The organism is Microbacterium sp. SORGH_AS_0428 (genome assembly GCF_031453615.1).
Classification (GTDB): domain Bacteria; phylum Actinomycetota; class Actinomycetes; order Actinomycetales; family Microbacteriaceae; genus Microbacterium.
On the sequence record NZ_JAVIZT010000001.1, the window covers coordinates 167,496 to 394,614 of the forward strand.

At 68.9% G+C, this 227,119-nt stretch carries 217 protein-coding genes, 6 tRNA genes and 4 pseudogenes (2 of these 227 only partly in view); 100 read left to right on the forward strand and 127 right to left on the reverse strand.

Annotated elements, in window-relative coordinates; genetic code table 11:
- Positions 1–308, forward strand: partial view of a thioesterase family protein gene (locus tag QE374_RS00870; RefSeq protein WP_309731370.1) — the 3' portion only. It extends 181 nt beyond the left edge of the window; the window shows 308 of its 489 coding nt (coding positions 182–489); its start codon lies off the left edge, out of view; its stop codon occupies positions 306–308.
- Positions 309–453: 145 nt separating this feature from the next.
- Here QE374_RS00870 and QE374_RS00875 read toward each other — a convergent pair whose 3' ends face one another.
- Positions 454–1,365: an acyl-CoA thioesterase II gene (locus tag QE374_RS00875; RefSeq protein WP_309731372.1), complete on the reverse strand. Its 912-nt coding sequence runs from the start codon at positions 1,363–1,365 to the stop codon at positions 454–456.
- A gap of 47 nt (positions 1,366–1,412) precedes the next feature.
- On the opposite strand from QE374_RS00875, the gene QE374_RS00880 reads away from it, so the two are divergent.
- Positions 1,413–2,078: a hypothetical protein gene (locus QE374_RS00880; RefSeq protein ID WP_309731374.1), complete on the forward strand. Its 666-nt coding sequence runs from the start codon at positions 1,413–1,415 to the stop codon at positions 2,076–2,078.
- Between the two features lie 4 nt (positions 2,079–2,082).
- On the opposite strand, the gene QE374_RS00885 is transcribed toward QE374_RS00880, so the two are convergent.
- The 8 genes from QE374_RS00885 to pepN all read right to left on the reverse strand — a co-directional run bounded on the left by QE374_RS00885 (position 2,083) and on the right by pepN (position 11,756).
- Positions 2,083–3,744: an FAD-binding dehydrogenase gene (locus QE374_RS00885; RefSeq protein WP_309731376.1), complete on the reverse strand. Its 1,662-nt coding sequence runs from the start codon at positions 3,742–3,744 to the stop codon at positions 2,083–2,085.
- Positions 3,745–3,746: 2 nt separating this feature from the next.
- Positions 3,747–4,205: a globin gene (locus tag QE374_RS00890; RefSeq protein ID WP_309731378.1), complete on the reverse strand. Its 459-nt coding sequence runs from the start codon at positions 4,203–4,205 to the stop codon at positions 3,747–3,749.
- A complete protein-coding gene (locus tag QE374_RS00895; RefSeq protein ID WP_396653303.1) occupies positions 4,202–5,371 on the reverse strand; it encodes a mechanosensitive ion channel family protein in 1,170 nt (389 codons plus the stop codon). Before QE374_RS00895 ends, QE374_RS00890 begins: the two co-directional genes overlap by 4 nt.
- A gap of 10 nt (positions 5,372–5,381) precedes the next feature.
- The gene (locus tag QE374_RS00900) at positions 5,382–6,071 is read right to left on the reverse strand and encodes a response regulator transcription factor (RefSeq protein WP_309731379.1); all 690 of its coding nucleotides are present in this window, start codon (positions 6,069–6,071) and stop codon (positions 5,382–5,384) included.
- Positions 6,068–7,315, reverse strand: coding sequence for a histidine kinase (locus QE374_RS00905; protein WP_309731381.1), 1,248 nt, complete (start codon positions 7,313–7,315; stop codon positions 6,068–6,070). Before QE374_RS00905 ends, QE374_RS00900 begins: the two co-directional genes overlap by 4 nt.
- A 10-nt stretch (positions 7,316–7,325) precedes the next feature.
- Positions 7,326–8,168 carry an ABC transporter permease gene (locus QE374_RS00910; protein ID WP_309731383.1) on the reverse strand — a complete coding sequence of 281 codons (843 nt, stop codon included), beginning with the start codon at positions 8,166–8,168 and terminating at the stop codon, positions 7,326–7,328.
- Positions 8,165–9,076 (reverse strand): ABC transporter ATP-binding protein, encoded by a 912-nt coding sequence (locus QE374_RS00915; protein ID WP_309731385.1) that lies wholly within the window; start codon positions 9,074–9,076, stop codon positions 8,165–8,167. Before QE374_RS00915 ends, QE374_RS00910 begins: the two co-directional genes overlap by 4 nt.
- 139 nt (positions 9,077–9,215) lie before the next feature.
- Positions 9,216–11,756, reverse strand: a complete 2,541-nt coding sequence (gene pepN / locus QE374_RS00920; protein ID WP_309736554.1) for an aminopeptidase N — start codon at positions 11,754–11,756, stop codon at positions 9,216–9,218.
- 140 nt (positions 11,757–11,896) lie between these two features.
- Here pepN and QE374_RS00925 point away from each other — a divergent pair, with 140 nt between their 5' ends.
- The 11 genes and pseudogenes from QE374_RS00925 to QE374_RS00975 all read left to right on the forward strand — a co-directional run bounded on the left by QE374_RS00925 (position 11,897) and on the right by QE374_RS00975 (position 20,879).
- Entirely contained in the window at positions 11,897–13,090 is a 1,194-nt protein-coding gene (locus QE374_RS00925) for a ferrochelatase (protein ID WP_396653304.1), read from the forward strand.
- A gap of 37 nt (positions 13,091–13,127) precedes the next feature.
- Complete coding sequence (locus tag QE374_RS00930) at positions 13,128–13,673, forward strand: ribose-5-phosphate isomerase (RefSeq protein WP_309731386.1); 546 nt, start codon at positions 13,128–13,130, stop codon at positions 13,671–13,673.
- Positions 13,673–14,668 (forward strand): DNA-formamidopyrimidine glycosylase family protein, encoded by a 996-nt coding sequence (locus QE374_RS00935; RefSeq protein ID WP_309731388.1) that lies wholly within the window; start codon positions 13,673–13,675, stop codon positions 14,666–14,668. The genes QE374_RS00930 and QE374_RS00935 overlap by 1 nt, the downstream gene beginning before the upstream one ends.
- Positions 14,669–14,675: 7 nt before the next feature.
- A pseudogene (locus QE374_RS00940) lies at positions 14,676–15,312 on the forward strand (FMN-binding negative transcriptional regulator).
- Positions 15,309–16,802 (forward strand): amidohydrolase family protein, encoded by a 1,494-nt coding sequence (locus QE374_RS00945; protein ID WP_309731390.1) that lies wholly within the window; start codon positions 15,309–15,311, stop codon positions 16,800–16,802. Before QE374_RS00940 ends, QE374_RS00945 begins: the two are co-directional and overlap by 4 nt.
- Positions 16,803–16,821: 19 nt before the next feature.
- Positions 16,822–17,040, forward strand: coding sequence for an SCO4848 family membrane protein (locus QE374_RS00950; protein ID WP_309731393.1), 219 nt, complete (start codon positions 16,822–16,824; stop codon positions 17,038–17,040).
- Positions 17,041–17,057: 17 nt separating this feature from the next.
- Entirely contained in the window at positions 17,058–17,963 is a 906-nt protein-coding gene (locus QE374_RS00955; RefSeq protein WP_309731395.1) for a rhodanese-related sulfurtransferase, read from the forward strand.
- A gap of 25 nt (positions 17,964–17,988) precedes the next feature.
- On the forward strand, positions 17,989–18,546 hold the full coding sequence (locus tag QE374_RS00960; protein WP_309731397.1) for a ribonuclease H: 558 nt from the start codon (positions 17,989–17,991) through the stop codon (positions 18,544–18,546).
- Between the two features lie 42 nt (positions 18,547–18,588).
- On the forward strand, positions 18,589–19,194 hold the full coding sequence (locus tag QE374_RS00965) for a YdeI/OmpD-associated family protein (RefSeq protein ID WP_309731399.1): 606 nt from the start codon (positions 18,589–18,591) through the stop codon (positions 19,192–19,194).
- Between the two features lie 9 nt (positions 19,195–19,203).
- Positions 19,204–20,253, forward strand: a complete 1,050-nt coding sequence (locus QE374_RS00970) for a zinc-dependent alcohol dehydrogenase family protein (RefSeq protein ID WP_309731402.1) — start codon at positions 19,204–19,206, stop codon at positions 20,251–20,253.
- A 65-nt stretch (positions 20,254–20,318) separates the two neighbouring features.
- The gene (locus QE374_RS00975) at positions 20,319–20,879 is read left to right on the forward strand and encodes an NYN domain-containing protein (protein WP_309736558.1); all 561 of its coding nucleotides are present in this window, start codon (positions 20,319–20,321) and stop codon (positions 20,877–20,879) included.
- Positions 20,880–20,896: 17 nt separating this feature from the next.
- Here the strand turns inward: QE374_RS00975 and QE374_RS00980 are convergent, their stop codons facing one another.
- Complete coding sequence (locus QE374_RS00980; protein WP_309731404.1) at positions 20,897–21,337, reverse strand: GNAT family N-acetyltransferase; 441 nt, start codon at positions 21,335–21,337, stop codon at positions 20,897–20,899.
- A 252-nt stretch (positions 21,338–21,589) separates the two neighbouring features.
- Here QE374_RS00980 and QE374_RS00985 point away from each other — a divergent pair, with 252 nt between their 5' ends.
- Entirely contained in the window at positions 21,590–25,213 is a 3,624-nt protein-coding gene (locus tag QE374_RS00985; RefSeq protein WP_309736560.1) for a family 43 glycosylhydrolase, read from the forward strand.
- Positions 25,214–25,349: 136 nt separating this feature from the next.
- Here the strand turns inward: QE374_RS00985 and QE374_RS00990 are convergent, their stop codons facing one another.
- Positions 25,350–26,006, reverse strand: coding sequence for a dihydrofolate reductase family protein (locus tag QE374_RS00990; RefSeq protein WP_309731406.1), 657 nt, complete (start codon positions 26,004–26,006; stop codon positions 25,350–25,352).
- A gap of 144 nt (positions 26,007–26,150) precedes the next feature.
- Between QE374_RS00990 and QE374_RS00995 the strand changes: the two genes are divergently transcribed.
- The gene (locus QE374_RS00995) at positions 26,151–27,869 is read left to right on the forward strand and encodes a hypothetical protein (protein WP_309731408.1); all 1,719 of its coding nucleotides are present in this window, start codon (positions 26,151–26,153) and stop codon (positions 27,867–27,869) included.
- 27 nt (positions 27,870–27,896) lie between these two features.
- Here the strand turns inward: QE374_RS00995 and QE374_RS01000 are convergent, their stop codons facing one another.
- The gene (locus tag QE374_RS01000; protein ID WP_309731409.1) at positions 27,897–28,025 is read right to left on the reverse strand and encodes a hypothetical protein; all 129 of its coding nucleotides are present in this window, start codon (positions 28,023–28,025) and stop codon (positions 27,897–27,899) included.
- Between the two features lie 18 nt (positions 28,026–28,043).
- On the opposite strand from QE374_RS01000, the gene QE374_RS01005 reads away from it, so the two are divergent.
- On the forward strand, positions 28,044–28,427 hold the full coding sequence (locus tag QE374_RS01005) for a nuclear transport factor 2 family protein (protein ID WP_309731410.1): 384 nt from the start codon (positions 28,044–28,046) through the stop codon (positions 28,425–28,427).
- On the opposite strand, the gene QE374_RS01010 is transcribed toward QE374_RS01005, so the two are convergent.
- The gene (locus QE374_RS01010) at positions 28,428–29,480 is read right to left on the reverse strand and encodes an LLM class flavin-dependent oxidoreductase (protein WP_309731412.1); all 1,053 of its coding nucleotides are present in this window, start codon (positions 29,478–29,480) and stop codon (positions 28,428–28,430) included.
- A 120-nt stretch (positions 29,481–29,600) separates the two neighbouring features.
- Between QE374_RS01010 and QE374_RS01015 the strand changes: the two genes are divergently transcribed.
- Together QE374_RS01015 and QE374_RS01020 are read left to right on the forward strand one after the other, a co-directional pair.
- A complete protein-coding gene (locus QE374_RS01015; protein WP_309731414.1) occupies positions 29,601–30,107 on the forward strand; it encodes a bifunctional nuclease family protein in 507 nt (168 codons plus the stop codon).
- A gap of 22 nt (positions 30,108–30,129) precedes the next feature.
- Positions 30,130–30,642, forward strand: coding sequence for an ACT domain-containing protein (locus QE374_RS01020; RefSeq protein WP_309731416.1), 513 nt, complete (start codon positions 30,130–30,132; stop codon positions 30,640–30,642).
- Between the two features lie 6 nt (positions 30,643–30,648).
- On the opposite strand, the gene QE374_RS01025 is transcribed toward QE374_RS01020, so the two are convergent.
- The gene (locus tag QE374_RS01025; protein WP_309731419.1) at positions 30,649–31,146 is read right to left on the reverse strand and encodes a hypothetical protein; all 498 of its coding nucleotides are present in this window, start codon (positions 31,144–31,146) and stop codon (positions 30,649–30,651) included.
- Positions 31,147–31,350: 204 nt separating this feature from the next.
- Here QE374_RS01025 and QE374_RS01030 point away from each other — a divergent pair, with 204 nt between their 5' ends.
- A complete protein-coding gene (locus QE374_RS01030; RefSeq protein ID WP_309731421.1) occupies positions 31,351–32,238 on the forward strand; it encodes an aldo/keto reductase in 888 nt (295 codons plus the stop codon).
- Positions 32,239–32,337: 99 nt separating this feature from the next.
- Here QE374_RS01030 and msrA read toward each other — a convergent pair whose 3' ends face one another.
- Both msrA and QE374_RS01040 read right to left on the reverse strand, forming a co-directional pair.
- Positions 32,338–32,889 carry a peptide-methionine (S)-S-oxide reductase MsrA gene (msrA, locus tag QE374_RS01035; RefSeq protein WP_309731423.1) on the reverse strand — a complete coding sequence of 184 codons (552 nt, stop codon included), beginning with the start codon at positions 32,887–32,889 and terminating at the stop codon, positions 32,338–32,340.
- Between the two features lie 144 nt (positions 32,890–33,033).
- Positions 33,034–34,521 carry an MATE family efflux transporter gene (locus QE374_RS01040; protein ID WP_309731425.1) on the reverse strand — a complete coding sequence of 496 codons (1,488 nt, stop codon included), beginning with the start codon at positions 34,519–34,521 and terminating at the stop codon, positions 33,034–33,036.
- Between the two features lie 170 nt (positions 34,522–34,691).
- Here QE374_RS01040 and QE374_RS01045 point away from each other — a divergent pair, with 170 nt between their 5' ends.
- Genes QE374_RS01045 through QE374_RS01055 form a run of 3 tightly spaced genes read left to right on the forward strand, consistent with a single transcriptional unit; the run spans position 34,692 to position 36,723 of the window.
- Complete coding sequence (locus tag QE374_RS01045) at positions 34,692–35,483, forward strand: isocitrate lyase/phosphoenolpyruvate mutase family protein (protein ID WP_309731427.1); 792 nt, start codon at positions 34,692–34,694, stop codon at positions 35,481–35,483.
- 20 nt (positions 35,484–35,503) lie between these two features.
- Positions 35,504–36,202: a CoA pyrophosphatase gene (locus tag QE374_RS01050; protein ID WP_309731430.1), complete on the forward strand. Its 699-nt coding sequence runs from the start codon at positions 35,504–35,506 to the stop codon at positions 36,200–36,202.
- 17 nt (positions 36,203–36,219) lie between these two features.
- Positions 36,220–36,723 carry a GNAT family N-acetyltransferase gene (locus tag QE374_RS01055; protein ID WP_309731432.1) on the forward strand — a complete coding sequence of 168 codons (504 nt, stop codon included), beginning with the start codon at positions 36,220–36,222 and terminating at the stop codon, positions 36,721–36,723.
- 6 nt (positions 36,724–36,729) lie between these two features.
- On the opposite strand, the gene QE374_RS01060 is transcribed toward QE374_RS01055, so the two are convergent.
- The gene (locus QE374_RS01060) at positions 36,730–37,221 is read right to left on the reverse strand and encodes an FBP domain-containing protein (RefSeq protein WP_309731434.1); all 492 of its coding nucleotides are present in this window, start codon (positions 37,219–37,221) and stop codon (positions 36,730–36,732) included.
- Between the two features lie 210 nt (positions 37,222–37,431).
- Between QE374_RS01060 and QE374_RS01065 the strand changes: the two genes are divergently transcribed.
- The 10 genes from QE374_RS01065 to uvrB all read left to right on the forward strand — a co-directional run bounded on the left by QE374_RS01065 (position 37,432) and on the right by uvrB (position 50,583).
- Complete coding sequence (locus tag QE374_RS01065; RefSeq protein ID WP_309731436.1) at positions 37,432–37,842, forward strand: DUF3054 domain-containing protein; 411 nt, start codon at positions 37,432–37,434, stop codon at positions 37,840–37,842.
- Positions 37,839–38,501, forward strand: a complete 663-nt coding sequence (gene deoC / locus QE374_RS01070) for a deoxyribose-phosphate aldolase (RefSeq protein WP_309731438.1) — start codon at positions 37,839–37,841, stop codon at positions 38,499–38,501. The genes QE374_RS01065 and deoC overlap by 4 nt, the downstream gene beginning before the upstream one ends.
- A 215-nt stretch (positions 38,502–38,716) precedes the next feature.
- Positions 38,717–40,174, forward strand: a complete 1,458-nt coding sequence (gene rpsA, locus QE374_RS01075; protein ID WP_234075368.1) for a 30S ribosomal protein S1 — start codon at positions 38,717–38,719, stop codon at positions 40,172–40,174.
- 84 nt (positions 40,175–40,258) lie between these two features.
- Positions 40,259–41,878 (forward strand): MFS transporter, encoded by a 1,620-nt coding sequence (locus tag QE374_RS01080; protein ID WP_309731441.1) that lies wholly within the window; start codon positions 40,259–40,261, stop codon positions 41,876–41,878.
- Positions 41,879–41,962: 84 nt separating this feature from the next.
- The gene (locus QE374_RS01085; protein WP_309731443.1) at positions 41,963–43,741 is read left to right on the forward strand and encodes an ATP-binding protein; all 1,779 of its coding nucleotides are present in this window, start codon (positions 41,963–41,965) and stop codon (positions 43,739–43,741) included.
- Positions 43,738–44,949 carry a hypothetical protein gene (locus QE374_RS01090; protein ID WP_309731445.1) on the forward strand — a complete coding sequence of 404 codons (1,212 nt, stop codon included), beginning with the start codon at positions 43,738–43,740 and terminating at the stop codon, positions 44,947–44,949. The genes QE374_RS01085 and QE374_RS01090 overlap by 4 nt, the downstream gene beginning before the upstream one ends.
- Before the next feature lie 10 nt (positions 44,950–44,959).
- Positions 44,960–46,678: an ATP-binding protein gene (locus tag QE374_RS01095; protein WP_309731446.1), complete on the forward strand. Its 1,719-nt coding sequence runs from the start codon at positions 44,960–44,962 to the stop codon at positions 46,676–46,678.
- A complete protein-coding gene (locus QE374_RS01100) occupies positions 46,675–47,862 on the forward strand; it encodes a diguanylate cyclase domain-containing protein (protein WP_309731448.1) in 1,188 nt (395 codons plus the stop codon). The genes QE374_RS01095 and QE374_RS01100 overlap by 4 nt, the downstream gene beginning before the upstream one ends.
- A gap of 20 nt (positions 47,863–47,882) precedes the next feature.
- Complete coding sequence (gene coaE, locus QE374_RS01105) at positions 47,883–48,479, forward strand: dephospho-CoA kinase (RefSeq protein ID WP_309731450.1); 597 nt, start codon at positions 47,883–47,885, stop codon at positions 48,477–48,479.
- Between the two features lie 37 nt (positions 48,480–48,516).
- Positions 48,517–50,583, forward strand: coding sequence for an excinuclease ABC subunit UvrB (uvrB, locus tag QE374_RS01110; protein WP_309731452.1), 2,067 nt, complete (start codon positions 48,517–48,519; stop codon positions 50,581–50,583).
- Positions 50,584–50,648: 65 nt separating this feature from the next.
- Here uvrB and QE374_RS01115 read toward each other — a convergent pair whose 3' ends face one another.
- Positions 50,649–50,882, reverse strand: a complete 234-nt coding sequence (locus QE374_RS01115; protein ID WP_309731454.1) for a hypothetical protein — start codon at positions 50,880–50,882, stop codon at positions 50,649–50,651.
- Between the two features lie 37 nt (positions 50,883–50,919).
- Here QE374_RS01115 and QE374_RS01120 point away from each other — a divergent pair, with 37 nt between their 5' ends.
- The 11 genes from QE374_RS01120 to QE374_RS01170 all read left to right on the forward strand — a co-directional run bounded on the left by QE374_RS01120 (position 50,920) and on the right by QE374_RS01170 (position 62,798).
- Complete coding sequence (locus tag QE374_RS01120) at positions 50,920–51,354, forward strand: MarR family transcriptional regulator (protein ID WP_309731456.1); 435 nt, start codon at positions 50,920–50,922, stop codon at positions 51,352–51,354.
- A gap of 76 nt (positions 51,355–51,430) precedes the next feature.
- Positions 51,431–54,328, forward strand: a complete 2,898-nt coding sequence (gene uvrA, locus QE374_RS01125; RefSeq protein WP_396653305.1) for an excinuclease ABC subunit UvrA — start codon at positions 51,431–51,433, stop codon at positions 54,326–54,328.
- 2 nt (positions 54,329–54,330) lie between these two features.
- Complete coding sequence (uvrC, locus tag QE374_RS01130) at positions 54,331–56,241, forward strand: excinuclease ABC subunit UvrC (protein ID WP_309731459.1); 1,911 nt, start codon at positions 54,331–54,333, stop codon at positions 56,239–56,241.
- A 27-nt stretch (positions 56,242–56,268) separates the two neighbouring features.
- Positions 56,269–57,150 carry an RNase adapter RapZ gene (rapZ, locus tag QE374_RS01135; protein ID WP_309731461.1) on the forward strand — a complete coding sequence of 294 codons (882 nt, stop codon included), beginning with the start codon at positions 56,269–56,271 and terminating at the stop codon, positions 57,148–57,150.
- Between the two features lie 41 nt (positions 57,151–57,191).
- Positions 57,192–58,169, forward strand: coding sequence for a DNA-binding protein WhiA (whiA, locus tag QE374_RS01140; RefSeq protein ID WP_234075379.1), 978 nt, complete (start codon positions 57,192–57,194; stop codon positions 58,167–58,169).
- Positions 58,170–58,298: 129 nt separating this feature from the next.
- Entirely contained in the window at positions 58,299–58,925 is a 627-nt protein-coding gene (locus QE374_RS01145) for a superoxide dismutase (protein ID WP_137417062.1), read from the forward strand.
- A 147-nt stretch (positions 58,926–59,072) separates the two neighbouring features.
- Complete coding sequence (gap, locus tag QE374_RS01150; protein WP_137417061.1) at positions 59,073–60,077, forward strand: type I glyceraldehyde-3-phosphate dehydrogenase; 1,005 nt, start codon at positions 59,073–59,075, stop codon at positions 60,075–60,077.
- Positions 60,078–60,085: 8 nt separating this feature from the next.
- Positions 60,086–61,300 (forward strand): phosphoglycerate kinase, encoded by a 1,215-nt coding sequence (locus tag QE374_RS01155; protein ID WP_309731465.1) that lies wholly within the window; start codon positions 60,086–60,088, stop codon positions 61,298–61,300.
- A complete protein-coding gene (gene tpiA, locus QE374_RS01160) occupies positions 61,291–62,079 on the forward strand; it encodes a triose-phosphate isomerase (RefSeq protein WP_309731467.1) in 789 nt (262 codons plus the stop codon). The genes QE374_RS01155 and tpiA overlap by 10 nt, the downstream gene beginning before the upstream one ends.
- 108 nt (positions 62,080–62,187) lie before the next feature.
- Entirely contained in the window at positions 62,188–62,439 is a 252-nt protein-coding gene (gene secG / locus QE374_RS01165; protein ID WP_137419120.1) for a preprotein translocase subunit SecG, read from the forward strand.
- Between the two features lie 2 nt (positions 62,440–62,441).
- Positions 62,442–62,798, forward strand: a complete 357-nt coding sequence (locus QE374_RS01170; RefSeq protein WP_243227789.1) for an RNA polymerase-binding protein RbpA — start codon at positions 62,442–62,444, stop codon at positions 62,796–62,798.
- Between the two features lie 60 nt (positions 62,799–62,858).
- Here QE374_RS01170 and pgl read toward each other — a convergent pair whose 3' ends face one another.
- The 6 genes from pgl to tkt are packed head-to-tail and all read right to left on the reverse strand — an operon-like array spanning position 62,859 to position 70,987.
- Positions 62,859–63,641 carry a 6-phosphogluconolactonase gene (gene pgl / locus QE374_RS01175; protein ID WP_396653306.1) on the reverse strand — a complete coding sequence of 261 codons (783 nt, stop codon included), beginning with the start codon at positions 63,639–63,641 and terminating at the stop codon, positions 62,859–62,861.
- Positions 63,642–63,651: 10 nt separating this feature from the next.
- On the reverse strand, positions 63,652–64,578 hold the full coding sequence (locus QE374_RS01180) for a glucose-6-phosphate dehydrogenase assembly protein OpcA (protein WP_307325345.1): 927 nt from the start codon (positions 64,576–64,578) through the stop codon (positions 63,652–63,654).
- The gene (gene zwf, locus QE374_RS01185; protein WP_309731473.1) at positions 64,575–66,125 is read right to left on the reverse strand and encodes a glucose-6-phosphate dehydrogenase; all 1,551 of its coding nucleotides are present in this window, start codon (positions 66,123–66,125) and stop codon (positions 64,575–64,577) included. Before zwf ends, QE374_RS01180 begins: the two co-directional genes overlap by 4 nt.
- A 13-nt stretch (positions 66,126–66,138) precedes the next feature.
- On the reverse strand, positions 66,139–67,764 hold the full coding sequence (locus tag QE374_RS01190; RefSeq protein ID WP_309731475.1) for a glucose-6-phosphate isomerase: 1,626 nt from the start codon (positions 67,762–67,764) through the stop codon (positions 66,139–66,141).
- Positions 67,761–68,867 carry a transaldolase gene (gene tal, locus QE374_RS01195; RefSeq protein ID WP_309731477.1) on the reverse strand — a complete coding sequence of 369 codons (1,107 nt, stop codon included), beginning with the start codon at positions 68,865–68,867 and terminating at the stop codon, positions 67,761–67,763. The genes QE374_RS01190 and tal overlap by 4 nt, the downstream gene beginning before the upstream one ends.
- A 20-nt stretch (positions 68,868–68,887) precedes the next feature.
- The gene (gene tkt, locus QE374_RS01200; protein WP_309731479.1) at positions 68,888–70,987 is read right to left on the reverse strand and encodes a transketolase; all 2,100 of its coding nucleotides are present in this window, start codon (positions 70,985–70,987) and stop codon (positions 68,888–68,890) included.
- A gap of 146 nt (positions 70,988–71,133) precedes the next feature.
- On the opposite strand from tkt, the gene QE374_RS01205 reads away from it, so the two are divergent.
- Positions 71,134–72,054, forward strand: a complete 921-nt coding sequence (locus QE374_RS01205; RefSeq protein WP_309731481.1) for a heme o synthase — start codon at positions 71,134–71,136, stop codon at positions 72,052–72,054.
- A 78-nt stretch (positions 72,055–72,132) separates the two neighbouring features.
- Here QE374_RS01205 and QE374_RS01210 read toward each other — a convergent pair whose 3' ends face one another.
- A complete protein-coding gene (locus tag QE374_RS01210) occupies positions 72,133–72,564 on the reverse strand; it encodes a dinucleotide-utilizing enzyme (protein WP_309731483.1) in 432 nt (143 codons plus the stop codon).
- 84 nt (positions 72,565–72,648) lie between these two features.
- Positions 72,649–73,764, reverse strand: coding sequence for a COX15/CtaA family protein (locus QE374_RS01215; protein WP_309731484.1), 1,116 nt, complete (start codon positions 73,762–73,764; stop codon positions 72,649–72,651).
- Positions 73,765–73,993: 229 nt separating this feature from the next.
- Between QE374_RS01215 and sufB the strand changes: the two genes are divergently transcribed.
- Genes sufB through QE374_RS01250 form a run of 7 tightly spaced genes read left to right on the forward strand, consistent with a single transcriptional unit; the run spans position 73,994 to position 80,184 of the window.
- A complete protein-coding gene (sufB, locus tag QE374_RS01220) occupies positions 73,994–75,412 on the forward strand; it encodes a Fe-S cluster assembly protein SufB (protein WP_137417048.1) in 1,419 nt (472 codons plus the stop codon).
- Entirely contained in the window at positions 75,409–76,587 is a 1,179-nt protein-coding gene (gene sufD / locus QE374_RS01225; protein ID WP_309731486.1) for a Fe-S cluster assembly protein SufD, read from the forward strand. The genes sufB and sufD overlap by 4 nt, the downstream gene beginning before the upstream one ends.
- On the forward strand, positions 76,584–76,913 hold the full coding sequence (locus QE374_RS01230; RefSeq protein ID WP_137417046.1) for a non-heme iron oxygenase ferredoxin subunit: 330 nt from the start codon (positions 76,584–76,586) through the stop codon (positions 76,911–76,913). Before sufD ends, QE374_RS01230 begins: the two co-directional genes overlap by 4 nt.
- Positions 76,914–76,926: 13 nt before the next feature.
- On the forward strand, positions 76,927–77,697 hold the full coding sequence (gene sufC / locus QE374_RS01235; RefSeq protein WP_309731488.1) for a Fe-S cluster assembly ATPase SufC: 771 nt from the start codon (positions 76,927–76,929) through the stop codon (positions 77,695–77,697).
- 9 nt (positions 77,698–77,706) lie between these two features.
- Complete coding sequence (locus QE374_RS01240) at positions 77,707–78,036, forward strand: metal-sulfur cluster assembly factor (RefSeq protein WP_137417044.1); 330 nt, start codon at positions 77,707–77,709, stop codon at positions 78,034–78,036.
- 22 nt (positions 78,037–78,058) lie between these two features.
- The gene (locus tag QE374_RS01245) at positions 78,059–79,213 is read left to right on the forward strand and encodes an aminotransferase class I/II-fold pyridoxal phosphate-dependent enzyme (RefSeq protein WP_309731490.1); all 1,155 of its coding nucleotides are present in this window, start codon (positions 78,059–78,061) and stop codon (positions 79,211–79,213) included.
- 41 nt (positions 79,214–79,254) lie between these two features.
- A complete protein-coding gene (locus QE374_RS01250) occupies positions 79,255–80,184 on the forward strand; it encodes a siderophore-interacting protein (RefSeq protein WP_309731492.1) in 930 nt (309 codons plus the stop codon).
- Positions 80,185–80,195: 11 nt separating this feature from the next.
- Here the strand turns inward: QE374_RS01250 and QE374_RS01255 are convergent, their stop codons facing one another.
- The 4 genes and pseudogenes from QE374_RS01255 to QE374_RS01270 all read right to left on the reverse strand — a co-directional run bounded on the left by QE374_RS01255 (position 80,196) and on the right by QE374_RS01270 (position 84,180).
- The gene (locus QE374_RS01255) at positions 80,196–81,017 is read right to left on the reverse strand and encodes an ABC transporter ATP-binding protein (protein WP_309731494.1); all 822 of its coding nucleotides are present in this window, start codon (positions 81,015–81,017) and stop codon (positions 80,196–80,198) included.
- Positions 81,014–82,067 (reverse strand): annotated as a pseudogene (locus QE374_RS01260) (FecCD family ABC transporter permease). The gene QE374_RS01255 and the pseudogene QE374_RS01260 overlap by 4 nt, the downstream one beginning before the upstream one ends.
- Positions 82,064–83,114 (reverse strand): annotated as a pseudogene (locus QE374_RS01265) (FecCD family ABC transporter permease). The pseudogenes QE374_RS01260 and QE374_RS01265 overlap by 4 nt, the downstream one beginning before the upstream one ends.
- Before the next feature lie 31 nt (positions 83,115–83,145).
- The gene (locus QE374_RS01270) at positions 83,146–84,180 is read right to left on the reverse strand and encodes an iron-siderophore ABC transporter substrate-binding protein (protein ID WP_309731498.1); all 1,035 of its coding nucleotides are present in this window, start codon (positions 84,178–84,180) and stop codon (positions 83,146–83,148) included.
- Between the two features lie 174 nt (positions 84,181–84,354).
- Between QE374_RS01270 and QE374_RS01275 the strand changes: the two genes are divergently transcribed.
- Entirely contained in the window at positions 84,355–85,953 is a 1,599-nt protein-coding gene (locus QE374_RS01275) for an ABC-F family ATP-binding cassette domain-containing protein (protein WP_309731499.1), read from the forward strand.
- Between the two features lie 4 nt (positions 85,954–85,957).
- On the opposite strand, the gene QE374_RS01280 is transcribed toward QE374_RS01275, so the two are convergent.
- The 3 genes from QE374_RS01280 to QE374_RS01295 all read right to left on the reverse strand — a co-directional run bounded on the left by QE374_RS01280 (position 85,958) and on the right by QE374_RS01295 (position 88,004).
- Entirely contained in the window at positions 85,958–86,800 is an 843-nt protein-coding gene (locus QE374_RS01280; protein WP_309731501.1) for an SURF1 family protein, read from the reverse strand.
- Between the two features lie 199 nt (positions 86,801–86,999).
- Positions 87,000–87,353 (reverse strand): DUF3099 domain-containing protein, encoded by a 354-nt coding sequence (locus QE374_RS01290; protein ID WP_309731505.1) that lies wholly within the window; start codon positions 87,351–87,353, stop codon positions 87,000–87,002.
- 42 nt (positions 87,354–87,395) lie between these two features.
- Positions 87,396–88,004, reverse strand: coding sequence for a DUF4190 domain-containing protein (locus QE374_RS01295; protein ID WP_309731506.1), 609 nt, complete (start codon positions 88,002–88,004; stop codon positions 87,396–87,398).
- A 106-nt stretch (positions 88,005–88,110) separates the two neighbouring features.
- Between QE374_RS01295 and QE374_RS01300 the strand changes: the two genes are divergently transcribed.
- Positions 88,111–88,821: a beta-ketoacyl-ACP reductase gene (locus tag QE374_RS01300; RefSeq protein WP_309731508.1), complete on the forward strand. Its 711-nt coding sequence runs from the start codon at positions 88,111–88,113 to the stop codon at positions 88,819–88,821.
- A 3-nt stretch (positions 88,822–88,824) separates the two neighbouring features.
- Here the strand turns inward: QE374_RS01300 and QE374_RS01305 are convergent, their stop codons facing one another.
- From QE374_RS01305 to glgC, 3 genes are read right to left on the reverse strand one after another with little or no spacing between them, the layout of a single operon-like run.
- Positions 88,825–89,499: an alpha/beta fold hydrolase gene (locus QE374_RS01305; protein WP_309731511.1), complete on the reverse strand. Its 675-nt coding sequence runs from the start codon at positions 89,497–89,499 to the stop codon at positions 88,825–88,827.
- 31 nt (positions 89,500–89,530) lie between these two features.
- Entirely contained in the window at positions 89,531–90,175 is a 645-nt protein-coding gene (gene serB, locus QE374_RS01310) for a phosphoserine phosphatase SerB (RefSeq protein ID WP_309731512.1), read from the reverse strand.
- A 51-nt stretch (positions 90,176–90,226) separates the two neighbouring features.
- Positions 90,227–91,468 carry a glucose-1-phosphate adenylyltransferase gene (gene glgC, locus QE374_RS01315; protein ID WP_137417034.1) on the reverse strand — a complete coding sequence of 414 codons (1,242 nt, stop codon included), beginning with the start codon at positions 91,466–91,468 and terminating at the stop codon, positions 90,227–90,229.
- Between the two features lie 46 nt (positions 91,469–91,514).
- Here glgC and glgA point away from each other — a divergent pair, with 46 nt between their 5' ends.
- The 3 genes from glgA (at position 91,515) to QE374_RS01330 (ending at position 93,883) form a co-directional block, all read left to right on the forward strand.
- Entirely contained in the window at positions 91,515–92,705 is a 1,191-nt protein-coding gene (gene glgA / locus QE374_RS01320; RefSeq protein WP_309731514.1) for a glycogen synthase, read from the forward strand.
- 41 nt (positions 92,706–92,746) lie between these two features.
- Entirely contained in the window at positions 92,747–93,532 is a 786-nt protein-coding gene (locus QE374_RS01325; protein WP_309731515.1) for an ABC transporter ATP-binding protein, read from the forward strand.
- A 99-nt stretch (positions 93,533–93,631) separates the two neighbouring features.
- The gene (locus QE374_RS01330; protein ID WP_137417031.1) at positions 93,632–93,883 is read left to right on the forward strand and encodes a type B 50S ribosomal protein L31; all 252 of its coding nucleotides are present in this window, start codon (positions 93,632–93,634) and stop codon (positions 93,881–93,883) included.
- A gap of 52 nt (positions 93,884–93,935) precedes the next feature.
- Here QE374_RS01330 and QE374_RS01335 read toward each other — a convergent pair whose 3' ends face one another.
- Positions 93,936–94,700, reverse strand: a complete 765-nt coding sequence (locus tag QE374_RS01335) for an exonuclease domain-containing protein (RefSeq protein ID WP_309731518.1) — start codon at positions 94,698–94,700, stop codon at positions 93,936–93,938.
- 68 nt (positions 94,701–94,768) lie between these two features.
- Here QE374_RS01335 and QE374_RS01340 point away from each other — a divergent pair, with 68 nt between their 5' ends.
- On the forward strand, positions 94,769–95,668 hold the full coding sequence (locus QE374_RS01340; RefSeq protein WP_309731520.1) for an alpha/beta hydrolase: 900 nt from the start codon (positions 94,769–94,771) through the stop codon (positions 95,666–95,668).
- Here the strand turns inward: QE374_RS01340 and QE374_RS01345 are convergent.
- Complete coding sequence (locus QE374_RS01345) at positions 95,628–96,188, reverse strand: CGNR zinc finger domain-containing protein (RefSeq protein ID WP_309731522.1); 561 nt, start codon at positions 96,186–96,188, stop codon at positions 95,628–95,630. The genes QE374_RS01340 and QE374_RS01345 overlap by 41 nt on opposite strands.
- A 73-nt stretch (positions 96,189–96,261) precedes the next feature.
- Between QE374_RS01345 and QE374_RS01350 the strand changes: the two genes are divergently transcribed.
- Positions 96,262–97,257: a DMT family transporter gene (locus QE374_RS01350; RefSeq protein ID WP_309731524.1), complete on the forward strand. Its 996-nt coding sequence runs from the start codon at positions 96,262–96,264 to the stop codon at positions 97,255–97,257.
- Here QE374_RS01350 and QE374_RS01355 read toward each other — a convergent pair.
- Genes QE374_RS01355 through QE374_RS01370 form a run of 4 tightly spaced genes read right to left on the reverse strand, consistent with a single transcriptional unit; the run spans position 97,229 to position 101,016 of the window.
- Positions 97,229–97,702 (reverse strand): Lrp/AsnC family transcriptional regulator, encoded by a 474-nt coding sequence (locus QE374_RS01355; RefSeq protein WP_309731526.1) that lies wholly within the window; start codon positions 97,700–97,702, stop codon positions 97,229–97,231. The genes QE374_RS01350 and QE374_RS01355 overlap by 29 nt on opposite strands.
- Before the next feature lie 57 nt (positions 97,703–97,759).
- Entirely contained in the window at positions 97,760–99,508 is a 1,749-nt protein-coding gene (locus QE374_RS01360) for an alkaline phosphatase family protein (protein WP_309731528.1), read from the reverse strand.
- Between the two features lie 45 nt (positions 99,509–99,553).
- On the reverse strand, positions 99,554–100,147 hold the full coding sequence (locus tag QE374_RS01365) for a histidine phosphatase family protein (RefSeq protein ID WP_309731530.1): 594 nt from the start codon (positions 100,145–100,147) through the stop codon (positions 99,554–99,556).
- A gap of 26 nt (positions 100,148–100,173) precedes the next feature.
- The gene (locus QE374_RS01370) at positions 100,174–101,016 is read right to left on the reverse strand and encodes a Sir2 family NAD-dependent protein deacetylase (RefSeq protein WP_309731532.1); all 843 of its coding nucleotides are present in this window, start codon (positions 101,014–101,016) and stop codon (positions 100,174–100,176) included.
- Positions 101,017–101,116: 100 nt separating this feature from the next.
- Between QE374_RS01370 and QE374_RS01375 the strand changes: the two genes are divergently transcribed.
- Positions 101,117–101,935 (forward strand): RNA methyltransferase, encoded by an 819-nt coding sequence (locus QE374_RS01375; protein ID WP_309731534.1) that lies wholly within the window; start codon positions 101,117–101,119, stop codon positions 101,933–101,935.
- Here QE374_RS01375 and QE374_RS01380 read toward each other — a convergent pair.
- The gene (locus tag QE374_RS01380) at positions 101,911–102,762 is read right to left on the reverse strand and encodes an SGNH/GDSL hydrolase family protein (RefSeq protein ID WP_309731536.1); all 852 of its coding nucleotides are present in this window, start codon (positions 102,760–102,762) and stop codon (positions 101,911–101,913) included. The two genes, QE374_RS01375 and QE374_RS01380, sit on opposite strands and share 25 nt — an antisense overlap.
- 107 nt (positions 102,763–102,869) lie before the next feature.
- On the opposite strand from QE374_RS01380, the gene QE374_RS01385 reads away from it, so the two are divergent.
- Positions 102,870–104,735 (forward strand): DEAD/DEAH box helicase, encoded by a 1,866-nt coding sequence (locus QE374_RS01385; RefSeq protein ID WP_309731538.1) that lies wholly within the window; start codon positions 102,870–102,872, stop codon positions 104,733–104,735.
- Between the two features lie 80 nt (positions 104,736–104,815).
- Here the strand turns inward: QE374_RS01385 and QE374_RS01390 are convergent.
- Positions 104,816–104,900 (reverse strand) — tRNA-Leu (locus QE374_RS01390).
- Between the two features lie 126 nt (positions 104,901–105,026).
- Between QE374_RS01390 and QE374_RS01395 the strand changes: the two genes are divergently transcribed.
- Together QE374_RS01395 and QE374_RS01400 are read left to right on the forward strand one after the other, a co-directional pair.
- On the forward strand, positions 105,027–106,340 hold the full coding sequence (locus QE374_RS01395) for a M20/M25/M40 family metallo-hydrolase (protein WP_309731539.1): 1,314 nt from the start codon (positions 105,027–105,029) through the stop codon (positions 106,338–106,340).
- 30 nt (positions 106,341–106,370) lie between these two features.
- The gene (locus QE374_RS01400; protein ID WP_309731541.1) at positions 106,371–107,207 is read left to right on the forward strand and encodes an undecaprenyl-diphosphate phosphatase; all 837 of its coding nucleotides are present in this window, start codon (positions 106,371–106,373) and stop codon (positions 107,205–107,207) included.
- A 13-nt stretch (positions 107,208–107,220) separates the two neighbouring features.
- Here the strand turns inward: QE374_RS01400 and QE374_RS01405 are convergent, their stop codons facing one another.
- Positions 107,221–108,084, reverse strand: a complete 864-nt coding sequence (locus QE374_RS01405) for a PAC2 family protein (RefSeq protein WP_309736564.1) — start codon at positions 108,082–108,084, stop codon at positions 107,221–107,223.
- A gap of 110 nt (positions 108,085–108,194) precedes the next feature.
- On the opposite strand from QE374_RS01405, the gene QE374_RS01410 reads away from it, so the two are divergent.
- The 9 genes from QE374_RS01410 (at position 108,195) to lnt (ending at position 118,002) form a co-directional block, all read left to right on the forward strand.
- Positions 108,195–108,881, forward strand: coding sequence for an HAD family phosphatase (locus QE374_RS01410; RefSeq protein ID WP_309731543.1), 687 nt, complete (start codon positions 108,195–108,197; stop codon positions 108,879–108,881).
- A complete protein-coding gene (locus QE374_RS01415) occupies positions 108,878–109,900 on the forward strand; it encodes a tRNA (adenine-N1)-methyltransferase (RefSeq protein WP_309731545.1) in 1,023 nt (340 codons plus the stop codon). The genes QE374_RS01410 and QE374_RS01415 overlap by 4 nt, the downstream gene beginning before the upstream one ends.
- Positions 109,901–109,904: 4 nt before the next feature.
- Positions 109,905–110,816 carry a hypothetical protein gene (locus QE374_RS01420; RefSeq protein ID WP_309731547.1) on the forward strand — a complete coding sequence of 304 codons (912 nt, stop codon included), beginning with the start codon at positions 109,905–109,907 and terminating at the stop codon, positions 110,814–110,816.
- Positions 110,817–110,871: 55 nt separating this feature from the next.
- Positions 110,872–111,861, forward strand: a complete 990-nt coding sequence (locus tag QE374_RS01425) for a WYL domain-containing protein (RefSeq protein ID WP_309736566.1) — start codon at positions 110,872–110,874, stop codon at positions 111,859–111,861.
- Positions 111,858–112,829: a WYL domain-containing protein gene (locus tag QE374_RS01430; protein ID WP_309731549.1), complete on the forward strand. Its 972-nt coding sequence runs from the start codon at positions 111,858–111,860 to the stop codon at positions 112,827–112,829. The genes QE374_RS01425 and QE374_RS01430 overlap by 4 nt, the downstream gene beginning before the upstream one ends.
- Before the next feature lie 63 nt (positions 112,830–112,892).
- On the forward strand, positions 112,893–113,147 hold the full coding sequence (gene tatA / locus QE374_RS01435) for a twin-arginine translocase TatA/TatE family subunit (protein ID WP_137417013.1): 255 nt from the start codon (positions 112,893–112,895) through the stop codon (positions 113,145–113,147).
- Positions 113,148–113,210: 63 nt separating this feature from the next.
- Entirely contained in the window at positions 113,211–113,963 is a 753-nt protein-coding gene (tatC, locus tag QE374_RS01440; protein ID WP_309731551.1) for a twin-arginine translocase subunit TatC, read from the forward strand.
- Positions 113,960–116,431 carry a DEAD/DEAH box helicase gene (locus tag QE374_RS01445; RefSeq protein WP_309731553.1) on the forward strand — a complete coding sequence of 824 codons (2,472 nt, stop codon included), beginning with the start codon at positions 113,960–113,962 and terminating at the stop codon, positions 116,429–116,431. The genes tatC and QE374_RS01445 overlap by 4 nt, the downstream gene beginning before the upstream one ends.
- A 38-nt stretch (positions 116,432–116,469) precedes the next feature.
- Positions 116,470–118,002: an apolipoprotein N-acyltransferase gene (gene lnt / locus QE374_RS01450; protein ID WP_309731555.1), complete on the forward strand. Its 1,533-nt coding sequence runs from the start codon at positions 116,470–116,472 to the stop codon at positions 118,000–118,002.
- Positions 118,003–118,053: 51 nt separating this feature from the next.
- Here the strand turns inward: lnt and QE374_RS01455 are convergent, their stop codons facing one another.
- Together QE374_RS01455 and QE374_RS01460 are read right to left on the reverse strand one after the other, a co-directional pair.
- Positions 118,054–118,431 carry an RNA polymerase-binding protein RbpA gene (locus tag QE374_RS01455; protein WP_137417009.1) on the reverse strand — a complete coding sequence of 126 codons (378 nt, stop codon included), beginning with the start codon at positions 118,429–118,431 and terminating at the stop codon, positions 118,054–118,056.
- 100 nt (positions 118,432–118,531) lie between these two features.
- Positions 118,532–119,311 carry a glycerophosphodiester phosphodiesterase family protein gene (locus QE374_RS01460; RefSeq protein WP_309731558.1) on the reverse strand — a complete coding sequence of 260 codons (780 nt, stop codon included), beginning with the start codon at positions 119,309–119,311 and terminating at the stop codon, positions 118,532–118,534.
- 114 nt (positions 119,312–119,425) lie between these two features.
- Here QE374_RS01460 and QE374_RS01465 point away from each other — a divergent pair, with 114 nt between their 5' ends.
- Positions 119,426–120,199, forward strand: coding sequence for an SDR family oxidoreductase (locus QE374_RS01465; RefSeq protein WP_309731560.1), 774 nt, complete (start codon positions 119,426–119,428; stop codon positions 120,197–120,199).
- 49 nt (positions 120,200–120,248) lie between these two features.
- Here QE374_RS01465 and QE374_RS01470 read toward each other — a convergent pair whose 3' ends face one another.
- Together QE374_RS01470 and QE374_RS01475 are read right to left on the reverse strand one after the other, a co-directional pair.
- Positions 120,249–120,806, reverse strand: coding sequence for a DUF308 domain-containing protein (locus tag QE374_RS01470; RefSeq protein ID WP_309731563.1), 558 nt, complete (start codon positions 120,804–120,806; stop codon positions 120,249–120,251).
- 88 nt (positions 120,807–120,894) lie between these two features.
- Positions 120,895–121,809 (reverse strand): AEC family transporter, encoded by a 915-nt coding sequence (locus QE374_RS01475; protein WP_309731564.1) that lies wholly within the window; start codon positions 121,807–121,809, stop codon positions 120,895–120,897.
- 164 nt (positions 121,810–121,973) lie between these two features.
- Between QE374_RS01475 and QE374_RS01480 the strand changes: the two are divergent.
- Together QE374_RS01480 and QE374_RS01485 are read left to right on the forward strand one after the other, a co-directional pair.
- Positions 121,974–122,276: pseudogene (locus QE374_RS01480) on the forward strand (tyrosine-type recombinase/integrase); the annotation flags it as partial.
- A 61-nt stretch (positions 122,277–122,337) separates the two neighbouring features.
- Positions 122,338–122,505: a hypothetical protein gene (locus tag QE374_RS01485; RefSeq protein ID WP_309736568.1), complete on the forward strand. Its 168-nt coding sequence runs from the start codon at positions 122,338–122,340 to the stop codon at positions 122,503–122,505.
- A 682-nt stretch (positions 122,506–123,187) separates the two neighbouring features.
- On the opposite strand, the gene QE374_RS01490 is transcribed toward QE374_RS01485, so the two are convergent.
- The 6 genes from QE374_RS01490 to QE374_RS01515 all read right to left on the reverse strand — a co-directional run bounded on the left by QE374_RS01490 (position 123,188) and on the right by QE374_RS01515 (position 130,597).
- A complete protein-coding gene (locus QE374_RS01490; RefSeq protein ID WP_309731567.1) occupies positions 123,188–123,376 on the reverse strand; it encodes a hypothetical protein in 189 nt (62 codons plus the stop codon).
- A gap of 238 nt (positions 123,377–123,614) precedes the next feature.
- A complete protein-coding gene (locus QE374_RS01495) occupies positions 123,615–124,973 on the reverse strand; it encodes a divalent metal cation transporter (protein WP_309731568.1) in 1,359 nt (452 codons plus the stop codon).
- A 990-nt stretch (positions 124,974–125,963) separates the two neighbouring features.
- Positions 125,964–127,436 carry a glycosylase gene (locus QE374_RS01500; RefSeq protein ID WP_309731570.1) on the reverse strand — a complete coding sequence of 491 codons (1,473 nt, stop codon included), beginning with the start codon at positions 127,434–127,436 and terminating at the stop codon, positions 125,964–125,966.
- Positions 127,433–128,497, reverse strand: a complete 1,065-nt coding sequence (locus tag QE374_RS01505) for a glycosyltransferase (RefSeq protein ID WP_309731572.1) — start codon at positions 128,495–128,497, stop codon at positions 127,433–127,435. The genes QE374_RS01500 and QE374_RS01505 overlap by 4 nt, the downstream gene beginning before the upstream one ends.
- Positions 128,494–129,633 carry a glycosyltransferase gene (locus QE374_RS01510; protein WP_309731573.1) on the reverse strand — a complete coding sequence of 380 codons (1,140 nt, stop codon included), beginning with the start codon at positions 129,631–129,633 and terminating at the stop codon, positions 128,494–128,496. Before QE374_RS01510 ends, QE374_RS01505 begins: the two co-directional genes overlap by 4 nt.
- A 436-nt stretch (positions 129,634–130,069) precedes the next feature.
- Positions 130,070–130,597, reverse strand: a complete 528-nt coding sequence (locus QE374_RS01515) for a GNAT family N-acetyltransferase (RefSeq protein WP_309731575.1) — start codon at positions 130,595–130,597, stop codon at positions 130,070–130,072.
- 44 nt (positions 130,598–130,641) lie between these two features.
- On the opposite strand from QE374_RS01515, the gene QE374_RS01520 reads away from it, so the two are divergent.
- Positions 130,642–130,956, forward strand: coding sequence for a hypothetical protein (locus tag QE374_RS01520; protein WP_309731577.1), 315 nt, complete (start codon positions 130,642–130,644; stop codon positions 130,954–130,956).
- Between the two features lie 69 nt (positions 130,957–131,025).
- Complete coding sequence (locus tag QE374_RS01525; RefSeq protein ID WP_309731580.1) at positions 131,026–131,583, forward strand: dihydrofolate reductase family protein; 558 nt, start codon at positions 131,026–131,028, stop codon at positions 131,581–131,583.
- Here the strand turns inward: QE374_RS01525 and QE374_RS01530 are convergent.
- Genes QE374_RS01530 through polA form a run of 4 tightly spaced genes read right to left on the reverse strand, consistent with a single transcriptional unit; the run spans position 131,561 to position 137,814 of the window.
- Complete coding sequence (locus QE374_RS01530; protein WP_309731581.1) at positions 131,561–132,322, reverse strand: SGNH/GDSL hydrolase family protein; 762 nt, start codon at positions 132,320–132,322, stop codon at positions 131,561–131,563. The genes QE374_RS01525 and QE374_RS01530 overlap by 23 nt on opposite strands.
- A gap of 44 nt (positions 132,323–132,366) precedes the next feature.
- Positions 132,367–133,404 (reverse strand): LLM class flavin-dependent oxidoreductase, encoded by a 1,038-nt coding sequence (locus QE374_RS01535; protein WP_309731583.1) that lies wholly within the window; start codon positions 133,402–133,404, stop codon positions 132,367–132,369.
- Between the two features lie 55 nt (positions 133,405–133,459).
- Positions 133,460–135,136: a DUF885 domain-containing protein gene (locus QE374_RS01540; protein WP_309731585.1), complete on the reverse strand. Its 1,677-nt coding sequence runs from the start codon at positions 135,134–135,136 to the stop codon at positions 133,460–133,462.
- 32 nt (positions 135,137–135,168) lie between these two features.
- Positions 135,169–137,814, reverse strand: a complete 2,646-nt coding sequence (polA, locus tag QE374_RS01545) for a DNA polymerase I (protein ID WP_309731587.1) — start codon at positions 137,812–137,814, stop codon at positions 135,169–135,171.
- A 53-nt stretch (positions 137,815–137,867) separates the two neighbouring features.
- Here polA and QE374_RS01550 point away from each other — a divergent pair, with 53 nt between their 5' ends.
- Positions 137,868–138,299 carry a hotdog fold thioesterase gene (locus tag QE374_RS01550; protein WP_309731588.1) on the forward strand — a complete coding sequence of 144 codons (432 nt, stop codon included), beginning with the start codon at positions 137,868–137,870 and terminating at the stop codon, positions 138,297–138,299.
- Between the two features lie 23 nt (positions 138,300–138,322).
- Here QE374_RS01550 and QE374_RS01555 read toward each other — a convergent pair whose 3' ends face one another.
- Entirely contained in the window at positions 138,323–138,937 is a 615-nt protein-coding gene (locus tag QE374_RS01555; RefSeq protein WP_137416998.1) for an ANTAR domain-containing response regulator, read from the reverse strand.
- A gap of 190 nt (positions 138,938–139,127) precedes the next feature.
- Between QE374_RS01555 and QE374_RS01560 the strand changes: the two genes are divergently transcribed.
- Positions 139,128–139,213 (forward strand) — tRNA-Leu (locus tag QE374_RS01560).
- Between the two features lie 179 nt (positions 139,214–139,392).
- On the opposite strand, the gene pyk is transcribed toward QE374_RS01560, so the two are convergent.
- The 28 genes from pyk to pyrR all read right to left on the reverse strand — a co-directional run bounded on the left by pyk (position 139,393) and on the right by pyrR (position 170,651).
- Positions 139,393–140,838 (reverse strand): pyruvate kinase, encoded by a 1,446-nt coding sequence (gene pyk, locus QE374_RS01565; RefSeq protein ID WP_309731591.1) that lies wholly within the window; start codon positions 140,836–140,838, stop codon positions 139,393–139,395.
- Between the two features lie 50 nt (positions 140,839–140,888).
- Positions 140,889–142,355 (reverse strand): glutamate synthase subunit beta, encoded by a 1,467-nt coding sequence (locus tag QE374_RS01570; protein WP_309731593.1) that lies wholly within the window; start codon positions 142,353–142,355, stop codon positions 140,889–140,891.
- Positions 142,348–146,937, reverse strand: a complete 4,590-nt coding sequence (gltB, locus tag QE374_RS01575; RefSeq protein WP_309731595.1) for a glutamate synthase large subunit — start codon at positions 146,935–146,937, stop codon at positions 142,348–142,350. The genes QE374_RS01570 and gltB overlap by 8 nt, the downstream gene beginning before the upstream one ends.
- A 51-nt stretch (positions 146,938–146,988) precedes the next feature.
- Entirely contained in the window at positions 146,989–147,996 is a 1,008-nt protein-coding gene (gene lgt / locus QE374_RS01580) for a prolipoprotein diacylglyceryl transferase (RefSeq protein ID WP_309731597.1), read from the reverse strand.
- A gap of 41 nt (positions 147,997–148,037) precedes the next feature.
- Positions 148,038–148,505: a DUF805 domain-containing protein gene (locus QE374_RS01585; RefSeq protein WP_309731599.1), complete on the reverse strand. Its 468-nt coding sequence runs from the start codon at positions 148,503–148,505 to the stop codon at positions 148,038–148,040.
- A gap of 43 nt (positions 148,506–148,548) precedes the next feature.
- A complete protein-coding gene (trpA, locus tag QE374_RS01590) occupies positions 148,549–149,334 on the reverse strand; it encodes a tryptophan synthase subunit alpha (protein ID WP_309731601.1) in 786 nt (261 codons plus the stop codon).
- The gene (trpB, locus tag QE374_RS01595; RefSeq protein ID WP_137416991.1) at positions 149,331–150,599 is read right to left on the reverse strand and encodes a tryptophan synthase subunit beta; all 1,269 of its coding nucleotides are present in this window, start codon (positions 150,597–150,599) and stop codon (positions 149,331–149,333) included. The genes trpA and trpB overlap by 4 nt, the downstream gene beginning before the upstream one ends.
- Entirely contained in the window at positions 150,596–151,372 is a 777-nt protein-coding gene (trpC, locus tag QE374_RS01600; protein WP_309736570.1) for an indole-3-glycerol phosphate synthase TrpC, read from the reverse strand. The genes trpB and trpC overlap by 4 nt, the downstream gene beginning before the upstream one ends.
- A 2-nt stretch (positions 151,373–151,374) precedes the next feature.
- On the reverse strand, positions 151,375–151,605 hold the full coding sequence (locus QE374_RS01605; protein WP_309731604.1) for a DUF6704 family protein: 231 nt from the start codon (positions 151,603–151,605) through the stop codon (positions 151,375–151,377).
- A gap of 41 nt (positions 151,606–151,646) precedes the next feature.
- Complete coding sequence (locus tag QE374_RS01610) at positions 151,647–152,252, reverse strand: Trp biosynthesis-associated membrane protein (protein WP_309731606.1); 606 nt, start codon at positions 152,250–152,252, stop codon at positions 151,647–151,649.
- Positions 152,249–152,605, reverse strand: coding sequence for a phosphoribosyl-AMP cyclohydrolase (hisI, locus tag QE374_RS01615; RefSeq protein ID WP_309731608.1), 357 nt, complete (start codon positions 152,603–152,605; stop codon positions 152,249–152,251). The genes QE374_RS01610 and hisI overlap by 4 nt, the downstream gene beginning before the upstream one ends.
- A complete protein-coding gene (gene hisF / locus QE374_RS01620) occupies positions 152,602–153,366 on the reverse strand; it encodes an imidazole glycerol phosphate synthase subunit HisF (RefSeq protein ID WP_309731610.1) in 765 nt (254 codons plus the stop codon). Before hisF ends, hisI begins: the two co-directional genes overlap by 4 nt.
- On the reverse strand, positions 153,366–154,208 hold the full coding sequence (hisG, locus tag QE374_RS01625; RefSeq protein WP_137416986.1) for an ATP phosphoribosyltransferase: 843 nt from the start codon (positions 154,206–154,208) through the stop codon (positions 153,366–153,368). Before hisG ends, hisF begins: the two co-directional genes overlap by 1 nt.
- Positions 154,209–154,251: 43 nt before the next feature.
- On the reverse strand, positions 154,252–154,515 hold the full coding sequence (locus tag QE374_RS01630) for a phosphoribosyl-ATP diphosphatase (protein ID WP_309731613.1): 264 nt from the start codon (positions 154,513–154,515) through the stop codon (positions 154,252–154,254).
- 41 nt (positions 154,516–154,556) lie between these two features.
- A complete protein-coding gene (gene rpe, locus QE374_RS01635; protein WP_309731614.1) occupies positions 154,557–155,231 on the reverse strand; it encodes a ribulose-phosphate 3-epimerase in 675 nt (224 codons plus the stop codon).
- Between the two features lie 20 nt (positions 155,232–155,251).
- The gene (locus tag QE374_RS01640; RefSeq protein ID WP_309731616.1) at positions 155,252–156,616 is read right to left on the reverse strand and encodes a transcription antitermination factor NusB; all 1,365 of its coding nucleotides are present in this window, start codon (positions 156,614–156,616) and stop codon (positions 155,252–155,254) included.
- Positions 156,613–157,533, reverse strand: a complete 921-nt coding sequence (fmt, locus tag QE374_RS01645; protein ID WP_309731617.1) for a methionyl-tRNA formyltransferase — start codon at positions 157,531–157,533, stop codon at positions 156,613–156,615. Before fmt ends, QE374_RS01640 begins: the two co-directional genes overlap by 4 nt.
- Positions 157,534–157,541: 8 nt before the next feature.
- Positions 157,542–159,542 (reverse strand): primosomal protein N', encoded by a 2,001-nt coding sequence (locus tag QE374_RS01650; RefSeq protein WP_309731620.1) that lies wholly within the window; start codon positions 159,540–159,542, stop codon positions 157,542–157,544.
- Between the two features lies 1 nt (position 159,543).
- Positions 159,544–160,737 (reverse strand): methionine adenosyltransferase, encoded by a 1,194-nt coding sequence (gene metK / locus QE374_RS01655; RefSeq protein WP_309731621.1) that lies wholly within the window; start codon positions 160,735–160,737, stop codon positions 159,544–159,546.
- 91 nt (positions 160,738–160,828) lie between these two features.
- A complete protein-coding gene (rpoZ, locus tag QE374_RS01660; protein WP_137416980.1) occupies positions 160,829–161,083 on the reverse strand; it encodes a DNA-directed RNA polymerase subunit omega in 255 nt (84 codons plus the stop codon).
- A 54-nt stretch (positions 161,084–161,137) separates the two neighbouring features.
- Positions 161,138–162,052 carry a guanylate kinase gene (gene gmk / locus QE374_RS01665; protein WP_309731624.1) on the reverse strand — a complete coding sequence of 305 codons (915 nt, stop codon included), beginning with the start codon at positions 162,050–162,052 and terminating at the stop codon, positions 161,138–161,140.
- Positions 162,045–162,905, reverse strand: coding sequence for an orotidine-5'-phosphate decarboxylase (pyrF, locus tag QE374_RS01670; RefSeq protein ID WP_309731626.1), 861 nt, complete (start codon positions 162,903–162,905; stop codon positions 162,045–162,047). The genes gmk and pyrF overlap by 8 nt, the downstream gene beginning before the upstream one ends.
- Positions 162,902–166,189: a carbamoyl-phosphate synthase large subunit gene (gene carB, locus QE374_RS01675; protein WP_309731628.1), complete on the reverse strand. Its 3,288-nt coding sequence runs from the start codon at positions 166,187–166,189 to the stop codon at positions 162,902–162,904. Before carB ends, pyrF begins: the two co-directional genes overlap by 4 nt.
- The gene (gene carA, locus QE374_RS01680; RefSeq protein WP_309731630.1) at positions 166,189–167,343 is read right to left on the reverse strand and encodes a glutamine-hydrolyzing carbamoyl-phosphate synthase small subunit; all 1,155 of its coding nucleotides are present in this window, start codon (positions 167,341–167,343) and stop codon (positions 166,189–166,191) included. The genes carB and carA overlap by 1 nt, the downstream gene beginning before the upstream one ends.
- Positions 167,340–167,852, reverse strand: a complete 513-nt coding sequence (locus QE374_RS01685; RefSeq protein ID WP_309731632.1) for a hypothetical protein — start codon at positions 167,850–167,852, stop codon at positions 167,340–167,342. Before QE374_RS01685 ends, carA begins: the two co-directional genes overlap by 4 nt.
- A complete protein-coding gene (locus QE374_RS01690; protein WP_309731633.1) occupies positions 167,849–169,159 on the reverse strand; it encodes a dihydroorotase in 1,311 nt (436 codons plus the stop codon). The genes QE374_RS01685 and QE374_RS01690 overlap by 4 nt, the downstream gene beginning before the upstream one ends.
- Positions 169,156–170,124 (reverse strand): aspartate carbamoyltransferase catalytic subunit, encoded by a 969-nt coding sequence (locus tag QE374_RS01695; RefSeq protein WP_309731635.1) that lies wholly within the window; start codon positions 170,122–170,124, stop codon positions 169,156–169,158. Before QE374_RS01695 ends, QE374_RS01690 begins: the two co-directional genes overlap by 4 nt.
- The gene (pyrR, locus tag QE374_RS01700; RefSeq protein WP_309731637.1) at positions 170,121–170,651 is read right to left on the reverse strand and encodes a bifunctional pyr operon transcriptional regulator/uracil phosphoribosyltransferase PyrR; all 531 of its coding nucleotides are present in this window, start codon (positions 170,649–170,651) and stop codon (positions 170,121–170,123) included. The genes QE374_RS01695 and pyrR overlap by 4 nt, the downstream gene beginning before the upstream one ends.
- 124 nt (positions 170,652–170,775) lie before the next feature.
- Between pyrR and mvk the strand changes: the two genes are divergently transcribed.
- The 6 genes from mvk (at position 170,776) to QE374_RS01730 (ending at position 177,106) form a co-directional block, all read left to right on the forward strand.
- Complete coding sequence (mvk, locus tag QE374_RS01705; RefSeq protein WP_309731640.1) at positions 170,776–171,768, forward strand: mevalonate kinase; 993 nt, start codon at positions 170,776–170,778, stop codon at positions 171,766–171,768.
- Positions 171,765–172,733 carry a diphosphomevalonate decarboxylase gene (gene mvaD, locus QE374_RS01710; RefSeq protein ID WP_309731642.1) on the forward strand — a complete coding sequence of 323 codons (969 nt, stop codon included), beginning with the start codon at positions 171,765–171,767 and terminating at the stop codon, positions 172,731–172,733. Before mvk ends, mvaD begins: the two co-directional genes overlap by 4 nt.
- A gap of 210 nt (positions 172,734–172,943) precedes the next feature.
- Positions 172,944–173,822, forward strand: coding sequence for a phosphomevalonate kinase (locus tag QE374_RS01715; RefSeq protein WP_309731643.1), 879 nt, complete (start codon positions 172,944–172,946; stop codon positions 173,820–173,822).
- Positions 173,819–174,907 carry a type 2 isopentenyl-diphosphate Delta-isomerase gene (fni, locus tag QE374_RS01720; protein ID WP_309731645.1) on the forward strand — a complete coding sequence of 363 codons (1,089 nt, stop codon included), beginning with the start codon at positions 173,819–173,821 and terminating at the stop codon, positions 174,905–174,907. Before QE374_RS01715 ends, fni begins: the two co-directional genes overlap by 4 nt.
- Complete coding sequence (locus QE374_RS01725) at positions 174,897–175,943, forward strand: hydroxymethylglutaryl-CoA reductase (protein ID WP_309731647.1); 1,047 nt, start codon at positions 174,897–174,899, stop codon at positions 175,941–175,943. The genes fni and QE374_RS01725 overlap by 11 nt, the downstream gene beginning before the upstream one ends.
- A complete protein-coding gene (locus tag QE374_RS01730) occupies positions 175,940–177,106 on the forward strand; it encodes a hydroxymethylglutaryl-CoA synthase (protein WP_309731649.1) in 1,167 nt (388 codons plus the stop codon). Before QE374_RS01725 ends, QE374_RS01730 begins: the two co-directional genes overlap by 4 nt.
- A gap of 82 nt (positions 177,107–177,188) precedes the next feature.
- Here the strand turns inward: QE374_RS01730 and QE374_RS01735 are convergent, their stop codons facing one another.
- From QE374_RS01735 to QE374_RS01815, 17 genes are all read right to left on the reverse strand, one after another.
- Positions 177,189–178,748: a Rieske 2Fe-2S domain-containing protein gene (locus tag QE374_RS01735; RefSeq protein WP_309731651.1), complete on the reverse strand. Its 1,560-nt coding sequence runs from the start codon at positions 178,746–178,748 to the stop codon at positions 177,189–177,191.
- 99 nt (positions 178,749–178,847) lie between these two features.
- Positions 178,848–179,258 (reverse strand): transcription antitermination factor NusB, encoded by a 411-nt coding sequence (nusB, locus tag QE374_RS01740; RefSeq protein WP_309731653.1) that lies wholly within the window; start codon positions 179,256–179,258, stop codon positions 178,848–178,850.
- 3 nt (positions 179,259–179,261) lie between these two features.
- Positions 179,262–179,822, reverse strand: a complete 561-nt coding sequence (efp, locus tag QE374_RS01745) for an elongation factor P (protein ID WP_137416962.1) — start codon at positions 179,820–179,822, stop codon at positions 179,262–179,264.
- Positions 179,823–179,955: 133 nt separating this feature from the next.
- Positions 179,956–180,810: a 3-hydroxyacyl-CoA dehydrogenase gene (locus tag QE374_RS01750; RefSeq protein ID WP_309731656.1), complete on the reverse strand. Its 855-nt coding sequence runs from the start codon at positions 180,808–180,810 to the stop codon at positions 179,956–179,958.
- Positions 180,811–180,843: 33 nt separating this feature from the next.
- On the reverse strand, positions 180,844–181,467 hold the full coding sequence (locus QE374_RS01755) for a helix-turn-helix domain-containing protein (RefSeq protein ID WP_309731658.1): 624 nt from the start codon (positions 181,465–181,467) through the stop codon (positions 180,844–180,846).
- A 53-nt stretch (positions 181,468–181,520) separates the two neighbouring features.
- Positions 181,521–181,979, reverse strand: coding sequence for a type II 3-dehydroquinate dehydratase (gene aroQ / locus QE374_RS01760; protein WP_309731660.1), 459 nt, complete (start codon positions 181,977–181,979; stop codon positions 181,521–181,523).
- A 38-nt stretch (positions 181,980–182,017) separates the two neighbouring features.
- Complete coding sequence (aroB, locus tag QE374_RS01765; RefSeq protein ID WP_309731663.1) at positions 182,018–183,100, reverse strand: 3-dehydroquinate synthase; 1,083 nt, start codon at positions 183,098–183,100, stop codon at positions 182,018–182,020.
- Positions 183,097–183,633, reverse strand: coding sequence for a shikimate kinase (locus QE374_RS01770; protein ID WP_309731664.1), 537 nt, complete (start codon positions 183,631–183,633; stop codon positions 183,097–183,099). The genes aroB and QE374_RS01770 overlap by 4 nt, the downstream gene beginning before the upstream one ends.
- On the reverse strand, positions 183,630–184,844 hold the full coding sequence (gene aroC / locus QE374_RS01775; protein ID WP_309731666.1) for a chorismate synthase: 1,215 nt from the start codon (positions 184,842–184,844) through the stop codon (positions 183,630–183,632). The genes QE374_RS01770 and aroC overlap by 4 nt, the downstream gene beginning before the upstream one ends.
- 4 nt (positions 184,845–184,848) lie before the next feature.
- Positions 184,849–185,709, reverse strand: a complete 861-nt coding sequence (locus QE374_RS01780) for a shikimate dehydrogenase (RefSeq protein WP_309731668.1) — start codon at positions 185,707–185,709, stop codon at positions 184,849–184,851.
- Positions 185,676–186,989: an endolytic transglycosylase MltG gene (mltG, locus tag QE374_RS01785; RefSeq protein WP_309731669.1), complete on the reverse strand. Its 1,314-nt coding sequence runs from the start codon at positions 186,987–186,989 to the stop codon at positions 185,676–185,678. Before mltG ends, QE374_RS01780 begins: the two co-directional genes overlap by 34 nt.
- Entirely contained in the window at positions 186,989–187,462 is a 474-nt protein-coding gene (ruvX, locus tag QE374_RS01790) for a Holliday junction resolvase RuvX (RefSeq protein ID WP_309731671.1), read from the reverse strand. The genes mltG and ruvX overlap by 1 nt, the downstream gene beginning before the upstream one ends.
- Positions 187,459–190,125: an alanine--tRNA ligase gene (gene alaS / locus QE374_RS01795; RefSeq protein ID WP_309731673.1), complete on the reverse strand. Its 2,667-nt coding sequence runs from the start codon at positions 190,123–190,125 to the stop codon at positions 187,459–187,461. The genes ruvX and alaS overlap by 4 nt, the downstream gene beginning before the upstream one ends.
- A gap of 63 nt (positions 190,126–190,188) precedes the next feature.
- Entirely contained in the window at positions 190,189–190,401 is a 213-nt protein-coding gene (locus QE374_RS01800) for a hypothetical protein (RefSeq protein ID WP_309731675.1), read from the reverse strand.
- 129 nt (positions 190,402–190,530) lie between these two features.
- Positions 190,531–191,160, reverse strand: coding sequence for a 30S ribosomal protein S4 (rpsD, locus tag QE374_RS01805; RefSeq protein ID WP_243227891.1), 630 nt, complete (start codon positions 191,158–191,160; stop codon positions 190,531–190,533).
- A gap of 152 nt (positions 191,161–191,312) precedes the next feature.
- The gene (locus tag QE374_RS01810; RefSeq protein ID WP_309731679.1) at positions 191,313–191,477 is read right to left on the reverse strand and encodes a hypothetical protein; all 165 of its coding nucleotides are present in this window, start codon (positions 191,475–191,477) and stop codon (positions 191,313–191,315) included.
- 18 nt (positions 191,478–191,495) lie between these two features.
- Positions 191,496–192,812 (reverse strand): replication-associated recombination protein A, encoded by a 1,317-nt coding sequence (locus QE374_RS01815; protein WP_309731681.1) that lies wholly within the window; start codon positions 192,810–192,812, stop codon positions 191,496–191,498.
- A 93-nt stretch (positions 192,813–192,905) separates the two neighbouring features.
- Here QE374_RS01815 and QE374_RS01820 point away from each other — a divergent pair, with 93 nt between their 5' ends.
- From QE374_RS01820 to QE374_RS01830, 3 genes are all read left to right on the forward strand, one after another.
- Positions 192,906–193,187, forward strand: a complete 282-nt coding sequence (locus tag QE374_RS01820) for a dioxygenase (RefSeq protein ID WP_309731683.1) — start codon at positions 192,906–192,908, stop codon at positions 193,185–193,187.
- 78 nt (positions 193,188–193,265) lie between these two features.
- Positions 193,266–194,543 (forward strand): DUF349 domain-containing protein, encoded by a 1,278-nt coding sequence (locus QE374_RS01825; RefSeq protein ID WP_309731685.1) that lies wholly within the window; start codon positions 193,266–193,268, stop codon positions 194,541–194,543.
- Positions 194,544–194,635: 92 nt separating this feature from the next.
- The gene (locus QE374_RS01830; RefSeq protein WP_309731686.1) at positions 194,636–195,178 is read left to right on the forward strand and encodes a type IV toxin-antitoxin system AbiEi family antitoxin; all 543 of its coding nucleotides are present in this window, start codon (positions 194,636–194,638) and stop codon (positions 195,176–195,178) included.
- Here the strand turns inward: QE374_RS01830 and QE374_RS01835 are convergent.
- The 10 genes from QE374_RS01835 to pdxS form a co-directional block, all read right to left on the reverse strand.
- On the reverse strand, positions 195,165–197,420 hold the full coding sequence (locus QE374_RS01835; protein ID WP_309731689.1) for a bifunctional (p)ppGpp synthetase/guanosine-3',5'-bis(diphosphate) 3'-pyrophosphohydrolase: 2,256 nt from the start codon (positions 197,418–197,420) through the stop codon (positions 195,165–195,167). The genes QE374_RS01830 and QE374_RS01835 overlap by 14 nt on opposite strands.
- A 54-nt stretch (positions 197,421–197,474) precedes the next feature.
- Entirely contained in the window at positions 197,475–198,464 is a 990-nt protein-coding gene (gene secF / locus QE374_RS01840; RefSeq protein ID WP_309731692.1) for a protein translocase subunit SecF, read from the reverse strand.
- Positions 198,464–200,209 (reverse strand): protein translocase subunit SecD, encoded by a 1,746-nt coding sequence (gene secD, locus QE374_RS01845; RefSeq protein WP_309731695.1) that lies wholly within the window; start codon positions 200,207–200,209, stop codon positions 198,464–198,466. The genes secF and secD overlap by 1 nt, the downstream gene beginning before the upstream one ends.
- A 38-nt stretch (positions 200,210–200,247) precedes the next feature.
- Positions 200,248–200,703 carry a preprotein translocase subunit YajC gene (gene yajC / locus QE374_RS01850; RefSeq protein ID WP_309731697.1) on the reverse strand — a complete coding sequence of 152 codons (456 nt, stop codon included), beginning with the start codon at positions 200,701–200,703 and terminating at the stop codon, positions 200,248–200,250.
- An 80-nt stretch (positions 200,704–200,783) separates the two neighbouring features.
- Positions 200,784–201,812, reverse strand: coding sequence for a Holliday junction branch migration DNA helicase RuvB (gene ruvB, locus QE374_RS01855; protein ID WP_309731698.1), 1,029 nt, complete (start codon positions 201,810–201,812; stop codon positions 200,784–200,786).
- Entirely contained in the window at positions 201,805–202,419 is a 615-nt protein-coding gene (gene ruvA / locus QE374_RS01860; protein ID WP_309731700.1) for a Holliday junction branch migration protein RuvA, read from the reverse strand. Before ruvA ends, ruvB begins: the two co-directional genes overlap by 8 nt.
- A 46-nt stretch (positions 202,420–202,465) precedes the next feature.
- Positions 202,466–203,032, reverse strand: coding sequence for a crossover junction endodeoxyribonuclease RuvC (gene ruvC / locus QE374_RS01865; RefSeq protein ID WP_309731701.1), 567 nt, complete (start codon positions 203,030–203,032; stop codon positions 202,466–202,468).
- 61 nt (positions 203,033–203,093) lie between these two features.
- Positions 203,094–203,852 carry a YebC/PmpR family DNA-binding transcriptional regulator gene (locus QE374_RS01870; RefSeq protein ID WP_234072908.1) on the reverse strand — a complete coding sequence of 253 codons (759 nt, stop codon included), beginning with the start codon at positions 203,850–203,852 and terminating at the stop codon, positions 203,094–203,096.
- A 41-nt stretch (positions 203,853–203,893) separates the two neighbouring features.
- Entirely contained in the window at positions 203,894–204,496 is a 603-nt protein-coding gene (pdxT, locus tag QE374_RS01875) for a pyridoxal 5'-phosphate synthase glutaminase subunit PdxT (protein ID WP_309731704.1), read from the reverse strand.
- Positions 204,486–205,376 (reverse strand): pyridoxal 5'-phosphate synthase lyase subunit PdxS, encoded by an 891-nt coding sequence (gene pdxS / locus QE374_RS01880; protein ID WP_309731706.1) that lies wholly within the window; start codon positions 205,374–205,376, stop codon positions 204,486–204,488. The genes pdxT and pdxS overlap by 11 nt, the downstream gene beginning before the upstream one ends.
- A gap of 85 nt (positions 205,377–205,461) precedes the next feature.
- Here pdxS and QE374_RS01885 point away from each other — a divergent pair, with 85 nt between their 5' ends.
- Both QE374_RS01885 and pdxY read left to right on the forward strand, forming a co-directional pair.
- On the forward strand, positions 205,462–206,808 hold the full coding sequence (locus QE374_RS01885; protein WP_309731707.1) for an aminotransferase class I/II-fold pyridoxal phosphate-dependent enzyme: 1,347 nt from the start codon (positions 205,462–205,464) through the stop codon (positions 206,806–206,808).
- A 7-nt stretch (positions 206,809–206,815) separates the two neighbouring features.
- Positions 206,816–207,667 (forward strand): pyridoxal kinase PdxY, encoded by an 852-nt coding sequence (gene pdxY / locus QE374_RS01890; RefSeq protein ID WP_309731709.1) that lies wholly within the window; start codon positions 206,816–206,818, stop codon positions 207,665–207,667.
- Between the two features lie 6 nt (positions 207,668–207,673).
- On the opposite strand, the gene QE374_RS01895 is transcribed toward pdxY, so the two are convergent.
- From QE374_RS01895 to thrS, 3 genes are all read right to left on the reverse strand, one after another.
- Entirely contained in the window at positions 207,674–208,246 is a 573-nt protein-coding gene (locus QE374_RS01895; RefSeq protein WP_309731711.1) for a hypothetical protein, read from the reverse strand.
- Between the two features lie 81 nt (positions 208,247–208,327).
- The gene (locus QE374_RS01900) at positions 208,328–208,885 is read right to left on the reverse strand and encodes an HIT domain-containing protein (RefSeq protein ID WP_309731712.1); all 558 of its coding nucleotides are present in this window, start codon (positions 208,883–208,885) and stop codon (positions 208,328–208,330) included.
- Positions 208,882–210,888, reverse strand: coding sequence for a threonine--tRNA ligase (thrS, locus tag QE374_RS01905; RefSeq protein ID WP_309731714.1), 2,007 nt, complete (start codon positions 210,886–210,888; stop codon positions 208,882–208,884). The genes QE374_RS01900 and thrS overlap by 4 nt, the downstream gene beginning before the upstream one ends.
- A gap of 63 nt (positions 210,889–210,951) precedes the next feature.
- On the opposite strand from thrS, the gene QE374_RS01910 reads away from it, so the two are divergent.
- Positions 210,952–212,106, forward strand: a complete 1,155-nt coding sequence (locus QE374_RS01910) for an SLC13 family permease (protein WP_309731716.1) — start codon at positions 210,952–210,954, stop codon at positions 212,104–212,106.
- A gap of 2 nt (positions 212,107–212,108) precedes the next feature.
- On the opposite strand, the gene QE374_RS01915 is transcribed toward QE374_RS01910, so the two are convergent.
- On the reverse strand, positions 212,109–212,450 hold the full coding sequence (locus QE374_RS01915; protein ID WP_309731717.1) for a hypothetical protein: 342 nt from the start codon (positions 212,448–212,450) through the stop codon (positions 212,109–212,111).
- Between the two features lie 256 nt (positions 212,451–212,706).
- On the opposite strand from QE374_RS01915, the gene QE374_RS01920 reads away from it, so the two are divergent.
- From QE374_RS01920 to QE374_RS01935, 4 genes are all read left to right on the forward strand, one after another.
- Positions 212,707–214,338 carry an ABC transporter substrate-binding protein gene (locus tag QE374_RS01920; RefSeq protein WP_309731719.1) on the forward strand — a complete coding sequence of 544 codons (1,632 nt, stop codon included), beginning with the start codon at positions 212,707–212,709 and terminating at the stop codon, positions 214,336–214,338.
- 98 nt (positions 214,339–214,436) lie between these two features.
- A complete protein-coding gene (locus QE374_RS01925; RefSeq protein ID WP_309731721.1) occupies positions 214,437–215,510 on the forward strand; it encodes an ABC transporter permease in 1,074 nt (357 codons plus the stop codon).
- Positions 215,510–216,493 (forward strand): ABC transporter permease, encoded by a 984-nt coding sequence (locus QE374_RS01930; RefSeq protein ID WP_309731723.1) that lies wholly within the window; start codon positions 215,510–215,512, stop codon positions 216,491–216,493. The genes QE374_RS01925 and QE374_RS01930 overlap by 1 nt, the downstream gene beginning before the upstream one ends.
- The gene (locus tag QE374_RS01935) at positions 216,490–218,178 is read left to right on the forward strand and encodes an ABC transporter ATP-binding protein (protein ID WP_309731725.1); all 1,689 of its coding nucleotides are present in this window, start codon (positions 216,490–216,492) and stop codon (positions 218,176–218,178) included. Before QE374_RS01930 ends, QE374_RS01935 begins: the two co-directional genes overlap by 4 nt.
- 57 nt (positions 218,179–218,235) lie before the next feature.
- Here QE374_RS01935 and QE374_RS01940 read toward each other — a convergent pair whose 3' ends face one another.
- Positions 218,236–219,450, reverse strand: a complete 1,215-nt coding sequence (locus QE374_RS01940; protein ID WP_309731726.1) for a cupin domain-containing protein — start codon at positions 219,448–219,450, stop codon at positions 218,236–218,238.
- 247 nt (positions 219,451–219,697) lie between these two features.
- Here QE374_RS01940 and QE374_RS01945 point away from each other — a divergent pair, with 247 nt between their 5' ends.
- The gene (locus QE374_RS01945) at positions 219,698–220,411 is read left to right on the forward strand and encodes an alpha/beta hydrolase (protein WP_309731728.1); all 714 of its coding nucleotides are present in this window, start codon (positions 219,698–219,700) and stop codon (positions 220,409–220,411) included.
- 73 nt (positions 220,412–220,484) lie between these two features.
- Here QE374_RS01945 and QE374_RS01950 read toward each other — a convergent pair whose 3' ends face one another.
- Positions 220,485–220,790 (reverse strand): hypothetical protein, encoded by a 306-nt coding sequence (locus tag QE374_RS01950; RefSeq protein WP_309731730.1) that lies wholly within the window; start codon positions 220,788–220,790, stop codon positions 220,485–220,487.
- Positions 220,791–221,047: 257 nt separating this feature from the next.
- Between QE374_RS01950 and QE374_RS01955 the strand changes: the two genes are divergently transcribed.
- Together QE374_RS01955 and QE374_RS01960 are read left to right on the forward strand one after the other, a co-directional pair.
- Entirely contained in the window at positions 221,048–221,515 is a 468-nt protein-coding gene (locus tag QE374_RS01955; protein WP_309731731.1) for a hypothetical protein, read from the forward strand.
- Entirely contained in the window at positions 221,512–221,949 is a 438-nt protein-coding gene (locus QE374_RS01960) for a hypothetical protein (protein WP_309731732.1), read from the forward strand. The genes QE374_RS01955 and QE374_RS01960 overlap by 4 nt, the downstream gene beginning before the upstream one ends.
- 69 nt (positions 221,950–222,018) lie before the next feature.
- On the opposite strand, the gene QE374_RS01965 is transcribed toward QE374_RS01960, so the two are convergent.
- From QE374_RS01965 to QE374_RS01975, 3 genes are all read right to left on the reverse strand, one after another.
- Positions 222,019–222,090: transfer RNA gene (locus QE374_RS01965), tRNA-Val, on the reverse strand.
- 26 nt (positions 222,091–222,116) lie between these two features.
- Positions 222,117–222,187: transfer RNA gene (locus QE374_RS01970), tRNA-Cys, on the reverse strand.
- A 55-nt stretch (positions 222,188–222,242) separates the two neighbouring features.
- Positions 222,243–222,315, reverse strand: a tRNA-Gly gene (locus tag QE374_RS01975).
- 148 nt (positions 222,316–222,463) lie between these two features.
- Here QE374_RS01975 and QE374_RS01980 point away from each other — a divergent pair.
- Positions 222,464–222,539: transfer RNA gene (locus QE374_RS01980), tRNA-Val, on the forward strand.
- 397 nt (positions 222,540–222,936) lie between these two features.
- Positions 222,937–223,593, forward strand: coding sequence for a pentapeptide repeat-containing protein (locus tag QE374_RS01985; RefSeq protein ID WP_309731733.1), 657 nt, complete (start codon positions 222,937–222,939; stop codon positions 223,591–223,593).
- 3 nt (positions 223,594–223,596) lie between these two features.
- On the opposite strand, the gene QE374_RS01990 is transcribed toward QE374_RS01985, so the two are convergent.
- The 3 genes from QE374_RS01990 to zapE form a co-directional block, all read right to left on the reverse strand.
- Positions 223,597–224,058 (reverse strand): type II toxin-antitoxin system PemK/MazF family toxin, encoded by a 462-nt coding sequence (locus QE374_RS01990; RefSeq protein ID WP_309731735.1) that lies wholly within the window; start codon positions 224,056–224,058, stop codon positions 223,597–223,599.
- 95 nt (positions 224,059–224,153) lie between these two features.
- On the reverse strand, positions 224,154–225,380 hold the full coding sequence (locus tag QE374_RS01995) for an ammonium transporter (protein ID WP_309731736.1): 1,227 nt from the start codon (positions 225,378–225,380) through the stop codon (positions 224,154–224,156).
- Positions 225,381–225,574: 194 nt separating this feature from the next.
- Positions 225,575–226,609: a cell division protein ZapE gene (gene zapE, locus QE374_RS02000; protein WP_309731738.1), complete on the reverse strand. Its 1,035-nt coding sequence runs from the start codon at positions 226,607–226,609 to the stop codon at positions 225,575–225,577.
- A 122-nt stretch (positions 226,610–226,731) separates the two neighbouring features.
- On the opposite strand from zapE, the gene QE374_RS02005 reads away from it, so the two are divergent.
- On the forward strand, positions 226,732–227,119 hold the 5' portion of the coding sequence (locus QE374_RS02005) for a sulfurtransferase (RefSeq protein ID WP_309731740.1). Its footprint extends 515 nt past the window's final position; 388 of the gene's 903 nt are visible here — the first part of the coding sequence; its start codon is at positions 226,732–226,734; its stop codon lies off the right edge, out of view.

A 227,119-nucleotide genomic window follows, 5' to 3' on the forward strand; every position in this document is an offset into this window, starting at 1 on the left:
CCGCGGCCGGTGTGCTCACCCTCATCGCCCGCCAGGAGATCGAGTACCTGCATCCCGTGCCGTACCAGCGCGCGCCGCTCGATGTCCAATTGTGGTTCGGGAGCCTCGGTGGATCCAGCATGGAGGTCTGCTACGAGGTCTTCAGCCCGCTGACGGGCGAGCAGCCTCAGACGCTCTACGCCCGCTCATCCGCCGTCGTGGTCACGGTCGATGCCGCCACGGGGCGGCCCATGCGGCTCACCGAACGGATGCGCGAGGCCTGGGAACCGTACCTGGGCGCGCCGATCGCCTACGCCCGACGGCGCTGAGCGTCGCGCCCGCCGCCGCGGATCTCCTCCGCGGGCGGGCGCCCCTCCCTTCGCGAGACTGCATCTCTCGAACGAGATCACTGTCATTACCCGTGATCTCGTGGCGAGAATGCAGTCTCGCGGTGGAGACGGCGGTCGAACGGCGCTAGGAGTCCTCGGTCGGCGCGGGAACACGCACCATGATCTCCTGCGCGACGCTGGCCACGAGCTCACCGGCGCGCGTGTAGATGCGGCCGGTTGCGAGCCCGCGCCCGCCGCGCGCACTGGGGGAGTCCTGCGTGTACAGGAGCCAGTCGTCGACGGCGGCGGGGCGGTGCCACCACATCGCGTGATCGAGACTCGCCACATTGAGTCGCGGCGTGCGCCACGTGAGACCGTGCGCGCGCAGGATCGACTCCTGGATGGTCATGTCCGACAGATAGGCCAGCATCGCGCGATGCAGCAGGGGGTCGGCGGGCAGAGTCCGGCGCAGCCGCATCCAGACGCTCTGGTGCGGTTGCGGGGTCACCGCTTCGCCCTCGAACAACGTTCCGGGGACGTGGCGGACCTCGACCGGCAGCTCGCTGATGCTGCGCATCGACAGGGGATGCAGCTGGTCCGACTCCTGCGGCACGAGCGCCTCCGGCTCCGGCACATCCGGCATCGGTTCGGCGTGGTCGAGGCCGGCGTCGTCGGTCTGGAACGAGGCGATCATCGAGAAGATCGGCACGCCCTCCTGGTACGCCTGGGTGCGGCGGGCCGAGAAGGAGCGGCCGTCGCGCAGCCGGTCCACCGAGAACGTCAGCCCCCGGGAAGAGTCGCCGGCGCGCAGGAAGTACCCGTGCATGGAGTGGATCGGGCGGTCTTCGGCGACCGTGCGTGACGCGGCGACCACCGACTGGCCGAGCACCTGCCCGCCGTAGATGCGCCCGAGGGGCATGGCGTGCGAGTCGCCCGTGAAGATGTCCTCGGTCGTGCGGGCAGCGCTCGACGCGATCGAGAGGACTTCGATGAGGGAGCCGACCGGGTCGCTCGCGTGCTCCGTGCGTCCGCCGGTGGGTTCATCGCTGGTCGTCATTGGTTCTCCTCGGCTCGCCGCATGCCGGCGTTGCTAGTTTAGGTGGGGTGTCCGCTCGTCTTCTGTTCCCCGACCCTGAGGCCGCGGCGGATGCTCTGACGTTCGCCGGACGGGCCGGAGCGCTCGACCGCGATGCGGCCGTCCACTTCCGCGCCGCCGCGGGCGTGCTGACCATGACGACCGCGGTGCTGGCATCGCGCGGTCTGCTCGACGCGACGCCCACGGTGCTGGCCATGCGCGTGCTGCCCGTGGATCCGGAGCTGGAGTGCGACCTCTCCGTGCCCGCGTCGCAGCTCGCGGCCGCGTCGGAGACGGCGATCGCGCTGGGCGACACGTCGGTCCGCCCGCCTTGGGCCGGCGTCACCCCGCCGCGCAGCGGATGGGAGCCGTCGGGCCGGATCGCATCGGACCTCCTGGCGGCGCGCGCGCAGTGGGGGATGGCGGCCGTCGCCGATGCGCTGCCGAACGACCCCGGCGAGGAGATCGTGCGCTCGGCGAGGCTCCGGGTGTGGGCGGAGCCGGATGAGGCACTGGGCTCCCAGTTGCGCGCCGTCGCCTTCGGTGCCGTGGCGATGGGCTTCGTGCTCGGAGAGGAGCACGGCCGCGTGTTCTCCGCCCCGGGGTGGACGCGCCTGTCACTCGCGCGGGGTCACATCCTCGTGCGTGTACCGATGCGTTCGGGGATGACTGCGGTACGCGCGACGGGATCCTGAAGGCTCAGACGGCGCGCGCGGCGGCCCGTCCGGCGGCGCGGCCGGAGAAGAGACAGCCGCCGAGGAACGTCCCCTCCAGAGCGCGATAGCCATGCACGCCGCCGCCCCCGAAGCCCGCCGCCTCGCCCGCGGCGTAGAGTCCCGGGATCGCCTCACCCCGTGCATCGAGCGCCCTCGAATCGAGGTCGGTCAGGATGCCGCCGAGAGACTTGCGTGTCAGTACGTGGAGCTTGACCGCGATCAGGCCGCCGCCACTCCCGTCGAGGATCCGGTGTGGTCGGGCCGTGCGCACGAGCCGATCGCCACGGAAGGCGCGCGCGGAGCGCAGCATGGCCACCTGCGCATCCTTCGTGAACGGATTGTCCATCTCGCGGTCGCGGGCCTCGATCTCTCGCCGGGCCCGCTCGGGGTCGAGAGCGTCGCCGCCGGGCAGGTCGCGCATGCCCGCGAGCAGGTCCTCGAGTCGGTCGGCGCGCACGAAATCGGCTCCGTTCTCCAGGAACGCCCGCACCGGACCCGATGCGCCCCTCCCGAGCCGCGAGCGCACGAGCAGTGAGACGTCCTTGCCGGTCAGATCCGGGTTCTGCTCGCTTCCGGAGAGCGTGAACTCCTTCTCGACGATGCGCTCGGACAGGACGAACCACGAATGGTCATGGCCGGTGGCGCGCAGATGAGCCAGGGTTCCGAGGGTGTCGAAGCCGGGGAACAGCGGGACCGGCAGCCGCTTGCCGGTCGCATCCAGCCAGATGGAGGAGGGGCCCGGAAGGATGCGGATGCCGTGCTGCGGCCAGATCGGATCCCAGTTCTGCAGCCCCTCGACGTAGTGCCACATCCGGTCGCTTCCGATGAGCGTGGCGCCCGCCCGCTCCGCCACCGACAGCATCGCGCCGTCGACGTAGGCCGGAACACCGGCGACCATCGTCGCCGGTGGCGTACCCAGCCGCTCCGGCCAGCGCTCGCGGACCAGCGCATGGTTGCCGCCGATGCCACCGGTCGTGACGATGGTCGCGCCGGCCTCGATCGAGAAGTCACCGACGACATCGTGCGGAGTCGGTCTGCCACGTTCGGTGGCGGCGGGGATGAGGACCTCGCCGCGGGCGCCCGTGACGGCTCCATCGGTCGTCTCGAGCGCCGTGACGCGGTGGCGGCTGAGGATGCGCAGGCGTCCGGCTGCCTCGGCCTCCTCGACCTCCGCGGCGAAGGGAGCGACCAGGCCGGGACCGGTGCCCCAGGTGATGTGGAATCGGGGCACGGAGTTGCCGGGACCGGTCGCCGTGTAACCGCCGCGTTCCGCCCATCCCACCACGGGGAAGAACGACACCGCGCGCTGGCGGAGCCAGGAGCGCTTCTCCCCGTGCGCGAAGTCGAGGTACGCCCGGGCCCATCGCGCGGGCCATTCGTCCTCGTCGCGGTCGAAGGCGGCCGTGGCGAACCAGTCCTGCTCGGCGAGTTCCGGGGAGTCTCTGATGCCCATGCGCCGCTGCTCGGGGGAGTCGATCAGGAACAGGCCGCCGAACGACCACCACGCCTGACCGCCGAGGTCGACCCGCGGCTGCTGGTCGACGATCGTCACCGTCCGCCCGGAGCGCAGGGCTTCGCAGGCCGCGACGAGTCCCGCCAGACCCCATCCCACGACGAGAACATCGGTGCGGTGGGATGCGGTCACGGTCACTCCTTCGTGGTCGCCGCAGGATCGACCGGGAAGGGGGAGCGTGCCCCCGCCGCAGGTCCGATGCCTGCGGGCTCGAACGTGTTCACCATGGCATAGGCTGCGCGCTGTAGGTAGTCCCACAGGGTCGCCTCGAGGATCGGTGGCAGCTCGCACGCATCGACCGCGCGCCGCATGTGCGAGAGCCACCGGTCGCGAGCATCCGGATCGACATGGAACGCCGCGTGGCGCATGCGCAGTCGCGGATGACCCCGCTGCTCGCTGTAGGTGGTGGGCCCGCCCCAGTACTGCTCGAGGAAGGTCTGCATGCGGATCTTGGCGGGGCCGAGGTCTGCCTCCGGGTACATGGGCCGCAGAACCTCGTCGTCGGCGATGCCCTCGTAGAACGCATCCACGAGCTTGGTGAAGAAGGCGTGTCCGCCGACCTGATCGTAGAAGCTGACGGGCTGCTCGCTCATGCGGACTCCTCGGGCGGGGTGCGGGGCTTCCGGGGCTTTCGCGGCGCGGCGGACGGCGCGTTCTCGGTCGGGGGTGCTCCGTCTCCCGCGGGTGCGCCCGCCTCATCCGGCGGCGTCGGTTCCGCGGCGGCGCGCGCGGCGCGCCCCGTCCGCTTGGGTCGCCACACCGGACGTTCGTCGGCCGTGACGGGGATCGGCTTGGTGCGGGGAGGGTTAGCGCCGCGCACGCGACCCGCCGCCTCGAGTCCGCTCAGCATGATCGAGTTCAGCAGCGGCAGCTGGATGCCCATGGCGTCCATCGCACGCTTGAGGCGCACGCGGAGCTCCCTCGCGACGTCGTCCTTGGCGTTCGAGCGGGTCTTCATGACGAGCCGGATCACCAGCGCGTCCCCGGAGATCGACTCCAACCCCCAGATCTCGGGCTGTTCGATGATCCTGGTGCGCCACTTGGGATCCTTGGCGAGTTGCTTGGCCGCGTCGAGCATCGCCTTCTCGACCGCATCCAGGTCGGCGTCGACGGGGACGGAGAGGTCGATGATGACCCGCGACCACCCCTGCGACATGTTGCCGATGCGGGTGATCTCCCCGTTGCGCACGTACCAGAGCGTCCCGTTGACGTCGCGCACATGCGTGACGCGCACGCTCACGTACTCCACGACACCGGTGGCGAGTCCGAGGTCGACGACATCGCCGATCCCGACCTGGTCCTCGGCGACGATGAAGATGCCGTTGAGCACGTCCTTGACGATGTTCTGCGCGCCGAAGCCGAGCCCCGCGCCGATCGCCGCGGTCAGCAGTGCGAAGGAGCCGAGGATGTTCTGATCGATCGTGTTGACGATCAGGATGATGCCGATGATCACGATCGTCACGTTGACGATGTTCTGCAGGATCGAACCGAGGGTGCGGGTGCGCTGGACCAGCCGCACCGCGGCGAGCGGCGAGCGATCGAGCGCTTGGGTGTCGGTGACCTGGGCCTTGCTCTTCGCCCCCGACACGATGCGCTCCACCACCCGATGGATGACCCCGCGGAGGATCCAGGAGACGACGATGGCGCCGATGATGATGGCCAGGACGCCGAGCGCCTTGAAGCCGGCCGTGCTGAAGAACGACCCGATGCGCGGCCAGAAGTCCGGGTCGTTCGGATCGATGACGAGGGTGTGGGTCACCTTCTCGATGCTACCGATCGCCGCTCTCTCCGAGCTGGATGCCGTCGCCGTCGACGAGCCCCGCCCGATGGGCGATCACCACCGCCTGCACGCGGTCTCGCGCGCCGAGCTTGGCGAGGATGCGGCCGACGTGCGTCTTCACGGTGGACTCGCCCAGGAACAGGGCCGCAGCGATCTCGGCGTTCGTCGCACCCTGCGCCATGGCGAGGAACACCTCGCGCTCCCTCTCGGTCAGCGCCTCGGTCGGGTCGGGTGCGGCGGAGCGCACGGGCGGCGTGCCCAGCAGTTCGATCATCCGGCGCGTGACGCGCGGCGAGAGCGTCGCGTCGCCCCGGTGCACCGCATGGATCGCTGAGATGAGTTCGTGCCGTTGCGCATCCTTCAGGAGGAACCCGCTCGCGCCCGCGCGGAGGGCGGCGAACGCGTACTCGTCGAGATCGAAGGTGGTGAGCACGAGCACGCGAGCGTCGGGGTGAGCGGCGACGATGCGCTCCGTCGCGGTGATGCCGTCGACGCCCGGCATCCGCACGTCCATGAGCACGACGTGGGGCTGGAGCGCCCCGACGGCCGCGACGGCGGACTCCCCGTCGGCGGCTTCGCCGACGACCTGCAGGTCGTCCTCGGCGTCCAGCACCATCCGGAAGCCGAGGCGGATGAGCTCCTGGTCGTCGACGAGCAGGATGCGGACGGGGGCGTTCATCGGGTGGTCTCCTCTGTCGGCAGCCAGACGTCGAGGGTCCAGGTGCCGTTGCCGCGTCGGGTGCGAAGGGTGCCGCCGGCGTGTGCGACACGTTCGGTGAGTCCGCGGAGCCCAAAACCCGCGTTCTCGTCGTCACGCTCCGCGGTGACGCCGTTGTTCATGATCCTGATGCGCACCGCATCCGGATCTTCGCGGATCTCGACGACGGCCTCCGTGGCGCGCGGCGCGTGCCGCATGGCATTCGTCATCCCCTCCTGCACCACGCGCCCGATCGCGAGCTCCGTGGTCGGCGCATACGTGCTCGTGCGACCGGACGTGCGCAGCACGACCGGATAGCCGGCACCCTGTGCGGTGGCGACGACCTCTCGCGGCGAGGGGGCGGAGAGGGGCGCGAGCGGCGCACTGCCGGTGTCATCCGTGCGCAACACCCCCAGCATCGCCCGCATCTCGGTCAGGGCGCTGCGCGCCGTGTCCGCGGCGGTGCGGGCCGCCGAGCGGGCGCGCTCGGAATCGTTCGTGGCGGCGGCGCCCTCCGACAACGCCACGATGACCGTGAGCGAGTGCGACACGATGTCGTGCATCTCACGCGCGATGCGTGTGCGTTCGGCTGCTGTGGCGAGCTGTGCCTGCTGATCCCGCTCTATCGTCAGCTGGCGGGAGCGCTCGATGAGAGCTTCGACGTAGCGCTTGCGCCCGCCCACGTTCGCACCGATGAGTGCTCCGATCAGGAGCATGACCATGGTGGCGACCGTCGTGCCGATCGCGATCGACCAGCTCTCGCCGAGCACGACGCGCACCAGGCCGGAGACCACGAGGGCGCCACCGAGGATGCCGGCGCTGGCCCAGGCGGCGCGACTGGAGCGGTACACGGACAGCGAGTAGACGGCGATCGCGAGGGCGACCCCGCTGGGCAGCATCGGATACGGGGCGAACGGGTAGGGGAGTGCGGCGACCAGGAAGACGGTGATCGGAAAGCGCCGCCGCCAGAGCAGTGCGATCGCGGTGCTCGCCGGGACCGCGATCGAGACGATCATCCCGAAGGGGGCCCAGGCGGGATCCAGGGGAGCGGCGGCGACCAGGCCCGGGCCGGAGAGGACGAAGGCGAAGAAGGCGACGAGGGAGTCGGCGAAACGCGGATGCCGCGACCAGTACCGGCGAATGGCGCCGGGCGGGCGCGGCAGCAGCAGGCCGTCGTCGGGGGGAGTTGCCTCCGCCCCGGCGACGGCCCGACCGCGCTTGCTCATCCGTTCGACTCTACGCGTCGCGGCTCTTCAGGACGGCGCTCGCGCCGATGAGGCCGACGACGACCCAGGCGACCAGCGTGAGGCCCGCGGCCCACGGCTCGAGCTGGTTGCTGCCGCCCGTTCCCATGAGCGCCTGACCGGCGTTCGAGGGCAGGAAACGTGCGGCGTCCTGGATCCACTCCCAGCCGGGCAGTGCGGCGAAGAAGGCGGGAACGATGGGCAACACGAAGACGAGCCCCACACCGAGCGCGATCGCGCCGGGTCCGTTGCGGAGGATGTAGCCCGTCGCGACCCCGATGATCGCGATGACGGCCATGGTGAGGGCACCGGCGAGCAGCGGGAGCAGGGAGACCTCAGGGTTGGAGAAGTCGAGTCCGAGATCCTTGCGCGCCATGATCGGAGCGGTCGCCGCAGCGGCGATGGCGAAGATGATGACGCTGGACACGAACACGAATCCGGCGACCACGACCGTCTTCGCCAGCAGCGAACCGAGCCGTCCGGGCGCCGCCGTGAGAGTGGAGCGCATCATGCCGGTCGAATACTCCCCGGTCACCTGGATCGCGCCGAGGATCACCGCGAGCAGCATCGTGAAGGTCGTGGGGGCCAGGATCACCATGGTGGCCATGGACCCGCCGTCATCCTGGGGCCCGCCGTCGAAACTCGTGATCGCCCATGCCATGAGGAGGGAGAAACCGATCGAGAGCACGGCGACGATCGCGATTGACCACCACGGGGAGCGCAGCGTCAGGAGCTTGAGCGTCTCGCTGCGAACGAGACGCGGGAAGGAGAGTCGGTACGAACCGTCCGTCGCGGTGGCGCGACGCGCGGGGGCGGGGGTGGTGGTGGCGCTCATGCGATGTCCTTGCTCTTGTACTCGACGGATTCGCCGGTGAGGGCGAGGTAGGCGTCTTCGAGCGAGCCGCTCTGCGGGCTCAGCTCGTGAAGGGGGATGCCGGCGGCCGCTGCAGCGTCGCCGACGGTTTCGGGCAGCGCGCCGACGACGTCGGCGGTTCCGGGCTCGGTCTGGGTGATCTCGATGCCCGCGCCGGAGATGAGGGGGATGAGTTCCGCGAGACGCGGGCTGCGCAGGCGGATGCGGGTGCTCGTCCATTCCGATACCAGTTTCGACACGGGTGCGTCCGCGAGGACGCGACCCTTGCCCAGCACGATGATGTGGTCGGCGGTGATCGCCATCTCGCTCATGAGGTGGCTGGAGAGCAGAACGGTGCGTCCTTCGCTCGCGTAGTGGCGCACGAACTGTCGGACCCAGCGCACGCCCTCGGGGTCGAGGCCGTTGACCGGCTCGTCGAGGATCAGCGTCTGCGGGTCGCCCAGCAACGCCGCCGCGATGCCGAGGCGCTGGCCCATACCGAGTGAGAACCCGCCGGCGCGCTTCTTGGCGACCGACTCGAGGCCCGTCAGGGCGATGACCTCGTCCACGCGGGTGGTCGGGATTCCGTGCGTCGCCGCGAGCGCGCGCAGATGGTTGCGTGCCGAGCGGCCGGTGTGCACGGCCTTGGCGTCGAGGAGCACGCCGACGCGGGTGAGGGGCGAGCGCATCTTGCGGTAGTCCTCGCCGTCGACGGTCACGGTGCCGTGCGTCGGTCGGTCGAGTCCCACGATCATGCGCATGGTGGTGGACTTGCCGGCGCCGTTGGGACCGAGGAAGCCGGTGACCTTGCCGGGTTGGACGGTGAAGCTGACATCGGAGACGGCGTGCTTGTCCCCGAACTGCTTGGTGAGGTTCTCTGCGACGATCATGGCTCCACGCTACGAGGGGGCGTCTCGCCGCCGCGTCCCCCTGTGGTACCGATCTCGGCCGATGCGCCTCGTCCCATGGGCGGAGACGGCAGAACGCCCCGTCGGCGCGGGGCCGACGGGGCGTTCTGAGATCAGCCGATCAGGCGTCCGCTTCCTGGACGGACAGCGCGCGCTCGACGCCGGCGAGGTTCTCGGCGACCAGACGGCGCAGTGCTGCCGGTGCTTCGCGGTTCTCGACGAGCCAGGTGCGCGTCGCATCGCGCAGCGCGACATCGGCGAGAGGCGCCGGGTACAGGCCCACGATGAGGTAGTTCGCGATCTGGTAGCTGCGCGATTCCCAGACCGGCAGCAGCATGTCGAAGTAGGTGGACACGAACGGCGCCAGCAGTTCGCGACCGGCCGGGTGGGTGAAGCCCGCGGCGGCCGAGCGCACGACGGTGTTGGGAAGGTCGTCCGAACCGACCAGCGCGTCCCAGGCGGTCTGCTTGGCCTCTGCCGTGGGCAGCGCCGCCTTCGCCTGGGCGGCGAACTCTCCGCCCTTGGCCGTGTTGTCGGCCGCGAGGGCGGAGTCGATGTCGGCCGTGGTGACCAGTCCGCCCGCTGCGAGCGAGACGAGCAGCGCCCACGACAGGTCGGCGTCGATCTCGAGACCGTCGAGGACGAGCTCGCCGTCGCGGAGCCTCTGCACGCGTGCGAAGTGTTCGGGGGTCGCCGCGGCCGAGGCGAAGGCGGTCACGAACTGGAGCTGGCTGTCGCTTCCCGCGGCGGCGCCCTGCGCGAGGGCCCAGAGGCCGTCGGCGACGGCGTTACGCGTGGCATCGCGCTTGGCGGGGTCGACGTAGGAGTTCGCGGTCAGCTGCAGCTGCGCGAGCGTCGTGCGCACGGTCGTGGACTCGGTCTCGCTGGCGATGTTGCCGAGGACGAGCTGCACGTACTCGGAGGCGGACGCCTCCGCATCTCGAGTCTGATCCCAGGCCGCGCCCCACACGAGGGAGCGGGCGAGCGGGTCGCTGATCTTCGAGAGGTGGGCGACGGCGGTGGCCAAGGACCGGTCATCGAGTCGGATCTTGGCGTACGCCAGGTCGTCGTCGTTGAGCAGGATGAGGTCGGGGCGGCGGTGGCCGACGAGCTCCGCGACGTCGGTGCGGTCGCCGTCGACATCCAGCTCGATGTGGTGCACGCGCACGAGCGCGTCGCCCTGTAGGTCGTAGAAGCCGATGCCGAGACGGTGCGGACGGATCGTGGGGTAGTCCGCCGGAGCCGTCTGGATGATGGAGAACTTGCTGATCGTGCCGTCCGCGGACTCGTCCACGGCGGGAGTGAGCGTGTTGACCCCGGCCGTCTCCAGCCACTTCTTGGACCAACCGGACAGGTCCCGGCCGCTGGTGGCCTCGAGCTCCGTCAGCAGATCGGGCAGCTCGGTGTTGCTCCACGCGTGCTTCTGGAAGTAGGCGGACACGCCGGCGAAGAACGCCTCGACGCCGACCCACGCGGCGAGCTGCTTCAGGACGGAGCCGCCCTTGGCGTAGGTGATGCCGTCGAAGTTGACCTGGACGTCCTCCAGGTCGTTGATCTCCGCGACGACGGGGTGCGTCGAGGGCAGCTGGTCCTGGCGATAGGCCCAGGACTTCTCCATCGCGTTGAACGTCGTCCATGCCTCGGTCCACTCGGTGGCCTCCGCGGTGGCGATGGTCGATGCCCACTCGGCGAACGACTCGTTCAGCCAGAGGTCGTTCCACCACTTCATGGTGACGAGGTCGCCGAACCACATGTGGGCCAGCTCGTGGAGGATCGTGACGACACGACGCTCCTTGACGGCATCCGTCACCTTGCTGCGGAAGACGTAGGTCTCCGTGAAGGTGACCGCGCCCGCGTTCTCCATGGCGCCCGCGTTGAACTCGGGGACGAAGAGCTGGTCGTACTTCGCGAACGGATAGGCGACGCCGAACTTCTCCTCGAAGTACGCGAAGCCCTGCCGGGTCTTCTCGAACACGTAGTCGGCGTCGAGGTACTGCCAGAGGCTCTTGCGTGCGAAGACGCCCAGGGGGATGACGCGGCCGGACGAGCTGGTCAGCTCGGAGCGCGTGACCTCGTAGGGGCCCGCGATGAGCGCGGTGATGTACGACGAGATACGGGGCGTGGGCTCGAACGTCCACGTCGCGACGCCGTCACCCGCGGGCGCAGGCGCCGGGGTGGGGGAGTTGGAGACGACCTGCCACGAAGCGGGAGCGGTGATCGTGAACTGGAACGTCGCCTTCAGATCGGGCTGCTCGAACACGGCGAACACGCGCCGCGAGTCGGGCACCTCGAACTGCGAGTAGAGGTACACCTCGCCGTCGACCGGGTCGACGAAGCGATGCAGGCCCTCGCCGCTGTTGGTGTACCGCGCGTCTGCGTCGACGGTCAGCACGTTCTGTGCGGCCAGATTCTCGAGCTGGATGCGGGAGTCTGCGAAGGCAGCGGTGTCAATGTCGACGCCGTTGAGGGTGATCCGGTGCACGCGCTCGGCGATGAGGTCGACGAAGGTCGAAGCGCCCTCGGTGGCGGCGAATCGGATGGTGCTGGTCGAGCGGAACAGCTCCGCTCCCGTGGTCAGATCCAGCGCGATCTCGTACGACTCGGTGTCGACGACCGCGCGGCGCTCCTGCGCCTCGATCCGGGTGAGGTTCTCTCCAGGCACTGCGTTTGCTCCCATGGGGTGAGGGTGTGAAAGGCGCGGCATCGCTGCTGGCGACGCGGGCGAGACCTCCAGCCTACGGTTTTGCTGCGCATCGGCGGTATCGCTCCGGCCCGATCCGTCCGCGGTGCGAGGATGTTCGGGTGACTTCCCCTGAACAGACCCCGCTCCAGACCGAGACGCCCGGCACCCCGGTGCCCTTCGCATCGGCGCATGCCGCGAGCGGTCCGCCGTGGGTCGAGCAGCCCACCGCCTACGACGCGGTCCTGCTCGCCGGGTTCGGGGGGCCCGAGGGACAGGACGACGTCATCCCGTTCCTGCGCAACGTGACGCGTGGGCGCGGCATCCCCGACGAGCGTCTGGAAGAAGTGGCGCACCACTATCGCCACTTCGGCGGGGTCAGCCCCATCAACGCGCAGAACCGCGCGCTGAAGGCCGCGCTCGAGGCGGAGATCGCTCGCCGCGGGCTCGCGCTGCCGGTCTACTGGGGCAACCGTAACTGGGGCCCGTACCTGGAGGAGGCCGTGCAGGAGGCGGCGGATGCGGGTCACACCACCCTGCTGGCGGTCGCGACGAGCGCGTACAGCTCCTTCTCGAGCTGCCGCCAGTACCGCGAGGACTTCGCCCGCGTCCTGGATGCGACGAACCTGGGCGGGCGGGTGACGATCGACAAGGTGCGTCAGTTCTTCGACCACCCGGGATTCGTGTCGACGTTCGTCGAGGGCGTGCGCGAGGCCGTCTCGGGCTTCCTGGCCGAGGGCGTGCCCGCCGAGCAGATCCGCGTGCTGTTCTCGACGCACTCCATCCCCACCGCGGATGCGCAGCGCTCCGGCCCGCGGGACCGCGACTTCGGCCCCGGCGGCGCCTACGAGGCTCAGCACCTCGCGGTCGCGGAGGTCGTCATGGCGCAGTCGGCGCCGGAGATCGGGTGGAAGCTCGTCTACCAGTCGCGCTCGGGCCCCGCATCCCAGCCCTGGCTCGAGCCCGACATCAACGACGAGATCACCGAGCTCGCCGCCGCAGGGGTCACCGCCGTGGCCATCGTGCCCCTCGGCTTCGTGAGCGACCACATGGAGGTCCTCTGGGATCTCGACACGGAGGCCATGGAGACGGCGGAGGAGGTCGGCATCCGTGCCGTCCGGACGCCGACGCCGGGCATCGATCCCGCGTACGTGTCGGGGCTCGTCGACCTCATCCAGGAGCGGCTCGCCGGTACACCGGCCGATCAGCGTCCGCACCGCACCTCGCTGGGTCCGTGGTTCGACGTCTGCCGGCCGGGTTGCTGCGAGAACATCAGGGCGGGCTTCAAACCCGCAGCTGCCGGCATCGCCCCGTGAGTGCGGGGCGGGTGGGCGCATCCCTAGGATGAGCATCATGCGCATCCACATCGCCACGGATCACGCCGGCCTCGAGTTCTCGACGCGCCTGCAGCACCACCTCGCCGAAGCCGGTCACGACGTCGTCGACCACGGGCCCCTGGAATACGACCCGGTCGACGACTATCCGGCATTCTGCATCCGCGCCGCCCAGGCGGTCGTGCGTGATCAAGCGGCAGGCATCGACACGCTCGGCATCGTGTTCGGCGGCTCCGGCAACGGTGAGCAGATCGCGGCGAACAAGGTCGCGGGGATCCGAGCCGCACTGGTGTGGAACATCGCGACGGCCGAACTCGCCCGCGAGCACAACGACGCGAACGTGATCGCGATCGGCGCGCGCCAGCACACGTTCGAGGAGGCGACCACCTTCATCGACCGCTTCATCGCCACGCCGTTCTCGAACGAGGAGCGGCACGTGCGCCGCATCGCGCAGATCGCCGACTTCGAGCGCGACGGCTCGCTTCTTCCCGACCCGCGTGCGGGTATCGCGCGCCCCGATGTGCTCGAGGACGCGTCCAGCAGCTTCGACCCGGAAGCGGGCTGATGCCCGAAGGACACTCTGTCCACCGGATCGCCCGGCAGTTCGATCGCAACGTCGTCGGACACCGGGTCCAGGCGTCGAGCCCGCAGGGGCGATTCGCCGAGGGTGCGGCGCTGCTGGACGGCCGCGAGGCGCTGTCGGTGCGGGCTGTCGGCAAGCAGATGTTCCTCGAGTTCGAGGGTGATCTCTGGCTGCGCGTGCACCTCGGGATGTACGGCGCCTGGGATTTCGCGGGCGAGATCCTCGTCGATCCGACGATCGCCTCCGCCAACGGACGCATGGGGCAGACGAATCAGCGCGGGGCCGACACGGAGCGCATCGACGACTCCGCCGGCGAGAACTCGCTGAGCTCGATCGGTGCACCGCGCAAGGCGCGTGGACACGTACGGATGTCGGAGCAGACGTCGGGACTGGACGACACCGACGCGACCTGGCCGCCCCCGGTCGTGGGCCAGGTGCGATTGCGGCTGCTGACCGAGGCCACGTGCGCCGACCTGCGCGGCCCCACCGCGTGCGAGGTGCTCGCTCCCGATCAGGTGCAGGCGGTCATCGCGAAGCTCGGGCCGGATCCCCTGGTGGACGACGCGGCCGAGGGTGAAGAGCGCTTCACACGCGTCGTCCGGCGCAAGCCCACGCCGATCGGGCTTCTGCTCATGGACCAGAGCGTCGTGAGCGGGATCGGCAACGTGTACCGCGCCGAGCTCCTGTTCCGTGCCCGCCTCGATCCCCACACGCCGGGGCGCGACGTGCCCGAGGAGGTCGTGCGCGGACTGTGGCGCGACTGGGTGAGGCTGCTGCGCATCGGGGTCGAGACCGGCCAGATGATGACGATGGACGACCTCACCCCCGATGAGTGGCGCCGGGCGATGGCGCATCGAGACGACCGTCACTGGGTCTACCACCGCGCGGGTCTGCCCTGTCGCATCAGCGGCACGTCGATCGTGCTGGAGGAGATGGGCGCGCGAAAGCTGTACTGGTGCCCGGTGTGCCAGAAGTGAGGATGCGGTGAGACAGAATCCGAGCTTCGCGATGACCGACGTCGGGGAGATCCGGCGGCTCATCGAGCACAACCCCTGGGCGACGCTCGTCAGCGCGGGGCCCGACGGTCTCGTCGCGTCGCACTACGCGGTGCTCCTCGATGACTCCAGGGACGATCTGAGCATCGTGGCACACGTCGGCAAGCCCGACGACGCGATCCATGCGCTGGGGGAGCGTGAGCTGCTCGTCGTGGTGCAGGGCCCTCACGGCTACGTGTCGCCGGGCTGGTACGGCGACGTGCCGGCGGTGCCCACCTGGAACTTCGTGGCGGCGCACCTGAGCGGCATCCCCGAACTGCTCAGACACCGACGAGAACCTGCGGGTGCTCGACCGACTCGTCGAGCGGTTCGAGTCGCCGATGCCGGCGCCGCGTCGGATGTGGGAACGGCCGAACGACGCGGACTTCGTGCATCGTCTCGAGCGCGGCACGGTCGGATTCCGCCTCACCCCGAGCTCGGTCGTGGCCAAACGGAAGCTGAGTCAGAACCGGCCGGCGGAGGTGGTCGACCACATCGTCGATATGCTGCGCGCCGACGGGCCCCACTCGAACCTGGCGCTGGCGGACGAGATGGCCCGCGCCCGGCGCGCGCGGCGCGAGGCATGAGCCGGCCACGCATCGACGCCGTCGCGGACGTGCGGATCGCGGGACCGGGTGCCGAACTCCTGCCGGGCGCGGAGGTGTATGACATCGTCCTCCACGACGGGCGCATCGCCGACATCGCGCCCGCCGGAGCGCTCCGGTTGACCGGCGCCGTGCATCACGCCGACGGCGCCTTCGTCATCCCCGGCCTCTGGGACCATCACGTGCACGTGACGCAGTGGGCCTTGGCTGCGTTGCGTGAGCCTCTCGGGGACGCCGTCTCAGCGGTGGATGCGGCGGCCAGGATGGGGCGGGCCGCCCCCGGCGTGGACGGCCGGCGCGTCGGCACGGGCTTCCGTGACGCCCTGTGGCCCGACGCGCCCTCACTCGAGGTCCTCGACGCGGCGACGGGGGACGTCCCGAGCTATCTCATCAACGCCGACGTGCACAGTGTGTGGCTCAACTCCGCAGCACTCGCCCGCGAAGGCGTCTCGGCCGATGGGGGAGTCCTGCGGGAGGGTCCGGCTTTCGAGATGTCGCGGCGTCTCAACGAGCTCCCTGAAGCGATCTCCGATGCGGCGGTGGCGGCGATGGCCGACGCCGCGTCGGCCCGCGGCGTCGTCGGCGTCGTGGACCTCGACATGGTGTGGAACGAGTCCTCGTGGCAGCGACGACGTTCGGCAGGCTTCGATCGGCTGCGCGTGGAGTTCGGCGTCTACCCCGATCTGCTGGAGCGCGCCATCGTCGCCGGCCTGCGCAGCGGTGACACGCTGCGCGGCGACGACGACGGCCTCATCACCGTCGGCCCTCTCAAGGCGATCACCGACGGGTCGCTCGGCACGCGCACGGCCGCCTGCTCGGTCGCCTACGCCGACGGGCCGCATCCGCACGGACTGCTCACCATCGCACCGGACGAGCTGCGCGATGTCATGACGCGGGCGACGGCGGCCGGCTTCGACTGCGCGATCCACGCCATCGGCGACGACGCGCTGCGTCATGCCCTCGACGCGTACGCGGCGACCGGTGCACACGGAACGATCGAACACGCGCAGCTCGTGGCCGCCGCCGACATCCCGCGGATGGCGCGACTCGGCGTGGCGGCGAGCGTGCAGCCGGAGCACGCGCTCGACGACCGCGACCTGACCGACAGCATCTGGGCGACGCAGACAGCGCGCCCGTATCCGCTGCGCTCCTTGTGGGCCGCAGGCGTCGAGCTCCGCTTCGGATCGGACGCCCCGGTCTCCCCGCTCGATCCGTGGCGCGCGATCGCGGCCGCTGCGTCTCGCACGCGTGGCGGGCGCGAACCCTGGGCACCCGATGAGGCCGTCTCCGTGGACGTCGCCCTCGCCGCATCCACCCACCGCGGCTCCGCGGATCCCGACACGATCTCCGTCGGTCACCGCGCGGACCTCGCGCTGCTCGCTGCAGACCCGCGCACGGTGGAGCCGGCCGTCCTGCGCGAGATCGAGGTCGTGGGCACGATCGTGGACGGACGCGTCACGCACGCCCTCTGAGCGCGATTACGCTCGGGACATGATCGTCCTGCTCGCCGCCCTCCTGCTCGTCAACGCGATCTACAACGTCGTGGTCTGGCCGCGCTTCTACGGCCGCGTGGCGAAGGACGCGCGGGCGCGCGATGCCGCGGGTCGCCCCACGCGATTCCTCATCGTCCACGCCGTGCTGATCGGCACGGCGCTCGTCCTGGCCATCGTGTCGGCGGGTTCGGCGGTCTGGGCGCTCGTGGCGGGCTGAGCGCCTACGCTGTCTCGGTGGCCATCTCGAAGATCCTGCTGTACTACCGGTTCACCCCGATCGCCGACCCTGAGGCCGTGCGCCTGTGGCAGCGCGACCTGTGCGAACTGCTCGGGCTGCGCGGCCGCATCCTCATCTCGCGACACGGCATCAACGGTACGGTCGGCGGCGAGCTCGGCGCGGTCAAGGCCTACGCGCGCAAGACGCGACAGTACGAGCCCTTCCGCGGTCTCGATCTCAAGTGGTCGGAGGGTACGGGGCTCGACGGCGAGGGCCGGAGCCTGGACTTCCCGAAGCTGTCGGTGAAGGTGCGCGACGAGATCGTCACCTTCGGAGCTCCCGACGAACTGCGCGTCGACACGGACGGCGTGGTCGGCACCGGAACCCACCTGTCACCCGGCGCCGTGCACAAGCTCGTCGAGGAACGGGGCGAGGACGTGGTCTTCTTCGACGGCCGCAACGGCTTCGAGGCCGAGATCGGGCGTTTCCGCGGTGCTGTGGTTCCCGACGTCTCCGCAACCCGCGAGTTCATCGCGGAACTCGACTCCGGACGGTACGACCACCTGAAGGAGAAGCCGATCGTCACGTACTGCACAGGCGGCATCCGTTGCGAGGTGCTCTCGAGCCTGATGACAGCGCGCGGTTTCCAGGAGGTGTACCAGCTCGACGGCGGCATCGTCCGATACGGCGAGACCTTCGGCAACACCGGGCTCTGGGAAGGCTCCCTCTACGTCTTCGACGGAAGGCAGGCGATGACGTTCGGTGCCGACGCCGAGCACATCGGCCGTTGCACCGGCTGCGGCGCACCCACCTCTCGGATGATCGACTGCGCGGTGATCGGGTGTCCCGATCGCGTGGTGCGCTGCGAAGCATGCGAGGGCAGCACGGCGTGCAGCCATCATCCGGAGCTCGTGGCGGGCTGAACAGAACCCCTGAGAAGATGGAGGGATGTCCTCCACTGACGCCGCGCCCTCCCGTTACACCGTCGCGACCGACGGGGCCTGCAAGGGGAACCCGGGGCCCGCGGGCTGGGCGTGGGTGGGTGAAGACGGCCAGTGGGCCGCAGGCTCCCTCCCGAGCGGCACGAACAACATCGGCGAGCTGCTCGGCCTGCTCTACGCCATCCGCGATCACTTCCAGGTGCCCGAGCTCATCGTGCAGGCGGACTCGATGTACGCGATCGACACTTACACGAAGTGGATGGACGGTCATGCTCGTCGCGGCTGGGTGACCTCGGCCAAGAAGCCCACCGCCAACCGCGACATCCTCGAACAGCTCCTCGAGGTGCGCGACGCGCGGCGTGCGGCGGGACTTCCCGACGTCGTACTCGAACACGTCCGCGGACACCGCGGGCACCGGCTCAACAGCTGGGCGGACGAACGCGCGGTCCGCGCGTCTCAGCACGCGGCGAAAGGCGAGGAGCTCGTGTGGACGTCGCTTCGCGGCCTGGAGCCGCTGGATGTCAGCGTGGATCCGCCGCGCAGCGCGGGCGACCGCGCCCGCTGAGCTCCTCTCGCGCATCCGGCCCACGCGCGACAGGATGGGGGCGTGCACACCCCCGACAACCCGCTGATCGTCGCCGATGTCGCTGCGTGGCGCGCGTGGCTGGACGAGCACGAGCACGACGATGAGGGTGTGTGGCTCGTGCTTGCCAAGAAGGGCACCACCGAGCCCACCACCCTGACCTACGACGGAGCGCTCGACGAGGCGCTGTGCAGCGGCTGGATCGATGGCCAGAAGCGCGGACGTGATGCGGCGACGTTTCTGCAGCGCTACACGCCGAGACGTCGCGCGTCGCTGTGGTCGCAGCGCAATCTGATGCTGGTCGCCGGTCTCATCGACGCGGGGCGGATGCGGCCGCGCGGACAAGCGGAGATCGACCGCGCCAAAGAGGACGGGCGGTGGCAACGCGCCTACGCCGGGTCGGCCACGATCGAGGTGCCCGATGACCTCCTGGCCGCGCTCGCTGCCGAGCCTGCCGCTGCGGCGCTCTTCGAACGCCTCGACGCGACGAACCGGTACGCGGTCCTGCACCGGGTGGCCACGGCCACGCCGTCGGCGCGAGCGGGGCGCATCGCGCGGCTCGTCGCGATGCTGGCCGAAGGGAAGACTCCGCACCCTCTGGGAGAGCCGCGCGGCCCGCGGCTCACGTAGGCTCGGATCATGCTCGCAACCGTCATCCACGCCGCCCGAGACATCCGCGTCGAAGAGGTCCCGCGTCCGCAGTTGTCCACGGGGCGCGACGCGATCGTCCGCGTCGTCGCCGCGTGCGTGTGCGGCTCGGATCTGTGGCCCTACCGCGGGGTGACGTCGACGGAGCGTCCACACCGCATCGGCCACGAGTTCGTCGGTGTCGTGGAGGAGGTCGGCGATGCCGTCGAGGACGTCCGCGTCGGCGACTTCGTCATCGCGCCGTTCTACGTGTGCGACGGCACCTGCGTGAACTGCCGCAACGGCGTCAGCACCTCCTGCCTGAACGGCGGGTGGTGGGGCAGCGACGTGCGCGAGGACGGCTTCGCCGATGGCGGCCAGGGCGAGTTCGTCCGCGTCCCCCTCGCCGACGGCACCCTCGCCGTCGTTCCCGGCCCGGTCGAGGCCGAGGAGATCCCCGGTCTGTTGACGCTGAGCGACGTCATGGGCACGGGGCACCACGCCGCGGTCTCCGCGGGAGTGGGCCCCGGCGACAGCGTTGCGGTCGTCGGCGACGGCGCCGTCGGCCTGTGCGCGATCATCGCCGCGAAGCGACTGGGCGCGACGACGATCATCGCGATGTCTCGTCACCCCGAGCGGCAGGCGCTGGCGCGTGAGTTCGGTGCGACGCACATCGTCGCCGAGCGCGGCGAGGAAGGCATCGAGAAGGTCCGCGAGCTGACCGACGGCATCGGCGCCGACCGCGTCCTCGAGTGCGTCGGCACGAAGGAATCCATGGACCAGGCGCTGCGCTCGACGCGCCCGGGCGGGATGGTCGGCTACGTGGGAGTCCCGAACGGTGGTCCCGAGCTGCCCGTGCGCACCATGTTCGGCTCGAACGTCGGCGTCAACGGCGGTGTGGCACCGGTGCGCGGCTACATCGAGGAACTGCTCCCGGATGTACGATCCGGAGCGATCCGGCCCGGCCTCGTGTTCGATCTCGAGCTTCCGCTGCGCGAGGCCGCCCAGGCGTACGCGGCGATGGACGAGCGCCGCGCGACGAAGGTCCTGCTGCGTCCGTGAGCCGGCGCGTGGTACGCCCGGCGGGCGAGGGAGTGAGCGAGTCGGTGGCGACAGGAGACGACACGATGGCGCAGTCACAAGCGACGACCTGGCTTCTCGTCGACGGGGAGAACATCGACGCGACACTGGGCGGCTCGATCCTCGGCCGCCGCCCGCAGCCGGACGAGCGTCCGCGCTGGGATCGCCTGCTGGCATTCGTCGAGCGCACCTGGGGAGGGCACGCGCGCGGGCTCTTCTTCCTGAACGCCTCCACGAACCTTCCGATGACCTTCGTCCAAGCGTTGACGGCGCTCGGCTTCGAGCCGGTCCCGCTGTCGGGGCCGGCGGAGGCGAAGGTCGTCGACATCGCCATCCAGCGCACTCTGCGCGCGCTGCGCGAGCGCGACGACGACGTCGTGCTCGTCAGCCACGACGGCGACTTCGTGGAGGATCTCGCACCCCTCGCCGACGGCGACCGGCGGGTCGGCGTGCTTGCGTTCAACGAGTTCCGAAACACCGGTTATGCCGCACTCGGCGGGATCACCTTCTTCGACATCGAGTACGACGCGCAGGCGTTCGATGCGCCCCTGCCGCGCATCCGTGTGATCCCGATCGACGAGTTCGACCCCACGCAGTTCCTGCGCTGAGCGCTGCCGCCGCCGGCTCAGAGGGACAGCTGGTAGTGGATGAAGCCGCTGCGCGTCGCGACCTGGTCGTACAGTGCCCGCCCGCGGGTGTTCGTCTCCGCGGTCAGCCAGTACACCTTGGTGCAGCCCGCATCCTTCGCCCACTCCCGGACGTGGCCGATGAGTGATCGGCCCGCGCCGGTGCCGCGTGCGTCAGAGGAGACGAACAGGTCCTCGAGGTAGCAGTAATCGCCCCTGGACCACGTGGCCTGGTGTGTCAGCCAGTGCACGAGCCCGATTGCGCGCCCCTCCCGCCAGGCGATCGCGCCGTCAACCCCGGATGCGGGATCGACGATGCGGTCGAAGGTGTACTGCGTGACATCGTCGGTGAGTTCCGTCTCGTAGAACTCCAGGTATCCCTGCCAGAGCTCGAGCCAGGCGGCGTGGTCTTCGGCGCGGACGGTGCGGATCTCCAGCATCCGATCAGCCTAGAGCCGCCGCCTCGACGCGGTCGTCGGGCAGTGTCGTTTCCGCTGGGCGACAGGTGTCAGAGAAAGTGTTGCCCGTCAGTGATTGTTCTCGCTAACATGCAGGCGTCGCCCACCGGACGAAGATCGTTCGGCCCCGCGTCCTGCAGGGGCGAGGCCCGAGTGCGGCGGCTGTTCGTGGCGCCGGGAGGGCGGCACGATGCGGCGCGATGGTGCGCGGAAGGGGAGACATCAGTGACGATCATGAACCCGAGGAAGCGCGCAGGGCGCCTCCTGACCCGAGCGGCAGCTCTGACGGCCGCCGTCGCGACCACCGTCTCCGGTGCGGTTGTGAGCACGGCGGCTGCGCGAGCAGCGGATGACGACCCCTGGTCGGGCCAGGGGAAGAGCTTCACCTCTACCCAGACCGCCGCGGACACGTTCACGAACGCCATCATCGGATCGGACGTCCCCGACGTCGCGACGATCCGCGTGCCGGCGGGTACGGCCGGTGCGGACAGGGACACCTACTACATGATCTCCACGACCATGGAGCTCACCCCCGGCGCCCCGATCCTGCGTTCTTACGACCTTGTCAACTGGGAGATCGTCAACTACGTCTACGACGTCATGGAGGTCACCGACACCAACGCGTTGCGCAACGGCTACAGCGCGTACGGGCAGGGGCAGTGGGCCAGCACCCTGCGCTACCACGACGGCACGTTCTACGCGCTGATGAACAGCAACAACAACGGGCACGCGTATCTCTTCACGACCACCGACATCGAGAAGGGACAGTGGGAGAAGCACAGCTACAACCGCAGCTTCCACGACCCGAACATCTTCTTCGACGGCGACACCCCCTACATCGTCTACGGCAGCTCTTCGATGCAGATCGCTCAGATGAGCCCCGACTTGCACAGCGTGATCAGCGATCGCGTGGCGGCCACCACGACCAGCGCGATCAACAACACCGGCCTGAGCACATCGGACGTGATGGGCGGCGGCTGGGAGGGGAACCAGGTCGAGTACATCAACGGGTATTACTACGTCCTGGGCATTGCCTGGGGAAAGTACGGCCGCCAGGCCATCGTGCTGCGTTCCAAGAGCCTGCTCGGCGCCGCCGCATCCGACCCCTACGAAGTCCGCGTCGCGGTGGGGTCCAATCTCGTCGCGCAGGGCGGCTTCATCGGCACAGGCGACTCGTCGACACCGCAGTGGGCCTTGCTGTTCGGCGACGACTATCCGACGGGCCGTGTCCCCGTTCTCGTGCCCGTCGCGTGGGACGCCGCTGACAAGGACGCCTGGCCCGTGTTCGGAACCGGCGTCTACGGAAGCTCCCAGGTACCGCTGCCGGGCGCTCAGCCGATGCCGGTCGCGCTGAGCGCGCCCGACAGGCGCAAGGCCGAGTCGGCGAGCGTCGTGACCTCCGACCGGTTCGACAACGACGCCGAGCCCCGCGACTTCCACAACCCCAATGTGCCCGAGCCCGAGGTCGTGGTGCCCGAATCCCGAGGCGAGCACATCGCCAACGGCACGATCGAGGGCGGTACGACGGCGTGGCAGTCCCTGGGCGGAACGACGCTCGGGCTCGGCTACTCCACGCGCCACCAGGGGTCCATGTCGCTGAAGGTCAACGGTCGCACAACCGATGGTGCGGGCGCAGCGCAGACGGTGACCACTCTCCAGCGCGGGGCCACGTACGCGGTCTCCGCGTGGGTGCACTATCGCGACGCCGGTGTGGATCCGGCGAACTTCGCACTCACTCTCAGTGACACGAACGGCCACTCCTACGTGATGGCGCAGACCAGTGTGCCGAAGGGCTCAGCCTCGGCCGCGACGACCTTCGTGCAGGTCTCCGGTGAGTTCACCATTCCCGCGGAGCTGGACATCGCCAACGCGAAGGTCTCGATCGTGACCGTCGACTCCGCCATCGTGCCCGACATCTTCTTCGTCGACGACGTGTCGATGGTCGGAGCACGGGCGGTCCCGGACTACTACACGGCCGAGGAAGGCGCCGACAACGGCTCCCACCTGGCGCTGCCCTGGCAATGGGGGCACAACTCGGACAACAGGTACTGGTCGCTGACCGATCGAGACGGCTGGCTGCGTCTCACGAACGGCCGCGTCGTGACCGGCACGGCGAACAAGCAGTACCAACTGACGTACTTCGAGGAGGCGCGCAACACCCTCTCGCAGCGCACGTTCGCTCCGGCCTCGTCCGCACAGACCCGGCTGGATTTCGGTGCGCTCAACGACGGCGACGTCTCGGGTCTCGCCGTCTACAACCGGCAGGTGAGCTACATCGGCGTGGCCAAGGACGATGGACGGTTCACGCTCGGTGTCGTCAACCGTCCGGTTCGCGACTACACGGACCAGGAGTCGATCGCGACGGCGGAGGACTTCGTCGCCAGCGTGGCCGTGCCGGAGGGCACGACCACGGTGCTGTTGAAGGCAGACCTGAACATGCGGAAGTCCGGTGCGGACCGCAACACGGTCCGGTTCCTCTACAGCTGGGACGGCGTCACCTGGAACGCGCTCGGAGGAGCCCAGCCGAAGCGCGCCTCGTGGGAGTCGAAGCACTTCAAGGGTCAGCGGTTCGGTCTGTTCAGCTACGCGAAGCAGACGACCGGCGGGCACGCCGACTTCGACTACTTCTACCTCTCCGATGTGTTGAGCGCAGATGGGACCGCCGTGGACACGGGCGATCTCGACTGGCTTGTGCGGGAGGCATCCGGTCTGGACCGGCGCGACTACACGGGTGCGTCGTGGGCGAGGGTGGAGGCGGCGCTGGCCTGGGCGACGTCCGTCGCCGGCGCCACGACGCAGAACGAGGTCGACGCGCCGGCTCAGGCCCTGAATCGCGCGATCGCCGATCTCGAGGAGCTGCCGGCGGCGACCCCGGTCGTCTCGGCCACGGTGAGTTCCGATGCTGCTCAGGTCTCAGGGTGGTATCCCGCCGCGGTGTCGGTCGCGCTGGCACTGAACGAGCGGGCGAAGGCCGACATCCGGTATCGGATCGACGGCGGGGCCTGGTCGGAGTACGACGACGAGATCGTGGTCGCCGACTCCGGATCGCACACCGTCGACTATCTGGCGAGCGTGGCGGGTGAGCCCGTCGCGGAGTCGGGCGGCACCGCATCCTTCTCCATCGACGTCGACGCTCCTGTCACGACGGCGACAGTGGACGCCGTGGCGCGCACCGTGCACCTGACTGCGGTCGACGCGCATGCCGGGGTCGACCGGATCGAGTATCGGATCGGCGACACCGGGGCGTGGTCGCGTCTGGACGGTGTGGTCACCGTCGGCGACGATGCGAGCGTCATCGGCTACCGGGCGGTGGACGTCGTCGGGAACATCGAGGCCGTGCAGACGACCACTGTGCCGGCCGTTGCGGGGCCGTCACCCGGTCCGTCGCCGGCCGGGACGACACAACCCACCGCCCCGACGGGCGTCGTGGCGCCCTCCGCCGACGACCTGACGGCACAGCGACAGGGCGAGGTCACCGGGCCGGCGACGGTGCGGCGGGGCGGCTGGCTGACGTTGACGCTCGGGAACGTCCAGCCGGGGACCGAGGTTCATGTGTGGATGTTCTCGACGCCGACCTACCTCGGGAAGGCCACGGTCGGTGCGGCGAAGACCGTCACCGTCAGCGTGCCCGCAACGATGAGTCTGGGAGCGCATCGCGCGGCTGTCGCCGGCGCCGACGGCTCCGTCATCGGATGGACGCCCGTCACCGTGACGGCAGCGGACGGTTCTCTCGCAGTCACCGGACGAGATGCGGCCGGAGTCGCGGTGGTCGTGCTCGGCGCCGCAGTCCTGCTCGCGCTCGGCGCGGTCCTGGTGTGGCGCCGTCGACGGACCGGACGCTCGACCCCGTCGGCGTAGCGGCCGACCGACCCAGGGTCGAGAACGAGGCCTCCCGGCGCGAGGCAGGGGACGTCGTCCGGAAGGGCGGCGTCCCCAGCACGTCCCGTGTCGGGGTCGCTCTCAGGCCGCATCGGGCGAGGATCGTCCGCCGGGCTCAGTCGTGCGGATTGCGGCGGAAGGTCAGATGCGAGACACCGCCCGGCGCTGACTCGCTGGAAGCCTCGTAGTCCGCCTCCCAGCCGCGAAGGTCGTCCCAGAGCCGGATGCCGTCACCGAGGATGAGGGGCGAGATGCCGACGTGCAGGTCATCGACGAGTCCTGCGCCCAGGAACTCCCGTGCCGTGCGGGCACCCCCGCCGATCCGCACGTCCGCTCCGCCCGCGGCGTAGATCGCCCGAGCGAGGACGGCTGCCGGCGTGTCCTGGACGAAGTGGAAGACGGTACCGTTCGCCATCTCGATCGTCGGGCGCTCGCGATGCGTGAGGACGAAGACGGGGACCTCGAAAGGAGGTTCGTCCCCCCACCATCCGCGCCACTGCGGGTCGTCGCCGTGCAGGTGGAGGCCGAACATCCCCGCGCCCATGATCTCGGCGCCGATCCCTTCGAAGTAGCGTGCGGCGTACGCGTCGTCGACACCGGTGGTCCCCGCTCCGCTCTCGTCATGCAGCACCCGGCGACGGAACGTCCGCGTCGCGACGTAGGCGGCGGTGAGGCGTCCCCAGTCGTCGCCGAAGGGGTTCTCCGGGGTCTGGTCGGTCGTGGTGGCGAATCCGTCCAGGGAGATGTTGAGGTCGAGGCGCACGCGGGTCACACTCGAGGATCCGGCCGCGCGGGGCGCGTGTCAACATCCGCGCGGCGACGGGCTCACGCGCCGGAGACAGTGGCGTGCTTGCCGGGGGAGCGGATGCGGGGCACGATGATTCCGGCGGCGCGCGTACGCCAAAGGGGGTGCAGCATGGTGCGTCGGGTGCGCGAGGCGATCCGCCGCGCCTTCCTGACGTGCGCCGACGCGGTCTCCGGCGGGGCGTTCCTGACGCGGTGGAGCGCCCTTCTGTCCTTCATCGTCGCCAGCACGGTCAGTGTCCCGACCATCGCCGATGCGACACTGCAGGGGTACGCCGCCGCCGTGCTGGTCGGTGCTCTCGGCTGGATCGTGCTCTCGCTCATCGTGCTGCCCGCCGCTGTCGCCGAGCGTCGGCTGAAGGCGCCTCGGGCGCGGGCGGTCGTGGTCCTGGCCGCATTGCTCGTTGCGGCACTCGTGCGCGCGCCCGTCAACAACGCCGTCAGCGTGCTGCTGTGGGGCACCCCCACGACAGGGGCGTGGGGTCCACGGACGCTCACCAACGTCGTCACGACGCTGGTCGTCTTCGGTGTCGTGGGCGTCGCGACGACCCAGTTCGCGCGTCGCCGTCTCGTCGCACAGCGTCTGTCTGCTGCCCTGGTGCTGATGGGCGATCGCCTGGCACGCGCCCAGGAACAGGTGACGCGGGCGGATGCGGTCCTGGCCGAGGCGGTCAGCGAGCTGCGCTCGGGCCGGGACGCGGTGCTGGCGGGTGGCGTGGACTTCGACGCCGTGCGGACCTACGCGGAGCAGGTGCGCGAGACGAGCCACCGGTTGGCCGCACTGGCGGAGGACGAGGGAGCTCACCCGGACGCACCCGCCGAGCACAGGTACTCTGCACCGGCCGGTCCGGCACCGGTGGTGCTGATTCCGACTCCCTGGCTCGTCGTCGCGCTCGTCTACAACGTCGCCTCGCTGCCGTTCGCGCTCACCGCCGGACCGCCTGCCGCCGTCGGCATCGGGTACCTCGGGGTGTGCCTGCTCGACATCGCCGCGGGAGCGGTGACCCGTCTCCCGCGGCTGCGCGGATCGACCCCCGGCACCGTGCGGCCCGCCGTGTTCATCGGGACATGGCTGCTGGCCGGGATCGGCGTCGCGCTTCTGACCCTCGCGCTCTTTCCCGAGGTCAGGATGCTGAGCGTGGTCGGTGTGGTGGCCATCCCCGCCGCAGCGACGGTGCTGTCGCTGTGCGTGGATGCGATGCGGCGCGTGCGCTCCGCCGAGTACCGCTCGGCCCGTGTGCTGGCGCGGGTCGCACAGCGGGTCGCGGCGAGGCAGGCTCAGGCGAGCCCGCGACTCGCCCGAGCGTCGAGCCTGCTCCATGGCCGTGTGCAGGGCAGATGCGTGATCCTGGCGGCTCAGGCGGACGACGGGTCACCCTCGGCGGAGGACATCGCGGTGTTCCGCACGCAGACGGACAACGCCTTCGACGCCATCCTCGACCGCGTGTCGGACCCGAAGAGCGCGCCCGCGTCGGGCCTCGCCGGATCCGTCGAGAGTCTCCTGTCCGCCTGGAGCGGTGTCGTCACGACCACTCTCGAGCTCGACGCGATCGCAGCTCTCGCTCTGACCGATCCGGTGACGGCCGCCCGTGCGGTCGACGCGGTCAATGAAGCCCTCGTGAACGCCGTCAAGCATTCCGCCGCGCGTGTCGCCGCCGTCGCGATCTTCGGGATGGCCGACGGCGGCGTGCGTGTCCGCGTGTCGTCGCGCGGCACTCTCGCCGCATCCGCCGGACGTTCAGCCGGGCTGGGGACGAGAGCGATGGGGATCGCGATCAGCCAGCAAGGCGAGGACGTCGTCCTGGACTCGGTGCTTCCCGCCACAGGGTGACTGCGCCGCCCGCGGAGGCGGACGCTCTCAAGCCGAGATCGGCGCCTTCCAGCCGAGGGCGGGCGCGACGTACGTCGCGAACGACTCGACGACGCGGAGATTGAATTCGACGCCGAGCTGGTTGGGGGCATGCCTATAGGGGTGGGGCCTGGGCATCCTGGATACTATGAGGCCATGGAAGCCGGTGCAGCGCTACGAGGGCTCATGTCTGCGATCGATGAGCACCGTTGGGATGATCTTGAGCAGTACCTTCACCCAGAGTTTCTCTGCCATTTGGTACACACAGGCGAGACTTTCTCCCGCACCGAGTGGATTCAGTTCAATGCGGGCTACCCAGATTTTGACCGATTGAAGGTTGAGGAGCTTGTGGCGGCCCAGGCTGAGGCTGCCTGTCGTTCCCATGTCACCAGTCGAGGGGCCGCAGGAACCGAGCATTTCGCCTGCGCGAGCTTTGTGCGCATGGCCGACGGTCGGATCCTTCAGCTCACCGAGGTCTGGACTGATGTCGGACAACAAGCTCCTCCGGACACTCGTACATCCGTCGCTGATCCGGCGTAGTCAGATCGCGTATCCCTCGACGGGACCAACCGTGTTCGGCTTCCAGCCGAGGGAGGGCGCGACGTATTTCGCGAACGACTCGACGACGCGGAGATTGAATTCGACGCCGAGCTGGCTCGGGATCGTGAGCATCAACGTGTCGGCGGACCGGATGGCCGCATCCTGGAGCAGCTGCTCCACGAGAGCATCGGGCTCTGCCGCGTAGGTCTTGCCGAACGTCGAGCGCATGCCGTCGATGATGCCGATCTGATCGCCACCCTGCGAACCACCGAAGTACATGGCGTCCTCGGCGGTGGTGATCGGGAAGATGCTGCGGCTGACCGAGACCCGCGGTGTGCCCGCGTGACCGGCCTCGCGCCAGGCCGCGCGGAACGCGTCGATCTGCTGAGCCTGCAGGAGATCGAAGGGCGTGCCGTCGGCCTCGGTGAGCAGCGTCGATGACATCAGGTTCACGCCGACCCGTCCCGCCCATTCGGCCGTATCGCGGTTGCCGGCGCCCCACCACACGCGCGAACGGAGGCCGGGGGAGTGCGGTTCGATCGCCTGCATCCCGGTGCCGCCTCCGAAGGGGCTGTTCGCGTCGCGCTCGGCCAGCGGCTCGCCCTCGATCGCGCGGAGGAACAGCTCGAAGTGGCGACGCGCGATGTCGGCGCCCCGGGGGTCTTCGGATCCTGTGTAGCCGAAGGTCTCGTAACCGCGCACCACCGACTCGGGTGAACCGCGGCTGACGCCCAGTGCGAGTCGGCCGTCGCTCATCAGGTCCACCGCCGCGGCCTCCTCGGCAAGGTAGAGGGGGTTCTCGTAGCGCATGTCGATCACGCCGGTGCCCATCTCGATGCGCGAGGTGCGCGCGGCGATCGCCGCGAGAAGCGGCATAGGCGAGGCCTGCTGACGCGCGAAGTGGTGAACCCGGAAGTAGACGCCGTCGACGCCGAGCTCGTCCATGCCCACCGCGAGCTCGATCGCCTGCAGCATCGAGTCGCGCGCGGTGAGGATGCGGCCGCCGCCGAGAGGGCCGTAGTGCCCGAAGGACAGTGTTCCGAAGCGTTCCATACCCTTCACAACGATACGGAACGAGAAAGCATTCCGATGAATCGATCTCTTTCTGCTCGGCGGCCCTCATCCCGCGGCGTCGTGCGTAGCATGGCAGCACATCGACGACCGGGAGGTGCCATGGTTCGCGTCCGCATCCTGGGAGTGGCGCTGGACCCGGCGCAGGAGCACGTGATCCTGCTGAAGCCTGTCGTGGAGCCGTGGGACAGGATCCTCCCGGTGTGGATCGGCGCCCAGGAGGCGACGGCGATCCTCGTGGCCGTGCAGGGCGGGGCGTCACCGCGCCCGCTGGCCCACGAGCTGATGCTCTCGATCGTCGATGAGCTGTCGGCACGCGTCGAGCGGGTCGAGGTGACGCGCATCGACGACGGCACCTTGTACGCCGCTGTCACCCTCGACACCCCGCTGGGCGCTCGCGTCGTGGACGCGCGACCCTCGGATGCGATCGCGTTGGCCTCCCGTGCCGCCGCTCCGATCTTCGTCGCGGATGACGTGCTCGCGGTGGCGGGCATTCCCGACACCGTCTCGGAACAGCCGGATGCGGCTTCGGCCCAGGACGAGGAGGCGCGCATCGCGGAGTTCCGCAGCTTCCTCGACGAGGTCGAGCCGGAGGATTTCGAGGGCTGAGCGAGGTGGCTACGCTGGCGCCATGACCACCCTTGTTCTCACCGTCGTCGGCGTCGATCGCGCGGGCATCGTGTCGACGGTCGCCGAAGCCATCAGCGCGCACGGCGGCAACTGGGAGAACAGCGAACTCGCGGAACTGTCCGGCATCTTCGCCGGCGTCATCCAGGTCGAGGTCGCTCCATCCCGCGCCGACGAGCTGCGAGACGCGCTGAGCGTGCTCGAGCCGCTGGCGAGCATCGTGGTCGTCACTCCCGGACGACCCCTGGTGTCGAGGAGCGAACTCGCCATCCGCGTCATGGGCAATGACCGTGTCGGAATCGTGCGAGAGGTGACCAGTGCGCTCGGCAGGCGTGGCGCCAACGTCGTCCGGATGACGACGCAGACGCAGGACGCGGCGATGTCGGGCGGCCGGCTCTTCCAGGCGGATATCGTGGCCGCGGTCCCCGCGGAGACTCCGGTGGCACAGATCGTGGCGACTCTCGAATCGATCGCCGCGGACATCCAGGTCGAGGCGAGTGTGATCCAGACCGGATGACAGCGCTCAGTCGTTCTGAAGCGCTTCGGACGACTCGTCGGGAGCGCGCTCACCGGATGTCGGCTGCTCCGGCGCCTCGACGGGCGGATCGGGGGTCGGGGTCGTCGTCGGTTCGGGCGACGGCGTCGGCTCGGTCGTCGGCGACGGGGTGGGTTCCGGGGTCGGAGCGGGGCTGACCGGCGGTGCGGGAACGGGGGCAGGCGCCGGGGCGGGTTGCGGAACCCGTCCGACACTCGGTGGCGTGACGCGCTCACGGCGGGAGGGCGGCGGGAGGGTGTCGTCGCCTGCCGGAGGTTCCGCGATCGGGGTCGGCTCCGTACCGATCGCCGCCTCCAGGGATGCCGGAGCGCTCAACGCGATCGGGGGGAGCGCGCGATCCGTGCTCGCTGCGCGGGGCGAGGACTCGGCGTCAGCGCCGGTGAGAGCGAACGCGCTCAGACACGAGAGCACGAGCGCACCTGCCGACGCGACCATCGCGGTCACGAGCGGTCGGGGCGCGGGCATAGAGGACTTCCTTCGGTAGATCTACCGGCGTTCGGGGTCCCTCCATCATTCTCCGGACGCCCCGAGACGTCAACGCGTGCGGGACCGAGGGCGAGCGAAGCGATCGTCGGATGACCCGGTCATCCCTTGAAAACGCTGGTGCGGTATATCTCCCGATCATGCAAGCCCGGCCCGCATGTCGCCTCCGCTTCGTACGCTGGAGGCATGGCAGAACATCACGCAGATCACCGCGCCGACGCGAAGCGAGAGAACGCGGGGCGCATCCCCTCCATCTCCCTCAACTCGGGCTACGACATCCCGCAGCTCGGGTATGGGGTCTTCAAGGTCGACCCCGCGCAGACGCAGAGATTCGTCTCCGAAGCGCTCGAGCTCGGATACCGGCACATCGACACCGCAGCGATCTACGGCAACGAAGAGGGCGTGGGGCGCGCCATCGCGGCCAGCGGCATCCCTCGCGACGAGCTGTTCGTCACGACCAAGCTGTGGAACGACCGGCAGGCCGGCTCGCAGCCGAAGCAGGCTCTCGAGGAGAGCCTGACCAAGCTCGGCCTCGACCACGTCGATCTCTACCTCGTGCACTGGCCTGCTCCGGCGAACGACAACTACGTGCACGCCTGGGAGCAGCTGGTCTCGTTCAATGAAGCCGGGCTCGCCCGTTCCATCGGCGTCTCGAACCACCTCGTCGAGCACCTCGAACGGCTCGTCGCGGCGACCGGTAAGGTGCCCGCCGTCAATCAGATCGAGCTGCACCCCGCCTACCAGCAGCGCGAGGTCGTCGCTTGGGCGAAGGACCACGGCGTGCACATCGAGGCGTGGGGACCGCTGGGGCAGGGCAAGTACGACTTGTTCGGCACCCCTGCGATCCGCGATGCTGCGGCCGCTCATGGCAGGACGCCCGCTCAGGTCGTCCTTCGCTGGCACCTGCAGGTCGGCAACATCGTGTTCCCGAAGACGGTCAATCGCGATCGGATGGCGGAGAACCTCGACCTGTTCGGCTTCGAGCTCTCCGACGGCGAAGTCGCAGCCATCACGGCGCTCGACCCGGGCGAGGGATCCGGACGTGTCGGGACGCATCCGAACGACCTGAACTGACACGAGCGAGAGGGGGTGGGCATCATCGATGTCCACCCCCTCTCTGCGGCGAGGGCATGAGCGGATGCGGCGGGCGCGTGCTCGCCGCATCCGACGGCGTCAGGCCGGTGTCGCGGCGCTCTCGCGGCGCGGGAGCACCCAACCGCGGCGCGGGAAGTGGCAGGTGTAGCCGTTCGGGATGCGCTGGAGGTAGTCCTGGTGCTCGGGCTCCGCCTCCCAGAACGGGCCCGCCGACTCGATCGTCGTCACGGCCTTTCCCGGCCAGAGGCCGGAGGCGTCCACATCCGCGATGGTGTCGCGGGCCGTCTGCTCCTGCTGCTCGCTGAGCGGGAAGATGGCGGATCGGTAGCTCGTTCCGATGTCGTTGCCCTGGCGGTTCAGGGTCGACGGGTCGTGGATCTGGAAGAAGAACGCGAGGATGTCGCGATAGGTCGTCTTGGTGGGGTCGAAGACGATCTCGACGGCCTCCGCGTGGCCGGGATGGTTGCGGTAGGTCGCGTGGTCGTTCTGCCCGCCGGTGTAGCCCACGCGCGTGTCGAGGACGCCGGGCTGACGGCGGATGAGGTCCTCCATGCCCCAGAAGCACCCGCCCGCGAGCACGGCGGTCTCGGTGCCGGGGATCTGCGTGATGGTTCCGTTGTCGGTGGTCATGCTGACTGCTCCTTGTCGGACGGATCGTCGCCGCGTGGTGGCTTTCACGAGTGTAGATCCGCCGGTCTGCGATGCGGCCGGTCGGCGGCATCGTCGGATACAACAACGCTCGCCGCGGTTTTGGTCCCGCCCCCGGCGATCGCGTCAGCGGCGGCGTGGGCGCAGCAGCCGTCCCCGCGCGCGGGTGGGGGTGATGGGGATGGGGCGCGTGACGATCGCATCCACGACCATGGAGCCGCTGGTGGGACCGACCACCGGGATGGGCGTCGTCTCGGGGGAGACGTGGTCCACGCGGGAGATGGGATCGCGGGCGAGGCGGCGGTGGGCGCGTACGTACGCGGGGACGAGGACGGCCACGGCGCCGAGCCACGCGAGCGGGTTGCTGAAGGCGACGCCGGCGAACCCGAATGCGGCGCCGAGCGCGATCGCAGCGCCCACCCGCATCACGAGCTCGATCACGCCCGTGACGGTAGGGATCACGGTGTGACTCAAGCCCTGCAGCGCGCCGCGAAGGACGAAGAGGATCCCGAGGAAGCTGTAGCTCGCGCCGTTGATCACGAGGTTGAGCGCGGCGAGATCGACGACCTGCGGTGCGGTGTCCCCGACGAACAGGCGCACGATGGGTGCGCCGAACGCGATGAGCAGACCGCCCAGTGCGAGGGCTCCGGCGATGGCGAGCCAGGATGCCTGGCGCACGCCGGCGCGGATGCGGTCGGGACGCCCGCCGCCGAAGTTCTGCGCGACGAACATGGACACGGCCAGGCCGAGGGACTGAAGAAGTGCGACGGCGAGTCCGTCGACGCGCGCCGCGGCGGTGTACGCGGCGACCGCATCCGCGCCCAGCTCGTTCAGACGCACCTGTACCGCCAGCGTGCCGATGGCGATGATCGAGGCCTGGAATCCCATGGGCAGCCCGAGACGCAGGTGCAGGGTCAGGTCGGCGCGGGTGATCCGCCAATCGGCCCGAGTCAGATGCAGGATGGGGACGCGCCGACGTACGTACGCCAGGCAGAGCAGGACCGACACGGCCTGCGAGACGACGGTGGCGATCGCTGCCCCCGCGACGCCCCAGTCGAGAGGGCCCACCATGAGCACGACGAGCCCGGCGTTCAGGAGGCAGGCGACCGTGAGGAAGACGAGCGGGGTGCGTGCGTCGCCGATGGCGCGGATGGTGGCCGCGAGGTAGTTGAAGAACATCGTCGCCGCAGCCCCCAGGAAGCTGACCTGCGCGAAGACGGTCGCGTTGTCGAGGAGCTCCGGGGGAGTCTGCAGCATATGGAGCAGGGGGCGCGACACGAGAGGCGCGCCGACGGTGAGGACGGCGCTGGTCGCGGCCGTCAGCAGCGTGCCTGTGGCGACAGAACGCCGGACCGCGGCCGCATCGCCCGCTCCGAACGCCTGCGCCGTCGGGATCGCGAAGCCGGAGGTCAGTCCCCAGGCGAATCCGATGAGCAGGAACAGCAGGCTGCCCGTCGCGCCGACGGCGGCGAGTGCGTCCACGCCCAGCTCGCGTCCCACCACGATCGCGTCGACCACCTGGTACAGCTGCTGCACCACGTTGCCGATGAGCAGGGGAACGGAGAAGAGAAGGATGACGCGCCAGGGGCTGCCCGTGGTCAGTGAGGTGGACATGCGAAAGCTCTCGAGGTCGTGCGGGAGGGATGCGGCTCGACGAACCGCATCCCTCAGAGTATCGAATCGATTCGAGGATACGCCAGCGCACTGCGTCCCCCGGATGCGGGAGCACTGCGCGTCCAAGGGGGATCGGCCCCGTCGCACGGTGGGTGCTCTAGCGTGAGGGCATGACCACCGATACTTCGTCGACCATTGCCGAGCGTGCGACGCGGCTGCGCGAGCTGCACGCCGCACCGGAGATCCTGCGTGTCGTGAACGTGTGGGACGTCGTTTCGGCCAGGGCGGTGCTCGCCCTGCCCGAGACGCGCGCCATCGCGACGGCCGGCCATTCGATCGCGGCCAGTTTCGGCTATGACGACGGCGCGATCCCGCTGGAGACGACGCTCGACATGGTCGCGCGGATCGTTCGGGCGGCCGGAGACGTGCCCGTGACCGCAGATCTCGACGACGGTTACGAGGATCCCGCAGACAGCGTCCGTCGCGCCATCGGCGTGGGTGTGGTCGGGGCGAACGTCGAGGACAGGCTGCGACCGCTCGACGAGGCGGTCGCGCGTGTCGCTGCCATCACGGCGGCGGCGGATGCGGAAGGCGTGCCGTTCGCCCTCAACGCCCGCACCGATGCGTTCGTCCGGGCCGGCGGGCGCCCCGTCGAGGAGTCCATCGCCGACGCGGTCGAGCGGGGCCGCGCCTATCTCGACGCCGGCGCCGATGTGGTCTTCGTCCCCGGCATCCTGGACGCCGCCGTCGCCCGCCGCCTCGTCGAAGGCATCGGCGAGCGAAAGGTGAGCGTCATCGGGCTTCCGGGTGCGCTGACCGCGGCCGAGTACGAGGCGCTCGGCGTCGCACGTATCTCCTACGGACCCACCACCCAGCGCGTCGCGCTCACCGCGCTCCAGGACGTCGCCAAGGAGCTCTACGCCGACGGGAGCATCCCGGCCTCGACTCGCGCGCTGAACTGAGCGGCGCGCCGGCCAGCGTCATGAGCGGTGTGAACGAGGCGCGCGGCGCGCGGGCCGGTCTGGCCGCGCTCGCGCGCGAGGCGGACGGCTTCCGGGTGGCGGGGCTCCCCGCGCCGGCAGTGACCGACCGCGCGGCGGCCGTGCTCATGCTCTTCGGTGTGCTCGACGCGCTCCCGGCGAACCGCGCCGCAGCGGATGAGGCGGTCTCGGCGGAGCTCGACGTGCTGCTGCTGTCGCGCGCGGCGACGCTGCGCGCCCATCCCGGTCAGGTCGCGTTTCCGGGAGGCCGTCTCGAAGCGGGCGACGACGGCCCGATCGCGGCGGCATTGCGCGAGGCGCGGGAGGAGACCGGCCTGGATCCTTCCGGCGTGGAGGTTCTGGGGGTTCTTCCCGCCGTGCCGCTCGCGTTCTCACAGCACGTCGTCACTCCGGTGCTCGCCTGGTGGCAACGACCCTCGCCGGTGCGCGTGGTGGACGTCGCCGAGTCGGCGGCGGTCTTCCGCGCTCCCGTCGCGGATCTGCTCGATCCCGCTCGTCGCGGGGTCACGGTCGTCAGGCGCGACGGACGGGAGTGGCGCGGACCTGCGTTCGTCGTGGAGGACGCCGCGGGCGAGTTCCTCGTCTGGGGCTTCACCGCGCTGCTGCTGGACGCCGTCTTCGATCGACTCGGATGGACAGAGCCGTGGGATCGATCGCGCGAGTTCGCTCTGCCGGTGTGATCCACCAGACTCGATGCATGTCGCTGCCTCTGGATCTCCCCGACGGCGCGCAGCTGCGCGCCGCACGCCCCGGTGACGAACCCGGGATCCTCGCTCGCATCCACGATCTCGCGCAGTACGAGGACGAGCCGGATGCGGTGGCCAACACCGAGGAGGCGCTCACGGAAGCGCTCTTCGGAGCAGAGCCGCGCGTCTGCGCCCACGTCGTGGAGCGTGCCGGCGATATCGTCGGCATTGCGATCTGGTTCGTCACCTACTCCACCTGGACGGGACGTCACGGGATCTGGTTGGAAGACCTCTTCGTGGCCGACTCGGAGCGCGGGCGCGGCTTCGGCCGGGCGCTGATCGGATCGTTGGCGTCGCTGTGCGTGGAGCGCGGCTACACGCGCCTGGAGTGGACGGTGCTGGACTGGAACGAGCCGGCGATCGCGTTCTACCGCTCGCTGGATGCGACGCCGATGGACCAGTGGACGACGCAGCGCCTCACGGGAGAAGCGCTGCGTCGTCTGGGCGAGGGCTGATGCGCGTCAGGCGGTGCCACGCACGTCGCGCAGGAAAGCCGTGACGTTCTCGCGGAGGGCGTGGATGCGTCGCTCCCTCGCTGCTTCCCGGTCGAAACCGAGGTAGGCAGAGGGCGGCAGGCGACGGACGTTGCGCGAACACTCGAAGCCGGCGCAGACGAGGGTTCCCACCGTGTCGCCGCGGCGACCGGCGTCCCCCGCGCGGCGCGCGACGAAGAGCACGACCTCGTTCGGCAGCTCGACATCGTTGCACCACGCGCACTGGGCGCGTGTGCGAGGGCGACTGTCGGCCTCGCGCAGGATCACGCCCACCGGTGTGCCCTCGATCTCGGTGACGGCGTAGCCCGTCTTCGGCTGTTTGGGGTCGCGCCAGCCGAGATAGTCCATGTCGTCCCACGACACGGTCTCGAGAGTCGGCGGGAGCAGAACGGCTTTGCGCTCGCGCAGGGATGCGTTGACGAAACTGGCCCGGATGCGGGCGTCGTCCAAGGGGGTCATGAAGGTGCCTTCGTGTGCATGCCGCCGAGGCGGCGGGTGGACGTCGGTCGATCGCCGACGCAGATGCAGAGGAGCCCGGAGGGCTCGATCCTCATCTGTCGCCGGCGCGATGCGCGCCGGGGACCTCCTGACGCCCTGCGGGCTGCATGTCACGAATCACGCCGACCACTGTACGCCGTCCCCGTCGTGCCGGCACCGTAGGCTGGAGGCGTGGTCAGCCGTGCCCGTGGACGCATCCTCGTCGCCGTCGTGGCGGACGTTCTCCTGGTGATCGTCTTCTGCGGCATCGGTCGCGCGAGCCACGACGAGTCGCCGTTGCAGGGTCTGCTCCTCACGGCGTGGCCGTTCCTCACCGCACTCGCCGTCGGCTGGGGGATCTCGCTCGCCTGGCACCGGCCGTTCGCGGTGCTGCGCACGGGAGTGCCGGTCTGGGTCGTGACCGTGGCCGGGGGCATGCTGTTGCGGATGCTGGCGGGGCAGGGGACGGCACCCGCATTCATCATGGTGGCCGCGGTCACCCTCGGCCTGCTGCTGGTCGGCTGGCGTGCGGTGGCGAGCGTGGTGCTGCGCAGGTCGAGCCGATCCGCGAGGGCCGCCGCGGATGAGAACATGAAGGCATGACCGAGAACATCGCCCGATACGTCGACCACACGCTGCTCAAGCCCGAAGCCACCACGGCGGATGTCGCGGCGACGATCGAGGAGGCGGCTGCGCTCGGTGCGTACAGCGTGTGCCTCTCGCCCTCTGTGCTGCCGGTCATCATCCCCGACGGGCTGAAGCTGGCCGTGGTCGTCGGCTTCCCGAGCGGTAAGCACCATTCGCAGATCAAGGCCGCGGAGGCTGCGCTCGCGGCATCCGAGGGTGCGGACGAGATCGACATGGTCATCGATGTCGGCGCGGCGATCGAAGGTCGCTACGACGCGGTGGAGTCGGACATCCGCGCAGTTCGTGAGGCCGCCCCGGCGCCCGTCGTGCTCAAGGTCATCATCGAGTCGGCCGCTCTGAGCGACGAGGCCATCGTGGCCGTCTCGCAGGCCGCCGAGCGGGCCGGCGCCGACTTCGTCAAGACCTCCACGGGCTTCCACCCCTCGGGCGGTGCCACCGTGCACGCGGTCGAGCTGATGAAGCAGACCGTGGGGGACCGCCTGGAGGTCAAGGCCTCGGGCGGGATCCGCACGCGTGAGGACGCCGAGGCGATGATCGCCGCCGGCGCCACGCGCCTCGGCCTGTCGAGCACGCGTGCCGTCGTGGAGGGATCGGTCGCGTCGGGTTCGTACTGATGCGAGCGGCAGACGCCGCAGATCGATGACGCCGCGTGGCGGTGACGTTCGTGGCGCTGGATCGCGGTGCCCGGCTCTGATAGTCTTGAGCGTCACTCGTGTGGCGCCCCTGATGGTGCGCGCAGGGTGACGAGAAACCAGACAATCCGCTTCGTCCGCCGCATGTGCGTGCGCTCGGAGCCTGAGACCCCAATCCAACAAGGACTACCCACTACATGACTACCGCAACGACCGCCCCGGCCACCAAGCAGGTCGCGATCAACGACATCGGATCTGCCGAGGACTTCCTGGCCGCGGTCGAGAAGACCCTGAAGTTCTTCAACGACGGCGACCTCATCGAGGGCACCGTGGTGAAGATCGACCGCGACGAGGTCCTCCTCGACGTCGGGTACAAGACCGAGGGCGTCATCCCCTCGCGTGAGCTCTCCATCAAGCACGACGTCGACCCCAACGAGGTCGTCAACGTCGGTGACCACGTCGAGGCCCTGGTTCTCCAGAAGGAGGACAAGGAAGGTCGCCTCATCCTGTCCAAGAAGCGTGCGCAGTACGAGCGTGCGTGGGGCGACGTGGAGAAGATTAAGGAGAACGACGGCGTCGTCACCGGCCAGGTGATCGAGGTCGTCAAGGGTGGCCTCATCGTCGACATCGGCCTGCGTGGCTTCCTGCCCGCATCGCTCATCGAGCTGCGCCGCGTCCGCGACCTCACCCCGTACCTCGGCCAGGAGCTCGAGGCGAAGATCCTCGAGCTCGACAAGAACCGCAACAACGTGGTCCTCTCGCGCCGCGCTCTGCTCGAGCAGACGCAGTCGGAGTCGCGCTCCAACTTCCTGAACAACCTGCACAAGGGTCAGGTCCGCAAGGGCACGGTCTCCTCGATCGTCAACTTCGGTGCGTTCGTCGACCTGGGCGGCGTGGACGGCCTCGTGCACGTCTCCGAGCTGTCCTGGAAGCACATCGAGCACGCCTCCGAGGTCGTCGAGGTGGGCCAGGAGGTCACCGTCGAGATCCTCGAGGTCGACCTCGACCGCGAGCGTGTCTCGCTGTCGCTGAAGGCGACCCAGGAGGACCCGTGGCAGGTCTTCGCGCGTACCCACGCCATCGGTCAGGTCACGCCCGGTAAGGTCACCAAGCTCGTCCCGTTCGGTGCGTTCGTCCGCGTGGCAGACGGCATCGAGGGCCTCGTGCACATCTCCGAGCTGTCGGGCAAGCACGTCGAGCTGGCCGAGCAGGTCGTGTCGGTGGGCGAAGAGGTCTTCGTCAAGGTCATCGACATCGATCTCGAGCGTCGTCGTATCTCGCTCTCGCTCAAGCAGGCGAACGAGTCGGTCGACCCCTACGGCACCGAGTTCGACCCGGCCCTGTACGGCATGGTCACGGAGTACGACGAGAACGGCGAGTACAAGTACCCCGAGGGCTTCGACCCCGAGACCAACGCCTGGAAGGAAGGCTTCGACGCTCAGCGCGAGGCCTGGGAGCAGGAGTACGCCGCTGCTCAGGGTCGCTGGGAAGCTCACAAGGCTGCCGTCATCAAGGCGCAGGAGGCGGAGGCCAACAACGTCGGCACCGTCGAGGCCAGCGGCTCGTCCTCCTACTCGAGCGAGTCGGGCCCCGCGGGCACCCTCGCCGACGACGAGGCTCTCGCGGCTCTGCGCGAGAAGCTGTCGGGTCGTTGATCGACTGACATCCTCATGAGAGAGGGCCGGGATCTTCGGATCCCGGCCCTCTCCTCGTTCCGGTGACGCCGATAAGGTGAGCCCATGACGGCGGAGCGGACGATGGGCGTCGATGAGAGCAACGGCGTACCGTCGCGACCCGGTCTGGTGCTCGCCGCCCTCGTCCTGGCGGCGCTGGTGTGCAACCTCAATCTCGCCGCTGCCAACATCGCCCTGCCGGAGATCGGTGACGACTTCGCTGCCGGTCAGACCGGTCTGAACCTCGTCGCGCTCGGATGCTCCCTCGGCCTTGCGATGTCCGTGTTGTACCTGGGTGCTCTCGCCGACCGATACGGCCGCAAGCAGATGCTTCTGCTGGGGCTCGCACTGACCGTCATCGCCAGCTTCGCGGCGGCTGCGGCGCCCTCGCTCGAGTGGCTCATCGCGGCTCGTGTCTTCACCGGCGTCGCCGCGGGCATGGCGTACCCGACGACGCTGTCGTTGATCACGGCCCTGTGGTCGCGCGGGCCCGCGCGTACGGGGGCGATCGCTCTGTGGTCCAGCGTGAGCGCGATGTCGGGAGTGCTCGGCGCTGTCGCGGCTGGCCTCCTGCTCGAAGCCTTCCACTGGCAGGCGGCGTTCCTGCTGGCCGCCCCCATCGCCGCCGTCGGGTTCGTGCTGGTCCTCGCCGTCGTGCCCTCACACGTCCGCGAATCGGCGGAGCCGGTCGATCACATCGGCGGCATCCTGTCGGTGTTCGGGGTGGCGGCCCTCGTGGTCGGGGTGGGGATCGTCGCCGCACCGGACCAACGACTGGCAGGGGCGATCAGCCTGGTGTCGGCGGCCGCACTGCTCGCCTGCTTCGTCTGGCGCCAGCGCGCGGCCGCGTCGCCGCTGTACGACCTCGCCATCGCCCGACGTCGGATGTTCTGGGTACCCGCGGTCGCGGGCATGGTCGTCTTCGGCTCGCTGATGGGGGCGATGTTCGTGGGCCAGCAGTTCCTTCAGAACATCCTCGGCTACGACACCCTCGAGGCGGGCCTCGCGGTCGTGCCGGCCGCGGCGGGGCTGCTGATCGCTGCGCCGGTGTCTGCGCGAATGGTCACGACGCGCGGCTCGAGGACGACGATGCTGGTCGGTTACGCCTTCGTGTTCGCAGGCTTCCTGACGACACTGCTCTGGCGGGAGCACACGCCCTATTGGCTGATCGGCGTCGGCTTCTTCACGATCGGGGTCGGTGCCGGATTCGCCATGACTCCCGCATCCCGTGCGCTCACCGATGCGACGCCGGTGCGGCGCGTCGGAATGGCATCCGCGACCTCGGACCTTCAGCGCGACCTCGGCGGTTCGATCATGCAGGCCTTGCTCGGCGCCATCCTGGCTACCGGGTTCGCCGGCGCATTCGCGCGGGCCATCGACGCCTCGCCGTCCGCGTCGCAGGTGTCCGCCGACGTGCAGGCAGCGCTGCAGGCGTCTTTCGCCTCCGCTCTGCACGTCGCCGAGCAGTTCCCCCAGTACCGTTCGGAGATCGTGGCCGCGGCGACGCAGAGCCTGGTGGACGGAGCGCTGTGGGCGTATGCGGTCGGCGGGGTGGCCATCGTCTCCGGAGCGGTGCTCGTGCGTGTGCTCCTGCCGTCGCACCGCGGCGAGCGCGATCTGATCGCGGAGTACGTGGCGGCCGACGCGGTCGATGAGGCGCGGCCGCCCGAGTCCGCCGGCGCGTGACGCTCCCTCGCTCAGCTGGTCCATTGCACGCGGAGCCGGTGGGTGGGTCGGCGCGGGGCACCGGGGCGCGATAACGTCGGACTCATGAGCAACAGCGACGGCGGCGACGTGTACCCCGTCGCTGAGCGTGTCGTCGATTCGCGGCGCATCCTGCGCCGCCTCCGCGGGTTCGGCCGTCATTTCGCGTTGCCTCCCTTCCTCGACACCGGGCGGGCGCGGACGACGGCGACGCTGCAGCTCAGTCTGGCCGCGGTCGTGCTCGTCTACGTCGTCATCGCGGTGCCCTGGGGTTACGCGGGCGATCTCGGTCTCTTCTGGCTGGGGGCGATCGTTGTCCTCGGAGCGGGTGGCGTCGCGTTGCTGGTTCCGTGGGCCCGGGTGTCCGCCTGGTGGATCATGGCCGTCCCGATCATCGATCTGCTGGGGATTGCGCTGCTCCGCCAGTCGCTGCCCTCCGGTGGGTTCGGCGTGCTGTTCTTCATCCCCGCCATCTGGCTCGCGATCTACTTCGGCGTCGGCGGCTACCTGGTCGGCATCATCGTCGCGCCCACCGTCCTGGTCACCACCGCGATCGTGGACCCGCGCCAGGAGGTCGGCTATGTGACCTTCAGTCTCCCGCTGATGATCGTCGTCGTCGCGACCATCAGCCTCGCCCTCGGGCGGCAGATGACGGCGCAGCGGCTGCTCTTCACCCGTCAGACCCGCACCATGGCCCGCACTCTGCGCCGCGCGCAGAAGCAGGAGGAACTGCTGGCCGAGGTTCTGGACACGATCGACTTCGGCGTCATCCGGCTCGCCGCAGACGGGTCGACGACGCTGGCGAACGAGGCGCACGCGCGGCTGCAGCGCGCCGCGCGTTCGGCGGAAGCCGGCTCCGGCGGTGGTCACGCCGCCTTCGCCGCCGACGGGGTCACGCCTGTGGACCGGCAGGACACGCCGTTCGCGCGAGCGGCCCGCGGTGAGGTCTTCGACAACCAGATCGTGTGGTTCGGCGGCGACGGGCCGCGCCGCCGAGCCCTCAGCGTGACGGCGCGGCGCACGCGCGCCGTCGACGGCTCCGACAACGGTGCGGTGATCGTGTCGCGCGATGTCACGGCCGAGCTCACGGCGCTCCGCGCGCGGGACTCGCTGGTCTCGTCCGTCTCACACGAGCTTCGCACGCCGCTCACCTCGATCATCGGATACCTCGAGCTCGCCGTCGACGACCCGGAGGTGCCCGAACGGGCGCGGGGCTACCTCGACGTGGCCGAACGGAACGTCTCGCGCCTGTTGGAGATCGTGTCCGACATCCTGACGGCGTCGAGCACGTCGGAGATGTCGGCGGATCTGACGATCTCGCAACAGGACGTGGACATCGCCGACGTGGTGCGCGCGAGCGGCGAGTCCTGGGCACCCGCAGCCGCGGAGCGCGCGATCGCGATCGACATGGCGGCTGTACGCCCCGCACCGGCGTACGCCGATCCGTTGCGGATGCGGCAGGTCATCGACAACCTCGTCAGCAATGCGGTCAAGTACAACCGCGACGGCGGGCGCGTCACGCTCAGCACGAGCTCGGACGGGATCACGACCCTGATCACGGTCACCGATACCGGCGTCGGTGTGTCCGAGGGCGATCTGGGCAGGCTCTTCGAGCGCTTCTTCCGTGTCGCCGACACGTCGACCGGCACAGGGCTGGGTCTGTCCATCAGCCGCGAACTCGTGCGAGCGCACGGCGGAGACATCATCGCCACCAGCACCGCCGGCGTCGGGTCGACGTTCAGCGTGCAGCTCCCCGCAAGTGCTGAGTCATTGGACGATCCGGAGGCGATCGTCACCATCTCCGTAACGGGTTCGGCGCGGCGCGAGGGGGACCAGGTCACATGACGCTCGATCCCATCACCGCGGCCATCTTCACCGCGATCGTGGTGGTCACCATCGCGGTGACCTACATCGCCACCACGTTGTCGCGGCGTTACAGCGGCGGAGCGCAGCTGTGGGGCATCGGTTTCCTACTGCAGATCATCGCCGTCGTGTGCACCGTCGTGATCGGCCTCTTCGACGCCTCGGAGTGGACGAGCGTGTGGGCGCTCGCTCTGGGCAACGCCGCCGCGGTGGGTGCGGCCGGCTGCGTCCTGATGGGGTTTCGTGCCTACAACGGTGAGGAGGTCGCCGGACCTGCGCTCATGGTCGTGTCCCTCGCCTTCCTCGTCGCCGCCGTCACCGTGGTCGAGAAACCGGCCGTGGGTGGAGACACGAGTGTCCTCTGGTACAGCCTCGCCATCGCCGGACTCTGCGTCGGCGCGATCATCCACGCCGTCGGCCCGAGGACGAGATCTCGTGTCGCAACCTGGGTCTTCATGGGATCGACCACCCTCTTCGGCGCCTATCACGTGATGCGCGCGGTGGTCACCCTCACTGCGGGGGAGGACAGCTCGGTGTTCGCGGCCTGGTTCGGCCCGATCTCGCTCACTCTCGTCGTGCTGGTGCTGGGCACCGTGTCCTCGCTCACGCTCTTCATGCTCCGCGCGGTGCTCGTCACCGACCAGCAGGCGGCCGGGTTCGCCGCCGTGGACGAGGTGCTTGCGGCATCGGCGTTCCTCGCGATGCTGCGGCGGATCCTGCGCCGCGCCGCGCATCGCACCGAACTCGTCGTGGTCATCGCGGTGATCGTCGAGGACGTCGGAGCGATCACCGCGTCGTTCGGGCAGGAGGTCGCGGAAGCGACCACTCGGGTGCTGCGGTCGGCGGTGCGCGAGTTCGCGTCGCCCGTGGCGGCCGTGGGGGCCACCGACGACCGGACCATCATCCTCGTCGCCACGACCGCGTCCAGCCCTTCCGATGCGCGGCGTCAGGCGGGGCTCATCTACCGCGGTGTGATCGAGCGCTTCGTGGATGCGAGGGGCATCGTGGTGCCCGGGGTGGGGGTGGGGGTCGCCCTCAGCCAGACCCTCGGCTACGGCCCCGAGGTGCTGGTGGAGGCGGCCACGATCGCTGCCGTCGAAGCGTCCGAGAGCGACGAGACGTCGGTGGTCTTCGCCCGGGCGCGGGGCGTCGGCGCTCCGGCGTTCCCGGGGGAGCCGACGGAGCGATAGTGTCCACGATATGCACAGCGATGCTGCTCCCGCCCGGGGGAGAGGCGTACGCGCGTTCCTGCACGCGGGGCTCGCCGAACCACGGGCCCCTCGTGCGTACGCGGCTCGGGGGCGCTCCGCCGTCCTGAACCAGCTCGTGCTGTGCGCACTGGTGCTGATCGTGGCCACCGTCGGGATCCTCTCGTCGACGTTGCGGGACCAGAGCCTGTTCCTCGTCGGGGTCGTGATCATCTTCGCCGTCGGGATGGCGACGCTGGCCGTGCCGTGGACCCGTATGCCGCGCGTGGCGCTCTACATCCTGCCCCTCGCCGACATCGCGGGCATCGCCGTCATCCGTGTCGCCGAGCCCATGAGCGGGCTCGGCCTGATGTGGGTCTTCCCCGCGATGTGGCTCGCCACTCTGGGTGTCGTCGGATTCGTCCTCCAGTTCACGATCATCACGGCTGCGTACACGGTGATCGTCGTCTCGGGGGGAACGACGGTCTGGGGATACACGACGTTCCTGCTCCCCGCCGCCGTTCTCGCGGTCGCGACGACCACGTTCATCTCTTCGCGCCGTCAGCGGGCGCAGGCGCATCTGCTCGAGAAGCAGGCGGCGTTGCTCAGCGGCGCGCTGCAGCGCGCACAGCGCCAGGAGGAGCTCGTCATCGACGTGCTCGACGCGGTGGATTTCGGTGTGCTGCGCATCGCCCCCGACGGGACGGTGTCCGTGGTGAATGAGGCGCTGGGGCGGTTTCAGAACACGATCCCCGGATTCGGGTCCCGCAGCCGCGAGATCGAGAACGCGTACCGCGCCGACGGCGTGACGCCGCTGCCCCGTGAGGAACGCCCGCTGCTGCGGGCGTTGGCGGGCGAGGTGTTCGAGAACCAGGTGGTCTGGTTCGGCCACCCCGACGAGCGCCGTCATGCCATGAGCATCACCGTGCGCCGCATGCACGATGCCGAGGGTGCGGATGCCGGTGCGGTGCTGATCGCGCGGGATGTGACGCCCGAGATGACGGCGATGCGTGCCCGCGACCGCCTCGTCGCCTCCGTCTCTCACGAGTTGCGCACGCCCCTGACGTCCGTGCTCGGCTATCTCGATCTCGCGCTGGACACGCTCGACGATCCGGAGCAGGCGCGCCATTCCCTGGAGATCGCAGCGCGAAACGGTGAACGGCTCCTAGAGATCGTCGCCGACATCCTCGCCGCGTCCAGCGCGTCGCGCTTGTCGATCGACATGACCATCTCGCCCGAGCCGATCGATGTCGCGGAGCTGATGGCGGCGACCGCGGAGGCCTGGCGCCCGCGAGCGGCCGAGCGCGCGTTGACGATCGACACGTCCGGGATCGAACCGGCTCGCGCGTTCGCCGATCCACTGCGGCTCCGGCAGGTGATGGACAACCTCGTCAGCAACGCCGTCAAGTACAACCGCGACGGCGGCGCCATCTTCCTCGGCTGCACCACCGACGGGGACTCGACGTGGATCCTCGTCCGCGACACCGGAACCGGCATCGCGGAGCCCGACCTCGGCCGACTGTTCGAACGGTACTTCCGCGCCCGCACGGACGTCGAGGGGACCGGCCTGGGGCTCTCCATCAGCCGCGACATCGCGCGCGCCCACGGGGGCGACATCACGGTGCAGACGAGTCGCGGCCTGGGATCGACCTTCATGGTGCAGCTTCCCGCCGACGAGCGGCCGCAACCTTCGGACGCGGCGCCCGGCGAAGAGACGGGTGATCGGGGATGAACATCGATCTGTTCACCGCATCGTTGTTCACCGCACTCGTGGGCAACGTCGCCGGGGCCGTGTTCATCATCGACACGATCCTGCGCCGTGACCACGGTCCGGGCCGCATCTGGGCGATCGCCTTCCTGTGCGGGATGACCACGACCATCGCGTACAGCATGTGGGCGGCGGGAATCAGCGAGATGCTCACCATCGCGGTGGGAAACGCGCTCTTCGTGACGACGACGGCGGTGATGTGGCTCGGCTCGCGCAGCTTCAATCAGCGGGCGATCGGTTCGGCGACGGCGGTGACGTTGCTGGGCGCGCTGATCGTCGCCGGCGCCGTCGTCGTCGAAGGCCCCGACGGCGGGGACTGGGCCGGGTGGTTGACGATGGGCGTCGGCCTGGTCGTGTTCTCCACCCTCGCCGCGATCGAGACGCTCCGCGCACCGATGCGACGCTTCGGGACCGCCGCGGTGCTCGCCACCGTCTTCCTGGTGACGGCCGTGTTCTATCTCGTCCGTTGCGTGGTCTTCGTCGTCGCGGGCCCGGGCAGCACGCTCTTCCTCGACGCGTTCGGTTCGATCGCGGCCAACATCTTCACTGTCGTGCTGACCGTCGTCTCGGTCGTCGTCCTCTCGGTGCTCCGGGCGGCGCAGGTCGAGCTGCGCTCCTTCGCGTGGATGAGCAGCAGGGGAGTCAACTCCGACGGCATCCTGCTGGCGGCGACGCTGCGGACGGCGATGACCGACGTCCTCCAGCGCGCCCAGTGGCGTGGCGAGCTGGTGTCGACCGTCGCCGTGCACGTGGCGGATCTCTCAGAGATCCGCACGGCGTTCGGCGCGGACGTTGCGGGCGATGTGCTGCAGCACTGGCGTCAGAGCGTGCGTCGGTACGCGCCGTCGTTCGCCCTCGTGGGCGAGGACGGAGCGGATGCGCTGATCGTCGTCACCCGCGCCGCGACCGCGGCGGAGGCACGGCGACAGGCCGCCGTGATCTACCGCGGCGTGCTGGAGGCGCTCGGCGCCGTGAGCCGCGCCGTCATCCCCTCCGTTGGCGTCGGGGTCGCGCTCACGGAGACCGTCGGCTACCGCACGGAGGTCCTCGTGCAGTCTGCGCGCCTGGCGGCGGACCAGTCCGCGACGAGCGTCGAATCGTCGGTGCTGTTCGGCGGGCTGTCGGAGGCGGAGCAGGATCCGGCGTGACGTCGTGGCATGCTCGAGGCATGCCTCTCATCGCACTCACCGGCGGGATCGCGTCCGGCAAATCGACCATCGCGCGTCGTCTCGCCGAGCGCGGCGCCGTCATCGTCGATGCGGATGCCATCGTGCGGGAGGTGCAGGCGGCGGGCTCTCCCGTGCTGGAGCGGATCGCGGCCGAGTTCGGACCCGCGGTCATCCAGGGCGACGGATCGCTGGATCGTGCCGCGCTGGGCGCGATCGTCTTCTCCGACGATGCAGCGCGGCAGCGCTTGAACACGATCGTGCATCCGGCGGTGCGTCGAGCCTCGTCCGAACGGTTCGCGCGCGCCTTCGCGGAGGATTCCGACGCCGTGGTCGTCTACGACGTGCCGCTGCTCGTGGAGGCGCGTGTCGACGATCCGTGGGAGTCGATCGTGGTCGCCCACGCCCCGGCCGCGGTGCGCGAGCGCCGTCTCGTGGAGCTGCGAGGTGCGAGCGAGCGTGACGCCCGCGCGCGGATCGCCGCCCAGGTCTCGGACGAGGAGCGCCTCGCCGTCGCCGATGTGGTGATCGACACGTCCGGTTCCCTCGCGGAGACGCTCGCCCAGACGGACGAGCTGTGGGAGCGGCTGCGGGGCTGACCGCCCCGATGTCCGTGGTCGCGCCTACGCTGGAACGGTGCAGACCACACGATCCGTTCGCCCCTTCGAGGTCGTCAGCGAGTACGTGCCGTCCGGCGATCAGCCGGCCGCGATCGCCGACCTCGCCGCCCGCATCAACGCCGGCGAGACCGACGTGGTGCTGCTGGGCGCCACCGGCACCGGCAAGTCGGCCACGACCGCCTGGCTGATCGAACAGGTGCAGCGACCCACTCTCGTGCTCGCCCACAACAAGACGCTCGCCGCTCAGCTGGCCAACGAGTTCCGCGAGCTGATGCCGCACAACGCGGTCGAGTACTTCGTGTCGTACTACGACTACTACCAGCCCGAGGCGTACGTCCCGCAGACCGATACGTTCATCGAGAAGGACTCCTCGATCAACGCCGAGGTGGAGCGCCTGCGTCACTCGACGACGAACTCCCTGCTCAGCCGGCGTGACGTGGTCGTGGTCTCCACGGTCTCCTGCATCTACGGTCTCGGTGCGCCCGAGGAGTATCTGCGCGCCATGGTGGCGCTGCAGGTGGGGGAGCGCTATGACCGCGACGCTCTCATCCGGCAGTTCATCGCGATGCAGTACAACCGCAACGACGTCGACTTCTCACGCGGCAACTTCCGCGTCCGCGGCGACACGATCGAGATCATCCCGGTCTACGAGGAGTACGCGATCCGGATCGAGCTCTTCGGCGATGAGATCGAGGCTTTGTATACCCTGCACCCGCTGACGGGTGAGATCGTCGAGCGGATGGACTCGGTGCCGATCTTCCCCGCGTCGCACTACGTCGCAGGAACCGATGTGGTGCAGCGGGCGATCGGCACGATCGAGACCGAGCTGGCGGAGCGGTTGAAAGAGTTCGAGTCGCAGGGCAAGCTGCTCGAAGCGCAGCGGCTGCGCATGCGCACGACCTTCGACCTCGAGATGCTGCAGCAGCTCGGATTCTGCTCCGGCATCGAGAACTACTCGCGGCACATGGACGGGCGCGCACCGGGGGAGCCCCCGCACACGCTGCTCGACTTCTTCCCCGACGACTTCCTCCTCGTGATCGACGAGTCGCACGTGACGGTGCCGCAGATCGGCGCGATGTACGAGGGCGATGCGTCCCGCAAGCGCACTCTCGTCGAGCACGGCTTCCGACTGCCTTCGGCGATGGACAACCGGCCGCTGCGGTGGGACGAGTTCAAGAACCGGATCGGCCAGACGGTCTATCTTTCCGCGACGCCCGGTCGGTACGAGATGGGTATCGCCGACGGCGTGGTGGAGCAGATCATCCGCCCCACCGGCCTCATCGACCCCGAGATCGTGGTCAAGCCCTCCAAGGGTCAGATCGATGATCTGCTGGAGGAGATCCGGCTCCGCGTCGAGCGCGACGAACGTGTGCTGGTGACCACACTGACCAAGAAGATGGCGGAGGAGCTCACCGACTTCCTCGGCGAGCACGGTGTCCGCGTCAGGTATCTGCACTCCGACGTCGACACGCTGCGACGCGTGGAGCTACTCAGCGAGCTGCGAGCGGGTGTCTACGACGTTCTCGTGGGCATCAACCTGCTGCGCGAGGGCCTCGACCTGCCGGAGGTCTCCCTCGTGTCGATCCTCGACGCCGACAAGGAAGGGTTCCTGCGCAGCGGAACGTCGCTGATCCAGACGATCGGTCGCGCCGCGCGCAACGTCTCCGGCCAGGTGCACATGTACGCCGACAAGATCACCGATTCGATGCGCAACGCGATCGATGAGACCGAACGGCGTCGCGAGAAGCAGATCGCGTACAACACGGCCAACGGCATCGACCCTCAGCCCCTGCGCAAGAAGATCGCCGACATCACCGACGCGCTGATCCGCGAAGGGGCCGACACGAAGGCGATGCTCACTCGCGATCCGAAGGGCAAGGGCAAGTCGCCGACGCCGAACCTCCGCCGTGAGGGCATCGCGGCGGAGGGTGCCGCGCAGCTCGAAGCGACGATCTCCGATCTGTCCGATCAGATGCTCGCGGCGGCTGCGGAGCTGAAGTTCGAGCTCGCTGCACGGCTTCGCGACGAGGTTCAGGACCTGAAGAAGGAGCTTCGCGCCATGGAGCGCGCCGGCCACGCGTGATCGGGCAGCGGCGCGCGTCGACGAGCCACGGGAAGATCACGCCGGGCCCGGCGTGCGCTCATCGTTCAGGGGCAGTGCATGATCGGCTTCGGCCCGGATCGGTCGAACGTGTGCGTCGACATCGGGGCACCGCACAACGGGCACGGCCGTTCGGTGCGCACCGGTTCGGGGGCCGTCTCGTAGGGACCCACGGAGGCCGGACCCGCCGCGCGGATCAGGGTGCGGTTGATCCAGGCGTACCAACCGCCTGCTTCGCGCACGCGCTCTCGCAGCGGCGGTCGCGGTTCCTTGTGTGCCATAACAATTAGTGTACTAATGAATCTGTAGGATGGAGCGATGACCGACGATCTGCTCCGGCTCGAGAACCAGCTCTGCTTCGCCCTGGTGACCGCAGCGCGCAACGTCGTCGCGATCTATCGGCCCGTGCTGGAGCCGCTCGGTCTCACGCATCCGCAATACCTCGTGCTGCTCGCACTGTGGGAGCGTTCGCCGCGCACCCTGGGGGAGCTCGCCGACGAGCTGGCGATGGAGCCGGCGACCCTGTCGCCGTTGCTGAAGCGGCTGGAAGCGCAGGGGAGGGTCACCCGCGCTCGTCGCGCCGACGACGAGCGCGTGCTGGAGGTCGGTCTCACGGACGCCGGTCGTGAGCTCCGCGAGAGCGCCGTCCGTGTCCCGCAGCAGATCATGGCGCGCGTGGGCATGGATGCCGCCCAGATCGCGGCGCTGCGCGACTCGCTGGCGCCCTTCGCCGGCCGACGCCCCGAACTCTGAGCCTGCGGCCCTACACGATCGTGCGCTGTCGGCGAAGCTCGGAGCCCGTGTCCGTGGCCCTGCCTAGACTTGCGTGGTGCCCATCTCGCCTGTCTCCGAACTCGCCCACGACGCCGGAACCCTCAGTGTCCGTGGCGCCCGGGTCCACAACCTGCGCGGCGTCGATCTCGACATCCCCCGCGACTGTCTCGTCGTCTTCACAGGTCTGTCAGGGTCCGGCAAGTCGAGTCTCGCCTTCGACACGATCTTCGCCGAGGGGCAGCGTCGCTACGTCGAGTCGCTGAGCTCCTACGCGCGCCAGTTCCTGGGGCAGGTGGATCGCCCCGACGTCGACTTCATCGAAGGGCTGAGCCCGGCGGTGTCGATCGACCAGAAGTCCACCAACCGCAACCCGCGTTCCACGGTCGGCACGATCACCGAGATCCACGACTACATGCGACTGCTCTGGGCGCGCATCGGTGTGCCGCACTGTCCGGAGTGCGGCGAGGTCATCCAGCGTCAGACCGTCCAGCAGATCGCGGACCAGCTGATGACGCTGCCCGAGCGCACGCGGTACCAGATCGTGGCGCCCGTGGTCACGCAGAAGAAGGGCGAGTTCGTCGACCTCTTCAAGGAGCTCAGCGCGAAGGGCTACGCGCGCGCCGTCGTCGACGGCGAGCTCATCCAGCTGTCCGAGCCGCCGACGCTGAAGAAGAGCTACAAGCACGACATCGCCGTCGTCGTCGATCGACTCGTCGCCAGCGCCGACATCCTGTCGCGCGTCACGGACTCCGTCGAGACGGCGCTCGGCCTCGCGGGCGGCGTCATGCAGGTGAACTTCGTCGACGAAGAGGGCGATGACGCATGGCAGAACTTCAGTGAGAAGCTTGCCTGCCCGAACGGTCACCCTCTCCAGCTCACCGAGATCGAGCCGCGGACGTTCTCGTTCAACGCGCCGTTCGGTGCGTGCCCGACGTGCTCCGGCCTCGGCACACGGATGTCGGTCGACGTCGAGCTCATGCTCGGCGACGAAGACCTCTCGATCCGCGAGGGCGTCCTCGTCCCCTGGACCACGCAGGGCAAGGGGCTGTTCCAGTACTACGAGCGCCTGCTCGAGGGGCTGTCCTCCGACCTCGGCTTCTCGCTCGACACGCCGTGGCGCAAGCTTCCGCAGGACGTCAAGGATGCGGTGCTGCACGGCGACAACTTCAAGGTCTCGGTCAAGTGGAAGAACCGTTACGGCCGTGAGATGCGCTACACCTCGGGCTTCGAGGGCGTCGTTCCCTACATCGAGCGCCAGTACCAGCAGGCCGAGTCCGACAGCGCCCGACAGCGGTGGAGCGAGTATCTGCGCGAGGTGCCCTGTCCGGTGTGCGACGGCACGCGTCTGAAGCCGGAGGTGCTCGCCGTCAAGGTGCACGGCCACTCGATCGCCGACGCCTCGAGTCTCAGCCTCATCGATGCGCAGGGGTTCTTCGACGGCCTCGAGCTGACCGATCGGGAGGCGAAGATCGCCGCCGCCGTGCTGCGCGAGATCCGAGCACGTCTGAACTTCCTCATCCAGGTGGGCCTCACCTACCTGAGTCTGTCGCGCGCGGCGGGCTCCCTGTCCGGCGGGGAAGCGCAGCGCATCCGGCTCGCGACGCAGATCGGTTCCGGTCTCACCGGTGTGCTCTACGTGCTCGACGAGCCCTCCATCGGCCTCCATCAGCGCGACAACCGGCGACTCATCGAGACGCTGCTGGCGCTCAAGAACCTCGGTAACACGCTCATCGTGGTCGAGCACGACGAGGAGACCATCCAGGCTGCGGACTGGATCGTCGACATCGGTCCGCGTGCGGGTGTCGAGGGCGGGCGCGTCGTGCACTCCGGCACCTACCCGCAGCTCCTCGAGGAGCCCGAGTCGCTCACCGCTGCGTATCTTTCCGGCCGTCGCTCCATCGCCGTGCCGGCCAAGCGTCGCAAGATCGACAAGAAGCGACAGATCTCGGTCGTGGGTGCGCGCGAGAACAACCTCAAGAACGTCACCGCGACCTTCCCGCTGGGCGTGCTGACCGCCGTCACCGGCGTCAGCGGCTCCGGCAAGTCGTCGCTCGTCAACGGCATCCTCTACGAGGTGCTCGCGTCACGGCTGAACGGCGCACGCCGTGTTCCCGGCAAGCACACGCGGGTGACAGGCCTGGAGAACCTCGACAAGGTCGTGCACGTCGATCAGGCCCCGATCGGTCGTACACCCCGATCGAACCCCGCGACCTACACCGGTGTCTTCGACCGCATCCGCACGCTGTTCGCGGAGACCCTGGAAGCCAAGGCACGTGGCTATCAGGCCGGCCGGTTCAGCTTCAACGTCAAGGGCGGCCGCTGCGAGGCCTGCTCGGGTGACGGCACGATCAAGATCGAGATGAACTTCCTTCCGGATGTGTACGTCGACTGCGAGGTCTGCCACGGTCAGCGCTACAACCGCGACACGCTGAAAGTGCATTACAAGGGCAAGAACATCGCCGAGGTCCTGCAGATGCCGATCGCCGAGGCGGCGGAGTTCTTCGAGCCGATCCAGGCGATCCACCGTTATCTCAAGACGCTCGTCGATGTGGGCCTCGGCTACGTCCGTCTCGGACAGTCGGCGACGACCCTGTCGGGCGGTGAGGCGCAGCGCGTGAAGCTCGCGACCGAGCTCCAGCGACGCTCGAACGGACGAAGCATCTACGTGCTCGACGAGCCGACGACGGGACTGCACTTCGAGGATGTGAGCCGGCTTCTCGAAGTGCTCAACAGCCTCGTCGACAAGGGCAACACCGTCATCGTGATCGAGCACAACCTCGACGTGATCAAGTCGGCTGACTGGGTGATCGACCTCGGCCCCGAGGGTGGTTCGGGCGGTGGGACGATCGTCGCGACCGGCACGCCGGAGCAGGTGGCCCAGGTGCCCGAGAGCCACACCGGTGCGTTCCTCGCGGAGGTGCTGGGCGTCGCCGAACAGCGCAAGGCCGGCTGAGCGTGCTGCCGTATCGACCCAAGCAGGGGGAGATCCCCACGAGTCCGGGGGTCTATCGCTTCCGTGACGCCGAGGGCCGCATCCTCTACGTCGGCAAGGCGAAGAATCTGCGCGCGCGGCTGTCGAACTACTTCGCTCCGTTGCACACCCTGCACGAGCGCACGCGCCGCATGGTCACGACGGCGAGTTCGGTCGAGTGGACGGTCGTCGGCAGCGATGTCGAGGCGTTGCAGCTGGAGTACATGTGGATCCAGGAGTTCTCGCCGACGTTCAACGTTCGCTACAAGGACGACAAGTCCTACCCGTACATGGCGATCACCCTGGCGGACGAGGCGCCGCGGGTGATCGTCACGCGCAACCGGCGGATCAAAGGTGCGAAGTACTTCGGGCCGTATCCGAAGGTTTGGGCCGTGCACGACGTGATCGATCTCATGATCAAGGTCTTCCCGATCCGCACCTGCTCGGATGCGTCCTACAAGAAGGCAATGGCGACGGGACGCCCCTGCTTCCCCGGGCAGATCGGCCGTTGCGGCGGTCCGTGCTCGATGAAGGTCACGATCGAGGAGCACCGCGCGATTGTCGACGACTTCGTCGCTTTCATGGCCGGCGGCGACCAGCGCTTCGCGCGGGCTCTCACAGCCAGGATGCGGGAGGCCGCTGCAGCGATGGACTACGAGGCCGCAGCCGGGTACCGCGACAAGCTGCAGGCGATCGAGGCCGTGCTGGGTAAGAGCGCCCTCGTGCTCTCCGACGACACGGACGCGGATCTCTTCGGCATCGCGGAGGACGAGTTGGCCGCCGCGGTGCAGCACTTCGTGGTCCGCGGCGGTCGCGTGCGCGGTGTGCGCGCGACCACGATCGAGAAGGAGATCGACATCTCCGGCGCCGAGCTCGTGGACCAGGTCATCCAGCGGACGTACGGGGATGCGGCCGCCGCCGACATCCCGAAGCAGGTGCTCGTGCCGGCACTTCCGGACGACGTCGCGGAGCTCGAGCAGTGGTTGCGGGACAAGCGGGGCAAGAACGTCACGATCCAGGTCGCCCAGCGCGGCGGCAAAGCCGATCTCATGCGCACGGCCACCCTCAACGCCCAGCAGGCGCTCATGCTGCACAAGACCCGGCGCACGAGCGATTACGTCGCCCGGACGCAGGCGCTGACCGACCTCCAGGAGGCGCTCGGGCTCGCGACGGCGCCGCTGCGCATCGAGTGCTTCGACGTCTCGCATCTGGCAGGGACCAACGTGGTCGCCTCGATGGTCGTGTTCGAGGACGGCCTGCCGCGCAAGGACCAGTACCGGTCTTTCTCGGTCGCGGAGACGACGGACGACACGGACTCGCTGTACCAGGTCCTCACCCGTCGCCTTGCCCACCTGGATCGCCCGGAGGACGCGGACGTCGAGATCGCGGCCGCGGCGATCGATGCCGAACAGGCATCCGCCGACGGCGAAGTGGCGACCGTGCGCAAGCGCCCGAGGTTCGCCTACCCGCCGCAGCTGCTGATCGTGGACGGCGGCCAGCCGCAGGTCGCGGCGGCCGCGCGGGCGCTGGAGGAGTCGGGCCACACCGAGATCGCGCTGTGCGGTATCGCCAAGCGGCTGGAGGAGATCTGGCTGCCGGGGGAGGAGTACCCCGTCATCCTGCCCCGCACCTCCGAGGCGCTCTATCTCGTGCAGCGCCTGCGCGACGAGGCGCACCGGTTCGCGATCACACATCAACGCAAACGTCGCCGCCGGGACATCTCCAGCGTGCTGGAGGAGGTTCCCGGTCTCGGCGCCGCTCGGATCCGCGCCCTGCTGCGTCACTTCGGTTCGGTCACGGCGCTGCGCGGTGCGACCGTGGAACAGATCGCCGAACTCCCGGGCATCGGGCCGAAGCTGGCGACGGCCGTGCATGAGCACCTGACGAGTCGATAGTCTGGGCGAGGCGAACAGGGGAGAGGGATGACGGACCCGGACACGACGAACACCGGAGAGGTGCTGATCGTCACCGGCATGTCGGGCGCGGGACGCTCGACCGTCGCCAACGCTCTCGAGGACCTCGACTGGTACGTCGTCGACAACCTCCCGCCCCAGATGCTGCGTCCGCTGCTCGAGCTGTCTGAACTGGCCGGTGGCGCGGTTCCTCGTGTCGCCGTGGTCGTCGACGTCCGCGGTCGGGAGCTGTTCGGGCGTGTGCCGGAGATCGCCGACGCCCTTCGCGCGCATCGGCGGCTGCGCATCGTGTTCCTCGATGCCAGCGACGAGGTGCTGGTCCGGCGGTTCGAGGCCGTACGGCGCCCGCATCCGCTGCAGAGCACGGGGACGATCGTCGACGGGATCCACCGCGAGCGCCAGCGCCTGGCTCCGCTGCGGGAGAGCGCCGACCTCATCATCGACACCTCGTCGTACAACATCCACCAGCTCACCACACGTGCGGCCGAGCTGTTCTCGGCCGAAGGAAGCCCGCTGCACACCGTCTCGGTGATGAGTTTCGGGTTCAAGTACGGACTGCCGGCCGACGCCGACCTGGTGGCCGACATGCGGTTCCTCCCGAATCCCTATTGGACGGACGAGCTGCGCTCGCTCACCGGCGAGGACGAGGCAGTGCGGGACTTCGTCCTCTCGCAACCCGGAGCACGTGAGTTCCTGGACGCGTACACGGCCGCGTTGGCGCCCGTCATCGCCGGGTATCAGCGGGAGAACAAGAGACACTCGATCATCGCGATCGGCTGCACGGGCGGCAAGCACCGGTCCGTCGTCATGGCACGGGAGATCGCTGCACGATTGTCCGAAATGCCGGATGTGGCCGTCGGCGTCACACATCGGGACCTGGGGCGAGAGTAGGCTGGAACGTCGTCCCGTTCCCCATTCCCACAAGGAGTACCGTGCCGTTGACCGCCGATGTGAAGGCCGAACTGATCGCCGGTCGCGATCCGCGCCCGAGTGCCCGAGTGGCCGAGTTGACCGCCATCCTGCGGTTCGCCGGTGGACTTCACGCGATCGCGGGGCGCGTCGCCGTCGAGGCGGAGGTCGATTCCGAGGCCCTTGCGCGACGCGTCGCCCGCGAACTGGTCGACCTCTACGGAGTGCGTCCCGAGCTCGCTCACGTGCAGGGCACCTCGGGACGGCCGGGGACGACGTACGCGGTGCGTGTGATCGACGGCGGCGAGACCCTCGCTCGCCAGACGGGCCTGCTCGACCAGCGTCGCCGTCAGGTGCGGGGGCTGCCGAACCGGCTCACGACGGGCGCTCGTCACGACCTCGCCGCCATCTGGCGCGGAGCGTTCCTCGCCGCCGGGAGCCTCAGCGACCCGGGCCGCTCCGCGGCTCTGGAGATCGCGTGTCCGTCCGGCGAGGCGGCGATGGCCCTGGTCGGTGCCGCTCATCGCATCGGGATCGCCGCCAAGGCGCGCGAGGTACGCGGGCTCCCGCGCGTCGTCGTCCGCGAAGGCGATGCGATCCGCGCGGTGCTGCACGAGATGGGTGCGCGCCGCGCCGCTCAGGAGTGGGAGCAGCTGCGCCAGCGTCGCGAGGTCCGTGCGGGCGTCAACCGCCTCGTGAACTTCGACGACGCCAACCTGCGACGCTCGGCTCAGGCCGCCGTGGCCGCGTGCGCCCGGGTCGAGCGCGCGCTGGAGATCCTCGGCGACACGGTCCCCGAGCACCTCCGCGCCGCCGGCGAGCTCCGTCTCGCGCACCGCGATGCGAGCCTGGACGAACTCGGCCACCACGCCGACCCCCCGCTGACCAAGGACGCCGTCGCCGGCCGCATCCGCCGTCTGCTCGCGATGGCCGACAAGAAGGCGGAGACCGAAGGCCTCCCGGACACGGAGTCCGCCGTGCCTGCCGCCGCCAAGGACTGATCACTCCCGCGCGGAGACGTCATCCAAGGAATCAACCCCTGCCTCGCTCGGTTCTCCCTCAGTAGGATGAAGGCGTCATCCCCGCATCGCCGAGGCGTTCGGCGCTGCGCCCGACAGGAGGAAGAGAACATGGCGAAGTACACGCTGCCCGAGCTCCCTTACGACTATGCCGCGCTCGAGCCGAGCATCAGCGCGACGATCATGGAGCTGCACCACAGCAAGCATCACCAGGCCTACGTCACCGGCGCGAACACCGCGCTGGAGCAGCTGGCGGAGGCCCGCGACAGCGGAAACCTCGCGAACGTGAACAAGCTGGAGAAGGACCTCGCGTTCAACCTCGGCGGTCACACCAACCACTCGATCTTCTGGACGAACCTCTCGCCCAACGGAGGCGACAAGCCGACCGGTGAGCTCGAGGCCGCCATCGACGACCACTTCGGTTCGTTCGACAAGTTCCAGGCCCACTTCACCGCTGCCGCGCTCGGCGTGCAGGGCTCCGGCTGGGCGGGTCTGTTCTGGGATTCGATCGGCGAGAACCTCATCATCCAGCAGTTCTTCGACCAGCAGTCGCAGTTCGCCGCGGGCAGCGTCCCGCTCCTGCTCCTGGACGTCTGGGAGCACGCGTACTACCTCGACTACAAGAACGTCCGCGCCGACTACGTGAAGGCGTTCTGGAACATCGCCGACTGGTCCAACGTCCAGTCCCGCTTTGTTACGGCGCGAGAGAAGACGGCAGGCCTGCTGGTAGGGTCATGATCAGGTGAGGATGCCTCGGAGCCCTCGCCGTGCGGGGGCTCCGGCATCCCCCTCTCCGAGTCGATGCGCACCCATGCACGGCTCACCCCGGGAGGACAACCCGGGATGGAAAAGGCGCTGCGGCGCGACGAGAAAACGGGAGACACCGTGTCTGTCAAGATCGGCATCAACGGCTTCGGCCGCATCGGACGCAACTACCTGCGCGCAGCGCTCGCGCAGGGTGCGGACCTCGACATCGTGGCGGTGAACGACCTCACCGACAACAAGACTCTGGCTCACCTGCTCAAGTACGACTCCATCACGGGGCGTCTGGACGCAGAGGTCACCTACGACGAGGACTCGATCACCGTCGGTGGTCACAAGATCAAGGTGCTCGCCGAGCGCGACCCCGCCAACCTCCCCTGGGGCGAGCTGGGCGTCGACATCGTCATCGAGTCCACCGGTCGCTTCACGAAGGCCGAGGACGCCAAGAAGCACATCGCCGGCGGCGCGAAGAAGGTCCTCATCTCGGCTCCCGCGACCGGTGACGACGTCACCATCGTCATGGGTGTCAACGAGGGTGACTACAACCCCGAGACCGACGTGATCATCTCGAACGCGTCGTGCACCACGAACTGCCTCGCCCCGCTGGCGAAGGTGTTCAACGACAACTTCGGCATCGAGCGCGGTCTCATGACCACGGTCCACGCCTACACGGCCGACCAGAACCTGCAGGACGGCCCCCACAGCGACCTGCGTCGCGCGCGTGCCGCCGCGATCAACATCGTCCCGACCTCGACCGGTGCCGCGAAGGCCATCGGCCTGGTGCTGCCGGAGCTCAAGGGCAAGCTCGATGGCTTCGCGCTGCGCGTGCCCGTGCCCACCGGCTCCATCACCGACCTCACGGTCGAGGCCTCGCGCGAGGTCACGGTCGATGAGATCAAGGCCGCGTACAAGGCCGCGGCCGAAGGTCCCCTCAAGGGCATCCTGAAGTACACCGAGGATGAGATCGTCTCCAGCGACATCGTCACCGACCCGCACTCGTCGATCTTCGACGCCGGCCTGCTGCGCGTCATCGGCAACCAGGTGAAGCTCTCGAGCTGGTACGACAACGAGTGGGGCTACTCCAACCGTCTCGTCGACCTGACCGAGTACGTCGCCGAGCGTCTCTGATCCACACCATGGCACTGCGCACCCTCGACTCGCTGGGGTCGCTCGCAGGCCGCCGCGTCGTCGTCCGTGCTGACCTCAACGTTCCTCTCAAGGACGGGGTCATCACGGACGACGGTCGCGTGCGGGCTACGCTGCCGACCCTCAACGCCCTGATCAATCAGGGCGCCCGCGTCGTCGTCTGCTCCCACCTGGGGCGTCCCGACGGCGAGCCCAATCCGAAGTACAGCCTCGAACCGGTCGCGCAGCGACTGTCCGAACTGCTCGGCAAGCCCGTCGCCTTCGCGCGCGACACCGTCGGCGTCTCGGCGCAGGAAGCTGTGTCCTCGCTGGCTGACGGCGACGTCGCCATCATCGAGAACCTCCGCTTCAACCCCGGCGAGACCTCGAAGGATGCGGCCGAGCGCCGCGCCTTCGCGCAGGAGCTGGCCGGGCTCGGCGACGCTCTCGTCTCCGACGGGTTCGGTGTCGTGCACCGCAAGCAGGCCAGCGTCTACGAGCTGGCTGAACTCCTGCCCTCGGCAGCGGGTCTGCTCATCGAGAAGGAGGTCGACGTGCTCGACCGTCTGACCGAGAACCCCGAGCGGCCGTACGCGGTCGTGCTCGGCGGATCGAAGGTCAGCGACAAGCTCGGCGTCATCGAGCACCTCCTGCCGCGTGTGGACACGCTGCTCGTCGGCGGCGGCATGATGTTCACCTTCCTCGCAGCTCTCGGCCACAAGGTGGGTGCGAGCCTTCTCGAGAAGGACCAGATCGACACGGTCAAGGGATACCTGTCCGCTGCCGAGGAGCGCGGAGTGAAGATCGTGCTTCCGGTGGACGCCGTCGTGGCCGCATCCTTCTCGGCGGACGCGGAGCACGTCGTCGCCGCGGTCGACGCCCTGGAGGACACTCCGTTCGGTGCATCGGGGCTGGGCCTCGACATCGGCCCGGAGACGGCGACGACGTTCGCCGCAGCGATCGCCGCGAGCAAGACCGTGTTCTGGAACGGCCCCATGGGCGTGTTCGAGATGGCGGCGTTCGCGGACGGCACCCGCGCGGTCGCGAAGGCGCTGACCGAGGTCGACGGCCTGTCGGTCGTCGGCGGAGGAGACTCCGCCGCCGCCGTGCGTCAGCTCGGCTTCCGCGACGATCAGTTCGGCCACATCTCCACCGGCGGTGGCGCCAGCCTCGAGTTCCTCGAGGGCAAGAAGCTTCCCGGACTGGAGGTCCTCGGATGGCAGTGACACGTACTCCGCTCATCGCGGGCAACTGGAAGATGAACCTGGACCACCTGCAGGCGGTCGCGCTCGTTCAGAAGCTCTACTGGACGCTGAAGGACGCGAAGCACGACCAGGACAGCGTCGAGGTCGCGGTCTTCCCGCCGTTCACGGATCTGCGCACGGTGCAGACGCTGATCGACGCCGACAAGATCCCGTTCGCCCTCGGTGCGCAGGACCTGTCGACGCACGACTCCGGCGCCTACACGGGTGAGATCTCCGGCGCGTTCCTGGCCAAGCTCGATGCGAAGTACGTGATCATCGGTCATTCCGAGCGTCGTGAGTATCACAACGAGACGGACGAGGTCGTCGCCGCCAAGGTGACGGCTGCTCTCCGTCACGGCCTCAGCCCGGTCATCTGCGTCGGCGAGACGGCAGAGGACCTGGAGAAGTTCGGTGCGAGCGCCGTGCCGGTCGGCCAGCTGCGGGTCGCCCTCGAGGGCGTCTCGACTGATGCCGACGTGGTCGTCGCCTACGAGCCCGTCTGGGCCATCGGGTCCGGCCAGGCGGCCACGCCCGAGCAGGCGCAGGACGTGTGCGCGACCCTTCGCGGCGTCGTGACCGAGGTCCTGGGCGAGGAGGCCGCGGGGCGCACCCGCGTTCTGTACGGCGGTTCCGTGAAGTCCGGCAACATCGCGACGTTCATGCGTCAGCCCGATGTGGACGGCGCCCTCGTAGGCGGCGCCAGCCTGGTCGCCGAGGAGTTCGCGGCGATCATCCGCTACCAGAAGCACGTCGGCGTCTGATCCGGGCCGTGAGGCGGGGCGCGGCCCCGTCTCACGGTCCTGGTCGGCCCGATGGCTATACTTGTACCTTGTGCGATCTCGAGATCGCCAAGAAGGGTGACGAACACAGTGCAGATTCTCGAGTTCGTGCTCCAGGTGCTCCTCGGCATCACGAGCCTGCTGCTGACGCTGCTTATCCTGCTCCACAAGGGGCGCGGCGGTGGACTGTCCGACATGTTCGGAGGCGGCATGAGTTCGTCCCTGGGCTCCTCTGGCCTGGCCGAGCGCAACCTGAACCGCTTCACGATCGTTCTCGCGCTCGTCTGGTTCATCTCGATCGTGGCCCTCGGCCTGGTCACCAAGTTCACCGGGCTGGTCTGATCATGGCCACCGGGGGAAACGCGATCCGGGGCACCCGTGTCGGTGCCGGACCGATGGGTGAACAGGACCACGGCTACCACGCCGACCGCGTGGCGGTGTCCTACTGGGACGCCCTCGGAAACGAGACGGTGCGGTACTTCGCCGCCGGCATCGCCGAGGAGGAGATCCCGGAGACGATCGACTCGCCGCATTCAGGTCTTCCGGCCGGCCGCGACCAGGCGAATCCGCCCGCGCTGGCCAAGCCGGAGCCGTACAAGACGCACCTCGCCTATGTGAAGGAGCGCCGCACGGACGACGAGGCCGAACAGCTCCTCGATGAGGCGTTGCACAAGCTGCGTGAGCGCCGCGGTCAGGACTGATCCGCAAGAGTTCATATGAGAGGAGCCCCGGTCGATGACCGGGGCTCCTCTCATATGAACTCAGTAGTCGCTGTCGATCAGTTCGACGGGCACCTTCGCCGCGGCCGCCTCGTCGACGAAGAAGACGGTGCGCTTGCGCCCCTTCGCACCCGCTGCAGGAACGCTCTGATAGCTGGCGCCTGCGAGAGCGAGTCCGAGGACGGATGCCTTGTCGGGACCGACGAGAACCAGCCACACGCGCTTGGCGGAGTTGATCACGGGTCGCGTGACCGTGATCCGCTCCGGAGGAGGCTTCGGCGCGTCGCGGACAGCCAGCACCGCGCGATCGGTCACCTGGATCTCGCCACGATCCGGGAACAGCGAAGCGATGTGCGCGTCCGGTCCGACCCCGAGGAAGCAGACGTCGAACGACGGCCACGCGCCGACGCTCGGATCCGCGAAGCGGGCGAGCTCGGCCTCGTAGGCCGCCGCCGCGTCCTCGATACCCAGTCCGTCGTCACTCGCGGCCATGGTGTGCACATTCTCGGCCGGCACCGGGATGCGATCGAGCAGAGCAGTGAACGCCTCGGCGTCGTTGCGATCCTCTGATCCTCGCGGCACGAAACGCTCGTCGCTCCACCAGAAATGGACGAGCGACCAGTCGACCTCATGGCATCGCGGGTTCTCGGCGACCGCCGCCAGAACGCGGCCGCCCATCGATCCGCCGGTCAACGAGATGTGGGCCGGCTTCCCCTCTACGACGCGCTTCGCGATCCGGCTGAGGAGGCGACGGGCCACAGCGCGGGCGATCCGATCGGGGTCCGAGCGGACGACGACCTGCTTCTCGGGGGCCTCGGGCATCATGCTCCTCGTGTCAGTGCTCGATGAGGGCGCTGCCCTCGGTGACGACGCGGCCGTACAGCAGGTCGGCGTCCAGCCGTCGCAGCTCCTCGGCCAGGCATTCGCGCAGGGACCGCCGCGGGAAAGCAAGCTCATGGCTCGGCTGTCCGGGCTGCGTCAATACCGCCGTCAGGGCGTCGGGGCGCTCCAAGACGATGTCTCCGCTGGCACGCGTGAGCCGCACGGACTTGATCCCGCTCGCCCACTCGTCGCCGTCCAGATAACGCCAGGTCACGTCGACCTTCAGCTGGAGACGGAGCCATGCCGCCAGCAGGGGAGTCGAGGGGGAGTCGCCGCCTCCCAGGACCTCCACGGCGGTGATCGGCTCGTAGGGCGGCTGATCCAGCACCGCCGCGAGCTGCTCGCGCCAGCGCGTGAGGCGCGTCCAGGCGAGATCGGTGTCACCGGGCGCGTAGTGGCCGCCCAGATTGAGCACCCATTCGTGGGGATCGCTCTGCATCGCGGCATCCGTGATCCGCCGCTGGGCGATCTTGCCGATGTCGGAACGCGACGGTACCTCCGGAGTGTCCGCGGGCCACCAGGCCACGACGGGAGCGTCGGGAAGGAGCAGGCCGGTCACGAGGCTCTCGGCGTTCGAACCCGCGGGCCCGTGGGCGTGCAGCAGGATCACCTCGCTCGCACCCGCGTCGCCGCCGACGCGGATCTCCGCATCCAGGCGCGGTTCGGCCTTCGGGTTGTCGAGCATGAGCACGATGACTCGCATGGGGTGCTCACGGGAGGCATCGTTCGCCGCTTCGATCGCCTCTTCCTCGATGCCGCGGCGCGTCGCGATGATGAGCGTCAGGACGCGGCCGAGCGCAACCGCTCCGCCTTCCTCCCGGACGTTGACCAGGGCGCGGGAGATCTTGCTGACGGTGGTGTCGGGCAGATCGATGATCACGGGCGCCTCCAGGTGCGACCATCGCGGGCGAGGAGCTCGTCCGCGGACTGCGGGCCCCACGAACCGGGGGAGTACTGTTCGAGCGGGCCGGATTGTTCCGACCAGAACTTCTCGATCGGGTCGAGGATCTTCCAGCTGAGTTCCACCTCTTCATGGCGTGGGAACAGCGGTGGATCGCCCAGGAGCACGTCGAGGATGAGACGCTCGTAGGCTTCGGGACTGGCTTCGGTGAAGGCGTGGCCGTAGCCGAAGTCCATCGTCACGTCGCGCACCTGCATGTCGGCGCCCGGCACTTTCGACCCGAACCGGATCGTGACTCCCTCATCCGGCTGGACACGGATCACGAGCGCGTTCTGGCCGAGACCGTCGGTCTGGCTGCGGCCGAACAGATGCTCGGGCGCACGTTTGAAGACCACGGCGATCTCGGTCACCCGACGTCCGAGTCGCTTCCCGGCGCGCAGGTAGAACGGGACCCCCGCCCATCGGCGCGTGTTGATGTCGAGCTTGATGGCGGCATAGGTCTCGGTCGTCGAATCGGCGGCCATGCCGTCCTCCTCGAGGAAGCCGAGCACCTTCTCGCCGCCCTGCCAACCGCCGGCGTACTGTCCGCGAGCGGTCGCCGTGGACAGATCGTCGGGCAGGGTCACCGCCGCGAGCACCTTCTCCTTCTCGGCGCGCAGCTGTGCCGCGTCGAAGGTGATGGGCTCTTCCATGGCGGTGAGAGCCAGGAGCTGGAGCAGGTGGTTCTGAATGACGTCGCGCGCGGCGCCGATTCCGTCGTAGTAGCCGGCTCGCCCGCCCACGCCGATGTCCTCAGCCATGGTGATCTGAACGTGGTCGACGTAGTTGCGGTTCCAGATGGGCTCGTAGAGCTCGTTGGCGAAGCGCAGCGCCAGGATGTTCTGGACCGTCTCCTTGCCGAGGTAGTGGTCGATGCGGAAGATCGAGTCCGCAGGGAACGCGGAGCGCACCACGTCGTTCAACTCGCGAGCCGACTCGAGGTCGTGCCCGAAGGGCTTCTCGATCACCACTCGGCGCCAGCGGTCCGCGCCGTCCGCGGTGTCGTCCACGAGGCCAGAGGCCTTGAGTTGCTCGGCGACGATCGGGAAGTCCCGCGGTGGGATCGACAGGTAGTACGCGTGGTTTCCCATCGTGCCGCGTTCGACGTCGAGCTTCTCGACGGTCTCGCGAAGGCGACGGAACGCATCGAGATCGTCGAACTGCCCTTGAACGAAACGGATACCCTGCAGCAGCTGCTCCCAGGTCTCGTCGCGGAACTCGGTGCGCGCGTACTGCTTCACCGCGTCACGGACGACCTCCGCGAAATCCTCGTCCTCCCAGTCCCGTCGTGCGAACCCGACGAGCCCGAACCCGGGCGGCAGGAGGCCGCGGTTGGCCAGGTCGTACACCGCCGGCATGAGCTTCTTGCGCGACAGGTCGCCTGTCACTCCGAAGATCACGAGGGCGCTGGGGCCAGCGATCCGACTCAGGCGTCGGTCATCCGGGTCGCGGAGCGGGTTGTGCCCCCGCGAGATCTCGGCAGTCATCGAGGGTGTTCTCCTACTGGGCGGCGTCGAACAGCGCGAGCACATCGGCCTGCGCATCGACGAGGGTGAGCGTGACGACCGGGCGCGCGTGCTCGTCGGCCAGCACGGAGGCATCGCCGGCGGCCTGCGCGGCGATCAGTTCGCCGAAGGTGAAGGGGCGGCCGGGAATGGCCAGGTCGGTGTGCGGGTTCTGCAGGATCTGCAGGAACACGCCGTTCGCCGGACCACCCTTGTGGTACTGACCTGTCGAGTGCAGGAATCGTGGACCCCACCCGAACGTCGTGGGGCGGCCGGAGTCTGCGGCGACGAGCTCGCGCAGCCCTTCGAGCGGCGCGAGGTCTCTGCGGTCCACGTATGCCTGCAGCGACACATATCCGTTCTCAGGAATACGGGCCCAGAGTGCGTCGAGGACTCCACTCAAGGTGCCGCTCGCCGACAGCGACGGGTCGGACACCCGGACCTCGATACCGTCCTCCACGAAGACGGCGGGAGTGGGCTCGGGCCGTTCGTCCAAGAGGGCTCGAGCGGCGGCCTTCGCGGCCTCCACATCAGGCTGGTCGAACGGATTGATCTGCAGCATCCGTCCGGCGATCGCCGTCGCATACTCCCACACGACGAACTGCGCGCCGAGCGACCCGGCGACGAGGATCTCGCCGCGGTGGTGCTCGAACAGGTGATCGTGGCGCACGTTGTCGACGAGGCGGAGAAGTTGCAGGTCGGCGGGGGCGTCCTCGACCTCGGGCGAGACGGGGAGCAGGACGACGGGCAGGATCCCGGTGCCGTTCTTCCCGGTTGACTCCGCGACGAGCTGCTCGATCCATCCGGGAAGACCCACGATGTGCGTGCCGTCGGTGATGATGCCGAGCTTGTCCTTGCGCGCGGCACCGCCGCCGGCGATCGCTGCCGCCAGGACGAGCGCAGGATTGCGGGGATCGTCGATGGCGACCTCGAGAAGCGTCGCCTCCGCCTCGTCGAGGAGCTCGTCGATGTCCACACCCGCCAGGCCTGCGGGCACGAGCCCGAACGCGGTCAGCGCGGAGTAGCGTCCGCCGACCGTGGGGTCTGCGGTGAACAGTCGGTAGCCGTCGGCATCCGCGGATTCGGCGAGCGGCGAACCGGGATCGGTGACGACGACGATGCGGCTCGTCGGGTCGATTCCGGCGGCACGATACGCCGCCTCGAACGCACGCTTCGCGGAGTCCGTCTCGATCGTGGAGCCGGACTTCGACGAGACGACGAGAGCCGTCTGTGCGAGACCGCCCGCCTCTGCGTCTCCGCCGATGGCGGCCGCGACCTCGCCGGGAGCGGTGGAGTCCAGAACGACGAGGGGGACACCCGCCGTGGCGGCGATCACCTCCGGAGCGAGGGACGAGCCCCCCATCCCGGCCAGCACGATGCGCGTGACACCGTCGGCGCGCAGGACGTCGCGAAGCGTGACGATCTCGTCGACCAGCGGTCGCGAAACGGTCACGGCCTGGACCCAGCCGAGTCGCTCCGCGGCATCGGCGGCGGCGCCCGGACCCCAGAGGTCCGGGTCGCCGGCCGTGATGCCGGATGCGATGAGAGAGTCGGCGAGAGCGGGAAGCTCCGCCTCGACCACGTCGCGGACATCGCCGCTGACGTGGATGTCGAAGCTCATCGCGCAGCCTTGAGCGCCGTCTCCACCGTCTCCTGCAGCTCGTGCCAGGACACGATGAACTTCTCGACGCCCTCGTCCTCGAGCGTCTGGGTGACGTCGGCGAAGTCGACGCCCACCGCGGCGAGCCGATCGAAGAACGTGTGGGCGGCACCGATGTTGCCCGTGATGGTGTCACCCTCGATGACGCCGTGGTCGAACGTGGCCTCGAGCGTCTTCTCCGGCATGGTGTTCACCGTGCCCGCCGCGACGAGCTCGGTCACGTACAGCGTGTCGGGCAGTGCCGGGTCCTTGACTCCCGTCGAAGCCCACAGCGGACGCTGCAGATTCGCGCCGGCCTCGAGCAGGGCCTGCGCGCGCGGGGAGCCGAACTCACGCTCGAACAGCTCGTACGCGAGGCGCGCGTTGGCCAGACCTGCCTGGGACAGCAGCGCGGTCGCCTCGTCCGTTCCGATGGCCTTCAGCCGCTTGTCCACCTCGGTGTCCACGCGGGAGACGAAGAACGACGCCACCGACTGCAGGCCGGAGATGTCGATGCCGGCGTCGCGCGCCTTCTCGAGACCTGACAGGTAGGCATCGATGACGGCGGCGTAGCGCTCCAGGCTGAAGATGAGGGTGACGTTGACCGAGATGCCTGCCCCGATGACCTCGGTGATCGCCGGCAGCCCCGCCTTGGTCGCGGGGATCTTGATCAGTGCGTTGGGACGGTCGACCTTCGCCCACAGTTCCTTGGCCTGCGCCACCGTCGCGGCGGTGTCGTGCGCGAGGTCGGGGGAGACCTCGATCGACACGCGCCCGTCGACGCCGTTCGTGGCGTCGTACACGGGGCGGAAGATGTCCGACGCCGCCTGCACGTCGTCGGTCGTGATCTCGAAGATCGCCGTGTCGACGTCCGCACCGGCGGCCGCGAGGGTGGCGACCTGCTCGGCGTACGCTTCGCCCTTCGAGAGGGCGCCGGCGAAGATCGTCGGGTTGGTGGTCACGCCGGAGACCGTGCGGTCGGAGATCAGCGCGGAGAGGTTGCCCGTCGTGATGCGCTCACGTGAGAGGTCATCGAGCCAGATGCTGACGCCCGCCGCGGCGAGCTGTTCGGTAGGGGTGCTCATTTTCTTGCTTCTCCTCGTGCTTACTCGGCTGCCGCGGCGATGGACTCGCGGGCGGCGGTGACGACGGCTTCGGTGGTGATCCCGAACTTCTGGAACAGCGTCTTGTAGTCGGCGGAGGCACCGAAGTGCTCGATGCCCACCGAGCGACCGGCGTCACCGACGATGCCCTGCCAGGTGAGTGCGGAGCCGGCCTCGACCGACACGCGGGCCTTGACCGACGACGGCAGGACGGATTCGCGGTACTCGGCGTCCTGCTCGGCGAACCACTCGAGAGACGGGACCGACACGACGCGCGCCGAGACGCCCTCCTGGGCGAGAGCCGCGCGCGCCTCGACGGCCAGCTGCACTTCCGAACCGGTGGCGATCAGCAGCACGTCGGGGGTCCCGCCGGGAGCCTCTGCCAGAACGTAGGCGCCCTTGACGGCGTTGTCCGCCGAGGCGAAGACATCGCCGGATGCGGCGCCGTCACCGCGCTCGAACACCGGGATGTTCTGGCGGGTGAGCGCGATACCCGAGGGACCGGCCGTGCGGCGCAGCATCTCGAGCCAGACCACGGCGGTCTCATTGGCGTCGGCGGGCCGGACCATCGAGAAGTTCGGGATCGCGCGCAGCGTCGCGAGCTGCTCGATCGGCTGGTGGGTGGGGCCGTCCTCGCCGAGGGCGACCGAGTCATGCGTCCAGACGAAGACCGTGGGGATGTTCATCAGCGCTGCCAGCCGCACCGGCGGGCGCATGTAGTCGCTGAAGATCAGGAACGTGCCGCCGAACGGACGCGTCGGTCCGTGCAGGACGATGCCATTGAGGATCGCGCCCATCGCGTGCTCGCGAATGCCGAAGTGCAGGACCCGCCCGTAGGGCGAACCGGTCCACTCGTGCGTCGACCACTCCTGCGGGATGAACGAACGCGCATCCTTGATGGTGGTCAGGTTCGATTCGGCCAGGTCGGCCGAACCGCCCCAGAGCTCGGGCAGCTGTGCGGCGAGGGCGTTGATGACCTGGCCGCTGGCGGCGCGGGTGGAGACGTCCTTGCCCGCCTCGAAGACCGGGAGGGCGTCGGCGATGTCGGCGGGGAGCTCCCGCGCCTCGAGGCGGTCGAGAAGCGCCTTGCGCTCGGGGTTCGCAGCGGCCCAGGCGTCGAACGACCGCTGCCACTCGGCCTTGGCCTGTTCTGCGCGCTTCACGAGCTCGCGCGTGTGTGCGATGACATCGTCGGCCACGACGAAGCTCTTCTCGGGGTCGAATCCGAGCACCTTCTTGGTGGCAGCCAGCTCGTCGGCGCCGAGTGCTGCGCCGTGGATCTTCCCGCTGTTCTGCTTACCGGGCGAGGGCCAGCCGATGATCGTCTTGAGGATGATGAGCGACGGCTTGTCGGTCTCGCCCTTCGCGCGCTCGATGGCCGCGTAGAGCTCGGCGACGTCCTCGACGTACTGGCCCGTCTTCTTCCAGTCCACGGTCTGGACCTGCCAGCCGTAAGCCTCGTAGCGCGCGGCGACGTCCTCGGTGAAAGCGACGTTCGTGTCGTCTTCGATGGAGATCTGGTTGGAGTCGTAGATCACGACGAGGTTGCCGAGCTGCTGGTGTCCGGCGAGCGAGGACGCCTCGCTCGTCACACCTTCCTGCAGGTCGCCGTCGCCGGCGATGACGTAGACGAAGTGGTCGAAGGGCGAGGTGCCCGCGGGAGCCTCGGGGTCGAACAGGCCTCGCTCGTAGCGGGCGGCGTAGGCGAAGCCGACGGAGGACGCGAGTCCCTGGCCCAGAGGACCGGTGGTGATCTCGACGCCCTTGGTGTGGCCGTACTCCGGGTGACCCGGAGTCAGCGAGCCCCAGGTGCGCAGCGACTCGAGGTCGTTGAGCTCGAGGCCGAATCCACCGAGGTACAGCTGCACATACTGCGTGAGGGAGGAGTGCCCCACAGAGAGGATGAAGCGGTCGCGGCCGATCCAGTGCGGGTCGGCGGGATCGTGGCGCAGCACCCGCTGGTAGAGCAGGTAGGCGGCGGGGGCGAGGCTCATGGCGGTGCCGGGATGACCGTTGCCCACCTTCTCCACTGCATCCGCTGCGAGGATGCGGGCCGTGTCCACGGCGCGTGCATCAATCTCATCCCAACGCAAATCGGCCACGGGACCGCCTTTCACAAAGAGGAGTGCGCCACAGAGGGCCGATGAGTCCGGCCCGGGAGGGCCACGACCACGGCAGGCGCGCGTGTGGTTTCAGCATAGACTGGTCTGGAGCTTGACGAGGGGCGACAACGCAGCAGATGGACATCATGACGACGAGCCAGGGCGAGCCCGCATCCGCCGTCCGTCCTTCGATGGGTCGGACGGTTCGTGCGTACATCACCCTGACGAAGCCGCGCGTGCTCGAGCTCCTGCTCGTCACCACCGTTCCGGTGATGATCCTCGCGCAGAACGGGCTGCCGAATCTCTGGCTGGTGCTGGCGACGGTCATCGGCGGCTCCCTGAGCGCCGGTTCCGCGGCGGCGTTCAACATGTACCTCGATCGGGACATCGACGCGCACATGCAGCGCACGGTCAACCGGCCCCTCGTGACCGGCGAGGTCTCGCCGCGCGGTGCGCTGGTCTTCGCCTGGACGCTGGCGGTCGTGTCGACCGTCTGGCTGCTTCTGACGACGAACTGGCTCGCCGCGGCCCTGTCGGCAGGTGCGATCTTCTTCTACGTGGTCATCTACACGATCCTGCTCAAGCGTCGCACCGAGCAGAACATCGTGTGGGGCGGCATCGCGGGCTGCTTCCCGGTCGTCATCGGATGGTCGGCGGTGACGGGTTCCCTGTCGTGGACCCCGCTGATCCTCTTCGTCCTGATCTTCCTGTGGACGCCGCCGCACTACTGGCCCCTGTCCATGAAGTACAAGGACCAGTACGAGAACGTCGAGGTGCCGATGCTCGGTGCCACTCGATCCGGCTCCCAGGTGGGGCTGCAGGTGATCCTCTACGCGTGGGCGACCGTGGCCTGTTCGCTGCTGCTGATCCCGGTCGCCTCCATGGGCATGGTCTACTCGGTGTCGGCGATCGTGTTCGGCGGCTGGTTCCTCTACGAGTCGCACCGTCTCTATGCGCGCGCGGTGCGCGGCACCGAGCCGCGCCCGATGCGGGTCTTCCACGCGTCGATCACCTATCTGACGCTGCTCTTCGTCGCCATCGCGATCGATCCGCTGCTGCCGTTCTGATCGCCTCGCGCCACGCGAAGACCCCTCGGCCCATAAGACGGGGCCGAGGGGTCTTCGCTTTTCGTGCGCGTCGCCGGATCAGCGGGTGATCGGCTGGTCGGCGGATGCCGCGACGTCGTTCTGCGATGCGGCAGCCGTGTCGGCGGCAGCCGTGTCGGCGGGAGCCGCGGGGGTCTCGGACGCGGCGTCGGTCTCGACGGGCTCTGCCTCGTCCTGCCACGTGATGGTCTCGACGACGTCGACCTTCGGGGCGACGAGGCTGCGTGCTGCGCCGAGCGCAAGGGCCGCGACGAGGCCGACGAGGCCCGCGCCGGCGATGACGGCGCCGAACAGGGCCCACGCCTGACCGGCGTACACCTCGACGCCGGTCGCACTGCCGTCGGTGAGGGTGGAGGTCATGACCGAGATCTTGTCGATCGTGAGCCAGGCACCGAAGCCGACGGCGGCGGCGGAGCCTGCGATGAGCCCCCAGAACGGGATGCTGCGGGACAGGCGGGGACGGGTCGTCATGTGGATCACTCCTCGAACGCGCGGCAACGGTTGCCGCGACCTGGCCACCCTCTCGGGTCAATCCAGGTGCGCCCGATGACGCGTCTATGCGTCTGCTGAGGAATCCACCTGCCCGATCGTCCTCTTCAGGTGGAGGACGACGACGGTGTAGGCGGCCGCGGAGAGCGAGGCGAGGACCATGTGGATCCCGACGAGCAGCTCGGGCAGCCCCTCTCTCGCCTGCCACACTCCGACGGTCACCTGCACGGCGATGGCGACCACGAGCACGATCAGCCAGCGACGCGGGGGGAGGCGCAGGACCCAGGCGCTGATCGTGAGCACGAGCACGAGGGCTGCCAGCACGTATCCGGGCCAGGCGTGGATGTGGGCGAGGATCGTCGCGTCGAATCCCTCGCGGATCACGTTGGCATCGCCCGAGTGCGGTCCCGAGCCCGTGGTGAGCACGCCGAAGAGGATCGTCACGGCCAGGACGAGTCCCGTCGCGTGCGCGCCGATCTGGAACCACAGGGGGACGACGCGCTCGCGCGGACCCTCGGTCGCATCGAGTCGCACCAGGTACGCCGCAGCGACGCACACCAGCAGCAGCGAGCACGTGTAGTGGAACCCCACGAGGAAGGGGTTCAGATCCGTCAGGACCGCGAACCCGCCGACGACGGCCTGCGCCATGACTCCCGCCAGGACGATCCACGCGAGTGCCGAGAGGTCTCGACGTCGAGGGAGCCGGCGGCCGGCATCGATCGCCGCGGCGATGACGGCCGCCAGGAGCGCGCCCGAGGCGAAACCGAAAGCCGGCAGACTCAGGGCGGCGGCCACTGCGTACACGGGGATCGCGAGGAGGATGCCGCCGCCGGCGAACACGAGTGCGCGCATCACGGCGGGCCGGCCCGCGATCGCGTGCAGCGTCAGCAGGACGACGGCCACCGCGACGATCCCCACGACGCCGGTCATGGTCCGGTTGCCGAACTCGATGACGCCATGGATGCCCTGCTCGGGCAACGGAACGAGCGACTCAGGAGTACACAGCGGCCACTCCGAGCATCCCAGACCCGACCCCGTCAGTCGTACCGCGCCACCGGTCCCGATGATGATGACCTCGGTCAGGAACGAGAGCCACGCGAGAACGCGCAGCGGTCGTCCCACCACGAGCCCGGAGCCCCCCCGGACACGGTCGGATGCGGTCAGAGCGGTGCGAGCGGGCATGTGTCCTCCGGCCCGTTCCGGACCCGGGACGCGGCCCGGAAGTCAGGGGGAACCTGTAGAATCGTGGATGTTGCGATGCCGCGCTTCGCGCAGGGTGCATCGACAACAGTTTAGGCGCCGCGAGAGCGCCCATGATGAGGGCCCGAGAGCGGCGTTCGTCCCCGCAGACTCGACGGGGCGGCGGATGCCGGGGCGGATGACACCGTTGCGGTCCAATAAGGAGAGTGTGATGTCGGATGTGCTGATCGACCGCCCGGAGCTCGAAGGTCTGGGGGTGTACGAGTTCGGATGGCACGACCCCGACGCAGCGGGTGCGAGCGCGAAGCGCGGCCTCACCGAAGCCGTGGTGCGTGACATCTCGGCGCTCAAGGCCGAGCCCGAATGGATGCTGAAGACCCGTCTGAAGGGGTTCCAGCTCTTCGGTCGCAAGCCGATGCCCACCTGGGGTGCGGACCTCAGCGACATCGACTTCGAGAACATCAAGTACTTCGTGCGGTCCACCGAGAAGCAGGCGCAGTCCTGGGAGGATCTCCCCGAGGACATCCGCAACACCTACGAGAAGCTGGGCATCCCCGAGGCGGAGCGCTCGCGCCTGGTGGCCGGTGTCGCGGCGCAGTACGAGTCCGAGGTCGTCTACCACCAGATCCAGGAGGATCTGGAGGCGCAGGGCGTCATCTTCATGGACACCGACACGGCGTTGAAGGAGCACCCGGAGTTCTTCGAGGAGTACTTCGGCACCGTCATCCCCGCCGGTGACAACAAGTTCGCCGCCCTCAACACGGCTGTGTGGTCGGGCGGATCGTTCGTCTACGTGCCCAAGGGTGTGCACGTGGAGATCCCGCTGCAGGCCTACTTCCGCATCAACACGGAGAACATGGGCCAGTTCGAGCGGACGTTGATCATCGCCGATGAGGGGTCATACGTCCACTACATCGAGGGCTGCACGGCCCCCATCTACAAGAGCGACTCGTTGCATTCGGCCGTCGTCGAGATCATCGTGAAGAAGAACGCCCGCGTGCGTTACACGACGATCCAGAACTGGTCGAACAACGTCTACAACCTGGTGACCAAGCGCGCTGTCGCACATGAGGGCGCCACCATGGAATGGGTCGACGGCAACATCGGGTCGAAGGTCACGATGAAGTACCCCTCGATCTACCTGATGGGCGAGCACGCCAAGGGTGAGACCCTGTCGGTCGCCTTCGCCGGGCCCGGCCAGCACCAGGATGCCGGCGCCAAGATGATCCACATGGCGCCCTACACGCAGTCGTCGATCGTTTCGAAGTCGATCGCGCGCGGCGGCGGGCGGGCCGGATACCGGGGCGAGGTCCGCGTCGATGCGAACGCCCACCACTCCGCCAACACGGTGCGTTGCGACGCGCTCCTGGTCGACACGATCTCGCGCTCGGACACGTATCCCGCGATCGACATCCGGGTCGACGACGTCCAGCTCGGGCACGAGGCGACGGTCTCCAAGGTCAGCGAGGAGCAGCTCTTCTACCTGATGAGCCGGGGGCTCGCGGAAGACGAGGCGATGGCGATGATCGTGCGCGGGTTCATCGAGCCCATCGCGCGCGAGCTGCCGATGGAGTACGCACTGGAGTTGAACAAGCTCATCGAGATGGGCATGGAAGGCAGCGTCGGATGAGCCCCCAGGCCGAAGCCCCCGTGGTCGAGACCGCGAAGGGGCACATCGACCCTGCCGCAGCGTTCGTGCCGGTGCAGACCCGCTCGGAGCGCCCGCGCGCGAACGAGGTGTCCTTCTTCGAGGCTCCGACCGGCCGCGAGGTCAACTGGAAGCACACACCGATCGACCGCATCCGGGCTCTGCTCGAGGATGTCGCGGGTGACGCCGGCGCGGTGGCGGTGTCCGTGACCGGGCCGCTTGCTGCGGCGGGTCTGTCGGCCGGCCGGGCGCCGCGCGGCGAGGTCTTCACCGCGGAGGACCTGAGCGCGGCGATCGCCTGGGAGCGTTCCGCAGAGGCGCTGTATCTCAGCATCCCGGCAGGCGCGGAGCTGAGTGAGCCCGTCGTCGTGGACCTCCGCGGCGCCGGAGGCCGCGCACACACGCATCTGGTCATCGAGGCGCAGCCGAACGCGCGGGCAACGGTGCTCCTGCGCCATGCGGGCGTCGCCCAGCTCGCCGAGAACGTGGAGATCATCGTCCGCGACGGTGCGGCCCTCACACTCGTCACGCTTCAGGAATGGGACGACGAGGCGGTGCACGTGGCCGCGCATCAGGCGCGCGTCGATCGTGACGCGAGCCTGCGTCATGTCGTGGTCTCGTTCGGTGGCGGCGTGGTGCGCGTGAACCCGAACGTGGAGCTCGCCGGCACCGGCGCGCGCGGCGAGCTGTACGGCCTCTCCTTCGCGGACGCCGGCCAGCACCTCGAGAGCCAGGTGTACCTGCACCACAAGGGTGCGCAGACCGTCGGCGACGTGCTCTACAAGGGCGCGCTGCAGGGCGACACAGCCCACTCCGTCTGGATCGGCGATGTGCTGATCGGACCGGATGCGGTTGGCACCGACTCCTACGAGGCCAACCGCAACCTGGTGCTCACCGACGGTGCCCGCGCGGACTCCATCCCGAACCTCGAGATCGAGACGGGCGACATCCGCGGAGCGGGGCACGCGAGCGCCACCGGTCGTTTCGACGACGAACAGCTGTTCTACCTGCAGGCTCGCGGCATCGACCCGGAGCAGGCACGACGCCTGGTCGTGCTCGGCTTCCTCATGGAGATCGTGCAGAAGATCGGCATCGCAGAGCTCGAGGACCGTCTCGTCGGTGCGATCGAGGCCGAACTCGCGGGGGAGAAGCGGTGAGCGCGACGCGCGTGTGCGCTCTGAGCGAGCTGCAGCAGGACGAAGCCCGCCGCGTCGAGATCGATGGCGTGCCCATGGCCGTGGTCCTCGACGGCAACGGCGAGGTTCACGCCATCGGCGACACGTGTACGCACGGTGACATCTCGCTCTCGGACGGATTCGTCGAGGGGGACACCCTGGAGTGCTGGGCGCACGGATCCGCGTTCTCGCTGCGTACCGGTAAGCCCCTGAACCTGCCGGCCTACGAGCCGGTGCCCGTATACGAAGTCACGATCGAGGGAGACGATGTCCTGATCGATCCCGCCGTGACCAAGAACGTCGACTGACGAAGGAACTGACATGTCTGTGCTCGAGATCCGCGACCTCCACGTGACGGTCGAGACCGATGAGGGGACCACCCCCATCCTGAACGGCGTCACGCTGACGATCCGCACCGGTGAGACCCACGCCATCATGGGCCCCAACGGGTCGGGCAAGTCGACGCTCGCCTACACGATCGCGGGACACCCGAAGTACACCGTGACCGGCGGCTCGATCACCCTCGACGGCGAGGACGTCCTCGAGATGACCGTCGACGAGCGTGCACGCGCGGGGCTGTTCCTCGCGATGCAGTACCCCGTCGAGGTCCCGGGGATCACCGTGACCAACTTCCTGCGCACGGCCAAGACGGCGATCGACGGCGAGGCTCCGGCCATCCGCACGTGGACCAAGGACGTCAAGGCGGCCATGAGCAATCTGCGGATGGACGCGAAGTTCGCCCAGCGCAACGTCAACGAGGGGTTCTCGGGCGGCGAGAAGAAGCGTCACGAGATCCTGCAGCTCGAGCTGCTCAAGCCGAAGGTCGCCATCCTGGATGAGACCGACTCGGGCCTCGACGTCGACGCGCTGAAGATCGTGTCCGAGGGCGTGAACCGCGCCAAGGCCGAGACCGACCTCGGTGTCCTGCTCATCACGCACTACACGCGCATCCTCAACTACATCCGCCCCGACTTCGTGCACGTGCTCGTCAACGGCCGGGTCGCCGAAGAGGGCGGTCCCGAGCTCGCTGAGCGTCTCGAGAACGAGGGATACGACCGGTTCCTCGAGCCGGGTGTGCAGGCCGGCGCGTAGGATTCGACTATGACCGCGACGATCACCCCGGAGAAGTACGACGAGGTCACCGAGGCTCTCAAGGACGTCATGGACCCCGAACTGGGTGTCAACGTCGTCGACCTGGGTCTCATCTACGACCTCGCGTGGGACGACGAGAACGACGCTCTCGTGATCCACATGACGCTGACCTCCGCGGGGTGTCCGCTGACGGACGTGCTCGAGGAGCAGACGGCACAGGCGTTGGATTCCGTCGTCGAGCGATTCCGCATCAACTGGGTCTGGATGCCGCCGTGGGGCCCGGAGCGGATCACGGACGACGGTCGCGACATGATGCGGGCCCTCGGCTTCGCCATCTGACTGCGCTCGATAGGCTCGTTCGGTGCCGATCGAACCCCTTCGTGCCCTGTCCCTCGCCGAGTTGCGTCAGCGCCGGAGTGCGAAGTGGCGGTCCTACCCGGACGATGTGATTCCGCTGTTCGTCGCTGAGACGGACTACCCGTTGGCGCCCGCGATCAGCGCCGCGCTCCACGAGGCCGTCTCGCGCGGGGACACCGGCTACACGCCGGCTGATCCGGGCGTCGCTGCCGCGTACAGCGCTTTCGCCGCGCGGCGTCTGGGATGGTGTCCGGATCCAGACCGGATGCGGATCACGGGAGACGTCATCATGGGCGTCGTCGAGATCCTGCGCCGGGTCATCGTGCCCGGCGATCGTGTCGTGATCACGCCTCCCGTGTACCCACCGTTCTTCGAAGCGGTGCCGGAAGCGGGCGGTGTGGCCCAGTCGGTGCCGCTGCGCGACACCGGAGACGGCTGGGAGCTGGATCTGGAGGGGATAGAAGACGCGTTCCGGGAGGGCGCGCGAGCCGTTCTGCTGTGCAATCCGCACAACCCCACCGGAACGATCCATTCTGCGGGCGCGCTGCGTACGCTGGCGGAGCTCGCCGTGCGCTACCGAGCCGTCGTGGTCAGCGACGAGATCCATGCGCCCCTGCCACGGGCCGGCAACATCGTCACCCCGTTCCTCTCCGTCTCGGATGCCGCCGCGCGATGCGGGTACGCCGTCGTCTCCGCGAGCAAGGCGTTCAATCTGGCGGGTCTGAAGTGCGCGATCATGGTGGCCGCGGACGACCGGACGCACGCGATCCTGCGCTCGCTTCCGGACGAGGTGTCGTGGCGTACGGGGCTCTTCGGTGCCCTCGCGACAGTGGCCGCGCTCTCACCCGAATCCGATCCCTGGCTGGATGCGCAAGCGGTCGCCATCGATGCGAACGCAGATCTCCTGCGCACGTTGCTCTTGACGCATCTGCCCTATGCGGGCTTCCGGCCACCGGAGGCCGGGTACCTCGGGTGGGTGGATCTCTCCGCCTGCGGCTGGGGAGACGCGCCGGCCCGGCGGATCCTTCGCGAGGCGCGCGTGGCCGTCCATTCCGGTCCCGCGTTCGGCGCCGGTGGAGCGGGGCATATCCGTCTGACGCTCGGCTGCGCGCCGGAGGTGCTCACCGAGGCGATCGAACGGATCGCTGTTCTCGTCTGAGCCCGCTTGGGCATTCGCGTAGGTAAGGATACCCTTATCGAGTGACAGCCCTCGCGACTCGCCCGTCTTACCGCCCGTACATCGCGCACGTCTCGCGGACCGCGCGGCTGTCCCCGCACTTCGTCCGTGTGACGTTCTCGTGCCCGGAATTCGAGCATTTCGGCACCGCGGGTCGGGACCAGCGGCTGAAGGTGCTGTTCCCCGGTCCGGACGGTCGCGTGTGCGATGTGGGGCAGAGAGACGAGGAGGCGATCGCGCGGGGAGATTGGTACACCCGCTGGCGGGAGCTGTCACCGACGCAGCGCACCCCGTTCCGCACGTACACGGTGCGCCGTGTCGACCCCGCGAGCCGCGAGGTCGACATCGACTTCGTGCTGCACCATGATCCCGGCCCCGCGGGTGCGTGGGCGCAGGCGGCCGCGGCGGGGGACGAGATCGTCATCGTCGGTCCGGACCAGCGCAGCCCTGACTCCCATCTGGGCATCGATTGGCACCCGGGCAGCGCACGCAGGCTCCTGCTCGCCGGCGACGAGACCGCGGCACCGGCCATCGCAGGCATCCTCGAGTCGCTGACGGGCGACACCGACGTCGACGCGTTCATCGAGATTCCCTCACGACACGACGCCCTCCCGATCGCGACGCACGCGCGTGTGACGTGGCTCGCCCGCGACGAGCGCGCTCACGGCGAGGCGCTCAGCGCGGCCGTCACCTCCTGGACCGAGACCGCCGGCGAGGTGCTGGCGCGTGCCGCAGCGCCCCGCCCGCAGGAACTCGAGGACGTCGACATCGACCGCGAGATCCTCTGGGACAGCCCTGGGGATTCCGAGGGTGAGTTCTATGCCTGGATCGCGGGCGAGTCGCAGACGGTGAAGACGCTGCGCCGGTTGCTGGTGCAGGGCAAGGGAGTGGACCGCAAGCGCGTGGCCTTCATGGGCTACTGGCGACGCGGCGTCTCGGAACGCGTCGAGTAGACGCCGGGGCCTCAGGCGGGCGCGTCCGCGTCCGTGATCGTGTGATGACGCCCGAGCGGGATGACCATGGGGCGACCCGTCAGCGGGTCCGGCATGATCCTGCTCTCCAGACCGAAGACGGTGCGGACCACATCGGTCGTCAGGACGCTCGCCGGCGCTCCCGCGGCGAGGATGCGGCCGTCGACCATGGCGACGAGATGGTCGGCGTAGCGGGCGGCGAGGTTGAGATCGTGCAGCACCATGACGATGGTCGTGCCCCGGTCCCGGTTCAGATCGGTCAACAGATCCAGCACGTCGATCTGGTGGCTGATGTCGAGGAAGGTCGTCGGCTCGTCGAGCAGGAGCAGATCCGTCTGCTGCGCCAGGGCCATCGCTATCCAGACGCGCTGACGCTGACCGCCGCTGAGCTCGTCCACGGAGCGGTCGGCGAGGTGCGCGGTGCCGGTCGCCTCGAGCGCGCCCGCGATCGCGGCGTCATCGGCCGCGTTCCACCGCGCCAGTGGGCCCTGGTGCGGATGCCGACCCCGACTCACGAGGTCGGACACCGCGATGCCGTCGGGAGCGATGGGCGACTGCGGCAGAAGCCCCAGGACGCGCGCGACCTGGCGCGTGGGAAGCCGATGGATGCTCTTCCCGTCGAGCAGCACGCTCCCCGCCGCAGGCGGCAGCAGCCGTGCCATCGACTTCAACAGCGTGGACTTCCCGCATGCATTGGCGCCGACGATGGTCGTGATCCTGCCTGCGGGTACCGAGAGATCCAGCGCGTCGACGATCACCCTGTCGCCGTACGCGAGTGTGAGCGCATCGGCGACGAGCGTGTGTTCGGCGGTCATATCGAGGTTCCTCCGGCTCGGCTGCTGCGGATGAGCAGATAGACGAGATAGGGCGCGCCCAGCACGCCGGTCACGACGCCGACGGGCAGGCGCGTACCGAGCGCGTACTGCGCGATGAAGTCGGACACCAGCACCAGGACGGCGCCCACGAGTCCGGCCGGCACGACGGGGGAGCCGACGGGCCCGAGGATCCTCACGGCGATGGGTCCGGCGAGGAAGGCGACGAACGAGATGGGTCCGGCGGCAGCTGTCGCGAACGCCAGCAGGCACACGGCGGCGACGATGAGCAGGAGACGGCTGCGTTCGACACGCACGCCGAGGGCGGATGCGGCCTCGTCACCGACCCGCAGGAGTTCGAGATCGCGGGACAGGAACAGCAGCGCGGGAACGACCACCACCATGATCGCCGCGAGTGGCAGGACCTTCGCCCAACTCGCGTCGTTGAGGTTTCCCGTGATCCAGCGCATGGCCGTCTGAAGATCCCACTCCGCGGGCGCGCGAGATGATGTACGAGACCACGCTGTTGCAGATGGCTGCGACGCCGATGCCGATCAGGATCAGGCGAGCGCCCGAGCCGCCGCGCTTGTAGGCGAGCAGATAGATGAGCAGGGCCGCGGCCAGCGCGGCGCCGGTCGCGAGGAACGAGACCGATGTCTCGCCGAGGCCGAGCACGACGATCCCCGTGACGGCGGCGGCGCTCGCTCCCGAGCTGATGCCGATCACGTCCGGACTCGCCAGGGGGTTGCGCAGCATCGTCTGGAAGACGACGCCACCCATCCCGAAACAGAGGCCCGTCAGCAGGGCCGTCGTGGCGCGGGGAAGTCGCAGCTCACCGACGGTGAAGGACGCGCCCGGCACGCGCTGCCCGGTCAGGACGGCCCAGACCTCGGCGGGGGAGTAGAAGGTCTGTCCCAACATGAGGGAGAGCGCGTAGACGGCGATCGCGATCGCGGCGAGCGCGGACGTGACGACGATCCACCGTCGACGACGCCGGCGGCGTCCCGCGCGAACGAGGGTGAGCGCATCCCGGGCTCCTGCGGTCACCGTCACAGCGCCCTCACCTTCTGTCGCCGAACGATGGCGATGAAGAACGGCGCGCCGACGAGCGCGGTGATGATGCCGACCTCGATCTCCTCGGGGCGGGCGATGACGCGTCCGATGACATCAGCGCCCGTGAGCAGCACCGCCCCGGCGACCGCGCTGAAGGGGAGGAGCCAGCGGTGGTCCACGCCGATGAGCAACCGGCAGATGTGCGGGACGACCAGGCCCACGAAACCGATGGGCCCGGCGACCGCCGTGGCCGCGCCGCAGAGCAGGACGGCGCCGAGCGTCGATGCGAGACGTGCCGTGCGCACGCGCTCACCGAGCCCTGCGGCGAGCTCGTCGCCCAGTGCCAGGGTGTTCAGCGCGGGGCTGCACGCCAGGCAGACGACGAGACCGACGACCAGGAATGGCGCGACCTGCAGGATGGTGGCGCCCGTCGCGCCCCCGACCCCCGCCCACCTGCCAGAAACGGAACTGGCTCATCACATCGACCCGGGGCAGCAGGATGGCGCTCGTCAACGACGAGAAGGCGACGGCCGTCACGGCACCCGCGAGAGCGAGCTTGAGCGGCGTCGCGCCCCCTCGGCCCAGCGCGCCGATCCCGTAGACGAAGACGGCGGCGATCGCGGCTCCGACCAAGGCGGTCCAGATGTACGCGGTCGGGGTCGTAAGACCCAGGAACGCGATGCCGCAGACCACCGCCAGGGCGGCCCCGCCGTTGATCCCGAGGATCTGCGGGTCAGCGAGCGGATTGCGGGTCGCGCCCTGGAGAACTGCGCCTGCGACGCCCAGCGCCGCGCCGACTATGATCGCGAGGACCGTGCGAGGAATGCGCTTGTTCACGGCGGCGGCTCCCGCCGTGTCGACCGCCCCGCCGAGGCCCGCCCAGACGTCGTGCCATCCGACCTCGCGTGCCCCGAAGGTCACCGACAGGAACGAGATCGCCAGCAACGCTGCGAGGAGAACCAGGATCCACAAGGTCCGCCGCCGCCCCCAGCGCCGTCGCGGTGACGGCGTGGGGGCGGCAGCGTGGACAGTGGGGGCGACGCTCATCGCCGCCCGCGCCCGCGGACGATCGGTCGGATCATGATGCCTTGGCGGCGGCCTCTCCGACGAGCTTGATGTAGTCGTCGCCGTAGCTGGTGCCGATCGACAGGGGCGAGGGCGTGATCGCGGAAGAGAGCGTCGAGTCGGACGTGATCACCGCGACGGCGCCCTTGGCGACGGCGGGGATGCGCGACATGAGCGGGTCGGACTGCCACTGCGCGAGTGTCTCGTCCGTGCCGTAGGTCACGATCACCTGGACGTCTTCGAAGCTCTCGATCTGTTCGGTGCTGGTGACGATCCAGAACTGGTCGGATGCGGCCGACTGCTCCTTGACATAGGCGGAGGGCGCGAATCCCATCTCCTCGAGGTAGTCCACACGCGGGTCCGACCGGCTGTAGAAGCCGAGGTTGCTCAGGTCGGTGGGGTCGAAGTAGGACAGAAGTGAGGTTTTCCCGGCGATCGCGGGGTACTCCGCGGCCGTGTCGGCGACGTGCTTCTCGAGCGAGGAGACGAGCTCCTGCGCCTCGTCCGCCATGCCCAGCGCCGTCCCGTCGAGGACGGTCATGTCCTGCCACGAGGTTCCCCAGGCCATCTCCTGGTAGGTGACGACCGGCGCGATCTTGCTCAGGGTGTCGTACTGCTCCTGGGTCATGCCGGAGTACGCGGCCAGGATGACGTCGGGCGCGGCATCCGCGATGGCCTCGTAGTCGTACCCGTCCGTCTCGTCCATCAGCACGGGCGTCTGCGCACCCAGCTCGTCCAGCTTGTCCTTCACCCAGGGGAGAAGCCCGTCACCGTCCTCGTCGCCGTAGGTCACCTTCGGCATGGCCACCGGAACGATCCCCAGTGCCAGTGCGACATCCTGATTGCCCCAGTCGACGGTGACGACGCGCTGCGGCTTGGCGTCGATCGTGGTGGTGCCGAAGGCGTTCTCGATCGAGAGCGGGAACGCGCCGCTCTGGTCCGCACCGCCGTCGCTGGCAGCGGGCGTCGCCGCTTGCGAGCTGCAGGCGGTGAGGGCGGCGAGGGAGAGGGCGGAGACCGCGACAGCGGTCCAGCGCTTGAGCTGCATGGCGAGAAGGGCCTTTCTGGAGGGGTGCTAGGCGAGGCTACCCTAACTCAGGGCTCGGTTTCGACCCGTTCCGGCCGGGTCGTCCGGCCGGAACGACCGTGGTTGCACGCGCCGGTAGACTGAACGTTGGCCTTCTCCGGCCTCCCTCCCACCCGAACAGAACGGACGTACGCCGTGCTCGCCGTGCATGACCTCGAGATCCGCGTCGGCGCGCGCGTTCTCATGTCCGAGGTCGCCTTCCGCGTCTCCCGAGGCGACAAGATCGGTCTGGTCGGTCGCAACGGTGCGGGCAAGACGACGCTCACGAAGGTCCTCGCCGGCGATCTGCTGCCGTCGGCGGGCGAGGTGCAGCGCGGGGGAGAGCTCGGTTACCTGCCGCAGGACCCCCGTTCCGGCGACCCCGAGATGCTCGCACGCACCCGCATCCTCGACGCACGCGGTCTGGGCACGCTCGCGCTCGGCATGCAGGAGGCCTCGCTCGCGATGGCGGACGACGACCCGGATGTCGCGGCGAAGGCGATGCGACGTTACGGCAGCCTCACGGAGCGCTTCGAGTCGCTCGGCGGTTACGCGGCCGAGGCGGAGGCGGCATCGATCGCCCACAATCTGTCGCTGCCCGATCGCATCCTCGATCAGCCGCTGAAGACGCTCTCCGGCGGCCAGCGTCGGCGCATCGAGCTCGCCCGCATCCTGTTCTCGGATGCGGACACGATGATCCTCGACGAGCCGACCAACCACCTTGACGCCGACAGCGTGGTCTGGCTCCGCGAGTTCCTCAAGAACTACAAGGGCGGACTCATCGTCATCAGCCACGATGTCGAGCTCGTCGGTGAGACGGTCAACCGCGTCTTCTACCTCGACGCCAACCGTCAGGTGATCGACATCTACAACATGAACTGGAAGAACTACCAGCGTCAGCGGGTGGCCGACGAGGAGCGTCGCAAGAAGGAGCGCGTCAACGTCGAGAAGAAGGCGACCGCCCTGCAGCTGCAGGCGGCGCGCTTCGGCGCCAAGGCGTCGAAGGCCGCGGCCGCGCACCAGATGGTCGCGCGCGCCGAGAAGATGCTCTCCGGTCTCGATGACGTGCGTCAGGAGGATCGCGTCGCGAAGCTCCGCTTCCCGAAGCCCGCCCCCTGCGGAAAGACGCCGCTCATGGCGCGGGGCCTGTCGAAGTCATACGGGTCGCTGGAGATCTTCGCCGACGTGGACCTCGCGATCGATCGCGGTTCGAAGGTCGTCGTGCTGGGCCTCAACGGTGCCGGGAAGACGACGCTGCTACGGATGCTGGCTGGGGTCGATGCTCCCGACACGGGAACCATCGAACCCGGGCACGGACTGAAGATCGGCTACTACGCCCAGGAGCACGAGAACCTCGACGTGTCGCGGTCGGTCCTGGAGAACATGATGTCGGCGGCGCCGGACATCACGGCGACGGAGGCTCGCAAGGTGCTCGGGTCGTTCCTGTTCACCGGGGACGACGTGCTCAAGCCCGCCGGTGTCCTCTCGGGCGGCGAGAAGACCCGGCTGTCGCTGGCGACCCTCGTCGTCTCGAGCGCGAACATGCTCCTGCTCGACGAGCCGACGAACAACCTCGACCCCGCCTCGCGCGAGGAGATCCTCGGTGCGCTCGCGCACTACGAGGGCGCGGTTGTGCTCGTCTCGCACGATGCGGGAGCCGTCGAGGCTCTCAACCCGGAGCGCGTCCTCATCCTGCCCGACGGGGTCGAGGACATCTGGGGTCGAGACTACGTCGACCTGATCACTCTGGCCTGAGCGCTCACGCGTCGGCGCGGTCGAGGATCGCGTCCTCCTGCTCGGCGTCCCGATCCACGCGCGTGCGGGGTCGGACGACACGAGACGTCGCCGGCTGATCGTCGTCTTCGTGGTCCTCGGTTCGCTTGCGACGTTCGGTGCGGATGATGTAGCCGATGAAGACGAACCCCATCACGGCGAACAGGATCCACTGGATCGCGTACGACAGATGCGGCCCCGGGTCCTCCGACGGCGCTGCCAGAGCAAACGGCATGTCCGGAACCGAAGGATCCTCGCTCACGAGCACCCCGTAGGCGGAGGTCAGGGTCGCCGAGCCGGTGGTCTCCGCGACGAGCGGCAGATTGATCGTCGGCACCTGTCCGGCCGGTGCGGTGCGCCCGGAGTTCGGCAGGGCTTCCGGAGCGCGAAGTCGCACGACCACGCTCACCGGGCCCGAGGGCGGCGCGGGAATGAGAGCCGGCCCGTCGCCGCTCTCCGCCGGAGGGATCCATCCGCGGTCGATGATGAACACGCGACCGTCGGACGTGCGCAGGGGCGTCAGGACCTCGAAGGCGCTCGTGCCGCCGTGCGGGCGGTTGCGGACCACCACCTGCTGCTCGGCGACGTACTCGCCGGTGACGACGACGGGATGCCATTCCGACTCGGGGTCGAGCTGGTCGTCGGGGAGGAGCTCGTCCAGCGGCACCGCGGCCGCGTCGTAGTTCCGCTCGACGAGGGCCAGCTGCGCCGCTCGCTCGTCGTTGCGGGCGAATTGCCAGTGAGAGAGGAAGACGCAGGCGATGGCGAAGACGATGGCGACCCCGACGTAGGCCGTCCACCGCAGTACCGTGTCGCGACGGATGCTCATGACGCGTCCTGCCTGACGAAAGGCTCCACCCAGACCGGGAAGGAACGGGTCGCCAGGAAGTCTCGGAGGTACCCGACGTGCGCGTCGCAGGCCAACCAGATCTTCCGCCGTTCCGCGTCATGGATGCGCGGGTTGCGCCACAGCACCCGCCAGAGGGCACCGTCGCGACATCCCGCTCGCGAACAGATCGCCTCGTCACTCATGCGTCGTGCGGGTTCGGGGGTGTCTCGGAGATGGTGATCACCTGGCTGTGCGGGGTCGGGGACGGCTTGTCCTCCGCCTGCTCGAGAGCGGGCAGGGTGACGGTCTCGGCGGGCGCGGCGCGCGACTCCTGGCCCACGTTCGCGACGACGACGGCGATGTAGGGAAGGAAGACCGCTCCCGCGGCGAACAGCCACGTGTACCACCCGTAGGGGGTGACGAGGATCATCGCGACGAAGCACGCCACCCGTATGCCCATCATGATGACGTACTTGAGCATGCGAGCGCTCGACTCGTCACGCGGTGCGTGGGGGAGCGAGGTCGCCGACTGTGGTGGGGAGGGCTGCTTCACGGTGCTTCCAGAGTACGCCGGAGGCACCGTTCGCGGGGTCGGTCAGGAGGAGTAGCTGTAGTCGTAGTAGGCGCCGTTCGCGAGGTTCACGACCCAGACGATCCAGAGGACGACGAGCACCGTGATGATCGCGTAGAGCGCCAGTCCGGCGTAACCGGTGATCGTGCCTGCCAGCCCCAGTCCGCGACCGCCCTCCTCGCGTTCGCGGATCTGCTTGAGCGAGATGTGACCGGTGATGATGCCGACGATGGAACCGATGAAGGGGAGAAGCACGATCCCGACGATCGAGGACACCAGCGACACCACGGCGAGGCTGTTCGTCTTCGGGCCCGTCGGGTAGGGCGTGTACACGGGCGGGGCACCGTATGCCGGTGCGCCCTGGTACGCGGGCGGGTAGGCGGGTGCGGTGGGCGGCACGTTGTACGCCGGGTAGGCCGCGGGGGCTGCCGGCGGCGCACTGTATCCCGGGTATCCCGGGGAGGGCGCCGGCGACGACGGAGCGGGGTAAGACGGCGGCGCGTACGCGGGTGCCGCGTAGTCGGGTGAGGCCGGGGCTGGCGCGGCAGGCTCCGCGGGTAGGGGCTGAGCGTCGGGGGTCGTGCCCTCTCCCGCGGATGCGGGTGCGGGGAGGTCGTTGTTCTGATCGCTCATCTGGATGCCTTTCCGTCTGTGAGGGAAGCCTTCCAGTGAGCGCCGGGCGGTGTCAAACGAGCCTGTCGATAGGCTGGAGGCTCTACCCGATCTGACGAGGAGAACCATGTCGAGCGACCGTGTCGTGCTCATCACCGGAGGCAACCGCGGCATCGGCCGTGCGATCGCCGAGCGCTTCGTGTCGGACGGATACCGCGTCGCGGTGACCGCTCGTTCGGGTGAGGGACCGGAGGGCACGCTCACGGTGCGTGCGGATGTGACGGACGCCGCCGCGCTCGACGCCGCTTACACCGAGGTCGAAGCGAAGCTCGGTCCGGTGACCATCCTGGTCGCGAACGCGGGCATCACCCGCGACACGCTGCTTCTCCGCATGAGCGAGGACGACTTCGACGACGTCATCGACACGAACCTCGGCGGCACGTTCCGTGTGGTCAAGCGCGCTGCCAAGGGGCTCGTTCGCGCACGATGGGGTCGCGTCATCCTCATCTCCAGCGTCGTGGGGCTGTACGGGTCTGCGGGCCAGATCAACTACGCCAGCTCGAAGAGTGCACTCGTCGGATTCGCCCGCTCACTGACCCGGGAGCTCGGCGCGCGAGGCGTCACGACGAACGTCGTCGCCCCCGGATTCATCGAGACCGACATGACGGCGGAGCTGAGCGCGGAGACGCAGGCGGAGTACAAGAAGGCAATTCCCGCCGGTCGCTACGGCACTCCGGCGGAAGTCGCCGCGGTGGTGGCGTGGCTCGCCTCCGACGACGCCGCCTACATCTCCGGCGCGGTCATCCCCGTCGATGGCGGTCTGGGCATGGGGCACTGATCGTCAGCGTTCGACCGCTCGCACGATGAGTTCTCCCAGCCTCTGGGGCTGGGAGAACTGCGGCCAGTGGCCCGAGCCGATCGGCACGACCTCGCGGTCGACGATGGCCTGCCACTCGTCGCGAAAGCTGGGCCACTGCGCCAACTGCGCGTCGAGTTCGTCGGCGTCTGCGCCGCCGGAGAGAACCGTCACCGGGATGCCGTGCCGGCGCCGGTCGTGCAGGTGCAGCGGGTCGGTCGGAACGGATGCCGGAACCGGAACCGCCGCGGCGGCGACGCGCGTGCGCGTGGGGCCGTCCAGGTCGGCGACATCCGGCGCATCGAACGCGTCCCAGCCGGGGAACGGGATGACGCCGTCGACGACCGGAAACGTGGCGATGCTGGCGCCGTCGGGCGCCGGCACCGTGTCGACGAAGACCACGCGCGAGACCGCCTCCGGCCGCGCGTCGGCGGCGCCCCAGGCGACATTGCCGCCGCCGCTGTGCCCCACGAGCACGACGGGCTCGCCGGCGTGGTCGATCCGGGCGACGACGGCGGCGACCCAGTCCGCCAGGTGCGTCTCCGGCGAGGACGGAAGGGTCAGCGCAACGGCGTCGAAGCCGGCGTCGTCGATCGTGGGCACCACGCCGTGCCAAGATCCGGCGTCCAGCCACAGGCCGGGGATGAGGATGAGCTGCATTCGGGGACTCTACGCCGAGCCTCGGCTGTCGTCAGGGCAGAAGCGCGATGACTTCGCGAAGGTCCACGGGGCCGATGACCAGGTCGGCCGCGACGCGCACGGCTGGTTTGGCATTGAAGGCGAGGCCCAGAGCCGCCGCGCGCATCATCGACAAGTCGTTCGCACCGTCGCCGATGGCGATGGTTCGGCGCGCATCCACCTCGTACCGGGCGGCCCATCCGCGCAGTTGCGATGCCTTGGCCTCGGCGTCGACGATCTCTCCCGACACGACGCCCGTGAGAGCTCCGGAGTCGACCTCGAGGCGGTTCGCGCGCCACAGGTCGACGCCGAGGGCCGGCGCGATGTCGTCGAGGATCTCGTGGAAGCCGCCGGAGACCACAGCGACGATGCCGTCGCGGGCATGCACGGCGTCGATCAGCTCGCGCACGCCCGGGGTCGGTTCGATACGCGAGCGCACGCGTGCGAAGGATGCGGTGGGCACACCGCGCAGTCGGGCGACTCGGGAGCGCAGACTGGTGGCGAAGTCGACGTCCCCGCGCATGGCGGCCTCCGTGGCCTCCGCGACCTCGGCACCGCGTCCGGCCTCGTCCGCGATCAGTTCGATGACCTCGTTGCGGATGAGGGTGGAGTCGGCGTCGAGCACGACGAGCAGACGACGAGGGCGGGTCTCACGCATCCGTCCACGCTAGCGCGCGCGGGTGCGCGCACCGAACAGCCCCTGCTGCCGTTACGGCTCGACGCGCACGTTCTTGCCGACGACGGTGATCCCCGAGTCGGTGACCGTGAATCCCCGGGCCAGGTCGCGTTCGCGATCGACACCCACGGTGGCGCCGTCCGCGAGGACGACGTTCTTGTCGAGGATCGCGCGATGGATGCGTGCGCCCGCCCCCACACGGACGCGGTCGAAGAGGACCGAGTCGGTGATGGTCGATCCGCCGCCGGCCAGGGTCCAAGGGCCCACGACGCTGCGCTCCAGGTGCGTCCCCGACAGCACGGATCCGAGCGAGACGACGGAGTCGATGGCGTTGCCGATCCGCCCCACCGCATCCCGCACGAACTTCGCGGGCGGCGAGTTCACCAACTGGGAGTGGATCGGCCACTGCGTGTTGTACAGGTTGAAGATCGGGAGCGTGGAGATCAGATCGAGGTGAGCGTCGTAGAACGAGTCGATCGTGCCGACATCCCGCCAGTACGCGCGGTCGCGGTCGGTGGAGCCGGGTACCTCGTTGCGGATGAAGTCGTAGACACCGGCCTCGCCGCGGTCGACGAAGTACGGCACGATGTCGCCGCCCATGTCGTGATTCGAGGTGGGAAGCTCGCCATCCGCTTCGACGGCCTCGATTAGCGCGTCGGTGTTGAAGATGTAGTTGCCCATCGAGGCCAGAACCTCGTGCGGGCTGTCGACGAGACCCGCCGGATTCTGGGGCTTCTCGAGGAACTCGCGGATGCGGGTCGGGTCGTCCGGCTCGACGTCGATGACGCCGAACTGGTTGGCCAGCCCGATCGGCTGGCGGATGCCCGCCACCGTCGCGCGTGCTCCGGAGGAGATGTGCGCGTCCAGCATCTGCTGGAAGTCCATCCGGTACACGTGGTCGGCGCCGACCACGACCACGATGTCGGGCTGTTCGTCGTTGATGAGGTTCAGGCTCTGCAGGATGGCGTCGGCGGAGCCGGAGAACCACCGCTTGCCGAGTCGCTGCTGGGCCGGCACCGACGTCACGTACGAGTCCAGCAGCGCTGACATCCGCCAGGTCTGGGAGACGTGGCGATCGAGGCTGTGCGACTTGTACTGCGTGAGGACGACGATCTGTCGCAACCCGGAGTTGATGAGGTTCGAGATGGCGAAGTCGATGAGTCGGTACTGTCCGCCGAACGGCACCGCCGGCTTAGCCCGGTCGGCCGTCAACGGCATGAGTCGCTTACCTTCGCCACCCGCGAGGATGATTCCGAAGACCTTGGGTGCCGGCATGGCACCAGACTATGCCGCACGCACCCCCTGTACTAGCGTCCATGACATGCGCGTCGACATCGTTTCCAAGGAATACCCGCCCGAGATCTACGGCGGGGCCGGAGTGCATGTCGCCGAGCTCGTGCGCGCCCTGCGGGAGCGTATCGAGGTGCAGGTGCGCGCCTTCGGAGAAGCTCGCGACGAAGCGGACACGACCTCGTATGCGACGCCCGCTGAACTCGCGCACGCGAACCCCGCCGTGAAGACCCTCGGGACCGATCTGGAGATCGTCGGCGACGTCGCCGGGGCCGACATCGTGCACAGTCACACCTGGTACGCGAACTTCGCGAGTCACCTCGCATCCCTGCTGCACGGCATCCCGCACGTCGTCACGGCGCACTCGCTCGAGCCGTTGCGGCCCTGGAAGGCGGAACAGCTCGGCGGCGGGTACGCGGTCTCGAGCTGGGTCGAACGCACGGCCTACGAATCCGCAGCGGCGATCGTCGCGGTCAGCGAGGGGATGCGGGCAGACATCCTGCGCGCGTACCCGCAGGTGGACCCGGCGCGCGTGCGCGTCATCTACAACGGCATCGACGCCGAGGCCTGGCAACCGACCCGCGACGACGATCTTCTGCGTACGCTCGGCATCGACCCGACGAGGCCCTCCGTGGTCTTCGTCGGGCGCATCACGCGGCAGAAGGGCTTGCCCTACCTGCTCCGCGCGGCGAGACGGCTGCCCGCGGATGTGCAGCTGGTGCTCTGCGCGGGAGCTCCCGACACGCCCGAGATCCTGGCGGAGGTCGAAGCTCTGGTGCGCGAGCTTCAGGAGTCGCGTGACGGGGTGATCTGGATCGATCGACACCTGCCGCGCCCCGAGCTGTCCGCCATCCTGACCGCCGCGACCACGTTCGTCTGTCCGTCGATCTACGAGCCGCTCGGCATCGTGAACCTGGAGGCCATGGCGTGCGGTGCGGCCGTCGTCGGAACCGCCACCGGTGGTATCCCCGAGGTCGTGGTCGACGGTGAGACGGGACGCCTCGTGCCGATCGAGCAGGTCCAGGACGGGACGGGGACGCCGCTGGATCCCGAGCGCTTCGTCGACGACCTCGCCCGTGTGCTCACCGAGGTGGTCTCCGACCGCGAACAGGCCGAGCGCTACGGTGCCGCCGGCCGCCGCCGTGCGGTCGAGGACTTCAGCTGGACGCGCATCGCCGCACAGACCGAGCAGCTCTATCGTGAGGTGCTCGGGACGCGCTGATCCGGCTCGGCGTCAACCACCGGCCCGGTAGGCTGGACGGCATGCCGCAGGTGCTGGATTTCTCCGACGTCGTCGTCCGCCGCAACGCCAAGGACATCGTCTCCCATCTGGACTGGCAGGTGGATGGCGACCAGCGCTGGGTGGTCCTCGGCGCGAACGGCGCGGGCAAGACCACGATCCTGCAGCTCGCGGCGACCCTCGATCACCCGACCTCCGGCGCGGTGACGATCCTCGGGGAGCGGCTCGGGCGCACCGATGTGTTCGAACTGCGACCGCGCATCGGATTCGCCTCCAGCGCGATGGCCAAGCGCATCCCCGCCGAAGAGACCGTCCTGAACGTCGTGCTCACCGCGGCCTTCTCCGTCCTCGGGCGTTGGAACGAGCAGTACGACCGCATCGACGAGCGCCGGGCACTGCGCGTGCTCGCGGAGTGGAAGCTCGACCATCTCGCCGATCGCACCTTCGGCACGCTCTCCGACGGCGAGCAGAAGCGCGTCCAGATCGCCCGCGCGGTCATGACCGACCCCGAGCTGCTGCTGCTCGACGAGCCGACCGCGAGCCTCGACCTCGGCGCCCGCGAGGAGCTCCTCGAGCTGCTGAGCGGCTACGCGCAGGCGCCCACGACGCCGGCGATGGTCATGGTCACGCACCACGTCGAAGAGATCCCGGTCGGCTTCACGCACGTGCTGCTGTTGCGTGCGGGGGCCGTGGTCGCGTCGGGGCCGATCGCCGAGACGCTCACCGCCGAGAACCTCTCCGACACCTTCGGCATGCCGATCGTGGTCACCGAGGCCGACGGCCGCTACGCCGCGCGCGCGGCACGCTGAGCGCCGGATGCGGCGAAGCGCCGCTCCTCCTGTTAGACTCGTCTTTTGGTGCTTCCGGCACCGCAGACTTTCCTCCGAAGCACTCCCGCAAGGAACACCATGAAGACTGACATCCACCCCGACTACCGCGACGTCGTTTTCCGCGACCTCGGCTCGGGCGAGACCTTCCTCACCCGCTCGACGGTCTCGAGCGACAAGACGATCGAGCTCGACGGCGTCGAGTACCCCGTCGTCGACGTCGAGATCTCGTCCGCCTCGCACCCGTTCTACACGGGCAAGCAGCGCATCATGGACTCGGCCGGTCGCGTCGAGAAGTTCAACCAGCGCTTCAAGAACTTCGGCGCCAAGTAAGACGCCATCACGCACGAAGGGCCCCGCGTTCTCGCGGGGCCCTTCGTGCGTCTCACCGGATCGGCCAACGTCCGTCCACGGGATCGAGCGGATCGATGCGACCGATGCGGACGAAGTACTCGGTCAGGCTCTCCGCCTGAGACCTCGCCCAGGCGATCTGGCTGGTGTGCAGCTCCGCGACGGCCGTCGGCAGGAGATCGCCGTAGCGTTCGCAGAGGGCGAGCGCCACTCGCCCCGCGGCGACCGCATCCGCTGCGGCTTCGTGCGCGCCCTCGAGGACGATGCGGTAGTGCTCGGCGACGACGCTCAGGGTGCGCTTGCCGCGACGATACGTGTCGAACGCCTTGTCGAGCACGAGCGGATCGATCACGGGGGACGGGTGCTCGATCGGCGACACCCCGTGGCGCGCGGCCTCGTGTCGAAGGAGCGAGAAGTCGTACGGCGCGTTGTACGCCACGACCGGGGTGCCCGCCGCGAACAGCTCCGAGAGCGCGTCGGTGACCTCGGCGACGACCTCTCGCGCGGGACGCCCGTGCGCGCGAGCATGCGCCGTCGAGATGCCGTGCACCGCCTCCGCGCCCTGCGGGATCGGGATGCCCGGGTCTGCGAGCCAGGAGCGCGCCTCGAGCACGGAGCCGGTCTCGTCGAGCACGCCGACGTGCGCGGTGACGATGCGGTCGCGGGTCACGTCGACGCCGGTCGTCTCCAGGTCGAAGACGCCGACGCGTCTGGCCCACTTCGGAGGGCGATCGGGCAGGAACGTCTCGAGGTCGAACAGCGCCTCGGGTGCGCCGGCAGGGACGGGGTCCTCGGGCATGCGATCACGCTACGCGAGACCACCCCCACGCTCGGATGACCACGCCGGGCGCGACGTAGACTCGAACGGTGACAGCGCCGCATCCCTACGCCGACAAGCTCGCGCCCATTCCGGTCCATCGGCGAAACGTCGAGGTGCTGGGTGGCGAGACCGTCTACTGGGAGTACGGCGAGGAAGACGCTCACACGACCCTCCTGCTCGTCCACGGCTTCCGCGGTGACCACCACGGGCTCGAGCCGGTCGTCGCGAACCTTCCGGGCTTCCGTGTCATCGCTCCCGACCTCCCGGGTTTCGGTGAGACGGCGGCGATCCCGAACCGCATCCATGATCTGGAGCTGTACGCGCAGTGGCTGCACGGATTCGCGCAGGCAGTTGCTCCGGGAGCGCCGATCCTCGGCCACTCGTTCGGGTCGATCGTGGCGTCGGCTGCCGTGGCGGAAGGACTCCCGACGGAGCGCCTCGTCCTCGTGAACCCGATCGGGGCACCGGCGCTGGAGGGGCCGCGCGGCTTCCTCACTCGCCTCGCGGTCTTCTACTACCGGGCGGCGGCGCGCCTGCCCGCGCCCGTCGGCGACGCCCTGCTGCGCAATCGTGCGATCGTGCGGGGGATGAGCGTCGCGATGGTCAAGACGCGACAACCATTGCTGCGGCGGTTCGTCCACGATCAGCACGATCGCTACTTCTCGCGGTTCGCCGACCGCGACGTGCTCCTGCAGGCCTTCGTCGCGTCCGTTTCGCACGACGTGCGCGAGTTCGCGCCGCGCATCCCGCAACCCACGCTGCTCGTCGCGGCTCAGCTGGACGACATCACACCGATCGAGGCGGAGCGAGCCCTGCGGCGGCTGTTCCATGACGCGGAGCTCGTCGAGATCCCCGGCGTGGGCCATCTCATCCACTACGAGACGCCAGAGCCGGCGGCCGCGGCGATCAGTCGCTTTCTTGCGCCTTGCGCTGACGGTAGGCGTTGACGTTCATCCGGTTGCCGCAGTTGCCCGTGTCGCAGTAGCGCTTGGAGCCGTTGCGGGAGAAGTCCACGTAGACGGCACCGCAGTCATCGGCCGAGCAGACCCGGATCCGCTCGTACGCATCGGCGCGGATGACGTCGACGAACGCCATCGCGGCCTCGATGAGGATGCGATCGGCCAGAGGTCCGTCATCGGGCGTTGCGTGGATGTGCCAGTCGTACGCGTCGTGGCGCACGAGACGCGGCACCGCGTTGCTGTCGTGGAGCATGGCGTTGACCACGGGTACCGCCGAGTCGCGATCGAGCGCCCAGAGCTCGCGCAGGCGCGGCCGGATGCGGCGGATCGCATCCAGTTCGCCGGCATCGAGACGGATCGCCCCCGAGTAGGGGTGGAGCCGCAGGTACGCCGCGAGATCGTCGAGGTCGACGAGGCCGTCCACGTCCGGTGAAGCTGTTCCCGGCAGCGTGTTGACCATGTCGGCGGTCATGACGAGGGACGAGCGCGTGTCAGGGGTGAAAATCAAGTTGACTCCTGACTCGATGGAGGATAGCGTCACCAGCGTTCCTCTAGTTTACTCCTGACAGCCGGAGATGCCGATGGTCGCGCAGACCTCCTCCCTCGCCGTGGTCGAGCCGCTGCCCGTGCCGGGTCACCGCGTTGCAGGCCTCGCCGTCGGGCTCGCGTCCGCATTGGCTTTCTCCTCCAGCGGGCCGGTCGTGAAGCCGCTGATCGAGGCGGGGTGGACTCTGGGGGCCGCGCTTCTGGTGAGGATGTCGCTCGCGGCGCTCATCCTGTCGCCCGCTCTGATCCGCGCGGTGCGCCGCCGGCCGGGCGTTCTGAGCCGGCAGTGGCCGCTCATCGTCGGCTTCGGTCTGACGGGCGTCGCGGGCTGCCAGATCTTCTACTTCGCCGCCATGCAACGCATGCCCGTGGCCGTTGCGCTTCTCGTGCAGTACCTCGCGCCGGTGCTGCTGGTCCTGCTCGCCTGGGTGCGCACACGTCGCGCTCCGTCCCGGCTGGTTCTGACCGGGTCCGCGGTCGCGATCGTCGGTCTCGTGCTGGTCGTGGACATCGCGGGAGCGCGCTTCGACCTCGTCGGCACGCTCTTCGCACTCGGTGCCGCAGTCTGCGTCGGGGCGTACTTCCTGCTGTCCGAACGCACGGGCGAGGAGCTGCCTCCCCTGGCCCTGGCAGCGGGCGGACTCATCGTGGGTGCGGTGCTCATGGGCCTGCTGTGCGCCACCGGGCTGTTGCCGTTCGCGGCCCCCGATGTGTCCGTCGCCCTGGCGGGATTCGAGATGCCGTCGTGGGTCGCCATCGGCTGGGTCGGTGCCGTCGCGACGACGCTCGGCTACGCCCTGGGGGTGATCGCCGTGCCGATGCTCGGCTCGCGGGTGGCATCCTTCGTCGGGCTGTCCGAAGTGCTCTTCGCGCTGCTGTTCGCCTGGCTGCTCCTGGGCGAAGCCCCCGGTGCGGTCCAGATCCTGGGCGGTGCGGTCCTGATCGTGGGCGTCGTGCTCGTGCGGATGGACGCCTCTGCGGTATCTGCGCGGTCGGCCGGATCTAGCGCTGCGGTTGCGCCAACGCCATGAGGGGCGTCACGCGATAGGGGATCACCTCGTCCATGACGAGGGAGGTCTCGGTGCGCTCCACGCCGTTGATCGCGAGGATGCGGGCGTCCGTGTCGAACAGATGCTGCGCGTCGCGGCAGGCGACACGCACGAGCAGATCGACCGACCCGGCGAGGCCGTGCGCCTGCAGGACCTCCGGCACCTCCGCCAGCTGCTCCCGGATCCGCGGGAGCTCGTGCTGTCGCACCGTCACGCTCACGTACGCTTCGATGGGGAACCCGAGGGCTCTCGTCGAGAGAGCGCGCTGGTAGCTGAGGAAGGCGCCCGTGCGGTCCAGGCGTGCGAGCCGTGCCTGGATCGTGTTGCGGGAGAGCTGAAGACGCTCCGCGAGAGCGACGACCGTCGCGCGATGGTCGTCAGCGAGAGCGCGGAGCAACTCGATGTCGATACGGTCCAAGGCGGGCATGATGCGCAACGCTAGCAGCAGTGAGGGGCTCCGATTGCGCATGTTGCGCGGCGGTGATCACGAGGCGGTCGGACTCGGAGAAGTGCCCTGGGTCGTGAACAGGCCCAGACCGTGCGCCTTCAGAATGTTGTACGCGTCGGCGTAGGTCTCCGGCTCCGGGGCGCCGCTCGGACCGTAGCGCTCCAGAAGAAGTCCGAGCAGGCCCTTCGCGGGCGATGTCAGCGGCTTGTCGGAGGTGCGGATCTCCTCGAGTTCGTCCTCCTCCAGCAGCGGCGGCACGTACGCCGGACTCACGGTGGGCCAGGTGGACGGGTCGCGGGGCTCGGTCAGGTTGGTCGCACTGAACAGGGTCGGGGCGCCGCGGTCGCGATCGGTCAGTGGTTCGAGGCCGTGCAACCGGCAGAGGGTCGCGATGACGGCCGCGTGGTGGATCTCTTCGTTGATCACCGTTCCTGCTTTCGTGTACGCCGACACGGCGATCGCGGGCACCCGCACGCCGAGCCGATCGAAACGGAAGCCCATCTCACCCTCTGCGGCCTCGGGATCCGGGGGAGTGGCCTTGGGAGGAACGACGTGGTCGTAGGTGCCGCCGTGCTCGTCGAACGTGATGAGCAGGAGTGTGTTCAGCGCGTTGGAGCCGTCGCTGCTGTCGGAGGTGCGGATCGCGTCGTACACGCTCGCCACCAGTGCTTCGCCGGCGCGGACGTCCGACACCGCCGAGTCGAAGACGGGGGTTCCGTCGACCTCGCTTTCCCGCACGACTCCGAAGGGCGGGTGGAAGTCGTTGTGGTTGTAGACCATCCGCGGCTCGATGAACGCGTAATCGGGCAGGGTCCCGGCCTTCGCATCCGCGAAGAACCGGTCCATGTACGCGAAGTGGTCGCTGCGCCAGTACTTCTCAAGCACCGGCGCATGCATGACACCCGTGAGGGAGACGAGTTGCTGTTCGTCGAAGTAGATGCGCCAGCTGCGACCCGCCTCCTCCAGGCGGTTGAAGATCGTCGGCGACGGCGCCGCATCCAGCCACTTGCTGTAGCCGCCGCCACCGCGATTCGTCACGAAACCGTGCGAGGTCGACGCATGGAAGAAGGAACGGTTGCAGTACGTCTGACTGGGCACAGCGCAGTGCCAATGGTCGTAGACGGCGAACCCCTGAGCGAGCGTCGAGAGCACCGGCAGCATCGAGGTCGAGAACCCGCCCATGATCACGTCGGCGTCGGCGGGGGACGGGTCCCTGCCCTTGCTCGTACGTCGGTAGTTCGCGACGTAGTCGCGCACGAACCCCTGCATCGTCGGCGTGCTGTCCGCGGACGGGGCGTTCCACGGCGCGCGCAGCGGCCGATGCCAGGAGGTCCCGTTGGATGCGGGGTCGACCGTGCCGAAGATCTGGGTGTTCACGTGCGGATACGTCTCGCCCGGATCCGGGTCGGGCGAGCACATGATGTCATCCGTGCTGCCCGTGTAGATGTGCGCAGGAACCGTCCGGCCGTCGGGCGCGGGGTTCGAGTACTCGCCGAACGCGAGGCCGTCGAAGCGGGCGCCGGCGGGCAGCGTGGCGGGTGTGTAGAGGTGGCCGAGGAGGTTGTCGAACGACCGGTTCTCGCCCATGAGGACCACGACGTGGGCGAACGCGGGCTCGTTCGCGGAGCGCGACGGACGCGTCGAGGCCTGCACGGCCGCCGCACCCGCTCCGGCGGCTCCGCCCAGGGCCAGGCCGCCGAGGGCGAGTCCGCCCACCCGGAGGAAGTCTCTCCGCGAGGCCGCTGCGGCATCCGGGTGCGGATCGGTCCTCGGTCGACGGCTCATGGTGTGAGTCAGGCTACGGCATCGCTGTCGAGCCGTCGCCGCGGCTCAGACGGACGAGTAGGAGAGCAGCCGCAACAGGCCGCCCTCCCACGAGAACTCCTGCGCCGATCCGTTGCCGAGGCGGTCGCCGTCGGCGGGAAGCTGGTCGTCGGTCGCGTAGGCCAGCACCTCGCGGATGAGGGCGCCGTGCGCGACGGCCACGACGACGGGGGGCACGGCCTCCGCCGAGGCGTCGCTGATGACCCGGGACACAGCACGCACGGCGCGCTCTCGCAGTTGCTCTCGCGTCTCGGCGCCCGGCACACGGGCGTCGGGACCGCGTCCCCAGCGTTCGGCGAGCTCATCGATGGACACGCCCTCGGCCTCGCCGTACGAGCGCTCACGCAGCTCGGGATACCGGGCGGTCACGGGCCGTTCCAGGATCGCCCCGATGATGTCCGCCGTCTCGGCTGCGCGCTGCAGGTCGCTCGAGACGAGCACGAGCGGCGTGTGGGTTGCGAGGCGGGCGCGCAGGGCGAGCCCTGCCTCCCGCGCCTGGGCGCGCCCGGTGTCGTTGAGCGGGATGTCGGTTGCGCCCTGGATGCGGCGGGCGCGGTTCCAGTCGGTCTCGCCGTGGCGGATGAGGATGAGGTGGGTCACAGGCCTGTCGGAGTGTCGTAGCGGAGTCAGCGTCGGCGGGGCAGAGCCTCGGCCAGAGCGGTGAGCACCTCACTCGTCCCGGCGTCGACCTTGACCGTCGCCCGGGCATCGGCCCGGGTCTGTCCGCGGTTGACGATGACCACCGGCAGCCTACGTCGCCGTGCGCGCTCGACCAATCTGATGCCCGAGTTCACGACGAGGGAGGAGCCGGCCACCAGGAGCGCTTCGGCAGTGCGCACCAACTGTTCGGCCTCGCGGAACCGCTCGGCGGGGATGAACTCCCCGAAGAAGACGACGTCCGGCTTGAGCACGCCTCCGCACACACTGCATTCCGGGATGCGGAAACCCTCCACCTCGGCCCCCGCGACGTCGCCGTCGGGACCGAGCGGCAGCTCTTCCGTCTCACTGAGCCACGGGTTGTCCGCCTCCACCCGTGCGGCCAGATCCCTCCGGTCGAACACCTGCCCGCATTGAAGGCAGCCCACGCGGCGCATCGTGCCGTGCAGTTCGACCACACGGCGAGACCCGGCACGCACGTGCAGCCCGTCGACGTTCTGGGTGATGACCCCGCTCGTGATGTCCTCGGCTTCGAGGTGGGCGAGGGCTCGGTGGCCCTCGTTGGGCTGGGCAGCGGCGAAGCGCCGCCAGCCGAGGTGGCTGCCCACCCAGTAGCGCCGTCTGGCGCTCTCCTCGGCGAGGAACTGCTCGACGCTCATGGGCTTGCGCACCGGCGCGCCCTGCCCGCGGTAGTCCGGGATGCCGGAGTCGGTGGAAACCCCGGCGCCGGTGAGGACGGCGACCCGGCGGCCGGCCAGCGCGTCGATCGCGCGCTCCAGCTCGGCGAGGGCGGTCGGATCGGGTTCCGTCACGAGTGGCACAGTACCTCCTGCTGCCGAGCCTACGCCTGCCGGTTTGCGGGCATGTTTCGTCGCCGATCCCGGAGGCTGGTTAGCTGGCACGGGAGGACGCATGCACCTGGAAGAGATCACCGACCCCGACGACCCGCGCCTGCACGACTACCGGAACCTCACCGACGTCGCACTGCGGCGGGTGTCGGAGCCGCGGGAGGGGCTGTACATCGCGGAATCCGCGAAGGTCATCGCGCGCGCGCTCGCGGCGGGTCATCGCCCGCGATCCGTGCTCGTGCAACAGAAGTGGGTCGACGAGGTGTCGGCGCTCCTGGCGCACTCGGAGACACCGGTGTACGTCGTCCCGGCCGAGGTCGCCGAGTCGGTCACGGGCTACAGCGTGCACCGCGGCGCCCTCGCGGCGATGCATCGACCGACACTGCCGGACGTGGCCGGCCTGTTGCGCGACGCCCGCACGGTTCTCGTCCTGGAGGACATCGTGGACCACACGAACGTGGGCGCGGCCCTCCGCGCAGCCGCGGGGATGGGGGCGGATGCGGTGCTGGTGACCGAGCGATGCGCGGATCCGCTCTATCGGCGCAGTGTGCGCGTCAGCATGGGCACCGTCTTCCAAGTGCCGTGGACCCGCCTGCCCGCGTGGCCCGAGGCGCGCAACCTCTTCGACGAGGCGGGGTTCCACCTGGCGGCTCTCGCTCTCTCGGACGACGCCGTGGCGCTCGAGTCGTTCGCGGCGTCCAGGCCCGAGCGGGTGGCGTTGCTGCTCGGCGCAGAGGGTGACGGCCTGAGCCGCGGCGCGCTCCGCGCAGCCGACACGGTCGTGACGATACCGATGTCGGGCGGCGTCGACTCGTTGAACGTGGCCTCGGCGGGCGCTGTGGCGCTCTGGGCGCTCGCTCACCCGCCCGCGGCGGGATCCTGATCGTCGATGCGCGACACGCGCGACGGCTCCGGGCGCTTCGCCGTCACGTGGTCGCCCGACGACTGGTGCCGCAGACGCCGCAGAACCCACGGGACGAGGTAGGTCCGCGCCCAGACGAGATCATCCGCGCGGGCCGCGCGCCAGTTCCGCACCGCGATCGGCGCCGGCTGCATCGGAGTCAGGTCGTTGGGGACGTTGAGGGCCCGCAGCACCATCCGCGCGACCTCGTGATGCCCGAGGGTGTTCAGGTGCAGCCGGTCGTCCGCGAAGAAGCGGGCGTCCTGGATCTCCTTGAGACCCCACTGGTCCGCGACGATGCAGTCGTACCGGTCGGCGATCGCACGCAGGTTCTCGTTGTAGATGGCGACCTTCCCGCGGAAGCCGCGGAACACCGGAGAGAAGTTGGTGTCGATGCCCGTGAACACGACGACGGTGGCACCGGTCGACGAGAGCCGGATGACCGCATCCTCGAACTGCTGCGAGATGTCGTCCGGATCGGTGCCGGGGCGGATGACATCGTTGCCGCCCGCGCAGAAGCTGATGAGATCGGGGGACAGGGCGAGGGCGGGTTCGATCTGCTCTGCGACGATCTGGCCGATCAGGCGGCCGCGCACCGCGAGATTCGCGTACGCGAAGTCGTCGACCCCGGCGCCCAGTACCTCGGCGACGCGGTCCGCCCACCCTCGATTGCCGCCCGGTGAGTCGGGGGACGGATCGCCGAGGCCCTCGGTGAAGGAGTCGCCGATGGCGACGAAACGCCGCCACGGATGCCCCTGATCGTTGGCAACGTAGGGCGTGCGGTGGGGCAGAGCCGATTCGGTCGTCATCGTTCCTCCTGACCTCTCAGCGTAGCCCCGCGCCCTGAACGCGGCCCGGGGCCGGGTGTCCGCGATCTCGCCTATCGTGGATTCTCGCGTTCGAGAACGGAGGTGCGATGGACGACGAGCGGGAGACGACCATCGACGCCGACCGGATCGACGAGCACGGCGCCGAACACATCGGCAGCTTCGCCGCCGAGCACCTTTCCCCGACGTATCCGCAGCGAGCGCCGTGGGGAACCGCGCAGCGGCTGCGCGCCTGGCAGGCGGAGGCGCTCGACCAGTATTTCTCGACGGACGGCCCGGACGGCGTCGGCAAGGGTCCGCGAGACTTCCTGGCTGCGGCCACGCCCGGCGCCGGAAAGACGACCTTCGCGCTGCGCCTCGCCAGCGAGCTGCTGCGCCGCGGCGTCGTCGACCGCATCATCGTGGTCGCCCCGACGGAGCACCTCAAGACGCAGTGGGCGGACGCGGCGGCGCGGGTGGGCATCCGCCTCGACCCCCACTTCAGCAACCGCCACACCGTTCCGGCTCGCCAGTACCACGGCGTCGCGGTGACGTATGCGCAGGTGGCGGTCAAGGCCTCCGTCCACCAGTACCTGACCATCGAGAAGCGCAGCCTCGTGATCCTCGACGAGGTGCATCACGGCGGCGACGCACTGAGCTGGGGTGATGCGCTGCGCGAGGCGTACGGCCGCGCGACCCGTCGGCTGCTGCTCTCCGGCACACCCTTCCGCTCCGATACCGCTCCCATCCCGTTCGTCGAGTACCACCCCGACGCCAAGGGCAACCGCATCTCCCGCACCGACTACGCGTACGGCTACCGTCGCGCTCTGGAGGACGGTGTCGTGCGGCCCGTGCTCTTCATGGTCTATGCCGGGCACATGCGCTGGCGCACCAAGACGGGCGACGAGATGGAGGCCCAGCTCGGCCAGGACAACACGAAGGACATCACGTCCCAAGCGTGGCGCACGGCGCTCGCGCCGGAGGGCGAGTGGATCTCCGCCGTCCTGCGCTCGGCCGATCGACGCCTGTCCGAGGTGCGGGAGCAGGTTCCCGACGCGGGCGGTCTTGTGATCGCGACCGACCAGACGGCCGCGCGCGCGTACGCGGACATCCTGCAGCAGATCTCGGGTGAAGCCGTGACCGTCGTCCTCTCCGACGAGGCCGAGGCATCGTCGCGCATCGAGACGTTCTCCGCTTCCGATTCTCGCTGGATGGTTGCCGTGCGGATGGTCTCCGAGGGCGTCGACGTGCCGCGCCTCGCCGTCGGCGTCTACGCGACCTCTGCGTCCACTCCGCTGTTCTTCGCGCAGGCCATCGGTCGATTCGTGCGTGCCCGGCGTCGCGGTGAGACCGCGAGCGTGTTCCTGCCGAATGTCCCTCAGCTGCTGACGCTCGCCAACGAGATGGAGCGCCAACGCGACCACGCACTCGATCGCGAGAGCGACGCGGAGGACATGTGGGATGCCGAAGAGGACATGATGAACGCGGCGGAGCGTGAGGACTCCGCATCCGACGCGCTGACCGAGGAGTTCGCGTACCAGGCGCTGGGCGCCAACGCCCACTTCGACCGGGTTCTGTTCGACGGCAAGGAGTTCGGCCAGCTCGCTGTGCCCGGCACCCCGGAGGAAGAGGAGTTCCTGGGCATCCCGGGGCTGCTCGAGCCCGAGCACGTGCACGAACTCCTGACGCAGCGCCAAGCCCGTCAGGGACGCCATCGCTCCGCGCGGGAGGCGCGCGAGGCGGCGGGGGAGCAGGAGCCGCCGAGCGACATCCCCGCGCCCCTGCACCGCACGCTCAAGGAGCAGCGGCAGCTGCTGAACAGTCTCGTCGGGCTCTACGCACGACAGAGCGGCGAGCCGCACGGCGCGGTGCACACCGAACTGCGTCGACTGTGCGGGGGACCTGCGGTCTCGCACGCGACCGTCGCTCAGTTGCAGGCTCGGATCGAGCTGCTGCGCAAGCGCGTCCACAGCTGAGAAACGGTCGCCAGCGGTGCGCGGCGCACCTGGCCGACAACGAAGAAGAGGGCCCCTTCCGGGACCCTCTTCTGTCACTGTGCGCGAGGGGGGACTTGAACCCCCACGCCCTATACGGGCACTAGCACCTCAAGCTAGCGCGTCTACCTATTCCGCCACCCGCGCAGTGTTTTCGTCGCTTTCGCAACGAGGAGCAACGTTACCACGTCCCGTGTCCGGTCGTTAATCCGGCACGCCCCGCGTGTGTCGCGCGTCACGGGACGGACACACGGAACGGGTAGCCTGAACCCCATGACGGACGCGACTGCCGGGGGCGCGCCCGATCTGCCCGAGGTCGCGCGGATCGCGCGGGACCTCATCCGGATCGACACGACGAACTACGGCGGTGGCCGGGCCGTCGGCGAACGCGAGGCTGCCGACTACGTCGGCGCCTACCTGGAGCAGCTCGGTCTCGAGACGCAGTACTACGAACCGGTCCAGCGCCGCACCAACGTGTTCGCCCGCGTGCCCGGACGAGACCGCACCCGGCCGGCCCTGGTCGTCCACGGCCACCTCGACGTCGTCCCCGCAGTGGCGGAGGACTGGAGCGTCGACCCGTTCGCGGGTGTCGTCCGTGACGGAATGCTGTGGGGACGCGGCGCCGTGGACATGAAGAACATGGACGCCATGATCCTCACGTCGGTCGCGGAGCTGATGAGAGCAGGCGAACAGCCCGAGCGCGATCTCGTGCTGGCCTTCTTCGCCGACGAGGAGAACGGCGGCGTCGAGGGCTCCTCGCTCGTCGTCGAGCACCGACCGGAGGTCTTCGCCGGCGCGACCGAGGCCGTCAGCGAGGTCGGTGGCTTCTCCGTCGATGTGGGGTCCCGACGGGCCTATCTCCTGCAGGTGGGGGAGAAGGCGCTCCTCTGGTTGCGGTTGGTGGCGCGCGGCGCAGCCGGCCACGGCAGCAGGTTCCACCCGGACAACGCGGTGGTCCGCCTCGCCGAGGCCGTCGCGGCTCTCGGTCGTACCGAGTGGCCGCTGCGCCTGACCGCCACGACGGAGCGCTTCCTCGCCGAGATGTCTCGTCTCACAGGGATGGACAGGGCCGATCCTGACGCGCTGGCGGACGCCGCCGGGCCCGCATCCGCATTCCTCCGGGCGAGCCTTCGTACGACGGCGAACGCGACAGCGCTCACCGCCGGCTACAAGCACAACGTGATCCCCGACCGCGCCGAGGCGCTGATCGATGTCCGTGTGCTGCCGGGAACCGAGGACGCGGCGCTCGCGGACATCAGACGCATCGTCGGCGAGGGGATCGAGATCGAAACCATCGTGCGTGACGTGGGCCTGGAGACGACGTTCGAGGGCGATCTCGTGGACCGTATGGTCGATGCCCTCCGGCGCCACGATCCCGAGGCTCCCGTCATCCCTTACCTGCTCGGCGCGGGCACCGACAACAAGGCCCTCTCGCGTCTGGGCATCACCGGTTACGGGTTCGCGCCGCTGCGCCTTCCGCCGGGCATGGATTTCACCGGTATGTTCCACGGTGTCGATGAGCGCGTCCCGATCGATTCGCTCGTGTTCGGGCAGCGCGTGCTGACCGACTTCCTCCGCACCTGCTGACCCGTCATCCGATTAGGCGAAAGGCCGTCGATGCAGAATTTCCTCGAAGCGCTCCTCCTGGGCCTCGTCCAAGGCCTCACCGAGTTCCTCCCGGTCTCCTCGAGCGCACATCTCGCAATCCTCGGAGCCTTCCTGCCCTCGGCCCAGGATCCGGGAGCGGCGTTCACGGCGATCACGCAGATCGGAACCGAGGCGGCGGTCGTGATCTTCTTCTGGAAGGACATCGTCCGCATCATCTCGCACTGGTTCGGCTCCTTCACCGGACGCGTGCCGCGCAACGATCCCGATGCGCGGATGGGCTGGCTGATCATCATCGGATCGGTGCCGATCGTGGCACTGGGGCTCTTCTTCCAGAATCAGATCGAGGGTGTCTTCCGCTCGCTCTGGCTGGTCGCGGGGATGCTCATCTTCTTCGGTGTGCTCCTCGGTATCGCCGACGCGGTGGGCGCGCATCGACGCAAGCTGAAGGACCTCACCGTCGGCCACGGCATCGTCTTCGGTCTGGCGCAGTCGCTCGCGCTCGTGCCGGGAGTGTCGCGTTCGGGTGGCACCATCACCGCGGGTCTCTTCCTCGGCTACGAGCGCGCGGCGGCAGCCCGGTACGCCTTCCTGCTCGCGATCCCCGCGGTCTTCGGCAGCGGTTTCTACCAGTTGTTCAAGGTGCTGCGCGAGCCCGAGGTCGACCCCGTCTTCAACCTGTGGGAGACCGGCGCCGCGACCATCGTCGCGTTCTTCGTCGCGCTCGTGGTCATCAAGTACTTCATGGCGTGGATCTCGAAGCGCAGCTTCCTGCCGTTCGTGATCTACCGCGTGGCGCTGGGTGCGTTCGTGATGATCATGCTCGCCACGGGGGTCATCGCCGCCTGATCGCGAGTCGGCGTCAGCGTCGCGGCTCGTCGCGGCCGGGCTTGGCCGGCCCGTCGCCGCGCCGGCGCAGATACTGCTCGAACTCGCGGGCGATGGCGTCGCCGGATGCGTCCGGCGAGTCCCAGGTGTCGCGCGTGCGCTCGAGCCCGCGGATGTACTCGGTCATCTCCTCGTCGTCGGCCGCGGCCGCGTCGATGGATGCCTCCCACGCGGCGGCCTGCGTCGACAACTCTCCCCGTGGCACCTTCGCCCCGGTGATGTCCTCCAGGCGGTCCAGCAGGGCCAGCGTGGCTTTCGGGGACGGCGTGTGGCCCGCGACGTAGTGCGGGACGCTGGCCCAGAGCGACGCAGCGGGGATCCCTGCCTGTTCCGCGACATGGGCGAGAACGCTCAGAATGCCGACGGGTCCTTCGTAGGAGCTCCGCTCGAGGCCGAGACCCGTGCGCAGCGCGTCGCTGTCGCTGCCCGCGAAGATCGAGATCGGACGGGTGTGCGGCACGTCCGCCATCATCGAGCCGAGCGCGACGAAGCCCGTGATGTCCTCGGCGAGGGCGAAGTCGACGAGCTCGGAGGCGAACGCCTTCCACGCCCGTGCCGGCTCCACCCCCGTCAGCAGCCAGAGCTGCGTTCCCCGGGTCTGCTGCGACGGGCGCAGCAGCGTCGTCTCCGGCCACGAGAGCGCGCGATTGCCCTCCGCATCCAGGCTCACCGTGGGACGTGTGTACTGGTAATCGAAGTACAGTTCGGGATCGACCGAGTACACGGGCTCGTAGTCGCCCTCGGCGCGCAGGAGAGCGAGCGCCGCGGATGCCGCTTCACCCGCATCGTTCCAGCCGTCGAAGGCGGCGACCAGAACGCGCCGACCGAGTCCCTCCACCGTCACTCCCTCTCTTCCGCAGCAGCTCAGTGCCGCGGGGATCGTTCCAGGATAGGCGCAGCGGCGCCCCGTGGCGCGGGAGCCGTCGAGGCGCCTCGTAGCATGGGACGGTGACCTCCCAGCTACCCGACGCCGTCCTGTGGGACATGGACGGCACACTCGTCGACACCGAGCCCTACTGGATGGCAGCCGAAGGCCCGCTCGTCGCCGCGCACGGCGGTGTGTGGACCCATGAGCAGGCGCTGGGCATGGTCGGGCTCGGGCTCGATGACGCGGCGCGCCTCCTGCAGGACGCCGGCGTGCGTCTTCCCGAGCATGAGATCGTCGACACGCTCACGACTCGCGTCATGCGATCCCTGCGCGAGGACGGCGTCCCGTTCCGTCCCGGCGCCCGTGAGCTGCTCGCCAGTCTCCGCGCCGCGGGTGTGCGTACGGCTCTGGTGACGATGTCGCTGCGCCGCATGGCGGACGCGGTCGTCGAGCTCATCGACTTCGACGCGTTCGACTTCGTGATCGCCGGCGATGAGGCCACCCGTCCGAAGCCCTTCCCAGACCCCTACCTGCAGGCCTGTGCGTCCCTCGGCGTGGATCCGGCTCGCACCGTGGCGATCGAGGACTCGCCCAACGGTCTGCGCTCCGCGATCGCAGCCGGAACCGTCGCCCTGGGGGTTCCCCACATGGTCTCGCTCGAGGGCGTCGGCGCCGCCGCGCTGTGGTCCTCGCTCGCCGACACCGGCGCCGACGACATCGCCCGTCTGTTCACCGCACATCACGAATTCGAGGACGTCGCACGATGACCGCTCCCGCTCCCGCCTCCGCACCCCGCGGCCCTTTCCGCTTCGGCGACCGCATCCAGTTGACGGGGCCGAAGGGTCGACTGCACACGATCACACTGAAAGAGGGCGGCGAGCTGCACACGCATCACGGTGTGCTGCGTCATCGCGATCTCGAAGGCCTGCCGGACGGCTCCGTCGTCGCCAACAGCGGTGGTCATGAGTACTTGGCGCTGCGCCCGCTGCTGCGGGATTTCGTCATGTCCATGCCGCGCGGCGCCGCGATCGTGTACCCGAAGGATGCGGCGCAGATCGTCGCGCAGGCCGACATCTTCCCCGGAGCGGTCGTCGTCGAGGCGGGTGTCGGGTCGGGTGCACTCGCGCTCTGGCTCCTTCGCGGAGTCGGAGCGACGGGGCGGCTCACGTCGTTCGAGCGGCGGGAGGACTTCGCCGAGGTCGCGCGTGCCAATGTCGAGACCTTCCTCGGGTCCGTGCCGGAGAACTGGACCCTCGAGGTCGGGGATCTCGTCGAGCGCCTGCCGGAAGCGGTCGAACCGGCATCCGTCGACCGCGTCGTGCTCGACATGCTGGCGCCGTGGGAGTGCATCGATGTGGTCGCCGACGCCCTCGCGCCCGGCGGCGTGGTCATCTGCTACGTCGCCACCGCCACGCAGCTCAGCCGGGTCGCGGAGTACATCCGTCACACCGAGCTCTTCACCGACCCGGAGGCGAGCGAGACGCTCGTGCGCGGCTGGCACGTCGAGGGACTCGCTGTGCGCCCGGATCACCGCATGGTCGCGCACACCGGGTTCCTGCTGACGGCGCGGCGGCTGGCTCCGGGCGCCGTGCTTCCCGAGCAGAAGCGGCGCGCCTCCAAGTCGAGCTACAGCGACGAGGATGTGGAGCTGTGGACGCCCGGGGCGGTGGGGGAGCGGCAGATCACCGACAAGAACCTCCGCAAGCGCGTGCGTGAGGCACAGCGCGCGGCCGCCGGCGCGCGCCAGGCGGCGGCGGAGGACGACACCGACGAGCACGTAGACTGATCCGGTGCGCAGAATCCCCGCCGCGGCCGCCGCAGTCGGCCTGATGACCCTGGCCCTCGTCGGATGCTCGTCGTCGACAGCTTCGGGCTGTGATCGCCCCGGCTCGCTCGGTGCGATCGGCTCGCTTGTCACCGTGTCGGGGGACGACAGCACCGTCGCGCCCACGGTTCAGGTGTCGTCGCCGATCAAGATCGACGGCGTGCAGTACGACGATCTCGTCACCGGCGACGGCAGCGCCATCGTCTCCGACAACCAGGTCGTGGACGTGGGCTTCACGCTCGCCGACGCGACCAGTGGCGAGGTCTTGGCCGCGGAGGGCTACGGACAGCCGCTCTACATGCCGTTGACGGGTCTCACCCAGGCGCTGCCCGGGATCAAGGGCGCGCTGGAGTGCGCCACCGGCGGTTCGCGGATCGTGGTGGGTCTCGCCGGCGACCAGGTCGACCCCAGCTTCCTCGAGCAGCTGCGGCTCGCCGAGGGCACCCCGCTCGTCGCGGTCCTGGATCTCCGGTCCGTCCTGCTGCCGGCGGCCGACGGCGCGCCGCAGTACAACGACGCGCACGGCATGCCCTCCGTCGTGCTCACCGACGACGGTCACCCCGGAGTCGTGGTGCCCGATGGCTCCGCACCGACCGAGCGCGCGGTGGAGGTCCTGAAGAAGGGCGACCACGACGTGCCCGCCGACGGGTCCACGGTCGTCGTGAACGTGCTGCAGGTCGACTGGAAGACCAAGCGCGTCACGAAGACCACGTGGGACGACAAGCCCGACGCGGTCACCCTCGGCGGTGACTCCGTCGTCTCGCAGACGATCGCGGGCCTTCCGATCGGTTCGCAGGTGCTGGTCGTCGAGCCTGCCGCCGACGCATCCGGCAGTGCCTCGATCTACGTGATCGACATCCTCGGCGCACTGGGCTGAGCCCCGCCCGCACGGCGCCGGAAGACAGCGGCGCGCCTAGGATATGGGGGTGCCCATGAACGAGACGAGTTCCATCGCGCCCGAGGAGCGACTGGTGAATCTCGCGGTCGCTCTCATGGCCACGGAGCAGGGGCTCACCAAGGACACCATCCTCCGCTCGGTGTCGGGCTACCGGGAACAGGCGGAGTCCGGCGCATCGAAGACCGCTCTCGAGAAGATGTTCGAGCGCGACAAGGAGAACCTGCGCGCGCTCGGCGTTCCGATCGAGACCATCGGCGACCATGCCGATCCCGATGACCTCCGCGAGGCCCGCTATCGTGTGCCGACGGCGGAGTACGCGCTCCCCGAGGACATCACGTTCACGCCCGCGGAGATCGCCCTGCTGAACCTCGCGGGCTCCGTCTGGAGCGAGAACAGCATGTCGCTGCCGGCGCGGAGCGGACTGCGCAAGATCCGTGCGCTGGGAAACGAGGTGGACGCGGAGATCGTCGGCTATGCGCCGCGCATCAGCGTGCGCGACACGGCGTTCGCGCCGCTGCAGCGCGCCATCGAGCAGGCTCGCGTCGTCTCGTTCACCTATGTGCGACCGGGGGAGTCGACGGCTCGGCGTCGCCGGGTGCGACCGCTCGCCCTCGTCGAGTACGAAGCCCGTTGGCACGTCTACGGCACGGACGTCACGCTCGGCGCGGAGCGCACGTTCCTCCTCTCCCGCATCACCGACGCGGTGCAGGTCACCAAGGAGGGCTTCGATCCTTCATTGCGCGCGGGCGCGGGCGAGCGTGCCGTGCGCGAACTCCAGGAGCTGGCGGCACGACAGGAGGCCCTGATCGAAGTTCATCCCGGCACCGAGGCGGCGCTTCGCCTCTCGCGCCGTGGCCGCTCCGCCGCGCAGGGCATTCTGGTGCCGTACGTCGACGCGCACATCCTCGCTGACGAGCTCGCCTCTTACGGCCCGGAAGCGCGCGTGGTGGATCCGCCGCACCTGCGCGAACTCGTGGTCGATCGGCTGCGCGCGGTGATCGCGCTGCATGGAGAACGGTCATGAGTGCCTCGCGTCCGCTGGTCGCCACCGAGCGCGCCGCCTTGATCATGCAGCTCGTGCCGTACCTCCTCGAGCGCGGCGACGTCTCGCTGGACGAGGCGGCGCGGGACTTCGAGGTGAGCCCCGCTCAGATGCGCGGAATGGTCGAGAAGCTGACGGTCATCGGACGTCCCGGAGAGGGCGGCTTCTGGTCGCTGCCCGGAGACCTCTTCGACATCGACTGGGATCTCCTGGACACGCAGGACCGGATCGCTCTGACGCACACCGTCGGCCTGGAGCGCACACCTCGTCTGACGGCCCGTGAGGCAGCGGCGCTGCTCGCAGGACTCCAGCTGACAGGCTCGCTGCCCGGGGTGAGCGATTCCGCCCTCGTCGAAGGACTACTGGCCAAGCTCGCGCGTGGGTCTGCGGCCGCTCCCGCCGACGTGATCGTCGCCCCCGCTCCGGTCGACCACGTGCGCGAGCGCGTGGACGAGGCGCTCCGCCGCGGGCGTGCCGTCTCGTTCTCCTACAAGACCCCGGATGCAGCGGCGACGACCCGCACGGTGGATCCGGTGAAGGTCCACATCGCCGACGGACAGTGGTATCTGCAGGGCTGGTGCCATCTGCGCCAGGCGACGCGCACGTTCCACCTCGACCGTGTGTCCGACGTCGAGGTGACCGAGATCCCGGTGACACACGGTGCCGACCCGTTGCCGGCGCTGTTCGACACCCTCCAGGGCGACATCGTCGCGCGTCTGCGGTTCCCCGAGGCCGTCGCACCGCTGCTGGGGGAGTTCCTCACGCACGCCGAGATCGAGATCTCGGGCGGTATGGCGACCGCCACCGTCCGTCTCGCGGACGAGGGTGTGCTGCGCCGGCTCGCTGCTCGCCGCGCGGGCGATGTCGAGATCCTGGCGCCGGAGGCGGCCCGACGCGCCGCCGCATCCTGGGCCCACGCAGGCCTGGCACAGTACGAACACTCCGACTGAGCCCAGACCCGGTCGCGGATGCGCGGGTTACACTGGGGACACCTCGAACTTTTGGAGATCTCCATGGGCGCTTTCGGTTGGCCGCACCTGCTGGTCATCCTCGCGGTGATTCTGCTCCTCTTCGGCGCTGCCAAGCTGCCGGCTCTGGCGAAGAGCGTGGGACAGTCCGCCCGGGTGTTCCGCGGCGAGATGAAGGCCATGAAGGAAGACGACGCCGCTGCGCCGTCCACCGCGACGACCGTCGCGCCGGCTCCGACGCCGGCGGAGTCCGCGCCGAAGGCCCCCGACACGGGGACTTCGCCCGATACCCGCGCCTGACCCGTCGTGACGGCCCCGGCCTCGCCCATCACGGGAGCTGAAGAACCGCGCCGCGAGAAGCGCATGTCGTTGGGGCAACATCTCATCGAGCTGCGCCGGCGCCTGATGATCGCGGCGATCGCGCTGGTCGCGGCGATGATCGTGGCCTTCTTCGTGACGGATCCGATCCTGGATTGGCTGACAGGCCCGATTCGGATCGTGGCCGAGCAGCGCGGTGACAACTTCGCCGCGCTGAACTTTCCTACGGTGACGTCCGCCTTCGAGATGCGGATGCGGATCGCGGTGACGATCGGCATCTTCCTGTCCGCACCGGTCTGGCTGTGGCAGATCTGGGCGTTCGTCATGCCCGGGCTCACTCGCAAGGAGATCCGGTACACGATCGGTTTCATCGCGGCGGCCATCCCGCTCTTCTTCGCCGGCTGCTATGTCGCCGTCCTGGTCATGCCGCACGTCATCGAAGTCATGTGGAGCTTCACGCCCGAGGGCGCCGTGAACTTCTACTCGGCATCCGAGTACTACGACTTCATCTTCAAGCTGATGATCGTGATCGGCATCTCGTTCGTCTTGCCCGTCTTCCTCGTCGCGCTCAACCTCGCGGGCATCATGTCGGGCATGGCGATCCTGAAGGGCTGGCGCGTCGCGGTGCTTCTCGCGACGATCTTCGCGGCGATCGCCACCCCCGCCGCGGACGTCGTGAGCATGCTTCTGCTCGGCGCCATCCTGATCGTGCTGTTCTTCGCCGCGGCTGGTCTGTCCATGATCTTCGACCGACGCCGTCGGAAGCGAGAGGCCGCGCTCTTGGACACCACGCTGTGACGGAACTGTCCGCCGCCGAGAGGTTCGCCGCGGCCCAGTCGCGGGCGTCCCATCCCGAGACGGCGGCGTTCGCGGCCGCGCAGCGCTTCGAACTGGACCCGTTCCAACTCGAGGGATGCGCATCCCTCGAAGAGGGCCGAAGCGCCCTGGTGGCCGCACCCACCGGAGCGGGGAAGACGATCGTCGGCGAGTTCGCGATCCATCTCGCCATGCTCACCTCACGCGACAAGGCCTTCTACACGACACCGATGAAAGCGCTGTCGAACCAGAAGTTCCGCGAGCTGACCGAGGTCTACGGGGCGGAGAACGTCGGGCTCCTGACGGGCGACACCAACATCAACGGCAACGCGCGCATCGTCGTCATGACGACCGAGGTGCTGCGCAACATGCTCTACGCGGGCTCGTCCGCACTGCGCGATCTCCGCTTCGTCGTGATGGATGAGGTCCACTACCTGGCGGATCGCTTCCGCGGAGCCGTCTGGGAAGAGGTCATCATCCACCTCCCCGAGAGCGTACGACTTGTGTCGCTGTCGGCGACCGTGTCGAACGCCGAGGAGTTCGGCGACTGGCTGGACACCGTGCGCGGCGAGACGGACATCATCGTCTCGGAGACCCGTCCGGTGCCTCTCGAACAGCACGTCCTCGTGCGGGGCGACCTGCTGCCGCTGTTCGACGATCGCGCCGGCGTTGCCGCGGCGCAGGTGAACCAGGAACTGCTCCGCATCCGATCCGGTGGAGGCCCGGGGCACGATCGCAAGCGGTACGGCCAGCAGGCACGACGGGATGCGGACGCGCACCGCCATCCGCACCGGCACGGGACGAAGCAACTGCGCTCCGGCAACGCCCGGCGCCTCGAGCGCATCGACCGGCCCGAGGTCGTCGATCTGCTGGGACGGGCGAACCTGCTCCCCGCGATCTTCTTCATCTTCTCCCGCGCGGGTTGCGACGGGGCCGTGCAGCAGGTGCGTCGGTCAGGACTCCGCCTCACCGACACCGATGAACGTCGCGTGATCAGAGAGATCGTCGAGGAGCGAACCCGCAACCTGCCGGATGAGGATCTCGCGGTTCTCGGCTTCTGGGAATGGCGCGAGAACCTCGAGCGGGGAGTCGCCGCCCACCACGCCGGCCTTCTGCCCGCGTTCAAGGAGATCGTCGAAGAGCTCTTTCGCCGGAAGCTCGTGAAAGTGGTCTTCGCCACCGAGACGTTGGCACTGGGGATCAACATGCCCGCCCGCACGGTCGTGCTCGAGAAGCTCGAGAAGTTCAACGGTGAAGCGCGCGTCGCCATCACGTCGGGGGAGTACACGCAGCTGACCGGCCGCGCCGGACGTCGTGGCATCGACGTCGAGGGGCACGCAGTGGTGCAGTGGAGCGAGTCGATGGACCCCCAGGCGGTCGCGGCGCTCGCGTCCCGCCGCACCTACCCGCTGAACTCGAGCTTCCGACCCACCTACAACATGGCGGTCAATCTGATCGACCAGTTCGGCCGCACGCGCGCGAGGGAGATCCTCGAATCGTCGTTCGCGCAATTCCAGGCGGACCGCTCCGTCGTCGGCCTCGCCCGGGAAGTACGGGCGGCAGAGGAGTCGCTGGCCGGCTACCGCGAAGCGATGACGTGCGATCGCGGCGACTACGCGGAGTATGCGCAACTACGGCAGGAGGTCTCGGAGCTGGAAAAGCTCGGCCGCAAGGACGCGAACGCCTCCCGCGCGACGCGCGACGAGCGCACCCGCCGCATCCAGTCGCTCCGTCGCCGGCTCCAGCATCATCCGTGCCACTCCTGCCCGGAGCGCGAGTCGCACGCGCGGTGGGCCGAGCGCTACCTCAAGCTCAACAAGCGCGTCGATCGCATGCGGAGCCAGATCTCCTCGCGCACCGGCACGGTCGCTCGGGTCTTCGATCGCGTTGTGGACGTCCTGAGTGAGCTCGACTACGTCTCTCACGACGACGCCGGGCGCACCGTCCTCACCGCATCGGGTCGACGGATGCGGCGCATCTACGGAGAGCGCGACCTTCTCGTCGCCGAATCTCTGCGCACCGGGATCTGGGATCGCCTCGACGCTCCGTCGCTGGCGGCGCTGGTGTGCGCGCTCGTCTACGAGCCCCGGCGCGACGAGGCGGGAGTGGGGGAGCGGGGCTTGCCCCGCGGCGCCTTCCGCGCCGCCCTCACCGCGACGGAGGATCTGTGGCAGCGGCTCGACGACCTCGAGCGCGATCACCATCTTCCCGGATCCACATCGCCGGCGGCAGGACTGTCGCAGGCGATGTACTCGTGGGCGCGCGGGTCGATCCTGGATCGTGTGCTCACCGAGGCCGACATGGCCGCCGGTGACTTCGTGCGGTGGGCGAAGCAGACGATCGACCTGCTCGATCAGCTCTCGCTCGTGGCCGATGCGCCACTGGCGACGACCGCGCGCACCGCGCTCGATTCCGTCCGTCGCGGCATCGTCGCGTACGCGGGCGTCTGACGGCAGACGCCCGGGCGACTCGGCTTAGGCTGGAGATCGTGCCGAGACCGCGTGCCCTTCTTCCGCTGTGGGCCGGCGTGCTCGCATCCGTGCTGGGCGGACTCGCTCTGACCACGGCGTTTCCCGCGCTGAGCTGGTGGCCGATGGTGTTCGTCGCGATCCCGCTCGCACTCGTCTCACTCATCGGCCGCAGCGCGGGCGGCGCGTTCCTCGTCGGAACGGCGTACGGAGCCGCTTTCTTCCTCGTCAACGTCTCCTTCACCGCTCGCTATCTCGGACCGGTACCGTGGCTTGCGCTGTCCGTGCTCGAAGCCGTCCTGACCGGTGCCGCCGCCATCCTCATCACCTGGGCGTACCGGTGGGTGCCGACGGCTCTGAAGGGTGTCTGGCCTCGCCTCATCGTGCTTCCCGTCCTCGTCGCGGGTCTGTGGGTGCTGCGCGAACAATGGGTCGGTACATTCCCGTACGGCGGCTTTCCGTGGGGGAGGGTGGGCGTGACTCAGGTCAACGGCCCCTTCGCCTCACTCCTTTCGTGGATCGGGATGTCGGGTGTCGGTTTCGTCGTGGTCCTGCTGTGCGCCGCAGCGATCGAGTATGTGCGGATGCGCAGATTCACGGATGTGCGCACGGTCGTCCCGCTCGTGCTCGTCGCCGTGATCGCACTCGCCACGCCGGCTTTCGCCACCACCGCCAACGGTGCGTTGCGCATCGGGTCGGTACAGGGCAACGGCCCGGCGGGATACTTCGACCAGCGCACCAGGGGTGCGCTCCTCGACGCCCAGTTGAAGGCCACCGAGGCGATCGCCGATGATCGTATGGATCTGCTGGTCTGGCCCGAAGGCGGCATCGATTCCGATCCGACGGCCAATCGCACCACGGCCGCGACGCTGGACACGCTGTCGAATCGCATCGACGCACCCCTGCTCGTGAACGCCGCGACGGCTCGCGGCGATCGCTATTTCAACACCTCGATGCTGTGGGAGTCGGGCAAGGGCGTCGTCGCCTCGTACGACAAGATCCACCCGGTGCCGTTCGGAGAGTACGTTCCTGATCGTCCCTTCTTCGCCGCATTGGCGCCGGATCTCATCAACCTCATCCAACGGGAGTACACGCCGGGCACCGCCGAACCCGTCGTCGAACTGGGTGAGACCCCGATCGGTCTCGCCATCTGCTTCGACGTGATCTACGACGACGTGGTCTGGGCGGCCTCCGACGGCGGCGCGCAGGTGTACGTCTACCAGACGAACAACGCGGACTTCCGTGGGACCGACGAGAATCTCCAGCAGCTGGCGTTCGCGCGCGCGCGGGCGATCGAGACGGGACGCGCCGTCGTGAACATCTCCACCGTGGGAACGAGCCAGGTGATCGCTCCCACCGGCGAGGTCATCGACGGCATCGCCGCCGACACCGCCGGGGCGATGGTCACCGAGGTCCCGCTGCGGACCGGAACGACCGCCGCGATGGTGCTCGGCCCCGCTCTGCACGCGGTCTTCGCCTGGGGCAGCCTGATCGCGCTGCTGGCGGCGGGGCTCACGGCCAGGCTGCGCGGACCGCGCCGCAACCGCGCATAACGAAGAACGGCGCCGCCCCCGAAGGGTGCGGCGCCGTTCTCAAGAATGCGCTCAGGCGGTCTTCTTGGTGACGTCGTCACCTGCGCCGCGGCGGGCGCGGACGAAGGCGAGACGCTCTTCCAGCAGCTCTTCGAGCTCCGGGATCGTGCGGCGCTCCAGCAGCATGTCCCAGTGGGTGCGCGCGGCCTTGTCGTCGCTGTGGTCGACGGAGACGGTCTGCTCGCCCACGCGCAGCAGTGCCTCTCCGCCGCAAGCGCGGCACTCCCAGGTCTGCGGCGGCTCAGCGTCTGCCGCGAAAGTCAGTGTGGTCTCTTTCGAACACACGCTGCAGACGTACGTCTGCTGCGCGCGCTCATGAAAAACGACGCCCTCTTCGCTCTGTAGGCTCTGGGCGCCGAGTCGGATGCCGCGAAGACTGCGGTCTGCCATTGTGTGGTCCTCTCGTCGCGTGGTGCTTACCCGGTATAACGCGTCGAGTTGGGAGGATCATCCGAGGCGGCTATGACGGAGCACAACTCACAGTCTATCTTCAGCGACCAGGGCCGAGAATCCGCAGCGCGAGATCGGCGCGGTCGGTCACGAGGCCGTCCACCCCCATCCCGATCAGGCGTCGCATGTCCGACTCCTCGTTGACCGTCCACACATGCACTTCCACGCCGGCCCCGTGCACCGCATCCAGGAAGCGCGGCGTGACGACACGGATGCGGTTCTGATACTCCGGTACCTGAAGAGCGTCGATTCCCGCGAGCGTGCGGTCTACCAGTCGGCGGGAACCGGTGACTGCGGCCGCGGCGACGCGCGCGACCAGCGTCGCACCGGCGGAGGTGGCCGGCAGCAGCGTGGGGCGGGCGCGTCCCGCCGCGGCGAGAGCCGTTCGGCGTCGGCGCTCCGAGAAGCTCGTCAGCAGGACCCGCTCGGCCGCGCTCGCGGCGAGGCGTCCGGCGGGCTCGGCCGCCGCATCCGCCTTCACGTCGATGTTGAAGCGCACGTCGGGGAAGCTCTGCAGGGCCTGTTCGAAGCTCGCGAGCCCGCCCCGGTCTGCCATGAGATCCTCGAGCTCGCGCAGCGTCACGTCGCGCACCAGGCGCGGATCGCCCGCTACCCGCGAGAGGTCGTCATCGTGGAAGAGGACGACCTCGCCGTCCCGTGTCAGATGACAATCCGACTCCACGTAGACCGCGCCCGCGGCATGAGCGGCGGCGATCGCCGCGAACGAGTTCTCGACCATCTCGGGGCTTCCCACGGGCACGAGTCCTCGGTGGGCGAGGATACGGGGACGAGGTGCGCCACTCAGGTAGGGATGCGTCACGGCGCCCACGCTATCGCGCGCGACGAGGAGCGGGGATTGGTAGGGTCGGGTGTCGCCCCGATGCGCCGCTCCGGCGCGCGGCGACGCCTTTTCGCGCCAGATTCAGGAGTGCCCGTGACCGATTCGCTCACCCCCCTCGCCGCCGGTTCCCTCACCGGCAAGACCGCTCTCGTGACCGGGTCGTCGCGCGGCATCGGAGCCGACACCGTGCGTTACTTCGCACAGGCCGGCGCGAACGTCGTCATCAACTTCCGTAACAAGGCGCCGCGCGCTGAGAAGCTCGCCGCGCAGCTGCGCGAGCTCGGCGTGCAGGTGCTCGTGGTCGGAGCGGACCTCACGGACGAGGCATCGGTGCAGGCGATGTTCTCGGAAGTGGAGCAGACGTTCGGATCCCTCGACATTCTCGTGCTCAACGCTTCGGGCGGCATGGAAGGCGGCATGGCCGCCGACTACGCGCTGCAGTTGAACCGGGACGCTCAGGTGCGCGTGCTCGAGACCGCGCTGCCTCTGCTGGGTTCGGGGTCGCGCGTCGTCTTCGTGACGAGTCATCAGGCGCACTTCATCCACACGACGCCCACCATGCCCGAGTACGAGCCGGTGGCTCTCTCCAAGCGCGCCGGTGAGGATGCGCTTCGCGAGCGGATCCCCGCCCTGTCCGAGCGCGGCGTCGAGTTCGTCGTCGTCTCCGGAGACATGATCGAAGGCACCATCACCGCGACGCTTCTGGAGCGCGCGAACCCCGGCGCCATCGCTTTGCGCCGTGAGGATGCCGGCAAGCTCTACAACGTGTCCGAATTCGCGGCTGAGGTCGCTCTCGCGGCGGTCGAGCCGGTGCCCGCGGACAACACGCGCCTCGTGGGGGAGACCAGCTCGTTCGTCGCCGAGTGAGTGTGCAGAACGCCCCCGGATCCGAGGATCCGGGGGCGTTCTCGCGTTGTCAGGAGCGGCCGAAGGAGAAGGCGCGCACGATCTGGATGATGCCCAGGATGACGAGCGAGGCGCCGACGAACAGCCACAGCAGCGCCACGTAGAGCGGCGAGAACACGAGGATGACGCCCGCGATCAGGCTCATCACCGCGAAGAAGATGGTCCAGCCCCGTGAGGCGCTGTTGCCCAGCGTCGTCAGGGCGACGACGCCCTCCACGATCCAGGTGATGCCGATGAAGACTCCGACGAAGATCGCCAGGAACACCGTGGTGTCGCCGAGGTTCGCGAGCGCGATGATTCCCGCTGCAACGAACAGCAGACCGAGAACGATGTGACCCACGCGGGACCAGCCGCCGAGCGTCTTCGAGAAGATGCCGAGCCCCGCATAGACCAGGCCGGAGGCGATCGCGTAGACGGCGATGATGGCGGTTCCCACCGCGGCCGTCTTCAGCGGCCACACGAGGATGAGGATGCCGACGATCAGGGCGATCGCGCCGCCGATCCCGAAGGCGGTGCGGATGCCGTTGACGAAGGTCTTGTCGGCGCTGGGGGTAACGGTCTCGGACATGTCCTGCTCTTTCTGAAAAGAAGCTGAGTGTACGGATCCACCGTAGCGCGGTGAGGCGTCGCAGGGGAGTGGTGTCCGACTCGATGCGTCACAGCAGGAGCACGATCCCCAACAGCACGGGCACGCTGCCGACGGTCGTGAGGAAGATCGTGTCGCGCGCGACGGACTCGCCCACGCCATAGCGCTGGGCGTAGTTGAAGACGTTCTGCGCCGTCGGCAGAGCGGCCAGCACCGTGACGATGAGCACCTCGTGCGCCGAGAGTCCGAAGAGCGTCGCCAACGCCCACGCAGCCGCGGGCATCGCCAACAGCTTGAGCGCGCTCGCGATCAGCACCTCACCGCGGCGGCCGGCATCCGCCAGGACGCGCTGGCCGTGGAGCGAGATGCCGTAGCTGATCAGGAGGATGGGAACGCACGCGTTCGCAATCAGCAGCGCGGGCTCCAGGACGATCGCCGGAAGCGCGATGCCCGAGACCGACACGAGTGTTCCGAGCGCCGATCCGATCACGATGGGATTGCGTGCGGTCCGGCCCAGCACGCGCCAGAACGAACGTGTGCCGGTGGTGGCGGCATCCAGGATCGCGAGCGCGACGGGTGTCAACAGCAGCAACTGCATCAGAATGACGGGCGCCGGGTAGGCGGCGCTGCCGAGCAGGTACAACGACAGCGGGATTCCGATGTTGTTGGAGTTGACCTGACCGGCCGAAAGGGCGGAGATCGTCGCATCGCCGACGCTCCGGCGCCACACGAAGCGCGCGAGCAGCCACTGCAGCCCGATGATCACCACGGCGGCGATCGTCGACACGGGAAGCAGCGCGGAGAACAGGGTCGTGATGTCCGCTTGGCTCAGCACGGTGAACAGGAGGAACGGCGAGAGCACGTAGAACGTGAGCCGACTCAGCACATGTCGTGCGTGCGGACCGAGGAGATCGATGCGCCCGATGATGTAGCCGACGATGATGGCGGTTCCGACGACGGCGAACCCGGTCAGCGTCTCCAGCACGTCTTCAGCCTAGGGCGCGCCTGTGCGCGGAATCGTTCGGGAATCGCGTCTGCGTCCCCATGACTGCGTGATTACCGATAATGCACATTATGTCATTGTGATTTGGTCGACCTCGCCTATGCCGTGACGAGGTCCGCCCGCTCTACGCCCCGCCCGGATCCACGAGTCTTTGGCCGAGCGAACGCGGGAACCAGATCATCACCGCCGGTCAGATCAGCCGGATGTTCGCCGAGGTCAACCGCGAGGCCGGTCTGACCGACGATCTCGACTTCCACTCGCTACGCCGCTCCTACGTCACCCACCTGGTCGAGGAAGGCTACGACGCGTTCTTCGTCCAGCGGCAGGTCGGGCACGAACACGCCTCAACCACATCCATCTCCACCGGCCTCTCCCCCGACTACCGGGCCCGCGTCGTCGACGACGCGATCGCCCGCATGGCGACGCAAGCCCTCACGACCAAGGAGTGACCCCATGATTCGGCGCGTTGACCACGGCTGGCGGCTGCGGGAGCTGATGGCCGCCCGCGGGATGACGACCATCTCCGACCTGATCCCCCACCTCGCCGACCGCGGGATCACGCTCTCCGACTCGCAGCTCTACCGACTTCTTTCCGGCACCCCGAGCGGATCAACCTCATCCTGCTCGGCGCGATCCTCGATACGCTCGACTGCACCTTCGAGGATCTCGTCCCGGTGACGGTCACCGCGACCGCGTCCCGCACCCGCGCAACCGGAACGACCGACGCGTCCACCCTCTCCCGCACCGACGCGATCCGGCCCGCCCGGGCACGGATCCACCGGCCCAGTTGAACGCCCGCCACGCGGACGCCGGTTGCACACGCTGCGGCCGGACCGGGGTTCGATTCGCGACGACCTGGCCGGAGGGCCGCATCTGTCGGCGCTGCTACCAACGGGCCACACGCCTCCACGGCACGTGTCCGGGTTGCGGCACGCACATCAGCAGCCGCGAGGCCCAGCCAGAGGCGCTATTCTCCTCTGTCACACCTAGATCAGAAGACGTCTTCCTCACCGTCGATGGCCAGCACCATCGTGTCCTCTTCAGTGCCGATCTCTCCGATCAGGGCCGTGAGCGATTGGGCCACCCTGCACCCGGCAGCGCATGCGCATGCTCGACCTGCTCCTGCGTCAAGGAAGCCGACATGGGCACCCCAGAGCAACCGATCCGCGGCTGCTGCCTCGCAGACTGCCCCGACGTCCACCCGCCAGCTGCCTGACGAATACGCCGCTCAGGACTACGCACCCGCACCACCAAGATCGACACTACCCGCGCTTCTCGCAATCATGAAGAATCGGGTAACGGTTCCCACCCTGTTGGATCTAGAGGTTGATCTGGGGTTCTCTCCGGAGGCCTGAACAGGTCACTGGATCGGGAACCCGGCCTCTACGTCAACGACGGCTCCGGGCATGCCGTAGTACTTACCGAACGGCGGGCCGATGGGATGAACACCCTGCGCAGTGAGCACCTGCATGATTGCGCCGAACGCCCGTGAGAAGAACGCAGGTATCTCCTCGAGCCCGACAGTCTCACGAACCACCGCGGTGTCCACCCCCTGATACTCCCATCACATGGATGTCGATGCTCATGGTCATGGTCTTTCGGCGCGGGGACGCTCACAGCATGCATCGACCGGCGAGGCTCACGGAGGTCGTTGGTCCTATCGGGTCGAGACGAACTCGGAAGGTACCGTCGCGTGCACCAATGGACAGCGCAGCAGCACCGTGAAGTCGGCGCTGAGCAGCGAACGTATGGGGGCGCACCGTGGCTGGTCGCGCGAGGTGCGGGCGTTAGATCGTGGTGAGGAGAAGGGCGATCGCCGCGGCTGCCATGACTGCGAAAGCGCTCCAGAGCCCGATGCGTGACCAGGGTCCGCTTCTGTGCTCGCCCATGAGGTCATGGCGGCTGGAAAGGCGGATGATCAGGAAGATCAGTGGCACGGCAACGATGCCGTTGATCACGGCGGTGAGCACCAGCGCTTGCAGGGGGTCGAGACCGACGAAGTTCAGGAGGAGGCCGATGAGTGTGCCGGCGATGATGACGGCGTAGAAGCCCCGCGCTTGCGCGAAACGGCGCGAGAGTCCTTCGTGCCATCGGAAGGCTTCGGCGACGGCGTAGGCGCTGGAGCCTGCGAGGACGGGGATGCTCATCAGTCCGATGCCGATGACGCCGATAGCGAAGATGAGCTGTGCGATGTAGCCGGAGTTCGGGAAGCTGTTGACCAGCGGCTGGAGTGCCTTCGCTGCATCCGCTGCGGTGGTGATGTTGGTGACGCCTGCTGTGTTCAGCACGACGGCGCCAACGAGGATGATGAACCAGGCGATCAGGTTGGAGAAGAACATGCCGATCGTCGTGTCGATGCGAAGCCGGCGTACATAGTTCTTGCTGATCCGGGGAACGCTGCCGCCCACGTCCTCCCGATGTTCCGCGATCTCGTCTTCGACCGTGTTGCTCGTCTGCCAGAAGAACAGGTAGGGAGAGATGGTGGTGCCGAAGATGCCGACGACGATGTACAGGAAGCTCCGGTCCAACTGAACGTGCGGGATCACCGTCACCAGCAGCGCTTTGTTCCATGGCACGGTGACGAGAAAGGCGGTGACCACGTAGGCGAACAGTGCGAGCGCGAGCCATTTGAGGATACGGATGTACACCTTGTAGGAGATGAAGACCTCGAGGCCGATGATCAGGACAACGAAGGCGATGGCGATCGCCGCGATCGGGATCCCGGGCATGAGGAGTTGGGTGCTCGCGGCCATCGCTCCGATATCGGACCCGATGTTGAACGTGTTCGCCGAGACGAGGAGCGCGACGACCGGATACAGCACCCCTTTCGGGTACTGATCGCGCACGACGGCGGCGAGCCCTTTTCCCGTGACCGCGCCGATCCGCATGCACGCGTCCTGCACGGCAACCATGAGCGGGAACGTGAGCAGCATCGTCCACAGGGTCGCGAATCCGAACTGTGCTCCGGCTTGCGAATACGTCGCGATGCCCGAGGGATCATCGTCTGCGGCCCCTGTCACGAGCCCGGGCCCCAGAATCTTCAGCAGGCGCCCCACTCGCCTTTGCGGCCTCACCACGGGGGCACCGCCCTCGCGCTCAGGCAAGGCATCGGCACCGTGCACAGCATCGGCAGGCCGCTCAGTCATCCGAGGTCAGTGTATCCGCGCAAGCTCCCGGGAATTCAAAGGCCGAGGACGGAGCGCCGGTCAGCGGGACCAGAGCCGCTGCGAGGCCGCGGAGCCAAGATGTTCAGCTCGCCACATGATGGATGTGCTCGCGCAACATCGCAGTCGCGGAGTTCGCACCACTTGCTCGCCACGCGACGGGCTCCACGGGCCCCGTCCCCAAGCTGCCGCCGCCTCGCGGTGAGAGTTCCCCTTTCGAGGCTATGAGTCCCTACAGACTCGGAGCGTCTGGTCAGCGTCGCCGGCGCAGTACCGGTCACAGATCTGCGCACGCCGCGACGGCTGTTCTCCCCTGCCGTTGCCCTCGGTTCGCACCGTGGGGACGAGCGAACAGAGGGGCGGGGGCACCCGTCATCTCGCTTGCAGACTCCGACCTGTCGCGCATGCCGATCAAGGGGGAATCCGTAGCGTTCCGGAGGCAGCACCTCGTCGCCTATGACGGCCGAGGACACGATCGCTCGTCAGACGGCGTGACCGAGATCGAAGTGGACGACACGCTAGCGCGCGAGGGGCGCCCACAACTGGATCTGCGCCGGTATCGCCCCAATCCTGACCGCAAGATATGACATCACTCCGACGTCAAGCCCGGCGTTCAACGGCCGAGCATACCCTGGCGGGTGGCTTCCACGGACGCCACCCGCGAACTGCCTAGCGATGCGCCGCTCCAGGAATACGCAACCACACCACTAGTTACTAGTGGTTCCGCAAGGTTTGCAGATCCGCCCTCCCCCGATAAGAGGCGTCGAGCGCTCGGATGCTGCTCGGATCAGGACTATTCCGGCCCCAGCAGGTGTCGGCCGGTGCGGCACCTGTATCAACCTGAACGGATGGGCACCGACCGGTGCGCCGTGAGCACCGATGTCTGTCGCCGCAGGACGATTCCTTCGTCGGCGCGGGGTGTTCGCGCGTTTGCGAGCTGTGGTCATCGCCGTCGGCTGGGCGCCTCACGGGTCACGTTCGGCGGGCTCCGGCATCCTCTGGTGCAGTCATCGCGGACAGCAGGCGCTGGACATTGACGTGCGCGACCCGTATGCGCTGGTCGTCCACGCCGTAGGGGATCCACAGGATTCCGTCGTGAAGTAGCCCTCCGCAGCTGTAAACGACGTTCGGAACATAGCCGCCGGAGTCTTGGGGAGGCTCGATCAGCGGCTCGGGGAGAACGCCGATCACTCGCGAGGGATCCTCCAGATCCAGGAGCAGCGCTCCGATGCTGTAGACGCGCAACGGCCCGACGCCGTGGGTGAGGACGATCCAGCCCTGAGGCGTCTCGATCGGCGAACCGCAGTTTCCGATCTGAACGATCTCCCAGGCGGCGGTGGGAGTCCGCAGGATCGTCTCGGCACCCCACACCAGACCGTCCAAGGAACGAGTCAGTGCGAGCGATTCCCCGTCGCCTCTGCTCAGGGCCAGATGCTCCCCTCCGATCTGCCGGGGGAACAACGCCATTCCCTTCGTCTGGGCCGGCGGTCCCGTGAGCCGGTGCACCGCGAATTCTCGGAAGTCGGTCGTCGTCAGCAGGCGTGAGGAGATGGCGTGACCGTCGTACGCCGTGAACGTACCGCCGTAGCGTGCTCCGTCGGCCTGCAGGCCTTGGACGAGGCGGAGATCCTCGATTCCCCGCCGTTCTTCGTCGGCGACCGGGAGAAGCACACGCGTACTGAGTTCGCTTTCTTTGGGGAAGATCACGTCGTAGGCGGAATCGGCGACTATCCGCATCGCGTCAAGCTGAGCCCGAGCACCACGTCGCTGCAGCAACGGCGCGCGGAGCGCCTGAATGGCCTGCTCGATCACCTGACCTCGGAACCTATTCGGCAGCGTCTGTCCGATGGCGTCGACGAGCTCGTCGGTGCCACCGTTATGTTCGAGAGCGCGGAGGAAGTGATCCTTCGTCCACTCACCGTGGCGCACGGCAGGAAGGCAAGGGGGCGCCTGTCGCCGCAGGAACTCCCAGGTGAGTCCCGGCCCGATCACCGCAGCGCAGAACTGGATCGAGGAAAGGTGCCCTTCTCCGATCGAGCGCAGCGAGAGCAACACCCGCAGCTGCCCCGGCATTAGCCCGGTCTGATCCGGGTGCTCTACCGTGCTCGGGTTGCACAGCGACACCCCCTCGATCGAGTACTCCGCGGTGAAGGCGGCTCCGATCACCATCGTCGCGTCCGCGCCGAGGTGCGGCGCATCGGGGAGGCGGACCATTGCGGCGTTCTGAAGCACATCGGCCATAGGCGACGGGTCCACGATGCGATCGCGGATTCGTTGGGCGGCGGCAGCCAGCGCTTCGGGCGGGAGGGCGAGCACCCGGTCGAGGACCGCCTGCGTGCGGGAGCTGCCGCCCGGTGTGCCCTCTCCGGGGAGGAAGAACCGCGCCACGACCCTGTCGGCGCGCGCGCTCAACTCGACCCCGGTGTCCACGGTCAGGAACGTCATGTTCGCGTGCCTCGCGCGTAGCGCGCGCATTGGTAGGCGCTGAGCGCGGCAAGGGTTGACTCCGCGCCCCGGTTCTCGTTGCGCCCTCCAGGTTCGAGCCCGTCGTATCCTGCACCTGTTTCGGGGTCGAACATAGCGATGCCGGCGTCGTTCTCCCCGGTGAACCAGGCCCATGTCCGCAACGCCGCGCGAGACCACTTCTCGTCCCGGGTGATCGCCGCCGCTCGCATGCACGCCTCGGCGATCGTGGCGGGCTCGATCGGCTGCTGGTCGCCCGATCGCTCCGAATCCGAACGATCACGCCCCTCGGCGCCCACGAAGGACATGACCCCGGAGGGCCTCGTTTCGAGGCGCAGGAGCGTCTGCAGCATCACGAGTCCGCTGTCGATCATGCCTGGCTGCTGCAACGCCTGACCACCCGCGATCAGCGCTTCGCAGAGCGCGCCGTTCGCGTAGCGCAATCGCTGCTCTGGCCAGCTCTGATCCGTGCCGTGCGGACGCGGGATCCTACGCAGGCTGTCGGTGAGCAGCGCACGAGCGGCCACCGTCCCGGGGAGGGCCTCGAGGATGTCGGCCGCGCCGATGGCTGCGAACGCGGAGGCGCGCACGTCGGGCGAGCTGCGCCGAGCCGCGCGCAGGAAGACGCGAAGAGCCCGCGCGCGGATACCGGGGTCGGGCGAGTGGCGAACGGCGGATCCGAGTCCGCAGACGGCGCGTCCCCACCAATCGCCGATGCTCGGGGCGTCGGTCCACGCACCGTCCGCGGACATTCTGTTGCGGACGGAGCCGTCGGGCGCGACAGCCTGCTCTAGGAACGACAGCGCCAGGTTGGTCAGGTATCGCAACCGCGCGCTGGCCGCGAACCCGCGCGGCACCCTTTCCCGGGCGATCACCGCGAGCACCCGGGCCGCATCGTCCGTACAGTATCCATGCTCGATGCGGGGCGTTTCGCCTCGGGCATGCTCGTACACGCCATACGGTCCGGTGAGAGCAATCAGATGACCCATCGGCAGCACTCCGGTCGAGTGCAACCGGTCCACCGCGACCGCGTCGACGTTCATCCGGCGACCTGCAGGGCATGCATCAGATCGGCGGCGAGTGCCCGGTACTGCGCACCCACAGATGACCATCCGTTGACAAGCGGCTCATGCACGATCTGTCGCCTCGCGGCCGGCGCCGTGGCGACCTTGCGCAAGGTCGATGTGATGGCTTCCGCGATCTGTGCCGGATTCTTCTGGTCGACGAGCAGTCCCGTGCCTTCGGACAGGAGTTCCACGGCGTGCGGGAACCTCGTCGCGATCACCGGCCGGCCGGCAGCCACCGCCTCGACGAGCACCCCGGAAGTGGTCTGTTCCCGGGAATCGTAAGGAAGCAGGATCGCATCGGTCGCCGCGACGTCAAGGGCGAGCTCTTCAGGCTCACGATATCGTCCATCGATCTCGACGAGCTCTCCCACTCCCAACTCATCAGCAAGCGCCCATAGCGCTCTGCGGTACCGCTGACCGCTCTCCAGGATGACCTTCGGGTGCGTCTGCCCGAGCACCCGGTACACCGGAGCGGATCCGGTCGCCTTCATCAAGGCGACCGCCCTGATGCCCCATTCGATGCCCTTACCCGGTCCGAGTAGCCCCCAGGTCAGGACCGTCGGCGGGTGCGGCGCGCCGGCCGGCATGGACAGGCTCCACTCGTCCACGCCGTGCGGGATGAGGCGCAAACGTGAAGAGGGGATGCCGAACTCGTCGACGAGCAGTTGCGATCCCGCGGCAGTCATGGCGACGACCGCGTCGCTCCGGTCAGCGACTGCCACGGTGACGGTCCGCTGATGCGGTCGGGGCGTGGCAAGTACGGTGTGCATGACGGTGACGACCGGGCGGCGGATGCGATCCAGCAGATCGATGACTTCCTCACCATCGGTTCCGCCGTAGATGCCGTACTCGTGCTGGACGACCACGACGTCGCAGCGGTTCAGTGCCACGGCGGCTCGAATCCTGCTGGGCAGATCCCCCGGGTGCAGGATGCCCGCGATCCGCAGTCGCGAGCTGGGAAGGGAAGGGCCGGCTGGGACCCCGTCGTCGACGCGGACGATCACCGACTCGTCTCCGGGACGGGCGGCGAGAACCCCAGCCAACGCGGCGGTAAAGGTCGCCAGCCCGCATCGGGTTGGCGGGAAAGTACTGACGAATCCGTATCGCGTCATCCGGGACGCCTTCCGCTCTGGCTGGCGTCGCAGCACCAGCCACTGGCGAGACGTCTGCCGAATGGCACCTCCCGTGGAATCGCGATCCGCGACCCGGTCAGCGGCCCACGTGCTGTGCCTCGTTCACCGCTGTTGTCCTCAGGGTACGCCTGCTCGGCGCGCCGCGGGAGTCGTCGAGCGTATTGATCCTGCTCGGACCGCCCAGCGACAACAGCACTTCGAGCGAATCACTCGCAAGACAGAAAGGATCCGCACGCTGATCGACTCGTCGTGCGTCGAATCAGACAACTGGCGAGTCGACCACGCGCACAAGGACCCCTCCTGCGCGGCCGCCCGCTCCAGGAGCATCGAGCGTCATTGAATACGCCGCTCAGGAATACGCACCTACATCACTAGCGTGGAGCGCGGTCACCCTCGCAGCCCGCGCGTCGCACCATCATTCCCGCCGATCCTGGCGACTCCCGCGGAGATCCACACCCATCTGCACGCGAGGTCCGAGGCGGTCGAGCCCGAGTCTCGCTTCCGTGTCTATGAGCTCGCGATGGAAGTCATCGGCAGCCTCCTCGATCGCGAATCCCGCCGATGCGTAGAACGGCGCGTTCCACGGGACGTCGGCGAACGTCCGCAGCGTCAATCGGTCGTATCCGGACTTGCGTGCCGCATCCTTCGCCGCTTCGACGAGCGCACGGCCGATGCCGCGACCGCCGAAGGCCGGGAGGACGGACACCTGTTCGAGATGCGCTCCGCCGTCGAACTCGATGACATGGACGAAACCGAGGACGGTGCCGTCCTCGGTTTCGGCGACGAGGATGATGCCGCCGGAGGCGAGCCGTTCGGCATCCGTCGGCGCGGGGTGCCACTGGTCAGGCTGGAGAAGATCCACCAGCAGCGCGTCGGCCTCATTCTCGATTCGCTCGAGGTGCGGGAGGTCGGCCGCGACGACGGGGCGGATCTGCACGGGCATTCCCCCATCGTATTGCGGCGGCATCGCCGACTACTCTCGAGCACATGCCCTCCGATCACACGCCCGCCACCCGACGGGTCGAGTTCGATCTGCGCAAGCCACGCTTCGCCCTCTACGCCGTGCGACCGACCGTGGTGATCGGCGGCCGTGGGCAGCCCGCGCAGTGGGGCCGCGGCACCTGGCAGGTGTCGGCGACACAGCCCGAGCGCATCGGGGTCTTCCTCTTCAACCGCGTCTGGCGGTTCGGCTCGGCCGTCATCGATCTTCACCCCGACGCGCAGGCGTCGCTGGTCTACCGCGCGCCCCTCTTCCCGTTCGGTCGCGGCCGGCTCTCCTCGGCCGCCGCTCCCCTCCCCTGACGACCCCTCGCGCCGCCGACCTCTCGAGAGCGCCGATCGGATGTCGGATGCTGCGCATACGGTGGCGCCATGGCCCGCTACGTCTACTGCACCGCATCCACTCTCGACGGCTACCTCGCCGATGACGCGGACAGCCTGGACTGGCTGCTCAACGTGCCCGCCGCCGACGACGCCCGCGCCTTCGGCGCCTTCCTCGATGGCGTGGGCGCACTCGTGATGGGATCGACGACCTTCGACTGGGTGCACCGGCATGAGAACCTGCACGAGCATCCGGAACGCTGGCAGGACGCGTATGCGGAGCGCCCCGCGTTCGTCTTCAGCTCGCGCGAGGTCGCACCCGTGGGAGGTGCCGATATCCGTCACGTCCGCGGAACCGTCTCGTCGCATCTCGCCGAGATCGAAGCGGCAGCCGAGGGGCGCGATGTCTGGATCGTCGGCGGTGGCGATCTCGCCGGTCAGTTCGCCGATATCGGCCGTCTGGATCGCATCATCGTGACCTACGCTCCGGCGCTGCTCGGATCGGGCCGCCCCCTCCTGCCGCGTCGGCTGGACTCCACGCGATTGCGGGTCGAGCAAGCCGCCATGGACGGCCCCTTCGCGCAGGTCACGCTGTCGGTGTCACCGTGACCCAGTCACCGAACTTCGGCATGCGCCCGTCGCCCGACGAACGGCCGGTGAGACGGCGTTGAACCCACGGCCCCACGTGCGTGCGATAGTACGCGAGGCCAGAGCTCGCGCGTGCGGCCGACTCGCTGGGAAGCGACCACCACGAGGGATCCGGCGTCTCTCCGAGAGACGCCAGCACGCGTGCTGCCACGCGATGATGACCCCGCGCGCTCATGTGCAGGCGGTCGTCCGACCAGTAACCCCGCGACGACAGCTCGGTGTCGGGCCAGTTCAGGGCCTGGACGACATCCGGGCGGTTCTCGATACGTGAGACGACCGCGGCCGAGAGCTCGTCACCGCGGCGCTGGATGAGACGCCCCATCGGCAGATGCGGAGCGGGATTCGCACCGCTCAGCACGATGAGGGTCACGCCCTCCTCATCGCACCGACGCAGCACCTGATCGAAGGCATCCGCCAGGTGCGAGATGGCGGTGCGCGGTCGCAGCATGTCGTTGCCGCCACCGTTGAAGGAGAGGTGCGTGGGCCGGAGCGCGAGCGCCGGTTCCAGCTGCTCCGCGACGATCGGCCAGATCAGCTTGCCGCGGATCGCGAGGTTCGCGTAGGAGATCTCGTGACCGAGCGAGTTCGCCCAGCCCTGAGCCGCGAGGTCCGCCCAGCCGCGCACACGACCGTCCTCGAGCTCGTCCCCCACGCCCTCTGTGAACGAATCGCCGATCGCGACGTACCGGATGTCGGGCACGCGTCCCCCTGTTCCGCCGGCTTCCTGCGCCGGACCTGTCGAGCCTACTCGCCGGCCTCGGCCAGCAGCTCACGCACCCGAGGGGCGACCTTCGTGCCGTAGAGCTCGATCGAGTGCAGCATCTTCTCGTGAGCGAGCGTGCCGTTCGAGAACTTCAGATCGAACCGGTCGATGCCGAGCGTACGTACGGTGGTCGCGAGCTTGCGCGCCACGGTCTCCGGCGAGCCGGCGTACACGGCGCCGTCGGGGCCGACGTCGTTCTGGAACTGCGCACGGCTGTACGGCGGCCAACCACGCTCACGTCCGATCGCGTTGCGGTTCGCCTCCATCGCGGGATACATCTCGTCCCACGCCTGCTCGTCCGTGTCGGCGACGTGGCCCGGCGAGTGCACTCCGACGGGCAGGCGTGTCGCACCCATCGCGTCGCGCGTGCGGTGGAAGAGGTCCACGTAGGGTCGGAACCGTACCGCCGCTCCCCCGATGATCGCGAGCATCAGCGCGTACCCGTGGTGTGCGGCGCGCACGACGGACTCCGGCGAGCCGCCCACCCCCACCCACGCACGGAAGCCGTTCTCGGTCTTGGGGAACACGTCGGCGTTGTTCAGCGCCGCGCGGGTACTCCCCTGCCACGTCACCGGCCTCTCGTCACGCAACCTGCTGAACAGGTCCAGACGCTCGTCGAAGAGCACCTCGTAGTCGGCGAGATCGAAACCGAAGAGCGGGAATGACTCGATGAACGACCCGCGGCCGAGGATGACCTCCGCGCGTCCGTTCGAGACCGCATCCAGCGTGGCGAAGCGCTCGTACACGCGCACCGGGTCGTCGGACGAGAGCACGGTCACGGCGGTCCCGAGGTGGATGTCGCGTGTGCGGGCCGCAGCCGCAGCCAGAACGATCTCCGGGCTCGAGACGGCGAACTCCTTGCGGTGGTGCTCCCCCACGCCGAAGAACGCCAGTCCGACCTCGTCGGCACGCACCGCCTGCTCGACGACGTTACGGATCGTCTGAGCGTCCGTCAGCGGTACGCCCTGTTCGTCCGCGGTGACGTCACCGAAAGTGTCCAGTCCGAACTCCACGGTCATCGCGACCACCTTTCATTCAGACGGATACAACTCGCGGACGGCTGCCGCCATTCCCTCAGTGAGTGCGCAACGCGTCGCGCAGCGTGTCGAGACCGACCCCACCGATGTCGAGCGCCCGCTTGTGGAACTGCTTGATGGAGAACGCTTCTCCCTCCGCCGCGCGCGCGTCATCGCGGATCTGCTCCCAGATCCGTTGGCCGACCTTGTACGAGGGCGCCTGGCCCGGCCATCCGAGGTAGCGATTGACTTCGAACTGGATGAACGCGTCCGGCATGTTGACGTTGTGCCGCATGAAGTCGAGTGCGAAATCGTGATCCCAGACGCCGGCGCCGTCCGGGCGCTGCTTGCCCAAGTGCACGCCGATGTCGAGGACCACGCGGGCCGCCCGCATCCGCTGCCCGTCGAGCATGCCCAGTCGGTCGGCGGGGTCGTCGAGATACCCCAGCTGCTCCATGAGGCGCTCGGCGTACAGGGCCCAGCCCTCGGCGTGTCCGGAGGTTCCCGCGAGCAGACGCCGCCATGAGTTGAGCTGCGCGCGGTTGTAGACGGCCTGCGCGATCTGCAGATGGTGGCCGGGGACGCCCTCGTGGTACACCGTGGTGAGCTCGCGCCACGTGTCGAACTCGGTCACGCCCTCGGGAACCGACCACCACATGCGGCCGGGTCGGGAGAAGTCGTCGGTCGGGCCGGTGTAGTAGATCCCGCCCTCCTGCGTCGGGGCGATCATGCACTCCAGCCGGCGGATCGGCTCCGCGATGTCGAAGTGGGTGCGGCCGAGCTCGGCGACGGCGCGGTCGCTCGTCGCCTGCATCCACTCCTGCAGCGCCTGGGTGCCGTGCAGCTTGCGCGACGGGTCCGCCTCGAGATGGGCGACGGCTTCCGCGACGCTCGCGCCGGGGAGGATCTCGTTCGCGATGGCCTCCTGCTCGGCGACCATTCGCGACAGCTCCTCGATGCCCCACTCGTACGTCTCGTCGAGGTCGATCTCGGCACCCAGGAAACGACGTGAATGCAGGGCGTACAGCTCGCGCCCCACCGCATCCTGCTCGCCGGCGACGGGGGCGAGCTCCGCTGACAGGAAACGTGCGAGATCGTCGTACGCGACGCGAGCGGCGCCCGATTGATCGGCCAGATCGCGAGCGAGGGATGCGGGCAGCTGCCCCTCGGCGGGGGCGGCATCGCCGGCGTACGTCGCGAAGAATCCGGTCTCCGCGGTGTACCGCTCGATCTGGGTCACGACCTCCAGCAGCTGACGACGTGCGGGGACCGTGCCCGCCGCGATGCCCGCCCGGAGGGTCGCGATGTAACCGTCGATCGCCCCGGGGAGAGCCTGCAGACGACGGGCGACGACCTCCCAGTCCTCGACCGTGTCGGTGGGCATGAGATCGAAGACGGAGCGGATGTCCTGGGCGGGCGACGCAATGACGTTGAGGTCTCGAAGACCCGCCTGCGCATCGTGCAGCTCGAGGTCCAGTCGCAGCTCACGCGACAGGTCGGCCTTCGTCACGCCGTCGATGTCGTCGACGGGCGCGGTCGCTTCGAGCTCGGCGAGCGTGCGGCGAGCCGCGTCGGCGTAGCGCTCCGCGCCCTCGGGCGAGTAGTCACCGAAACGATCGTTGTACTCGAACCTGCCGATGTACGTGGCGGTCGTGGGCGACAGCTCGGCCACCGTGTCGACCCACGCGTCGGCGATCGCGTCGATGGGAGTGGAGGGACGGGACGTTTCACTCATGGATTCGAGCCTACGCCGACGGCCGTCACGCTTCAGTGCCCGGCGGCGTTCCAATCAGCTCCGCGGCCGATCTGCACATCGAGCGGCACCGTGAGCTGCGCCGCATCGCCCATACGCTCGCGCACGATCTGCTCGGCCTGGTCCCACTCCCCCGCCGCGACCTCGACGACGAGTTCGTCGTGGATCTGCAGCAGCACGCGCGAGGCCAGCTGGCGCTCCTGGAACTCCGCGTGGATGCGGAACAGGGCGATCTTCATGATGTCGGCGGCGCTGCCCTGGATGGGGGCGTTCAGTGCCGCACGCTCCGCGTTCTCGCGCAGCACGCGGTTGGGGCTGGAGAGGTCGGGGAACGGACGGCGCCGCCGGAAGATCGTCTCGGTGTATCCGTCTTCACGTGCCTTCTCGACCGACGCGCGCAGGTAGTCGCGCACCGCACCGAAACGCGCGAAGTACTCCCCCATCAGCTGTTTCGCCTCGGACTGTTCGATGCGCAGCTGCTTCGAGAGCCCGAACGCCGACAGGCCGTAGACGAGCCCGTAGGACATCGCCTTGACCTTCGTGCGCATCTGCGATGTGACCTCCTCAGGAGTCACACCGAACACGCGCGCGCCGACGAACCGGTGCAGGTCTTCGCCGGTGTTGAACGCCTCGATCAGGCCCGGGTCCTCCGAGAGGTGCGCCATGATGCGCATCTCGATCTGCGAGTAGTCGGCGGTCAGAAGAGTCTCATAGCCCGCCCCCACCTGGAAGGCGGAGCGGATGCGGCGGCTCTCCTCGGTGCGGATCGGGATGTTCTGCAGATTCGGGTCGGTGCTCGAGAGACGACCCGTCTGCGAACCCGTCTGCAGATAAGTCGTGTGGATGCGGCCGTCGGACGCGATCGCCGCATCCAGCGTCTCGATGATCTGCCGCAGCTTCGTCGCCTCGCGGTGCTGCAGCAGCAGGTCGAGGAACGGATGCGGGTGCGACTCCTGCAGATCGGCGAGGACGGCCGCATCCGTCGAGTAGCCGGTCTTCGTCTTGCGGGTCTTGGGCAGCTGGAGCTGCTCGAACAGGACCTCCTGCAGCTGCTTCGGAGAGCCGAGGTTCACCTCGCGGTCGATCGCCGCGTAGGCGCGCTGCGCCAGACCGTCTGCACGTTCGGCGAGCTCGGCGGAGAAGCCCGACAGAACGTCATGCGACACCGCCACGCCCGCGAGCTCCATGTCGGCCAGGGCGAGCAGCGTCGGCAGCTCGATGTCGGTGAGCACCGACATCGGGCCTTCGCCCAGGGCGGCGCGCAGCGGCTCGGCCACACGGATCGTGTACCAGGCGAGCTGACCGGGGGTCGCTCCCTCGGTTTCGGGTACGAGCTGCGACGGATCGGCCTCGGGAAGCTTCTCGCCCAGGTAGCGATCGACGAGGTCGCCGAGCGACTTGTCGGGAAGACTCGGACGGATCAGCCAGCCGGCCAGGAGCGTGTCGAACGCGACGCCGGCGACCGTGAGTCCGGCGCGCCGCAGAGCTTTCACCTGGCCCTTGGCGTCGGTGAACGTCTTCGGGCGGTCGGAGGCGAGCCAGGGAGCCAGAGCCTCGGCGACGACGTCGCTCCAGCCCGCCTCGATCACACCGGAGTCTCGGGCGAGCCCGATGCGCACGGGCACCGACGCACCCAGCACAACAGTCACTCCGACCTCCGCGTCTCCGGCCTCGTCGAGCCAGGCGGTCAGCATGGCGGGGTCGGTCGCCTCCACGGGAGCGGGGGCGGCGACGACCGGCGCCTCATCGGCGATGGCACCGGCCGCATCCGCTCCGGTGGCCTCGAACACGCGCGGCAGCAGCGTGCGGAACTCGAGACGCGCGAAGATGTCACGTACACCCTGCACGTCGATCGGACGCACGGCGAGGTCCTCCGGCGTCACGGGCAGCTCGACGTCTCGCAGGAGACGGTTGAGGGCGCGGTTACGACGGACGGCGTCGATGTGCTCGCGCAGGTTGTTGCCCACGACGCCGCTGATCTTGTCGGCGTTGGCCAGCAGCTCGTCGAGCGAGCCCCACTGCGTGAGCCACTTCACGGCCGTCTTCTCGCCGACCTTGGGAACGCCGGGCAGGTTGTCGCTCGTCTCCCCCACCAGCGCCGCGATCTCGGGGTACTGCTCGGGGGCCACCCCATAGCGCTCACGTACCGTCTCGGGCGTGTAGCGCTTGAGCTGCGAGACGCCCTGCACGCTCGGGTAGAGCAGCGTCACCTCGTCGGTCACGAGCTGGATCGTGTCACGGTCACCGGAGCAGACGAGCACGTCGTAGCCCGCAGCGACTCCCTCGGTCGCCAGCGTCGCGAGGATATCGTCCGCCTCGATGTCCTCTTTCGTCAACACGGTCACGTTCATGGCGCGCAGGCACTCCTGCAGCAGCGGGATCTGCCCGGCAAACTCCGGCGGGGTCTCGCTGCGCGTCGCCTTGTACTCGGGGTACTCCCGGGTGCGGAAGGAGACCCGCGAGGTGTCGAAGGCGACCGCCAGGTGCGTCGGCTTCTCGGCCTTCAACAGGTTCACGAACATCGAGAGGAAGCCGTAGACCCCGTTGGTGTGCTGCCCGTCCTTCGTCGTGAAGTTGTCGACCGGAAGGGCGTAGAAGGCCCGGAAGGCGAGCGAATGGCCGTCGACGACCAGCAGAGTAGGCTTTTCGGAGTCCGTCACCCTGACAGCCTAGTAAGGCCGGCGGACACGACACCCCGGAGCCCAGGAGCAGCATGACCGCGCCCGAGTACACGATCGATCCGCTGGAATGGGTGACGCGCCGCGGCACGGGCGCCCTCGCCGACAAGATGGGGCTCGAATGGCTCGAGTTCACCGCGGAGCGCGGGATCGCCCGTATGCCCGTCGAGGGCAACACCCAGCCCGTGGGCCTCTTCCACGGCGGGGCATACGTCGTGCTCGGCGAATCGCTGGGGTCGATGCACGCGAACTATCTCGCAGGCCCCGGGCGACTCGCCGTCGGGGTCGACATCAATGCGACGCACACGCGCTCGGCCACATCCGGATTCGTCACGGGCGTCTGCACGCCCCTGCATGTCGGACGCACGCTGATGGTGCACGAGATCGTCCTCTCGGACGACGCGGGGCGCCGCTGTTCGACCGTGCGCATCACGAATCTCGTGAAGGCCACCGCCGGGATCGCCTGACCCACCGGATCAGGCGTCGGGCCTCACTTCTTGGGGGCGAGCTGCTCGATGATCGCCTTCGCGACGTCCTGCATCGTCAGACGGCGATCCATAGACGCCTTCTGGATCCAGCGGAAGGCCTCGGGCTCGCTCAGGCCCATCTTCTCGTTCAGCAGACCCTTGGCCCGGTCGACGAGCTTGCGGGTCTCGAAACGCTCGACCATGTCGGCGACCTCGGCCTCGAGCGTGATGATCTGCTCGTAACGGGCCAGCGCGATCTCGATCGCGGGCAGCAGGTCGTTGGGCGTGAACGGCTTCACCACGTAGGCGAGCGCTCCGGCCTCACTCGCACGCTCCACGAGCTCCTTCTGGCTGAAGGCCGTGAGCAGGACCACGGGTGCGATGTGGTTCTTGTTGAGCTTCTCCGCGGCGCTGATGCCGTCGAGCTGAGGCATCTTGACGTCCATGATCACGAGGTCGGGACGCAGATCGGTGGCGAGCTGCACGGCGGTCTCACCGTCTCCGGCCTCACCGACGACGTCGAAGCCGTTGTCGCGGAGGATCTCGACGATGTCGAGGCGGATCAGCGACTCGTCCTCTGCCACCACCACGCGGCGGGGTGCGGTCGGGTTGGTCGCGGCGGTTTCCTGCTCAGTCACCTTTGAATCCTACGGCACTCGGCCGGTCCGCATCCGGATGCGACACCGTCCGCCCCGGGATGCGGCCGTCCGAGGGCGGCGAGGCGATCTTCCGCCCCCGAGGAAAACGTTCGACCCGCCCGGGTGACTTCGCGGCGGGAGGCGGCCGACCGGTGCGATAAAGTCGAACCCGGCCACGCGAGTGGCCGATGCCGGCGTGGCGGAATGGCAGACGCGACCGACTCAAACTCGGTTACTCGAAAGGGTGTGTGGGTTCGACTCCCACCGCCGGCACCAATATCGTGTCGCACGCGTGCGCGTCGTGTCTCACTCGTGCACGTTCCCGAGGCCTCCTGCGTGAAGGGTTGAGACACGCATGCCTGCGTCGCGCACCGCACGTTGCACCAGGCCCAGGCGGCCACACAGCAGAAGGGACCTCCCCCGGTGGGGAAGGTCCCTTCTGTGCACCTCGCGGGTTACTCGCCCGACCAGATCGGGGCGCGGCCGTTGACGGCGTCGCCGATCTTGTGGATGCGGATGTCGTTCGTCGAGCCGGCGATTCCGGGAGGGGAACCGGAGATCACGACGACCTTGTCACCCTCCTTCGCCAGACCCTTGGAGAGGAAGAACTCGTCCACCTGCATGAACATGTGATCGGTGTGCGGCACGTGCTCCACCAGCGCCGACTGGATGCCCCACGTGACGGCCATGCGGCGACGGATCGCCGGGTCCGGGGTGAACGCCATCATCGGGATGCTGGGACGCAGGCGCGACATGCGACGCGCGGTGTCGCCGGACTCGGTGAAGATGCACAGCCAGCTCGCCTCGACGAACTGAGCGACCTCCATCGCGGCCAGAGTGATCGCGCCGCCCTGCGTGCGGGGCTTCGTGTTCAGCGGAGCGATGCGGTCGAGACCGTGCTCCTCCGTGGAGGCCACGATGCGCGCCATCGTCTCGACGACGCCGACCGGGTACTTGCCGACGCTCGTCTCGCCCGACAGCATGACCGCATCCGCACCGTCGAGCACGGCGTTGGCGACGTCGCTCGTCTCGGCGCGAGTGGGAACCGGGTTCTCGATCATGGACTCGAGCATCTGCGTGGCCACGATGACCGGCTTCGCCATCCGACGGCACAGCTCGACCGCGCGCTTCTGCACGATCGGCACGGCCTCCAGTGGAAGCTCCACACCGAGGTCGCCACGAGCGACCATGATGCCGTCGAAGGCGTCGATGATCTCTTCGAGGTTGTCGACGGCCTGCGGCTTCTCGATCTTGGCGATGACCGGCACACGCCGGCCCTCTTCCGCCATGATCTCGTGCACGCGGTTGACGTCTTCGGCGTTGCGGACGAACGACAGGGCGATGATGTCCGCACCCGCGTTCAGGCCCCATCGAAGATCCGCCTCGTCCTTCTCCGACAGAGCGGGGACGTTGACGGCCACCCCGGGCAGGTTGATGCCCTTGTTGTTGGAGACGGGTCCGGCGACGATGACCTTCGTGGTGACGACGGTGCCATCGGTCTCGATGACCTCGACGCGCACCTTGCCGTCGTCGATCAGGAGGAAATCACCGGGCTTGACGTCCTGCGGCAGACCCTTGAAGGTCGTCGAGACGATCTCCTTGGTGCCGAGGATGTCTTCGACGGTGATCTTGAAGATGTCACCCACGGCGAGCTCGTGAGGTCCATCGGCGAACTTGCCGAGGCGGATCTTGGGCCCCTGCAAGTCGACGAGGATCGCGACGGCGGAGCCGGCGTCCTCGGCGGCACGGCGCACGTTCGCGAAATTCGCGTCGTGGACCGAGTAGTCACCATGACTGAGGTTGAGGCGGGCGACGTTCACACCTGCGTCGATGATCGCGCGGACCATCTCGTAGGAGGAAGTTGCCGGGCCTAGGGTTGCGACGATTTTCGCGCGTCTCATCCGAGTTCGAACTCCGGGTCTTTTAGCGATGAAGGGGATGCAGGTTCAGCCTACGCGGGCTGCAACCCGATCGCGATATCGGTGGGCCGTACAGGAGCGGGCAGCGCGGTGGAACCCATCAGGTAGCGGTCGACGGATGCGGCCGCCGCACGCCCTTCGGCGATCGCCCACACGATGAGCGACTGGCCGCGCCCCGCGTCTCCGGCCACGAACACGCCGGGCGTGGTGGTCTGGTATGCGTCGTCGCGCTCGACGTTGCCCCGCGAGGTGAACTGCGTCTGCAGCTGCCCCTCGAGCTCCGTGCGCTCCGGACCCGTGAAACCCATTGCGATGAGCACCAGGTCGGCCGGGATCTCCCGCTCGGTGCCGCTCTTGGGTACACGACGTCCGTCGACGAACTCGGTCTCGGCCACGCGCAGCGCGCGCACCTCCCCGACCTCGTTCGAGAGGAACTCGACGGTGGAGGCGAGGAAGACCCGCTCTCCGCCCTCCTCGTGCGCGGACTGCACTTCGAAGATCGTCGGCGTCGTCGGCCAGGGCTGCGCGTCCGGGCGCGCCGCGGGAGGCTGCTTGCCGATCGCGAGGTTCGTCACGCTGAGCGCACCCTGACGGTGGGCCGTGCCGATGCAGTCGGCACCGGTGTCACCACCGCCGATGACGACGACGTGCTTGCCTTCGGCGCTGATCTGCGTGTGGAGCTTCTCGCCGGCGACCGCACGATTCGACTCGACCAGGTACTCCATCGCGAAGTGCACACCCGCCAGGTCGCGACCGGGGATGGAGAGATCGCGCGGCACGGTCGAGCCGGTCGCGACGACGACAGCGTCGTACCGGCTGCGCAGTTCGTCCCACGTGATGTCGCGCCCGATCTCGACGCCGGCGCGGAACCGCGTGCCCTCGTCCTGCATCTGGCGCAGACGGAGCTCGAGGTGGCGCTTCTCCATCTTGAAGTCCGGGATGCCGTAGCGCAGCAGCCCGCCGATGCGGTCGTCGCGCTCGAACACCGCGACCGTGTGACCCGCGCGGGTCAACTGCTGGGCCGCTGCAAGACCCGCAGGTCCGGAGCCGACGACGGCGACCGTCTTTCCGGTGAGCCGCTCCGGCGGCTCCGGCTCGACCCAGCCGTGCGAGAAGGCCTCGTCGATGATCGACACCTCGACCTGCTTGATCGTCACGGCCGGCTGGTTGATGCCCAGCACGCACGCGCTCTCGCAGGGGGCGGGGCACAGCCGTCCCGTGAACTCCGGGAAGTTGTTGGTCGCGTGCAGGCGCTCGATCGCGCTGCGTCCCTCACCGCGCCAGGTCAGGTCGTTCCACTCCGGGATGAGGTTTCCCAGCGGGCATCCCTTGTGACAGAACGGGATGCCGCAGTCCATGCACCGACCGGCCTGCCGGCGCAGCACCGCCGAGTCACCGGGCTCATAGACCTCTTTCCAGTCCATGATGCGCACGGGAACCGGGCGCCGCGCGGGCAGCTCCCGCTCGGTCACCTTCAAAAAGCCCTTGGGATCAGCCACCGGTCACCTCCATGATGCGGCTCCACACGATGTCGCCGTCGGGGTCGAGCCCCTCCGCCAACGCCTCCTCGCGGGTCTGCAGCACCGCTGCGTAATCGCGCGGCATGACCCGCACGAAGTTCTTCACTTCCTCCTCGAAGTCCTCGAGGAGCGATGCCGCCAGAGACGAGTCCGTCTCCGCGGTGTGGCGCTCGAGCAGGTCGCGCAGGATCGCGGCGTCGCCGGACCCCAGCTCCCCCAGCTCGAGCTCGCCGGAGGCGAGCGACTCGCGGTTGACCAGGTTCTCGTCGAGGCGATACACGTAGGCCGTGCCGCCGGACATCCCCGCACCGAGGTTGCGGCCGGTCGTTCCGAGGATGACGGCGAGACCGCCGGTCATGTACTCCAGGGCGTGGTCGCCCACACCCTCCACGACAGCGGTCGCGCCCGAGTTGCGCACCAGGAAACGCTCGCCCACGACGCCGCGGAGGAACATGGTGCCCTGGGTCGCTCCGTAGCCGATGACGTTGCCCGCGATCACGTTCTGCGAGGCGTCGAAGCTCGAACCGCGGGGCGGACGCACCACGATCTGGCCGCCCGACAGGCCCTTGCCGACGTAGTCGTTCGAGTCTCCCTCGAGGCGCAGCGTGATCCCCGACGGCATGAAGGCGCCGAAGGACTGGCCGGCGGATCCGGTGAGGTTCACGACGATCGAACCGCTCGGGAGCCCGTTCGCACCGCGAGCCTTGGTGACGTGGTGCCCCAGCATCGTGCCGACGGCGCGCTCGGTGTTGCGCACCGGCAGGCTGATCTCGACCGTCCCGCCGTGCGCGATGACATCCTGCGCCCGCTCGATGAGCGCGACGTCGAAGTGCTTCTCGAGCTCGTGCAACTGCTCGCGGGCGTTCCGACGCGGCTCGTCCTCGGCGAATGAAGGGCCCTCCAGGACAGGAGCCAGATCGAGGCCGCTGGCCTTCCAGTGCTCGATCGCCCCGTTGACGTCCAGCAGCTCGTTGTGGCCGATCGCCTCGTCGAGCGAGCGGAACCCGAGCTCGGCGAGGTACTCGCGCACCTCCTGAGCGATGAACTCCATGAAGTTCACGACGAACTCGGGCTTGCCGGTGAAACGTTCGCGCAGAACGGGGTTCTGCGTCGCAACGCCCACGGGGCAGGTGTCGAGATGGCACACGCGCATCATGATGCAGCCGGAGACCACGAGGGGTGCGGTCGCGAACCCGAACTCCTCAGCGCCCAGAAGCGCGCCGATGATGACGTCGCGGCCCGTCTTGAGCTGCCCGTCGACCTGCACGACGACGCGATCGCGCATGCCGTTGAGCATGAGCGTCTGCTGCGTCTCGGCGAGACCGAGCTCCCACGGCGTCCCGGCGTGCTTGAGCGAGTTGAGCGGGCTGGCACCCGTTCCGCCGTCGAAGCCGGAGACCAGGATGACATCGGCCAGGGCCTTCGCCGTCCCCGCGGCGACCGCGCCGATGCCCGACTGACTCACGAGCTTCGCGTGCACCCGCGCCGTCGGGTTCGCGCGCTTGAGATCGAAGATGAGCTGCTTGAGGTCTTCGATCGAGTAGATGTCGTGATGCGGAGGCGGCGAGATGAGCCCGACACCGGGCGTGCCGCCGCGAGTGCGCGCGACCCACGGGTAGACCTTCTGCGGAGGCAGCTGTCCGCCCTCGCCGGGCTTCGCGCCTTGCGCGAGCTTGATCTGGATGTCGTCGGCCTCGGTGAGGTAGAGGCTCGTGACACCGAACCGGCCCGACGCCACCTGCTTGATGGCGCTGCGTCGCTCCGGGTCGAGCAGACGCTCGACGTCCTCGCCGCCCTCTCCCGTGTTCGACTTGCCGCCGATACGGTTCATCGCGATCGCGAGGGTCTCGTGCGCCTCCTTGGAGATCGAGCCGTAGCTCATCGCTCCGGTCGAGAAGCGCTTCACGATCGACGAGATCGGCTCGACCTCGTCGATCGGCACGGGAGGCCGGACGCCGGTGCGCAGGCCGAACATGCCGCGCAGCGTCTTGAGCTCGCTCGCCTGGTCGTCCACGAGCTTCGTGTACTCGCGGAAGATGTCGTAACGGCGCTCGCGCGTCGCGTGCTGCAGCCGGAAGACGGTGTCCGGGTTGAAGAGGTGCGGTGAGCCGTCTCGACGCCACTGGTACTCGCCGCCGGTCCACAGTCGCTCATGCGCGCGCGCCGCCGCATCCTCCGGATACGCGAAGGCGTGGCGTGCCGCGTTCTCGGCAGCGATGACATCCAGCCCCACGCCGCCGAGCTTCGACTCGGTGCCGGTGAAGTAGGACGCGATGAACTCCTCGGACAGTCCGACCGCCTCGAAGACCTGGGCCCCGGCGTAGGACGAGACCGTGGAGATGCCCATCTTCGACATGATCTTCAAAACGCCCTTGCCGAGCGCCTTGATCAGGTTCTTGACCGCCTTCTCGGGTGAGATGCCCGTGATGAACCCGGCGCGCACGAGGTACTCGACGCTCTCCATCGCCAGGTAGGGGTTCACCGCCGAGGCTCCGTAGCCGATGAGGGTCGCCACGTGGTGCACCTCGCGCACATCGCCCGCCTCGACCACCAGGCCGACCTTCATGCGGGTCTGGTTGCGGATGAGGTGGTGGTGCACCGCGGCGAGCATCAGCAGCGACGGGATGGGGGCCAGGTCGGCGTTGGAGTCACGGTCGCTGAGCACGATGAACTCGGCGCCGTCCTCGATGGCGCGGTCGACCTCGGCGCACATCTGCGTGAGGCGCTTCTCCATCCCCTTCGCCCCGGCCTGCACGCGGTAGAGGCCGCGGATGGTGGCGGAGGTGCGACCCGGCAGCGCCGTGTCGATGTGCTGGATCTTCGCGAGCTCGTCGTTGTCGATCACCGGGAAGTCGAGCGTGACGGTGCGTGCGTGCTCCGCACCCCAGCTCAGCAGGTTCGGCTCGGGGCCGAGGCCCAGCGACAGCGAGGTCACGACCTCCTCGCGGATCGAGTCCAGCGGCGGGTTGGTCACCTGCGCGAACTGCTGGGTGAAGTAGTCGAACAGGAGCCGGGGGCGCTCGCTCAGGACCGCGACGGGCGTGTCGCTGCCCATCGCGCCCAACGGCTCGGCGCCCGTCTGCCCCATCGGCGTCAGGAGGATGCGGACCTCCTCCTCCGTGTAGCCGAAGGTGCGCTGACGCCGCGTGATGGAGGCGATGGGATGCACGATGTGCTCGCGCTCGGGAAGCTCGGAGAGGCGCACGCGACCCTCATCCAGCCACTCCTGCCACGGCTGGAGCGTCGCGAGCTCGTTCTTGATCTCGTCGTCCTCGATGATGCGGCGCTCGGCCGTGTCGACGAGGAACATGCGACCGGGCCGCAGCCGGCCGCGGCGCTTGATGCGCTCGGGCGCGAAGTCGAGCACACCGGTCTCGCTGCCGATGACGACGAGGCCGTCGGTCGTCTCCGTCCAGCGTCCCGGACGCAGCCCGTTGCGGTCGAGGGTGGCGCCCACGACCGTGCCGTCGGTGAAGATCAGCGCGGCCGGGCCGTCCCATGGCTCCATCTGCATGGAGTGGTACTCGTAGAACGAGCGCAGCTTCGGGTCCATGTCGGGCTGCTTCTCGTACGCCTCCGGGACCATCATCATGATGGCGTGCGGCAGACTCCGGCCGGTGAGCGTCAGAAGCTCCAGCACCTCGTCAAACGACGCGGAGTCGCTCGCTCCGTCGGTGCAGATCGGCAGGAGCGGCCGGATGTCGCCCAGCAGCTCGGATTCGAGCTGCGACTGACGCGCCCGCATCCAGTTGCGGTTGCCGTTGACCGTGTTGATCTCGCCGTTGTGAGCGACCATCCGCAGCGGCTGCGCGAGCGGCCACGACGGGAACGTGTTGGTCGAGTAGCGGGAGTGGACGACAGCGAGCTCGGAGGCGAAGCGCTCGTCCTGCAGGTCGGGATAGAACGGCTCGAGCTGCAGGGTCGTGACCATGCCCTTGTATCCGAGCGTGCGGCTGGACAGCGACACGAAGTAGGCGTCGAGCTCGTTGCGGGCGCGCTTGCGGAGCCGGAACACCCGGCGGTCCAGGTCGATGCCGCTGAGCGCGGGCGCGTCGCCCACGGCCGGGCGTGACAGGAAGAGCTGCTCGAACGCCGGGCGGGCCTCGAGGGCCAGCTTGCCGAGGTGCTCCTCTTCTGTGGGAACCTCGCGCCAGCCGAGCACCACGAGGTTCTCGCTCGCGGCGATGCGCTCGATGCCGGCCTTCTGCGCGGCGCGCTCCTCACCGTCGCGCGGCAGGAACGCCAGACCGGCCGCGTACTCCCCCACCGGCGGCAGGTCGAAGTCCACGACGGCGCGCAGGAACGCGTCCGGCATCTGCGTGAGGATGCCCGCGCCGTCGCCCGTGCCGGCGTCGGAGCCGATCGCGCCGCGGTGCTCCAGATTGCGAAGCGCCGTCAGGGCGAGATCGATGATGTCGTGGCCCGCCTCGCCGCGAAGGGTCGCGACCATGGCCAGACCACACGCGTCCTTCTCGAACGCGGGGTTGTACATGCCCTGCTTGGCAGGGAAGGCGCCGAAGCCCGCAGATCCGGGGGCGCTGTGACGGGGGCTCGAAGCCATACCAACCGTCCTCGATTGTTGCTGTTGCTGGGACGACGTCGGCCCGGAGAGTTACTTGGCGGCGGTGCTTGTGGCGCTGCCAGTGGTGATGGTTTCGTCGGCGGGGGGTGCGCTCACATCGACGAAGTCCTCGGTGTTCTGCGATTGTACAGCCGACTTGTCCACCCACTCGCGACCGCGCCGGTACGGCGAGGCCTCCAGGCCCGTGTGACGAACCTTCTGGACGACCAGGATCACGAGACCCAGGATGACGCCGAGGATGGCGGCCCACACGTTCGAGCGCAGTCCGAGGAACACCTCGCTCGGGTCGATACGGATGTTCTCCCAGACGATTCGGCCCGCGGAGTACCAGACGAGGTAGAGACCGAACTGGCGCCCCCACTGGAGCGTGAAGCGCCTTCCGGCCCACAGGATGACGGCGGCGCCCAACAGATTCCAGATGACCTCGTAGAGGAAGGTCGGCTGGAAAAGCGTGCCCTCTGGCAGTCCCACGGGGATCGCGTCGTTCGGCCGGGCGATCTCCAAGCCCCACCAGCCGTCGGTCGGCTGACCGAACAGCTCCTGGTTGAAGTAGTTGCCGAAACGACCCATCGCCTGGGCGATGATGAGCCCAGGGGCGAGCGCGTCGGCGAAGCTCCAGAATCGGATGCCCGTCCAGCGGCAGCCGATGAGCGCGCCGATCGCGCCGCCGATGAGGGCGCCGTAGATCGCGATCCCGCCCTCCCAGATGGCCCACACCGATCCGGGCTCGAACGGGTTCCAGGTGTTCTTGCCGTCGCCGAAGTAGAACCCCGGGTGCGTGAGCACGTGGAAGATCCGTGCACCGATGAGCGCGAGCGGAATCGCGAACAGCGCGATGTCCACGACGACCCAGGGTTCGCCGCCGCGCTTGGTCAGGCGCCTGTTCGTGAGGAGCGTGGCCACAACGATGCCGGCGATGATGCACAGCGCGTAGAAGCGGATCTCCGGGCCGCCCGGCCACAGGTTGAATCCGTTGATCGGAGGGCTCGGGATGCTGGCGAGCACGCCTGCGGGCGCGCTCGTGAGGGCGAACGTCATGACGACGAGTCTAAAGGCGTCGATGGTGCGCTCGTGCGCGCTCAGGGATACCTGTCGAAGCGGGCGCCCCCGGGACGGGAACGACCGATCGTGAACACCAGCAGGACGATGGCCCCGATCAGCGGAATCAGCAGGATGAAGAACCAGAGTCCGCTGCGATCGGTGTCGTGCAGACGGCGCCAGGTCAGGGCGAGACCGGGCAGCAGGGTGAGCAGCGAATAGAGGGCCGCGATGGCCCCGATCACCGTCGTCACGCCCGCGTCGGACTGTGCGCCGTTCCACACCAGGTACGGCGCCGGCCAGGCCGAGAACGTCAGCGGGTCGCCGGCGGCGGTCGAGACGATCTGGAATCCGACTCCGACGAGAGCGTTCGTCAGCACCCACCACCAGAACTCGCTGCGGCTGGCCCTGCCCGCGAACGTCGCATACTTCAGGAAGTACCGCGCGATCGACTGCAGCCAGGACGCTCCATGGAGCGGGTACGACAGGGGGATCGTGGAGGAGCTCACCTCGGCGACGCTACGCGAACCGCGCACACGCTGCGACCCGGGCTCAGCGACGCGTGCCGTCGGCGAGGGCGCGAGCGGTGCGCCCGAGCTCCTCGAGTCCGCCGTCGCGGAGTGCCCGCACGAGGGCGGTGCCCACGATCGCGCCGTCGGCGTACTCCAGCACGCCGGAGACCTGCTCCGCGTTCGAGATGCCGATGCCGACAGCGGCGTGCTCGACACCCCGCTCGCGCAGTCGAGCCACGAGCGTTCGGGCGGCCGCATCCAGCTCGGCGCGCTCTCCGGTGATCCCCATCGTCGAGACCGTGTAGACGAAGCCCGTGGAGTTCTGCACGACGAGCTCGAGCCGCTCGTCGCTCGAGGTGGGTGCGGCGAGGAAGATGCGGTCCAGTCCCGTCCGCTCGCTCGCGGCGATCCACTCGGCGGCCGACTCGGGAGTGATGTCGGGGGTGATGAGTCCCGCTCCCCCGGCCGCAAGCAGGTCGTCGGCGTATCGGTCGACGCCGTACTGGAACACGGGGTTCCAGTACGTCATCACGACGACGGGAACGTCGACGCGGCTCGTGATCTCCTTGATCGCCGGGAACAGGTCGCGCAGGCGGAAGCCTGCGGCGAGAGCCGCCTGCGTCGCCTCCTGAATGACCAGGCCGTCCATCACCGGGTCGGAGTACGGCGGACCGAGCTCGATGATGTCGGCGCCGTTCTCGGCGAGCACGACCGCCGCCTCGATGCTGGTGGCGATGTCGGGGAAACCGAGAGGGAGGTAACCGACGAACGCGCCCCGTCCTTCGGCGTGGGCGGCCTCGATGGCCGCTGCGACGCGTGAGCTCACAGCTCGGTCCCCTCTCCCTTTGCCTCGTCGGACGACGGCGGCACGTCGACCGGCGACCCCTCGTCGCCCGCGGCGTCGTAGAGGTCGAAGTAGCGGGCAGCCGTGTCCATGTCCTTGTCACCGCGACCGGACAGGTTGATGGCGATCACCGCGTCGGGGCCCAGCTCCTTGCCGATCCGCAACGCGCCCGCCAGCGCGTGCGCGGACTCGATGGCGGGGATGATGCCCTCGGTGCGCGAGAGCAGACGCAGCGCCTGCATGGCCTCGTCATCGGTGGCCGGGATGTAGGACGCACGCCCGATGTCGGCCAGCCACGCGTGCTCGGGGCCGACGCCCGGGTAGTCCAGGCCCGCCGAGATCGAGTGGGACTCGACGGTCTGGCCGTCCTCGTCCTGGAGCACATAGGTCTTGGCGCCGTGCAGGATGCCCGCACGACCGCGTTCGATGGAGGCTGCGTGCTTCGGCGTGTCGACCCCGTCGCCCGCTGCTTCGACGCCGTAGAGCGCCACCGATTCGTCGTCGAGGAACGCGTCGAACATGCCGATCGCGTTCGAGCCGCCGCCGACGCACGCGAACACGGCGTCGGGAAGCCGGCCCACCTGCTCGAGCAGCTGTGCTCGCGCCTCCTCGCCGATGATCTTCTGGAAGTCGCGCACGAGCGCGGGGAACGGATGCGGTCCCGCCGCGGTGCCGAAGATGTAGTTCGTCGTCTCGACGCTCGCCACCCAGTCGCGGTAGGCCTCGTTGATGGCGTCCTTGAGCGTGCGCGATCCGGTCGTGACGGGGATGACCTCGGCGCCCAGCAGCCGCATCCGTGCGACGTTCAGAGCCTGCCGCTCGGTGTCGACCTCGCCCATGTAGATCGTGCACTCGAAGCCGAACAGCGCCGCAGCCGTGGCCGTGGCGACACCGTGCTGGCCGGCCCCCGTCTCCGCGATGACGCGCGTCTTACCGAGGCGTTTGGTCAGCAACGCCTGCCCGAGCACGTTGTTGATCTTGTGCGAGCCGGTGTGATTGAGGTCCTCGCGCTTGAGGAACACACGTCCACCACCCGCGTGGGCGGCGAACCGCGGCACCTCGGTGAGCACGGAGGGACGTCCGGCGTAGGAGTGCAGCAGCTCCGCGAACTCCGCCTGGAACGCGGGATCGACGATCGCCGACTCGTAGACGGCGGTCAGCTCGTCGATCGCGGCGATGAGCGACTCGGGCATGTAGCGCCCGCCGTACTGGCCAAAGAAAGGTCCTTTGACATCGCGCAGACTCATGATCCGGCCTCCAGGAAAGCGTGCAGGGTCTCGACGGGCTCCGAAGTCACGAGAGCCTCGCCGATGAGGACGACGTCCGCGCCGCCGGAGCGGTAGTGACGAACATCGTCAGGGGTCAGGACCGCCGACTCGGCGATCTTGATCGCATCGCTCGGGAAGGAACCGGCGAGACGGCCGAACAGATCGCGGTCGAGTTCGAAGGTGCTGAGGTTTCGGGCGTTGACGCCGATGAGTCGCGCTCCGAGGTCCGCCGCCCGCGACAGTTCCTCGGCCGAGTGCGTCTCCACCAGCGGTGTCATCCCGAGCTGGAGCACCAGGTCGTGCAGCTGCGCCAGGAGCGGCTGTTCGAGAGCCGCGACGATCAGCAGCACCAGGTCGGCACCGGCCGCTCTGGCCTCGAGCACCTGGTACGGCGTGGCGATGAAGTCCTTGCGCAGCACCGGAACCGAGACGCGCGCGCGCACCGCTTCGAGGTCGGAGAGGCTGCCTTTGAACTTGCGTCCCTCCGTCAGCACAGAGATCGCGCTCGCGCCGCCCTCTTCGTAACGGGACGCCTGGAACGCAGGATCCGGGATTGCCGCCAGATCGCCGCGAGACGGGCTGGCGCGCTTCACCTCTGCGATGATCTTCACGCGGTCCGCGGGGGCGAGCGCAGCGAGGGCATCGAGCGCAGCGGGACGGCTCAGCGCGGCGCTTTCCACTGCCGCCAGAGGCGTGCGCGACTCGCGCTCGCGGGCATCCTCGACTGCGCCGGCCGTGAGGTCGGCGAGCACCATCAGTGCTCTTTCGCGACGTACTTCGGGCCGTTGACGCCCCAGCCGGCGCGGGCCAGGGCCCACCCGATGATCAGGCCACCCAGGAGCAGACCGACCGACGCCCAGACGAGCACAGGCATGTCGAGCACGAAGAAGACCGTGCCCAGCGCCACGGCGACGAGCATGATCACCACGGCTGTCCAGGCTGCCGGGGAGTGTCCGTGGCCGGGGTCGTCGATGGAATTGCTCATGTCTCTCCTTCGGGTGCGGCCACGTGACGGCCGGATCCAGTCTAGCGGGGCGCGTCGGGGAAAGTCGGATCGTCACCGCGGGAGAGGTCGTCCCACGAGTCGATCGCGTCCAGCGGTGCATCGTCGGCGACGGCCGCACGACGGCGCTGCGCGTCGTACTTGCGCCCTCCGCCCGGCCAGCGCCAACCGGTGACGAGGACGAAGGAACCCGCTACCAACAGCACGACAGCAGCGAGGAGCGCGACGACCGGCCACCCCGTGACGCTCGTGCCGGCGACGAGTGCCGCCACCGACGAGTCTCCGGTGATGCCGGTGGTCTCCGTGACACTCGGGGCATACGCGTCGATGGGGACATCGACGGCGACGGGAGCCGTGAGCAGCGCGATGCCGATCGCTGCGGCCACCGTCAGAGCGCCGAAAACGATGCGGAGCACCCGGCCGACGATCGACAGCGCCGCACCCAGCGCCAGCACGGCGAGGCTCAGGGGCGTCAGCACCGGGATCGCCGCCGTCCCCGCGACGGCCACGTCGGCTGCTGCGCCGTCGGTCAGCGAGACGTGGATCCAGGTCTGGGTGGCCGCCAGCGTGGCCACAGCCCCCGCCGCCAGGATCGCCAGAACCGAGATCGAGCGCGCGCGACGGATCACTCGCCGCCTCGCACGGGATCCAGATCGTCGGTGTCGAAGCAGGTGCGCGTTCCGGTGTGGCAGGCGGGGCCGGTCTGCTCGACGGACAACAGCACGGCGTCGCCGTCGCAGTCCAGACGAGCACCGTGCACGACCTGGATGTGCCCGGAGGTGTCGCCCTTGCGCCAGTACTCCTGCCTCGAGCGCGACCAGTACGTGGCGCGGCCCGACGTGAGCGTGCGCCGCAGCGCCTCCGCATCCATCCAGCCCATCATGAGCACCTCACGGGTGTCCCACTGCTGCACGATCGCCGCGACCAGGCCCTGATCGTTGAAGCGCACGCGGGAGATGCGCTCTTCGACGCTCTCGCTCACCGCCGCACCTCGATCCCGTCGCCGACCAGCGCGTCCTTGACGTCGCCGACCGTGAGCTGCCCGGAGTGGAACACGGATGCGGCCAGCACCGCGTCGGCCCCCGCTCGGATCGCGGGTGCGAAATCGCCGACGCTTCCGGCTCCGCCGGAGGCGATCACCGGCACGCGGGAGATCTCCCGCATCAATGAGACGAGCTCGAGGTCGAAGCCGTTCTTCGTCCCATCGGCGTCGATCGAGTTGACCAGCAGCTCGCCGGCACCGCGCTCGATCGCCTCGCGCGCCCAGTCCAGCGCATCGAGCTGGGTGAGTGTGCGGCCGCCATGGGTCGTGACGGCGAATCCCGAGGGCATCCCCTCGGCGCGCTTGACATCCAGCGACAGGACGAGCACCTGGGCGCCGAAACGGTCGGCGATCTCGTCGATCAGGGCGGGACGGGCGATCGCCGCGGAGTTGACGCCGATCTTGTCTGCGCCCACGGCGAGCAGCCTCGCGACGTCCTCGTCCGAACGGACGCCCCCGCCGACGGTCAACGGGATGAAGACCTCTTCCGCCGTGCGCCGGACGACGTCGTACGTCGTCGCCCGCTCGTCGACGGTCGCCGTCACGTCGAGGAAGGTGAGCTCGTCGGCACCCTGTTCGAAGTACAGCCGTGCAAGCTCGACGGGGTCTCCCATATCGCGGAGGTTCTCGAAGTTCACGCCCTTCACCACGCGCCCCGCCGCCACATCCAGGCACGGGATGACTCGGCAGACGACGCTCATCAGAGCCTCGCCGCGTGGATCTCGGTCACGAGGATCGCCCTCGCACCGATCGCGTAGAGCGCGTCCATGACCTGGTTCACGCCCTTGCGCGGGCTCATGACCCGAACCGCCACCCACGACGGATCCCGCAGCGGCGAGATCGTCGGCGATTCGATACCCGGCGCGACCGCGATCGCGTCGTCGACGAGATCGGCGGGCAAGTCGTAGTCGATCAGCACGTACTCGCGCGCGACGATGACACCGCGCAGGCGGCGCAGCAGGGTCTCGAGTCCCGCGGGCTCCTGCGCTCCGGTGATGAGGACCGCGTCCGACTCCAGGAGGACCGGCCCGAAGATCTCGAGCCCGGCCTGGCGGAGCGTGGTGCCCGTGGAGACGACGTCGGCCACCGCATCGGCGACGCCGAGTTCGACGGCCGACTCCACGGCGCCGTCCAGCGGCACGAGATCGACTGCCACGCCGTGCTCGTCGAGGTAGGCGTCGACGAGACCCGGGTATGCGGTGGCGACCCGCATCCCCTCGAGATCGGCGAGTTCCGTGAACCGACCGGGAGGTCCGGCGAAACGGAACGTGGAGCCGCCGAAACCGAGCGCCTCGATCTCCCGAGCACCGGGCATGCGGGCGTCCAGCAGCAGGTCGCGGCCGGTGATGCCGACATCGAGCGCGCCCGAGCCGACGTAGGTCGCGATGTCCTTGGGGCGCAGGTAGAAGAACTCGACGTCGTTGAGCGGGTCGATGGCGTGCAGATCCTTGGGATCACGACGCCCCTTGTAGCCCGCCTCGGCGAGCATGGCGGCCGCGGTCTCGGAAAGGGAGCCCTTGTTGGGCACGGCGATTCTCAGCATGGGAAAACTCTCTGAAGGGTGACGGATGCGGCGGGTGCGGGCATCAGAGATGTCGGTACACGTCCGCCGGCGTCAGGCCCTTGGCCAGCATGAGCACCTGCAGGTGGTAGAGCAGCTGGGAGATCTCCTCCGCCGCTTCGGAGTCGCTCTGGTACTCGGCGGCCATCCAGACCTCCGCCGCCTCTTCGACGATCTTCTTGCCGATCGCATGCACACCGGCATCCAGCTCCGCGACGGTGCCGGATCCGGCCGGTCGCGTCCGGGCCTTGAGCTCGAGCTCCGCGAACAGGTCGTCGAACGTCTTCACCGTCCTAGGGTACCGTCCGGCGACCCGCACGGATGTCGCCCTCAGTGGCGGTGCGTCCTCGCGTCGGCGGCCTGTACCCGGAGCCCGGCGATCGCCGCATCCGGATCCGCCGCGCCGAACACCGCGGAGCCGGCGACGAACGTGTCCGCACCGGCGGACGCCGCCTGCTCGATGGTGGTCGGCGCGATTCCCCCGTCGACCTGGAGCCAGACCACCGACCCGACCCGCCGCGCGGCGTCGGCGAGGCGGGCGAGCTTGGGCATCGTCTCGGGCATGAACGACTGTCCGCCGAAACCCGGCTCCACGGTCATCACGAGGATCTGATCGAACTCGTGCAGCAGCTCCAGAAGCGGCTCCTCGGAGGTTGCGGGCTTGATCGCGACCCCGGCGCGTGCGCCGATCTGACGCAACCGTCGCGCGAGTCCCACCGGGTCGGCGGCGGCCTCGAGGTGGAACGTCACCGAGGCTGCGCCCAGTTCCGCGTAGCCGGGCGCCCAGCGGTCCGGGTCGTCGATCATGAGGTGCACATCCAGCGGCACGGGGCTCGTCGCCTGAACCCTCTCGACCATCTGCGGACCGAAGGTGAGGTTCGGCACGAAATGGTTGTCCATCACGTCCACGTGCACGAAGTCGGCACCGGAGATACGGCCGAGCTCCGCCTGCATGTTGACGAAGTCTGCGGCGAGGATCGAGGGGTTGATGCGGGGAGCGCTCACCCCGCCATTATCGGCGACGCTCACGCGCGTCGCCGAAGGAGCGAGATCGACATGGCGTCCGTGCCGTGACGATGTGGCCACAGCTGGGCGCGTCCCGTGCCGTCGGCGGGCGTCGGCAGGTCGAGGGGGTGGCTCGCCAGGCCCTGCAGCACGGCGCGGGCATCGAGCTCCTCGATGTCGTCGCCTCGGCGCTCACGCACCTCGGCCACGACCGCGCTCGTCTCGGCCAGGTGGGGCGAGCACGTGACGTAGGCGACGATGCCGCCCGGCGTGAGCGCATCGAGGGCGCTCTCCAGCAGCTCCCGTTGCAGCTGCGCGAGTGCCGCCACATCCGCCGGGGACTTGCGCCAGCGCGCCTCCGGTCGCCGGCGCAGCGCACCCAGGCCCGTGCACGGCGCATCCACCAGGATGCGGTCGTAACGGGCTCGACCGGCCCGCGAACGCCCGTCCTCCTCGCTCACCGCGATATCGGCCGGCACACCCGCAAGAGCCTGACGCACGAGGCCGGCCCGTGCCGGCGCGATCTCGTTCGCCTCCAGCAGCGCACCACCGGCCAGGGCCTCTGCGGCGAGCAGGGCCGTCTTACCGCCGGGCCCCGCGCACAGATCGAGCCACCGCTCCCCCGCGGTCACCGGCACGGCACGGCTGAGCGCGAGCGCTGCCAGCTGCGAGCCCTCGTCCTGCACGCGGATGCGGCCGCCGGCCGCGCGGATCACCGGTTCGGGATCACCGCCCGCGGAGAGCGCGCCCACGGGCGAGTACCGCGTCGGAGCGAGCTCGGCGGGCCGGTCGGCGAGACCCGGGAGCACCGCCAGTGAGACCCGCGGCGACGCGTTGTCCGCGCGCAGCAGGTCTTCGAGCTCGTCGGCGCGCCCCTCCGCGGCCAGCGCCCGTCGGAAGGCGCGGATCACCCAGACCGGGTGCGCATATGCGAGTCCCCGTCGTTCGTCGTCCGAACGCGCCGCCGCCTCGATGCGGGCGAGCCACTCCCCCGGCGTGTCACGGGAGATCCGCCGGAGCACGGCGTTGACGAATCCCGTCGGCGCTGCGCCGATCGTCTCGCGCACGAGCGCGACCGTCTCGTGCACGGCCGCGTGCGAGGCGATCCGAGTGGACAGCAGCTGGTGCGCGCCCAGCCGCAGGGCATCGAGAACATCCTCGTCGATCTCGTCGGTGGGACGCCCCGCCGCCGCCTCGATGATCGCGTCGTAGGTGCCCAGGCGCCGGAGGGTCCCGTAAGTCAGCTCGGTCGCGAGCGCCGCGTCCTTCGCGTCGAGTCCGGCGCGTGCGATCTCGACCGGCAGAAGCAGGTTCGCGTACGCATCGGATGCCGCGACGGCGCGCAGCGTGTCGAAGGCCACGCGCCGCGGATCTGAACGGCTCACGACGCCACCAGCCCCTCCGCCGCGCGGAGGCCTCGAAGCCAGTCGCCCGCGGCCATCGCCGCCTTCCCCGCCGGTTGCACGCGTACGAGCGCGACGGGGTCGGTGGAGGTGCCGATGAGCACCTCGGACTGCGCGGCACGGATCGTCCCGGGCGCCAAGGCTGCGGTGTGCTCCGCTCGATGCATGTCGTGGATCTTGACGCGCACGCCGTCGAGCGTCGTGAAGGCGCCCGGTTCGGGTGTCGTGCCGCGGAAACGCGACAGCACAGCGTCGGCCGACTGCGTCCAGTCCAGACGGCCGTCCTCCGCGGTCAGCTTTGCCGCGTACGTGCTCTCCCCGATCTGCGGGACTCCGCGGGCCGTACCCGCTGCCAACTGGTCGACGACGTCGACGAGCACCGCAGCGCCGTCTCGCGCGAGATCCTCCAGGACGCGTCCTGCGGTGGCCGTCGCGGGGATGCGGTAGCGGGTGCCGCCGTATACATCGCCCTCGTCGAGACCCGCGGTCAGCTGGAAGACGTTCGTGCCGATCTCGCCGTCTCCGGCGATGAGCGCCCGCTGCACGGGCGCGGCTCCGCGCCAGCGCGGCAGCAGCGAGAAGTGGAGGTTGATCCATCCGAGTCGCGGCGTGCTCAGCAGCGGCTGCCGAACGAGGCCGCCGTACGCCACGATCACGCCCAGATCCGGTTCGAGCGCCGCGATGCGCTCGGTCGCCTCCGCATCCAGACGATCGGTCTTGAACACGTCGAGATCCAGTTCGGCGGCGACGGTGGCGACGGGCGACGCCGTGAGCACGCGCTTGCGCCCCACGGGCGCGTCACGGCGCGTGACGACGCAAGCGAGATCATGATCGGTGGCGGCCAGGGCGCGCAGCGAAGCGACGGCGGGTTCGGGCGTTCCCGCGAAGACAAGACGCATCGGGTTCCTCACAGCTCGGGATCGGGCACGTCCACCCGAACTCTGAGTGTATTCCGGCTCCGCGCGGGGGCCCGGCCGCGCGCACGGCGCGCGCGGACGGCGTCGGCGACGACCGCCGCCCGCAGCGCGCCCGTCACGGCCTTGCCGTGGCCGTAGTCGAAGCGCACGAGGGCGCGAGAGCGGGGCGGGTCCTCCCCGAGGATCTCCGCAGGCCCGAGCACGGCGTCCGGGTCGAGGGAGGGGACCTCGGCCCGCAGCTGCGCGAGCGCGTCGTGGACGGTTCGCGGCTCGCCCTCCACGACGGCGACCCGCACCGCGGGCGGCAGATGCAGCACCGCACGGTCGGCCAGCTCCGAGCGGGCGTAAGCGGCCTGCGTCCACGTCGCCAGAGCGCGAGCGAGCGGACCGGCGACCCCTGTGAGCAGCACGGGCGCACCCGGCGCCGTCAAGGCCGCGGCGTTCGACCACCACCGCAGGCACGACTCGCCGATGCGCAGATCCTCGGCGAGCAGCATCCGGTCGCCGTCCAGGAGCAGCACCGCGCGGTACCCGCCTTCCGCGATCGGTTCCGCCCCCCGGGTCGCGATGACCAGAGCGGGGCGGTGCTCGACGCGCGCGACCGGATGGTCGCCGTCGGCCACGATCACGCGCGTCCCGGGGAACGCCCGACCGAGCTCGTCCGCGGTGCGCTCACTCCCCGACGATGCGAGGCGCAGGTGCTGCCCCTCGCACACGGTGCACTGCCAGCCGGCGATGCCGCGTCCGCACCAGGCGCATTCCGGGGGCCTGCCCTGTCTGCGCACGCGGAGCGGACCCGAGCAGTGCGGGCAGCGCGCGGGTGCTCGGCAGGAGGAACAGACCACCACCGGCGCATACCCGGGGCGCGCGACCTGGACCAGGACCGGTCCCTCCATCAGCGCGTCGCGCACGGCCTGGAACGCCGTGGACGGGATGCGTGCGTGCGCGACCGCGTCGGATGTCGCCGTCAGGACGACGCGCGGCGTCACCCGACGTGCCGCCGCCAGGTGGCGGAACCACCCGATCTGGACCAGCCGCTCGACATCCGTGGTGCGCGTGTGGCCGAGCACGAGCAAGGCGCTCTGTTCGCTCTCCTGCCGCAGCAGTGCCACGTCGCGCGCATGCACACCGGGGCTGAGCGGCTCTGCGAGCAACGGATCGCCATCGTCCCAGATCACGACGAGACCCGTGTCGCTCGTGGGCGCGTAGACGGCGGATCGGTTTCCGACCACGATGCAGGGAGCCGCCGCGAGGGTGCGCAGATACGCACCGTAGCGTGAGGGCCCGGTCTGCCGCGCATCGGACTGCACGAGCGCGTTCGGCGGCACGCGCCCCGCGAGCGCGGTCATCACCTGCTCCTGATCGCGGTGGTCGGGAACGACGATGACGACGCTGCGCCCCGCCGCGAGGGTGATGGTCGCCGCGGCGGCGATCAGTACCGCCCACGATCCGACCGTGCCGCCCCCCGCGAGCTCCACGACACGCGGCGTCGCATCCACGGCGAGGCGTTCACCGGCGCGGATGCCCTCGGCCAGGTGCGGAAAGGCCGCGAGGACCTCTTCGGCGGTCTTCACCGCGTCGGGATGGGGTGCCTCGACGACAGGCTCGGGCGAGTGCAGCCATGCCTTCTCGGCACGCACCATCCGCTTCGGCACGGCGAGGCGGAGGACGTCGGATGCGGAGCCCGCGGCTCGATCGGCGACGCGCCGGGCGAGATTGTAGAGACTCGGAGGCAGGACGGGCATCGGCGAGACCACGCTGTCGAGCTCCGAGAGCGGACGCTCGTGGTCCGTCTCCTCGCCGCGTTCGACGAGGAACCCGTCGACGACGCGGCCGGCGCTGCGCAGCGGTACGCGCACACGCACCCCGGGCACGGCGTCCTCGTCGAACTCCGGCGGGATCGCGTAGTCGAAGAGGCGATCGAGCTGCGGCAGCGGCGAGTCGAGCAGCACGCGCGCGACGGGCCGAGCGGGGCCGGCTGCCCCGATCATCTCAGAGCCCGGCTGCGGCGCGCAACTCGTCGACGCGGTCCAGACGTTCCCAGGTGAACTCGGGGAGCTCGCGGCCGAAGTGACCGTAGGAGGCGGTGGCCGAGTAGATGGGACGCAGCAGATCCAGCTGGTCGATGATGGCCTTGGGGCGCAGGTCGAAGACGTCGAGGATGGCCGCCGTGATGGTCTCGTCGCTCACATGCCCCGTGCCGAAGCTCTCGACGTAGAGGCCCACGGGACTCGCCTTGCCGATCGCGTACGCGACCTGTACCTCGAGGCGCTCGGCGAGACCCGCCGCGACCGCGTTCTTGGCCACCCAGCGCATGGCGTACGCGGCGGAGCGGTCGACCTTGGACGGGTCCTTCCCGCTGAAGGCCCCACCGCCATGGCGTGCCGCGCCCCCGTAGGTGTCGATGATGATCTTGCGGCCGGTCAACCCGGCATCCCCCTTGGGGCCGCCGGTCACGAAGGGGCCGGCGGGGTTGATGTAGTACTGCACATCCGGTGTGTCGAGCCCGGTGTCCGCGAGGACGGGATCGATGACCTCCCGACGCACCAGCTCGCGCAGCTCGTCCTGGCTGATGTCGGGATGATGCTGCGTCGACAGCACGACCGACTCCACCGTCTTGGGCGTGTGGCCGTCGTAGCCCAGAGTGACCTGCGTCTTGCCGTCGGGACGGAGGAACTCGAGGGTGCCGGACCGGCGCACCGCGGCCAGGCGCTCCGCCATCCGGTGCGCGGTCCACGCCGCCATGGGCATGAGCTGTGCCGTCTCGGTCGTGGCGAAACCGAACATGATGCCCTGGTCCCCGGCGCCCTGCTCGTCGCGCGGATCCACCGATCGCCCCTCGCGCTGCTCGAACGCCTGGTTGACGCCGGCCGCGATGTCCGAGGACTGCGCGCCGATCGAGACCGAGACGCCGCACGAGTCGCCGTCGAAGCCGGTGTCGCTCGAGGTGTATCCGATGCGGTTCACGACATCGCGCACGATCGCGGGGATCTCGACGTAGGCACGCGTGGACACCTCACCGGCGACGTGCACGAGACCCGTCGTCACCAGTGTCTCGACGGCGACACGGCCGGTCGGATCCTCCGCGATGATCGCGTCGAGGATGCTGTCGGAGATCTGGTCGCAGATCTTGTCCGGATGCCCTTCGGTGACGGACTCGGACGTGAACAGACGCAGCTCGGTCATCGCAACTCCCACTCGAGACGTGAGGGACACCCCTCACTGTGACGCTCCCCCCGGACACGGGAGTGCCGGGGGGAGCGTCGAGGTGATCAGATCACTCGGCGTGACGCAGCCGCAGCTTGTCCTCGTTGATCTCGTGCAGCGCGATCGTCAGCGGCTTGTCCTCGATCGTGGAGTCCACGAGCGGACCCACGTTGTCGAAGAGGTTGCCCTCGTGGAGATCGGAGTAGTAGTCGTTGATCTGACGCGCCCGCTTGGATGCGTAGATGACGAGCTGGTACTTCGAGTCGACCTTGTCGAGAAGGCTGTCGATGGGGGGCTCGATGATGCCCTGGTTGGTCCCAGCCATGGCGGTACCTCCTGGTTCGGGGATGTCGGCGGAGAGTCGTTCGACGACGACGCATCACGACGGACGCGCGGAAGCCTTCGTCAATTCTACGACCTCGTGCGCCGCCTCGGCGACTTCTGCGTTCACGACCCGGTAGTCGAACTCCCCCTGAGCCGCCAGTTCCACCCGCGCGGTGCGCAGGCGTCGCGTGCGTTCCTCGGCATCCTCGGTGCCTCGCCCGACCAGACGCTGCACAAGCTCGTCCCAGCTGGGCGGGAGCAGGAACACGAGTGCGGCATCCGGTGCGGCCGCCCGCACCTGCCTCGCGCCCTGCAGATCGATCTCCAGCAGAACCGTGCGACCATCGGCCAACGCGCGTTCGATCGGCCCGCGGGGCGTGCCGTACCGGTACTTGTTGTGCACGGTCGCCCACTCCAGCAGTTCTCCGCGCGCGATGAGATCGTCGAAGGCGGCGTCGTCGACGAAGAAGTAGTGCGTCCCGTCGATTTCGCCGGGACGGGGCGGGCGCGTGGTCGCCGAGACCGAGAGGAGGATCTCCGGATAATGCTCCTGGATGTGCGCAGCCACGGTGCCCTTGCCGACCGCGGTCGGGCCGGCGAGGACGAGAAGGCGGCTGCGGGCGGCGCGCGGCTGCGGTTCCGGGAGTCGCCCGTCGAGCCACTGCTGGAGCGCGGCGCGCTGGCGCACCCCGAGACCGCCGAGGCGCTTGACGGGCGAGATGCCGAGCTCGGCGAGGATGCGGTCGCGCTTGCCCTCTCCGATGGCAGGCAGGGAGGTGAGGAACTCCGGCACGCGCAGCGTTCCTGAGGCGGATGCGGGGTCGGCCACCGCGCGACGCAGCACTTCCTGACCGCTGATCACGCGCGTGGCGAGGTCTCGCTTGAGGGATGCACGGGCACGACGCGCCTCGACGGCACGTCGCGATGCGGCGGCCCGGTCGACCTCCGGGGGCGTTCGACTGTCAACCACGGCGAACCTCCGAATAGAGCGCGCGTCTCTCGTCGATGCGGGCGACGAGGCGGGCGGGACCGGCCGACAGGATGCTCCTGCTCTCGCTGGCGACGACCTGCGCCGCGACATAGCCGAAGAGCGCGCCGAGATCCGACGGCTGAGCACCCTGCGCACCGAAGCCCGGCGCCAGGATGGGCGTGCCGGCCAGCACCATGTCGGTGAGTCCGAACGATGTGCGCTGCAGCGTCGCCCCCACCACCACGCCGGCGGGTCCGAGGGCGCCCGCGCTTCCTACGTTGTAGGAACCGACCTCGCGAGCGACGCGGGCCGCGATCGGCTCGTCGTCGCCCGCGGATGCATCCACCGTGATGGCGGTCTGGACGGCCGCGGCCTCACGGTTGCTCGTCGCAGCGAGCACGAACACGCCCTTGTCCGCCCGGATCGCGCGAGTGATGGTCTCGTGCAGCGACTCCGGTCCGAGATACGGGCTGAGGGTGAGCGCGTCGGCTTCGAGGGGCGAACCCGGCTCGAGCCACGCGGCGGCGTAGCCGTCCATCGTCGTACCGATGTCACCGCGCTTCGCGTCGGCGATCACCAGCAGGCCCGCATCCCGCGCCGCCTGGAGCACATCCTCGAGCGCGGCGTAGCCCGCCGACCCGAACCGCTCGTAGAAGGCGACCTGCGGCTTGACGACGCCCACTCGCCCGGCCGCCGCATCCACGACGCGCAGGCCGAACTCGCGCACCCCGGCGGCATCCTCGCCGAGGCCCCAGGCGCGCAGCAGCTGTGCGTGGGGGTCGATCCCCACGCACAGCTGCCCGTACTGGTCGAGCGCGGCCTGCAGCCGCGTTCCGAAACCGGCTGCGCTCACGCGCGCGCCGCCCGCTCCACCGCGTACTCCTGGAGGCTCTTCACGTCGAACCCCTCGCGCAGCACGGGCAGCGCGCTGACGGCGGCGCCGAGCACGGCCATCGTCGTGAACAGGGCCTTGTCCGCGGCCACCGCGGCCGCGCGGATCTCGTACCCGTCCGCCCGCGCCAAGCCGCCACTGGGCGTGTTGACGATCATGTCGATCTCGCCCGCGTTGATGAGGTCGACGATGTTCGTCTCCCCCGTCTCCTGCGTGGCCGAATACTTGTTGACGGTGCGCACGGCGATGCCGTTGCGGGCGAGGATCTCCGCCGTCCCCTCCGTGGCCACGAGCTCGTAGCCGAGCTCCTGGAGGCGGTGCGCCGGCAGGATCACGGCGCGCTTGTCGGCATCGGCGACGGAGATGAACACCGTGCCCGACAGGGGCATGCCGCCGTACGCGGCCTGCTGGCTCTTCGCGAACGCCGTCGGGAAGTCGCGGTCGAATCCCATGACCTCACCGGTCGAGCGCATCTCGGGGCCGAGCACGGAGTCGACGGTCTGACCGTCCTTCGTGCGGAACCGCTTGAAGGGCAGCACGGCCTCCTTGACGGCGACGGGCGCGTCCAGCGGGACGCGCGAGCCGTCCTGCTCGGGCAGCATCCCCTCGGTCTTGAGCTCGGCGATGGAACTGCCCGCCATGATGCGGCTGGCCGCCTTCGCGAGCGGGATGCCGAGCGCCTTGGAGACGAAGGGCACCGTACGGCTCGCGCGCGGGTTCGCCTCGATCACATAAAGCACACCCGCACTGATGGCAAACTGCACGTTGAGCAGTCCGCGCACCCCCACGCCCTGGGCGATGGCGAGCGTCGCCTCGCGGACCCGGTCCACGTCGGTGCGGCCCAGCGACACGGGCGGGAGCGTGCAGGAGGAGTCACCGGAGTGGATGCCGGCCTCTTCCAGGTGCTCCATCACGCCGCCGATGTACAGCTGCTCACCGTCGAACAGGGCGTCGACGTCGAGCTCGATCGCGTCGTCGAGGAACCGATCGACGAGCAGGGGCAGCCCGGGGCCGATGATGGCCGCGTCGGCGATGCGGACGAAGTAGTCGCGCAGCGCCTCCGTCGAGTACACGATCTCCATGCCCCGGCCGCCGAGCACGAAGCTCGGGCGGACCAGCACCGGGTAGCCGATCTCCTCGGCGACGCTCACCGCACCCTCGACGTCGATCGCGGTGCCGTTGCGCGGCGCGACCAGGCCCGCGTCGTCCAGCAGGCGCGAGAACAGCTCGCGCTCCTCCGCCAGGTCGATCGCGGCGGGGCTCGTGCCCAGGATGCGGTAGCCCGCAGCCTCGATGCCCTTCGCCAGGCCCAGCGGGGTCTGACCGCCGAGCTGGCAGATGACGCCGAGGATCTCGCCCGAGGCGTCCTCGGCGTGCAGCACCTCGAGGACGTCCTCGAGCGTGAGCGGCTCGAAGTACAGCCGGTCGCTCGTGTCGTAGTCGGTCGAGACCGTCTCGGGGTTGCAGTTGATCATGACCGTCTCGTAGCCCGCATCCGAGAGCGCGAAGCTCGCGTGAACGCACGAGTAGTCGAACTCCACGCCCTGACCGATGCGGTTGGGGCCCGAGCCGATGATGACGACCTTCGTGCGATCCGAGGGCGACACCTCGGTCTCGGCGTCGTAGCTCGAGTAGTGGTACGGCGTGAGAGCGGGGAACTCCCCGGCGCACGTGTCGACCGTCTTGTAGACGGGCCGCAGCCCGAGCCCGTGACGGATGCCGCGCACCTCGGCCTCGCCGATGCCGCGCAGCTCGGCGATCTGCAGATCGCTGAAGCCGTGCTCCTTCGCGACCCGCAGCACCTCGGCGTCGAGCTCCCCGGCCGCACGCACGAACTCGGCCACCTCGTTGATGAGTGCGATCTGGTCGAGGAACCAGGGGTCGATCGCCGTCGCCTCGAAGGCCTGCTCGATCGTCGCGCCCTTGCGCATGGCCTGCTGCAGCACGACGATACGGCCGTCGGTCGGGGTCGCTGCGATCTCCAGCAGCTCCTCGACCGAGCGCTGCTCGTCGCCCCAGTGGAAGCTGGAGCCGCGCTTCTCCAGGGATCGCAGCGCCTTCTGAAGAGCCGTCGCGTAGTTGCGGCCGATCGCCATCGCCTCACCGACCGACTTCATGGTCGTCGTGAGAGTCGTGTCCGCCGCGGGGAACTTCTCGAAGTTGAACCGCGGCACCTTGACGACGACGTAGTCCAGCGTCGGCTCGAAGCTCGCCGGGGTCACCTTCGTGATGTCGTTCGGGATCTCGTCGAGGCGGTACCCGATCGCGAGCTTCGCCGCGATCTTGGCGATCGGGAATCCCGTGGCCTTGGACGCCAGCGCCGACGAACGCGAGACGCGCGGGTTCATCTCGATCACGATGATGCGACCAGTCACCGGGTCGACGGCGAACTGGATGTTGCAGCCGCCGGTGTCGACACCCACGCGACGGATGATCTCGATCCCGATGTCGCGCAGCTTCTGATACTCGCGGTCGGTCAGCGTGAGCGCCGGGGCGACGGTGATCGAGTCGCCCGTGTGCACGCCGACGGGGTCGACGTTCTCGATCGAGCAGACGACCACCGTGTTGTCGGCGGTGTCGCGCATGAGCTCGAGCTCGTACTCCTTCCAGCCCAGGATCGACTCCTCGAGGAGCACCTCGTTTGTGGGAGAGTCGTGCAGACCGGCGCCGCCGATCCGGCGCAGGTCTGCCTCGTCGTACGCGAAGCCCGATCCGAGTCCGCCCATGGTGAACGAGGGGCGCACCACGAGCGGGTAGCCGAGCTTCTCGGCGCCGGCGAGGAGTTCGTCCATGGAGTGGCAGATGACGGAGGCGGCCACATCCGCACCGGCCTCGAGCACCAGCTCCTTGAAGATCTGGCGGTCCTCGCCCTTGTTGATGGCTTCGAAGTTGGCGCCGATGAGCTCGATGCCGTACTTCTCCAGCACACCGTTCTTGTGCAGATCGATCGCCGCGTTGAGCGCTGTCTGGCCGCCGAGTGTCGGCAGGATCGCGTCGGGGCGCTCCTTGGCGATGATGGTCTCGATGACCCGCCAGTTGATGGGCTCGATGTAGGTCGCGTCGGCGAAGTCGGGGTCCGTCATGATCGTGGCCGGATTGGAGTTGACCAGGATCACGCGCACGCCCTCGGCGCGCAGCACGCGGCACGCCTGGGTGCCGGAGTAGTCGAACTCGCAGGCCTGACCGATGACGATCGGGCCGGAGCCGATGACGAGGACGGAGCGGATGTCGTCGCGCTTGGGCATTACTTGGTGTCCTTCTTGCTCTGCTCGGCGATGACCATGTCCCGGAACCGGTCGAAGAGGTAGTTCGCGTCGTGCGGGCCGGCGGCGGCCTCCGGGTGGTACTGCACGCTGAACGCGGGGATGTCGAGGGCGCGCAAGCCCTCGACGACCTGGTCGTTGAGGCCGACGTGGCTGACCTCGACGCGGCCGTAGCCGTTGGGGCTGTCACTCACGCCGTCCAGCGGCGCGTCCACGGCGAAACCGTGGTTGTGCGCGGTGATCTCCACGCGCCCGGTCGTGCGGTCCATGACGGGCTGGTTGATGCCGCGGTGACCGAAGGGCAGCTTGTACGTGCCGTAGCCCAATGCGCGTCCCAGCAGCTGGTTGCCGAAGCAGATGCCGAAGAACGGCAGGCGGTCATCGAGGACCGCGCGCAGCAGCTCCACGTGATCGGCGGACGCCGCCGGGTCACCGGGACCGTTGGAGTAGAACACCGCGACGGGATCGATCGCACGGATCTCCTCGATCGTGGCCGTCTGCGGCAGCACGTGCACGTCGAATCCACGAGCGGCGAGGTTGTCGATCGTCGCCTTCTTGACACCGAGGTCCAGCACGGCGAGGTTGCCGACGCGCTCCGCGGTCGCGGGGGTGATCTCGGTCTCGACCACGGAGACGGATGCGGACAGGTTCTGCCCCGCCATCGCCGGCGCCTCGCGCACGATGCGAAGCTGCTCCTCGGGCTCGATCGCGGCGGCGTCGCCCGAGAAGATCCCGCCGCGCATGCTGCCGGCGGAGCGGATGTGGCGCGTCACGGCACGGGTGTCGATCCCGCTGATGCCGACGATGCCGTCGTTCGTCAGCGCGTCGTCGAGCGACTCGTCGGCACGCCAGTTGGAGACGACCCGCGAGGGGTCGCGCACGATGTACCCGGCGACCCAGATGCGCCGCGACTCGGGGTCCTCGTCGTTGACACCGGTGTTGCCGATGTGCGGCGCGGTCTGCAGGACGATCTGTCCCGCGTAGGAGGGGTCGGTGAGGGTCTCCTGGTAGCCGGTCATGCCGGTGGCGAAGACGACCTCGCCGACAGTGGTGCCGGTGGCGCCGTAGGCGCGGCCGGTGTGGCGTGTGCCGTCCTCGAGGACGAGGACGGCCGGTCCGGTGCGGAAGAGAGTCATACGTCGGTTCCCGTCGAGGTGGGGTGGGGCAGGATCGCGTCGAGGGCGGCGGCGACCGCGCGTGCCGAGGCGTCCTGCGGGCGGAAGTAGGAGTCGACGAGCAGCTCGTCGTCGATGCGCCAGGTGAGGCGTGCGAGCCCGTCGCGCTCGACCACACGGTCGATCGTGACGGTGGCCTGCTGCGCGGACACGAGTCGCGTTCTGTCGATGAACACCGGCTCGCCGCCGTGGGCAAGCAGTGCCACGCCGGCGTCGGTGATCAGGAGGTCGGCCTTGGCGCGGAATCCGAGTCCTCGAACGGCGAGGCGTTCCAGGGCGGTGTCGTGCGCGGTCGTCGCCACGTACAGGCCCGCGAAGCGTGCGAGCACGTCCGCATCGGCGGGCGGCGATCCGAGCGGCGCGGCAAGGCCGCTGTCTCGTCGGACGCGCCGCAGCCAGCCCCAGAGCATGAGGCCTATGAGCAGCAGAGCCACGGCGAGCATGACCAGCAGCGCGCCCTCCCGGCTCATGCGCGCACCTCCGCCGCATCCACCACGACGCCGTCACGCACCGTCGCCACGCCGGCGCGGAACGTCCAGCGCGTCGAACCCGGCAGCTCACGCCCGAGGTAGGGCGAGTTGGTGCTGCGGCCACGGAGGTCGTCGACGGCGAACGTCGCGCGCACACCGTCGTCGTACAGAGCCAGATGAGCCGGCTCGCCCACGGCGAGCGGACGGCCGTGTCCCTGCAGGCGGCCGATCGCGGCCGGTGCACTGCTCATGACGCGCGCGACGTCCGGCCAGTCGAGCAGACCCGTCTCGACCATGGCGTGGTGCACGACGCGCAGGGCGCTCTCGAGTCCGACCATGCCGTTGGCCGCAGCCTGCCACTCGCAGGCCTTCGCCTCGGCGGGATGCGGTGCGTGATCGGTCGCGACGATGTCGATCGTGCCGTCCGCGAGGCCCTCCCGGACCGCCTGCACGTCCTCGTCCCGCCGCAACGGCGGGTTCACCTTGAACCGCGCGTCGTACCCGCGAACGAGTTCTTCGGTCAACAGCAGGTGGTGCGGGGTGACCTCTGCGGTCACCGTGATGCCCCGCTTCTTCGCCCAGCGGATGATGTCAACGCTGCCGGCTGTGGAGAGGTGGCAGACGTGCAGACGCGAGCCGACGTGCTCCGCGAGCAGGACATCGCGGGCGATGATCGACTCCTCGGCGACCGCCGGCCACCCGGTGAGCCCCAGCTCGGCGGACACGGCGCCCTCGTTCATCTGGGCGCCCTCGGTCAGCCGCGGGTCCTGCGCGTGCTGGGCGATCACGCCGTCGAACGCCTTCACGTACTCGAGGGCGCGACGCATGATGAGCGGATCGAAGACGCAGAAGCCGTCGTCGCTGAACACGCGCACGCGCGCCCGGGAATGGGCCATCGCGCCCAGCTCCGCCAGCCGCTCGCCCTTCTGACCGACCGTGACCGCTCCGATGGGCTGGACGTCGACGAAGCCCGCGGCCTCACCGAGCGCGAGCTCCTGTTCGACGACCCCGGCCGTGTCGGCGACGGGCGATGTGTTCGGCATGGCGAACAGCGCCGTGTACCCGCCGGCGGCGCCCGCCCTGGAGCCGGTGAGGATGGTCTCCGATGCCTCGTAGCCGGGTTCCCGGAGATGCGTGTGCAGATCCACCAGGCCGGGAAGTGCGACCAGACCGTCGGCGTCGATGACCTCGGCCCCGCTTCGGCTGAGTCCGCTGCCCATCTCCTGGATCAGGCCGTCCGCGACGACGAGATCGACCGCGGCGGCGCCGACCGGCCGCACACCGCGGATCACGTACGTTCCGCTCATGACGCACCTTCTTTCTCGGAGGCGGGGCGTTCGCCCGCAAGCAGCAGGTACAGCACGGCCATCCGCACGGATACGCCGTTGGTGACCTGCTCGAGCACCGTGGATCGCGGCGAATCCGCCGCCGCAGCGGAGATCTCCAGCCCGCGGTTCATCGGCCCAGGGTGCATGACAATGCTATCGGCCGGCAGCGCGTCGAGACGCTCGCCGTCCAAGCCCCAGGCTCTCGCGTACTCGCGCTCGGTCGGGAAGTACGCCGCGTTCATCCGCTCGAGCTGGATACGCAGCATCATGAGCGCGTCCGGGCCCGCGGCGATGGCACGGTCGAGGTCGTACTCGATCGACGCGGGCCACGCCGACACGTCCTGCGGGATGAGGGTGGGCGGCCCGACGAGAGTGATCCGCGCTCCCAGGGTGTGCAGCAGCCACACGTTGGAGCGCGCCACGCGCGAATGCAGGATGTCGCCGACGATCGTGACGGACACTCCCGAGAGGTCGCGCCCCCGGCTGTCGGCACCGAACAGGCGCTTGCGCAGCGTGAACGCGTCCAGCAGAGCCTGGGTGGGGTGCTCGTGCGTGCCGTCGCCGGCGTTGACCACGCCGGCGGTGATCCAGCCGCTCGTGGCGAGTGTCCGAGGAGCCCCGGAGGCGCCGTGTCGGATGACGACCGCATCCGCGCCCATGGCCTGCAGCGTCTGGGCGGTGTCCTGCAGGGACTCCCCCTTCGACACGCTCGAGCCCTTGGCCGAGAAGTTGATGACGTCGGCGGACAGGCGCTTGGCCGCCGCCTCGAAGGAGATCCGGGTGCGGGTCGAGTCCTCGAAGAAGAGGTTCACCACCGTCTTGCCGCGCAGAGTCGGCAGCTTCTTGATCTCGCGCTGCTGCGTGTCCGCCATGTCTTCGGCGACGTCGAGGATGCGCAGGGCCTGCTCACGGTCGAGCGTGCGGGTGTCCAGGAGGTTCCTCATGACTCGATCGTCACCTCCTCGACGCCGTCGGTCTCGGCGAGGCGGACGTTGACGCGCTCGTCGCGCGCGCTCGGAAGGTTCTTGCCGACGAAGTCCGGGCGGATCGGAAGCTCGCGATGGCCTCGATCGATCAACGCCGCCAACCGCACCGCCGCGGGGCGTCCGATGTCCTGCAGTGCGTCGAGAGCGGCCCGGATGCTCCGACCGGAGAAGAGCACGTCGTCGACGAGAACCACAGTGCGGTGGTCGATGCCGCCCGCGGGGATCTCGGTGCGATGCGGCGCACGGGTGGGGTTGCTCGCGAGGTCGTCCCGGTACATCGTGACGTCGAGAGCGCCCACGGGCACCGGTGCTCCGCCGAAATCGGCGACGAGGGCGCCGATGCGGCGGGCCAGGGGCACCCCTCTGGTCGGGATGCCGAGGATCACCAGCCCTTCCGGACCGCGGTTGGACTCCAGGATCTCGTGGGAGATCCGAGTCAGGGCTCTGGCGATGTCGGCCTCATGCAGCACGGTTCGCGTGCTCATCCGCCGCTCCCTTCTCCGCCTCACAGGACGGGGTTAAAGGTTGCTCTGGTTTGTGTACAGACTATCGCAGACGGCCGGCTCCGCGCCCGGTGGCGCGGACGCTGTTAGGCTCGCGTGCGTTCCTATGACCAGTTCTTCCGCCCGTCCCGCGCGCCCATCCGATGCGCCGGCGACGCCGACCCCCACTGCCGCAGCGAGCGGGCGGGCATCCGGCAAGGCGATCCTCCTCGGCGAGCACGCTGTCGTCTACGCACGGCCCGCGCTCGCCATTCCGCTCTCCGCCCTTCAGGTGCGAGCCGACGTGCGCCGGTCGAGCGCTCCGAGCCACCTGCACAGCGACCTGTACGACGGACCCCTCGCCGCAGCACCCGCACGCCTCGGTCCCACGGCCATGGCGGCCGCCGCAGCGCTCGAGGCGGTCGGCGCCGCCGGTGAGTCGATCGATCTCCGTATCGCGAGCACCCTGCCTGCCGAGCGCGGCGTCGGCTCCTCGGCCGCCGTCGCCGCCGCCGTCGTGCGCGCGGTCGCCGCGGCGTTCGGGACCGTTCTGGATGCTGCCGCCGAGCACGAGCTGATCCAGCGGGCCGAGCGTGTCGCTCACGTGTCGCCGAGCGGTCTCGACGCGCACGCCGTGCGTGCCGGCGCGCCGATCTGGTTCGAGGACGGAGCCGTGTCGCCCGTCGCCGTGGCCGCGCCGCTCACATTCGTGATCGCCGACACCGGGGTCGCCGGCCGCACGAGAGAAGCAGTCGCGAGTGTGCGCGCGCGTCACGATGAAGACCCGCGGGGAACGACGGCCCTCCTCGACGAGTTGGGTGAGCTGACCCGCGACGCCCGCACGCACCTCGCCACCGGTGATGCCCGGAGCCTGGGCGCCGTCATGGACCGGGGTCACACGGCGCTCGATCGTCTGGGTGTGGGCGACCCGGCACTCGACGAACTCGCCGCCACGGCGCGCGCACACGGTGCCTGGGGAGCGAAACTTACCGGCGGCGGTCGCGGCGGATGCGTCCTCGTGCTGACCCGAGACGACGAAAGCGCCGCCGACGTCGCCGGTGCCCTGCGCGCCGCGGGAGCGGCCGCGACCTGGACCACCACGGTGGAGGCGACGACATGACCGAGGCACGCGCGATCGCGCATCCGAACATCGCGCTGGTGAAGTACTGGGGCAAGGCCGACCCGGCGCTCAACCTGCCGGCGACCGGCAGCCTGTCGATGACGCTCGGCGTGTTTCCCACGACCACGACCGTCGTGGTGGACGACGCGCTGGACACCGACGTGTTCGTGCTCAACGGCCGAGAGCAGTCGGGGGTCCCCGCCGAGCGCACGGCGCGTTTCCTCGACCTCGTGCGCGGGCTCTCCGGTTCAGCGCTGCGCGCGCGTGTGGAGTCGCACAACACGGTGCCGTCGGCAGCGGGACTCGCGTCCTCCGCGGCCGGCTTCGCCGCACTCGCCGGTGCCGCCGCATCCGCCTACGGACTGCAGCTGAGCGCGCGGGAGCTCAGCAGACTCGCCCGTCGCGGTTCGGGTTCCGCCGCACGCTCGATCTTCGGCGGCTTCGCCCTCTGGCACGCCGGCGACGACGAGCAGTCGTACGCCGAACCGCTGCCGGCGCCGGCGGATCTCGCGATGGTCGTGGCGATCGTCGACAGCGGCGAGAAGCAGGTCTCCAGCCGGGAAGCGATGCGCCGCACGGCGGATACCTCACCTTTCTATCCCGCGTGGATCACCTCCACAGCGGCGACGCTCGAGGAGGCGCGGCGCGCGTGCGTCGAGGGCGATGTGGCGCAGCTCGGACGTCTGACCGAGAACAACGCCCTTCGGATGCACGCCGTGATCCAGGCCTCGGCACCGTCCATCCGCTACCTGTCCCCGACGAGCATCGCGCTCTTCGACCGCGTGGCGGCGCTGCGCGACGCGGGCCTGGAATCGTACGCGACAGCGGACGCGGGCCCGAACGTCGTCGCCCTGTGCCGCGCCGCGGACGCGGAATCCGTCGCGGGCGAGCTCGGCGCGCTCGCCGAGACGGTCGTCGCGCTGCCGGGACCCGGGCTGGTGGTCGGCGGAAGGTCCGTCGGATGACCGCGCCGATCGTCGTCCGCGCGCCGGGCAAGCTCTTCATCGCGGGCGAGTACGCGGTCGTGACTCCCGGCGAGCCCGCCGTGCTCGTCGCCGTCGATCGCTACCTGACGGTCCGACTCACGCCCAGTGCGGACTCCGGGAGCGTTCATTCGCCCGAGTTCGGCCGCACTCCCCTGGTGTGGGGCCGGGCGGGTGATGGGCTCACGATCGATGCCGAGCATCATCCCTACGAGTACGTGCTCGCCGCCATCACCCTCGCCGAGCGCCTGCGTTCCCGAGCGCGGTCTGCCGGCGCGGTACTACGACCTGCGCATCGACAGCGGACTCGACGACGCGTCCGGCCGGAAGTTCGGTCTCGGATCGTCCGCGGCGGTCACGATCGCGACGATCCGCGCGATCGACGAGTTCTACGGGTTCGCGCTCTCCCGACGCGATGTGTACCGCCTGGCCCTGCTGGCCACCATCCGTGTCGCTCCCCAGGCTTCCGGGGGCGACCTGGCGGCCAGCGCGTTCGGCGGCTGGATCTCCTATCGCTCGCCCGATCGCGAAGTGCTTCGAGCATCACTCGACGCGGAGGCGTCGGTCGCCGATCTGCTGGCGTCGCGCGGGTGGGATTCGCTGGACATCGCCCGCCTCGCGCCGCCCGCGTCCCTCCGCTTCCTCGTCGGCTGGACCGGTCGACCGGCATCCACCGAGCGGCTCGTCGACGCGGTGCGAGACGGCTCCGGCGCCATGGACTACCCGGCGTTCCTGCTCGACTCCCGCGCGTGCGTGACGGACCTGGCGCGAGCCCTGGACGACGCCGACGACACCGCCACACTCGACGCCGTCCGCCGGGCGCGGCGGTTGCTGCGCCGCCTCGGGCGAAGCGCCGGTGTCGCCATCGAGACGGATGCGCTCGCCGCGCTCTGCGACACGGCGGAAGCGGCCGGGGCGGCGGCGAAGTCCTCGGGCGCCGGCGGCGGCGACTGCGGCATCGTGCTGGCACCGGAGGACGCCGACATCGCCGGCATGCTCCGCGACTGGGAGGAACGCGACATCCGGCGACTGACACTGTCGGTGTCCCCCGCAGAGGGAGGAGCGCCGTGAGCGCCGCGGACCGCAAGGACGATCACGTGCGGCTCGCCGCCGCTCAGCATCCACTCGTCGCCGGCAACGGCTTCGACGACGTCCGCTTCCTGCACCACGCCCTCTCCGGCATCGATGCCGCCGAGGTGGCGCTCGACACCGAGGTGGCAGGGCGGCACTGGTCCGCGCCGTTCTACATCAACGCGATGACCGGCGGCAGCGCCCGCACGGGCGAGATCAACCGCGCGCTCGCCCGCGCCGCCGCGGCAGCGCGTGTCCCGATCGCTTCGGGCTCGATGAGCGTCGCACTCGACGATGCGGATGCGGCGCCGACGTTCCGCGTGCTGCGCGAGGAGAACCCGGACGGCCTCCTGTTCGCCAACATCGGCATCGAGCGCTCAGCGGATGACGCCCGTCGCGCGGTCGAGCTCATCGACGCCGACGCCCTGCAGATCCACGTGAACGCCGTGCAGGAGATCGTGATGCCGGAGGGTGGACGCTCCTTCGGCCACTGGGTCGCCTCTCTGGAGCGCATCGTCGCAGCCGTCGACGTCCCCGTCGTCGTCAAGGAGGTCGGGTTCGGTCTCAGTCGACGCACCCTGTCCGTCCTCGGTGAGATCGGGGTCTCCGCCGCCGACGTCGCCGGCCGCGGAGGAACCGACTTCGTGCAGATCGAGAACGCGCGCCGAGCCGGTGCCGACTTCGGCTACCTGGCCGGATGGGGACAGAGCGCCGTCGAGTGTCTGCTCGACGCCCCCTCGGACGCGCCTCCGCTGCTCGCCTCCGGAGGAGTGCGCACGCCTCTCGACATCGTCAGAGGCCTCGCCCTCGGCGCACGAGCCGTCGGTGTATCCGGCACCTTCCTGCGGATCGTCCTCGACGGGGGCTCGGATGCCCTGTCGGTGGCGCTCGAGGCATGGAAGACCCAGCTCCGAGCCCTCCTGACCGTCCTCGGTGCGCGCACGAGTGCGGACCTGGTCTGGACGGATCTGATCATCGGCGGCGAGACCGCCGACTTCGCGCGAGCACGCGCGATCGACATCACCTCGCTGGCGCATCGATCCGATGCGCTCAGCGCACCTGGAAGGAGCCGGAATGACCGGTGAGTTCACTCCCCTACCCACCCGCTGGGTCGGTCCGCTACGTCTGAGCGGCGACGTCGTGGGAGAGCAGGAGGTTCCCCTCGCCACCTACGAGAGTCCCCTCTGGCCCTCCGTCGGGCGCGGTGCGCGCATCTCGCGCCTGATCGACGACGGCATCCGGGTGACGGTCGTGGACGAGCGGATGACGCGCTCCTCGCTGTTCACCGCCGTCGACGCCGCGACCGCCGTCCGCGCCGGACGCGACATCCGAGGCCGCTTCGCTGAGCTGGCAGCCACTGTGGCCGCCCAGAGCCGGCACGCCCGGCTGCTCGATGTCGACACCGAAGTCGTCGGCAACCTGCTCTTCGTGCGCTTCGCTCTGTCGACCGGCGATGCGTCGGGGCACAACATGGTGACGCTGGCTGCAGAGTCGCTCATGACGCAGATCCTGCAGTGGCATCCCGAGCTGGAGTACGGATCGATCTCCGGCAACTACTGCTCCGACAAGAAGGCGACCGCCGTCAACGGCATCCTCGGCCGGGGTCGCAATGTCGTCGCCGACATCCTCATCCCGGCAGAGCTCGTCCAGACGCAGCTACGCTCCACCGCGGCGCGGATCGTCGAGCTGAACACACGCAAGAACCTCGTCGGCTCCACGATCGCGGGAGCGCTGCGCTCGGCGAACGCGCACTACGCGAACATGCTGCTCGCGATCTTCCTCGCGACCGGTCAGGACGCGGCCAACATCGTCGAGGGCTCGCAGGGGATCACGTGGGCGGAGGTCCGCGGCGACGGCGACCTGTACTTCTCCTGCACGCTGCCCACGCTCATCGTGGGCACGGTCGGCAACGGCAAGGACCTCCCGCAGGTCGAGGAGGCGCTCACCCGCCTCGGATGCCGCGAGGAGCGCGAGTCGGGCGAGAACGCGCGGCGCCTGGCCGCCCTCGTGGCGGCGACCGTGCTCTGCGGCGAGCTCTCGCTGCTGGCCGCCCAGACCAACCCCGGAGAACTCATGACCTCCCACCTCCAGCTGGAGCGCAACGGAAAGGCCACGCGATGACCGCGCCCCTGATCGGTATCCACGACCTGGCGGTCGCCACCGCCGGCCACGTGCTGGAACTCGACGACCTCGCGGCGGCGACGGGCGTCGATCCGGGTAAGTTCCACATCGGGCTCGGCCAGGACCAGATGAGCGTTCCCGGCCCGGACGAGGACATCGTCACGATGGGCGCGAGCGCGGCCCGGCGCATCATCGACCGGCACGGCGTCGACGGTATCCGCACGGTCTTCTTCGCGACCGAGTCCGGCGTCGACCAGTCCAAGTCGGCCGGCGTCTGGGTGCACGACCTGCTGGGTCTGCCCTCCACGAGCCGGGTCATCGAACTCAAGCAGGCCTGCTACTCCGCGACCGCCGCACTGCAGGCGGCTGCGGGGCTCGTCGCGCGCGAGCCAGGATCGAAGGTCCTCGTCATCGCGAGCGACATCGCGCGCTACGAGCTGGACTCCGCCGCCGAGCCGACACAGGGCGCCGGAGCGGTCGCGATGCTGGTCACCGCGAATCCGGCGCTGCTGAGCATCGAGCCGGCAACCGGACTGCACACCGCCCACGTCGACGACTTCTGGCGCCCCAACGACAGCGTGACCGCCGTCGTCGACGGCAAGCTGTCCATCGACGCGTACCTCGACGGCTTCATCGGAGCGTGGGACGACTACCGCTCCCATGGCGGGGTGGACGTCGATGAGATCGACGTCTTCACACACCACCAGCCCTTCACGCGGATGGCGGCCAAGGCGCATCGCCGTCTCGCCGAGCACCTGGGTACGGAGCTTGCGGAGGACCGCTACCTGCGCTCCACCCTCTACAACCGGCGCATCGGCAACTCGTACACGGCGTCGCTGTACTTCGGGCTCGCCGCTCTGCTCGATGGAGACGACGACCTCAGCGGCAAGCGTGTGGGGATGTTCAGCTACGGCTCCGGCAGCGTCAGCGAGTTCTTCGCCGGCGTCGTGCAGCCCGGTTACCGCGAGCACACCCGGGCCGACGAGACCGCGAAGCTGCTCGCTGCCCGTACGCGTGTGGACGTGCCCGCGTACCGTGCGCTGCACGCGGCGGCCCACCTCGGAAGTCGGCAGGACGTGACCGTACCGGCACAGTCCCCGTGGCCGTACCACTTCGCCGGCGTGCGGGGGCGCGCCCGCCAGTACTCCGCCGACCAGGCCTGAGCACCCGCTGCGAGATGGCCTCGCTCGCCGGCCGGGCAGCCGGCTCCGGCCGACGAGCGGGCGAGGCGGTACGCGCCCCGGGTCAGACGCCGGAGGCGACCTCGGCGGTGGCGTGCGACGCGCGGATCGGGTGCCCCTGCGTCGTCAGGCAGCGCCCGCTCGTGAGGTCCCACTTCCAGTCGTGCAGGCTGCACGTGAGCACGCCGTCCTCGATCTTGCCGGTCTTCGTGAGATCCGCGCGCAGGTGAGGACAGCGGCGCTGCACCACCCAGTCGCCCAGCTGGGCGTCCTCGGTCTGATCGGACTGCTCGGCGTACCAGTTCTCGACGTACTCGATGCGGTCACGTGAGAGGCACTTGAGGAATGTCGTGAGGAACTCGTTGAACTTGCCGCTGCGTCCGACCTCGAACTGCATCGACAGGAAGATCGAGTTCGACCAGTCGATCTCGTGGTCGGCGATGTTCGTCGACACGAGGTCGGCCGGGATCGTGTACCAGTAGATGCACTCCTCCCCCGCGTACTCGCGAACCTTCGCCTTCGGGAAGTCCACCACCATGTCCAGATCGCCGATGCGGAATCGGACGTTGCCTCCCACGCCGTTGCGGATCGTGCGGGCTCTGCGCAGGAGCGGTTCCCACCACTCCTTGATGGCGGCCAACATCTCGGCCGGCGGCAGCACCGCGGCGCGGCTCGCCTCCTCGTCGCGGATCTCCTGTTGACGACTGTCGCGCTGCTGGGCGAGGTAGGCCCACTTGTCGGCGAACATGCGCTCGATCTCGGCCTCGGTGTAGAGGGTCTGGGTGACCTCGATCGCCCCGTCATTCAGGTCGACCTGCGTGCCGGGGACGAACAGGTAGCCCTTCTGCTCGGGGCGGAGCTCAGCCATGTGCGCCAGGAACTCGCTCTGGTCGGTGAAGATCGAGTCGTTCTCGAGACCGAGCCCGTTGTAGCGGAACAGCTCCTCGCGCAGGAACATCGGCGGTCCGGCCATCGGGAACACGTGCTCCGCGTCGACCTTCTCGATGTAGTACATCGCGCGCTTGTTCTGAGCGTCGCGCTTGAGCTTCGCGAAGTTCTGTTTCGCGTCCTGCGGCAGGTCGTAGACCATCGGCCACCAGATCGCTCCCGAGACCTGTGTGAAGTACGCATCGGGCTTGGAGAACGCCAGCAGCTTCTCGAGATCAAGAGGGTGCGAGTCGTTCTGGTTCAGCACGGAGGCGGATCCGTCGTCGACGCTCAACGACGAGTCCCCGATGGGGCCGTCGCTCGGCGCGCGCAGCGGGGTCACCATGACCGAGAGCTTGCCGTACTGCAGCGGAACGCCGGACTGCGTGTAGACGATGTTCTCGTAGCCGAGAGCGCGCAGATCCTGCTCCAGATCGTCCGTCGGGTAGTCGGGCAGGAGTACGGGGATGTCCGAGCGCACGTACCGCTGAAGCAGCCGCGGGTCGAAGTGATCGCGATGACGATGCGAGATGTAGAGGAAGTCCGCCTTCCCGAAGCGCTCCCAATCGAGCCCCCGGTTGTCGGGGAACGGGAACCACGACCCGAAGAACGAGGGGCCGATGACCGGATCGCAGAGGATGCTGCCGCCCGCCGTCTCGATGAACATGCCCGCGTGGCCGAGACCCGTGATGCGCATAGAAGAGTCCTTTCCGCGTTCGAGTCTAGGCAGCGGCGGCTGTGTGTCCCGTCCGCACCGCCGACACCCGGGGTCGTGTATCGGTCGGCAGCCCGCCCGTCAGGCCGAGCGGGCGATGCGCGCGAGCACGCCGTGGACGAAAGACCCGGCCTCGTCGGTCGAGTACTCCTTCGCGAGCTCCACGGCTTCATCGATGGCGACGGCGACCGGTACCTCGTCGTTGAAGACGGCCTCCCAGACACCGATGCGCAACACCGCACGGTCGACCGCCGGCATCCGCTCGATCTTCCAATCGCGGGCGTGCGTGACGATCTGCTCGTCGATCTCGTCTCGGTGATCGATGACACCGTCGACGATGTCACGCGCGTACAACCAGGAGCTCTGACGATTGGGTTCTCCCGCGGCGCGGGAGGCCTCTGCGGCGAGGATGGCCGCAGGATCTTCGCCGCGGACGTCGGCCTGGAAAAGGATGTCGAGGGCGCGCTTGCGCGCCTTGCTACGAGCGCTCACCCGTCAGCTGACGCGACCGAGGTAGTCGCCCGTACGCGTGTCGACCTTGACCTTCGTACCCGTCTCGACGAACAGAGGGACCTGGATCTCGTGGCCGGTCTCCACCGTCGCCGGCTTCGTGCCGGCCGACGAGCGATCGCCCTGCAGACCGGGCTCGGTGTAGGTGATCTCCAGCACGACGGAGGCCGGCAGCTCGATGTAGAGCGGGTTTCCGTCGTGCAGAGCGATCTGCACCTGCTGGTTCTCGAGCAGGTAGTTCGCCGCGTCGCCGACCGTCGCCGCGCCCACCGTGATCTGGTCGTAGTCGGCGACGTCCATGAAGACGAAGCCCTCACCGTCGTTGTAGAGGTACGTGAAGTCGCGGCGGTCGACGTTCTGGATGTCGACCTTCGCCCCGGCGTTGAACGTCTTGTCGACGACCTTGCCGGTCATGACGCTCTTCAGCTTGGTGCGAACGAACGCACCGCCCTTGCCGGGCTTGACGTGCTGGAACTCCACGACGTTCCACAGCTGTCCGTCGATGCTGAGGACGACGCCGTTCTTGATGTCTGCGGTAGATGCCATGGGGGTGGAGGTTCCGTTCGTCGTGAGATCTGCGGGCGCGTCGCGACAGGCGAGGGCCCAGCTACCCATCTTACGGGATCGTCACCGGCCCCGCCGGGCGCCCGAACGCGCCACGGCAGGGCCGGCAGCAGGGTCACGCGTACCGGTAGAAGCCCTCGCCGGTCGCGACGCCCAGCTTGCCCTGGTCGATGTAGTTCTCCTTCAACCAGGCGGCCAGCGCCTGATCCCCCGTGCTGGAGTGCGTGAGGATGTTGTACGGGGTGTTCAGACCGATGACGTCGAGCATCTGAAGCGGGCCCATCGGGGCGCCCGTGGCGATGCGCCATGTCTTGTCGATGTCGGCGACGGACGCGTATCCGCCCGCGGCGAGTCCCATGCCGGCGTTGAGCAGCGGGACGAGGAGCGAGTTGAGCACGTAGCCCGCCTTCTCCTTGCGGATGGCGATCGGCACCATGCCGATCGCTTCGGCGAAGTGCATGACCGCGTCGAAGACCTCGGGGGCCGTGCGCTCGGTTCCCATCACCTCGCCGGTGTTGAACTTCCACACGCGATTGGCGAAGTGGAGAGCGAGGAAGCGATCGGGCCGGCCCGTGAAGTCGACGATGTCCGACGGCAGAAGCGTCGACGAGTTGGTCGCGAAGATCGTGTCCTGACCCGCGAGCTCAGCGAGCTGCGCGTACACCTCGCGCTTCAGATCGAGCACCTCGGGAACAGCCTCGATCACGAGGTCGACCTTCGCCGCATCGGCGAGGCTGGTGGTGAGCGTCACGCGCGCCAGCGCATCCTCGACACGCGTTCCCTCGGCAGCACCGGGCACCTCCGCGCGATAGGTGGCGGCCAGGCGCTCGAAACGCTCGCGCGCACCGGCGAGGGCGCGCTCATCGATGTCGTACGCGACGACGGGGAATCCGCTGTACGCACTCTGAAAGGCGATCTGCGATCCCAGAACACCTGTTCCGAGAACCGCGACGGTCGTGATGTCGGTCATGATCTCTTCCTTCTGACGGGGGTCCCCCGTCGCTCAATTCGCGGTCGGGTCGGCCGCGGTATCAGCGGCGCCGGCACGGTAGCCGGCGACGATCTGCGCGATCTGCACAGGCAGATCGGTGGTGTCGAACCCCTGTTCATCCCGGGGCCGGACGAGCACGATGTGCGCGCATGCGAAGATCGCGCGGGCCGCAGTGCGCGCGGGGACGGTCAGCCGACCGCCCGTCAGGATCCGTGCGATGCCGTCCTCCAGCTCGGCGACCACAGCCAGGCCGTCCGCGCGGAACGGCTCGTGCGCATCGCCGAACATGAGCTCGCGCTGGTACACCGCCGCATCCGCGGTGCGGCGCGCGGCCGTTTCGAAGAGCGGGGTCAGGGCGGCATGAACGGCTTCAGCCGCGTCCGGAATCGACCGGGCGGCCTCCAGCCCGCGGTGCACGGCTCGGCGGACGTCCTCGTTGCGCACCATGAGCAGCAGTTCCGCCTTGGTGGCGGCGTAGCGGAACACGGTCCCCGCGGCCACATCCGCGCGATCCGCCACCTGCTGCGTCGTCACACGCGCGTAGCCGAACTCGTCGAACAGATCACGCGCGGCAGCGAAGATCCGCTCCCGCTTCAGCTGCTTCGCGCGCTCGCGGCGCCCTGCATCGTCCGACACAAATGAGTCAACTCAACAATGAGTCCACTCATTCCCGTTTCGGGGAAGATCGCTCAGCCGTCGGCCTGGCCGGCGATCACCCGGATGAGGCGATCCACGGCCGTGGCGTAGCCCTGCACGCCCTCGCCGACGACGTGGACGATCGCGACGTCGCGCACGTACGAGTGATGCCGGAACTCCTCACGAGCGGTGACATCGGAGATGTGCACCTCCGCGACCGGGAGCGAGACACCGCTGAGCGCATCACGAAGCACGACGGAGGTGTGGGTGAGACCGCCCGGGTTGATCACGATCCCCGCGCAGTCCTCGCGCGCGGCATGGATCTCGTCGAGCAGGACGCCCTCGTGATTGCTCTGCACGGCCCGCATCTGGAAGCCGTGCGCAGCAGCGGCTTCCGACGCGATGCGCTCGACATCCGCGAGCGTCGCCGTCCCGTAGATGCCGGGCTCGCGCGTCCCGAGCAGATTCAGATTCGGGCCGTTGACGAGCAGGAGGCGACGTGCGGTGGTCACGCTCGCACGCTACCAGGAGCGCGGGTCGGCCGCCGCCTTCAGCCCGCGACCTCCTGATACGCCGCGAACAGCAGTGATTCGTCGGGAGCCTGCAGCACGGTCGGGCGCGCGATGTCGTCCAGCACGATGAAGCGCAGCATGCCGCCACGGGACTTCTTGTCGCGCTGCATCGTCGCCAGCAGTTGCGGCCAGGCCCCGGCGCGATAGCTCGTGGGGAGTCCGAGCGACTCGAGGATCTCGCGATGACGCACCGCAGCCGCATCCGGCAGCCGCCCCGCCAGACGCGAGAGCTCGGCGGCGTACACCATGCCGATGGAGATGGCGGCGCCATGGCGCCAGCGGTAGCGCTCCGCGTGCTCGATCGCGTGGCCGAGCGTGTGGCCGTAGTTGAGGATCTCCCGCAGCCCCGCCTCGCGGAAGTCCTCGCCCACGACGCGCGCCTTCATGTCGATCGCGAGCTCGAGACAGCGGCGGAAGGACTCGGACGAGGGGTCCACGATCGACTGCGGCTCCGCTTCGATGCGGTCGAGGATCTCGGGCGCCCAGATGAAGCCCGCCTTGACCACCTCGGCGAAGCCTGCGGTCGCCTCGTTCTGTGACAGTCCGTCGAGCATCGACAGGTCGCAGACGACGGCCCGCGGCGCCCAGAAGGCGCCCACGAGGTTCTTGCCCTCCGCGGTGTTGATCCCGGTCTTGCCGCCGACGGCGGCGTCGACCATGCCGAGCACGGTCGTCGGGACCTGCACCACCTGGATGCCGCGCAGCCAGGTGGCGGCGACGAAACCTGCGAGGTCCGTCACCGCTCCCCCGCCGAACCCGACGACCGCATCCGTGCGCGTGAAGTCCGCCTGGCCCATGACCTGCCAGCAGAACGCGGCGACCTCGACGCGCTTGCCCTGCTCGGCGTCGGGGATCTCCGCAAGGAGCACGTCGCGCCCTCCCTCGGCCATCAGTCGCTCCCGCAGCGATGCCGCTGCAGCCCCCAGCGTGGGCGGATGGACGACGAGCACCTTGCGCACGGACGGAGCCAGCGCCTCCCCGACACGGTCGAGGATGTCGCGCCCGAGGTGGATCGTGTAGCCGTTGTCGCCGGCCACGGTGATCTCGGTCGTCTCGGTCATGGTTGTCCCTTCGGTGCGGAAGTGCGTGCCCACGCCACGATCTGGTCGACGACGTCGGAGAGCGGTCCGTGCGAGGTGTCGAACGTCGCATCGGCGACTTCGGTGTACAGCGGCATCCGCTCCTCGAGGATGCGGTGCCAGCGTGCGACGGGATCCTCCCCCTTGTCGGAGAGCAACGGCCGGTGCCCTCCCCCGATACGACCGGCCACGATCGCGGGCGAGACGGTCAGCAGCGCCACACGGTGGGCCCTGAGATCGGCGCGCGTATCGGGGTCGAGGACGGAGCCCCCGCCGAGCGACACCACCCCGCCCTGCGCCAGCGCGTGGGCGACGGCGTCACGCTCGAGTTCGCGGAAACGTGCCTCGCCGTGCAGCGCGAAGATGTCGAAGATCGCGCCGTGCGTGCGCACCACCGCCGCGTCCGTGTCGATGAAACCGACCTCCAGCACCTTCGCGACCCGTTTGCCGATGCTCGTCTTACCGGCACCCATGGGCCCGACGAGCACGATCGCCGAGTCGGCGGGTGCCGTCATCGGTCGAGGTCGGGATCGCTGGCGTCCGCCGTGCGCAGAGTGTCCGGGATGGCGGCGAGGTAGGACTGCAGGTTGCGACGGGTCTCGACGATGTTGTCACCGCCGAACTTCTCGAGCACGACATCGGCGAGGACGATGGCGACCATGGCCTCGGCCACGACGCCGGCGGCGGGCACCGCGCAGACGTCGGAACGCTGATGGTGTGCGGAGGCCGTCTCGCCCGTGGCGACGTCGATCGTCCGCAGCGCGTGCGGAACGGTCGCGATCGGCTTCATCCCCGCTCGCACCCGCAGCACGGTGCCGGTGGACATGCCGCCCTCGGTGCCGCCCGCGCGGTCGGTTCCACGGGTGATGCCGCCCTCCGCGGCGAACAGCTCGTCGTGCGCGGCGGAGCCGCGTCGGCGGGTGGTCTCGAATCCGTCGCCAACCTCCACGCCCTTGATGGCCTGGATGCTCATGAGCGCCTGCGCCAGCTTGGCGTCGAGACGACGGTCCCACTGGACGTGCGAACCCAGCCCCGGCGGCATGCCGTAAGCGAGGACCTCGACGATGCCGCCCAGTGTGTCGCCGTCCTTCTTCGCGGCGTCGACCTCGGCGACCATCGCCGCGGACGTCGTCGCATCGAAGCAGCGCAGCGGATCCGCATCCAGGGCATCGACGTCGTCGGGCGTCGGAAGCGCGGCACCCTCGGGCACACGCACCGGGCCGATCGAGAGCGTGTGGCTCACGAGGCGGATTCCGAGCTCACCGAGGAACGAACGGGCGATGGCGCCCAGGGCGACGCGCGCGGCGGTCTCGCGGGCGCTGGCGCGCTCGAGGATGGGACGCGCCTCGTCGAACCCGTACTTCTGCATCCCGACGAGGTCCGCGTGACCGGGCCGAGGACGCGTCAGGGCCGCCCCGCGGCCGCGTGAGCGCTCCGTGAGCTCCACCGGTTCGGGACTCATGACCTCGACCCACTTCGGCCACTCCGTGTTGCCCACGCGCAGGGCGATCGGGCTGCCGATGGAGTACCCGTGCACCACGCCGGAGGAGATCGAGAGTTCGTCCTCCTCGAACTTCATCCGCGAGCCGCGGCCGTAGCCCAGCTTGCGTCGGGCGAGGTCGGCTTGGATCGCGTCACGGGCGACGGGCACGCCGGCAGGCAGGCCCTCCATGATGGCGACGAGTTCGGGGCCGTGCGATTCGCCGGCCGTGAGCACGCGGAGCATTCGTCTATTCTCCCACGAGCGCCCGGCGCATTGCGGCCAGCACCCGTGCTTCGTCATCGAGCGGCTGGTCCTGCTGCCCGCTCACGAACACGCGCACCTGCCGGAGTGCCTGATGAAGCAGCATCGGCAGCCCCGACACCGTGACGAGATCGCGTTCGGTCCATGCCGCCGACAGGGGTGTCGGCCAGGTGCCGTAGACGACATCCATGAGGACGCCACCCGCATCCGCCAGCGAGGACACGACCTCGTGCGCCAGGACGGCGTCCCCGGGAAGGGTCGCCACGGTGACGTCGACGGCATGATGCCGGGCGTCCAGAGGGCCGGCCGTGCTGCGCATCCCCAGCTCGGCGCCGCGGGTCACGAGCTCGCTCGCCGCCTCCGGACGGCGAGCCACGATCTCCACGGATCCGACGCCCATCTCCGACAGCGCGACCAGGGCCGATGTGGCAGTGGCTCCGGCTCCCAGGATGCGCGCCGAGGCCGCCTCTGCGGCACCTGCCTCGCCGAGCGCGGCCACGATGCCTCCGACGTCCGTGTTGTATCCACGCGGACCGCCTGCATCGAGCAGCAGCGTGTTGACGGCGCCGGTCGCGCGCGCCCTCGGGTCGACCTCGACCGCCGCGCGGAAACCCGCCGACTTGAGGGGCATGGTCAGCGACAGTCCTCGCCACGAGGCGTCGAGGGATGAGAGTGCGGGCGCGAACGCCGCTTCATCGACACGTCTCTTGTCGTACGTCCACGCCACATCCAGCACCTCGTACGCGGCCGCGTGCAGCAGCGGCGACCGGCTGTGGGCGATCGGATCGCCCCACACGGCGAGACGCGTACCGGTCAACATCCCGAATCCGGGTGCTCGCTGCACCACTGCTGGAACTGCTTCACGTACTTCTGATGCTCGGCATAGGTCGTCGTGAACACCGTCTCCCCCGTGTCCAGGTTCACGGTCACGAAGTACAGCCACGGGCCGTCGGCGGGGTGCATCGCGGCATTGATCGCCACATCCCCCGGATTCGAGATCGGTCCGACAGGCAGGCCCGGATGCACGTACGTGTTCCACGGATTGTCGTCGCGCTGCGCCTGTTCCGAGGTGCTCACCGAACCGGCATGGAGCTCGCCGTACCCGTACTGCGCGGTCGAGTCCATCTGCAGCAGACCGAAAGTCTCCTGATTCGAGGGGTCAAGTCGGTTGAGGATGACGCGCGAGACCTTCTGCATGTCCGCTTCGTATCGAGCCTCACGCTGGATGATCGAGGCGATCGTCAGGACGCGCTCCCGCTGATCGGCAGGAACCCCGGCCGCATCGAGCGACTGGACGGTGCGGTCGACCATCATCTTGATGATCGACGTCGCACTGGTGCCGGGCTCGATCGTGTACGTCGCGGGGAAGAGCCAGCCCTCCAGGCTCGACGCCGACACGCCGTAGGCCGAAGGGTCGGCGACGGCGGCGGTCAGATCGTCGAGCGAGACGCTCGCGCCGTCCGCGATCCGCTGCAGCGACACATCCACCGTCAGCCCTTCGGGGAGCACGACACGCCCCTCCAGGCGGTTGGCAGGATCACCGAGCGCCTCCAGCGCCGCCGCCGAGGTCATCTCTTGCTGCAGCTTGTACGTTCCGGGTTGGAAGGTGAAGGCGATGTTGTTGTCGATCATGTAGCCGTACAGCGAGTTCGCAGTGCGCGTCACGCCTGCATCGAACATCTTCTGAGAGACCTGGGGACCGGCGTCGCCGCTGACGATCGTGATCGTCGCCTCGCCGTGCGCCTGCCCGGCCTCGAACTCGGTCGGCTCCTCCCACCCCAGCACGGCGCGGATCTTGTCCTCGTACGTGTTCCACACCCAGAGACCTCCGGCAGCGACACCGCCGAGCAGCACGAGCACGATCGCCAGAGCGATCCACCCGCCCTTGCGACGCCGGCGCTTGTTCGGAGGGGGCGGCGGGGCCCCGAGCACGTCCGTCGTCGCATCACCCGCGAAGAGATCGTCCAGCGAGGGACGCGCGGGGGCCGTCGGGGCGGGCTCCGCCGGCGCGCGGAAGATCGGTTCGGACGCCGCGGATGCCGGCTGGGGAGCCGAGGCGGGCTGCGACGCGCTCGCGCGCTCGGCGGCCTCGCGCGCCTCGCGGCGGGAGGAGGGCGTGTCGGACATCAGTCGGTCTCCTGGTCCGGGTCGACGGGAGTGCCGGGCGCCCGTCCTGTCTGCTTCTCGACATCGAGGGCGTTCTGCAGCAGGATCACGGCGGCGACCTGGTCCACTATCCCACGCGAAGAGCGCTGAGAACGTCCTGAACGCCGAAGCGCCGCATGCGCCGACACCGTGCTCAACCGCTCGTCGACCAGCCGCACCGGCAAGGATCCTCCTGCGGCGAGGGCGCGTGCGAACTCGCGGGCGTCCTGTGTCGAGGCCGTCTCGTTGCCGCCCAGGCTGATCGGGAGTCCGACATAGAGCGCGGTCGCATTCTCGTCCCCGGCGATCGCGAGGACGCGCTGCACCGAGTCCTCGGCCCGCGCCACAGTCTCCACCGGCGTCGCGAGCATCCCGTCGGGATCGCACCGGGCTACACCGACGCGAGCCTTTCCGACATCGATTCCGAGCCGTACGCCCCTGCGGAAGTCGCTCACGCCGACGTGGTCTCCAGCGATCGCACGATGCCGTCGAGCGCGTCGGACAGCGCGGCCGCATCCGAGCCGCCGCCCTGTGCGACGTCGTCGCGTCCGCCGCCGCCCCCGCCGAGCACTCCCGCGGCGCCCTTCGCGAGAACCCCGGCCTTGACGCCGGTTCTCCGGGCCGCCTCGTTGGTGGCGACGATGACGATCGGACGCCCGCCCGTCGTCGCGCCCAGCGCGACGACGCTCGCGTCCTCGCCCAGCCGGTCGCGGACCGCCAGAGCGACCGTGCGCAGGTCATCGGCGGACCCGACGGCCCCGATCGAGGCGACGACGGCGCCGACCTGACCGACGCGTCGCACCTGCGACGCGAGCTCGGGAGCGCGCTGCGCGAGAGCCTGCGCCTCGAAGGCCGCGATCTTCTTCTCCGCCGCCTTCAGGCTCGCCGCGAGATCGGCGATCCGCGCGGGGATCTGCTCGCGCGGGACCTTCAGGTCGGACGTCAGCTGAGACACGATCGCCCGCTCCGCGGCGAGATCGCGGAACGCGTCGAGTCCGACGAGTGCTTCGACGCGACGCGCGGTCGCGCCCACCGAGGACTCGCCCACGAGGTTGATGAGTCCCACTTCCGCGCTGGAGGCGACGTGCGTGCCGGCACACAGCTCACGCGACCACGGTCCGCCGATGTCGACCATCCGCACGGTCGTCCCGTACTTCTCGCCGAACAGCGCCATCGCGCCCAGTTCCTTGGCCTCGTCGAGAGGCAGGACGCGCGTGGTCACCTCGAGGTTGTCGCGCACGGCGTTGTTGGCGATCTCCTCGATCTCGCTCCGCGTCGCGGGCGAGAGCGCCTGGCTCCAGTTGAAGTCGAAGCGCATGTACCCGGCACGGTTCAACGATCCCGCCTGGGTCGCGGAGCTTCCCAGCGTGTCACGAAGAGCCGCGTGCACGAGGTGGGTCGCGGAATGGGCCTGACGCGCGGAGCGGCGGTTGGCCGCATCCACCACCGTGGTCGCCGCGTCGCCGACGCCGACCTCGCCCGTGAGAACCTCCACGGTGTGGCTGATGAGTCCGGGCACGGGCTTCTGCACGTCCAGGACGTCGAGCTCGAAGCCCGAGCCGACGATGGTGCCCTTGTCGGCGACCTGGCCGCCGGATTCCGCGTACAGCGCGGTGGCGGGCAGGATCACCTCGACGATCTGACCCTGTCGCGCGCGGTCGACCGATACGCCGTCATGCAGGATGCCCAGCACGCGCGACTCTGTGGCGAGGTCCGTGTACCCGGTGAAGACCGTCTCGCCCTGTGCGCGGAAGTCGCGGTACACGCTGTGGTCGGCGAGTTGGCGACGACGGCTCTTGGCGTCGGCCTTCGCACGGGTGCGCTGCTCCTGCATCAGGGTGTCGAACGCACCGCGATCGACGCTGAGCCCGGCCTCTTCGGCGACTTCGAGCGTCAGGTCGATGGGGAAACCGTAGGTGTCATGCAGGAGGAACGCCTGGTCACCGGAGATCGAGGAGCCGCCGGTCTTCTTCGTCTCGGCGATGGAGAGATCGAGGATGGACGAACCGGACGCCAGCGTGCGCAGGAATGTCTCCTCCTCCGCGAAGGCGTACTGCGAGATCCGTCCCCAGTCCTCGGCCACGACGGGGTAGGACGCGGCCATCGCGTCGCGGGACGCGGCGAAGAGCTCGGGGAAGGTGGCGCCGTCGACGCCGAGCAGTCGCATCGCACGGATCGAGCGGCGCATGAGCCGACGGAGGATGTAACCGCGACCCTCGTTGGACGGTGTCACGCCGTCGGAGAGCAGCATGAGGGACGAGCGCACGTGGTCCGCGATGACGCGGTAGCGCACATCGTCTTCGTGCTCTTTGCCGTACGGACGGCCGGAGAGCTCCACCGCACGATCGAGGACGGGGCGCACCTGATCCGTCTCGTACATGTTGTCGACGCCCTGCTTGATGAAAGCGACGCGCTCGAGCCCCATGCCGGTGTCGATGTTCTTGTTCGGCAGTTCACCGACGATGTCGAAGTCGATCTTCGAGCGCACGTTGGTGATCGCGTACTGCATGAACACGAGGTTCCAGATCTCCGTGAACCGCGAATCGTCGACGGCAGGGCCGCCGTCACGCCCGTAGGCGGGTCCACGGTCGAAGTAGATCTCGGAGCAGGGGCCGGCGGGGCCGGGCTGCCCAGTGGACCAGTAGTTGTCCTCGCGGCCGAGTCGCTGGATGCGGTGCTCGGGGAGCCCGGCGATGCGACGCCACAGATCGGCGGCCTCGTCATCGGTCTCGTAGACCGTGACCCACAGATCCTTCTCCTGGAAGCCGAGACCGCCGTCCGCCTCGGAGCGCGTCAGAAGATCCCAGGCATAGGTGATGGCGCCTTCTTTGAAGTAGTCGCCGAAGGACCAGTTTCCGAGCATCTGGAAGAACGTGCCGTGCCGAGCGGTGTGGCCGACCTCCTCGATGTCGTTCGTCCGGATGCACTTCTGCACATCGGCGGCCCGCGGGAACGGCGGCGGCACCGTTCCGTTCAGGAACGGGACGAACGGCACCATGCCTGCGACGGTGAACAAGAGCGTCGGGTCATCGCTGACCAGAGAGGCGGAGGGAACGATGGTGTGGTCGTTCTTCTCGAAAAAGTCGAGGTAACGCTGGGCGATCTCGGCGGTCTTCATGCGGTGTCTTCCTCGGGCAGGACAGGAAGGCCGCCGGAGCGGCCGTTCGGAGTTCGCGGGCGGTCAGCGATCGTCGGCGGCGGAGCCTGCCGCGTCGGGTCCGGTGTCGAACCGGGCCTGCTGCTCGTGGTAGGCGTCTTGGATGCGGTCGGTGAACTCCGTGATTCGAGCGTCGATCTCGGCGAGCACCTCGTGTCCGCGCGGATCCTTGTTGACGAGGTGCGCGAGCACGAACCCGGCCGTCGTTCCGACCGCGAACCAGAGAAGACTTCTCACCGTGACCTCTTCCTCATCGTGACCGCGTCTGTCGCGAGCATCATCCATCGTAGGCGACAACGGATGCCGGCGACGGGCCGACGACGAAGGGCGCCGGGATGACCCCGACGCCCTTCGTGCGCGAACGACTCAGCGCGCGGCGTAGTACTCCACGACCAGCTGCACGTCACAGGTCACGGGGACCTCGGCGCGCTTCGGGCGACGCACGAGGCGCGCCTGGAGCTTGTCGAGCTCGACCTCGAGGTAACCGGGAACGTTCGGCAGGACCTCGGCGTGACCGCCGGCGGCCGCCACCTGGAACGGCTCGGTGCCCTCGCTGCGGGCCTTGACGTGGATGAGCTGACCGGGCTTCACGCGGAACGACGGGCGGTCCACGATCTGACCGTCGACCATGATGTGGCGGTGCACGACGAACTGACGGGCCTGCGCCGTGGTGCGGGCGAAGCCGGAGCGCAGCACGAGGGCGTCGAGACGCATCTCGAGCAGCTCGACGAGGTTCTCACCCGTCAGGCCGTCGGTGCGACGGGCCTCGTTGAACGCGATGCGCAGCTGCTTCTCGCGGATGCCGTACTGCTCGCGCAGACGCTGCTTCTCACGCAGACGGACGGCGTAGTCGCTGTCAGCCTTGCGCTTGGTGCGGCCGTGCTCGCCGGGAGCGTAGGGACGCTTCTCGAGGTAGCGGGCGGCCTTGGGGGTCAGCGCGACGCCGAGCGCGCGCGACAGGCGGACCTTGCGGCGGTCCTGGGACTTCGTGGTCACGAAGGTGTCCTTCCGATGACGTGGCCGCGCCTTTCGCGGCTCACGGGCGTATCACCCGACTTCTCCCGATGACGCGCACGCCGGGGCGCGTCGGACGGTGGTGCTGAAGGAGGGGGATGCCCGAAAACTCGGTTTCGAGCCGATTCATGCTATCAGACCGGCATGCGGCTCTGACGGGCGTGGCGCCCGGTCGTCAACCACAGCGAACTCTGCATCGCGATGATGGCCTCGCCGTAGAACACGAGCAGGCCGTATTCGAGGTTCCGGTCCGCGACGGATGCGGCCGCTTCGGCGTCACCGCTTGGCCGAGCCCTCATGACGCCGCCACCGGACACTCAGCCCTCGAGGATCCGGCGGATCTTCTCGACGCGCGCGGCGATGTCGCGCTCGAGGCCGCGTTGCGTGGGCTGGTAGTACCGCCGCCCGCGCAGTTCGTCCGGGAGGTACTGCTGAGTCGCCACACCGACGTCGAGGTCGTGCGGATAGACGTAGCCCTTGCCGTGCCCGAGACGCTTGGCACCCGGATAGTGCCCGTCGCGCAGGTGCGTGGGGACCCGGCCGAAGCCGCCGGCCTTCACATCGGCCATCGCGGCGTTGATGGCGTTGTAGGCGGCATTCGACTTCGCCGTGGTCGCCAGATACACCGTCGCCTCGGCGAGAGGGATGCGCCCTTCGGGCATTCCGATGAACGCCACCGCATCCGCCGCGGCGACCGCGATCGGCAGAGCCTGCGGATCGGCGAGCCCGATGTCCTCGGCAGCGGAGATGACCAGGCGCCGCGCGATGAACCGAGGGTCCTCCCCCGCCTCGATCATCCGCGCGAGGTAGTGGATCGCTGCGTCCGCATCCGACCCGCGGATCGACTTGATGAACGCACTGATGACGTCGTAGTGCTCGTCGCCCTGGCGGTCGTAGCGCAGAAGCGCCCGATCGACCGCCTGTGCGATCAGCGCGGCCGTGATCCGCGGTTCCTCGTCGCCGTCGGCCATGGCCGCCGCGGCCTCCAACGCGGTCAATGCCCGCCGCGCGTCCCCGGACGCCAGGCGGACCAGCGCCTCCCTCGCCTCGACGTCGAGCGCGATCCGCCCGGCCAGTCCCCGCGGATCGCTCACGGCCCGGTCGACGAGCTCTCCCAGATCGTCATCGCCCAGCGGCTGCAGCGTCAGCAGGAGTGAGCGAGACAGGAGCGGCGAGATGACCGAGAACGACGGATTCTCCGTGGTCGCTGCGATCAGCACGACCCACCCGTTCTCGACGCCGGGCAGCAGCGCGTCCTGCTGGGCCTTGGTGAAGCGATGGATCTCGTCCAGGAACAGGATGGTGGACTGGCCGTACAGGTCACGCTGATTGAGCGCCTCCTGCATCACCTCGCGAACGTCCTTCACACCGGCGGTGATGGCAGACAGCTCGACGAAACGACGCCCGGAGGAACGGGCGATCGCCTGGGCGAGGGTGGTCTTGCCGGTGCCGGGTGGGCCCCACAGGATCACGGACACCGCCCCCGCGGTCTGCCGCTCGGGATCGGCCAGCGCGACGAGCGGCGAACCGGGCTTCAACAGATGCCCCTGGCCCGCGACCTCGCCCAGCGATGCCGGTCGCATGCGCACGGCGAGAGGCGTCTGGCCCTGGAAGAGGGCGCCGGAGGAGGTCACTCCCCCAGGCTAACGGCGGCCGACGACGCCCGGCTTTGATGCCCACCGTCACCGCCGCATAAGATCGGCTGGTCCGGCCGGCGAGGAGGAACCGTGGCATCGGTAAGCAAGCAGCAGCGCGCAGAGCGCGAGCGCGCTCGTCTGTACCAGGCGCGCCGCGCCCACCACGACGCGCAGATCGCTCGGCGCCGGCGCGACAACCTCATCGCCGGGCTCGGTGGCGGTGTGCTGGTCCTCGCGATCCTCGGCGGACAGATCGCGTATTACACGGTCGGCCCCGGCGCGGTCTCCCCGGCCGCCGAGACGCCCGCTCCGGCGCCCTCCGACCCCGCTCCCACCTCCAGCCCGCTGCCGACGCCGGAGCCGACGTCCTGACCTGCACGGCGCCCGACCGGCCGGCGTACTAGGCTGAATCCGATTTCCCCCGCCGACGCGAGACGCTCGAGGTGCCCCGTGACTGCCGCGACAGACCACACCCCTGACCAGCCCGACACCACCGGGGCCGCTGACGAGCCCTGGGGTCGGGTGGATGCCGATGGCACCGTCGCCGTGCGCGAAGGCGAGAACTGGCGCGTCGTCGGCCAGTACCCCGACGGCACCCCGGATGAGGCGCTGGCGTACTTCGTACGCAAGTACACCGACCTTGCGAGCGAGGTGACGCTCCTCGAGGTGCGTCACCGCCGCGGCGGTGCGTCCGCATCCGACCTGCGCCACACGGCGAACTCGCTGCGCGAGAAGGTCACCGACGCCGCAGCCGTCGGCGATCTCGAGGCCCTGCGCGCTCGACTCGATGCCCTGGTCGCCTCGCTGGCCGAAGCGACCGCTCACGAGGCCGAGGCGGCGAAAGCCGCTGTCGACGAAGCGCTCGCGCAGCGCACCGTCCTCGTCGAGCGCGCAGAGGCGCTCGCTCAGCGCGACCCGAAGTCACTGCAGTGGAAGCAGGTCACCGCGGAGCTGACCGAGCTCTTCGACCAGTGGCAGAGCCAGCAGCAGAATGGCCCGCGCCTGCCGAAGTCCGCATCGCAGCAGCTGTGGACGCGCTTCCGCGACGCGCGCAGTGCGCTCGAGCGTCATCGCCGCGCGTTCTACGCCGAGCTCGATGAGGTCCACAAGGCCGCCAAGGACCGCAAGACGCGGCTGGTGGAGCGCGCCGAGGCTCTCGCTCCGCGCGGCGAGGACGGCATCCCCGCCTATCGCGACCTCCTCGACGACTGGAAGGCCGCGGGGCGTGCCGGCAAGCGCGTCGACGACGCTCTCTGGGCCCGCTTCAAGGCTGCCGGCGATGCGCTCTACGGTGCCCGCCAGGGCCGGGAGGCCGCCGAGGCCGAGGAGTCCAAGGAGCGGATCGTCGCCAAGCAGGCCCTGCTCGAGACGGCGAAGCCCATCGTCGACGAGAAGAACCTGTCCACGGCCCGTCAGCGTCTCACCGAGATCCAGCGCCAGTGGGACGAGATCGGCCGCATCTTCCCGCGTGATCGCGAACGCGCACTCGACGACGAACTCCGCAAGATCGAGCAGCAGGTGCGCGGCCGCGAGGACGCCGAGTGGAAGCGCAACGAGCCCGAGACGACCGCGCGCGCGAACGATATGACCCGTCAGCTGACGGATGCCATCGAGAAGCTCGAGAGCGAACTCGCCGATGCCGAGGCCCGCAAGGACGCCAAGGCGGCGAAGACGGTACGCGAGTCCCTCGAAGCCCGGAAGGCGTGGCTGCGCGCTATCGGCGGCTGACCGCTTCTCCATCCGACCTCGACGCGCGGGGCCTGTCCACAGATCGGACGGGCCCCGCGCGTCGTCGCTTTCCCTCCCGGCACACTGAGGCGATGGGTTCCCGTTTCCTCTATTTCCCGAGCGAACTGCTCAGCCGCGCCGAGCTCACCGCAGCGTGCCTCGACGGCGATCTCGTGGGACTCGGCGAAGGCTTCGTACCCGCCGACACGATCGAGACGGCGGCACTGCGCGCCGCATCCCTGAGCCCACTCGTCGGCGAACGAATGGCGGCGACCCACCGGAGCGCCGCCTGGGTCCACGGCTTGGTCGACGAGGCGCCCGTGCGCCACGACCTGCAGCGCATCAGCGCGCATCGCCTGCACGAGCCCGTGGACCGACGCTTCGTCTACCGCGATCCGCGCATCCCCGACGACGACCTGCTGCGTCTCGGCGGTGTTCCCGTGACGACTCAGGCTCGCACCCTCGCCGACCTGGCGCGGGGTACCGATGAGACCGCCCACCTCCTGCTGGCTCAGTGCGCGGAGCGCGCGCCGCATGCGGTCGCCGGGGCCATCGAGTGGTTGTCCGCCAGACGACGCGTGCCGCGTCGCCTGGCTGCGCTCTCGCTGCTGGAGGAGCTCGTCAGGAGGATGTGACGCGGTACACGTCGTAGACGGCGTCGATGCGGCGCACCGCGTTCAGCACGCGGTCGAGGTGAACCGTGTCGCCCATCTCGAACACGAAACGGCTGAGCGCCAGGCGATCGTTCGAGGTCGAGACCGTCGCGGAGAGGATGTTGACGTGGTGCTCGCTCAGCACGCGCGTCACGTCGCTGAGCAACCCGGAGCGATCGAGCGCCTCGACCTGGATCTGGACGAGGAACACGCTCTTCGTCGTGGGCGCCCACTCGACGTCGATCATGCGCTCGGGGTCGGCCTCGAGCGCTTTGACGTTGGTGCAGTCGGCGCGGTGCACCGAGACACCGCTGCCGCGGGTCACGAAGCCGACGATCTCATCGCCCGGAACGGGCGTGCAGCACTTGGCCAGCTTGACCAGGATGTCGGGCGCACCGCGCACGAGCACGCCGGAATCGCCGTCGCGCGGCGCACGGCCCCGACCGATGTGCGGGATGTCGATGGGACCGGTGGAGGTGTCGTTGTCCGCAGCGACGAGCGCGGTCACCTTCTCGATCACCGACTGGGTGGAGACGTGTCCCTCACCGACAGCCGCATAGAGAGCCGACACATCCTCGTAGCGCAGCTGCTGAGCGACCTGGGTGAACGAGTCCTGACTCATCAACCGCTGCAGCGGCAGGTTCTGGCGACGCATCGCGCGGGCGATGGACTCCCGGCCCTGCTCTATGGCCTCTTCACGGCGCTCCTTGGTGAACCAGCCACGGATCTTGTTGCGCGCACGCGTGCTCTTGACGAACCCGAGCCAGTCCTGGCTGGGGCCGGCATCCGGGTTCTTCGAGGTGAAGACCTCGACGACGTCGCCGGAGTGGAGCTCGGACTCGAGCGGCACGAGCCGGCCGTTGACCTTCGAGCCCATCGTGCGGTGCCCGATCTCGGTGTGCACCGCGTAGGCGAAGTCCACCGGCGTCGCGCCCGCAGGCAGTCCGATCACGCGCCCCTTGGGCGTGAAGACGTAGACCTCTTTCGCGCCGATCTCGAACCTGAGGGAATCGAGGAACTCGCCCGGATCCGCCGTCTCGGCCTGCCAGTCCGAGATGTGAGCCAGCCAGGCCATGTCGGCGTCGACGGCCTTGGCGTCAGTCTTCGCGCCCGACATCCGCTCCTTGTACTTCCAGTGCGCCGCAACACCGAACTCCGCCTGCTGGTGCATCTCGTTCGTACGGATCTGGATCTCGACCGTGCGTCCGTTCGGGCCGATGACGGTCGTGTGCAGCGACTGGTAGAGGTTGAACTTGGGCGTCGCGATGTAGTCCTTGAAGCGCCCAGGAAGCGGCGTCCACCGCGCGTGGAGCGCGCCGAGGACGGCGTAGCAGTCGCGGACCGTCGCCACGATCACGCGGATGCCGATCAGGTCGTAGATGTCGTCGAACTCGCGACCCCGCACGACCATCTTCTGGTACACGGAGTAGAGCTGCTTCGGGCGACCCGCCACCCGGCCGCGGATCCGCAGCTCGCGCAGGTCTTCTTCGACCGCGTTGATGACGTTCTGCAGATACTGCTCCCGCTGGGGCGTGCGCTGCTTGACGAGGCTGTCGATCTCGACGTAGAGCTTGGGGTGGAGCACCGCGAACGAGAGATCTTCGAGCTCGGACTTGATGGCCTGGATGCCGAGCCGGTGCGCCAGCGGCGCGTAGATCTCGAGCGTCTCGGTCGCCTTCTTCGATGCCTTCTCGGGCGGCACGAAGCCCCACGTGCGCGCATTGTGCAAGCGGTCCGCGAGCTTGATGACGAGCACGCGGATGTCACGGGACATCGCCACGATCATCTTGCGGACGGTCTCTGCCTGGGCGCTCTCGCCGTACTTGACCTTGTCGAGCTTCGTGACTCCGTCGACGAGCATCGCGACCTCGTCGCCGAACTCGGCGCTCAGCTCGTCGAGCCGATACCCCGTGTCCTCGACGGTGTCGTGCAGCAGAGCGGCGGCGACAGCCTTCGGCCCGAGGCCGAGATCCGCAAGGATCTGTGCCACGGCGAGCGGATGGGTGATGTAGGGCTCGCCGCTCTGCCGCTTCTGTCCCTCGTGTGCCCGCGCCGCCACCACGTAGGCGCGCTCGACGATCGCGAGATCGCCCTTCGGATGGTGGGTGCGCACCGTGCGGACGAGCTTGTCGACGTCGTCACGGCGGGCGGCGCGCGAGAAGATGCGCGGGATCAGGCGGCGTAGAGAGGAACTCTGGGCGCCCGCGGGAAGCGTCTCGGCCATGCCTCGATCACCACCCTTCGCCCGGTCGGATCATTTTACGCGCGTGCGATCCGATCAGGCTTCGACGACCGCGCGCTCGCGCGCCGAGAGCACCCGCGCGTCGCTCGCTTTGACCTTCGCCTCGCCCTCGCGGAAGAGGCTGTACAGCGGCGCCGCCAGGAACAGCGTCGAGTACGCGGCCACGATGGTGCCAACGAAGATCGACAGGGAGATGTCCGTGAGGGTCTGCGCGCCGAGCCAGAACGCGCCGATGAACAGGATCGCACCGGTCGGCAGGATGGCGACCACGGTCGTGTTGATCGAGCGGATGAGGGTCTGGTTGACCGCGAGGTTCACCGACTCACCGAACGTGCGCGCGGAGATCTCCCCGTCATCCCTCGTGTTCTCGCGGATCTTGTCGAAGACGACCGTGATGTCGTAGAGCGAGTACGCGAGGATCGTGAGGAATCCGATGACGGCGGCGGGAGAGATCGCGAAGCCGAACACTGCGTAGATGCCGATCGTGACGATCAGAACGTCCACGACACCGATGATGGCGGCGGCGGACATCTTCCAGGTCCGGAAGTACAGCGCCAGGATCACGAAGGTCAGCGTGAGGAAGATCGCCAGGCCCCACAGGGACTGACGCGTCACCCCCTCGCCCCAGCTCGGTCCGATGAACGACGACGTGACGTCGGCGGCAGGGACGTTGTACGCCGCTGCGAGAGCCTCCGACACGCGCTGCGTGTCGTCGTTGGACATCTGATCGGTCTGCACCCGAACGGAGTCCGAACCGACCGTGGTCACTCGCGTCTCGGCGTTCGGCACGACCGACTGCACGGCGTCGGTGGCAATGGCCTGGTCGGGGTTGGACAGCTCGTTGATCGTGAACTGGGAGCCCCCGGTGAACTCGATCGAGAACTCGATCGGTCGGAACAGAGGTACCAGCGCGGACGCGATGACGAGCAGGGCGCCGATCAGGAACCAGAGCCGGCGACGTCCGACGAACGGGAACGAGGTCTTGCCGGTGTAGAGGTCGTTACCGACCTGGGACATCGAGCGCATCAGCTGCGACCGCCCTTCGACTGGGACACGGTTTCGTCCGCGGATGTGGAGCCGGCATCCCCCTGCTGCGCAGCGCGCTTGCGCTCGGCGATGGTCTGACGACGCTCCGCCTCGCCGCGCGAGCGGGCGACGCGACCGGTCTGGGCCACGGGAGCCCGGAACTGCGCGCGACCGCGGTAGACCGCCCCGAGCGCTGTCGGGTCGAGGCCGGACAGCGGGTGCCCCGAGCCGAAGAATCGGGTGCGGGCCAGCAGCTGCATCACGGGGTGGGTGAACAGGATGAAGATGAGCACGTCGATGACGGTCGTCAGGCCCAGCGTGAACGCGAAGCCCTTCACGGTCGCGTCGGCGAGGATGTAGAGCACGACGGCGGCGAGCACGTTGATCGACTTCGAGATGTAGATCGTGCGCTTGGCACGGCTCCAACCGTCCTCGACCGCGGCCGTGATCGACTTGCCGTCGCGTAGCTCGTCGCGGATGCGCTCGAAGTAGATGATGAACGAATCGGCCGTGAATCCGATCGATACGATGACACCCGCGACACCTGCCAGCGACAACCGGTAGCCCATGCGCCAGGCCAGGATGCAGAGCGTGATGTAGGTCAGCACGCCCATGACCACGAGCGACGCCATGATCACCGTGCCGAGCGCGCGGTAGACGGTCAACGAGTAGACCGCGACGAGGGCCAGGCCGATGAGGCCGGCGATCAGACCGATCATCAGCTGCTGAGAACCGAGGGTCGCCGAGATCGTGTCCGAGCTCTGCACCGTGAAGCTCAAGGGCAGGGCGCCGTACTTGAGCTGGTCCGCCAGCGTCTTCGCGCTCTCCTGCGTGAAGGAGCCCGTGATCTGCGGCTTGCCGTCGGTGATGATGCCGTTCATCGACGGAGCGGAGAGCACCGTGCCGTCGAGCACGAACGCGAACTGGTTCAGCGGACGCTGCAGCGGGTACAGCCGCTGGCTGATCTCGGTGAACTTCTCGGTGCCCGCTGCGTTGAAGACGAGGTTGACGGCCCACTGCCCGTTGGTCTGCACGACCCCCGAACTGGCGTCGGCGACGTCGTCGCCCTTGATCTCGACCGGGCCGAGGATGTACTTCGCCGTGCCGTCCGTCGAACAGGTGATCAGCGGATCGGCGTCGGGAGCGTTCGCGGGATCGTTCGTGGGATTGGCGCAGTCATACGCCTGGAACTCCGCCTGCAGCTTCGGCGTGATCCAGCTGACATCGCTGCCGTTCGTCGGCGACGCGGTCGGCGTGGCCTCCAGCGAGGGGTCGGGCGTGGGATACGGCGTGGCCGTGCCGTCCTGACCGATGAAGCTGCCGCTGACTTCGCCCGACTCCACGAGCACGGGGCGCAGCTGCAGCTGCGCCGAGTCCTGGATGCGCTGACGCGTCTCCTCGTCGGCCTCGCCGGGGATCTGGACGACCACGTTGCGTCCGCCCTCGGTCGTGACGTCCGCCTCGCCGACGCCGGAGGCGTCGACGCGCTGGCGGATGATCGTGACGGCCTGCGTCATCTGGTCACCGCTCGGAGCAGCGCCATCGGCGGTCTGCGCCGCGAGGATGATCTGCGTGCCGCCCTGAAGGTCCAGGGCGAGTTCAGGAGACCAGGAGCTCGCGGGAGCACCTGCGGAGGTCTTGAAGACGTAGACGCCCAGGGCGTTCACGCCGAAGAGCACAGCGGTCACCGCGAGGAGCCCGATGAGGGCGCGCCAGGCGTGACGGACGGGAGTGGATGTCGCCACGGACGATCAGCTTTCTCGTGCAGGAAGGGACGGAGGTGTCAGGCCTCGGGCTTGTCCTTCTTGTCGTTCTCGACCTCGTCGCTGTGCGACGAGTACTTGTGGTCGTCGCTGATCGAGGTGATGTCGCCGTCGGCGACACCGCCGATGTACTCGGCCTCGCTCGCCTCGGCCTCGATGAACTCGTCCTCGGTCACGACGCCCTCGACGGGATCGACGACGCGGAGGATCGCCTGGCTGTGCACCTTGATCTCGACGCCCGGGGCGATCTCGATGAGGGCCGGCTGGTCGAGGTTGTCGGCGTCGAACTCGACGATCGTTCCGTACAGCCCGCCCTGCAGCAGCACCTCCGCGCCCGGGACCGTCTGGCGGGCCTTCTGCTCCTGCTCGGCCTTCGCCTTCTGCATGCGGCGACGCGAGCTCCAGAACATGAAGATCAGGAGGATCACCAGCAGGATGATCAGACCGTAGTTGGCGAAGAAGGTCGCGAAGTCCATGAAGAGGAGGAGCCCTTTCCGGGGCAGCGCGAACCGGGTCCAGCGCTGGTCGAGTCAGTTGCGGCGAAAGCCTTTAGCGATTATAGGTCATCGAACCGCAGCGCTCCGGTCGGATGCGGTACGCCCAGGTGCCCATAGGCCTCCGGAGTCGCCACGCGCCCCCGTGGTGTGCGCCCCATGAAGCCGATCCGCACCAGGTAGGGCTCAACGACGGACTCGATCGTGTCGGCCTCCTCGCCGACCGCGACGGACAGGGTGTTCAGACCGACGGGGCCGCCGCGGAAGCGACGGATGAGCGCATCCAACACGGCCCGGTCGAGCCGGTCGAGGCCGATCGGGTCGACGTCGTACAGCTCGAGCGCCGCGTCCACGCTGGCGAGGCTGCCCGATCCGCCGTCGGCGTAGACGATGAGGTAGTCGCGCACGCGTCGCAGCAGGCGGTTCGCGATACGCGGGGTTCCGCGGGAGCGGCGAGCGATCTCGGAACGCGCCATGGTCGGCAGTTCGACGCCGAGCATCGAGCTCGAGCGGGCGATGACCCGTTCGAGTTCCTCGGGCTCGTAGTACTCCAGGTGCGCGGTGAAGCCGAAGCGGTCACGCAACGGGTTGGGCAGCAACCCGGACCTCGTGGTGGCGCCCACCAGAGTGAACGGCGCGAGGTCGAGCGGGATGCTCGTGGCGCCGGCCCCCTTTCCGACCATGATGTCGATCCGGAAGTCCTCCATGGCGAGATAGAGCATCTCCTCGGCCGAGCGCGCCATGCGGTGGATCTCGTCGATGAACAGCACCTCGCCGGGCGTCAACGACGACAGGAGCGCTGCCAGATCGCCGGCGTGCTGGATCGCCGGTCCGCTCGACATGCGCAGCGCGCGTCCGCTCTCATGCGCGACGATCATCGCGAGCGTCGTCTTACCCAGTCCTGGAGGGCCGGAAAGCAGGATGTGGTCGGGCGGGCGCTGCTGGATGCGCGCCGCGTCCAGCAGGAGCTGCAGCTGGCCGCGGACCTTCTGCTGTCCGACGAAGTCGGCGAGCGAGTCGGGGCGCAGCGCCCCCTCGATGGCGAGTTCGCTCTCGTCAGCGGGGGCACCCGCATCCCTCAGCTCATCCACGCACGGTCTCCCCCCGAGCCGGACCCAGTGCCGCGAGCGCGCGGCGCAGGAGGGCCGCCACCGTCCGCTCCCCGGGCGCGTCGGCGACCACGACCGCGGCCGTCTCGGCTGCGACGCGCTCGGACCAGCCCAGGCCGACGAGCGCCTGCGCGAGCTGGTCGACGAGATCGGTCGACGCCGCCGAGGAGCCGGCGGCGGAAGCGGTGGGCGGCGCAAGCTTGCCGGCGAGTTGCACCACGATCAGCTTCGCCGTCTTGGGTCCGATGCCGGACACCTTGCGGAACGGGCCGTCCGCTTCGTCGGCCACCGCCTGTGCGATCTGGTCGATGCTGAGCTCAGCCAGCACACCGAGCGCCGACTTCGGGCCGACCCCGGACACGGCGATCAGCGCCGCGAAGACCGCCAGCTCCTCTCGCGTGCGAAAGCCCACGAGCGAGAGGGCGTCCTCGCGGACGATCATGTGCGTGTGCAACAGGATCTCGTCGCCCAGGTGCACCGTGCGCGAGACGTCCGGGGTCACGGCCACGCTGTAGCCGACACCGGCGACCTCGAGAACGAGGCCATCGGAGGATGCGTGCACGACGGAGCCGCGAAGCGAGGCGATCATGGCTGCGAGCCTATCGCTGTTCGCACCTTTGTTCGATTCGACACGCTCAGCGTCGCGCCTTCTCCGCCGCTCGCCACGCCCGCTGCGCCGGCGTGAGTCCCGCCTGGGCGACCGCCGCTGAACCGGCACTGCCCCCGCGCCACGCGTGGCACAGCGCGAGCGCGAGCGCGTCCGCGGCGTCGGCAGGCTGAGGGAGGGCGTCGAGTCGAAGGACCCTGGCCACCATGGTCTGCACCTGGAGCTTCTCGGCCGAGCCGTAACCGGTGATCGCCGCCTTGACCTCACTGGGCGTATGGGTCGCCGTGCGCAGACCGTGCTCGGCAGCGACGAGCAGAGCGATGCCGCTCGCTTGCGCCGTCCCCATCACGGTGCTGCGGTTCTGCTGGGCGAAGACCCGCTCCACCGCGACGACATCGGGGCGGTGCTCCCGCACCGCGTCGCGAAGCCCCTGCGCGATGAGATGCAGCCGCTCGGCGATCGGCAGGTCGGGCGAGGTGCGGATGACGCCGACGTGCACGAGATCCGCGCGACGGTCGGGGGCGACGTCCACCACGCCCACGCCGCAGCGTGTCAGGCCCGGGTCGACACCGAGCACGCGCAGAGAAGAGGCCACCACGCCACGCTACGTGCCGCGGGACGCGCCAGGGCCCCGACGCGCCCGTAACGGGAGACGCTCACTCGTCGGCTTCGAGCTCCGCCTGCACCTCGGGCGTCAGATCGAAGTTGCTGAAGACGTTCTGCACATCGTCGCTGTCTTCCAGCGCGTCGATCAGGCGGAACACCTTTCGCGCCGTCTCGGCGTCGACCTCCACCTTGAGGTTCGGCACGAATTCGACGTCGGCCGACTCGTACTCGATGCCTGCGTCGGTGAGGGCCGTGCGCACGGACACGAGGTCGGACGCCTCGGTGATCACCTCGAAGCCCTGCGCGTGCGGCTCGATCTCCTCCGCGCCCGCCTCGAGCGCGGCCATCATGACGTCGTCCTCGCTCGTGCCCTCTTCGGACACGACGATGACGCCCTTCCGGGTGAAGTTGTATGCGACCGACCCGGGGTCGGCGAGAGTGCCGCCGTTGCGCGACAGTGCTGTACGCACCTCTGCTGCCGCACGGTTCTTGTTGTCGGTCAGACACTCGATCATGAGGGCGACGCCGTTGGGTCCGTAGCCCTCGTACATGATCGAGGAGTACTCGACCGACTCGCCGCCGATGCCGGCTCCGCGCTTGATGGCGCGATCGATGTTGTCCTTGGGCACCGAGGTCTTCTTGGCCTTGAGGACCGCATCGAAGAGCGTCGGGTTGCCTGCCAGATCGGCGCCGCCCAGCTTCGCGGCGACCTCGATGTTCTTGATGAGCTTCGCCCACGACTTCGCACGACGCGCGTCGACGACGGCCTTCTTGTGCTTCGTGGTGGCCCATTTGGAGTGACCGGACATGAGTCTCCCGTGTTCAGCGGCTGGAAAGTCCAGCGTCGATCTTAGTTCAGCCGCGCGCGGACCCGCTCGAGGAGGCGTTCGTGGAACCGCGTCTCGTCCGAGACCTCGGGGTGGAACGAGGTTCCCAGCACGTTGCCCTGCTCGACCGCGACCACGCGCCCGTCGTCGAGGGTAGCGAGGATCTCGACGCCGGCACCGATCCGCTCCACCACGGGCGCGCGGATGAACACGGCCCTGACCGGAGGCCCGCCGAGGGCGTCCACCCGCACGTCGCTCTCGAACGAGTCGAGCTGGGAACCGAACGCGTTGCGCCGCACGGCCACATCGAGACCGCCGAAGCTCTGCTGCCCGGGGAGGCCGTCGAGGATCTCGTCGGCGAGGAGGATGAGACCCGCGCACGTGCCGTAGACCGGCAGCCCCGCTGCGATCTCCCGGCGCAGCGGGTCACGCATCCCGAACGCCATGCTGAGCTTGTCGATCACGCTCGACTCGCCACCCGGGATCACGAGGCCGTCGACCTCGGCGAGTTCCGTCGGCCGGCGGACCGGCTGCACCGCCGCGCCGAGCAGGCGCAGGATGCGCACATGCTCGCGCACGTCGCCCTGGAGCGCGAGCACCCCGACGCGCGGAGCGTCACCACCCACGGTCGGCGAGGCGGTGCGGAGCGGGGAGGTCGGCCACGTTGATGCCGACCATGGCCTCGCCGAGCCCGCGTGAGGCGTCGGCGATGACGGCGGGATCGTCGAAGAACGTGGTCGCCTTCACGATGGCCGCGGCACGCTGGGCGGGGTTGCCGGACTTGAAGATCCCGGAGCCCACGAACACGCCGTCCGCTCCCAGCTGCATCATGAACGCGGCATCCGCCGGTGTTGCGACGCCGCCGGCGGTGAACAGGACGACCGGCAGCGTGCCGGTGCGGGCGACCTCGGCCACGAGCTCGTAAGGCGCCTGGAGCTCCTTCGCCGCGACGTAGAGCTCGTCGGAGCTCTTGGCACCGAGAGCCGCGATCTCACCGCGGATCGTGCGGATGTGCTTCGTGGCCTCCGACACGTCGCCCGTGCCCGCCTCCCCCTTCGAGCGGATCATCGCCGCACCCTCGGTGATGCGCCGCAGAGCCTCGCCGAGGTTCGTCGCCCCGCACACGAAGGGAACGGTGAAGCCCCACTTGTCGATGTGGTTGGCGTAGTCCGCCGGCGAGAGCACCTCGGACTCGTCGACGTAGTCCACACCGAGCGCCTGCAGAACCTGAGCCTCCACGACATGACCGATCCGCGCCTTCGCCATGACTGGGATCGACACCGCGGCGATGATCTCGTCGATCAGATCCGGGTCGCTCATCCGCGCCACCCCGCCCTGCGCGCGGATGTCGGCGGGGACGCGCTCGAGGGCCATGACGGCGACGGCGCCCGCATCCTCCGCGATCCGGGCCTGCTCGGCGGTGACCACGTCCATGATCACGCCGCCCTTGAGCATCTCGGCGAGTCCGCGCTTGACGCGCGTGGAACCGGTGAGGGAATCGTTCATCGGGTGCTCCTTCGTCCACGCCACCCCGTGCGGCGTTTTGTCCTAGGCCAGAAAGTAGCATGTCCTACGGCGTAAGCTGTCGTCGATGTCCCTGTCTGACACGCGTCCCGAGATCCGTGGTTCCTCCGCCGCGGAGATCGCCGACAGCGTCCGCGCACTCGTCGAGCGCGGCGAGCTCGCTCCCGGGCAGTCACTTCCTCCGGTCCGGGCGCTTGCCGAGGCGCTGGAGCTCAACCGCAACACGGTCGCGGCGGCCTATCGGCTGCTCACCCAGGCAGGTACCGTCGTCACCCGCGGACGCGGTGGCACGCTCGTCGCCGAGGCCGCGCCCGTCGCGCAGGAGGGCTTCGCCGCCGGCACCGTGCTCCGCGACGTGGGCACCGGCAACCCCGACCCGGACCGCATCCCCGACGCCGTTCCCGCGCTGACACGCGTCGCCCGCCGGCCGGTCCTCTACGGCGAGCCTGTCATCGACCGCGATCTGGAAACCTGGGCACACGACTGGGTGAGCACCGACCTCGCCCCGTCGAACGTGCGCTTGACGATCACGAGCGGGGCGGTCGACGCCGTGGAGCGCCTGCTCGCACAGGCGTTGACGAGGGACGACGCCGTCGCGCTCGAAGACCCCTGCTTCCTGGCCAGCATCCACACCGTGCGTCTCGGTGGCTATCGAGCCGTTCCGGTGCCCGTGGACGCCGAGGGGATGACGATGGACGGGCTTCGCGCGGCGCTCGCCGCGGGCGTCCGCGCGATCGTCTGCACGCCGCGCGCACAGAACCCGACCGGTGCCAGTCTGAGTGCTCGCCGCGCCGCCGAGCTGCGTGCTGTGCTCGAGAACCACCCGTACGTGCTCATCATCGAGGACGACCACTTCTCTCTGCTGTCGCCGCAGCCTTACCACTCGATCATCGGACGCGAGCACCGACGGTGGGCGCTCGTACGGTCGGTCTCGAAGTTCCTCGGGCCCGACATGTGCCTCGCCGTCGCGGCATCCGACCCCGAGACCGCGGACCGTCTTGCACTACGGCTCAGCCCGGGAACCACCTGGGTCAGCCATCTGCTGCAGCGTCTCGCCATCGCGCTCCTCGCCGACGACGCGGTTCAAGACGCGATCCGAGCGACAGGACGTCACTACGCCGACCGCAACCGAGCCTTCGCCGGACGGGCCCGCGAGCACGGCCTCGCCGTCGAGGCGGGCGACGGGCTCAATCTGTGGGTGCCCCTGGGCGTCTCCGCTCGCGCCGTCGCCGAGCGGCTGATGCGCCGCGGCTGGCTGGCACGCACCGGCGACGAGTTCGTGCTCGCGGACGCGCGCGCCACGCAGTATCTGCGTGTGACGGTGCATGATCTCTCCGACGATGACGCCGATCGGCTCATCGTCGACCTCGTCGCGGCCGTGGATGCGGTCGCCGCCACCTCGAAGATGGGATGACTCCGCTGTGAAGGTACTTTCGATCCAGTCCGCCGTCGCCTTCGGCCACGTCGGCAACTCCGCTGCGGTCTTCCCCCTGCAGCGCATCGGCGTCGAGGTTCTGCCGGTGTACACCGTGAACTTCTCGAACCACACCGGATACGGCGCCTGGCGAGGACCGCTCATCGCACCGGACGACGTGCGCGAGGTCATCACGGGCATCGAGGAACGCGGCGTCTTCGAGAAGATCGACGTGGTTCTTTCCGGATACCAGGGCTCCGAGGGCATCGCCGACGTGATCGTCGACGCGGTGGCGCGCGTGAAGGCGGCCAACCCGAACGCCGTCTACGCGTGCGACCCGGTGATGGGCAACGCGAAGTCCGGCTGCTTCGTCGCTCCCGCCATCCCCGAGCTTCTGCGCGAGAAAGTCGTTCCGGTCGCGGACATCATCACGCCGAATCAGTTCGAGCTGGGCTTTCTCACCGGCACCGATCCGCACACGATCGAGGAGACCCTCGCCTCGGCGGATGCCGCCCGCGCGATGGGGCCGGGCACGGTGCTGGTGACGAGCGTCGAACGCCCCGACCGCGAGGAGGGCACGATCGAGATGATGGCCGTCACGCCTCGAGGCGCGTGGATCGTGACGACTCCCCTGCTTCCCATGAAGGCGAATGGTTCCGGCGACGTGACCGCCGCGCTGTTCACGGCGCACTACACGGGCAGCGGCGACGCCGCGGATGCGCTGGCTCGCACCGCGTCCAGCGTGTTCGACCTGCTCGAGGCGACACACCGCTCGGGCGAGCGCGAACTTCAGCTCGTCGAGTCGCAGGAGGCGTACGCGAACCCTCGGATGCAGTTCGCCGTGCGTCAGGTCCGGTGAGGCGCCTCAGCCGCCCGTAGCGGCACGGAAAGCGCTCTCCCACTGCGGAGCGTCCGCGGGGCACAGGAACCCCGTTCCGAAGACCATGATGCTCACGACGTTGCGCTCCGTGGTCGGGTCGCCGTTCGCAAGGGCGGAGATCAACGGGGATGTCGCGATGTGCGTGGCGTAGAGATCGGCGTCCACGTCGTGACCGTTGAGGATCGACGTCTCGCACGCGTCCAACGCGAGAGCGAGGGTGATGCTCTCGAGCTCCGGTGACCAGGTGCCGCCCTGCGACTCGGTGTAGGTCCGCTGCTGTGAGATGAACTCCTGCTGCTCCGGGGTCTTCGGCGTCAGCATCGAGTCGCCGGGGATCTGCTGCTGGGCTTCGAAGAAGGCATCGCGCTCGGCGAAGATGTCGCCGTCGATCAGATCGTCGGACCCGGATTCGCCGGTGGTCTCCGTGGGTTCACCCGAGGGAGCGAGCGCCTGGCCCGCCCCGCTGGACGCGGGCAGCGGGGTGAACTGGCATCCCGCCAAAGGCACCAGAGCAAGCAGCAGCATGGGTGCGATGAAGCGGACGGAACGTGTGCGCATGAGAGACCCCCGGACTCGTGGAACGATGCCCGCCACGCTATCGGCAGGCCATGGCTCGCGCCGGGGGCTTGTGGAGAACGCTCAGAGCGGCCATGCGTCCGCGAGCGAGCGGCGCACATCGCCGAGCAGCTGCGGCAGCGCCTTGGTGCGCGCGATGATCGGGAAGAAGTTCGCGTCGGTCGCCCACCGCGGCACGACATGCTGGTGGAGATGGCCCGCCACCCCCGCGCCGGCGACAGCGCCCTGGTTCATGCCGATGTTGAACCCGTCGCATCGGGACGTCTCGCGCAACACGCGCATCGCGGTCTGGGTGAGCGCACCGATCTCCGCGACCTCGTCCGCATCCGCCTGATCGTAGGTGGGGATGTGTCGGTACGGACACACCAGCAGGTGGCCGGAGTTGTAAGGGAACAGGTTCAGCAGGACGTACGCGCGCACCCCGCGATGGACGATGAGTCCGTCCTCGTCGCTCTTGTGGGGCGCCGCGCAGAACGGGCACTGCTCGGAGTGCGGCTCGGGACCTGCCTGGATGTAGGCCATGCGGTGCGGAGTCCACAGCCGCTGGAACTCGTCCGGCACGCCGGGCAGATCGGATGCGGCGATCAGCGCCGCATCCGTCTGCTCCGGCTCGGACCTCACGCGAGATCCTCCGCGGTGTTGACGAGGGTCTTCTCGGCGATCGCCCGCTGGATCATCGCGATCGCGTCATCGACCGGGATCCCGTTGGTCTGCGTTCCGTCACGGAAGCGGAAGGAGACGGTGCCGGCGCTGCGGTCCTGCTCCCCCGCGATCAGCTGGATCGGAACCTTCTGCGTGGTGTGCGTGCGGATCTTCTTCTGCATCCGGTCGTCGGAGTGATCGACCTCCGCCCGGACGCCCGACACCTTGAGGCGCTCGACGATCCCGTCCAGGTAGTCCGCGAACTGCTCTGCGACCGGGATGCCCACGACCTGCACCGGCGAGAGCCAGACGGGGAAGGCCCCCGCGTAGTGCTCGAGCAGGATGGCGAAGAAGCGCTCGATCGAGCCGAACAGCGCACGGTGGATCATGATCGGGCGGTGCTTCTCACCGTCGGGCCCCGTGTACTCGAGTCCGAAGCGCTCGGGAAGGTTCGGGTCCACCTGAACGGTCGACAGCTGCCAGGTGCGGCCGATGGCGTCGCGGGTCTTGAGATCGATCTTCGGCCCGTAGAAGGCGGCCTCGCCCGGCACTTCGGTGAGCTTCAGGCCACTCGCCATGGCGACATTGCGCAACGCGTTCGTAGAGTACTCCCAGAACTCGTCCGACCCGATCCACTTCGACTTCTCGTCGTCGCGCATCGACAGTTCGAGTTCGAAGTCCTCGAGACCGAAGTCGCGGAGCATCGAGATGACGAACTCCAGCACGCGGGTCGCCTCGGTCTCGAGCTGATCGGGGGTGACGAACAGGTGCGAGTCGTCCTGGGTGAACCCCCGAACGCGCGTGAGGCCGTGCAGGGCGCCCGAGAGCTCGTTGCGGTAGACGGTGCCGTTCTCGGCGAGGCGCATCGGCAGGTCGCGGTAGCTGCGACCGCGCTCCTTGTAGATCAGGATGTGCATCGGGCAGTTCATCGGCTTGAGGTAGTACTCCTGGCCGACCTTCGTGACGTTGCCCTCCGCGTCGCGCTCCTCGTCCATGGTGATGGGCGGGAACATGCCCTCCCGGTATGTCACCAGGTGGTTGGAGGTGATGAACAGATCTTCCTTGGAGATGTGCGGGGTGTAGACGTAGGTGTAGCCGCCTTCCACGTGCCGACGGCGGGCATGCTGCTCCATCTCGCCGCGGACGATGCCGCCCTTGGGGTGCCAGACACTGAGACCGGAGCCGATCTCGTCGGGGAACGAGAACAGGTCGAGTTCCTTGCCGAGCTTGCGGTGGTCGCGCTTCGCCGCCTCCTCCAGTCTGTGCTGGTAGGCGCGCAGGTCGTCCTTGGTGGCCCACGCGGTGCCGTAGATGCGCTGCAGCTGCGGGTTCTTCTCGCTGCCGCGCCAGTACGCGCCGGCGATGCGCTGCAGATCCCAGCCGTTGCCGATGACACGGGTGCTCGGCACGTGGGGCCCGCGGCAGAGGTCCTTCCAGACCGTCTCGCCATCCCGGTTCACGTTGTCGTAGATCGTGAGCTCGCCCGCGCCGACCTCGACCGACGCCCCCTCGGCCGCTTCCTTCTTGCCGCCCTTCAGACCGATCAGCTCGAGCTTGAAGGGCTCATCGGCGAGCTCCGCGCGCGCCTCGTCGTCGGTGACGACTCGGCGCACGAAACGCTGGTTCTCGCGGACGATCCGCTCCATCTCCTTCTTGATGGCCTTGACGTCCTCCGGCGTGAAAGGGGTGTCGGTGCCGAAGTCGTAGTAGAAGCCGTCGGCGACGGGCGGGCCGATGCCGAGGTTCGTCTGCGGTTTGATCCGCTGCACGGCCTGTGCGAGCACGTGCGCGGTGGAGTGCCGGAGGATGGCCAGGCCATCCTCGGACGAGATCGTGACCGGCTCGACGACGTCGGTCTCGGCGATCGTCGTCGCCAGGTCCTTCAGTTCGCCGTTCACGCGCAACGCGATGACGGAGCGGTCGGGAAAGAGGGCGAATCCGTCTGCGGGGTAGGCGACGGCTGCCGGGGTCAGATCAGTCAAAGGACGCTCCTGAAGTGGGTCTCAATCGATCCTATCGAGCTTGCGAGGCGGCAAGATGGTGTCGTGAAGCTGGCTCTCATCGGCGGCGCGCTGTTGCTGGTCGGCATCGCCGCGGTCCTCTTCGGCGTCCTCCCCCCGGACGCGGCCGTCGCGGTGACCGAACGCATCCTCCCGGTCCTCGGCTTCGTCACCGCGATCACCGTCGTCGCCGAGCTCGCGACCCGTGTCGGCCTGTTCGACGTGCTCGGTGCCTTCCTCGCCCGCCTCTCCCACGGCCGCACGATCGTGCTCTGGCTGCTCGTGGTGGCGCTCGCGCTCGTGTCCACCGCCTTCCTCTCGCTCGACACCACCGCGGTCCTGCTGACGCCCGTCGTCGTCGCCGTCGCACGAGCGAACGGGCTTCCCCCGCTGCCGTTCGCGTTCGCGACGGTGTGGCTGGCGAACACGGCGTCACTGTTCCTGCCGGTGTCCAACCTCACGAACCTGCTCGCCGCCCACAATCTGGAGGGAGGCACGGGAGCGTTCATCGGCCTCCTCGGGCCGTCCGCGCTGATCGCCGTGATCGTGACCGTGATCCTGCTGTGGCTTCGGGATCGCCGTCGGCTGCGCGGACGCTTCTCCCCCGCCGGATCACCGCAGGTCGCCGACAGGTCGCTGCTGATCGCCGCCGGAGTGATCGTCGCGGTCATGCTGCCGTTGCTGGTCTCCGGCCTCGAACCCTGGATCCCGGCGACGGCCGCGGCCACCGTGCTCGTCGGGTTCGTCGCATGGCGCTCGCCCAGGCTGCTCTCGCTGCGACTCATCCCGTGGCAACTGCTCGTGTTCGCGAGCGGTCTGCTCCTGGTGGCCTCCGCGGCGGATGCGGCGGGTCTGCTCGACCCCGTGTCGAGTGTCCTCAACTCCTCGGACCAGCCCTGGACGGTGTTCGCGGTCGCCGGGGCGGGAACCGTCGGGGCGAACGTGATCAACAACCTGCCCGCCTACCTGGCTCTCGAACCGGCTGTCGCGGCGTCCCCTGTCCATCTCGCGGCCCTCCTCATCGGCGTCAACGCCGGTCCGCTCATCACGCCGTGGGCATCACTGGCGACGCTGTTGTGGCACGAGCGGCTGCAGTCGGAGGGCATCGAGGTGTCGTGGGGACGTTTCATCCTGTGGGGCGCGCTCGCCGCTCCCCTGGTCGTGGGACTCGCCGCACTTCCGCTGCTGTGGCTGCGCTGACCTCACGCCTCGGTGATGTCGAAGTCGGGGTCGTATCCGTCATCCGGTGCCTCAGAGCTCTCGACCGCGCGCAGATGGCGCTCGGGCATCGGGCGGACCCGCTGGAGGTGGGCCTCGAGCTCGGAGCTGTCGACGTCCGGGTCATCGCCGTGCCGTGTGACGGGCACCGAGAGCACATCGTTGCCGAGGCCGACCACGAGCTCGGCGGTGCCCTCCGGATCGATGGGGATGCGCACCGCGGCCGCTTCACCACGCTTGGCGAGCTCCGCCGTCAGTTCGACGAGCAGGCGTGCCACATCGTCGGTGGTCAGAACGTTCTCGCCTGCGTAGGTGATGCGTCTCATGCATCCACCATGCGCTCCCGCCTCCGGCGGCGCGGGGCGGTTGCGACGACCCCCGCGGTGGTCTAGGTACGCGCAGAACCGATGATCGCGAGGCCGCGATCTGAGCGATCTGATGACCGACGACGCAAAGAGGAAGGCGTTTCGGGTGCGTTAAAAGATCGCCATCTTCCTGGGTGTTTGCCCAAGAGCAGGTGAGAATGACCTGCATGCGCTGGGCGAAGAGCGCCCAGCGACCATTCACAGCAGGGATACCACTATGTCTCTTGTTCACATCAGGCGAGGCCGTGTCGGCATCGCGGTCGCCGCTCTGGCCGGCACGGCAGTGATGCTGGCCGCGTGCTCGGGCGGGGGCGGCGGCGAGTCGACCGGCGGCGGCGCGGGCGGCGACCTCATCGTCGGCACCACCGACAAGATCACCTTCATCGACCCGGCGGGCTCCTACGACAACGGCTCGTTCGCGGTGATGAACCAGGTCTACCCGTTCCTCTTCAACAGCCAGTACGGCACCGCTGATGTGACCCCCGACATCGCCGAGTCCGGCGAGTTCACCTCACCGACGGAGTTCACCGTCACGCTCAAGGACGGACTCACCTTCGCGAACGGGCACAAGCTCACCTCGTCCGATGTGAAGTTCAGCTTCGATCGGCAGCTCAAGATCGCCGATCCGAACGGCCCCTCCTCGCTGCTCGGCAATCTCGCATCCGTCGAGGCGCCCGACGACACCACCGTCGTCTTCACCCTGAAGAACGGCAACGACCAGACGTGGGAGCAGATCCTCTCCAGCCCCGCAGGTCCGATCGTCGACGAGGAGGTGTTCTCCGCCGACTCCCTCACCAGCGACGATGACATCGTCGCCGGGAACGCCTTCGGCGGCCAGTACGTGATCGACTCGTACAAGATCAACGAGCTCATCTCCTACAAGCCGAACCCCGACTACAAGGGCGCGCTCGGTGCCGCGGAGAACAGCAGCGTCACTGTCAAGTACTACGCCGACGCCTCCAACCTGAAGCTCGACGTCGCCGGCGGCAACATCGACGTCGCCTTCCGCAGCCTCTCCGCCACCGACGTCGACGACCTCTCGAAGAACGACGCGGTCAAGGTCGTGGACGGCCCCGGCGGAGAGATCCGCTACATCGTGTTCAACTTCGACACGATGCCTTTCGGTGCCGCGACGCCCGAGGCGGACCCGGCCAAGTCGCTCGCCGTGCGGCAGGCGATGGCCGATCTCATCGACCGCCAGGCGCTGAGCGAGGACGTCTACAAGGGCACCTACACGCCGTTGTACTCCTACGTGCCGCAGGGCCTGACCGGCGCCACCGAGCCGCTCAAGGACCTCTACGGCGACGGTGCGGGTGCGCCCGATCTCGACAAGGCGAAGGCTGCGCTCGAAGCGGCCGGCGTCTCGACCCCGGTCACGCTGAACCTCCAGTACAACGGTGACCACTACGGCCCCTCCTCGGGTGACGAGTACGCCGCGGTCAAGTCGCAGCTGGAAGAGGGTGGTCTGTTCACCGTCAACCTCGCACAGACCGAGTGGGTGCAGTACGCCAAGGACCGTACCGCCGACGTCTACCCCATGTATCAGCTCGGTTGGTTCCCCGACTACTCCGACGCCGACAACTACCTCACGCCGTTCTTCAGCGCGGACAACTTCCTCGTGAACCACTACGACAACAGCGAGGTGCAGGAGCTCATCACGGCTCAGGCTTCCGAGACGGATGCGGCTGCGCGCCAGTCCGACATCGAGAAGATCCAGGAGCTCGTCGCCAAGGACCTCTCGACCCTGCCGCTGCTGCAGGGCACGCAGGTCGCGGTGGTCGGCAAGGACGTGGACGGCGCCGTGCTCGACGGCTCGTTCAAGTTCCGCTACGCCCCGCTCCACAAGTAAGACGCCACCGGTCCTCCATCGCTCCGGGCGACGCTGCCGCATCGCGGCGGCGTCGCCCGGACGCGGAGGGAGGACTCCGTCCGTTCGAAGGTTTCCGCATGGTCACAGCGGTAGACGCCGCCGCCGTCGTCAAGCCCGTCGCTCCCCAGCGGGGTGGGCTCTGGCGCTACATCCTCATCAGGCTCGTCCTGATCATCCCCACCGTCTTCATCCTCGTCACCGTCGTCTTCCTCCTGATGCGGGTCACCGGAGACCCCATCACGGCCGCCCTCGGCGGCAAGCTCCCCCCGGCCCAGCTCGCCGAACGCATCCACGAGGCCGGTTACGATCGCCCGCTGATCGTCCAGTACGCGGAGTACATCGGCGGTGTGTTCCGCGGCGACTTCGGCAACACGATCACCGACGGACGCCCGGTGGTCACGATTCTCCTGCAGTACGGGTCCGCGACCCTCGAGCTCGCCCTGTACGCGCTGATCGTCGCCTTCGCCCTCGGCATCCCGCTCGGTCTGCTCGCTGCCTACCGCCGCGACCGCTGGCAGGACGCGGCACTGAGGATCGCCGCGATCCTCGGCTACGCGACACCGATCTTCTTCCTCGGAATGGTGCTCAAACTCGTCTTCTCCGTCGCGCTCGGCGTGCTTCCCGCATCAGGACGCGCGGGTACCCGTACCGAGCTCGCCCTGCAGAGTCTGGACGGCCAGACCGGCATCTACCTCATCGACGCCATCCGACTCGGCAGAGCGGATGCGGTGGGCGACGTCCTGTGGCACGCGGTCCTGCCGGCGCTGGCCCTCGGCATCCTCACGGCCGGCATCTTCCTGCGCCTCGTGCGCACCAACGTGATCGGCACGCTCGGCTCGCAGTACGTCACGAGCGCGCGCGCCCGAGGCGTCGGCGAGTACCGGCTCGTCACGAAGCATGCCTACCGCCCGGCACTCATCCCCATCGTGACCGTCATCGGTCTGCAGATCGCGGTGCTGCTGTCCGGCGCCGTCCTCACCGAGACGACGTTCGAGTGGAAGGGCATCGGCTTCATGCTCTCCGAGTACCTGAAAGCTCGTGACTTCGTGGCCGTGCAGGGCATCGTCGTGATGATCGCCGTCGTCGTGGCGGTCACGAACTTCATCGTCGATGTCGTCGCCGCCCTCATCGACCCCCGAGTGAGGTACTGATGTCCACGGTCCCCGCCCCGGCCGCCGTCACCGACCGCCGCCGTCCGCTGGCCGACAGGCTGCCCGTCCTCTCGCAGCTCCGCCGGAGCGTGGGGCTGCAGCGCGGGATGCTCGTGACCGGACTCGCCCTCACGGCCCTGTTCGTCCTCACCGCCGCCCTCGCCCCGTGGATCGCACCCTACGGCTTCGCCCAGCGCTCGGTCGACGGCCAGGACTTCGGCACCCTCCAGGCACCCAACGCCGTCAATCTCCTCGGAACCACGGTCAGCGGGTTCGACGTCCTGTCGCGGACGATCTGGGGTGCGCAGACAGCCCTGCTCGCCATCGTGTGCGCGATCGCCTTCTCGATCTTCCTCGGAGTACTCGTCGGCCTGCTCGGCGGGTACTTCGGCGGCTGGCTCGACCGCATCCTCGTCGTGCTCGCCGATGCCATCTACGCCTTCCCCTCGCTGCTGCTGGCGATCGTGATGTCGATCGTCATCAGTCGAGGGCAGTCGACGCTCTGGGGCGGCATCCTCGCTTCGGCCATCGCGATCACGGTCGTGTTCGTCCCGCAGTACTTCCGCGTCGTCCGCAGCGAGGTCGTGCGGGTCAAGGCGGAGCCGTTCGTGGAGTCCGCGCAGGTCATCGGCGTGCCCACCTCGCGCATCCTCCTGCGACACGTGCTGCGCAACTCCACCCGGTCGCTGCCGGTCGTCGTCACCCTCAACGCCTCCGAAGCGCTGTTGACGCTGGCGGGCCTCGGCTTCCTCGGATTCGGGATCGAGGCGACGGCCGCCGCGGAGTGGGGCTACGACCTCAACCGTGCGGTCTCGGACGTCACGAGCGGCATCTGGTGGACCGCCATCCCGCCGGGGATCGCCATCGTCCTCGTCGTGCTCGGCATCACGCTCGTCGGCGAGAGCCTCAACGATCTGAGCGACCCGCGGCTGCGCACCCGGCGCCGCGCGGCCCGCCCGCGCACGAAGGAGGCCTCCGCATGACCGACATCGCACGCGTCGACGACCTGAAGGTCACCTTCGCGACCGACGGCGATCCCGTCGTCGCGGTCGCCGGCATCTCGCTCGCCGCCCACGCGGGCGAGGTCCTCGCCGTCGTCGGCGAATCCGGCTCCGGCAAGACCGTGACCGCCAACACCCTGCTCGGTCTGCTTCCGGAGACCGCGACCACGTCCGGGGCCGTCGTGATCCAGGCTCGGGACGGCGGCGAGACCGACATCGTCCATGCGTCCGCATCCGAGCTGCGCGCCATGCGCGGACGCGATGCCGCGATGGTGTTCCAGGAGCCGTCGACGGCGTTGAATCCGGTGTTCACCGTGGGGTGGCAGATCGCCGAGGGCATCCGGGCCCACGAACGCGTGACGCGCGCGGAGGCGCGGCGCCGGTCGGTCGAGATCCTTCGCAAGGTAGGGATCCCCGACGCGGAGAAACGCGTCGACGACTACCCCCACCAGTTCTCCGGGGGGCAGAAGCAGCGGGTCGTCATCGCGATGGCGCTCGTGCTCAACGCGGGTCTGATCATCGCCGACGAGCCGACGACAGCGCTGGATGTGACCGTGCAGGCGGAGATCCTCGAGCTGCTGCGCGCCTGTCGCGACGAGTTCGGCGCCACGATCGTGCTCATCACGCACAACATGGGCGTCGTCGCCGACCTCGCGGATCGTGTCGTGGTCATGTATCGCGGCGAGATCGTCGAGCAGGCCCCGGTGCGCGAGCTGTTCGCCGCACCGCAACAGCCCTACACGCGCGAGCTGCTCGCCGCTGTGCCCCATGTCGGAGCGGGAAAGAGCGCCATGCAGGACCCGGCGACACCCGCACCGGCCGAGCCGCCGGCGGGAAGCCTCGTGGTCGCTCGCAATCTGCACATCGCCTACCCGGGCCGCTTCGGCCGCACGGGGGTCGTGGCGGTTCACGGCGTCGACTTCTGGATCGGCCCGGGCGAGGTGCTCGGCCTCGTCGGCGAGTCCGGTTCGGGCAAGACCACGATCAGCCGTGCGATCGTGGGTCTCACCTCCGTCGTCGACGGTTCGTTGGAGGTCCTCGGGACCGAGATGCGCGACGCGAAGCCGCGTGCACTGGCAGCTCTCCGCCCTCAGGTGGGGTTCGTCTTCCAGGACCCGGCGACCAGCTTCAATCCCCTGCTGACGATCGCCGAGTGCATCGCCGAGCCGCTCGTGGTGCACAAGCGGGTGCGCAACGCCGCTCAGGCGCGCAAGCGCGTCGACGAGCTGCTGGATGCGGTGCGTCTGCCTGCTGCCTACGGCGACCGTTTTCCGCACGAGCTCTCGGGAGGGCAGCGCCAGCGCGCGTCGCTCGCCCGCGCCCTCGCCCTCGACCCGAAGCTGCTGATCGCGGACGAGCCGACGAGCGCGCTCGACGTGTCGGTGCAAGCGACGGTGCTGGAGCTGTTCGCCGCGCTCCAGCGGGAGCTCGGCTTCGCGTCGCTGTTCATCAGCCACGACCTGGCCGTCATCGACGCCGTCGCCGACCGGGTCGTCGTGCTCCGCCAGGGTGCAGTACGCGAGCAGGGAACCACCGCGCAGGTGCTCCTGCATCCGCAGGACCCGTACACCGAGCGTCTTCTGACGTCCTTGCCGGTCCCGGACCCGGTGGCGCAGGCGCAACGTCGCGCCGCCTGGTTGGCCTTGCCGCCCGAAGCCGAGCGCTGAACGGCGTGTGCGGCGGGCTCTGGCCTCCGCAGGGCCGATCCCGGCGCACGCATTCGCTCAGCCGCGCAGGGGGGTGATGCCCTGCGCTGTCCGGGGGAAGGTGGCGAGCACGGCGGGGTCGATGTTGAGATGGGCGGAGACGAGCTGGGGCGGCACGTGCGCCAGCCAGTTGGCGAGGCTGATCTCCTCGTACCTGTCGGCGCGGAAGACCTCGAGGAACTGCAGGACGTCGTCGCCGGTGTTCTCGATGTAGTGGCCGTAGTTCTTCTTGACGACCCCGACATCACCCGGCCGGAAGTCCGTCGTATTGGCGTGCGGACCGGTGGTGAACACGGTCATGCGGGCGGAGCCGCGCAGGTAGTACTGCCACTCGTCCGCGTTGGGGTGCCAGTGCAACTCGCGCATCGACCCCGGCTCGACCGTCACGAGCGCCGCCGCCACGGTGTTCGAGTACGCGTAGTTGGTCGAATCGGCGATCTGCACGCTGCCTCCGGAGTTGTGATACCGGGGCTGGGAGCGTGAGAGGCGGAAGATGACCGGTTCCATCCCCCACTCGACACCGGCCGCGGCCTGGTCGACCGCCAGCTCGGGCGGCTCGTCGCCGGGGAAGATCCAGAGGTTGTGCAGCGGGATGTCGGAGAACACCTCCTGCGCGACCCCGAAGTTCTTCGCCAGGACCTCCGGCGGGGTGTGTGCGAACCAGTCCGTCAGCAGCAGCGTGTTGGACTCCGATTGCTGCCCGTCGTCGAACGCGAGCACGAACTCCGCGCCGTCGGGTCCGAGCCCCTGCAGCGAGTGCGGGGTCCCTGCGGGGAAGAACCACAGATCCCCCTCCTCCACGTCTTCGACCGCGGGCAGTCCGGATCGGCTGAGCGTCGTCACGCGTGCCTTACCGCGGGTCATCACCGCCCATTCGGCGGTCTGATGCCAGTGGAGCTCCCGGATGCCGCCCGCCTCCAGATACATGTTGACCCCGGCGATCTCTTCCGAGATATGGAAGTCGCTGCTGGTCACTTCACGCGCCCATCCTCCACGCTGCACGCGACGCGGCGAGATGTTGAACGAGGACCAGAAGAACGGCTGCGTCGAGATGTCGGTGGCCGGGGCGTCGATCTGGTTGGGGAACTGCGATGCGATCGCCCGGTTCTGCGGGCCCGTCATCACGGCGCTCTGCGGCCGGTCGACCGTGTTGACCTCGCCCTCAGGCGGAAGGTCGGGGTTGCCGAATGATGCAGCCTCGTGATGTTGCGCGGTGCTGTCCGGGGTCTCCATGATGGTGCTCCTTGGTCGCATGAGGTGGATGACGGCGAGTCTCGTCGAGCCGCACCCCGGTTCGGCACCGCGTCGTGACGCAAGCCGCTTCGACGCGCGTCGAGGCTCGTCGAGCCTCGTCAAGGAGCGGGGCGGGTTCCGACTCAGAGCGGATGCGGGCGCCTCACCCCGCTTGTAGCGTCTGCGCGTACCCGCCGCGCCGCCGGGCGCCTCGCGGGCGAGCCCAGGAACCTGAGGAGAACCACCCATGTCCGATATCACCGTCGTCCTCGTGCACGGCGCCTTCGCCGAGTCCTCGAGCTGGAACGGCGTTCTGACCCTGCTGCAGGATGCGGGCATCGACGCGATCGCGACCCCGAACGCCCTGCGCAGCGTGACCACGGACGCGGAGAACGTGCGTCGTCTCGTGGACTCGCTCCCCGGAGACGTGCTGCTGGTGGGCCATTCGTACGGCGGCGCGGTCATCACCGAAGCCGGCGCCGGAAACGAGAAGGTCAAGGGTCTCGTCTACGTGGCGGCCTTCGCGCCCGACCACGGTGAGAACGCGCTCGATCTGACCGGTCAGTTCCCCGGCAGCACGCTGGGTGAGCGCGTGCGCCCGTACCCGCTCGGCGACGGCACGAACGACCTCGTCGTCGACCGCGCGCTGTTCCCCGAGCAGTTCGCCGCCGACGTGCCGCTCGAGGTGGCGAAGCTGTCCGCCCTCACACAGCGACCGATCCGGGACTACGCCCTCGGCGAGGGCCTTCCCGCCGAGACGCCGGCGTGGAAGACGCTGCCGTCGTGGTTCGTCTACGGCACGGGAGACATGAACATCCCCGAGGCGGGCCTCGCGTTCATGGCGGAGCGGGCGGGCTCGCGCAGCACCCGCGTGATCGACGGCGCGTCGCACTCCGTGATGGTCTCGAACCCCGAGGCCGTCGCCGAGCTGATCAGGACCGCACTCGCAGAGCTCGTCTGACTCTCGAGCCCGTCCGGCGCCCGGCATCCGCCGCGCCGGGCGGGCTCGCCGCATCCGACCCGGAGGGAGCGGTTCAGAGCATCATGATCTGAACGAACCCGGCGATGGCCCAGATGGCGAACGCGCCCCACGCGACGAATCCGACGCCGATCAGGACGATCGCCGTGATCGCCGGCCACCGCGGTCGCTTCTTCTTCGCGAGCGAGACGATCGAGAGGACGAGCCCCGCGATGATGGCGGGGACGAAGATCGCGCTCAGGCCGCTCGTCGACATGCCTGTGGTAAGGGTGAGCAGAATCAAAGCCAGGGGCGCCACGGCGAGCCCGAAGCCCACCCAGGGCAGGGCCTCACGGCGTGTCGTCGTCGGTGCGGCATCCATGGTCCGACTGTACCGGCCCGGCAACGGCGACCCCTGCGCGCAACGCACGCCAGTGGACCAGAACGCTGCGACATCTGCACGGTGGATGCGGGATGGAGCACCGCGCTGATCACATGAGAACACATCAGCACCACGCGTCGTGCAGACGTCGCACCGCTCACGCTCGTCGTGCCTGTGGACGAGCCCTGTGCGGCGGAGAACACCTGCCAGACTGTGCGGAACCGCCGCGACGACCGCGACAAGTCAGAGAGCTGATGATGCGCAAGACCGAGATCAGGCGGGCTGGCCGCGTAGCCGTCATTCTGCCGATACTGGTCCTGTGCGCTGCGTGCGCGCCGCGACAGCATGCCGAGCCTCCCGACGTCGTCAGCGCCGTCGAACAGGCGGATTCCCGGGTCGCGCATGCGGATGCGGAGAGCGGCATGAGCGGATTCGCATCCGGATGGGTCGTCGACGTGGCCCTGTCCGGTAGCGATCCCGTCACCCCCGAAGAACTGAGTGGTCTGCTGCTCGCCGTCCGCCACGCGGGTGACGGGAACCCTGATTACGTCCGTCTCTACGCCACCGACGCAAGCGGCTCGCCTCTCGATCTCACTGCGCCCGCCGAGCAGCTCGGCATACGGGTGGGAAATCGTGGCAGGCTTCGGCGTGCTCAGCGACGACATCGAAGCCGCGCTGGGCAGCGAGCAGTGAGCCGTTTTCACCTAACCTGGAGTGCTCCATGAAGAAGAACCGTCCCCTCGCTGTCGCCCTTGTTCTGGCGATTGCGATGTTGAGTGCAGCCTGCACGCCTGCGACGAGTAACTCCGGAAACGTCGAGCCTTCCGATGTCGTCAGCGCCGTGAAAGCCGCGGGTCCGCGCGTCGTGGATGCGTCGGCAGAACGCACCGTCACCGGGCTCTCGTGGGGCTGGCTCGTCGATGCCGTCCTGTCCGGAAACGAGCCCGTCACCCCCGACGAGCTCGGAGCCATCCTCCTCGCGGCCCGCCGTGCCGGCGGTGCCGATCCCAGCGATGTCGACCTGTTCGCCAAGGATGAGAGCGGAACATCACTCGACCTCACCGCGCCGGCCGATCAGCTCGGGTTGAGGTACGCGAACATCGGTGCCGGCATCGGGGTCATGCGCAGCGAGATCGATGCCGTTCTCGGATCCGAGTAGCCCGTTTCTATGGGCGGCACGACCGACCCCGGAAACGAGAAAACCCCCGGATGACCGGGGGTTCTTCGGTGCGCGATACTGGGATCGAACCAGTGACCTCTTCCGTGTCAGGGAAGCGCGCTACCGCTGCGCCAATCGCGCCTGTACAGGCTGTTCAGTTATGGGCGAGGTGGCGACGGGATTCGAACCCGTGTAAACGGCTTTGCAGGCCGGTGCCTAGCCGCTCGGCCACGCCACCGTGTGTGGTTCGACCCACGTGACGTGATCTCCCCGGAGGGAGATCCCCGCACTCGAGCGGATGACGAGACTCGAACTCGCGACCCTCACCTTGGCAAGGTGATGCGCTACCAACTGCGCTACATCCGCATTTCGTTCCCGATCTCTCGGGCACTTGGAAAACATTATCCCAACTCCGACGCTTCGCAAAACCGAGACGGCCCCGCGCGTGTCTCGCGGTCTGGTCAACGAAGCCCGTCCGCATCCGGTATGCTCGATTCTCGGCCCCACGGGTCATGGGCGATTGGCGCAGTTGGTAGCGCGCTTCCTTCACACGGAAGAGGTCATCAGTTCGAGTCTGGTATCGCCCACCATTGAAACCCCCGGTATAACCGGGGGTTTTTGTTCGCTGTCACCTTGGCGCCGCTGTCACGGAGTCCTTCGCCGAAGAACCCGGTATCCGCTGGCAGCGGCGAGGACCGCCCAGAGAGTCCAGAGGATCCATACGCCTGCCACGCCCACAACCGGTTCCGTCGTGCAGTAACTCGCAGCGGGGTCGATGCCAGAGTCGTAACACGCCCCCTGACTGGAGGTGGTGATGAGCAGGAGCACCGCGGCGGCCAAGAGGACGAGCGTTCCCCACACCAGTCCGCGAACAAACGATCTCCGTGTGCGATGGATGCTCTCGCTCATGACCCGAGGCTATCGGCGAACGTCGACGGATCGACATCCCCCTTCGCGCATCCGGACGCCACAGGTCAGGATGGACGCGTGGCCACTCCACCGAAACCGCCGCAGCTGAACACGCTGCACCTCGACGACCTCGCCGACGGCAGCCCCGAGCAGCTGCGACCGGGGACGACGCTGACCGGCGTGAGCCTGGCGGTCGAACGGCACTCCCCCGTCGATCTCACGGACGCCAGAGTCGACGGCGTCCGCTTCGATCGACTCGCCGTCCCCGAACTGCGCCTACGCGGCGCGGGGCTGCTCGAGGTCGCGCTCGACGCGGTGGACGTCCCCGTCATGGATGCTGCTCGCACCGACTGGTCCGATGCGCGCCTGAGCGGCCGTATCGGGGCTCTCACCGCATACGACAGCTCGCTGCGCAGTGTCCACTTCATCGGATGCCGTCTGGGCTTCGTCAACCTGCGCGGCTCGGAGCTGCTCGACGTACAGTTCACGGACTGCTCGATCGACGAACTCGATCTGGGCGAGACGCGATGCCGCCGGGTGCGGTTCACAGACACGCGGATCGCCTCGCTCGAGGTGCCTCGCGCAGTCCTGGTGGATGTGGATCTCCGGGGTGCGACGCTCTCGACAGTCGGGGGCGTCGGCCATCTGTCCGGCGCCACGATCACCCCCGAGCAGGCACTGCAGCTGGCGCCCCTTCTCGCGGCGCACGTCGGGATCTCGATCAGCGACGACTGACGATCATCGCCAGCCGAAGCGCGCGCGCAAAGCCTCGGCGACGCGACCGAAGCGCCCCGCGTCCAGCGTGGCACCCTCCCGGCGCAGCCCCGCGTGGGAGACGCTGTAGAGCTGATCGATGTCGGCCCACGATGGTCGGCGCTTCGGGTCCCACCCGCCCGCCCCCAGAGCGATATAGGCATCGGAGCCTGGATGCGCGCGACTGGTCAGCTTGACCGCGTAGACGCGGTCGCGGCTCTGACGCGCAACGACGAGCACAGGACGGTCCTTGCCGCGCCCGTCACGTTCGGCGTACGGCACCCACGTCCACACGATCTCCCCCGCATCCGGGATCCCGTCGGGGCGCGGCGCATACGCGAGCCTCAGACGGCCTACGGAACGAGGATCCACCTCGTACGTCTGAGTGGACGCCGAAGGCCGTACCAGGCGCAGGACACCGCGGCCGAGGCGGGAGAGCAGACCCATCGCGCCAGCCTATCCAGGCTGAAGGGTGCTGCAGATGCCGAAAGGAGAGGGCGCCGCGGTGATCCGCGACGCCCTCTCCTGCTGGAAACGATGTGTCAGGACTGCTCGGCGAGCGAGTAGCCCTCCTCGCCGTGAACCGTGGAGTCCACGCCCGCGAGCTCGTCCTCGTTCTTGATGCGGAAGCCGATGGTCTTCTCGATCGCGAAGCCGATGATCCAGGCGACGACGAAGGAGTAGACGAGCACGCCCACCGCGGCGATGACCTGCAGCACGAGCTGCTCGTAGTTGCCGCCGACGAACAGGCCGGTCTCGGTCGCGAAGAAGCCGAGGTAGATCGTTCCGATCAGACCGCCGACGAGGTGGATGCCGACCACATCGAGCGAGTCGTCGTAGCCGAGCTTCCACTTCAGCTCGATCGCGAGGGCACAGACGGCACCGGTGACGACACCGAGCAGCAGGGCCCAGCCGGGCGTGAGGTTGGCGCACGAGGGGGTGATGGCGACGAGACCGGCGACGGCACCCGAGGCGGCGCCCACCGAGGTGGCCTTGCCGTCCTTCAGCTTCTCGACGACGAGCCAACCGATGATGGCCGCCGCGGTGGCGCCCAGCGTGTTGATGATGATGAGGCCGACCGAGGAGTCCTCGGTGCCGAGCAGGCCGAAGGTGCCCTCAGCGCCGGCGTTGAAGCCGAACCAGCCGAACCACAGGATCGCCGCACCGAGCATGACGAGCGGCACGTTGTGGGGCTTGGTGATGCCCTTCTGGAAGCCGATGCGCTTGCCGAGGACGAGCGCGAGCGCGAGCGCCGCGGCGCCGGCGTTGATGTGCACGGCGGTACCACCGGCGTAGTCGATGACCGAGGTCGAGAAGCCGAGGGTCTCCCCCAGCTTCATGACCCAGCCGCCACCCCAGACCCATGCTGCGACGGGGAAGTAGACGACGGTGGCCCAGACGCCGGCGAAGATCATCCAGGCGCCGAACTTGGCGCGGTCGGCGATCGCACCGGAGATCAGGGCGACGGTGATGATCGCGAACGTCGCGCCGTAGGTGGCGCCGACGAGACCGTTGTCGTCGAGGCCGCCCAGACCGAAGTCGGAGAAAGGGTTGCCGGCGAACGACAACGGGCTTTCGACCGCGCTCATGTTGAACCCGTAGAGGATCCACAGAACGCTGACCAGGCCGAGCGCGCCGAAGCTCATCATCATCATGCTGACGACGCTCTTGGCCTTGACGAGTCCTCCGTAGAAGAACGCGACGCCCGGCGTCATGAAGAGCACAAGTGCCGTCGCAGCGACGGACCAGGCGAGATTTCCGCTATCCATGAAATTCCTCATCCATGTCGTGTTACTCGAGGTAATCCCAGGGCCGCAGATCGGGTCGCAGCTCCTCAGGACGTCCACAGTTTGTCGAGAAGGAGTTCCAGGGGTGCGCGAATGGTGTTTCGGCTGTGTTACAGCGAGCCCGCCACGGTAAACAACAGGTTTCCCCACACCGGGAACCCGCCAGGGATCGCGGCTCAGGAGTGGGTGAGAGCGATCAGCCGTGAGATGGCGCGCAGGTATTTCTTGCGGTAGCCGCCCGCCAGCATCTCCTCGCCGAAGACCTGGTCCAACGCCACGCCGGTGGCCCGCACCGGGAGCTGTGCGTCGTACGCGCGGTCGACGAAGGCGACGAAGCGAAGGGCCGCGGACTGATCGGTCAGCTGGTGCACGTCGCGCAGCCCGATGGTCGTCACGCCGTCGATGAGGCGGATGTAACGCGACGGGTGGACTTTCGCCAGATGGGCGATGAGGGCCGAGAACTCGTCATCGGAGACGACGCCGGCTCCGGCGGCCTCGGCGAGAGCGCCGTCGTAGGCGCCCGCGTCCAAGACGACCGCATGACCGTCCACCGCGCGCTGGCGGTAGTCGACGCCGTCGATCCTCAGCGTCTCGAACGAGGCCGACATCGCCTGGATCTCGCGCAGGAAGTCCTGCGCGGCGAAGCGCCCCTCACCGAGTGCGTTCGGCGGGGTGTTGGAGGTCGCAGCCAGCTTGGTGCCGGATGCGACGAGCTCGCCGAGCAGACGCGTCATCACCATCGTGTCGCCTGGATCGTCGAGTTCGAACTCGTCGATGCACAGCAGATCGGAGCCGCGGAACAGCTCGACCGTCTGCTGGTAGCCGAGCGCGCCGACCAGAGCCGTGTACTCGATGAACGACCCGAAATACTTCCGGCGCGCGGGCATCGCGTGATAGATCGATGCGAGCAGGTGGGTCTTGCCGACACCGAAGCCACCGTCGAGGTAGACGCCGGGTTTGCGCTCGGGTGCGCGGGGAGCACGGCGGAACAGGCCGCGCTTGGGCGCCTCCACCACCGCGCCGGCGAACTCACGAAGAGTCTGCTTCGCCTCGGCCTGCGAGGGGAAGGCTTCGTCCGCGCGGTACGTGTCGAAACTCGCGTCCGCGAACTGGGGCGGAGGCACGAGGGAGGCGACCATGTCGGCACCGGTCACCTGCGGAGACCGCTCGGCGAGGTGCACGAATGCGTTCTGATGAGCGGGCGAAGTCATGCGGGATCCTGTGTCACACGGTTACGGAGCGGATGCGGGCGCGGCGACGCGAACCTAGGCTCGGTCGGGCGACGTGCTCACTTTACGTGCTCGGTCGCGCCCCGACTGAACAGGAGTTCCCCGTGCCCGTCGACCTCGATGCCTCGTCCGAGAAGTTCGCCGCCTACGCGCACCCCGAGCGACTCGTCACCACCCAGTGGCTCCAGGAGCGTCTGGGCACGCCCGGACTCGTGGTCGTCGAGTCGGATGAGGACGTGCTGCTGTACGAGACCGGGCACATCCCCGGCGCGGTCAAGGTGGACTGGCACACCGAGCTGAACGATCCCGTCGTGCGCGATTACGTCGACGGCAACGGATTCGCCGAGCTCCTCGGCCGCAAGGGCATCTCGCGCGACGACACCGTCGTCATCTACGGCGACAAGAACAACTGGTGGGCGGCATACGCGCTCTGGGTGTTCTCGTTGTTCGGCCACGAGGATGTGCGTCTGCTCGACGGCGGCCGTGACCGCT

Bases quoted from the DNA above. Each gene is read 5' to 3' on its own strand.
- QE374_RS00875 (WP_309731372.1), bottom strand. From the start codon at position 1,365: ATGACGACCAGCGATGAACCCACCGGCGGACGCACGGAGCACGCGAGC.
- QE374_RS00890 (WP_309731378.1), bottom strand. From the start codon at position 4,205: ATGAGCGAGCAGCCCGTCAGCTTCTACGATCAGGTCGGCGGACACGCC.
- QE374_RS00900 (WP_309731379.1), bottom strand. From the start codon at position 6,071: ATGAACGCCCCCGTCCGCATCCTGCTCGTCGACGACCAGGAGCTCATC.
- QE374_RS00905 (WP_309731381.1), bottom strand. From the start codon at position 7,315: ATGAGCAAGCGCGGTCGGGCCGTCGCCGGGGCGGAGGCAACTCCCCCC.
- QE374_RS00910 (WP_309731383.1), bottom strand. From the start codon at position 8,168: ATGAGCGCCACCACCACCCCCGCCCCCGCGCGTCGCGCCACCGCGACG.
- QE374_RS00915 (WP_309731385.1), bottom strand. From the start codon at position 9,076: ATGATCGTCGCAGAGAACCTCACCAAGCAGTTCGGGGACAAGCACGCC.
- QE374_RS00930 (WP_309731386.1), top strand. From the start codon at position 13,128: ATGCGCATCCACATCGCCACGGATCACGCCGGCCTCGAGTTCTCGACG.
- QE374_RS00935 (WP_309731388.1), top strand. From the start codon at position 13,673: ATGCCCGAAGGACACTCTGTCCACCGGATCGCCCGGCAGTTCGATCGC.
- QE374_RS00945 (WP_309731390.1), top strand. From the start codon at position 15,309: ATGAGCCGGCCACGCATCGACGCCGTCGCGGACGTGCGGATCGCGGGA.
- QE374_RS00950 (WP_309731393.1), top strand. From the start codon at position 16,822: ATGATCGTCCTGCTCGCCGCCCTCCTGCTCGTCAACGCGATCTACAAC.
- QE374_RS00960 (WP_309731397.1), top strand. From the start codon at position 17,989: ATGTCCTCCACTGACGCCGCGCCCTCCCGTTACACCGTCGCGACCGAC.
- QE374_RS00970 (WP_309731402.1), top strand. From the start codon at position 19,204: ATGCTCGCAACCGTCATCCACGCCGCCCGAGACATCCGCGTCGAAGAG.
- QE374_RS00975 (WP_309736558.1), top strand. From the start codon at position 20,319: ATGGCGCAGTCACAAGCGACGACCTGGCTTCTCGTCGACGGGGAGAAC.
- QE374_RS00980 (WP_309731404.1), bottom strand. From the start codon at position 21,337: ATGCTGGAGATCCGCACCGTCCGCGCCGAAGACCACGCCGCCTGGCTC.
- QE374_RS00985 (WP_309736560.1), top strand. From the start codon at position 21,590: ATGAACCCGAGGAAGCGCGCAGGGCGCCTCCTGACCCGAGCGGCAGCT.
- QE374_RS00995 (WP_309731408.1), top strand. From the start codon at position 26,151: ATGGTGCGTCGGGTGCGCGAGGCGATCCGCCGCGCCTTCCTGACGTGC.
- QE374_RS01000 (WP_309731409.1), bottom strand. From the start codon at position 28,025: ATGCCCAGGCCCCACCCCTATAGGCATGCCCCCAACCAGCTCGGCGTC.
- QE374_RS01005 (WP_309731410.1), top strand. From the start codon at position 28,044: ATGGAAGCCGGTGCAGCGCTACGAGGGCTCATGTCTGCGATCGATGAG.
- QE374_RS01010 (WP_309731412.1), bottom strand. From the start codon at position 29,480: ATGGAACGCTTCGGAACACTGTCCTTCGGGCACTACGGCCCTCTCGGC.
- QE374_RS01015 (WP_309731414.1), top strand. From the start codon at position 29,601: ATGGTTCGCGTCCGCATCCTGGGAGTGGCGCTGGACCCGGCGCAGGAG.
- QE374_RS01020 (WP_309731416.1), top strand. From the start codon at position 30,130: ATGACCACCCTTGTTCTCACCGTCGTCGGCGTCGATCGCGCGGGCATC.
- QE374_RS01025 (WP_309731419.1), bottom strand. From the start codon at position 31,146: ATGCCCGCGCCCCGACCGCTCGTGACCGCGATGGTCGCGTCGGCAGGT.
- QE374_RS01030 (WP_309731421.1), top strand. From the start codon at position 31,351: ATGGCAGAACATCACGCAGATCACCGCGCCGACGCGAAGCGAGAGAAC.
- msrA (WP_309731423.1), bottom strand. From the start codon at position 32,889: ATGACCACCGACAACGGAACCATCACGCAGATCCCCGGCACCGAGACC.
- QE374_RS01040 (WP_309731425.1), bottom strand. From the start codon at position 34,521: ATGTCCACCTCACTGACCACGGGCAGCCCCTGGCGCGTCATCCTTCTC.
- QE374_RS01045 (WP_309731427.1), top strand. From the start codon at position 34,692: ATGACCACCGATACTTCGTCGACCATTGCCGAGCGTGCGACGCGGCTG.
- QE374_RS01050 (WP_309731430.1), top strand. From the start codon at position 35,504: ATGAGCGGTGTGAACGAGGCGCGCGGCGCGCGGGCCGGTCTGGCCGCG.
- QE374_RS01055 (WP_309731432.1), top strand. From the start codon at position 36,220: ATGTCGCTGCCTCTGGATCTCCCCGACGGCGCGCAGCTGCGCGCCGCA.
- QE374_RS01060 (WP_309731434.1), bottom strand. From the start codon at position 37,221: ATGACCCCCTTGGACGACGCCCGCATCCGGGCCAGTTTCGTCAACGCA.
- deoC (WP_309731438.1), top strand. From the start codon at position 37,839: ATGACCGAGAACATCGCCCGATACGTCGACCACACGCTGCTCAAGCCC.
- rpsA (WP_234075368.1), top strand. From the start codon at position 38,717: ATGACTACCGCAACGACCGCCCCGGCCACCAAGCAGGTCGCGATCAAC.
- QE374_RS01080 (WP_309731441.1), top strand. From the start codon at position 40,259: ATGACGGCGGAGCGGACGATGGGCGTCGATGAGAGCAACGGCGTACCG.
- QE374_RS01085 (WP_309731443.1), top strand. From the start codon at position 41,963: ATGAGCAACAGCGACGGCGGCGACGTGTACCCCGTCGCTGAGCGTGTC.
- QE374_RS01090 (WP_309731445.1), top strand. From the start codon at position 43,738: ATGACGCTCGATCCCATCACCGCGGCCATCTTCACCGCGATCGTGGTG.
- QE374_RS01095 (WP_309731446.1), top strand. From the start codon at position 44,960: ATGCACAGCGATGCTGCTCCCGCCCGGGGGAGAGGCGTACGCGCGTTC.
- QE374_RS01100 (WP_309731448.1), top strand. From the start codon at position 46,675: ATGAACATCGATCTGTTCACCGCATCGTTGTTCACCGCACTCGTGGGC.
- coaE (WP_309731450.1), top strand. From the start codon at position 47,883: ATGCCTCTCATCGCACTCACCGGCGGGATCGCGTCCGGCAAATCGACC.
- QE374_RS01115 (WP_309731454.1), bottom strand. From the start codon at position 50,882: ATGGCACACAAGGAACCGCGACCGCCGCTGCGAGAGCGCGTGCGCGAA.
- QE374_RS01120 (WP_309731456.1), top strand. From the start codon at position 50,920: ATGACCGACGATCTGCTCCGGCTCGAGAACCAGCTCTGCTTCGCCCTG.
- rapZ (WP_309731461.1), top strand. From the start codon at position 56,269: ATGACGGACCCGGACACGACGAACACCGGAGAGGTGCTGATCGTCACC.
- QE374_RS01145 (WP_137417062.1), top strand. From the start codon at position 58,299: ATGGCGAAGTACACGCTGCCCGAGCTCCCTTACGACTATGCCGCGCTC.
- QE374_RS01155 (WP_309731465.1), top strand. From the start codon at position 60,086: ATGGCACTGCGCACCCTCGACTCGCTGGGGTCGCTCGCAGGCCGCCGC.
- tpiA (WP_309731467.1), top strand. From the start codon at position 61,291: ATGGCAGTGACACGTACTCCGCTCATCGCGGGCAACTGGAAGATGAAC.
- QE374_RS01170 (WP_243227789.1), top strand. From the start codon at position 62,442: ATGGCCACCGGGGGAAACGCGATCCGGGGCACCCGTGTCGGTGCCGGA.
- pgl (WP_396653306.1), bottom strand. From the start codon at position 63,641: ATGATGCCCGAGGCCCCCGAGAAGCAGGTCGTCGTCCGCTCGGACCCC.
- zwf (WP_309731473.1), bottom strand. From the start codon at position 66,125: ATGACTGCCGAGATCTCGCGGGGGCACAACCCGCTCCGCGACCCGGAT.
- QE374_RS01190 (WP_309731475.1), bottom strand. From the start codon at position 67,764: ATGAGCTTCGACATCCACGTCAGCGGCGATGTCCGCGACGTGGTCGAG.
- tal (WP_309731477.1), bottom strand. From the start codon at position 68,867: ATGAGCACCCCTACCGAACAGCTCGCCGCGGCGGGCGTCAGCATCTGG.
- QE374_RS01205 (WP_309731481.1), top strand. From the start codon at position 71,134: ATGACGACGAGCCAGGGCGAGCCCGCATCCGCCGTCCGTCCTTCGATG.
- QE374_RS01210 (WP_309731483.1), bottom strand. From the start codon at position 72,564: ATGACGACCCGTCCCCGCCTGTCCCGCAGCATCCCGTTCTGGGGGCTC.
- QE374_RS01215 (WP_309731484.1), bottom strand. From the start codon at position 73,764: ATGCCCGCTCGCACCGCTCTGACCGCATCCGACCGTGTCCGGGGGGGC.
- sufB (WP_137417048.1), top strand. From the start codon at position 73,994: ATGTCGGATGTGCTGATCGACCGCCCGGAGCTCGAAGGTCTGGGGGTG.
- sufD (WP_309731486.1), top strand. From the start codon at position 75,409: ATGAGCCCCCAGGCCGAAGCCCCCGTGGTCGAGACCGCGAAGGGGCAC.
- sufC (WP_309731488.1), top strand. From the start codon at position 76,927: ATGTCTGTGCTCGAGATCCGCGACCTCCACGTGACGGTCGAGACCGAT.
- QE374_RS01240 (WP_137417044.1), top strand. From the start codon at position 77,707: ATGACCGCGACGATCACCCCGGAGAAGTACGACGAGGTCACCGAGGCT.
- QE374_RS01255 (WP_309731494.1), bottom strand. From the start codon at position 81,017: ATGACCGCCGAACACACGCTCGTCGCCGATGCGCTCACACTCGCGTAC.
- QE374_RS01270 (WP_309731498.1), bottom strand. From the start codon at position 84,180: ATGCAGCTCAAGCGCTGGACCGCTGTCGCGGTCTCCGCCCTCTCCCTC.
- QE374_RS01280 (WP_309731501.1), bottom strand. From the start codon at position 86,800: ATGAGCATCCGTCGCGACACGGTACTGCGGTGGACGGCCTACGTCGGG.
- QE374_RS01295 (WP_309731506.1), bottom strand. From the start codon at position 88,004: ATGAGCGATCAGAACAACGACCTCCCCGCACCCGCATCCGCGGGAGAG.
- QE374_RS01300 (WP_309731508.1), top strand. From the start codon at position 88,111: ATGTCGAGCGACCGTGTCGTGCTCATCACCGGAGGCAACCGCGGCATC.
- QE374_RS01305 (WP_309731511.1), bottom strand. From the start codon at position 89,499: ATGCAGCTCATCCTCATCCCCGGCCTGTGGCTGGACGCCGGATCTTGG.
- serB (WP_309731512.1), bottom strand. From the start codon at position 90,175: ATGCGTGAGACCCGCCCTCGTCGTCTGCTCGTCGTGCTCGACGCCGAC.
- glgC (WP_137417034.1), bottom strand. From the start codon at position 91,468: ATGCCGGCACCCAAGGTCTTCGGAATCATCCTCGCGGGTGGCGAAGGT.
- glgA (WP_309731514.1), top strand. From the start codon at position 91,515: ATGCGCGTCGACATCGTTTCCAAGGAATACCCGCCCGAGATCTACGGC.
- QE374_RS01325 (WP_309731515.1), top strand. From the start codon at position 92,747: ATGCCGCAGGTGCTGGATTTCTCCGACGTCGTCGTCCGCCGCAACGCC.
- QE374_RS01330 (WP_137417031.1), top strand. From the start codon at position 93,632: ATGAAGACTGACATCCACCCCGACTACCGCGACGTCGTTTTCCGCGAC.
- QE374_RS01335 (WP_309731518.1), bottom strand. From the start codon at position 94,700: ATGCCCGAGGACCCCGTCCCTGCCGGCGCACCCGAGGCGCTGTTCGAC.
- QE374_RS01350 (WP_309731524.1), top strand. From the start codon at position 96,262: ATGGTCGCGCAGACCTCCTCCCTCGCCGTGGTCGAGCCGCTGCCCGTG.
- QE374_RS01355 (WP_309731526.1), bottom strand. From the start codon at position 97,702: ATGCCCGCCTTGGACCGTATCGACATCGAGTTGCTCCGCGCTCTCGCT.
- QE374_RS01360 (WP_309731528.1), bottom strand. From the start codon at position 99,508: ATGAGCCGTCGACCGAGGACCGATCCGCACCCGGATGCCGCAGCGGCC.
- QE374_RS01375 (WP_309731534.1), top strand. From the start codon at position 101,117: ATGCACCTGGAAGAGATCACCGACCCCGACGACCCGCGCCTGCACGAC.
- QE374_RS01380 (WP_309731536.1), bottom strand. From the start codon at position 102,762: ATGACGACCGAATCGGCTCTGCCCCACCGCACGCCCTACGTTGCCAAC.
- QE374_RS01385 (WP_309731538.1), top strand. From the start codon at position 102,870: ATGGACGACGAGCGGGAGACGACCATCGACGCCGACCGGATCGACGAG.
- QE374_RS01395 (WP_309731539.1), top strand. From the start codon at position 105,027: ATGACGGACGCGACTGCCGGGGGCGCGCCCGATCTGCCCGAGGTCGCG.
- QE374_RS01400 (WP_309731541.1), top strand. From the start codon at position 106,371: ATGCAGAATTTCCTCGAAGCGCTCCTCCTGGGCCTCGTCCAAGGCCTC.
- QE374_RS01415 (WP_309731545.1), top strand. From the start codon at position 108,878: ATGACCGCTCCCGCTCCCGCCTCCGCACCCCGCGGCCCTTTCCGCTTC.
- QE374_RS01425 (WP_309736566.1), top strand. From the start codon at position 110,872: ATGAACGAGACGAGTTCCATCGCGCCCGAGGAGCGACTGGTGAATCTC.
- QE374_RS01430 (WP_309731549.1), top strand. From the start codon at position 111,858: ATGAGTGCCTCGCGTCCGCTGGTCGCCACCGAGCGCGCCGCCTTGATC.
- tatA (WP_137417013.1), top strand. From the start codon at position 112,893: ATGGGCGCTTTCGGTTGGCCGCACCTGCTGGTCATCCTCGCGGTGATT.
- tatC (WP_309731551.1), top strand. From the start codon at position 113,211: ATGTCGTTGGGGCAACATCTCATCGAGCTGCGCCGGCGCCTGATGATC.
- QE374_RS01455 (WP_137417009.1), bottom strand. From the start codon at position 118,431: ATGGCAGACCGCAGTCTTCGCGGCATCCGACTCGGCGCCCAGAGCCTA.
- QE374_RS01470 (WP_309731563.1), bottom strand. From the start codon at position 120,806: ATGTCCGAGACCGTTACCCCCAGCGCCGACAAGACCTTCGTCAACGGC.
- QE374_RS01485 (WP_309736568.1), top strand. From the start codon at position 122,338: ATGACGACCATCTCCGACCTGATCCCCCACCTCGCCGACCGCGGGATC.
- QE374_RS01495 (WP_309731568.1), bottom strand. From the start codon at position 124,973: ATGACTGAGCGGCCTGCCGATGCTGTGCACGGTGCCGATGCCTTGCCT.
- QE374_RS01500 (WP_309731570.1), bottom strand. From the start codon at position 127,436: ATGACGTTCCTGACCGTGGACACCGGGGTCGAGTTGAGCGCGCGCGCC.
- QE374_RS01505 (WP_309731572.1), bottom strand. From the start codon at position 128,497: ATGAACGTCGACGCGGTCGCGGTGGACCGGTTGCACTCGACCGGAGTG.
- QE374_RS01510 (WP_309731573.1), bottom strand. From the start codon at position 129,633: ATGACGCGATACGGATTCGTCAGTACTTTCCCGCCAACCCGATGCGGG.
- QE374_RS01515 (WP_309731575.1), bottom strand. From the start codon at position 130,597: ATGCCCGTGCAGATCCGCCCCGTCGTCGCGGCCGACCTCCCGCACCTC.
- QE374_RS01520 (WP_309731577.1), top strand. From the start codon at position 130,642: ATGCCCTCCGATCACACGCCCGCCACCCGACGGGTCGAGTTCGATCTG.
- QE374_RS01525 (WP_309731580.1), top strand. From the start codon at position 131,026: ATGGCCCGCTACGTCTACTGCACCGCATCCACTCTCGACGGCTACCTC.
- QE374_RS01535 (WP_309731583.1), bottom strand. From the start codon at position 133,404: ATGACCGTGGAGTTCGGACTGGACACTTTCGGTGACGTCACCGCGGAC.
- QE374_RS01540 (WP_309731585.1), bottom strand. From the start codon at position 135,136: ATGAGTGAAACGTCCCGTCCCTCCACTCCCATCGACGCGATCGCCGAC.
- QE374_RS01550 (WP_309731588.1), top strand. From the start codon at position 137,868: ATGACCGCGCCCGAGTACACGATCGATCCGCTGGAATGGGTGACGCGC.
- pyk (WP_309731591.1), bottom strand. From the start codon at position 140,838: ATGAGACGCGCGAAAATCGTCGCAACCCTAGGCCCGGCAACTTCCTCC.
- gltB (WP_309731595.1), bottom strand. From the start codon at position 146,937: ATGGCTTCGAGCCCCCGTCACAGCGCCCCCGGATCTGCGGGCTTCGGC.
- lgt (WP_309731597.1), bottom strand. From the start codon at position 147,996: ATGACGTTCGCCCTCACGAGCGCGCCCGCAGGCGTGCTCGCCAGCATC.
- trpB (WP_137416991.1), bottom strand. From the start codon at position 150,599: ATGAGTCTGCGCGATGTCAAAGGACCTTTCTTTGGCCAGTACGGCGGG.
- QE374_RS01605 (WP_309731604.1), bottom strand. From the start codon at position 151,605: ATGAGCAATTCCATCGACGACCCCGGCCACGGACACTCCCCGGCAGCC.
- hisF (WP_309731610.1), bottom strand. From the start codon at position 153,366: ATGAGCGTCGTCTGCCGAGTCATCCCGTGCCTGGATGTGGCGGCGGGG.
- hisG (WP_137416986.1), bottom strand. From the start codon at position 154,208: ATGCTGAGAATCGCCGTGCCCAACAAGGGCTCCCTTTCCGAGACCGCG.
- fmt (WP_309731617.1), bottom strand. From the start codon at position 157,533: ATGCGTCTTGTCTTCGCGGGAACGCCCGAACCCGCCGTCGCTTCGCTG.
- QE374_RS01650 (WP_309731620.1), bottom strand. From the start codon at position 159,542: ATGATCGGGGCAGCCGGCCCCGCTCGGCCCGTCGCGCGCGTGCTGCTC.
- metK (WP_309731621.1), bottom strand. From the start codon at position 160,737: ATGACCGAGCTGCGTCTGTTCACGTCCGAGTCCGTCACCGAAGGGCAT.
- rpoZ (WP_137416980.1), bottom strand. From the start codon at position 161,083: ATGGCTGGGACCAACCAGGGCATCATCGAGCCCCCCATCGACAGCCTT.
- carB (WP_309731628.1), bottom strand. From the start codon at position 166,189: ATGCCCAAGCGCGACGACATCCGCTCCGTCCTCGTCATCGGCTCCGGC.
- carA (WP_309731630.1), bottom strand. From the start codon at position 167,343: ATGACTCTCTTCCGCACCGGACCGGCCGTCCTCGTCCTCGAGGACGGC.
- QE374_RS01685 (WP_309731632.1), bottom strand. From the start codon at position 167,852: ATGAGCCGGGAGGGCGCGCTGCTGGTCATGCTCGCCGTGGCTCTGCTG.
- QE374_RS01690 (WP_309731633.1), bottom strand. From the start codon at position 169,159: ATGAGCGGAACGTACGTGATCCGCGGTGTGCGGCCGGTCGGCGCCGCC.
- QE374_RS01695 (WP_309731635.1), bottom strand. From the start codon at position 170,124: ATGAGGAACCTCCTGGACACCCGCACGCTCGACCGTGAGCAGGCCCTG.
- pyrR (WP_309731637.1), bottom strand. From the start codon at position 170,651: ATGAGCACGCGAACCGTGCTGCATGAGGCCGACATCGCCAGAGCCCTG.
- mvk (WP_309731640.1), top strand. From the start codon at position 170,776: ATGACCAGTTCTTCCGCCCGTCCCGCGCGCCCATCCGATGCGCCGGCG.
- mvaD (WP_309731642.1), top strand. From the start codon at position 171,765: ATGACCGAGGCACGCGCGATCGCGCATCCGAACATCGCGCTGGTGAAG.
- QE374_RS01715 (WP_309731643.1), top strand. From the start codon at position 172,944: ATGCCGAGCATCATCCCTACGAGTACGTGCTCGCCGCCATCACCCTCG.
- QE374_RS01725 (WP_309731647.1), top strand. From the start codon at position 174,897: ATGACCGGTGAGTTCACTCCCCTACCCACCCGCTGGGTCGGTCCGCTA.
- QE374_RS01730 (WP_309731649.1), top strand. From the start codon at position 175,940: ATGACCGCGCCCCTGATCGGTATCCACGACCTGGCGGTCGCCACCGCC.
- QE374_RS01735 (WP_309731651.1), bottom strand. From the start codon at position 178,748: ATGCGCATCACGGGTCTCGGCCACGCGGGCATGTTCATCGAGACGGCG.
- efp (WP_137416962.1), bottom strand. From the start codon at position 179,822: ATGGCATCTACCGCAGACATCAAGAACGGCGTCGTCCTCAGCATCGAC.
- QE374_RS01750 (WP_309731656.1), bottom strand. From the start codon at position 180,810: ATGACCGACATCACGACCGTCGCGGTTCTCGGAACAGGTGTTCTGGGA.
- aroB (WP_309731663.1), bottom strand. From the start codon at position 183,100: ATGACCGAGACGACCGAGATCACCGTGGCCGGCGACAACGGCTACACG.
- QE374_RS01770 (WP_309731664.1), bottom strand. From the start codon at position 183,633: ATGACGGCACCCGCCGACTCGGCGATCGTGCTCGTCGGGCCCATGGGT.
- aroC (WP_309731666.1), bottom strand. From the start codon at position 184,844: ATGCTCCGCGTGCTCACGGCCGGCGAATCGCACGGCCCCGAACTCGTC.
- mltG (WP_309731669.1), bottom strand. From the start codon at position 186,989: ATGTCCGACACGCCCTCCTCCCGCCGCGAGGCGCGCGAGGCCGCCGAG.
- alaS (WP_309731673.1), bottom strand. From the start codon at position 190,125: ATGAAGACCGCCGAGATCGCCCAGCGTTACCTCGACTTTTTCGAGAAG.
- QE374_RS01810 (WP_309731679.1), bottom strand. From the start codon at position 191,477: ATGAGGGCTCGGCCAAGCGGTGACGCCGAAGCGGCCGCATCCGTCGCG.
- QE374_RS01830 (WP_309731686.1), top strand. From the start codon at position 194,636: ATGGGTTCCCGTTTCCTCTATTTCCCGAGCGAACTGCTCAGCCGCGCC.
- QE374_RS01835 (WP_309731689.1), bottom strand. From the start codon at position 197,420: ATGGCCGAGACGCTTCCCGCGGGCGCCCAGAGTTCCTCTCTACGCCGC.
- secF (WP_309731692.1), bottom strand. From the start codon at position 198,464: ATGCGCTCGATGTCCCAGGTCGGTAACGACCTCTACACCGGCAAGACC.
- yajC (WP_309731697.1), bottom strand. From the start codon at position 200,703: ATGGACTTCGCGACCTTCTTCGCCAACTACGGTCTGATCATCCTGCTG.
- ruvA (WP_309731700.1), bottom strand. From the start codon at position 202,419: ATGATCGCCTCGCTTCGCGGCTCCGTCGTGCACGCATCCTCCGATGGC.
- QE374_RS01870 (WP_234072908.1), bottom strand. From the start codon at position 203,852: ATGTCCGGTCACTCCAAATGGGCCACCACGAAGCACAAGAAGGCCGTC.
- pdxS (WP_309731706.1), bottom strand. From the start codon at position 205,376: ATGAACGATTCCCTCACCGGTTCCACGCGCGTCAAGCGCGGACTCGCC.
- QE374_RS01885 (WP_309731707.1), top strand. From the start codon at position 205,462: ATGTCCCTGTCTGACACGCGTCCCGAGATCCGTGGTTCCTCCGCCGCG.
- QE374_RS01895 (WP_309731711.1), bottom strand. From the start codon at position 208,246: ATGCGCACACGTTCCGTCCGCTTCATCGCACCCATGCTGCTGCTTGCT.
- QE374_RS01915 (WP_309731717.1), bottom strand. From the start codon at position 212,450: ATGAGACGCATCACCTACGCAGGCGAGAACGTTCTGACCACCGACGAT.
- QE374_RS01920 (WP_309731719.1), top strand. From the start codon at position 212,707: ATGTCTCTTGTTCACATCAGGCGAGGCCGTGTCGGCATCGCGGTCGCC.
- QE374_RS01925 (WP_309731721.1), top strand. From the start codon at position 214,437: ATGGTCACAGCGGTAGACGCCGCCGCCGTCGTCAAGCCCGTCGCTCCC.
- QE374_RS01930 (WP_309731723.1), top strand. From the start codon at position 215,510: ATGTCCACGGTCCCCGCCCCGGCCGCCGTCACCGACCGCCGCCGTCCG.
- QE374_RS01935 (WP_309731725.1), top strand. From the start codon at position 216,490: ATGACCGACATCGCACGCGTCGACGACCTGAAGGTCACCTTCGCGACC.
- QE374_RS01940 (WP_309731726.1), bottom strand. From the start codon at position 219,450: ATGGAGACCCCGGACAGCACCGCGCAACATCACGAGGCTGCATCATTC.
- QE374_RS01945 (WP_309731728.1), top strand. From the start codon at position 219,698: ATGTCCGATATCACCGTCGTCCTCGTGCACGGCGCCTTCGCCGAGTCC.
- QE374_RS01950 (WP_309731730.1), bottom strand. From the start codon at position 220,790: ATGGATGCCGCACCGACGACGACACGCCGTGAGGCCCTGCCCTGGGTG.
- QE374_RS01955 (WP_309731731.1), top strand. From the start codon at position 221,048: ATGCGCAAGACCGAGATCAGGCGGGCTGGCCGCGTAGCCGTCATTCTG.
- QE374_RS01960 (WP_309731732.1), top strand. From the start codon at position 221,512: ATGAAGAAGAACCGTCCCCTCGCTGTCGCCCTTGTTCTGGCGATTGCG.
- QE374_RS01990 (WP_309731735.1), bottom strand. From the start codon at position 224,058: ATGGGTCTGCTCTCCCGCCTCGGCCGCGGTGTCCTGCGCCTGGTACGG.
- QE374_RS01995 (WP_309731736.1), bottom strand. From the start codon at position 225,380: ATGGATAGCGGAAATCTCGCCTGGTCCGTCGCTGCGACGGCACTTGTG.
- zapE (WP_309731738.1), bottom strand. From the start codon at position 226,609: ATGACTTCGCCCGCTCATCAGAACGCATTCGTGCACCTCGCCGAGCGG.